This is a genomic window from Nonomuraea sp. NPDC050540, from assembly GCF_044457485.1.
Classification (GTDB): domain Bacteria; phylum Actinomycetota; class Actinomycetes; order Streptosporangiales; family Streptosporangiaceae; genus Nonomuraea.
Genome location: NZ_JBITHA010000004.1, coordinates 273,561 through 498,338 on the forward strand (window position 1 = coordinate 273,561; position 224,778 = coordinate 498,338).

The following is a 224,778-nucleotide window of genomic DNA, read 5'->3' on the forward strand; positions in this document are numbered from 1 at the left end:
GAGTTGGCGAACATCGCGGTGAAGACAGGCCCAAGGCAGTTGGCCAGCCACCACCTGCGCCGCCATCCTCGCCAGCCCAGTGACGCGTCACCGGCGTCTACGTTTACCTGAACGGACGCGCTGTTGCACATCATGATGCGGCCGTGTGGTCCGTACCGGTTGTAACTCTGCTCCAACTCGGCGTAGCGCGGCGTGTCGACCACGCGGGCCGCGGGCCGATCGTCCAGTCCCCGCCCCACAAGACTCAACCCGGAATGGGCGGCGGCGCTCCGGAGGAACTCAACGTCACGGGCTGTGGCATCGAGGCAGGCGGTAAGGGAGCCAGCAGGAGCCGTGCTGAGCTCCACCTGGCCACCAGCTTCGAAAGAGACATATCCCAACCCTGGCATGGGGCTGTCCATAATCGCGGCGACCTCCGCGGCTCCCACGCGTGCCTCGGAGGCGTCTGTGCGAACGACAAGCCACTCCAGTTCGGCGCCAATACGCCCAACACGATTCCGGGTGAACGCATGGTCCCAAATCCATTCTTTCGCGGTGAACTCCGTCATCTCTCTGTTCACGCGCACCTACTTCAAGTACGGGCTGCCGAGTGGAGTTATGCCGTGTAGCCTATTAAGCCAGGGGGCGTTCTCGCTGTCCATAGTGATCTAACTCGACCGTACTGTAGTCAAAAGACTGCAGGCTCCTTATTGACGGCTTGGAAGCGACGATGAGAATCGAACCAAAGGATCTATCGGCGCATCGCCTGTCCTACATTGAGACCTCTTCGTCCGCGGCATGCATGGTCGTCTTCCTGCATGGACTCGGCCTGGACGCTGACGACTACCGTGACTATCTTTCCATGCATGGCGAGTATCACGGCATCGCGATAACGCTGCTGGGATTCAATGCCAAGAGTTCTGTTCCGGTCGGACCGGTATCATTGTCGGACCATGTCCGGATGGTATCCGAGCTGATCTGCGAGCTCAGCGCGAAGAATCCCGGAAAAGGGATAGTCCTGATCGGCTTTTCTCTAGGGGCCGATATAGTGCTGCGCCTTGCCGAGCAGTGGCGGCTCAGCGCCCAGCCCGCGCCGCGCATTACCGCGGCGCTTCTGCTCGACCCGAACGTGAATCAATCGACGATGACCATCTCGAAGTTGTTCGCCGAAGCGGATCCCGCCAATCCCCTCGTCGTCTTCAAGAAGTTGATCAACCTCTCGACGGACCTCGAACTGCTCAGGACGCTTTGCGCGTACGTTCTCAAGGTCTCGCGCAAGGATTTCACCCAGTTGTGGCAGCTGTCGCGGGACATGCTCGAGTACTGGAACCCCGACGGCTACACACAGATCGGCGAACGCCTGGTCGCGGTCGCCGGCATTTCCGACGAGGTTCGGGTCGTGCTATCCGCGCCGTACGAGGAGCATCTTCCCTCGATCCGGGACGCCGTCCGGCACGAGCCGCGCATCTCGTTCGAGCTGACCGACCTCGGTCACTTCGACCTGATCAGGGAAGACTCTCTGTCGCGTCAGTTGACCACGGCCTCCATAGTCAACGGCCGTGTGCGAGGGTGAGGCGCTGAAATACTGGTGTAACGAGGCTGTCGTACGGCGGGCTGGCATGAGGATTGTGGATGAGCTGTCCCGGAGGGCGGATCGCCTACCTAATGCCTAGGTAGCATGTGAGACAGATGCGGACCCGTTTCCGCCCGAGAGTACGCATGCTCTCGATCTTGAAGAGCTTCGCCGGCTGCAGATCACCTTCTGGTCCAGGCTCTACGGTGAAACCGGGGTCGGCTTTGGGCGGTCAAGAGGTGAGCCGAGACCGGTTGCTGGAGTCCGCTCGTGCGGTGGCGGTGGCGATGCTGGTCCAAGCGATCAGGCGGGCCAGGCCGATGGCAAGGGTGCGGTGGTGGTTGATGGCAGGGGCACGAGTGAGTTCGTGGGTGTCCCGCCGGCGCCAGGCGCAGACCGGACTCACTCGCGACAACTCCGTCACCACAGGACCGAATGTATCGGCCGCATCTATGTGACGGTGTAGAAGAGCGAGTACTGGCTGCCGGAGCCGTTGAATTTCGCCTCTCGCTGGCCCTGGCCTTGCTCGGATGCTCTGACCGTGTGCGTTCCGAGGCTGTCGTCCGGATCGATGGGTTCGTTGTCCTCGTCGAACAGTTCAATGGTCATGGTGTCCTGATTAAGGGTGAAGCTCTTGGAGACCGTGACCGTGTGTCCTGGTGAAATCGGGACCACGCCGGAGTTCGGCCATGCGCGCGAGCCGTTTACCTTGATGTACACTTCGTCCTCCTCGCTGTCCTCTGTGCGAAGACATGAGAGATGCGTCAGGTTAACCGAGGTCATGACGGAATTCCTTTCCTTGCGTGCTGGCTATGGGCCCTTGTCCGACGGTGGAATACCCTGCACTCGCGAGAGCGACGCCCACGGAACACGACTATCGAATCGAGTCGAATAAGAAGTGGCCGCTGCTTGACTGTCGGTCTTCACCTGGGAGCGCTGCTTGACCTGGCAAAAGCTCTAGCCGAACCAAAGCAGATGGACCCCGGTATCGTCTTGGTCGGGAAGGACGGTGTATGAGGCAGAGGACGCCGCAGGAGAAGAAGCTTCTGAGCTACGCCAAGGACCGCCGCAACGCTTACGGAGAGAATGACAAGAGTTCTCGCAAGAACATCCGCCGCAACAAGCGCATCCCCCACCGGGCCAACAGGCACCGGGCCCACCAGATCCTGGAAGCCGCCATCGGCGCTGTGGACGAGGTCGCAGAGGAGCGGGTCGAGCTGCGTGTCGGGCGGCGGCGGCCCAAGGAGTGGCGGAAGGTGGCGGACGTTCCGCTGGGGGAGATCGTGCGGGCCAGGCTGCCGTGAGGAGTACGCACACGATCGAGATGGGACCTGGCGTGGTCGTCAAGCGCTACAGGTCCGTCGAGCATGGGCAGCCGGAGCGGGAGTGGCGGGCACCGGGGTTGCTCGATCGGTACGCGCCGGGGCTGGCGCCCGCGCCGGTGAGCGCCGATCTGGACGGCGCACCGCCGAGCGTGGTGATGTCCCGGGTCGCCGGCTCGGCGGTGGACGAAGCGGTCGAGGGCGCTCTGGCCGACGCGCTGGTCTGGCTGCTGCGCACCCGCGCGGAAACCCAGGCGGAGCGGATGCTCGCCTTGCTCTAGCGGGGGACGAGGGTCCAGCCGGCCGCCTGTTCGCGTTGCCGCCAGTAGCCGGCGAAGCGGCCGTCCAGGGCGAGGAGTTCGGGCAGGGCGCCTGACTCCACCACGCGGCCGTCCTCCAGGAACACGATCTGGTCGGCGCGGGCGATGGTGCTGAGGCGGTGGGCGATGATGAGCGTGGCCCGGTCCCGGCCGGTGGATTCCAGGGCGCCGATGATGGCGCGTTCGTTGTTGGTGTCGAGCGCGGCGGTTGCCTCGTCGAGCAGGAGCAGGGGCGCGTTCTTGAGCAGGGCGCGGGCGATGCTGACGCGCTGGCGTTCGCCGCCGGACAGGGAGGTGCCGCGTTCGCCCACGCGGGTTTCCCAGCCGTCCGGGAGGCGGGCGATGACCTCGTCGAGCTGGGCGGCGGTGGCGGCGGCGCGGATCTCGTCCTCGGTGGCGGCGGGGTTGCCGAGGCGGACGTTGTCGTACAGGCTCGCGTCGAACAGGTACACGTCCTGGAAGACGATGCCGAGCTGGCCCATCAGGACGGCGGGGTCGTAGTGGCGGACGTCGTGCCCGCGGACGTGGACGGAGCCGGCGCCCACGTCGTGGAAGCGGGCGATCAGCGCCAGCAGGGTGCTCTTGCCGGCGCCGGAGGGGCCGACCACCGCGGTGGTGGTGCCGCGTTCGACGGTGAAGGAGACGCCGGCGATCGTGTCGTGGCCCGGCTCGTAGCCGAAGTGGATGTCGCGCAGCTCCAGGGCGGCGGCGTCGTGGCGGGGCAGGATCTCGGCGTCGCCCTGGAGTGGGTCCAGGGCGGGGGCGTCGAGGATGGCGTGGACGCGGGTGAGGGTGCCGCGCATGTTCTGCAACGCGGGGGACAGATCGGCCAGCGTCGTGAACGGTTCGATGAACCGGACGATGACGATGATCACCGCGACCACCTCGGCCGCGTTCAGCTCGCCGGAGACGCCCAGGGTGACGGCGGTGGCGGCCAGCCCCAGGAGCGCCGCCTGCGTGGCGAATCCGAAGACCAGCTGGCCGGGGATGCCCAGCCCGATCAGCCGCAGTGCGGCCTTGCGCTGGCGGGTGAGTGCCCGTCCGATCGCGGTGCCTTCCACGCCGGTACGGCCGGCCGTACGCAATGCCGGTTGTGACTGCGCCAGCTCGATGATGCGCTGAGCGAGCTCACCGGAGGCGGCGTCATAGGAGGAGTCGGCGGCGCGCAGCCAGCGCCCGCTCAGCCACAGCGCTCCCAGCAGCAGCGGGACGGCGGCCAGCGCGACCAGGCCCAGCGGCCACGCGACGAACAGCAGCCCGGCCCCGATCAGCGCCGGCAGGGCGAGGGCGTTGACGGTCGGGGTGAGCAGGTGCGTGATGCCCTGGCAGAGTTCGCGGCCCGAGGAGGTGAGGGCGCGCTGCGCGCCGGAGCGGCGCTCGCTGGTGAACCAGCCCAGCGGGATGCGCTGGAGCCGGTCCACGATCTGCGTTTCCAGGTTGTTGAGCAGGCCGAAGCCGATGGCGAAACCGGCCCCGGTGACGGCGTAGTCGCTGGCCCATCCGGCGGCCACGAGCGCGGCCAGGACGGCGATCCACGGGAGCGCGCCGGCGGGGGCCGCGGAGAAGAGGGCCGACAGCAGAGGCACCAGGCTCAGCATGGCGCCCGCCCGCAGGAGGGTGCTCAGCGTGAGCAGGCAGGCGTAGCGCACGGCGGCGCCGCGGTCGCCGGCCAGGCGGAGGGTCTGGAGGATCATGCGGAGGCCTTCGGCTGCTCGATGATGGACGTGGCCTGCCACAGCTCGCGGTAGAGGCCGGGTTCTGCGACGAGGCGCGCGTGGGCGCCCTGCTGGACGATCCGCCCGCCGTCCAGCACGACGATGGTGTCGGCGCCGGCCACGGTGTGCAGCCGGTGCGCGATCACCAGCACGGTACGGCCGGCCACCAGGTGACTCAGCGCCTCCTGAACCTGGTGCTCCGACTCCGGGTCGGCGTAGGCGGTGGCCTCGTCGAGCACCAGCACGCCCGGGTCGGCCAGCAGCGCCCGCGCGATCGTGAGGCGCTGCGCCTCGCCGCCGGACAGCCGGGCCTCGTCGCCGAGCACGGTGTCGTACCCGCCGGGCAGCCGGGCGATCCGCTCGTGGATCTGGGCGGCGCGGGCCACCCGCTCCACCTCCTCGCGGGTGGCGTCGGGACGGGCGAGCGCGATGTTGTCGTGGACGCTGCCGCGGATCAGCGCGACGTCCTGGAAGACGAAGCCGACCGTCCGGTACAGGTCGGTCAGAGGGAGTTCGCGCAGGTCGACGCCGTCGATGGTGATACGGCCGGCCGTGACGTCGTGGAAGCGGGCCAGCAGCGCGGCGAGCGTGGACTTCCCGGCGCCGCTCGGGCCGACGAGGGCGGTGACGGTGCCCGGCCGCAGTTCGAGGTCGATGCCGGACAGGACCTCGTGCTCCGGGGTGTAGCCGAACGAGACGCCGGAGAAGCGCACCGGGCGTCCTTCGCCGGCAGGGAGGGGCCGGGGCACGTCGGGTTCCGGGAGTTCGGGCTCGTCGAGGAGCAGTCCGATCCGCTGGGCGGCGCCGAGGCCCTCGCGGGCCGAGCCGAGCCCGTACCCCGCGGCGAGGAGCTGTGCCCCGAACGTGACCCCCAGCAGCAGGAACGGCAGCAGATCCGCGGCGCTCAGCACCCCGCCGGCCACCATCAGGCCGCCGGTCACGATGATCAGCAGCAGCGAGGTCAGCGGCCGCGTGACCAGGTCGACCACGGTCTTGCGGCCGCCGAGCGGGCGCTGCCACGCGTCGAGGAAGCGGGCTCGCTCCTCCAGCGTGGCGCGGAAGCCGCCGGCGGGTCCGGCGTCGTAGGCGCGCACGACGGCCAGCCCGTCCACGTACGCGACCGCCTCCGAGGCGACCCGCGTCTCCCAGACCGAGAACCGGGGCAGCGCCGCGCTGGAGGCCGCCACCATGCGCCCGGTCAGGACGCCGTAGAAGACCAGCGGCACCAGCAGGATCGCGGCCAGCCCCGCCGAGACGGAGAACAGGTAGCCCAGCACGGCCAGTGGCGTGACCACCGCCGCCACGATGTCGAGCACCGCGTGCGTGACCAGGTAGTGCACGGTGGCCGCGTCGTCCTGCACGGCCTGCTTGATCTTGCCGGAGGTGCGGTCGGTGAACCAGCCGAGCGGCACCCGTGCGAGCTTGCGCACCACGCTCGCCCTGACGTGGTGGCCGAACCCGGCGTCGAGCGCGTGCATGGCCAGCACCAGCAGGCCGGCCAGCGTCGTGCCCACGCCGAGCAGTACCACCGCGAGCAGCCCGAGCTCCGTCACGCCCGCGGCCACGGCGCCGCCGGCCAGCAGGCGGCGGCAGAGCTCGGCCAGGATGAGGTACGGCGCGAGCTGCAGCAGCGAGACGACGGCCTGGAAGACACCGGCCAGCATGAGCCGCGACTTCAGCGGTGCCAGCAGCCGGGCGCCGGCCCGCGAACGCCACTGCCCGGTCTGCTTGGGGGTGGGCGGCGTCTGCGGCCGCTCCTCGCTCTCGGTGGGGCGGTCCACGCCCATGGCCTTGCCCTTGATCCAGTACGCCCGCGACTTCACCTCGGCCTTCGGGAAGCCGAGCTCCTTCAGCCGCTCGCGCACGCGCTTGGTGGCGGCCGACTCGGCGGTCACCCACGCGTACCAGTCGGACCAGTCGCGATCCTCCACGGCGCGGGCGAGCACGGAGTCGTCGCCGGTCGCCGGCACCCACGTGACCCGGGCGCGGGGGTGGGCGGTGAGCGGGATGTCCAGGTCGTCGTCGTGGAAGCGCTCCAGGATGACCTCGACCGGGGTCGTCTCGGGCACCGCCGCCAGGATCGCGTTGATCCCGGGCAGCGCGGCCGCGTCGCCGATCAGGAGGTAGCCGTCGGGCTCCGGCGTGGGCGCGGTGAACTGGCCGGAGGACCACCGGCTCACCTGCACGGTGTCGCCGACCTTCACCTCGCGTGCCCAGACGCAGGCGGGGCCGGCCGGCTCGTGCAGGACGAACTCCAGGCTGACCTCGCACGTGTCGGCGTCGGGGGCGACCAGGGTGTAGCCGCGCTGGTGCTCGCGGCCCCGGCGCTCCGGGTCGGGGGCCCACATGCGTACCCAGCTCGCCGGCTCGATAGGCGGGCCGTCGAACAGCGTCGGCGCGTGGAAGGTGATGCGCCGGAAGTGCGGGGTGATGTCGGTGTACGACACGACGGTGAGCGTGTGCTCGTCGGCGCCGAACGCCTTCATCACCACCCCGCCGTAGCCGCGGGCCATCTCAGTGTTCCTCTCGTAGTGCGGCGGCGAGGTCGGCCACGTCGCGCCCGGGTGGGAGCTTGGCCACCAGCCCTTCGGCGAGCGAGGTCAGGACCAGCTCGAAGTGGTCGTCGGCGGTGTGGGCGGGGATGCCCAGGGAGGCGGCCCGCACCAGCGGCGAACCGGCCATCGCGGTCAGGGCCTCGCGGGTGTTCTCCTCGGTGCCGGGAGGGTCGAGCCGGGCTTGGGCGTCCTGGGCCTGTTCGGCCGCGACGATCCCGATGGTGACCGTGGCTACGGCGGAGCTGAGGACGGTGGCGGCGGCGGGGGCGTACCCGCGCCCGGCCAGGGCTCTGATCTGCGTTTCGAGCAGCCGGACGCCGGACGGGCCGCGTGGGAACAGCCGCTGCAGGTACTGGGCGGTGCCCGGGTGGGCGAGCGTGAACCGCCGCAACTGGCGGCCGAACGCCACCAGATGCGCGGCGGTGGGGCGCTCCGGGTCGTCGTGGAGCGTGAGCTCGTTCAGGATGGCCTCGCCGACCAGGGTCTCCAGCGCCGCGCGGCTCGGCACGTGCCGGTAGACGGCGGTGGGGGTGACGCCGAGCGCCTCCGCGACCGCCTGGACCGTCAGCTCGTGCAGCCCGATGCGCACGCCCGCGGCGACCACGTCCTCGTGGCTGAACGTGGCTGTCCGCCCACCAGTCCGCACCGCTCACTCCTATAGGTAAGGCTAACCTTAGTTATGGCCCATAACTTAGGAGACGGGCAGGCGTAGCGCAAGAGGCGCGGACCGGGGATTACAGTGTGGCCATGCCTCGTTTCCGCGCCATTCTGGACACCATGCCCGCGTACAAGGCGGGCAAGGCCGTCGTCAGCGCCGACGGCCGGTCCCACAAGCTGTCCTCGAACGAATCCCCCTATGACCCGCTGCCTTCGGTCGTCGAGGCGATCGCGGAAGGCGCGCGGCAGATCAACCGCTACCCCGACCCCGCGTCGGTACGGCTGACCGAGGCGCTCGCCGGGCGCTTCGGCGTGCCGGCCGAGCACGTGGCGCTCGGGCCCGGCTCGGTGACCGTGGCGCAGCAGCTGTTCGAGACCGTGAGCGAACCCGGCGCCGAGGTGATCTACGCCTGGCGTTCGTTCGAGGCCTATCCGCTGCTGGCCGACCTCGCCGGAGCGGTCTCGGTACGGGTGCCGCTGGTGAACGAGGAACACGACCTGGACGCCATGGCCGACGCCATCACCGACCGGACTCGGATGATCTTCGTCTGCACCCCGAACAACCCGACCGGCGTGCCCATCGGACGGGCCCGGCTCACGGCGTTCCTGGACCGGGTGCCCTCGAACGTGCTCGTGGTTCTGGACGAGGCGTACCGCGAGTACGTGCGCGACGAGGACGTCCCCGACGGGCTCGACATCTACCGAGAGCGGCCCAACGTCTGCGTGCTGCGCACCTTCTCCAAGGCGTACGGCCTGGCCGGGCTGCGGGTCGGCTACCTGATCGGACATGAGCCGGTGGCCGCGGCCGTACGCAAGGTCACCATCCCCTTCGCCGTCAACAGCCTCGCCCAGATCGCCGCCCTCGCCTCGCTGGAGGCGGAGGACGAACTGCTGGCCAGGGTGGATGTGGTGGTCAAGGAACGTACGCGGGTGCGGGAGGCGCTCATCGCCCAGGGATGGGAAGTGCCGCCCACCGAGGCGAACTTCGTGTGGCTGCGGTTGGGGGAGCGGACGATGGAGTTCGCCTCCGCTTGTGGGATCGAGGGCGTGGCCGTCCGGCCGTTCGCGGGAGAGGGAGCCCGGGTATCCATCGGAGACCCAGAGGCCAACGACACCTTCCTCAAGGCGGCGGCCGCGTTCCGCTGACAAAGGCCTTTCAGGCTGTGCGGCCATCCACTCACTCTTCGAGTGAGATGGCCTGGCTAGGGCACAGGTGCACCGCTTGGCGGGCCTTCTCGGCCAGTTCGCCGTCCGGTGTCTCGTTCAGCACGATGATGGTGGCGTCGTCCTCGCTCTGGTCGAACAGCGCGGGCTCAGTGAGCACGCACTGTCCGGCACCGACGCACTTGCCGGTGTCCGCGATGATTTTCATGGCCTTCTCCTCCCGGGGTGGGGATGCGCTACCAGGTCACCGGGAGCTGGTACAGGCCATAGATGTTCGCGTCGTCCTTGAACGGCAGCTCGTCGACATCCACCGCCAGCTCCAGCGTGGGGACGCGGCGGAACAGCGTGTCGAACACGATCTGTAGCTCCATCCGAGCCAAGTTCTGGCCCAGGCACTGGTGCGGCCCGAACCCGAACGCGACGTGGTGGCGCGCGCCGCGTTCGATGTCGAGCTTGTCCGGGTTCTCGAACGCTCGCGGGTCCCGGTTGGCCGAATGGCCGAGTGCCAGCACTCCTTCTCCGGCGCGGATCAGCTGCCCGCCGACCTCGATGTCCTCGACGCACAGCCGGGCCGCCGCCACGTCGATGATCGTGAAGTACCGCAGCATCTCCTCGACCGCGTTGAGCGTCTTGCCCGGGTCGGACTTGATCATCGCGAGCTGCTCCGGGTTGCGCAGGAACGCCACGGTCGACAGCGAGATCATGTTCGCCGTCGTCTCGTGGCCGGCCACGAGCAGCAGCAAGCCCATGCGGGCCAGTGCCGTCCGCCGGTAGGCGCCGTCCGCGCGCAGCTTGACGATCTGGCGCCCGAGCAGGTCGTCCGTTGGGTTCTTTTCCTTCTCCGCGACGAGGTCGGCCATGTAGCCCTGGATGGCACTCATGGACGCCCACCGCTCCTCGGGCGGCGTCGACTGCTTGATCACCGCCACCGTGTGCTCCTGGAAGAACTCATGGTCGGCGTACGGCACGCCCAGCATCTCGCAGATCACCAGTGACGGAACCGGCAGCGACAGCGAGTCCACCAGGTCACCGGGCCGCGGCCCGGCCAGGAGCGCGTCGATCCGCCCGTCGACGATCTCCTGGATTCGCGGACGCAGCGCCTCCAGCCGGCGCACCGTGAACTCGCCCAGTACGGCCTTGCGCGCCGGCCCGTGCTCGGGCGCGTCCATCGAGATCAGGAAGCGCTCCTCGTCCGGCCGCCGGGACGCCGCCTCGCCCTCGACCAGCGCTGGGAAGTCCGGATGCTGCCGGTCGGCGCTGAACCTCCGGTCGTTCAACACGGTTCGCACGTCGTCGTGGCGGCTGATCACCCAGGCCCATCCGCCGTCGGGCAGACGGACCCGCGAGACCTGCTCTCCTTCACGGATCTCTTCGTACGCCGGTGGCGGCGCGAACGGGCACGTACGGGCCATGGGGAACGCGTGTTTCTCGGTTGTAGTCATGACATTTCCTTCCACGACGTCACGGACAGGCGATGGAGGCTGGACAGCGAAAACCGTGTGTGAACGGCAGTTGCTCGACCGGGTTTGGCTCTGGGACGCGGCGGACCAAGGAGCTGCGATGAATCACCGGGACCGACGGCATCGGTGGATTCAGACTCGACCTGTCCCCTCGCGGGCGAAGTGTGGTTCCGCCGCTTCCAGTCGTGGTGCCGAGATGCCCAGCCGTCGTGCTTCGGCCAGGGTGTCCCGGCAGACCTCGCGCGGTTCCTCGGCGTCGGGGTCGTTGTGCGCGGTGAGGCTGACGCGCGCGGGCGGGACGTGAGTGGTCAGCCACGCGAGTATGGGTGCCGTCAGCCAGGTGGGTGCCCGGAAAGGCAGCACCGCGCCGCGGTGTCGTCGCAGGTCGAGGCCGCGTGCCTGGAGGAGTGGCAGGAGTTCGCGGGCGGTCAGCAGCGCCTGGCGCAGGTCGCCGGTTGCCCCGGCCAGCTGGGACAGCGATCCCCGTCGCAGGCCCTGGGCGAACATGCCGGCATCCGACGCGAAGTGGACCCACAGCCAGCCGCGGAAGTCGGGCCGTTCCTTGATCCGGAGGCCGGCCTCGCGAAACGCCTGGCGCACGGCCTGTTCCCGGTGGGTCGGGGGCTGGCCGAGGGTGCCGAAGATGACCGACGGCAGCAGCGCCGCGTGGAGGACGCCGTCGGCGCCGAAGCCGCCGCCGGCCTGGGGAAAGCCCCAGGCGATCTGATCGGCGGGGAGTGCGCCGATGGCGGCGAGCGGCTCTGCCCAGAGGTTGCCGAAGATCAGTACCGTGGCCTGGCCGGCGCGCGGGGCCAGGAAGGCCGTCGCCTCCGCGAGGCGGTGGTGGGGCACGCTGAGCACGATCAGGTCGAAGCCGTGGTCCGGCGCCAGTTCCTCGCGGTAGCGCACCGGCCACGTCTCGGCGACGCGCTGCCCCCACACCCGGCGCCGCATATCGAACAGGTCGAGGTCCACCGCGTCCCCGTACGTCGCCGCGCGGCCTGGCCGGACGTAGAACTCGACGTCGTGTCCCGCGTGTTGCAGGGCCCAGCCGTAGATGGTGGCGATCACGCCTCGGCCGAACATGAGGATCTTCACGCTGCACCTCGTGGGGTACGATCGATGTGGAGGCAATCTCCACTTCTTTGAAGATATGGAGATCATCTCCATTTGTCAACGTGAAGGAAGCCCATGACCGCCGACAAGCCGCTGCGGGCCGACGCCCAGCGCAACCGCGATGTCCTGATCGCCAAGGCACGAGAGGTCTTCGACGCCGGGAACTTCTTCGACCTGCGCTTCGACGACTTCGCCCAGCTGGCCGGGGTGGGCACCGGCACGCTGTACCGCAACTTCCCCACCCGGGAGGCGCTGGCCGAGGCGGTCTACCACGGGGAGGTCGCAGCGCTGTGCGACCGCGCCCACCGGCTACAGGCCACCCTCCCCGCCTCGGAGGCCCTGGCCACCTTCCTGCGCGGCATGGTCGACCACATCGGCGCCCACGAGGGCCTGGCCCGGACCTTGGCCACGCTCATGGCCGATCGCTCGGGTGCCCTCGCCGACGGCGGCCGCGCGCTGGAGCAGGCTGTCGCCGACCTGGTGGCCGCCGCCGTACGGGATGGCGCCGTTCGCGACGACGTGGACGCCGGTGCCGTGATGATGGCCCTGCACGGCATCGGCGCGGCCCATGACCGCCCCGGCTGGCGAGCCGAGGCCGACGGTCTCATCACCCTCGTACTGGACGGGCTGCGCCGCCCGCACTCAGCCCAGGCGACCATCCGTACGCCATCGAGTTGAGGAATCCAGGAACAGTCGTTGGCCCCGCCCTGCACCGAGGGGCTCCACCCGACTCCCTACCCTCGGGCAAGCAGGCGGGACAACGTGATCAGGTGGGAGGAGTTGGCAGGGGTGAAGTTGGTGTACTTGGCGGCCACCAGCGCCTTCACCTGCGTGTCCCACTCTGTGAGTTCGATCCACGAGTGCAGGAAGTAGTCGGTTCCGTTGGCCGCTCCTGTGCCGTCCACCCGCAGGCTGAAGACGGGTGCGGTGGCGGAGCCGTTCCACATCTTGAGTTTGAGGGTGTTCTTGAGGGCGATCATGTCGGCGGTGGTCATCACCTGCCCGCGCCGGTACGACTCCAGGAACGCCGACAGGTCCACGTTCGCGTGTGAGAGGTCCTCTTTCATGGTGGTGTAGGTGCCGTAGTTCCAGATGTACGCGCCGCCGGAGTTGACCAGGTTCGACTTGGCCCACTGGACGGTGGAGTTGGCCTTCTGGAGGTAGGCGGGGTCGCCGTTGAGGCTGTGCAGGACCGTCAGCAGGTTGGCGAAGCCGAGGGCCATGTTGAAGGGCAGGTCGTTGCCGGTGCCGGTGTGGGAGAGGGTGTCGACGTTCGGGGGCTGGCGCCAGGTGGTGCCGTTCCACGTGTTGCCGAGGTAGGCGCTCTGTTCCCAGCGGGGCACGATCTCGGTCTCCAGAAAGCCGCGATACGCCGCCGCTTTCGCGCTGTATCCGGATAGGGCGGGGGTCTGGGCGACAAGCCTGGAGAACTCGGCCATGGGAATGCCGATCATGGCGTCGTGCACCATGTACGGGAAGCGGCCGCTCAGCTTCACGTCGTCGAAGGACGCCGATCCGGCCACCGTGTAGGAGGCGTGCTCCAGCCACACCCGAAGCTGCGGCCCGCCGGTGGGTAGCTTGCACTCGACCTGCTTGAACGTCCAGCTCGTCGAGGTGTAGTCGAGCGCGCAGATCGTCGTGGATCCGTTGCGCAGCACGATCCGCCCGGTCACGGACCCGGCCTTCTTGCCCCATCCGCGCAGAACGTAGGTGGATCCACCCTCGTAGGCGCTGTTGACGTTCTGGTAGAGCTTCTTCCACTTGGTCTGATCGGAGACCACCCGCACCGACTGGGTGCCCTCGACCGCGTCGGTCGTGCGATGGACATGGCTGCCGGTGTCCTGAAAGCGGGTCCATGACGTGGGAAGCGCACCGTCACCGCTCTCGAAGCCCGTGTTGGCGATCTCGACCGGCGAGTACCGCTCGGTGCTCCACCCCAGGAACCCGTCGCCGTCCACGTCGTCGGCGTTGGCGATCACCGTGTCGGCGTGGGTGACGAGCTTGTCCAGCCAGCCGGTGTCCTGGGTGACCTGGTAGACGTCGAGGTAGCTGCGCATGATGTAGCTCTCGCCCCAGGCCAGGGTCGCGCTGCTGCGGTCGTTGTAGACGGAGGCGCCGATCTGCGCCTCGAGCGCCTTGTACTTGGTGAGCCAGACGCTCTCCAGAGAGTGCGCGCCGCCAAGCGCCAGCGCCCCGGCGACGACCAGGTTGAGCAACACTACGACCCCCTTCGGGCGTGCCAGTTTAGGTAGGCCACACAGCCCAGATAAGAACCGAGCTGCGGCTGTACGGCGCGGCCGTCATAGATGGCCCGCGAGTGCGTGAACACGGCCTCGTCCCACTGCGCCACCGCCATCCACCGCGGCGCCTGCAAATACTGCCCGGCGGAGGTCGTGCTGCCGGTGCCGTCGACGCGCTGGTAGGCGGTGGCGATGCCGTCCGCGCCGGGCGGCGCCACGAGGTTCTTGCTGTAGGTACGCGCGAAGCGCGCCATGTCCGCGCCCTTGTAGAACAGCCGGTTGCGGAAGACCGCGGCGGCGAACTCCACGTCGATCGCCCCGTGGCTGAGGTCCTCGATCTGCCCCGCCGGGCCGCCGGAAGGCGTGAACTCCGAGACGCCGTCGGCCTTGGCGAACCCGTTGTAGGTCCGCCCGAACGCCGGCCAGTACGACCACACGTAGGCGTCGTCGGCGTCGGCCTTGACCTCGCGCAGGAAGGTCGCGGCCATCCGCCGCGCCCGGCCTGCGTAGAAGGGGTCGCCGGTGGCGGCGGCGAGTTCGGCGTAGGTCTGGCCGAGCGCGAGACTCTGGTTCGTGGGCTGCTCGGTGCCGTCGTAGGCGAGCGGAGTGCCCTTGTTCCACACGAAATACCCTCGGCCGTCCTCGGTCTGCCGCCACTCGTCGTCGTGGATGGCCGCCGCGTCCCGCGCCGCCTTCAGGTACTCCACCGCCTTGTGCCGATATTTCGGTACGGCCCGCAGCCGCGGACTCCGCAGCACGAGCTTGGCGAACGACGCCATCGGATACGTGATCATGCCAGTGTGCACCGTGAAGATCACCGGCTGGGACACGAACGGCGTGGCCCCGAGCGCGGGCACCGCGTTCCCCGCGGGCGCGGCCCGCAGCTCCCGCGCCGTCACCAGCGTCGGCGTCGGATAGGCGTCGAGGATCCGCTGGACCGCGTAGTCGGGCGCCGCCGGATCCAGCGACAGGTCGGTGAAGGTCGCCACCAGGTTCGTCCGGTTGTTGCGCACTTCCAGCGTGAACCGGTCGGCGGAGCTGCCCGCCCGCACGGTCGCCACCGCGTTGTCGGCGTAGGTCAGGGCGGTGCGGATCTCGACCAGCGCCCGCCCGTCCGCGTCCTTCAGCGTCACCAGGCCGACCGTGTAGGGCGCCATGGCCCGCCAGCCGGGCAGCGAGCGGCCCCGGTGGTCGGTGACGCCGCGGACCGAGTCGCGCCCGGCCAGCACCAGGTCGATGTTGTGGATGAGCCGGTCGAGGTAGTGGGTGTCCTGGTAGGCCTCGTACATCCGGACGAAGCCCAGCAGCACGTACGACTGGCCCCAGGCCAGGCCGCCGTGCTCGTTGGTGTCGGACGGCTGGCCGGCGCTGCCGCTGCTGTGGAAGGTCCGGTCGAACAGGTCGAAGGTCTCGCGGGCGGTGTAGTCGTGGGCGGCGGCGGCGCGAGCCGTACCGGGGAGAACAGCAGTGCTGGAGAGAGCGAGGGCGCCGAGCGTGAACCGGCGGCGGGACAGACGCATCAGGACCTCCGGGCGAACCAGTTGAGATAGGCGACGCTCAGCAGCGTGGAACCCGCCTGGGACTCCACGGCGTGGTCGTCGTAGACCTTGCGGGCGTGCGTGAAGAGGCCGGGGTCCCACTGCGCGACGGGCATGAAGCGGGGCGCCTGTAGGTACTGCCCGGCCGGGGCGAGGCCGCCGCCGCCGTCGACGTAGAGGAAGGTGGTGGCCACGCCGTTGTCGAAGGTGGCCAGGTTGCGGGTGTAGGTGCGGGCGAGGCGGGCCATGTCGTGGCCGCGGAAGCCGAGGCCGGCGCGGTGGGCGGCGGCGGCGAACTCGACGTCGATCCCGGCGTGGCTGAGGTCCTCCATCTGCTGCGCGCCCACGGGCGGCCTGCCGTACGACGGCGTCCATTCCGAGACGTCGTCGGCCCGGGTGTATCCGCGGTACATCACCCCGGACGCCGGCCAGTAGGGCCAGACGTAGGCGTCCTTGTCGTTGGCCCGCAGGTCGCGGCCGAACGTGCGGGCCATGGCCCGGGTGCGCTCGCGGTAGCGGGGCTCGCCGGTGGCGGCGGCGAGCTCCGCGTAGGTCTGGCCGAGGCCGAGCGACTGGTTGTGGGGCTGCTCGGTGCCGTCGTAGGGGACCGGCATGTGCTTGGGCCAGATGAAGTAGCCGCCGTCGTGCCACTCGCGGTCGTGGATGGCCGCGGCCTCGCGGACGGCTTGGAGGTACTCCCGCGCCTTGTCCCGATATTTCGGGATGCGTTGGAGTCTGGGGCTCTGACGGACCAGCCGGACGAAGGCTGCCATCGGATACGTGATCATGCCGGTGTGCACGGAGAAGTGCACGGGCGCCGCCGCCATCGGGAACGTGCCGTGCGCGGGCGCGCCCGCGGCGAGCCGTTTGGCGGTGACCATGTTGGGGGTGGGGTAGGCGGCCAGGACGCGCTCGACGGCGTTGTCCACGGTGTCGTCCACTGTCAGGTCGGTGAAGGTGGAGACGCGCTTCTTCTTCGGGTTGTCCACCACGATCGTGAAGCGTTCGGCCGAGCTGCCCGCCTTCACCGTGACGACGGCGTCGCTGACGTTGGTGAGCGCGCTGCGCACCTCCAGGACCGGCGTGCCGGCGGCGTCGAGCAGGATGACCCCGCCCGCGGTGTAGCTGGTGTTACGCCAGCCCGGCAGCGACAGCCCCCGGTAGTCCGTCACGCCGCGGACCGAGTCGCGCCCGGCCAGCACCAGGTCGGCGTTGTGGATGAGCCGGTCGAGGTAGTGGGTGTCCTTGTAGGCCTCGTACATCCGGATGAACGCGCACAACACGTAGGACTGGCCCCAGCCGAGGGCGCCCAGTTCGTTGGTGTGCGTGGGCTGCCCGGTCAGCCCGCTGTCGTGGAAGACCTTGTCGAACAGGTCGAACGTCTCCCGGGTCGTGTAGTCGTGGCCTGCCGGGCTCGCGGTGAGGGGTAACCCCAGCGCCATCGCGCCCAAACCGAACTGCCTGCGGGTCAACATCGCGGTCAGCCTTTCACTGCGCCTCGCATGCCTTCGAGGACATGGCGTTGCATGAGCATGAAAACGACGACCACCGGGATGATCGAGATGATCGTCCCGGCGGCGAGGGTCCTGACGTCGGTGCCGGTGATCCCGGCCAGATAGGCGATCCCGAGCGCGATCGGGTACTTGGCCGAGTCCTTGAGCACGACCAGCGGCCAGATGAAGCTGTTCCAGACCGAGATGAAGCCGAAGATGGCGAGGATGGCCAGCGTGGGCCGGGCGGCGGGCAGCATCACGTGCCAGAAGATGCGCAGCTCGTGACAGCCGTCGGTGCGGGCGGCGTCCACGATCTCGCGCGGCACCCCGGCGAAGGTCTGCCGGAGCAGGAAGATCCCGAACGCCGACAGCAGGCCGGGCAGGATCACCCCGGCATACGTGTCGGCCATGCCGAGCTGCGAGACCACGAGGAAACGCGGGATGAGCATGACCTCGCCCGGCAGGAACATCGTGGACAGGATCGCCAGGAAGATCAGGTTCCGGCCGCGGAAGCGCAGCCGCGCCAGCGGGTACGCGCACAGCGCCGAGACCAGCACGTACGCCGGGACCATCGCGCCCACGTAGAGGACCGAGTTGAGCAGATAGCGGGGGAACGGGATCGCCGTCCACGCCTCCTTCACCCAGTCCAGGACCGGCGGCCGGGGGATGATGTCGGGCGGGAAGGCGAAGACCGCCTGGTCGGACGGCTTCAGCCCCGACGACAGCAGGATGAGGAACGGGCCGACGAAGACCAGGGCGATCGCCGTGAGCAGGACGTACATCCCGATGTTGCGTGTTCTCACGACTTCCCCCTGGTGAGGCGGTGGTTGAGTATCGCCAGCGCGATCATGACCACCCAGAGCACGAGCCCGATGGCGCTGGCGTAGCCCATCTCGTAGTGCTCGAAGCCGGCCGACCAGATGTAGTAGCCGAGGGTCAGTGTCGAGTCCTGCGGTCCGCCCCGGGTCATGACGTACACCGAGGTGAAGGCCTGCATCGCGTCGAGCATCTCCATCGTGAACGCGACGGCGATGTACGGGATCATGAGTGGCACGGTGATGCGCCGCAGCCGGTCCCAGGCGGTGGCGCCGTCGACGCGGGCCGCCTCGTAGAGCGAGGTGTCGATGGTCTGCAGCCCCGCGAGGTAGATCATCATGTAGAAGCCCATGCTCTTCCAGCCCTCGACCACGATGAGCGCGGGCAGCGCCCAGAACGGGTCGAGCAGGTACTGGATCGGCTGGTCGAGCAGGCCGGCGCCGGTGAGGATCCAATTGAGCACGCCCTGCTGGTTGAAGACGTACTCCCAGGCCACGGCCACCGCGACCATCGAGGTGACCACTGGCAGGTAGTAGAGCATCCGGAAGGTCCTGATCCCCGGCAGCTTCTGGTTCACGAGTACGGCCAGCAAAAGCGGCAGCACGACCAGCAGCGGGAACAGCCCGATCAGGAACAGCACCGAGTTGAGCGTCGCGGTCCAGAATTTCTCGTCGCCCAGGAGGCGTACGAAGTTGTCCATCCCGACGAAGGCCGGCGGCGAGACCACGTCGTACTTCATGAACGACAGCTGGATCGCGGTGACGGCCGGCCAGACGAAGAAGACCCCGAACAAGGCCAGGGCCGGGAGGGCGAAGAGGTAGGGGGTGTACCACCGCTGTCCGGGCATTGGTAGTCCTAAAGATGGATAACGGCGGGCCAGAATTTTCTGCAGCGTACATAGCCCGGGGATTGACGGCAAGAGCGCGTCCTGTCATTGTGCCGAAAGTAGCGATTAAGGACGGCCACATGTCAAGCAGAAGCTTCTTAGTAGCGGCTCTCGCGTTCTCCCTCTTCGCGACCGGCTGCGTCGCCGGCACCTCCGGAGCCGCGGAAGGCGGTAACGACCAGCCCTTCGAGGGCGAGGTCGAGTTCTGGACGATCAACCTGAAGAAGAACTACAGCGACTACATCAACGGTCTGATCGCCGACTACCAGAAGCAGCACCCCCAGGTCACGGTCAAGTGGGTCGACGTGCCCGGCCAGGAGAGCGCCACGAAGCTGCTGGCCGCCGTGGCCAGCGGCGAGGTGCCCGACGCGGTCAACGTCAGCTCGATCGAGCTGGGCCGGTTCACGCCGTCGCTCGAACCGCTCGACGCCTACTTCACCCAGGGAGACCTCGCCGACTTCCAGCCGAACCTGGTCGAGCCGCTGCGTACCGGCGGAAAGCTCTACGCCGTGCCCTGGTACAACGGCGGCTCGCCCGTCGCCATGTACCGCAGGTCGGTGATGGACAAGGTCGGCTTCGACCCCGCCAAGCCTCCGGTCAGCTACGACGAGGCGCTCGCCCTGGCCGACAAGGTCTTCGGCAAGACCAAGGTCAACGGGTTCAACGCGATCCCCGACCACAACACGCTGCGCTACTACGGCGTCGAACTGCTCAGCCCCGACAAGAAGGCCGTGTTCAACACGCCGCAGGCCGCCGAGGTGCTGGAGAAGTTCAAGAAGAGCTACGCGGCCAAGGGCATCGCGCCCGGCGCCGTGTCCAAGGACATCCGCAACCTCCCGCAGACGCTGGAGAACGGCCAGGTCGCCTTCAAGGCGCACGCGAACGCCGCCGAGCTGCTCAACGTGCAGAAGAACGCGCCCGACGTCTACAAGGACCTGCTCGTCACCGCGCCGGTCCAGATGAGCACCGGCGGCAACCTGCTGCTGGCGCAGCAGGCCTTCTCCATCCCCAAGGCGTCCAAGAACAAGAAGGCCGCCGCGGAGTTCATCAAGTACTTCACCAACGGCGCCAACCAGCTGGCCTTCTGCAAGATCGTGCCGATCTACCCCTCGACGGTCTCCTCGACCAAGGACACGTTCTTCACCGCCGTCTCCGGCGACGACCCGATGGCCGCGGCCAGGAGCGTGATAGTGAAGGGGCTGCCCCAGCTGAAGTACACCCCGATCGGCACCAACAAGGACGCGGAGCTGGGCGAGCTGCTCTCCGAAGAGGTGAGGGCCTTCCTCACGGGTACCAAGAGCGCGAAGGAAGCGCTCGACACTGCAGAGAAGCGATGGAATGACGCACTTGCCTAAGCTCAGAGTAGGGATCATCGGTGCCGGGATCATGGGCCGCGGGCACGCCGAGGTGCTCACCGCCCACCCCGACGTCGAGCTCACCGCGGTCTCCCGCAGCCCCCTGGGAGAGGCGGCCGTCTACTCCGACTACCGCGACCTGATCGCCTCCGGCACGGTCGACGCCGTCTCGATCACCACGCCCGACCACCTGCACGCCGACATGATGGTCGCCGCCGCGCGGGCCGGGCTGCACATCCTGGTCGAGAAGCCGTTCACGACGACGGTCGCCGACGCCGACCGCGCGGTCGCCGCCATCCGCGAGGCGGGCGTGATCGCGATGTGCCTGTTCAACCACCGCTGGGTGCCCGCGTACGCGCAGGCCAAGCAGCAGATGGAGCTGGTCGGTGAGCCGGTCGTGGGGTACGCCCGCAAGGACGACACCATCCACGTGCCCACCGAGATGATCCGCTGGGCCGACCAGACCAGCTGCGCCTGGTTCCTGTCCAGCCACGACATCGACCTGCTCAGCTGGCTCTACGACGACCGCGTGGTGGAGGTCTTCGCCACCGCCCGCCACGGCAAGCTGCGCGGCATGGGCATCGAGACCCCCGACGCGATGCAGATCCAGGCCCGCTTCAGCCGGGGCGCCGTCGCCACCTTCGAGTCGGCCTGGATCTACCCGAACACCTTCCCCACCATGGTCGACAGCTACGTCACCGTGGTCGGCGAGGACGGCGTCATCCAGCTCGACCGCCAGAAGGAGAACATCCAGGTGGCCACCGCCAAGGCCTACGCCTACCCGCGCAACATGCTCCAGCGCGTCGTGCACGGCGTGCCCGCAGGAGCTTACCGCGACGCCATCCACCACTTCGTCGACTGCGCGCGCACCGGGACCGAGCCGCTGATCAGCGTCGAGAGCTCGCGCGATGTGACCGCCGTGCTGGCAGCCGCGCACGAGTCCGCCCGCACCGGGCTCCCGGTGAGGCTCGCATGACCGCCTATGTCGAGAAACCGCCGCACGTGCACCCGACTCGGATGCGCCACATTCCCGACGAGGATCTGCCGGAGCTGGGCCGTACCTGGAGGTGGCGGGCGCCCGTACCCGCGGGCATGCCGGCGGAGGCCGCCGACGACCTGATCGGCATCGAGGTCGACTTCCTGGACAAGGGCCACGGCCGTTCCCGCCTGTACGGTTTCCACTACCTGCGCTGGATGACCCCGCTGATCGCCGCCTACTCCGAGACCGGCGACCAGCGCTACGCCGACACCTGGGAGCGCCTGTTCCTGCAGTGGTACGCCGACCGCGACCGGGTGGAGGGCGACTGGCCCGGCCTCGACGTGATCTGGTACTCGCTCGGCGTGTGCGCCCGCGGCATGTACGTCACCCACGCCCTGCACGCCTTCGGCACGGCCCTGGGCGAGCGGTGCCGGAGGGAGATGCTGAAGACCGTCGTCGGCGGCGCGCGCTGGTCGGCCGAGGAGCACGACGAGTTCCGCCACGGCAACTGGCAGTTCGCCACCGTCTGCGAGCTCCTGCACCTGGCCCGCGTCTTCGCCGACCTGCCCGAGGCCGAGTCGTGGGCGGAGGTGGCGCTGGCCCGCATCCACGAACATCTGGAGCGTGACGTACGCGCCGACGGCGGCCACCACGAGCGCTCGCCCGGCTACCACGGCATGTGCCTGGACGCGCTCAAGCGGGCCGCCGCCGTCGAGCCGTCGCTGGCCGCCCATCCCCGCTACCCGCTCATGCACGACTGGCTGGCCGCGCTGACCACGTCGGGCGGCTGGGTGCCGCACCTGCAGGACAGCGGTGTGGTCTGGCCGGTGGGCATCGAGCCGCCGTCCGGTCCGGTCAACCTTGAGGCCAGCGGGTACGCGGTGCTGCGGGGCGGCGGCTTCCACACGGTGATCAACTATGGACCGTATGTCGGGCATGAGCTGGAGCCGCACAGCCACCACGCGGCGCTCGACTTCGTGATCGAAGGCTGGGGCGTGCCGCTGGCGTGGGAGGGCGGCGGGCCGCCGTCGTATGACGACCCGGGCTACTACGACTGGTACCAGGCGACCAGGGCGCACAACACGTTGCTGGTGCCGGGGCAGGAGTATGAGGAGGATCGAAGGGCTTCATGCGACTTGTTCCGGATTTTTCCCGATAAGCAGGTCTTCGAGGGACATCATCACGGCTACGAACAGCGCCACGACCGGCGGATCGTCTTCGTGCCCGACCCCGGCTACTGGGTGGTCTCCGACCGCATCGACGCCGAGGCGATCTGGCAGCTTCACGGCCTGTCACCCTGGCGCCGCCACGGGAACGGGCTCGGGTTCGTGACGGAGAAGGGGCCCGGACTGCTGGCCGTACCCCTGGAGGCGCCCGACGAGGTCCTGCACGGGAACGGTCCCGCGCGCATCCCCGACCCCGAGGCCAGGACCGCCGAGTACGGCGAGATCCACACCCTCGGACTGCGCCGCGCCGACGGCCGGTTCACCGTCGGGCTCTTCCCCTTCCGCGACCAGCCCCCCACGATCCCCGACGGATGGACGGTTCATGCTGATCGACGCTGACGCGATGCTCGGCCGGCACCCCCGCAGGGACGTCGGCCAGGGCACGGTCACGCAGGCGCTGGCCAGAATGGACCGCTTCGGCATCGCCGAGGCGCTCGTGAGCCACAGCTGGTCGTGGCTGCACGACCCGCACCAGGGCAACCTCAAGATCGCCAAGCTGACGGAGGGACAGCCCAGGCTGCGCCCCTGCTGGGTGATGCTGCCCGACACCTGCGACGAGACCGCGAACTTCGTCACCTCCGCCCTGGACAACGGCGTCGCCGCCGTCCGCGCCTACCCCGCCGACCACGGCTACGACCTCGCGGGCAGGGACACCGCGCGCGTGCTCGACGCCGTCGCCGAGGCCGGGCTGCCGCTGCTGCTCGACGCGCCGCAGGCCGGCTGGCCCACCGTCGAGGCCGTCGCCGCCGCCCGCCCCGGCCTCGCCGTCGTCGTCGGCGGCCTCGGGTACCGCCTGCTCAGGCAGGCGGCGGGCGTGCTCGCCCGCACCCCCAACGTCCATCTCGGGCTGGCCAACCTCTCCTCCCACTGCGGCCTCGAATGGCTCGTCGAGAGGTACGGCCCGCGCCGCCTCGTCTTCGGCACCGGCGCCCCCGCCAGAGACCCGGCCGAAGCGCTCACCCGGCTCCTCTGGTCGGAGCTGGACGACGAGAGCGTGGCCGCCATCGGCTCCGGCAACGTGCTGGGCCTGCTGCGTCAGGAAGCGAGGGCCGCGTGAGCATCGAGACCGCCGTGTGGAGCCGCCGTCCCCAGACCGGGGTACGGATCGTGGACGCCCACGCGCACGCCGGGCCGTACAGCCTGTTCTTCATTCCCGAAGCCGGACCCGAGGCGATGGTACGGGTCATGGACCGGTGCGGGGTGGCGCACGCGGTCCTGTCCAGCCATCTCGCCATCCAGCTCGACGCCACCGAGGGCAACGCGCAGACCGCCGAGATCGTCCGGGGCGCGCCCGACCGGTTCACCGGGTACCTGACCGTCAACCCCTGGCAGGATCCCGTGGGGGAACTGGGGCGTTGGGGGGACGATCCGTGCTTCGGGGGGATCAAGCTCCATCCCGACCTGCACGACTATCCGCTCACCGGGCGGCGGTACGCGCCGGTGTGGGAGTTCGCGCAGCGGACCGGATGCCCCGTGCTGACGCACAGCTATGACGGCTCGCCGTACAACGATCTCGGGCAGGTGGAGGAGGTGGCCGCCCGGCATCCCGGGGCGACCATCCTGGCCGGGCACGCCGGGGCCACGCCGCTCGGCTTCGACCTCGCGATCGAGGCGGCGCAGCGACAGCCCGGACTCGTCCTGGAGGTCTGCGGCTCCTTCAACAGCGGGCCCGACATCGTCAGAATGGTGTCGGAGGTCGGAGCGGGCCGGGTGGTCTACGGCTCCGACTTCCCGTTCATCGATCTTCGCATGTCGCTCGGCCGGGTAATCTTCAGTGGCCTCGCCGAGGAGGACCGTGCGGCGGTCCTCGGCGGGACGATGACGCGACTCCTGCAGTGGCGATCCGGACTGGAGAGATAACGATCATGGATCGGTTGCGATCCGAGACACGGTCGAGGGTGGCCATCGGGGTCGTCGGGCCGCCCGACCTGGTCGAGCAGATCATGATGATCGGCGCCGACCTGCCCGCCGCCGCCGACTGGCGGCTGGTGGGCGCGCCGCTGGCCGGTGAGCACGAGACCTACGAGAAGTTCTCCAAGATCGCCGACAGCATCGACGTGGCTCTGTTCACCGGGCCGCTCCAATACGACCTCGCCCGGCAGGGCGGCGAACTGCCCATGCCGGCCACGTTCGTGCCCATGAGCGGGGCCAGTCTCTATGCCGCGCTGCTGCGCGGGGTGCTCGCCGACGGGATCGAACCGGCCAGGGTCAGCATCGACTCGTTGCCCGCGGCCGATGTCGAAGAGGCCTATGGGGAGATCGGGGTCAGCACCGCGGGGGTGCACCTTTCCGAGTACGACCAGCCGGAGTCCGCCCGCGGCTTCATCGGCTTTCACGAGCAGCTCTACCGGCAAGGGGCGACCACCGCCGCGCTCACCACGATAAGGAGTGTGGCCAAGGCGCTCACCGCCGCCGGGGTGCCGGTGCTGCGGATGCTGCCCACCTCTCACACTCTGCGGCTGGCGCTGAACACCGCCGCTCTTCTTGGCACGGGGAGCCGGCTGGAAGAGGGACAGATCGCCATTGCCGTGGTCGAACTGGCCGCCTCCGCCCGGCCCAGCTATTCGGGGCCCGGTAATTATTGGCAGCAGGAGCTGAAGCTCTCCCTTCACCAGTCGCTACTGGCCGACGCCCGGGTGATGGGGGCCACCGTGGTGCCACGCGACGAGAACAGCTATGTCGTCACCGCCACGGTCGGTGCGCTCGCGCAGGCCACCGACGGGTTCCGGGTCGCGCCGTTCATGGACCGGGTGCGGTCGGAGGCGGGGGTGCCGGTCGAGGTGGGAATCGGGCTCGGCACCACCGCGCGGGACGCCGACGCCAACGCGCTGGTCGCCGTCGAGAAAGCCCGGAACGCCGGGGCGGCGGCGGCCTACATGGTCAGCGGGGACGGGACCGTCCTCTCCCTGCCGCTGCGGCAGCGTCGACGGGCCGAGAGCGAGCCGGTCACCGCCACCAAGGGGGCCAAGCTCCTGGAACGCCTGGTCGCCGGGCTGGGTGACGGGCCGGAGGCGCTGGTGGTGGACGCCGAGATCGTGGCCGATGTGCTGGCGGTGGCGCCCCGGTCGGCTCGCCGGGTTCTGCAGAGTCTGGCGGAGGAGGGGCTGGCTTGGCCGATGCCGCCGGTAAAGGGCTCCCAGGCCGGCCGCCCCCGCCAGCCGTACCGACTGGTCCGCCCTTAAAGGCAAAGTCCTCGCTGTCGCTCGGGCGCCTTGTCTGGCCCACCCGTTGCCCGGTTAAGTGGCCGACCGGTTGGATCCCGCCCCGGGACAACGGTCCTCGCTCCGCTCGGGCGCACTGATCGAGCGCGCCTTCGGCGCGCGGCTTGCGCGTGTCCTGAGACACGACAGGTTCGCTACAAAAGGCCCAGCTCACAGGCGACAAGCGGGCGCAGTTGGAGTGCACGGGTCATAGTTCCGTCTGGGGCGCCTCGGATGTCCGCCTCTGCAAAAAGAAGGTCCGCAGGGTCGACGAGTTGAACCACCGCAGGCGAATGAGTATTGACAATGATCTGCCGAAATGGATTACCTTTCCCAGGTGTTTCCTGAGCGTCGACTGCCAGATCCGTGACCAATTGGACCATGGCGTTCACGTTGGCGGGGTGAATGCCGTTCTCCGGCTCCTCCATGCACAGGAGGCCCTCGACGGTCGGGTCCTCGAGCAGAACGCACAGGGCAAGGAAGCGGAGCGTTCCTTCGGACAAGCTTCTTGCCGGCAGGGCAAGCCCGCCAGATTCGACGAGTTGCACCGTGAAGAGTTCACGGACGTCATCTTGTTCTACTCGAAGTTCTCTCACATCCACGCCTGACAGGTCGGCGAGGCGCCCGGCGATTCTTGCATAGACACGCTCGGGGTCGCCGTCCTCGTAGGCGATGCGAAAGAGGGTTGACGCGAGATGACGACCGGTAGGGTCCATCTGGCGTGGGTCGACATATCGATCCGCGGCCCGCAGCACAGAAGGCTCCAGGGCGAGCCGACGCCATGACTGCATTTCTCTTCGTGCTGCGAGAACGGTCGGGTCGTCACTGCTCGTAACGGTGCTCACAACTGTTGCGGGCGCCCGGGACGCGGCGGCAGGTTTGGGCTGGCCGCGACTTCCGCCGCCCTGGTGGATGCTGATGATCGGCTGCCCGTCCGCATCTTTGGTGGTGGAGATGAATGCGGCACCGGCTCGGCGGCCGTGTAGGACTGCATTGCGGAAATGAGCGGCACTGTGCTTGAACCGGAGCTTGCCAGGGGCGTCGCCCAGCTTGATGTGCCTGAGGTTCTCCGCGAGGAGGCTCAGGCGGCCGATCTTTTCAATTCCGCTCGGCGGTACGTACCCCAACTCCAGCTCGTAGCGTAGGAAGGTTATCGAAGGCGTCGTGGGACGGCCGAAATCGTCTTCCACTTGTCCAGGCACGATCATTTCTGCGGCGAATCGCATTTTGTGTGCCGGGTCAGAATGTCCGTTCCAAAAGAGATCGCGGGGGTCGCCGAAGCGTTCGCCGTGAACTCCGCGGACCTCCTGGGCGGCTTCGATCAGCGACCTGTCGGTCAAAAGGCTGAGAAATTGAATGGCATCAAAAACGTTTGATTTCCAGTGCCGTTGACGCCTGCGATGCACGTGAAAGGGCCAAGATCCACTTCAAAATCCAGAAGGTTCTTGAACCCGTCGACTTCGAGTTTAGTAAGCATCAGAGCCTTCCCACGCGTCCTATCGTAGCGGTGGCGGAAGGATTCTTCCCAGCTTTGGGTTCGGCAAGGCGGCACGAGGTCCCGATTACGTGAGTAGCTGGAGTGGCTGGCACAGGAGCCGCATCCGGCCCTGTCCGCATCTGTGTTCGCGACCGCGTTGGCTATTGCGGCCGTTCGGCTTCTGCGACCGATACGGGGCCCCTTCATTGCCGCGAAGGGCGCCACGTTGGTGGAGCCGCCGTGTCGAGGACCTGTACGACCGGCCGCACCGATGGCTCCAGCCCTTGCACCTGGCAAAGGCAGGCTGGCTACCGAAGTGCGTAGGTGCGGGCCGAGATCGGTACGTTCTCTCCGTCATCTGCTCCGGAGCCAGGGCGTGAAGCGGTCGTATTGCTTGAGAGCGTCGGGGCTTCTTTCGCCCTGGGATCCTGCACGGATCCCAGGGGCGGGCAGCCCGAACCCGTCGTCATGAGCCAGGACGGGGTCAGGCGTCGCCGAGGCGGATGCGGGGGCCGTAGTTCTGGAGGAGTGCCGCGTTGTGGGCGTCGCCGCCCGGTGTGTTGGCTGAGCGGAAGATCGGGGGAGCCACTCCGGCGGTCAGGTGGTGGCCGACGACTTCGGCCACCAGCATCTGGGCCGCCAGTACGCCGGTCAGGTTGGAGATCGGGCAGATCGTGGTGCCGTCCGGCAGGGGGAGGGCGGCGTCGCCGTACGGGGCGCCGTTGTCGATGGTGACGTGGGCGAGGTCGGCGAGGCGCGGGCCGGCCGGCAGGTGGGACGTGTGCGCGCGGGAGGTGATCGCGATGACCTGGTGGCCGTGGTTCACCGCCAGCTGGGCCATTTCGACGATGGAGGCGTTGCCGCCGGAGTTGGAGATGATGACGAAGATGTCCTCGGGCCGGATGGGGGCGAGGGCCCAGATGCGGGCGGCGAGGCCGGGTTCGCGTTCGATCTTGGGGTCGAGGATGTCGGCGGGGGAGGCGTCGCCGTAGTAGGCCACGTCGCGGATGCCGAGCTGGTTGGCGGGGACCAGGCCGCCGGCCCGGCCGACGAGTTCGAGGGCGATGGAGCGGGAGTGGCCGGTGCCGAACGCCTGGAGTACGCCCCCTGCCCGCAACGACTCGTAGATCAGGGCGCCGGCGCGGGCGATCGTGTCCCGTTCCTTGGTCACCAGCCGGTCGACGGCCGACCTGGCGATCTCCGCGTACGCATCCTGATCGATCACGCTTCCTCCAATAGCTGTCGTGCGGTGCCGGCGAGCGTCTCGGCGCTGCCGGGGGCGACGGCGCTCACCAGCACCTCGTAGTCGGATCGCCCGTACGCCTCGGCGGTGGGCAGGTAGCCGGGATATCCGTTGACGTAGCCGAGCACGGCGATCGGGCCGCGCCCGTTCCTGATGCTCTCCGCCACTCCGAGGAACGGCTCGCCGGGCAGCCCGACCAGTCCCAGCGCCCCCACTCTGGCCACGTTCACGTCGACGGGGACGGTGTCGGTGATGGGCGGGGCGCCGAGGGCTCTGGCGCGTACGCCCTCCAGCCTGCTGCGCGCCAGCCGGGCGGCCACCGGGTCGCCCGCGGCCGTGGCGTGCTCGTACTCGGTGGCGAGCGAGCCGAGGTCGGCGTCGCGCTGGGCCCGGCGCAGGTCGCGTCGTGCCCGGACTGTCCCGATCCGGTCGGTACCCGTCCAGGCCCGCTCACCCGCCTGGGCCAGCAGTTCGACGCAGCGGTCGGCGACCAGTCCGCCGAGCCGGTCCAGTTCGGCGGCGTCCTGGCCGAGGCGGGTGAAGCGGGTGCTGACGTTCCCAGCCGCGCCGGTCGCCACCACCACCCAGACACCGTCCCCGAGCCGCGCCCGCAACGCCCTCCGCACCGCCCCCGCCAGGTCCGCGCTGACCAGGAGGTTTCCGGCGGGCAGCACGGTCGGATGCACCGGCAGCACCACGACCACCCCGGCCGGCCCGCCGTCCCCCCACACCGCGACCACGTCCAGCGGCACCGTCCTGTCCGCGTCGGGCCGGCTGCGGTCGGCGCCGACGCCGTGCAACTCACCGCGATGAGCCGTCCCGTCCGCCGCCCGCTCACTTTCCACAGCCCTGTGTACGGCGGCGCGCACCGCACCAGAAACCCGCTCCAACCACGGCCGGGGCGTGACCCCACCCCCGGGCACACACCCGGTCTCGGGACCCGCATGGGTATGACTGGCCGCCAGCCAAAGCTCACACACCGCGGCCGGTCGAGCGTGGTCGTCCAGGTTCACGGCCCGGCGGGCGTACTCGGCCAGGTCGGTGTTGACGCAGATCACGTCGGCCACGGCCAGGGCGAGGCGGCGGTCGCCGTCGGACCACGTGACCGCGCTGACCCGGAGCGGGTCGAGGGTGCCGGTGGAGGGGCCGGGGCGGTCGATGTACCCGCCCATGGGGGTGCCGTCGGGCACGGGTAGTTCGGCGAAGCCGTATCCGACTCTCATCGGGCCGTCTCGCGGTGGGCGACGGTGGCCAGGGGCGTGTAGGGGCCGAGGCCGGGGGCGGCGGCGAGGTGGGCGGCGCCGGTCAGGCTGTCACCCGCCGCCTGGCTGATGCGAGCCAGGGGCAGACGGGCCGTCAGCGCCGACTCGAACCCGGCTCGCAGCCGTTCGTCGCGGAGCAGGCGTCCGGTCCAGGCGACGGGTACCTCGCCGGTGAAGTGGCGTGCGGCGGCGGCCACGGTGCCCGCCAGCTCCGTGGCCGCCGAGTCCACGATCTCGCCGGCCGCCGCGTCGGTGGCGGCCAGCTCGAACACGTGCGGGGCGAAGCGGGCGATCCGCGCCACCGCGTCGGGTGTGAGGTAGAGGCGGTGGGGCAGCGTGGCGAGGTCACCGAAGACCTCCCGCGCCCGCACCGTCAACGGCCCCTCCGGCTCTCGCCGGTCAAAGCCCCGGTAAGCGGCATCCAGCCCCCGCCGTCCGATCCAGAACCCGCTCCCGGCATCCCCGAACAGAAACCCCCACCCATCCACCTGCACAGCCGAACCACCGCCACCCGGCCGTTGATGCCCGTCTGGCCGAGCACCTTCGGCCGGTGGGACGCCGAGGGCGATCGCGCCGGTTCCGGCGGCCAGGACCACGCCGGTCCCGGCCGGAAAGGCGCCCGCGTGCGACGTGACCACATCCGTAGTGATGATCACCCGCCGCGAACGTTCCAGCAACCGCCGCGCCAGGCGATCCGGCGAGTCCAGAAGCGTGGTCAACCCGAGGCAGACGGTGTCCACACCCTCGGGCACCTCCAGCCGGGCGAGCACGGCGTCCACTGGCGACCCTTCGGCGTACGACAGCCCGGCCAGTTCCCTGACCTCACGCACCCGCCCGCGAGAAGCCAGAGCGACACGCAGCCCGGTCTGTCCGCCGTCGATCGCCAAGTCCATGACACCCCACCCTAGTTACGGTCCGGGCCGAAATCTAGCCCTGCGATACTCCGTGGGCGAACACCCCACATGCCGCCGAAACGCGCTCCGCAATGCCTTCGTACTCGGATACCCGGTATGCGCGGCGATGACATCGACAGGCAGCCCCGAACTGGTCAGCAACCGCCGCGCATGCCGTAGCCGCAATCCGGTCAGATGCCGCAGAAACGTGGTCTGCCGCTCCTCCGCGAACAGATGCGAGATATAGAACGGGCTCGCGCAAACAGCGGCCGCGACATCGGCCAGCCGCAGCCCCGGATCGGTGTAATGATCGGCGAGGTAGGCCTCGGCCAGCCCGAGGATGTCGCGCCTCGGGGTGGCGGGCAGCAGCCTGCCGAGCCGTTCCTTCAACCAGATGTGCAGGTAGGAGCGCTCGTGGATGTCGCCGACCGTCACGATGTCCTCGATCGGCAGTCGCGCGCTGGCCTCCACCCAGTCGGTCGAGCCGTCGGCCAGCCGCGCCGGTCCCGCCACGTCCACCACGAACAGCAGCTGGCCGATGAGCCAGTTGCGCAGAATGCGCGGGTCCACACCGGGTTCGCGGGCGCACCGGTCGATCCATCCGGCCAGCAGCCCGGCGGCGCCGTCGCGGTCGCCGGCCCGCACCCGGCGGGTCAGTTCCTGCTCGATGCGCACCGGCGGCGAGGGATGGTCGCCGTCGACGGCGGGCAGTGTGATCACGCGGTCGCCGCCGAGCACGAGCTTGTAGTCGTTGGCCCGCCGGGCCTCACGCTCGGCCTCCAGCGGACCCGATCGGGGCGGCCCGATGCTCACCGTGGCGGTCCAGGCCGTTTCGCGGACGATCCGCGCGCGTACCTCCTCGGCGAGTGTCGCCGCCTCGGACATCAGCGCGTCGGGGTCCGCGCCGGTCAGCAGCACCAGCCACTCCTCCGGCGGTTCCGGGCGCCACGTGACGCCCGGACGGCAGGTCGCCGCCTCGGCCACGGCCCGCGAGGCCCGCCTGAGCTGGCCCTGCGCCCATGGCCGGCCCTGGGCCTGCTCGGAGGCGATGAAGTCGTCGATGTCCACCAGGGCTGCGACGGCGTAGGTCATGCCCCTACTTTAGGCGGACCGAAATTTGACCGTATTGACAAGCGTTCCGACGCCCTCGACCGTGGCCCGCATGGTGTCGCCGTCCTTGAGCGGGGCGATGCCGGCGATCGTCCCGGTGGCGATGAGGTCGCCGGGCATGAGCGTCATCCCGTCCGACAGGTCGGCGATGAGCCGCGGGATGCCGAAGACCATCTGCTTGGTGTTGGCCCGCTGCCTGACCTCGCCGTCCACCTCAAGCGTCAGTTCCAGCGCCTGCGGGTCCGGCACTTCGTCCACGGTCGCGAGGTACGGCCCCGCCGGCGCGAACGTGTCGAACCCCTTGGACTGGTCCCAGGGGACGTTCCTGGAGATGTTGGCCAGCTGGAGGTCGCGCGCGGTCATGTCGTTGATCACGGTGTATCCGGCGACCGCCTCCTTCCAGCGTTCGGCGGGCAGGTCGCGGGTCCGGCGGCCGATGACCACCGCCAGCTCCACCTCGTGTTCGAGGTGCCGGGTGCGGGCGGGCGCGATCACCGGCTGGTTGTGCCCGGTCAGCGCGGAGGGCGGCTTCAGGAACAGCACCGGCTCCGGCGGCACCTCCATGTTGCTCTCCTCGGCGTGCGCCGCGTAGTTGAGCGCCAGGCAGCAGATCTTGGTGCAGGTGGCCACGGGCGGCTCGAACAGCACGCCGGCCTCGTCCAGGACCGGCCGGCGCCGTGCCACCTCCTCGGTGAGGCGGTCGAGGCCGTAGGAGTCCAGGAGCGCGACGGGGTCGTCGGTGCCGAGGTCGGCCAGGCTGATCAGGGCGCCGTCGCGCTGGGCGACCAGCTCGACGGGGGCGGAGGTGGTCCGCCGGATGCGTCCAAGGAACATGGTTCTCACCCCATCAAGCCCGCCGGTCGCCCACAAGAACCGAAATTTGCGGTGACGACCCGCTTCTTGCCCTCTTGCTGGTGGTCTGGCGGAGCATCCCCTTTGATGGTCGGCATGAGCCGCACCCTGGACGCCAGCCGCGACCTCTACGCCACCGCCCGGCAGTACATCGCCGGAGGTGTCTCCAGCGACGCCCGCCGTACCTCGGGAGTGCCCCTTTACGTCGAGCGCGCGGCCGGCTCGCGGCTGTGGGACGTGGACGGCAACGAGTACGTCGACTACGTCCTCGGCCAGGGCCCCGCCCTGCTCGGCCACTGCCCGCCGGAGGTCGTCGAGGCCGTCGGCGCCCAGGTCGCCCGCGGCATCGTCTACTCCGCGCAGCACGCCGCCGAGGTCCGCGTGGCCGAGCGCCTGTGCGCGATGATCCCCTCGGCCGAGCGCGTCCGCTTCAACACCGTGGGCTCGGAGGCCGCGCACGCCGCCTGGCGCCTGGCGCGCGGCCACACCGGCCGCCGGAAGATCCTCAAGTTCGAGGGCCACTACCACGGCTGGCTGGACCCGGTCCTCTACAGCGTGCACCCCGCCGTGGATCTCGCCGGCCCCGCCGACGCGCCCGTCCCTGTCTCCGGTACGGCAGGCCAGCCCGAAGCCGCCGACCTGGTCATCGCCCCCTGGAACGACCTGGCGACCCTGACCAGGATCATGGACGCGCACGCCGGCCAGATCGCCGCCGTGGTCTGCGAGCCCGTGCTCTGCAACACCGGCGCCATCACGCCGGAGCCCGGCTACCTGGAGGCCGTACGCGAGCTGTGCGACCGGCACGGCAGCCTGCTCATCTTCGACGAGATCATCACCGGCTTCCGCCTGGCGCCCGGCGGCGCGCAGGAGTACCTGGGCGTCACCCCCGACCTGTCGGTCTTCGGCAAGGCGATGGCCGGCGGCATGCAGGTCTCCGCGCTGGCCGGGCGCGCCTTCGTCATGGACTCCATCTCCGGCGGCAAGGTCGCGCACGCCGGCACGTTCAACTCCCAGCCCGTCGGCATCGCCGCCGCCGAGGCGACCCTGCGCATCCTTGACGAACGGCGCGAGGAGGTCTACGGCACCCTGTACGCGAGGGGGCGGGCGTTGATGGAGGGCATCCGCGAGGTCGCGGAGAAGGCGGGCGTGCCGTTGCTGGTGGACGGCCCCGGCCCGGTCTTCCAGACGTACTTCACGGACGCGCCGGCCGTACGGGACTATCGGGATTTCGCCCGCACGGACCGCGCCAGAATGGCGCTCCTACACGCGGCGCTGCTCGAGCGGGGGGTCAACATGGTCCCCAGGGGGTTGTGGTTCCTGTCCACCGCGCACACCGAGGCCGACCTCGCCGTCACCATCGAGGCCTTCGACGGCGCGCTGCGGTCGCTTCCGCTCGGTTGAGATCACCAGCGCGACGCCGACCAGGATGACGAGGCCGCCGACCATGATCTGGGGCGTGATCACCTCGCCCAGGACGATCGCGCCGAGCGCGACGGCGACGGCCGGGTTGACGTAGGCGTAGGTGGCGACGAGCGAGATCGGCGCGTTGCCCAGCAACCACGAGAACGCCGTGAACCCGATCAGCGACCCCACGAGGATCAGGTAGAGCAGCGCCAGCCACGACCGGGAGCTGACCGCGGTCACGTCGAGCCGCTCGCCGAGCCCGGTGCCAAGGATCGCCAGCCCGATCCCGCCCACGAGCATCTCCACGGTGGAGGTGGCGAAGGCGTTGGCGGGCATGGCGATCCGGCTGGACAGGAACGACCCGATGGCCCACGACACGGAGGCCAGCAGCACGATCACGATGCCGCCCGTGGCGGCCGCCTCGCCGCCGGTCAGCGAGAGCGCCGCCACGCCACCGAGGCCCACCAGCACGCCCGCGAGCGTCAGGGCCTTGGGCCGGTCGCGCACCACGAACCTGAACACCACCAGCCACAACGGCACGGAGGCGACGAGCAGCGCCGCGAGTCCGGTCGAGATGTACTGCTCGGCCACGGCCAGCATGCCGTTGCCCAGCGTGAGCAGCAGCAGGCCCGCGACCGCGGCGCCGGTGAACTCGCGCCCGGTCATCCGGAACGCGCTCCTGCCCTTGCGCAGAAGCAGGAACCCGCCCAGCAGCACCGCCGCGGTGATGAACCGCATGGAGCCGCTCAGCATGGGCGGAAGGGACTCGACCGCGATGCCGATGCCCAGGTAGGTGGATCCCCACACCACGTAGACAATCGCGAGTGCGCCCCACACCAGGAGCGAGGCACGCCGGTCAGTGGCGTTTGCTTGCATAGCTCATGACAATAGCGCCGCCGACCGACATTTTCGGCCTTGGCGGGATATTAGCGGTAAGAGGCATCTGCGCCACTCGTGGGGCCGCCCACGGACCGGCAGGATTTCGGACATCGCCCCGAGAAAGGAACCCCGGAGATGTCCGCCGTCACCAGCGTCGCCCCCGCCCCGAACGCCGTCGCCCTCGCCCACTTCGCCGCCCGCCTGGCCTTCGAGACCGACGTCTCCGACGTGGCCGCGGACCTGGAGTCCGGCGCCCCGGGCGTGGTCGTGATCGACTCCCGCAGCGGGGAGAGCTGGGACCAGGGCCACGTCTCCGGCGCCCTCCACCTGCCGACCGCCGAGATCGCCACCCGCGCCCGCACCCTGGTCCCGGAGGACGTGACGGTCGTGACCTACTGCTGGGGACCGGGCTGCAACGGCGCCACCCGGGCCGCGCTGGAGTTCGCCAAGCTCGGCTACCGGGTCAAGGAGATGATCGGCGGCTTCGAGTACTGGTCCCGGGAGGGCTTTCCGGTGGAGACGTCCGGCGGGGTGGTCCGCAACCCCGTGGACGCGCTGACCGCACCGGTCTCGGGCATCGCCTGCGCCTGCTGAGACGGGCGGAGAAGGATTTGGTGCCCCCGTCCGAATCAGTCGATCGGGGGCGAAGAAAACATACCCCACCCGGCCGCAATCAACCCCGATCATCCCCTCGGCGAGTCGCCAAAACCCTCACCTCAAACCCCTGAAACCCCACCACCAGGCAAGACCCCCAAACCGGCCCACCCCGAAACCCCTCACCGGCCCCGTGGACGGGCTTCGCACCCCGCCAGACCCGTGGACCGGGGCTCGCTTCCCGCCCTCCCTCCTGCCAGGCCCGTGCGCCGGGCTCCGCCACGCCCGAGCATGGGCCTGGATCCCGAGCCTTGTCTCCTGGCAGCGGACATGGGGCTGCCTCTGGGTGAGGGAGTCGGAGTTCCCCTGGAAAGGCCGATCCCGCCTCCTGGCAGATGGGCCGGGAGGCGGGATCGGGTCAGGGCCGGTCCGCTGGTGACGGGGGGCCGTTGCGGTGGGGACCACGTCCGACGTGAGAAGCGATCCCCCCGATCGGCGCCCGCCGACGTCGGCGGGTGGCGTGGGCGGTGGCGGCGCCGTAACGGAAGGAGCGTGTTACGAGCAGATCACCCAAGCGACACACCTCAAGAGAAGGAAGAAAGACACCTCCAGGAGATCGTCGGGGTCCGCCGTCCGCGAAAGGGGAAGGGGGGACGGCGGACCGTTCAGCGGGGACCGAGCTTTTCCACGATCAGCCGGTAAAGCTGGCGGGGACGGCCAGGCTGTGGAGTGCGGTTGGGCGGGAGCGGCCACGCAAGCCCCTCGTCAACCAACGTGCGCAGCAACCGCCGGGCGGTACGCGGCGTGACGCCGAGCATGCGCCCGGCCCCCTCCGCGTCCACCACTGTGTCCCCGCCCTCCAGCTTGGCCGCCAGCCGCGCCAAGACCTCCACGCCCTTGGGTTTGAGCGTGGTGGATCCCTGCGGCGGCATCCTGGGCGCCGGGATCAGCGCGCGGCCCTCGCGGTCCACGGCGAATCCCTGTGCCTGTTTGCCCGCCTGCGTGCGCGCCAGGGCTGCCCTGGCGTGCGACTCGGCGTCATGCGTGGTACGCCCCATCCCGACGCCCACCTCTACCGCCAGCCCCAGTTCCTCGCGGATCCTGGAGGCGAACGGCAGCACCCTGAATCCGTCTGTCGCGGCCGTGATCGAGCCTCTGGTGGCGGTCACCAGGTAGGCGTGATCGTCGATCGGCCAGACGGTGGCGTTGATCCGGTTCGCTTCCTGGACCAGCAGCCGGTGCAGTGACAGGCGTAGCTCGTCGCGCCAGTAGCGGGGTGCCGCGCGCCGCACGGGTTCGCGCAGCGTGGGCACCTCCACCAGCACCACGGTCAGTTGCGACTCCTCGAGGCGGTGGTGCGCGCCGAGGAGTGCGGCGGTGTGCAACGCTGTGCGCACCGCGCCCGAGGTGGGCCTGATCCTGATGACCGGGACGCCTGCTGTCTGCAGGCGTTCGGCCACTGTGGGCAGGCAGGTCAGGGCGCCTGTGGTGGCGCCCTGCCGCAGCAGACGCTCGTGGTAGGCCGCGATCGTCCCGGTGGCTCCGGGTTCGTCGCGGCTGTGCACATCTGTGGCTGCGATGCCGAGGTCGGTGTAGGCCTCTTCGACCTCGGCCCGTGAGACCACGTCGATGCTGACCCGTTTGGGGTCGATCCGAGTGTCCAGCGCCGCCTTGGCCAACGCAGCCACCAACGCGCTGCCGCCAAGCTGCACGTAGGTCGCCGGCATGGTCAGCACGCCTGATCGCCGGGCCAGGTCGTATGGGACCGGGCTGGCGAACAGGCAGGCGTCCACACCGGGACCCAGCCGTGTCACCTTGTCGGGCGCCTCCTGCTCATCTCGATAGGCGGCGGCCACAAGGCGGCACGGCAAGGGCGCGGCTGCGTGACCCATCAGCATGACCCGCTCGACCAGATCGTGCGGGCCGACCACGCCAATGGTCAGATCCGGTGTCATGGCGCCCGGGCGTGACACTCGGGGAGTTTCTTCGGCCCTCTCGACCAATGTTCGTCCCATCCTGCCGTCCGTTGCAGTGCTCTCTTTTGGAACGATCGCTCGCGGGGGCCGTAATGTCACGCCCGACTTTTCCGGAAAGCCGTTCTGGTTGACCGCCCGGTGAGCTGTTTTAGCAGCTCACAGCGTATTTCACAGGCTTTTTCAGCGTCCTGAAATCTCTCGCGTAATGTCCGCTCCCAGAGCCCGCATTCGCTCGGCGAGATGAGCGTGGCCGCGGTCGATGAGGTATCCGGACTCGATGACCGTCTCGCCCTTCGCGGCCAGTCCGGCGAGAACCAGGGCGATACCGGAGCGCAAGTCATGGGCGGTCACCTGCGCGCCGGTCAGCGGGGTGGCGCCGCGCACGATGGCTCTGCTGCCCTCGACCTCGACGTCGGCGCCCATCTTGTTGAGCTCGCCGGCCAGGGCGAAGCGGCCGTCGAAGATGCGCTCGTGGATGTAGCTGACGCCCTCGGCCAGGCAGGCGACGGTCATCATCGGCGACTGCAGGTCGGTCGCGAAGCCCGGGTAGGTGTCGGTGATGATGTTGATCGGCCGCAGCGGCTGGCGGTCGCAGCGCACGTGCAGCACGGCGCCCTGCGTGGCGAACTCGACGCCCATCTGCTCCAGCTTGTGGCGCACGACACCCAGGTCGAGGCCGGTGCCGACGAGGCTGACGTCGCCGCCGGTGAGCGCGGCGGCCATGGCGAACACGCCCGCGTCGAGCCGGTCGGGCATGACGGTGTGCTCGACGGCGTGGAGCTCTTCGACGCCTTCGACGGTGATGAAGCCGGTGCCGCCGCCGCTGATCTTCGCGCCCATCTTGGTGAGCATGTCGATGACGTCGAGCACCTCGGGCTCCAGCGCCGCGTTCTCGATCACGGTGGTGCCCTTGGCCAGGGCGGCGGCCATGATGAGGTTCTCGGTGCCGGTGTGCGAGGGCGTGTCGAGGTAGAGGGTGGCGCCGGTCAGGCCGGAGGCCTTGACGTGGATGACGGTCTCGCCCTCGTCCACGATGGCGCCGAGGCGCTTGTAGCCGAGGTAGTGGAAGTCGAGGTTGCGGCTGCCCAGGTTGCAGCCGCCGACGCCCTCCACGATGGCCTCGCCCAGCCGGTGGAGCAGGGCCGGGGTGAACAGCACCGAGCCGCGGAAGCGCCGCGCGATCTCCGCGGGGAGCACCGGGCTGGCCAGGCTGGAGGCGTCGATGACAAGGGTCCGCTCGGACTCGTGCAGCTCGACGTAGGCGCCGATGGCCTCCGCGAGCTCCACGGCCCGGCGTACGTCCTCGATGATCGGCACGTTGCGCAGGACCGTACGGCCCTTGGGGGCGAGAAGAGCCGCACCGATCATCGGCAGCACGGCGTTCTTCGCGCCCTGGATGAAGGCGGTTCCACGCAAAGCGTTGCCACCGCGCACGCGGTATCGGACCATCCGTGCGGCTCCTCGGGAAGTTATGGGTCGGGCTTGAACGGGCCAACAGTAGCCGCTCGCCACGCCTGCCCCGGCCGAATCACCCGCTAAATGGCGTACCAGTGAGCCGCTCGTATGCCTCGAGATAACGCGCTCTGGTGCGATTGACTACTTCGTCCGGCAATGCGGGGGGAGGGTTTCCAGAGGATTTGTCCCAGCTTGAATCGGGTGACGTCAACCAATCACGGACATACTGCTTGTCAAAGGACGGTTGAGGACCACCGGGCTTCCATTCAGAGGCCGGCCAAAATCGCGAGGAATCGGGTGTCAGGACCTCGTCGGCGAGCGTGAGAACACCGTCGTGGTCGCGGCCGAGCTCGATCTTGGTGTCGGCCACGATGATGCCGCGCTCACGGGCGATCTCGGCGCCGCGGGTGTAGACGTCCAGCGTGATCCGGCGCAACGCGTGCGCGGTCTCCTCGCCGACCGTCTCCACGACCTGCTCGAAGGTCATCGGCTCGTCGTGCTCGCCGACCGCCGCCTTCGTGGTGGGGGTGAAGATGGGCTCGGGGAGCTTGGAGCCGTCCTCCAGGCCGGGCGGCAGCCGTACGCCGGAGACCTCGCCCGTGCGCCGATAGTCGATCAGGCCCGAGCCCGTCAGGTAGCCGCGCGCCACGCACTCGACCGGCACCATCTCCAGCGGCCTGCACACCACGCTGCGCGCGTCGGGGCCGTGGGTCACCAGGTGGTTGGGCACGACGTCCTTGAGCTGGTCGAACCACCACAGCGACAGCTGGGTCAGGATCGCGCCCTTGTCCGGGATCTCGGGTTCGAGCATGTGGTCGTAGGCGGAGATGCGGTCGGAGGCGACCATCATCAGCAGGCCTTCGTCGGTGACGTAGAGGTCGCGTACCTTGCCGGAGTGCACGTGCTTCATCGGGCGATGTCCGTCCTGTAGTGCGAGCCGCGCAGGTTCACCCGCGCGACCAGGTCGTAGGCGTTGGCTCTGGCGCTCGCCTGGTCGGGGCCGGTGCCGACCACGCTCAGCACCCGGCCGCCGGCGGAGACCACCTGGCCGTCGACGAGCTCGGTGCCGGCGTGGATCACGTAGGCGTCCGCCGTCGGCTCCAGCCCGGTGATCACGTCGCCCTTGACCGGATCGGCGGGGTAGTTCTCGGCGGCGACGACCACGGTCACCGCCGCGCCCTCGCGCCACGCGAGCGCGCCGGCCGCGCCGAGCGCGCCGGTGGCGCAGCTGAGCAGCAGCCCGCCCAGCGGCGTGGCCAGCCGGTCGAGGATCACCTGGGTCTCGGGGTCGCCGAAGCGCGCGTTGAACTCGATCACCTTCGGCCCCTTGGCCGTCAGGGCCAGGCCCACATAAAGCACTCCGTTGTACGGCAGGCCGCGCCGCCCCAGCTCCGCGATCGTCGGGTGCACCACCTCCCGCATGACCTGCTCGGTGAGGTCGTCGGGCGCCCAGGGCAGCGGCGTGTAGGCGCCCATGCCGCCGGTGTTGGGCCCGGCGTCGCCGTCGTAGGCGCGCTTGAAGTCCTGGGCCGGCCGCAACGCCACCGCGTCGCGGCCGTCGCACAGCGCGAACAGCGAGACCTCGGGCCCGTCGAGGAACTCCTCGATCACCACCCGCTCGCACGAGGCCGCGTGCTCCAGAGCCGCCTCCAGCGAGCCGGTCACCACGACGCCCTTGCCCGCGGCCAGCCCGTCGTCCTTGACCACGTACGGCGCGCCGTACTCGGCCAGGGCGGCGGCGGCCTCCTCCGGCGTGGCGCAGGTGCGCGAGCGGGCGGTGGGCACCCCCGCCGCGGCCATGATCTCCTTGGCGAACGCCTTCGACCCCTCGATCATCGCCGCCTCGCCGGAGGGCCCGAAGACGGGGATGCCGGCCGCCCTGACGGCGTCGCCGACGCCCGCGACGAGCGGCGCCTCCGGCCCGATCACGACGAGGTCGGCGCCGAGGCCGACCGCCAGCGCGGTGACCGCCGCCGGATCGGTCGCGGCGACGGGATGGGTGGTGGCGACCTGCCGGACGCCCGCGTTGCCGGGGGCACAGTGAAGGTCGCTGACCTGGGGATCGAGGCTGAGAGAACGGCACAGGGCGTGCTCACGCCCGCCGGAGCCGATGACTAGAACGCGCACGAACCCCATTGTCCCAGGCCCGCTCCGTCCTGACCGCCGAGGGCAGACTTAGGCGGCAGCATGGGGAAGTTTTGTGGAGTTCTGCCGGTTCCCCTGGGTCGTTGGCGAGTATGGTCGGCTGAGTTGACCACCCTGTGGTAAGTTAGGGCGGCTTTGCGGTGTCTCTTGTGATTGGAGGTGGTCCGGGATGAATCCTGGTGATCCCAGCAGTACGTGCTCGTCCACGTACGCCGTGCATACCCCCGACCACTCCAATCCGGCAGCCTGATCGTGCCACCACGCCATTTCCTTGATTGAGGTGACTCTTCACTACGCGTGGGCAGGCCCAGGTCGGGCGGAAAGGGACTGCCATGCGCTCGTCCACCCTTTTCCGTCGTATCAACCGCCACCCCGTCAAGAAGCCCCACGTAGCGCGCCAGCTCACCAAGCCCGTGCGTGAGGCCTGTGTGCCACCGGTCGACTCCATCGTCGAGTACGGCGCCTACATAGGCGGCGAGAAGGTCATCGCCCCGGGCATCGTCGAGTCCCTTGAGCTGGTGCGCGAGCACAACAAGACCGGGTCCAGGGCGTTCGTCTGGGTGGGCCTGCACGAGCCGGAGGCTCCCGAGGTGGAGTGGCTGGCCGAGGTCTTCGGCCTGCACCCCCTGGCCGTCGAGGACGCCGTCAAGGCGCACCAGCGGCCCAAGGTCGAGCGCTACGGCGACTCGCTGTTCCTGGTGCTCAAGACCATCGCCTACCTCGACCACGACGAGCTGACCGCGACCAGCGAGATCATCGCCACCGGCGAGATCATGGTCTTCCTCGGCACCGACTTCGTGGTCACCGTGCGGCACGGCGAGCACTGCCCGCTGACCGAGGTACGCGACAAGCTGGAGAGCCGCCCCGACCTCCTCGACCGCGGCCCGGCCGGTGTGGTGCACGCCATCTCCGACCACGTCGTGGACCGCTACCTGCAGGTGGCCGACCTGATGCAGCTGGAGCTCGAAGAGGTCGAGGCCACGGTCTTCGCCGACGTCAGCTCCCGCGACATCAACAGGATCTACCAGCTCAAGCGGGAGATGCTGGAGATGAAGCGGGCGGTCACCCCGCTGCAGTCGCCCATGGCGGCGCTGCCCCAGCGGCGGGTGATCCCCTCGGAGATGCGCGAGTACTTCCGCGACGTCAGCGACCACCTCGCCCGCGTGTGCGAGCAGGTGGAGTCCTCCAACGAGCTCGCCAACTCGATCCTCCAGGCCGCCCTGGCCCGCTCGAACACCCTCGCCAACGAGGACATGCGCAAGATCTCCTCGTGGGTGGCCATACTGACCGTGCCCACGATGATCGCCGGGATCTACGGCATGAACTTCGACTTCCTGCCGGGCTCGGACCAGATCTGGGGCTATCCGGCGATCGTGACCCTCATGATCACCGTCTGTACTCTGCTCTACCGCGGCTTCCGGCGTAACGGCTGGTTGTAGAGCTACCCTGTTGCCGGTGTCAGTGCAGCGAGTCCAGACCGAGCGCTGGTTCGTCCGCCACGGTTTCCCCACGATGATCGAGGGCTACGCCTTCCGGCGTGACGTGCTGCCCAGGATGGTGCCGCCGCTGGTGTTCGTCGCCCTGGTCTCGTTGCTGTGGCTGGTGCCGCTCAAGAGCATGGGGTCGGGCCTGTGGCTGCTGCTCGGCTGGGTGATCGTCGTGGCGGTGGCCGTACGCCTGGCCGGGGTGGTCTCGGCCAGGCGGCTGACGCGCTTCTCGCCCAGGATCACGGTCGTGGTCCTGGTCGTCTACGCGCTGATGCCCGTGGCCGTGCCGCTGCTTCAGGTGGCCGTGGACGGCGACGTCACACCGCCGGCCGGGCGGTGGCTCGGCGTGCTCGGGTTCGTGCTCTTCTTCGCCGCCGCCTTCGCCGCGACCGTGCTGGGCACGACGTACGGCTTCGGCGCGCTGCTGGGCAGGACGGTCCGGCGTACCCTCTCCGACCTGGGCAACAGCGTCCATCTGCTGGGACGGGCGCTGCCCGCGCTGTTGTTCGTCACGTTGTTCCTGTTCTTCACCGGTGAGCTGTGGCAGGCCGTCAACCGCCTGGAGTGGTGGCGCATCGCCCTGGTCGTCGTCCTGTTCGCCTCGGTCGCCGTGCTCGCCTCGGCCTCACGGCTGCGGGAGGAGATCGGCCGGGTCGAGCAGGACTTCAGCGCGTCCAGGCTGGAGTCGGCCTGCAGGAACACGCCGCTCGCCGGGGCGCCGTTCGAGGAGCTGACGCGCGACGGCCTGCTGCGCGCGGTGCCGCTCAGCGGCCGTCAGGTGCGCAACGTGCTGCTGATGCTCGCCGTCCGCCAGCTCGTGCAGGCGGCGGTGCTGGGCGCGGTGCTGTTCGGCTTCTTCCTCATCCTCGGCCTGCTCATGGTCACGCCGGAGACGGCCGAGCAGTGGATCGGCTCGCGGCCCGTCCCCTCGCCCCTGATTCCCGTGCTGCCGGTGGCGCTGCTGCGTATCGCGACGTTGTTCGCCGGGTTCGGCAGCATGTACTTCGTCGTCACCTCGATGAGCGACAGCGACCATCGCCGGCAGTTCTTCGCGCCGATCATCGACAAGATCGAGCGGGCGCTGGCGGTACGCGCGGTCTACCTGGCCATCGGCCGGTGAGCAGTGGGTCAGACGGCGACGGGCTTGAGCGGGGCGACCGGCTTCGGCAGGTCCAGGCCACGCTCGGCCCACAGCTTCCGCATCCTGTCGGGGTAGTCGGTCACCACGCCGGCCACCCCCAGGTCGAGCATGCGCGCGGCCAGGTCGGTGTCGTTGACGGTCCAGACGGCCACGTCGAGCCCGGCGCCGGCGCACTGGGCCATCAGCGCCTCGTCCACCATCACGTGCTCGGGCGAGAGCGTCGTCGCGCCGGCCGCGGCCGCCGCGGCGGGGAGGTCGTCGCCCAGGCAGCCGTGCCAGTGGAGCGTGTCTAGCTCGATCAGCGCGAAGCGCCTGGTGTCCCGCGCCTTCTTCGCGGCGTGGGCGATGATGCGCCAGTCGAAGCTCAGGATCGCCGCGTTGCCCAGGCGGCCGTGCCGGTCGAGCTCGTCCAGGACCAGGTCGGTGAACAACTCGGGGTCGGGGGTCAGCTCGGGGCGCGTCGGGTCGGACTTCAGCTCCACGTGCAGCCGGACGCCGTCGGCCTCGTAGGCGTTGACCAGGCCGAGGACCGCGCCGAGCGTGGGCATCCTGGTGTCGGGGACGGCCACCTGGGTCAGGGCGAAGGGGTCGTCGGGGTGGCGCGGCAGCCGTACGCCGACGTCGAGCATGCGCAGCTGGGCCAGGTTCAGGCCGTTGATGGGCTTGCCCACGTACGGGAAGTCGGGGTCGCCGGCCGTCAGCGGCCGGGTGTCGGCGCTGGTCACGGCGGAGACGGTGAGATCGTGGGTGAGCACCAGCCGCCGGTCGGAGGTGAGCGCCACGTCGAGCTCCAGGGCATGGACCCCGAGCTCCATCGTGCGGCTCAGCCCCGGCAGGGTGTTCTCGGGCCAGAGTCCCCTGGCTCCCCTGTGTCCATGAATCTCGACGCGCACACCGGGGACCATACCGTTCGCCCGTGCCGGGCAGGAGGTGCCACGCCGCGCTGGTGAGATTGCTCGCACCAGGAACTTCCGAGCCAGAAAAGCGGATATATCAACCTAAGCTGGTCTGTCATGAGCGTAGACATCGTACGGGCCTGGGCACGGGGCTGGGCCGTCTCACGCGCCACCAAGCAGCCGGTCGAGGAGCTCTGGGGACTCCGCGTCGACGTCGGCCTGCCGGGACACCTCGTACGCCACATCCTCCCGAAGGCCTCACCAGCGGTTCTGCGCCACCTGGCGGGCACACTCGACGCGCCCGGCACGTGGCTCAAGGTGTGCGCGCCCGCCGAACAGGTGGCGCCCTCGCTCACCCCTGCCTGGTCGGTCCAGGTGCCGGAGTTCATGATGACCGCGCGGCTGCGCCGTACCGAGGTGGCCGCGCCCGGTGGCTACACGCTCGCCGTCGTCCAGCGCGGCCAGGTCGTCACCGCCCGGCTGCTGACCGGCGACGGCGAGGTCGCCGCCCGCGGCCAGCTCGCGCTCACCGGCGCCACCGGCGTCGTCGACCAGGTGGAGACCGCCGCCGGCCACCGCCGCCGCGGGCTCGGCAGCGTCGTGATGAAGGCCCTGTCGTCCGCGGGGGCCGAGCGGGGCGCCGCGACGGGCGTCCTGCTGGCCACCGCCGACGGCAGGGCCCTCTACTCCACACTCGGCTGGCGTCTTCACACCGTGGTCACCGCCGCCGTGGTCACAGCCTGACCAGCATCTTGCCGACGTTCCCGCCGGCCAGCACGTCCAGGAACGCCTGCGGCGCCCGCTCGATGCCCTCGGCCACCGTCGACTCGGTACGCAGCGAGCCGTCGGCCAGCCAGCCCGCCGCCTTGCCGATCCACTCGGGGAAGCGGTCGAGGTAGTGGCTGACCAGCATGCCGCGCAGCGTCGCGCTCTTGTGCGCCAGGCTGAACAGGTTCGCCGGGCCTGGCACCGGCTCGGTCGCGTTGTAGGCGCTGATGGCGCCCACCATCGCGATGCGGCCGCCGACCTTGAGCGCGTCGATCGCGGCCACGAGGTGGTCGCCGCCGACGTTGTCGAGGTAGACGTCGATGCCGTCCGGCGCGGCCTGCGCCAGCTGTTCCGCCACCGAGCCGGCCCGGTAGTCGATGCCGACGTCGTAGCCGAAGTCGGTCACCAGCCGCTTGGCCTTGAACGGCCCGCCCGCCGAGCCGATCACCCTGGCCGCGCCCAGCTTGCGGGCGAGCTGGCCGGCGACGCTGCCCACGGCCCCGGCGGCCGAGGAGATGAAGACGGTGTCGCCCGGCCGTACCGGGGCGACCTCGGTGAGGGAGACGTAGGCGGTCAGGCCCGTGGTGCCCAGCACGCCCAGGTAGGCCTCCTCGGGTGCCAGGTACGGGTCCACGACCGTCGCCTGCGCGGCGTCGACCACGGCGTATTCACGCCAGCCCAGGAAGTGCACCACGGTGGCGCCCACCGGGATCTCCGGGGCGCGTGAGTCCACGACCTCGCCCACGGCCGAGCCGTCCAGCGGCCGCCCGATCTGGAACGGCGGGATGTAGGACTCCACGTCGTCCATGCGGCCCCGCATGTAGGGGTCGACGGACATCCACGTGTTGCGCACCAGGACCTGGCCCTCGCCGATCTGCGGGACGTCGGTCGTGGCCAGTTCGAAGTCACGCAGCTCCGGCTCTCCGGAGGGACGGACGGCCAGGCGGATCTCGCGGTTCATGACATTCTCCTCAAGGGTGTCGAGCAGTCGCTCGGCTTCGCTGTCTTCGGGGTTCTCGTGGTTGCGGAAGAGCACCGGCTCGCCGGCGCGGACGGCGCCGAGGCAGGCGAAGACCGGCTCCAGGTGCTCGACGGCCCGCCGTCCGCCCGACTCGCCGCCGTAGGCCACGAACGCCACGGGCTTGCCCCGCCACTCCTCGCGGTACCAGTCGATGGCGTTCTTGAGCGAGGCGGGATAGCTGTGGTTGTACTCGGGCGTGACGATCACGAACGCCTCCGCCCGGGCGAGCCAAGGCCGCAGATCCCGTACGGCCGGCGGCTCCGGCCCCCCGGGCTCGGGCAGCACCGTGGGCAGCCACGCCTCGGCCAGGTCGATCACGTCGACCTCCAGGCCGGACCGCCGGCCGGCGCGCTCCTGGATCCACTTCGCCGCCGTGGGCCCGAACCGGCCCTGCCGTACGCTCCCGATGATGATCGCGACCCGCATGTCCGCCTCCTCTCCCGTGTCGCTGTGGGTCCACTGTGCGCCGGGGCCCGCACGGACGGCTGGGGGTTCGCTGGGGGTAGCGTGACCTGGTGCGATTTGGTGTGCTTGGCCCGCTCTCGGTGTGGGCCGACGACGGTGAACCGGTCCGCGTGCCCGAGCTGAAGGTGCGCGCGCTCCTGGCCGACCTGCTGGTCCACGAGGGCCGCCCGGTCCCCGCCGACCGCCTGGCCGACGATCTGTGGGGCGAGGACCTGCCCGGCAACCCGGCCAACACCCTGCAGACCAAGATCTCCCAGCTGCGCCGCGTCGTGGGCCGCGACCTCGTCCAGTACGAGCCCGCCGGCTACGTCCTGCGCGCCCCGGACGTGGACGCCCTCGCCTTCGCCCGCCTGCTCACGCGCGCCCGCGCCGAGGACGACCCGCGCGCCCGCGCCGCCCTGCTGGCCGACGCCCTGTCCCTGTGGCGCGGTCCCGCCTACGCCGACTTCCGCGACGAGGAGTTCGCCCGCACCGCCGCCGCCCGCCTCGACGAGCAGCGCCTGACGGCCCTGGAAGAGCACGCCGAGGTACGGCTGGCGCTGGGCGAGCACACCCGGCTGGCCGACGAGCTGTCCGAGCCGGTCGCCGGCCACCCGCTGCGCGAGCGGCTGCGTGCCGTACACCTGCGTGCCCTGTACCGGGCCGGCCGCCAGACCGAGGCGCTGGCCGGTTACACGGCGCTGCGCGAGAGGCTGGCCGACGAGCTGGGCGTGGACCCCGGCCCGGAGCTGGTGGAGCTCTACCAGTCCATCCTCCGCCAGGACCCGGCCCTGGCTCCCGCGCCCACCCCGGCCACCTCTTCCGCCCGCCCCCGCACCAATCTCCCCACCCCCCTCACCGCCCTGATCGGCCGCGAGGCCGCCGTGACCGAGGTCCGCACTCTCCTCGGCGACGTGGACGCCGGGTCTTCCGGGGATGCGGGGTCCTTTGGAGATGCGGGGTCTTCCGGGGATGCCGGGCCTTCCGGGGGTGTGGAGTCTTCCGGGGGCGTGGGGTCTTCCGGGGGTGCGGGGTCCTCTGGGGGTGTCGGTGGGTCACGGCTGGTCACGCTGACGGGGCCCGGCGGGGTGGGTAAGACGCGGCTCGCGCTGGCCGCCGCCTCCCGCGAGAACGCCTGGCTGGTGGAGCTCGCCGGGCTGAGCGCCGATGACCCGGCGGCCGTCGCCGAGGTGGTGGCCGACGTCCTGGACGTGCGGGACGAGGCGGTGGCCCGATCCGGCAGGGCCGCGCTGCCCGAGCGCCTGGCCGACGCCCTGAGCGGCCGTGAGCTCCTGCTGGTCCTGGACAACTGCGAGCACCTCGTCGAGCCGGTGGCCGAGCTGGTGAACCTGCTGCTGCGTACCGCTCCTGGTCTCCGGGTGCTGGCCACCAGCCAGGAGCCGCTGGCCATCCCCGGCGAGGCCGTGTACCCGGTGTCCCCGCTGGCCGCGCCCGACGCCCTGAGCCTGTTCGCCGCCCGCGCGGGCGTGGTGCTCAACGCGGACACGACGCCGTGGGCCGAGGCGATCTGCCGCCGTCTGGACGGCCTGCCGCTGGCGCTCGAACTGGCCGCGGCCCGCGTGCGCGCGCTCGGCGTGCGGGGGGTGGCCGAACATCTCGACGACCGCTTCCGGCTGCTGTCGGGGACCACCCGCGGCCTGCCGGCCCGTCAGCGGACCCTGCGCGCGGTGATCGACTGGAGCTGGGAGCAGCTCACCGCGCCGCAGCGGGAGGCGCTGAGCGCCCTGGCCGTCCACCCGGGCGGCTGCACGCTGGAGGCCGCCGGGATCGACGCCGACCTCGTCGACCAGCTCGTCAACCGGTCGATGGTCGTCGCCGAGCCACCGCGCTATCGGCTGCTGGAGAGCATCGCCGCCTACTGCCTGGAGCGCCTGGCGCCTGACGACCCGCTGTTCGCGCGGCGCGACGCGTACTACACCGACCTCGCCGACCGCGCCCGCCCCCACCTGTACGGCCACGCCCAGCGGGAATGGCTGGCCAGGCTCGACGAGGAGATGACCAACCTGCGCGCCGTGGACACGGGCGAGCGGCTGGCGTGGTACCTGTACCTGCGCGGGCGGCACACCGAGGCCTACCGCCTGACCAGGGGGACCGCCTGGGAGCCGGGGTTCGCCATGTTGCTCGGCCTGCCGTACCGGGAAGGGGGCGGTGCGGCGAGCGCCCGGTCGCGGTGGTTCACCGCGCACGCCCACCTGCACCTGGGCGACGTCGCCAAGGCCGGGCCGCTGATCGACGGGGCGCTGGCCGACTTCCGCGCCTCGGGCGAGCGGTGGGGTGAGGCGGCGGCGCTGATGGGACGGGCCAAGCAGGCGATCTTCCAGGGGGAGTTCGCGCGGGCCGCGCGCAGCGGCGTGGAGAGCCTGGAGATCTTCACCGAGCTGGGCGACCAGTGGGGCCGGCTTCAGGCCAACGACCAGCTCGGCTACCTGGCCGAGATCGGCGGCGACTACGAGCGCGCCGCGGCCCTGCACCGGGAGGGTCTGCGGATCGCCGAGGACCTGCGGTTGTGGACGGACGTGTCGTATCGGCTGTCCAGCCTGGGGCGGATCGCGCTGCTGACGGGGGAGCTGGAGCGGTCGAGGGAGTTCCACGAGCGGGGGATGCGGCTGGCGGCCGAGCAGTCGAACCGGTTCGCGGAGGAGTTCGCGCGGGTGGGGCTGGGGCTGGTGGCCCGGCGCTCCGGCGACCTGGACGAGGCGGAGCGCCTGTTCCAGGCCTCGCTGGAATGGAACCGCCGCCTGGAGGCCGACTACGACGTGCCCTTCTACGGGGTGACGCTGATCCTGGCCGAGCTGGGGTTCGCCGCCGAGTCGCGTGGCGCGGCCGTACCGGCGAGGAAACTGCACGAGGAGGGGCTGCGGGCCGCACGCGCGCTCGGAGACCCGCGCTCGGTGGCGCTCGCGCTGGAAGGGCTGGCCGGAGTGACCGTCCTGGAGGGAGAGCCTTCGCGGGCCCTTGACCTGCTGGACGAGGCGGCGGAGCTGCGCGCCTCGGTCGGCGCTCCGCTCCCACCGGCCGAGCGCGGCGACGTGGACCGCATCAGGAAGGCCGCGCGGGCTCGGCGGTGAAGGGGGCGCGGGTGGCGCCCCCTTCCGACGTCACACCAGCGAGCGCAGCGAGATCGTCTGGTCGCGGCCGGGACCGACGCCGATCGCGGAGATGGGCGCGCCGCTCATCTCCTCCAGCGTGCGCACGTACGCCTGCGCGTTGGGCGGCAGGTCGTCGAACGTCTTGGCCCCCGTGATGTCCTCCTGCCAGCCGGGGAACTCCTCGTAGATCGGCTTGGCGTGGTGGAAGCCGGTCTGCGTCATCGGGATCTCGTCGTGGCGCTCGCCGTCCACGTCGTAGGCGACGCAGACCGGGATGCGCTCCAGGCCCGACAGCACGTCGAGCTTGGTGAGGAAGAAGTCGGTGACGCCGTTGATGCGGGTGGCGTAGCGGGCGATGACCGCGTCGAACCAGCCGGTGCGGCGGTTGCGGCCGGTGGTGACGCCGTACTCGCCGCCGGTGGTGCGCAGCCAGTCGCCCATCGCGTCCTCGAGCTCGGTCGGGAAGGGCCCGGAGCCGACGCGCGTGGTGTACGCCTTGAGGATGGCGATGACCTTGGTCAGGCGCTGCGGCGGGATGCCGGAGCCCGCGCACGCGCCGCCGCTCGTCGGCGAGGAGGAGGTCACGAACGGGTAGGTGCCGTGGTCGATGTCCAGGAGCGTGCCCTGACCGCCCTCCAGCAGCACGAACTTGCCCTCGTCGAGCGCCTTCGACAACACCAGCGAGGTGTCGGCGATGTGCGGCTTGAGGCGCTCGGCGTAACCGAGGTACTCCTCCAGCACCTGGGCGTGGTCGAGACCGCGCCGGTTGTAGATCTTGGTGAGGATCTGGTTCTTCTCGTTGAGCGCGACCTCGATCTTCGCCGACAGGATGCCCGGGTCGAGCAGGTCCTGGACCCTGATGCCCACCCGGTAGATCTTGTCCCCGTACGCGGGCCCGATGCCGCGGCCGGTCGTGCCGATCTTGGCCTTGCCCAGGTAGCGCTCGCTCACCTTGTCCAGGGCCTTGTGGTGGGGCATGATCAGGTGCGCGTTCGCCGAGATCAGCAGGCGTTCCGCGGACACGCCCCGCGCCGCGAGCGCGTCGATCTCCTGGAGCAGGACGCCCGGGTCGATCACCACGCCGTTGCCGATGACCGGCACCACGTTCGGCGACAGGATGCCCGTGGGCACCAGGTGGAGCGCGTACTTCTGGTCGCCGATGACGATCGTGTGGCCCGCGTTGTTGCCGCCCTGGTAGCGGACGACATACTCAACGGCGTCGCCGAGCAGGTCAGTGGCCTTTCCCTTGCCCTCATCGCCCCACTGGGCGCCCAAGACAACGACAGCCGGCATGGTTCTATCTCCCCAGCACACGGCGATGGATCCGCGGCGCAGCGACTGCGAGCGGGCACGCCAATAGACACGGAAACCCCTGGCGCAAGCGCGACAGGGGCTCTTGCGTAGAGAGACTACCCGATTGGGCTATTCGTCCCCAAGGCTCACTTGGCCAGCGCGTCGTAAGCTGCGGGGTCGCTGTCCTTGAGGAACTGCATGCACCGCTCGGCCTCGTCCTTCTCGCCGATCGACTGGGCCGCGCGTGCGAGCGAGTACAGGCAGCGCAGGAAGCCCTGGTTGGGCGCGTGCTCCCACGGAATCGGGCCGTGGCCCTTCCAGCCGTTGCGGCGCAACTGGTCGAGACCGCGATGGTAGCCGGTCCTGGCGAAGGCGTATGAGGTGACCGCGTGACCCTTGGCGAAGTACTCCTCCGCGAGCGCCGCCCATGCCGCCGGGTAGGCGGGGAAACGGGCGGCCACGTCGGCGGCCTTGGCACCGGCCTCGAGCGCCTGCCTGGCCTCGGTCAGATCCGGCAGGAGGGTCGGGGGCGGCCCGGCGAGAAGGTTATCCATACAAACAGTCATACCCGCCGGGCCACTCGTGTGACTAGGTGATCTTCGTGCCGGCGGACTTCAGGTCCTGGCACGCCTGGGCCACCCGGGCCGCCATGGCCGCCTCGGCCGACTTGCCGTAGGAGCGCGGGTCGTAGACCTTCTTGTTGCCGACGTCGCCGTCGACCTTGAGCACGCCGTCGTAGTTGGTGAACATGTGCGCGGCGATCGGGCGGGTGAAGGCGTACTGCGTGTCGGTGTCGATGTTCATCTTCACCACGCCGTAGGTGATCGCCTCGTGGATCTCCTCCAGCGCCGAGCCGGAGCCGCCGTGGAAGACCAGGTCGAACGGCTTGTCCTTGCCGTACTTCGCGCCGACCGCGTCCTGGATGTCCTTCAGCACCGGCGGGCGCAGCTTCACGTGGCCGGGCTTGTAGACGCCGTGGACGTTGCCGAAGGTCGCGGCCAGCATGTACCGGCCCTGCTCGCCGATGCCGACCGCCTCGGCCGTGGCCAGCGCGTCGTCGGTCGTGGTGTAGAGCTTCTCGTTGATCTCGCCGACGACGCCGTCCTCCTCGCCGCCGACCACGCCGATCTCCATCTCCATGATGATGTTGGCGCGGTGGCACTTGTCGAGGAGCTCCTTGGCGATCTCCAGATTCTCCTCCAGCGGTACGGCGGAGCCGTCCCACATGTGCGACTGGAACAGCGGGTCCAGGCCCTTGGACACGCGCTCCAGCGAGATGTCGACCAGCGGCCGCATGAAGCCGTCGAGCTTGTCCTTCGGGCAGTGGTCGGTGTGCAACGCCACGGTCACCGGGTACTTGGCGGCGACCACGCGGGCGTACTCGGCCAGGGCGCTCGCGCCGATGACCATGTCCTTCACGGTCGCGCCGGACAGGAACTCGGCGCCGCCGGTGGACACCTGAACGATGCCGTCGCTCTCGGCCTCGGCGAAGCCGCGCAACGCGGCGTTCAACGTCTGGGAAGAGGTCACATTGATCGCCGGGTAGGCGAATCCGCCTGCTTTGGCCCGGTCGAGCATCTGCGCGTAGACCTCTGGGGTGGCGATGGGCATGATTCATCTCCTAGAACGTTCGGCTTCGCGGTGCCCAGTATCGCGGCTCGCCAACCCCCGTGGTAGTGACACCGCCCGGTAAGCTCCACTGCGTGGACTGGCTTCTCAATCTCCTCGACCCGACATGGTGGCTGACCATTCTCGGGGCGTTCGCCACGGTCGGCGTGCTCGCGATCATTTTCGCCGAGACCGGCCTGCTGCTCGGCTTCTTCCTGCCGGGCGACTCTCTGCTGGTGGCCGCCGGGATCTTCAGCTCCGCCTCGGTGGCCGTGGGGATGGGCATCGAGCCGATCTCACTGCCGGTCCTGCTGATCGGGACGCCGCTGTGCGCGATCGCGGGCGCGCAGCTCGGCCACTTCCTGGGGATGAAGTTCGGCAGGAAGATGTTCGACAAACCCAACTCGCGGCTCTTCAAGAAGGAGCACGTCCTCAGGGCCGAGGAGTTCTTCGAGAAGTTCGGCCCGGCGAAGGCCGTGGTGCTGGCGCGGTTCGTGCCGATCGTGCGTACGTTCATGAACCCGGTCGCCGGCGTGCTGGAGATGAGCCCCAAGCGGTTCTTCATGTGGAACGTCATCGGCGGCATCGTCTGGACCGAGGGCCTGATCCTGCTCGGCTACTTCCTGGGCAGCAAGGTCAACCCCAAGCAGATCGACAAGTACATCCTGCCCGGCGTCTTCCTCATCGTGTTCATCTCCCTCATCCCGATCATCGTCGAGTTCGTGAAGGGCCGGCGGGCGGCGAAGGCCCTGCCCACGCCCAACGGCAAACACCACAGGGTCAACACCAAGCACTGAGAGGTTCTCCAGGGCACGGCGAGGTTACCAACGGGTACGCTCCGGTGTGTGGGACGCCACAGGACAGACCCGATGGGCCTCGCGAGGCTCGCGCTCGCCGTGCTCGCGGTCGCGCTCGTGGTGGCGCTGGTCGTGATCGGCGCGCGGGCCCTGCTCGGCGCGCTCGACACCCCGGAGCCCGTCTCGGCCGGCCGCGCCACGGCCACGCCCACCGCGAGCGCGCAGGTGCCGACGGTGCGCATCGAGTGCGTGGCCGAGACCTGCCCGCTCGTCACGGTCCGGGTGCCCGGCGGCGACGTGCTCCAGTACCGCGACATGAGCAGGGGCGAAGAGGTCAGCTACTTCGAGCCTGAGCTGTCGGTCGTGCTCTCCGACGCGGGCACCGTCCGCGTGGCGGAGAACGGCAAGGCGCGCGCCCCCGGAAAGGCGGGCGAGCGCGAGGCGTTCACGGTCCGGGGCGGTCCGTGACTCAGATGCCGCACTCCGCGGCCGTGTAGGCGTAGCGGTACTCCAGGCCCTCCTCGGCCAGCCGGGGGGCCGCGCCGCGCTCGACGATCGTGACCACGGCCACGACCTCGGCGCCCTCCTCGCGCAGCGCCTCGACCGCGGTCATGACCGAACCGCCGGTGGTCGAAGTGTCCTCCAGGGCAAGCACCCGCCGGCCCTTGACGTCCGGCCCCTCGACGCGGCGCTGCAGCCCGTGCACCTTCTGCGACTTGCGCACCACGAAGGCGTCCAGCGTGCGTCCCCGCGCCGCGGCGGCGTGCAGCATCGCGGCGGCCACCGGGTCGGCGCCCAGCGTCAGCCCGCCCACGGCGTCGTAGCCGAGGTCCGCGGTCAGCTCCAGCAGCACCTGGCCGACCAGCGGCGCAGCGACGCCGTCGAGCGTGATCCGGCGCAGGTCGAGATAGCTGTCGGCCTCCTGTCCCGACGACAGGATGACCTTGCCGTGCACCACGGCCTTGTTCTTGATCTCGGCAAGCAGCTTCTCGCGATCCGTCATGGGTCCAAGCTTAAGGTTCGCAGCAGGGTGAGAGCCTGCTCGTAACCGTCGGGCAGCCGGTTGACCGAGACCCGGAACACCTCCAGCGGGGTCAGCCGCGGGACCAGCGCCGGTCCCGCCCTGGCCAGCGCGCCCACCCGGGCGGGCGCGAGCTGCGCCAGCGTCTCGTCGCCCGCGAAGGCCTCCCGCGCCGCCCCTGCCAGCGCGAGCATCGCCGCCAGCCGTCCCGCCAGGTCCCCCGGCCGCTCGTACGGCTCGGCCACCACCAGCCGGTGCTGCGCGGCGAGCGAGCCCCGGTAGACCTCGGCCAGCCGCGTACGCAGGTAGGTCACCGTGGCCAGCCCGGTGAACGGGTCCTCGCAGCAGAGCCCGTTCACCGGCGCGAAGCTCGCCTCGGTCCAGCCCACGGCGAAGGATCGCGCGGCGGTGAACGGCGGCTCGCCGAGCCCGAGCGCGGTGAAGAGCGCGGCGAGGTCGTTCATGCCCTCGCCGATGCCCACCCCCGCCCGTGCCCGCGCGCCCCCGAGGGCGGCGCACGCGCGGATCAGGTCGTGGCCCCTGTTCACGGCCTTGATCGCGTGTTCGACCGCCGGCGTCCACCAGTCCTCGGGCAGGGACCAGCCGGCCTCCAGGCTCCTCTTGCGCCAGCGCGAGCGCAGTGATCCTGGAATGTCCTCGTCCATCTGTCCTCCGAAAGGGTTTCAAAGGCAAAGACGCGCTTTCGGGTTAGTCATGACGCGGAATGCGGAATGATTCGCCGGGGCAACCCCGCGTAATCGTGAGGTCACTATGAGTGTCGAATCGCCGCAAAGCGATGCAGATCTACTCGAAGCGGTACGAGGCGGCAACGCCGCCGCCTATGGCGTGCTCTACGAACGCCACGTCGTCGCCGCCCGAGCCCTCGCCCGCCAGCTGGTGCGGGGGGAGACCGACGTCGAGGACGTGGTCGCCGAGTCCTTCACCAAGATCCTCGACTTGGTGGGGCGCGGCGGCGGTCCCGACGCCGGGTTCCGGCCGTACCTGCTGACGGTCGTGCGCCGGACGGTCTACGACCGCGGCCGGGTCGAGAGCCGTCAGGTGAGCACCGGCGAGATCGAGCTGTTCGACCCCGGGGTGCCCTTCGTCGACCCCGCCCTCACCGGGCTGGAGAAGTCGCTGATCTCCCGCGCGTTCCTGTCGCTGCCCGACCGCTGGCGTACGGTCCTGTGGCACACCGAGGTGGAGGACTCCAAGGCCGCCGAGGTCGGCCCGCTGCTCGGGCTGTCGGCCAACGGCGTCGCCGCCCTGGCCTACCGGGCCCGCGAGGGGCTGCGGCAGGCGTACCTGCAGATGCATCTGGCCGCCTCGCCCCAGCAGGCCTGCCGACCGGTGCTCGGCAAGATGGGCGCCTACGTCAGGGGCGGCCTGGCCAGGCGCGACTCCAAGTCGGTCGACGACCACGTCAGCGGCTGCGCCGAGTGCAACTCGGTGCTGCTGGAGCTCACCGACGTCAACCGCGGACTGCGCGTCATCGTCGGACCGCTCTTCGTCGGCCCGGTCTTCGCCGGGTACCTGGCCGCGCTGGCCAAGGCGAGCGCGGCGGCCGGCGGCGCCGGCGCGGGCGTCATCCACGCGCTCGGCTGGATCCGGCGCGCGCCCAAGAGCCAGCAGGCGGCCGTCGCGGGAACCGTGGCGGCCGGGGTGGCGGTCGCCGCCTTCCTCCTGGTCTCGGGGGAGGAACCGATCAAGAAGCCCCCGGTGGCCGCCGCGCCGAGCCCCTCCAGCCAGGCGTCCCCGGCCGTCGAGCCGCCCAGCGAGAAACCGGCCAGGAAACCCGAGCCCGAACCCACCCCCACGCCCACGCCGACCACGTCCAAGCCCGGCAGGGCCAAGCTGTCGGCCACCATCGGGGCGCTCGGCTCCCTGGTACGCGCCCAGCCCGGCATCATCGGCATCCGCCTGCGCAACGCCGGCAAGGGACCCAGCGACGAACTCGCCGCCACCGTCGCCCTGCCGGAAGGCGTCACGCTCATCACCGGCGGGAGCAGGGGCAGCTCCGTCACCGCGGTCAAACCGGTCGGCACGGTCGACGGCTGGTCGTGCAAGGTCGCCCGGCGCGGCGCTCAATGCGTACGGCGGCCGCTCAGGGGCGGGTCGGCGACGGCGGTGTTCCTGCGCGTACGGGTGGCCGCCTCGGCTCCCGAAGGCGCCGGGCCCGCGGTCCGGATCAAGGCGGGCGGCGTGCAGGTGAAGGCGGTCTCGCCGATCGGGGTCCGCGAGGACGGCGCGCCCGCGCGCTTCGCCACCGACGGCAAGGTCGTGGTCAGGGCGGTCGGCAACGCGCTGCTCACCTGCCCGCCCAGCCGCCAGGGCTGCCCGGAGGCGTTGCGCAGGCAGGGGCAGCGGCGCGACAACGACCTGTGGACCATGCAGCCGCTCGACCGCGACCAGGTGGCGAGCACCAAGGCGTCCAGCGCGGCCAGGCTCGACCTGCCGGCGGGCGGGCAGATCGTGTGGGCCGGGCTCTACTGGTCGGCCAGCACCAAGACGGCGGGGCCGATCAAGTTCCGGCCGGCCGGGCGGGACGGGTACGTGAAGATCCGGCCGAACCAGGTCATGGCGCGCGAGCTGCCGGTGGGGCCCGCCTACCAGGCGTTCGCGGACGTGACCGGGCTGGTCAGCAGCAGCAAGAAGAAGGGGATGTGGTGGGCGGCGGACGCACCCATGAAGCCGGGGATCTCGCAGCATGCCGGGTGGAGCCTGGTGGTGATCGCCACCGATCCCGCGCAGCCGTACAGTCAGGCGGTCGTGCTCGACACGGCCACGCAGATTGGCGGGGAGAAGGACGCGGCGGGACGGCTCGACGTGCCGCTGGGCGGGCTGATCCCGGCGGCGGCGCCCGCGCGGCTGGAACTGGTCACGTGGGAGGGCGACGCGGACCTGTCGGGCGACAAGGTCTCGCTCGGCGGCGCGGCCATGGTGCCGGAGGCGGGCGGGCGGGACGCGGGCAACACGTTCGACGGGTCGTCGAACGGGGCGAACGGGCTCACGTTCGGTGTCGATGTGGATACCTTCAGTGCTGAGCTGGGGGAGCGGCCGCGGCTGAGCATCGTCTCCAGAAGGGATGCGGTGTTGTTCGGTGTCGCGGCGGTGAGTGTCCGTGCACGGTCGTGACCGTGAACGGGACAGACTGGTACGGTTCGCGTAAATCCTCTGGCGTAACGTCGGGCGAGGGCGGAATCGTCGGGATTAACCCTCGCACGATCATTGGCTTCATTACCCTGGTAAAGGGCCGCCGAGTCCGGCTCTGACGGTGCAGAGCCAGAAGGTCGGGCCACCTAGAAAGGGGCGGTGTCGCGTGGATCGCTGCGCGCTGTTCGTGGACGCTGGCTATCTGCTGGCAGACGGCGCGATGGCCGTTCATGGGACTCGCCATCGCGAAGCGGTTTCCTGGGATTACCCCGGCCTGCTGCAGCTCATGACGAACCTGTCACGCGAGCGCACGGGTCTGCCGTTGCTGCGTTGCTACTGGTACGAGGCGACCGTCGAAGGCCGCCGCACGCCCGAGCACGACGCGCTCGCCGACATCCCCGGCCTGAAGCTGCGCCTGTCGCGCATCAGGCCGGGCCGCCGCGAGGGCGTCGACGCCCAGGTGCACCGCGACCTGATGACGCTGGCCCGCAACAGCGCGATCTGCGACGCCGTCGTGGTCAGCGGCGACGAGGACCTCGCGCAGGTCGTCTGCGACGCCCAGGACCTGGGCATCCGGGTGACCGTCGTGCACATCACCGCCGACGGCGGCTGGGCGGTCTCCCGGACACTGCGCCAGGAGAGCGACGACCTCATCGAGATCGGCGGCGGCCACCTGCGCCCGTACGTCAACCTGGTCACCGGCTCCGCCGAGGCCGCCAACGGTCACCAGCCGGTCAGCAACGGCCAGGCCGCGCACGCCTCCCTGCCGCCCTCGCCGCCGCCGTCACTCCCCCCGGCGCAGATCCCCGCGCAGCCGTCGTCCCCGCCCCAGCCCAGTCCGCCCGCGCCCGCCTCGCCCGGCAACCGCCCGCCGTCGCCGCCCACCTACACCTACCAGCCCGAACCCCCGTCACCGCCCCAGCAGCCAACCCCGCCCCAGCCGTCCGCGGCCCCGTCCGCGGCCCCCGTCACCGGCCCCATCCAGGCGCAGCCCCCGTCCGCCGGCCAGTACGGGGCGCCGTCGTCGTACCAGCAGCCGTCCCAGCTCGGTCCCTACACGGGCCCGCAGCCCGCCCCGGTCTCACCGGCCCCGGCCGCGACCGGGGGCGCCACCACGCTGGCCGACGCGGTGAAGGCCGCGCACCGCGAGGGACACGACTTCGGCGAGTCGGTGGCCAGGGACGCGCCCGCGTTGTGGCTGGAGGCCGTGCTGGCCCGCAAGCCCCGCATGCCGTCCGACCTGGAGGCCCGGCTGCTGCAGGGCTCCTCCCTCCCGATCGACTTCCTCCTCCACGACGAAGTCCGCCACGCACTCCGCCGCGGCTTCTGGGACGCCCTGGAACGCGCCCGCCACTGACCTTTTCTCCTCAATTTCGTTCAGTGCCACGCCCGCCTCTTCGTGCGGGCCTTTCGCTTCTCCGCGGCCCTTCTCGTGCGGGCCTTTCGCTTTTTCCGTTACGGCCGGCCCCCGCCCCCGCCACCCGCCGACGTGGGCGGGCGCAGGTCGGGGGGATCGCTTCTCACGTCGGACAAACGCCCCACCGCAACGGCCTTTCGCGAGCCCCCGCCCACGGAGGGCCCGCCGGTTGCCCCCGGCATGCTTGTTTGGTCTGGTTGGGTGTCACCAGCGGAGGAGGGCGGCTACTCCGTTGTAGTCGGCCAAGGCTTCAGCGCCGGTTGTTGTGAGGATGGTCAGGGTCACGCCCGTGTTCAGGGCGGCCTCGATCATGCGTTCACCCAGGTCGGGCTCTGGGTCGGAGGGGACGCCCGCCGGTGCGTGGTCGTACAGGTAGCCGTCAAGGCCCTTGAAGCCCGACCACTTCGCCGATTCCTCCAGCAGCAGGTGGTCGACCCGGCCCTCGTTGAGCAGGGCGAGGGTTTGGTTGAGGCCCAGGGAGCCACGGCCGCCGGACTTGGCCGCGTCCACGGCCCTGGCCGCCAGGGCGGCGTCGCGGCGTTCGCGGGTGGCGGCCAGTTCCGGTGCCACGTGCTTGGCCGCCTCGGCGGGCGGGAGCGTGTCGACGATGGTGTCCACTTGGACGACGTCCAGCGGGTGTACCGCCCCGGCCAGCACCTCGGTCAGCTCCACGTCGCCGATCAGCAGGACGTCCGTCCAGCCGCGGGACCTGGCCTGGCGGGCGATCTCCGGGGCGCTGCCGTGGAGGTTGCGGCGCAGGTGGTCTTCGACGCGGCGTTGGAACCGGTCGGTCTGGGTGGAGCTGGACTGCGCGGTTCCGCCCGGACCTGGGCCGCGCATGGGGCGCCAGTCCTCGGTGTCGATCTCGTAGGTCTCGTGCTCGATCTCCTCGGCGACGCCGTATCGGAGGTCGATGAGGCGTACGCCGTCCCGTGAGACGAGCACCAGACCGGCGGGCGCGCTGGTGGCCATGGCGGTGAGCAGCGGGCGGACGTAGGCGGTGGATTCGAGCACGGCGCAGTCCTCGATCGGGACCTGCAGCTTGATCGTGCGGACGTCGTTGTCGCTGACCGAGGCGAACAGCGCCCGTCCGATCCCGGATTCGGCGGCGTCGAGAAGTTCGAGGATGTCCGGCTCCAGCGCTTCGAGCCGGCGGAACACGGCCTCCCGGCGTTCGCGATCCGGCCAGGTGTTGACGTGATCCCGAATCGCGGACAGCTCATTCCTGAGCCGGATCCCGCGGGCGGGCCGGGTGGAGGCCTCCTCGCGAGGATCGGCGGTGGTGTACAGCGACACCACACCCGCCTCGTCCTTCATGGCGGCGAGCTCGCGGAGGAAGGTCTGATCGAACACGGCAGTTCTCCGTTCTCCGGCATCGAATCACTACCGACTCTAAAAACCCCAACCCACCACAAACCCCGCCTCTACCGGATATTTCCCCGCGTTTTACCCCCACCCCGGTTCCCCTCACCCCGCCCTCGCACCTCGGCACTCCACGTCGCACGCGCTGCTCCCCACATCCCAGGCCCGTCTCCTGCGCCGCGCCCGACCCCCACCCGCTCCCTCGGGCAGTCGGTCCCGTGAACGCCTCCACAGCCACTACCGTCAGGCGGCGCCTCCAAGCCCTCGCCCGGCAGCGCGTAGGGACCCCCGGGGATGCTGCCGTGGTTGGCGTGGGCGGGGGCCGGCCGTAACGTTACGAGAGGGCGTCGAAGCCCGCGCGCAGGTTGGCGAGGCGTTCGGTGAGGTCGGTGAGGGGGGCGGTGAGCAGCGGGTCCTGGGACTTGCGGGCCAGTTCGCGCACCCTCGCCAGTTCGTCCTCCACCGCGGCCAGCCGGCGGGAGAGTTCGGGGAGGACCGAGCCCTGGACGGAGGCGCCGGGCGGAAGTTCGGCGGCCATGCGGTCGCGCAGCAGCGACGCCTGCTCGGCCAGGCGCTTGTTCATGTTGTAGAGCTCGGCGAACACCGACACCTTAGCCCGCAGCACCCACGGGTCGAACGGCTTGGTGAGGTAGTCGACCGCGCCGGCCGCGTAACCGCGGAAGGCGTAGTCGGGGGCGCTGTCGACCACGGTCAGGAAGATGATCGGGATGTTCCGGGTACGCTCGCGCCGCTTGATGTGGGCGGCCGTTTCGAAGCCGTCCATGCCCGGCATCCGCACGTCCAGCAGGATGAGCGCGAACTCGGTGTTGAGCAGCGCCTTGAGGGCCTCTTCGCCCGACTTGGCCCGTACGGGCACCAGGTCGAGGGAGCTGAGGATGGCCTCCAGGGCGATGAGGTTCTCCTCCCGGTCGTCGACCAGGAGGATCTTCGCTCGTTCCGGCACTCGATCACGATCCTTCTGCTGAGTCGGTCGTGCTCACCCGCCCACGGCTGAGCCAACCGCGCAGCCGTTCGAGCAGGCGGTCCACGTCGACTGGCTTGGGCACGTAGTCAGAGGCACCTGAGGCGATGCTCTTCTCACGATCGCCCCGCATGACCTTAGCGGTCAACGCGATGATCGGCAGGTCGGCGAACTGTGGCATGCGGCGGATGGCCGAGGTCGTGGCCCAACCGTCCATCTCGGGCATCATGATGTCCATCAGGACGAGAGCCACATCCTCGTTGCGCTCCAGCTGCTCGATGCCCTCGCGGCCGTTCTCGGCGTAGACGACGGCGGAGCCGTGGCGTTCGAGGACGCTGGTCAGGGCGAAGACGTTGCGGATGTCGTCGTCCACGATGAGGATCTTGGCGCCGGACAGCGGGTCGTCGCCCTTCCACTTGCTGGTCTCGACCTGCTCCGACAGCTCGGGCAGCTGGAGGTCCATGGGCAGCGGAGGTTCGGGCATCGTCACCGTGGGCTCCTCCACCGGCATCGCCAGCACCTGGCGCCGGGCCGTGCCGCCGTCGCCGGCCGGGAGCGGGCCGTTGTAGGAGGCGGGCAGGTAGAGGGTGAACGTGCTGCCCTTGCCGAGTTCGCTGTCGACGTGGATCTCGCCGCCGAGCAGGCGGGCGATCTCGCGGCAGATCGACAGGCCGAGGCCGGTGCCGCCGTACTTGCGGCTGGTGGTGCCGTCGGCCTGGCGGAACGCCTCGAAGATGACCTCGCGCTTGTCCGGCGCGATGCCGATGCCGGTGTCGACCACCTCGAAGGCGAGCAGGTCGTCGGCCTCGCGCAGGATCGCGTCGTCGTACTCGATGCCGGACGGCGCGCGTACCACGCGCATCTTGACCTCGCCCTTCGGCGTGAACTTCACCGCGTTGGACAGCAGGTTGCGCAGCACCTGCTGCAGCCGCTGCTCGTCGGTGTGCAGCTCCTGCGGTACGCCCTCGTCGACCTCGACGCTGAAGGCCAGGCCCTTGTCCTGAGCCAGCGGCGCGAACGCCGCGTCGACGTAGTCGACCAGCTTCGGCGTCGAGAGCGTGGCCGGGTGGATGTCCATCCGGCCCGCCTCCACCTTGGACAGGTCGAGCATGTCGTTGATCAGCTGCAGCAGGGCCGATCCGGCGCCGTGGATCGTGCGGGCGAACTCCACCTGCTGCGAGGTCAGGTTGCCCTCGGCGTTCTCGGTGAGCAGCTTGGCCAGCACGAGCAGGCTGTTGAGCGGGGTACGCAGCTCGTGCGACATGTTGGCCAGGAACTCCGACCGGTAGCGGTTGGAGACCGCGAGCTGCTCGGCCCGCTCCTCCAGCGTCCGCCTGGCCTGCTCGATCTGGAAGTTCTGGATCTCGATGGCGCGGTTCTGCTTGGCCAGCAGCCCGGCCTTGTCCTCCAGCTCGGAGTTGGAACGGCGCAGCTCCTCCTGCTGGCGCTGCAGCTCGTCCGAGCGTTCCTGCAGCTCACGGGTGAGGCGCTGGGAGTCGGTGAGCAGGTCCTCGGTGCGGGAGTTGGCGATGATGGTGTTCATCGTGACGCCGATGGTCTCGACGAGCTGGGTGAGGAAGTCGAGGTGGACCTCGCCGAACGGCGTGAAGGAGGCCAGCTCCAGCACGCCCAGCACCCGGCTCTCGAACAGGATCGGCAGCACCACGATCTGCGCCGGCGTGGAGGAGCTCAGGCCGCTGTCGATGGTGATGAAGGCGGCCGGCACGTTGTCGAGGATGATGTGCCTGCCCTCGGCCGCCGCCTGGCCGACCATGCCCTCGCCGATGGCGAACATCTGCCGCGGGCCGCGGTCGGGGCGGACGCCGTAGCCGCCGATGAGGACGAGGTCGTGCTCGCCCTCGGGGGCGCGGCCGTAGAAGGCGCCGTAGCGGGCGGAGACGAGCGGCGTCAGCTCGCTCATGATCAGCTTGGCCACCTCGAACAGGTCGCGGTGGCCCTGCATGAGCCGGGAGATGCGGGCCAGGTTGGACTTGAGCCAGTCCTGCTCCTGGTTGGCCTGGGTGGTCTCGCGGAGGTTGGCCACCATGTAGTTGACGTTGTCCTTGAGCTCCGCCAGCTCGCCCTGCGCCTCGACGGCGATGGAGCGGGTCAGGTCGCCCTGGGCCACGGCGCTGGTCACGGTGGCGATGGCGCGTACCTGTGTGGTGAGGTTGCCGGCCAGCTCGTTCACGGACTCGGTCAGCCGCTTCCAGGTGCCTTCGACGCCTTCGACGCGAGCCTGGCCGCCGAGGCGGCCTTCCGAGCCGACCTCGCGGGCGACTCGGGTGACCTCGGAGGCGAAGGACGACAGCTGGTCGACCATCCGGTTGATGGTGGTCTTGAGTGCGAGGATCTCGCCCTGGGCGTCCACGTCGATCTTGCGGGTGAGGTCGCCGTTGGCGACGGCCGTGGTGACCTCGGCGATGTTGCGCACCTGGTAGGTCAGGTTGTTGGCCATGAAGTTGACGTTGTCGGTGAGGTCCTTCCACACACCGGACACGCCCTGCACCCGTGCCTGGCCGCCCAGCTGGCCCTGCGTGCCGACCTCGCGGGCGACTCGCGTCACCTCGTCGGCGAAGGACGACAGCTGGTCGACCATCGTGTTGAGGGTGTCCTTGAGCTGGAGGATCTCGCCCTGCGCGTCGACGGTGATCTTCTTGGACAGGTTGCCCTGGGCCACCGCTGAGGAGACGGCCGCGATCTGCCGCACCTGGGAGGTGAGGTTGTTGGCCATGAAGTTCACGTTCTCGGTGAGGTCCTTCCAGACCCCGGACACGCCGCGTACCTGGGCCTGGCCGCCCAGCTGGCCCTCGGTGCCCACCTCGCGGGCGACTCGGGTGACCTCGGAGGCGAAGGACGAGAGCTGGTCGACCATCGTGTTCATGGTCGACTTCAGCTCCAGGATCTCGCCCTGGGCGTCCACGTCGATCTTGCGGGTGAGGTCGCCGTTGGCGACGGCCGTGGTGACCTGGGCGATGTTGCGTACCTGGTAGGTCAGGTTGTTGGCCATCGAGTTGACGTTGTCGGTGAGGTCCTTCCAGACGCCGGAGACGCCCTTCACCTCGGCACGGCCGCCCAGCTTGCCCTCGGTGCCGACCTCGCGGGCGACTCGGGTCACCTCGTCGGCGAAGGACGAGAGCTGGTCGACCATGGTGTTCATGGTCTCCTTGAGCTCCAGGATCTCGCCCTCGGCGTCGACGGTGATCTTCTTGGACAGGTTGCCCTGCGCCACCGCCGTCGCCACGGTCGCGATGCTGCGGACCTGGGAGGTCAGGTTGTTGGCCATGAAGTTCACGTTGTCCGTGAGGTCCTTCCAGACCCCGGACACGCCGCTCACCTGCGCCTGGCCGCCCAGCTGACCCTCGGTGCCCACCTCGCGGGCGACTCGGGTCACCTCTTCCGCGAACGCCGAGAGCTGGTCGACCATCGTGTTCACGGTGTTCTTGAGCTCGAACATCTCGCCGACCGCGTCGACCGTCACCTTGCGGCTCAGGTCGCCCTTGGCCACCGCGGTGGTCACGACCGCGATGTCGCGCACCTGCGCGGCCACGCGCGAGGACATCGTGTTCACGGCCTCGGTGAGGTCGCGCCAGCTTCCCGACATGCCGCGCAGGTTCGCGCTGCCGCCCAGCCGCCCCTCGGTGCCCGCCTCGCGGGCCACCCTGGTCACCTCGGAGTTGAACAGCGCCAGCTGGTCGACCATGCCGTTGATGGCCTTGCCCAGCCTGCGTACCTCGCCTCTGGCCGAGCGGTCGAGGTCGATGCGCCGTGACAGGTCACCCTTGGCGACGGCGTCGATCACGTCGGCGGCGCCGCTGACCGGGCTCACCAGCGCGTCGATCAGCATGTTCACGGACTCGACGCTCTCGGCCCAGGCCCCGACGCCGGGGCCCGGCGTCAGCCGTTCCCCGAACCGGCCCTCCTTGACCACTTCCTTGCGGACGCGCACCAGCTCGTTCGCCAGATGCTCGCGCCGGTCGGCCACCTCGTTGAGCAGCAGCCGCACCTCGCTGAGTATGCCCGCGGGAGCATGCGGGACACGACGTCGGAAGTCGCCGTCGCGCCAGGAGAAGAGGGTCTCCAAGATCGGTACTAGGTCCGCCTCGGTGTAGGTCCTCTCCTCCGGATTCGGCGCGATCTTGGCCGTGGTCATGGGGCCTCCTTCACTCCCGGGGTGCCGCCGCGAGTGATTCAAGTCTGTCACGATGAGTAGCTCGTAGTCCTGTCCTTGGATTTACCCCATGTCAGCGGTAATTGTGGTAGGCACGGTGGGATGACTGCATCTCCCCACGCGCTGCTCGCCGCGACGTTCGCGCCGGGTGAGTCAGCCGTGCCCGCGGCCAGGAGGTTCACTCTCGAGGTGATGACCGCCTGGGCGGTCGCCGCCGTGCTGCCGGACGCGGAGCAGATCGCCGGTGAGCTGGCAGCTCAGGTCGCTGACGAGCCGTTCGAGGTGATCTGGAAACATTTCGGCGACGCGGTGCAGGTCGAGCTGCGGCAGCGTACGGCTCCCCAGGCCGACCCGAAGGGTCCTTCGGTCGAGGTGGAGGAGTGGGGGATCACCTTCGCGGGCGATTCCCGTGTCCATTGGGCAAGGCTCACGCTACCGGGTTCGTCGGAGAGAGTCGCGGCCGAATGGTCGGAGGACACCTCCAGGGGACCCCACTGGCTGGGCTTCCTGGCCGATGCCAGCGACCTTCTCGCCGGCACGCTCGACCCCGACATGGTGCCCGCGATCATCGCCCAGATCGTCGTGCCCAGGCTGTCGAGCTGGTGCGGCGTCTACACCACCGACGGCGCGGTCGGGCCGCTGCGGCTGGCGTACCTGTGGCACGCCGACGAGGCCCGCATCGACGGGCTGCGCGAGGAGCTCGCCGGGATCGGCATCGACGAGGCCGACACGCGCGCCACCTCCATCGTCCATCTCGACGGCTCGCAGGTCCTCGCCGTTCCGCTCACCGCGCGTGGCCGTCAGCTCGGCATGATGTGCCTCGGCCGTACCGACCGTTTCCCCGACGAGGTCGTGCAGTTCGCCGACGACATCGCCCGCCGCGCCGCGCTCGCGATGGACAACGCCCGCCTGTACGCCCAGCAGGCCGCCGCCAACCGGGCTTTGCAGCGCAGCCTCCTGCCGCCCAACGAGCCCGAGGTCCCGGGCCTCGACTACGGCGTCGTCTACGAGCCCGCGGGCGAGGCCAACGAGGTCGGTGGCGACTTCTACGACCTGTTCGCGGCCGAGGACTCCTGGCGCTTCGCCATCGGCGACGTCTGCGGCACCGGCCCCGAGGCCGCCGCCGTGACCGGCCTGGCCCGTCACACGCTGCGCCTGCTGGCCCGCGAGGGCTACGGCGTGGCCGCCGTCCTGGGCCGCCTCAACCAGGCCATCCTGGAGGAGGGGGAGCGGGCCCGCTTCCTCACGTTGCTCCACGGCGACATCACGCCGATGCCGAGCGGCCTGGAGGTACGCCTGGTGTCGGCCGGTCACCCCGAGGCGCTGCGCCTCAAGCCGAGCGGGGTCGTGGAGGCGGTCACCACGCCGCAGTCGCTGCTCGGCGTCTTCTCCGAGGTGCAGTTCGAGGCCGACACCATCCATCTCGACCACGGCGACGTGCTGCTGGCGGTCACGGACGGGGTGACGGAGCGTCGCAGTGGCGGACGGCTGCTGGACGACGGCGGCGGGCTGGCCAAGCTGCTGGCCGAGTGCGTGGGACTGTCGGCGCGCGCCGTGGCCGAGCGCATCCGCCGCGCGGCCGAGGACTACGCTCCCGAGCCCAGCGCCGACGACCTGGCCATCCTCGTTCTGCGTGCGCGCTGACTCTCTTTATGCCAGACCTAATGGCGAGTATGTTTCCGGGCGAAATCCAACTGGAGTGCCATTTGCGCAATGCGCTCCGACACCACGAGTGAGCCCCGCACCGCGTCATAGGTGTAGATCTCATGCTCGCGCCCATGCTCGGCGAGTTTCGCCACGTACTTCTCGATCTGCCGCAAAGGACAGCGTGTGTCGTTCTCGCCCGCGAGAATCAGCACGGGTCCCTTCACCCGGTCGACGTAGGTGATGGGCGAACTGGCCGTGTAGCGTTCCGGCTGCTCGTCCGGGGAGCCGCCGAACAGCGAGCGCTGGTAGGCGCGCAGGCTCTCCGTCTCGTCCTCGTAGCAGGTCTGGTGGCAGGCGATCGGGACCGCGGCGATGCCGGCCCGCCAGTGGTCGGGCTGGACGCCCATGCCGAGCAGCGCCAGGAAGCCGCCCCACGCGGTGCCGGAGAGCACCAGCCGCTCCGGGTCGGCGACGCCGCGCGCCACCACCCACTCGCGCACGGCCGCGACGTCGGCCAGTTCGATGTGCCCGACGTCGGCGTGCAGGGCGTCGCGCCAGGCGGTGCCGTAGCCGGTGGAGCCGCGGAAGTTGACCCGCACCACCGCGTAGCCCGAGTCCACCCACGCGGCGACCTCGGGCGAGTAGGAGTCGCGGTCCTGCGCGGTCGGGCCGCCGTGCAGCAGGAACACGGTCGGGTACGGCGCGGCGCCGTTCTCCGGGCGGGAGATGAGCGCGTGGATGCGGCCGCCGGGGCCCTCGACGTCGATGTCCTCGACCGGGACGCTGGGCGGGGCGGGAGGACCGGCCGGGTTCATCACGACCTGCCCGTTGCTGGAACGCACCACGGGCGGACGCGAGCCGCTCGACCAGGAGTACTCCACGTGGCCGCCGGGGCGCGGCGACGCCTCGTCGATCACGCCGTGCGGGGTCTCGATCGGGGTGAGGCCGCCGCCGCCCAGGTCGTAGCGGTGGAGGTAGCTGCGGGCGCGGTCCTCGCGGGTGATGAGCAGGGCGCGGCCGTCGGCGTACCACTCGGCGTTGAGGTCGCCCGGGTCCTTGAGCCAGATCTCGCGCTGTTCGCCGGAGGCCGGGTCCCAGACCAGCGGTTCGTGGCGGCTGCGGCGCTCGTGGAGCGTGAGCAGGCGGCGATCGCCCATGATGGGGGCGAATCTGAGGCCGACCACGCCCTTGTCGGGGCCGTCGTAGAGCTCGGCGACGGTGTCGCCGCCGGGGCGCACGACGCGCAGCGCGGGGCGGCGGAAGTCGCCGTACTCGCCGTGGTTGATGGCGATGAGGGAGCCGTCGAGGGAGATGTCGGCGACCCAGCCGGCCTCGGTGTGCTCGTAGAGGAGCGTGGTGGGTTCGCCGGGCTGGACCAGATGGATGCGGAAGGAGCCCTCGCCGGCGAGGCTGATGGCGGCGGCGCCGGTGGCCGAGAGCATGATGCCGCCGGGGTGGCCCGCGCGGATGGACGGGTCGACGGGCTCGTCCGGCCCGCCGTTGAACGGCTGCCGCATCCACCCGCCGAGCTCGTCGCCCTCGGGGTCGGCGAACCAGTAGATCCACTGGCCGGTGGGGTCGATGGCGGCGTGGGCGGTGCCTTTGGGCTGCTCGGTGACCTGGCGGGTGACTCCGGCGGTGCGGTCCCAGGCGTAGAGCTCCCAGGTTCCGGTGGCGTTGCTCCTGTAGATCGAGCGGTTCGGGGCCTGGCGCGCCCACGTGGGCAACGTCATTCTCGGCGCCCGGAACCTGGCCTGCCAGCGTTCCTCCGCCTTCATCCGGCGCGTCCCCTCCCTCTGGCACCGCGCGCTTCCCGGGCGCGGTTGGCGTCCAGTATTGCGCCTGTGTCGCGGAAATACTTGAGGAATGTGGGGGAATTTCGGACTAAATACCCCATCAGTAACACGGGTCGCATATGTCCGTCAAGGAACGGGCCTTGATCGTGGTCCTGTCACGAAGATAGACAGTTCAAATGCCACTTGGGTTGACACTTTCCCCAGGTTTTTCTCAGCGAAGAGCCGGGAAATCCTGGCCCGGAGAACATCATCCTCCAGATGCCAGGCGCTCGGGCCCATGCGGACGACTTCCGCGACCTCGTCCGGGCCCAGCTCAAGATCGTAAGCGAGCAGGCTCTGTCCGGCCAGGGTGAAGTCCGGCAGACCGCGCGCCACCCGCTCACGCTTGTCCTCGTCGACCGTGAGCAGCCCGAGCTCCTCGACCAGCGGCCGCAGGTGCCCGCTCGCGGGCGTCACCACGACCAGCCGGCCGCCCGCACGCAGGATGCGGGCGAACTCCGGCCCGTTGCGCGGTGCGAAGACGTCGAGCACCACGTCGGCGACGCCGTCGGCGATCGGCAGCGGCTGCCACACGTCACCGACGAACGCCCCGGCCCGCTCGTGCGCGCGAGCGGCCCGCTTCACCGCGTGCTTGGAGATGTCGAAGGCGATCCCGACGGCGGAGGGGTCCAGCGCTCGTGCGAGGTAGTAGCCGGTCCCGGCCCCCGCGTCCACGACGACCGAGGCGCCGGAGCAGATCGAGGCCAGTTCGCCGGCGAGCGGCGCGTAGTGGCCGGAGCCCAGGAACGCCTCCCGGGAGGCGACCATCTGGGGCGTGTCGGCGGTGCCCGGCGGCTTCGAGCCGGTCAGCAGGCTCACGTACCCCTGGCGTGCGATGTCGAAGGCGTGACCGGAGGCGCACCGCACCGTGCCCGGCAGCAGTTCGAGCGCGCCCCTGCAGACGGGGCAGACGAGGTACGGGACGGCGTCGGCGAGCATCCGTCCATTGTGGACCTCAGGAGGCGGCGGCCTGCAGGAGGAAGGCCGCGTTGGAGGGAGTCTCGCGGAGCTTGTCGATGAGCAGTTCCGTGCCCTTGCCCCGGTCGAGCGAGGTGAGCATGCGGCGCAGCTTCCACACGATCCGCCGTTCCTGGCCGTCGAGCAGGATCTCCTCGCGGCGCGTGCCGGAGGCGTCGAGGTCGACGGCGGGGAACAGGCGCTTCTCGGCCAGGTCCCTGGTCAGGTGGATCTCGCTGTTGCCGGTGCCCTTGAACTCCTCGTACAGGCTGTCGTCCAGCCTGGAACCGGTGCCGACCAGGGCGGTGGCGAGGATGGTGAGCGAGCCGCCGTCGAGCACGTTGCGCGCGGCGCCGAAGAAGCGCTTGGGCGGGTAGAGGGCGGCGGCGGCCAGCCCGCCGGTCAGCACGCGCCCGGTGCCGGGCGAGAGGTTGTTGTACGCCCGCCCGAGCCGCGTCAGCGAGTCGAGCAGCACGACCACGTCCTCGCCCTGCTCCACCAGGCGCTTGGCGCGCTCGATGGCGAGTTCGGCGACCGCGGTGTGTTCCTGGTCGGGATGGTCGAAGGTGGAGGAGTAGACCTCGCCCGCGATCGTGGTACGCATCTCGGTCACCTCTTCGGGACGCTCGCCGACGAGCAGCACGATGAGGTGGATCTCGGGGTGGTTGGCGGTGACGGCCGCGGCCAGCGCCTGCAGGACCATGGTCTTGCCGGCCTTGGGCGGCGCCACGATGAGCCCGCGCTGGCCCTTGCCGATGGGCGCGAACAGGTCGATGACGCGGGTGGTCAGGGAGTCGGTCTCGATGGCGAGCCGTTCCGTGGGAAAGATGGGGGTGAGGTCGGCGAAGTGCGGACGCTCGCGCCAGCCGGCGCGGCCGTTGACGCTCTCGACCGATGTCAGCTTGGCGCCGGACGCGACGGCCACGACCTGGTCGCCGTGTCGCAGCCCGAGCTGCTGAGCCCGGTCGGCGGCGATGCGCAGATCGCCGAGGTGGGCGGTCTTCCCGCGGATGTCCAGCAGGCCGGTGACCTGCCGGGCGGGGGCTTGTGACCGCTGCCGGGGAATGGTTTGGACAGACATGATGACCCTCCTTGAGGGCATGCCGACGCAGGTCGGCTAAGGTGTTGATAGACGGTGGGCCGGACCCTCAACACGGGCGGGGCCACCGAAAGGGGAGTGCAGCGGAGCCATGAGCTCGACGCTGCTCGAAACGTATCACACGTTCCGATCCCCAGAACGTCTAGCCCTTCGGTGCTATTCCCGGGGGGTCTTCGCTTGTTCGCCCCCCAGGTGTGAAGCACAACGGCGTACAACGTGTCAAGCGGGCTGCAGGGCCGCTGCAATCCGCTGAGGCTTTCATAGATGTGAGAGAACGTCCTAGGGGGACCGCCATCATGACCAGCACCCAGTGCCCGAGGTGTCAGACCGAGCTCGACGAGGGCCCGATCATGTACCGCTGCTCCACGTGCCGCCGCGCCGTCTACGCCGCGGACCTGGAGAACGACTACGTCGCCAGGCACTCGGTGGCCGCTTAGCCCTAATCTGGGCGGATGCCCCACCCATCGACGACCGTGGCAGGCGTCGAGATCACACCACTGTGCGACGCCGTCGGCCCCATGGGCCCGGCTCTCCGCCTGCCGTTCCTGGAGACCTTCCCCGGCGCGCACGCCGACGAGGGCCCGTGGATCCTGCACTTCCACTGCTACCTGCTGCGCGGGCGGGACGGCCGGCTCACGCTCGTGGACACGGGCGTCGGCGCGGCCGACTCGCCCGCCGCGGCCTGGGCGCCGGTGCCCGGCCGCCTGCTCGCCGAACTGGCCGCAGCCGGCGCCGCGCCCGAGGACGTGGACGCGGTCGTCATCACACACCTGCACAGCGACCACTGCGGCGGCTCGGTGACCGGGGGCACGCCCGTCTTCGCCAACGCCCGCCACGTGGTCCAGCGCGCCGAGGTCGAGGCCGTCTCCGACACGATCAGGACCGCCGTCCTCGACCCTCTCGGCGACGGATTGCACGTCGTCGACGGCGATACGCAGATCTCCCCCGGCCTGTGGGTACGGCTCACGCCCGGCCACACCGCCGGCCACCAGATCGTCGAGACCGAAGGCGTCACCGTGTTCGGGGACATCCTCCACCACCCGGCGCAGCTGGCCGACCCGTCGATCCGCTACGTCTACGACGACGATTCCGACCTGGCGGCCAAGACCCGTCTGGAGCAGGTCGCCCGGGTGCGCGCGCGACACACGCTGCTCGCCACGTCACATTTCCCCGAACCCTTCGTCCAGCTGTGACATCAAGGAGGGGACAGTTCCATTGAGCGGGGGAATTCCATGAAGGTCTTGGCGGGTGCCGTGCTGAGCGCCGCGCTGGTCGTGCCGGTGACGGCCCAGGCGGCCACGGCGGCACAGGAGAAGCTGGTCTACTTCTCCTACGACAAGAACGGCAAGGTCCGGGCGTACGAGAAGGGCGAGGGCTGGCGCACGCTGGCCGGCACGGGCGTGATGCCGCAGATGGCGGCGGCGCCCGACGGCCGCAAGGCGGCCTGGATCACCGGCAACGGCAAGCTGGTCGTGAGGGCGGGCCGCACGCTCACCACGGTCGCGACGAAGCTCCAGGGCGGCACGCCCTGCCTGACGCCGACCTGGTCGGCCGACTCCAAGCAGGTCGCCTACGTCAAGGGCGAGACGGTCATGGCGGTCGGGGCCGACGGCACCGGCGCGCGCAAGCTCGGCTCGACCAAGGGCGTCTGCCACCTGGCGTGGTCGGCCGACGGCCGCTACCTGGCCGGGTACACCGGCGAGGCCGACGCCCTCTACCTGCTCGACACGGAGACCGGCAAGGACGACAGGGTCAAGGGCGTCAAGTCGATCACCCACGTGCAGAGCCTGTCGCCCGACGGGAGCAGGGCGGTCGTGCAGGTCCCGTCCGACCCGGAGACGCCGGGCGACGGCACCTGGCCCTCGGCGTTCACGCCGGTGCTCCTGGACACGGCCTCGGGCAAGAAGCGGGCCATCCCGGTGAAGGGCAAGCTGACCGGCGCGTTCTACCGGCCCGACGGCAGCATGGTGGTCAGGACGGCCGGCAAGATCGTCATCCTCGACCGGAACGGCAAGGAGGTACGCCGCCTGGCCGAGCCCGCGGGCACCAAGGACGCGGCCCTGCTCCAGGTCACGGGCTGACGCTTCAGGTCAGCGGCCTCACCGGCTGACCAGCGGCGCGTGCTCGTGCAGCAGTCCGGAGGGCAGCGCGACGAGGGCGGTCAGGCCACCGTACGGTGAGGGTCCGAGCCGGACCCTGATGTCATGCCTGGCCGCCAGCCGCGCCACCACGAACAGCCCGAGCCGGTCGCTCTGCGCCAGGTCGAACTCGGGCGTCTCCTCCAGCCGCGCGTTGAGCTCGTCGATCTCGGCGCGTTGCAGGCCGAGGCCGCGGTCCTCGATCTCGATGGTCAGCCCGTGCGGCGTGGTCGTGCTGCGCAGGTCCACGCGGGTCTGCGGCGGCGAGAACAGCGTGGCGTTCTCCACCAGTTCGGCGACGAGGTGGGCGACGTCGGTGACCGCGGCGCCGGACAGCGCGAGCGGGGGCGGCTGGAGGATCTCCACCCGCTGGTACTCCTCCACTTCGGCGACGGCGGCGCGCAGCACGTCGAGGATCGGGACCGGGTTGCGCCAGCCGCGTCCCGGCGCCTGTCCCGACAGGATGATGAGGCTTTCCGCGTGCCTGCGCATGCGCGTGGTCAGGTGGTCGAGCTTGAACAGGTCGGCCAGCGCCTCGGGGTCCTCCGCGCCCCGCTCCATGCTGTCGAGCTGAAGGAGCTGGCGGTGCAGCAGCGACTGGTTGCGCCGGGCGAGGTTGACGAAGACCTGGTTGACGCCGTGGCGGAGCCTGGCCTGGCCGACGGCGGCCTCCACCGCGGTGGACTGCACGCTGTTGAACGCCTGCATGATGTCGCGCACCTCGGAGGTGTTGGCAGCGACCTCCAGCGGGATGACCTGGACCGGCTCGGGCGCCTGGGTCGTGGTGGCCTTCAACCGCTGGACGAGGCCGCGCAGCCGTACCTCTGCCAGCTCGGCGGCGGCGGCGCGGAGGGCGGCGAGCTCGCGGACGAGACGGCGGCGGAAACGCAGGGACAGCGCGACGGAGGCGATGACGGCGAGCAGCCCGACGCCGCCCGCGATGCCGATCTTGATCAGGATGGCGTTGGCCGCCGGGTTGACCCGGGCCACGATGCCCTGGACGGCGAAGGTCTGGTTGCGCTCGACGGCGGCCCACAGGTTGTCGGCGTCGGTGGGCCAGGTGGCCGCGCCCGCGGGCAGGCCGTTGACGGTGGCCGGGCCGCGCAGGAGGTCCTCGAGTTCGAGGAACTCGCGGTAGGCGGGCCCCTGGGTCAGGCTCTCGTACGGCAGCCGCAACCCGGGATCGAGCTGGGCCAGCGCCTGGGTGTAGAGCAGCCGCCGGGTGGCCACCATCCCGGTGAACGCCTCGCGCTCGGCCTTGCCGACCTTGCCCGCGGCCAGCACGACCACGACGACGGCTCGTTCGCGGGCGAGCAGTTCCTTGGCCTCGCCGAGCATGGTGACGGCGTGCGCCTGCCGGTAGAGCGAGGTGTCGGGGACCAGGACCATGGCGTCGTGCAGACGGTAGACGGCGTCGACGATCCGGTTGTAGCCGATGATCACGTCGAGGGCGCGCGGGGCGCCGCCGGAGGTGATGCGCCGGATGTCGGGCAGTTGCTCGAGGGCGGTGTTGAGGCCGCGCAGCTGGGTGTCCATCTCGGGGGAGATGTCCCGCTGCTCGGCGGCGAGCCGGTGGAAGCGGGTCAGCGCCCGGTCGGTCAGCCCCCGCTGCTTGGCCACCTGCGCGCTCTGCCGCTTTCCCGAGACGTGCTCGACGGAGAGGTGCCGCTCCTGCTGGAGCTGGACGACGACCTGCTCGGCCGGGTCGGACAGGTTGGTGACCAGTTTGTTGATCTCCAGGAGGCGCAGTCCGTCGCCACCGGTCAGCCCTGCGGCGAACGCCCACAGGCCCACCAGCGAGATGAGCGGGACGAAGAGCAGGACGAGGAGCTTGAGCGCAATGGGGCGGCCACGCTGGGGGGGCATCCGACCTCCGGGTGCACGATGAGAGCGCCTCGCACGATACACCGAACACCCGGATAAATGGGGTTATGCCGGGCGATCCTCCGGCCGTCGCTGGGCCGGTGCTCCGGCGACCAACTGGTCCTCGGAGTGGCGCTCGCGCTCCAGTTTGCGTTCGAGCTCGCGCTTCTCCTCCTCCAGCCGGACGGCCTCGGAGCGGTTGTGCCGCAGCGCCCTGCGGCGCTTGGCCGCGCGGCGGGAGCCGGAGTTGACCATCGCGATGCCCAGCAGCAGCACCGCCGCGACGACGGCGCCCGCGACGAACATCTCCAGATGGTTCGGCGCGAAGCCGTAGCCGAACACGGTGAAGGAGGCGTCGGTGGCGGTGGCGCTCGGTTCCATCGACGCGACCACGATCGCGCCCGTGGCGATCAGGACTAGGACAAGACCCAAAACGATCATCTGAACTCACCTCGACCGTCGCACTGCCCCGACAGGGCCGCGATATGCGGGACCTCTGCCGTGTCGCTCGGCTTTCGGCCGGTCAGACCATCAGGATGGTTACATGAGACCCGGACCAGGACAGGTGCTGCACTTCTCGGAAGACCCGACAATCAAGCAGTTCGTGCCGCATGTCGCGAAGACCTCGGTACAGCGCGAGTCGTACGTCTGGGCCGTCGGCCCGGAACGCTGCCCCGACTACTGGTTCCCGCGCGCCTGCCCGAGGGCGATGGCGTGGAAGGGCGCGCGCACGACCGAGCGCGACGCCGAGCGGATCATCGGCGCGGGCTCCGGCGAGCGCGTGCACGCGATCGAGTACGGCTGGCTCAAGGCGATCATGGAAGTCCGGCTGTTCGCCTACCGCCTGCCCGCCGGCCCCTTCGAGCCCATCGGCGACCCGCCGCACGCGGTCGTGGCCCAGGTCCCCGTGCTGCCGCTCGGCCCGCCCGAGCCGGTCACCGACCTCATCGACCTGCACGAGGAGGCGGGGATCCAGCTTCGCGTGCTGGACAACCTCTGGCCGTTCTGGAACGAGGTCACCGCCAGCACGCTGGAGTTCAGCGGGATACGGCTGCGGAACGCTCGTCGATGAGCGCCCGAAGCTTGGCCACGGGCATCGAGCCGGGCGGCAGCTTCTCGCGGGCCGCCCGGTTGGCCTCGCGCTGCAGCACCTCGTTCACCGGCGCCGGCCGGCCGAGCTCGCGCGCCAGCAGCACGATCTCGCCGTTGAGGTAGTCGGCCTCGATGCTGCCCGCGCCTCTGGCCAGGCTCTGCCAGGACGAGCCGCCGCCTCTGGCGACGCCGTCGATCGGGGCGAGGTCCACGAGGTGGCCGCGCACGCGCCGTTCGTCGTCCTGGGTGGTGAAGGCGATCCCGGCCGCGTCGAGCAGGCCCATCGCCTCGGTTCTGGCCTGCTGGTGGATGTCGCCGAAGCCGCCGGGCTCGCACAGGGCCTCGGCCGCGTTGCCGAGGTTGCCGAGCAGTTTGCCGTGCTTCCACCGCATCACATCCGGTACGGCCCGCGCCACGAACCCGCTCCGGGTGAGATCGTCGGTCACCTCGGCCGCCAACTCGTCCACACCCTGTGGATAACATCCGACGTGCAGCATGCCGGGGTGCGGCGCGCCGTACGAGATGACCACGCCCGGCTCCAGGTGCAGGGCGGGCAGCCAGACGCACATGCCATAGACGCGCTCGAACCTTCGCAGGGCGACGGGTTCGTTGCAGACGCCGTTCTGGGCCAGCACGACCGGCAGGTCGCGCGACCACGGGTCCAGGGCGGCGACGGTGTCCTGCGACTTGGTCGCCAGGACGATCACGTCGTCGTCGCCGGTGGGGACGGGGCCGTCGGCCACCGGGATGTCCAGCGTCTCCACGCCGGACGGGGAGATCAGTTTCATGCCGCTCGCGCGGAGGGACTCGTAGTGGGCGCCGCGGGCGATCAGCAGCACATCATGGCCGCCCTGAAAGAGCTTGGCCCCGATGGTGCCGCCAACGGCGCCGGCGCCGATCACGATATAGCGCATGATCCGAGGCTACTAGGCGCCGGAGCGGCGACCAGTCCCCGGTTGCGCTCGCGCAGGATCGTCTTCAGCACGCGCCAGCCGTCGCGTACGGCGTGCAGGTTGCTCTCGCCGTGGATGCGGCAGTGCTCGTGGCTCGGCACTTCCTGGATGAGCAGCCCGGCCTGGGCGGCCCGCACGTTCATCAGCGTCTCGATCTCGAAGCCGTCGCAGTCGAGCGCCATCGCGTCGAGGTGCCTGGCCCAGAACGCGTTGTAGCCGTAGCAGAGGTCGGTGTAGCGCGTTCCATAGAGCATGTTGGTCAGGCCGGTCAGGACACGGTTGCCGAACGAGCGCAGCACGCTGATGTCGCTGGAGCCGCCGCCGGGCGCGTAGCGCGAGCCCTTGGCGAAGTCGGCGCCCTCGATCAGGGCCTCGACGAACAGGCCGATCTCGCGGCCGTCGGTGGAGCCGTCCGCGTCGATCATGACGATGATGTCGCCCTTGGCGGCGGCGAAACCGGCGATGAGGGCGTTGCCCTTGCCTCTGCCGGTCTGCGTGACGACGTGAAGGTCCGGACGGAGCCTGCGGGCGACCGCGACGGTGTCGTCGGTCGAGTTGCCGTCCACCAGGATGACCTCGTCGATCCAGGAGGGCAGCGTTGCGAAGACGTGGGGCAGGTTCTCGGCTTCGTTCATTGCCGGGACCACGACGGTGACGCTGGCGGAGAGCTTCATGTGAGCAAGGTCTCCCCAGGTGCCTGCAGGCGGCTTGACATTGCCTTGCACGTGCAAAGGATCTATAACCTTAGATCATGATTTCTGCCCAGAAAACGATAGAAGCGCACCTCGCCGCCATCGCCGGCCGTGATCTGGAGGCCTACGCGGAGACCCTGCACGACGACGTGATCGTGGTCCTCCCGAACGGCAAGACGCTCGAAGGCCGCGAGGCCGTCCTGGAGTTCCACCGCGAGTGGTTCTCCGAGCTTGACTGGACACAGAAAATGTGCCGGATTTGGGAAAAGGAGACCGAGGGCACCCTGGTCTCGGTCTACGAGGCCGACTACCACGAGGGCGACTACCACGCGCGCAACCTCGTCAGCCTCGTCTTCACCCGTGTCGGCGACACGTGGCTCCTCCTGCACGACCAGAACACGCGGTTGTAATCTCCGCCTATGACGATGACCGTCGAGCGAAACGGCATCAACGCGGTGCCGCCGGAAGAGCGTCACGGCAAACCCTTCGACCTGGTCTGGCCCTGGGCGGCCGCGAACCTGTCCCTGTTCGGCATCGCCTTCGGCGTCTACATCGTCGGGCTCGGGCTCGGCGTGGTGCCCGCGATCGCCGCCGGGGCGCTCGGCTACCTTCTCTCGTTCGGGCTGGTCGGCCTCGTGGCCATCGGCGGAGCCCGGTCCGGCGTGCCGACGATGACGCTCGGCCGCGCCGCGTTCGGCGTGCAGGGCAACAAACTGCCCGCGCTGCTGTCCTACGTCTCGAACGTCGGCTGGGAGACCGTCCTGGTCACGCTCTCCGCGCAGGGCGGCGCCGCCATCCTGACCCGGCTCGCGCCGGGCCTCGGCCAGACGAGCGCGCTGGCGATCTGTTTCGCGGTCGCCGCCCTGGTCACGATCGCCGTCGGCGTGTACGGCCACGCCATGATCATGACCGTCCAGCGGTACCTGACCTATGCCTTCATCGTCCTGACGGTCGTCTACATGGCGCTCATGCTGCCCAAGCTGGGCCTCTCCCTGCCCTCGACCGGCGGCCCCGGAGCCTGGGCGGGCGGCGTGATCTTCGCGATGACCCTGCTGGGCCTCGGCTGGGTCAACTGCGGCGCCGACTACTCCCGGTACCTGCCCGCCCGCTCCAAAGGCTCGGCGATCACGCTCTGGACCACGCTGGGAGGCGCGCTGCCGCCGATGGTCCTGCTGGTGTTCGGCGTGCTGCTGGCGGGCGGCGACCCCAAGCTGGCCGAGTCGGCCGCCGCCGACCCCGTCGGAGCGCTGGCCGCCGCGCTGCCGACGTGGTTCCTGCTGCCGTACCTGCTGGCCGCGATCGGCGGGTTCCTGGCCGGGGCGATCATGGACATCTACTCGTCAGGGCTGTCCATGCTGGCGCTGGGCGTACCGGTGAAGCGGCACCTGGCCGTGTTGTTCGACGGGGTGCTGATGATCCTCGGCGGCTACTACCTGCTGTTCGTCTCGGGCAACTTCCTGGCCACCTTCCAGGCGTTCCTGTCGATCATCGGGGTGGTCATGGCCGCCTGGGTCGCGGTCTTCCTGGTCGACATGTGGCGTCGCGGCAGCCGGTACGACGAGGGGCTGCTGCGCGCCGGCGGACCGGCCTTCAACTGGCCGGGCCTGATCGCGCTCGTGGCCGCCTCGCTCACCGGGCTCGGCCTGATCACCTCCGCCGACCCGAACATCGCCAACGTCGTCGGCTTCCTCATGAGCGAGTCGATGCGGGCCGGCACGTTCGGCGCGGCCAACGTGGGCGTCGTCGTGGCGCTCGTGCTCGGCGGCCTGCTGTACTTCCTGATCACGCTCGTGTGGCGGCCCCCGGCTGCCAGAATGGGCCGATGATCGCAGACTGGGTCGCCAAGTTCGCAGACGATGTCATCGCCGAGGCGGATCGTCGCGCACCGGGCAAACCGATCGTCTGCGCCTCGGGCCTGAGCCCGTCCGGTCCGATCCACCTGGGCAACCTGCGCGAGGTCATGACCCCGCACCTGGTCGCCGACGAGATCCGGCGCCGCGGGCGGGACTGCGTGCACCTGCTGTCCTGGGACGACTACGACCGTTTCCGCCGCGTACCGGCCGGTGTCGACCCGTCCTGGGCCGAGCACGTCGGCAAGCCGCTGACCTCCGTGCCCGCGCCGCCCGGCAGCGAGCACGCCAACTGGGCCGAGCACTTCAAGGCGCCGCTGACCGCCGCGCTGGCCGAGCTCGGCATCGAGGTCGAGGCCATCAGCCAGACCGAGCGCTACACCGCCGGCGCCTACCGCAAGCAGATCCTGCGCGCGATGGAACACCGGGTCAAGATCGACGCGATCCTGGAGCAGTACCGCACCAAGGCCGTCGAGCGCTACTCGCCGTACAAGCCCTACTGCGCGCTCTGTGAGCGCGACCTCACCACCGTCACGGCCTACGACGACGAGAGCACCGAGCTGGCCTACACGTGTGCGTGCGGATTCGGCGAGAGTGTACGGCTGGCCGAGCACGACCGGGGCAAGCTGGTGTGGAAGGTCGACTGGCCGATGCGCTGGGCGTACGAGGGAGTGGTCTTCGAGCCTTCGGGCGTCGACCACCACTCGCCCGGATCGGCGTGGATCGTGGGCGAGCAGATCGTCGGCGAGGTCTTCGGCGGCGCGCAGCCCATCGGCCCCATGTACGCCTTCGTCGGCATCACCGGCATGGCCAAGATGAGCAGCTCCAAGGGCGGCGTGCCCACCCCCGCCGACGCCCTGGAGATCATGGAAGCCCCGGTCCTGCGCTGGCTGTACGCCCGCCGTAAGCCCGAGCAGTCCTTCAAGATCGCCTTTGACCAGGAGATCCAGCGCCTCTACGACGAGTGGGACGCGCTCGGCCGCAAGATCACGGGTGGCGGCGGCCTGCCCGCCGAGAAGGCCGCCCACACCCGCGCCACCTCCACCGCCGTCGCGCCGCTGCCCGCCACGCCCCACCCGGTCGCCTACCGCACGCTGGCCTCGATCGCCGACATCACCACCGGCGACGAGCGCCAGACCCTGCGCATCCTGGCCGACGTCGACGGCGTCGCCGCCCTTGAGGAGGTACGCCCGCGGCTGGACCGCGCCCAGCGCTGGGTGGACACGCAGGTGCCTGCCGAGCAGCGCACCCGCGTACGCGACAGCGCCGACGCCGAACGCCTCGGCGCGCTCGACGGCGACAGCGCCGCGTCGGTGCGCCTGCTGCTCGACGGCCTCGACGAGCACTGGTCGGTCGAGGGGCTCACCACGCTGGTGTACGGCGTGCCGAAGCTCGTGGCCGGCCTCCCGGTGGACGCCAAGCCGACTCCCGAGCTGAAGCAGGCGCAGCGGGCCTTCTTCGCGCTGCTGTACCACCTGCTGATCGGGCGGGACACGGGTCCGCGGCTGCCGACCCTCCTGCTGGCCGTGGGGGCCGACCGGGTGCGTACCCTCTTGTCCCCATGAGAGCGGTCATCCTGATCACCGGTATCTCCGCTTCGGGCAAGTCCACGGTCGCCCAGGCGCTGGCCGAGCGGCTGCCGAAGTCGGCGCACGTACGCGGCGACGCCTTCCGCACGATGGTGGTCAACGGCCGCGCCGAGATGTCGGCGGAGCCGTCCGAGGAGGCGCGGCGCCAGCTCCGCCTGCGCTACGCGATCGCCGCCGAGGTGGCCGACCGCTACTTCGAGGCGGGGTTCACACCGGTTCTGCAGGACGTCGTGCTGGGTCCGGAGCTGGAGACCGTCACCAAGCTGATCCGCAGCCGCCCGCTGCACGTCGTGGTGCTCGCGCCCTCGGCGGAGTCCGTCGAGCGGCGCGAGCGCGAGCGGTCCAAGACCGGCTACGGCGACTGGACGGTCGCCCAGCTCGACCAGGTGCTGAGGACGCGGACGCCGCGCATCGGGCACTGGATCGACTCCAGCGGCCTGAGCGTGGACGAGACCGTGCGGGAGATCCTGGCGGCGCTGGACAGCGGTGAAGCCCGGAGCTGACGGCTCCGGGCTTCACGGCGGTTCAGACAGCCAGTGCCTCCTCGCGCTCGGCGGGCGCGGGCTCGGCGTCGGCGGCCGGGGTGTTCGTCGCCGGAACCTTCCTGAGCATCGTCAGCGACAGGACGATCGCCACGGCCACCAAAGCGGCCGCGATGCCGCCCGCCACGTTGAGCCCGTCGGTGTAGGCGGCCCGCGCCGCGGCCACCAGGGCCTCGCCGGTCTGGCCCGGCAGGCTCTCGGCCGCCGTCAGCGCCCCTGAGAGGGTGTCAGGCGCCCCGGCGGGCATCGCCGCACGGTAGACGGCCGTGCCCACGCTGCCGAGCACCGCGACGCCCAGGGAGGTGCCCAGGTCGCTGGCGGTGGTGTTCACCGCGGAGGCGGCGCCGGCCTTCTCCGGCGGAGCCGAGCCGATCACCAGAGCGGTGTTCAGCGCCATCGCCGGAGCGATGCCCGGGTAGAGCACGAAGAAGCCGGTGAGCAGCATCGGCAGGCCGGCGACGCTGCCGACCTGGGTCATCAGCAGGTAGCCGATCACCGACAGGAACGCGCCGCCGCTGATCACGTACGCCGGCCGTACCCGGCGGGCGATGACCGGCGACAACGTCGAGACGGCCACCAGCGCGAGCGCCGCGGGCAGGATCCACAGGCCCGCCTCCAGCGGCGAGAGCCCCGCCACGAGCTGCAGGTACTGCGTGAACAGCAGATACACGCCGCCCAGCGCGACCGCGCTCAGCATGAACACGCCCAGGGCGCCGCTGAAGACCTTGTCGGCGAACAGCCGCACGTCCAGAAGCGGGTTCTCCAGCCGCAGCTGCCTGCGCACGAAGATCACGCCGAACAGCAGGCCGGCCGCGAGCGTGCCCAGCGAGACCACGCCGGGACCGGCCTTGGCCAGTTCCTTCACCCCGTACACGATCGGCAGCAGCGTCGCCATCGACAGCACCACGCTCAGCGGGTCCAGCCCGCCGGTCTTCGGCGCACGGTACTCGGGGATCAGGAACGGCGCGCCCACCAGCACGAGCACCATCACCGGCACGCCCGCGAGCAGGGCCGCGCCCCACCAGAACGCCTCCAGCAGCAGCCCGCCCACCAGCGGGCCGATCGCCACGCCGACGGAGATCGAGGCCGCCCACAGCCCGATGGCGGTGCCGCGCTGCCTGTCGTCCTTGAACATGTTGCTGATCAGCGACAACGTCGAGGGCATCACCGCCGCCGCGCCCACGCCCATCACCGCGCGGGCCGCGATCAGCAGCTCCGCGTTCGGCGCCAGCGCCGCCAGCAACGAGGCCACGCCGAAGGCCGCGGCGCCGAACAACAGCACCTTCCTGCGTCCTATGCGGTCGCCCACGGTGCCCATCGCCACGAGCAGGCCCGCCATCATGAAGCCATAGATGTCGTTGATCCACAACAGCTGCGCGCCGCTCGGGTCCAGGTCCGCCGCGATCTGCGGCGTGGCCAGGAAGAGCACCGTCATCGCCAGGAACAGCAGCACGGTGGGCAGCAGAAGTATCGAGAGCCCGAACCACTGCCGGGGTCCAGCCTTGTTCATGAGAATTCCTGTCTGAGAAGTCTGAGGAGCATGCGATCGACGGCCGACGGGATCAGCAGCGCCGGATCGCTCACGAGCGCGACCGGCTTGCCCCGCCACGCCTCGGCGCACCAGAACACCGCCTTGCGCAACGACCGGGTCCGGACCGCGACCACCACGAATCCCTCCGCCGCGGCGAGCCAAGGCATCAGATCGTGTACGGCCGGCGGCACCAACGCCCGGCCGGGCGCCGGATCCGGCAGGCACGCGGCCTCGAGATCGATCACGTCGACCTCCAGGCCGTGGTGCGCACAGGCTCGCTCGGCGATCAACATGGCCGCCGAGTGGTCAGAGCCCGTGACCACCGCCAGCCGCGGGTGTCCGTCGTTCATGTCCTGGACAGTGCCTGCCGGCGCTCCAGGTTTTCTCCAGCTCCACTACCGTGAGGCTCATGCGTTTCGGGGTACTTGGTCCGCTTGCGGTGTGGGGGCCGGAAGGTGCGCAGGTCAGAGTGCCTGAGGTGAAGGTCCGTGCCCTGCTGGCCCACCTGCTCGTCGACCCGGGGAAGGTGGTGCCCGCCGACCGCCTCATCGACTCGCTCTGGAGCGGCGCGCTGCCCGCCAACCCCGCCGGCGCCCTGCAGACCCGCGTCTCCCAGCTACGCAGGATCGTCGGCAAGGAGAGCGTGGTGTCCGGCGCCTCCGGTTACCGGCTCCAGGTGGAGCCCGGCGACGTCGACACCGGACGTTTCCAGGCGCTGCTGTCCGAGGCCCGCACCGGCGCGCCCGAGGCCAGGGCGGCCCTGCTGGCCGACGCGCTGGCGCTGTGGCGCGGGCCCGCGCTGATCGACTTCGCCGACGAGGAGTTCGCCAGGCCCGAGATCGCCCGGCTGGAGGAACTGCGGCTGACCGCGCTGGAAGACCACGCCGAGACGCGGCTGGAGCTGGGCGAGCACGCCCTGCTCGCCGACGAGCTCGGTGATCTGGTCGGCCGGCATCCTCTCCGGGAACGGCTGCGCGCGGCCCACATGCGGGCCCTCTACCGGGCCGGGCGGCAGAAGGAGGCGCTGGACAGCTACGGGACGTTGCGGGAACTGCTGGACGAGGAGCTCGGGCTGGAGCCCGGGCCCGAGCTGGCCGGGCTGCACCAGGCCATTCTGCGGCAGGATCCTTCGCTGGACGCGCCGGTGCGTGAGGCCCGCCGTACGAACCTGCCCGCCGCCCTGACCGACCTCATCGGCCGTGACGACGCGGTGGCCGCCGTCGTCGAGCTGCTGCGGGTGGCCAGGCTGGTGACGCTGACCGGGCCGGGTGGCGTCGGCAAGACGCGGCTGGCGATGGAGACGGCGGGCCGGTTGACCGCCTCCGCGCCTGACGGGGTCTGGCTCGTCGAACTGTCCGGTACCCCGGCCGGCGCCCCCGAGGTGATCGAGGTCGTCGCGGCCACGCTCGGCGTACGTGACGAGGGGCCGGACCTGGCCGGGCGGCTGGCCGAGGCGTTGCGCGGCAAGAGCATGCTGCTCGTTCTGGACAACTGCGAGCACGTGACCGAGCCGGTCGCCCGGCTCGTGGCGCTCCTGCTCCGGGCCGCGCCCGAACTGCGCGTCCTCGCCACCAGCCAGGAGCCGCTCGGGGTCGCCGGGGAACGGCTGTTCAGCGTCCCCACGTTGCCGCAGAAGGACGCTGAGCGGTTGTTCGTCTCCCGGGCCGCCGCGGCGGCGCCCGGCGCGGAGCTGGACGCTGAGGCCGTCGCGGCCATATGCCGGCGGCTGGACGGGATTCCGCTGGCGTTGGAGCTGGCCGCCACCCGGGTGCGGGCCCTCGGCGTGCGGGAGCTGGCGGCGCGGCTGGACGATCGGTTTCGGGTGCTGGGGGGCTCACGGAACGACGTGCCCGCCAGGCAGCGGACGCTCCGGGCCATGATCGACTGGAGCTGGGAGCTGCTCGGTCCTGATGAGCGGGTGGTGTTGCGGCGGCTGGCCGTACACGCTGACGGGTGCACGTTGGAGGCGGCCGAGGCTGTCTGCGGCGACGACGCTCTGTCCGTGCTGCCCAGGCTCGTGGACCGGTCGCTGGTCGTGGTGGGCGACGGGCCCCGGTACCGGCTGCTGGAGTCCGTGGCCGCCTACTGCCAGGAGCGGCTGGCGGAGGCCGGGGAGGGCGAGGAGACGCGGTCGCGGCACCGCGACCACTATCTCGCGCTGGCCGAGCGGGCCGAGCCGTATCTGCGCGGGCCCGAGCAGCGGCAGTGGCTGCTGCGGCTGGACGCCGAGGCGGCCAACTTCCGCGCCGCTCTGACGTCGGACGACAGCGGGACGTCCGAACGGCTGGCCAACGCGCTGGCCTGGTACTGGGTGCTGCGCGGACGGCTCGGCGAGGGCCGCAGATGGCTGGCCCAGATCACCGATCCCGGCGACATCACGCGGATGTGGCTGGCCGCCTTCACACTGCGTACCGGCGAGGCGATCACCTCGGTCCCCGTCGTGGCCCCCACCACCGACGTCGCCGCGCTCACCGGCCTCGCGCGAGCTCAGGCCTTCCTGGCCTCAGCCCAGCTGGGCATCGGCGACTCTGAGCCCGCCGAAGAACTCGCCGACCGCGCCCTGACCTCCTTCGCCGCCATAGGCGACGAATGGGGTACGGCTTTCGCCCGCTCAGTCCAGGCCCGCCAGGCGTTGCTACGCAGCGACCTGGACCGTGCCCGAGCCTACGGCCGGGAAAGCCTGGACCTGTTCGCCCAGCTGGGTGACCGCTGGGGCCAGTCCCACGCCGGGTTCGCGGTCGCCTGGCACGCCGAAATCGCGGGCGACTACGCCGAGTCGGCCCGCGTACACCGCGATGGCCTCCGCATGTCCGAAGAACTCGGCCTATGGACCGAGGTAGCCGACAAAATGTCCCAGCTGGGACGCCTGGCCCTCCTGGCCGGCGCCTTCGACCAGGCCGACTCGCTCCACACGCGAGCCATGGCACTGTCCGCCGAACAGGGCTACACGGTGGGGGAGGAGTTCGCCGCCCTGGGCCTGGCCCTGAGCGCCCGCCGCCAGGGCCGCCTGGATGAGGCGGAGGCGCACCTGCTGGCCTGGATCGACTGGGACCACGCCCTCGACTCCGACGCCGCATTGGCCCTGATCTTCGCCGAACTGGGCTTCATAGAGGAGATGCGCGGCTCGTACCCGGCCGCCGAAGCCCACCATCAGGAGAGCCTGACCCGAGCCCGAGCAGTAGGCGACCCCAGAGCCATAGCCCTCGCCCTTGAGGGCCTGGCCGGAGCTCTGTCCCTGGAGGGCCTGGCCGGAGCCGCCACCTCGGAGGCGAACGGTGCCTACCTCCTCGGCCAGGCGGCCGCCCTGCGGCTGTCCGTCGACGCTCCGTTGCCGGAGGGCGAACGTTTCGACGTCGACCGGATCACCGCACGCCTGCACGCATCGCTGGGCCCCAAGTTCACCGCCGCCTACAACGAAGGCCTCAACAACCCACCGCGGTAACGCTCTGCGGTACCCCCGCAGTCGTGTCGTTCGGCGGCGGCCCCCACGCAGCCGTTCGGCGGCGGCCCCCACGCAGTCGTTCGGCGGCGGCCCCCACGCAGTCGTTCGGCGCGTCAACCCGCCGCGACGACCTCGATCTCCACCAGCCATTCGTCGACCAGCGTCTGCGCGACGATCGCCGTCGTCGGCACAGCCCGCCCGCTGAGCGCCGTCACCCGAGCCGCCGCATTGGCCGCCGCGTAGGCCGGATCGCGCAGATAACTGGTGAGCCGAACAATGTTGTCCACCGTCATGCCGGCGCTGGCGAGAATGGCCCGAATATTCGCCCATATAAGCCCCAGCTGTTCCTCCAACGTGGCCCCAGGCCGCCCATCGGCATCCAACCCCATCGTCCCCGCCACAAACAGCAACCGATCAGCCCCACGAACCTCGATCGCATGCACATAGTCCCCAGTGGCCGAGTACACCCCACGGTCCGGATTAAGCGTCCTGATCTCCATAACCCGCACGCTACCTGCACAACCCCCACATTGACCCCCGCCGATTGGCCGCTTAATTGGCCATGGCCAGGTGGAGATTTCCATAACCGGTTGCGACGAAATTTATACGGAGAGTAGTCTCTGTCATGCGAGGCAGCGCCCAAGTCGGGGGACAGGCGCTACCATCCGCGGTTGCCGCAACCAGAAGTAGCCTCGCCAGGCGCTCTACCGAGCACCTGGCGAGGCACCCCAGAGCCAACCCCGAACCGTGAGAAGGGGCCTGGCCCCTGGAGCTTGCCCGGATAGCCGCAAGCGTCCCGAATTTGGCCCACAGTGACCGGGCAGGCGCCGCCGTTCAGGACAAGGCCTGGATTTCATGACGTGAGCCGCATTTGCTCATAGCCACACTCGCGCCGCGCGACAAACCATGCGATAGCCGCCCTCGCCACCCGCGGATTAGAAGTCCGATGCTCTGAGGGAGAACTGTTACCCGCGGAAACTTGGCGTACCACCCCATGACCTGGCATGTTCCCCTCCCACAACACCCTCCGACAGCGGAGAATGATGGGTGTGACCCAGAGCGTGATCCCCCAGCCGGGCATGTGGTTCGAGCATGCCTTGAACTCCCAGAACGACCGCCCGGCACTGTACGTGATCACTCAGATCGCTGACCCAGGCCCCACGGCTCTCCCTCAGATCCACTACCGACGTCTCGGCGCCACACCAGACGACAGAGCCGAAAGCATCGACGCCGACCTGTTCGACGACATCGTCCTGCGGTGGCTGACACCTGAGGAAGCAGTACGGGCGGAGATCCATGCCCGCTACCATCCCGGCACCTATTGAGGTGGACTCCAGCGCCGAGTGGTGGGGGAGAATCTCTCCTGTCCTCCGTCACGCGGGCGTTGCAAATGATCGTCTTCCGTAGCTACCTCGTCGCTAACACCAACGACCGCGCCGGGTTCGGCCAGGCTTGAGAGCCCGCCGACCCGGCCTAGCAACGCCGCCGGACCGGTGTCTCTGGTGGTGTCATCGAGAAGCAGGTGAACAGGGGTGATGCTCGGGTCCGTGACGACGCCACTGCCCACGGCTTCCTGGCCTTCTCTGTCGAGAAGGTGCAGCCGGCTGAGGACGTTGAGCACTGGAGGACAGGCTGAGGCGTTGGAGCGAGCCAATCCTTGGACCGTCAGTAGCGACAGGGCCGCCCCCGGGTATAAAACTTCGGTGTGATCACGCCCCTGAATGATGACTTGGACAGTCGGATACGAGCGGCTGCCATGGCTTGGCTCCGTCAGCGCTGCACACCGGAGAACCCGGTGGTGTCGCGCGCGGAACTCCTGGGCTTCATGTTCGAGGGGCGCTCGTTTCCGCTGGTCGATAATCAGTTGGGCATCCGCAAGCCGAAGGAACTAACCGCCGCGCTGTCCATACTCACTACCTATACCTCTGATGGCACGCGCGCGCCGTACGAAGACGAGGTGGGCGGGGATGGCCTGCTCCGCTACAAGTTCCAGGGCGATAACCCCAATCTCTACACCAATGTCGGACTCCGTCGCGCTTACGAGCGCGACGTGCCCCTCATCTGGTTCTTTGGCGTGAAGCAGGGCCTGTATCTGCCGTTCTTCCCGGTGTGGATCCGGGCTATGGAAGTCGACCAATTGCAAGTGGCGGTCGCTCTGGAAGAGGCGCAGCGACACATCGCCATTCATGGGCCGGTGAGCGAGATCGAGCGGCGCTACTCCGTAAGCATGACCAAGCGGCGGCTGCACCAGCCGGTCTTCCGGCAGCGGGTGATCCACGCCTACGAGACCAGTTGCGCGATGTGTCGTCTTAGGCACCTGTCGTTGCTGGACGCCGCTCACATCATCCCTGACCGTGAGGAACGCGGTGTCCCAGCGATCTCTAACGGGATGGCGCTGTGCAAGATTCACCATGCCGCCTATGACCAGCACATCCTGGGCGTCCGCCCCGATCTGGTGATCGAAGTACGGTCGGACATCTTGCAAGAGATCGATGGGCCGATGCTGAAGCACGGGTTGCAGGAGATGCACGGATTGGGCCTGGTGCTGCCTCGACGTAGAGCGGATCGGCCGAAGTCGGAGCTGATCGAGGAACGATATGAACGGTTCCGCGCTGCTGGATGATTGTGATGTACAGGCGGAGCGTTGCCGCGTATTGCTTGGACGTTGATCTCGGTTCAGGATTCGCAGCCCGAATCTAACCAAGAGCTTCAAGAGGCTCGGAGACGACCTGCGCTGCGAATGCTTCCATGTTCAGAACCTGTATCGGCAAGATCAGGGGTGCGACACGCTTGAACCGGACGCCGATCTCTTTGAATTGAAGTCGAACAGTTGGCAGAGGAGGCTGGGCGCAGAGGCGGACGCGTGATGGCATGTTGTCCCTGTGGCGCAGCCTCTCAGGAGACGAGAAAGGCCGCTTCCGATCTTCGGAAACGGCCTTCTACCTGGTACTGCTGGGTCGGGGTGGCGGGATTTGAACCCACGGCCTCTTCGTCCCGAACGAAGCGCGCTGCCAAGCTGCGCTACACCCCGGTCGCACGCCCGGTCTTGCGCGTGCTTGGGAAAGTCTAGCGGACTTCGCGGGTGCTTGTGACCGGATAATCCGTCAGCGGCGCGGTACCAAGGTGAGCAGGGTCGCCTCGGGGAAGCAGGCGAAGCGGACCGGGGCGTACGGGGAGGTGCCCAGGCCGGCGGAGACGTGGAGCCAGGCGGAGTCGTGGGTGCTCAGGCCCTTGACGCGGGCCCGATCGATGCCGCAGTTGGTGACCAGGGCGCCGTAGAAGGGGATGCAGAGCTGGCCGCCGTGGGTGTGGCCGGCGAGCAGGAGCTGGTAGCCGTCGGCGGCGAAGCGGGTCATGTTGCGGGGCTCGGGGGAGTGCATGACGCCCAGGCGCAGGTCGGCGTCCCCGGGGGCGGGGCCGGCTACCAGGTCGTAGCGGTCGCGGTCGATGTGGGAGTCGTGGATGCCGGCCACGGCCACGTCCAGGTCGGCGACCTTCAGGCGGGCTGTCGTGTTGTTCATGTCCAGCCAGCCTTCGGCGGCCATGCCTTCGCCCAGCTCTCGCCACGGGAGCGACGGGACATGCTGGCGACGCTCGTTGCGGGAGGTGCGCCACAGGTAGCGGGCGGGGTTCTTGAACACGGGCGCGTACAGGTCGTTGGAGCCGTACACGAACAGGCCGGGGCGGGACATGAGCGGCTCCAGGGCGTGGAGCAGCGACGGGACGGCGTCCGGGTGGGCGATCGAGTCGCCGGTGTTGACCACCAGGTCGGGTTCGAGTGAGCCGAGCGAGCGTACCCAGTTGATGAGCTTCTTGCGGCCGGGCGTCAGGTGCAGGTCGGACAGGTGGAGGATGCGCACCGGGCGCTGCCCCCGGGCCAGGACCGGAACGTCGAATCGGCGCAGCCGGAACCAGTTGCGCTCGACGACCGAGGCGTACCCGAGCCCGGCGATGCCGAGACCCAGCAGGGACAGTGGTATGGCGGCGGCTTTCCTCACGTACTCATGATGCCCGACATCCGGCACGAGAGGTGCCGCTCAAGCGGCAAGATGGACCGCATGAGCGCATTGAAGGACAAGCTGAAGGCCGATCTGACGGCCTCCATGAAGGCCAAGGACGAGGTCCGCCTCCGCACGATCAGGATGGTCCTGTCGGCCGTCAACGTCGAGGAGGTTTCGGGCAAGCAGGCCAGGGAGCTCAGCGACGACGAGATCGTCAAGGTGCTGACCAAGGAGGCCAAGAAGCGCCGCGAGGCGGCCGAGGCGTTCGGCAACGCCGGGCGCGCCGCGCAGGCCCAGGCGGAGCTGGACGAGCAGGCGGTGCTGGAGGAGTACCTGCCGGCGCAGCTCTCGGACGAGGAGCTGAACGCGCTGGTCGACACCGCGATCGCGGAGAGCGGCGCGACCGACCCCAAGGCGATGGGCGCGGTCATGAAGGTGCTCAACCCGATGGTCGCCGGCCGCGCCGAGGGCGGGCGAGTCGCCGCCGCCGTGCGCGCGCGACTGTCCGGGTGATCAACGTCTTGTGATCGGGGCCATCCGTTACGGCGAAGCCGCCGCCACCCACCACCCGCCGCCGCCCCGCGGGGCCGCGCTTCCACGCCCGGCAGTCTGACGGGCGGGCCGCCGTGACGTCGCATCCATGACCAGCCACCCCGGAAACCGGAAAACGCGCGGCAAGGCCGTACCGGAAAGGCAAGGCCGTATGGAAAGGCAAGGCCGTACCGGAAAAGGCCTCTGAAACGCGTTGAGAGGCCTCCCAGAGGCCTCTCAACGGTTCGGAGGACTAGTTGCCCGGGGTGATGGGCCCGAGGTCGCCGTCGTCCATGTCGAACATGTCGAACGGATCGCCGCCCCGGTCGTCGGGTTCGCCGTCCCCGCCCCGGTCCTTGTCCTTCTTGACCGGCTTGGGCGCGCAGATGTCGCCGCAGCCGCCGAAGCGCTCCATGTTCACCGGCGTGAACTCCGCCGGCTCGATCCCCTTCAGCGCCTGCAGCATCGACTGCTTCCAGATGGGGCCGGAGATGGAGGCGCCGTAGACGTAGCTGTAGCCGCGGCCGCCGATGGTGACGCCCATGAGGCGGTTGTCGAAGGCGCCGCGCGGGTCGCCGATGCTGACGGCGGAGGAGAGGTTCGGGGTGTAACCGGCGAACCAGGCGGCCGTGTAGCCGTCGGTGGTGCCCGTCTTGCCCGCCGCGTCCCTGCCGATGCCGCCTACGCCGCTCATGGTGCCCTTGGTGAAGACGCCGGACAGGATGCCGCTGACGGCGTCGGCGACCTCCTCGTCCATGACCCGCGTGCACTTGGGCTTGAACCGCTTGGCCTTGCCGTAGCGGTCGACGATCTCGGTGATGGCCAGCGGCTTGCAGGACTGGCCGCGCGAGGCGAAGACGGCGTAGGTGCTGGCGACGGTGACCGGGTCGGTCTCGTTGATGCCGAGCGTGAAGGTCTCGAACTCGCGCAGCGGCTGCCCGTCGGCGCGCTTGAGCCCGAGCTTCTTGGCCATCTTGACGGTCTTGCACAGGCCGACGCGCTCTTCGAGCTTCATGAAGAACGTGTTGACCGAGCCCCACGTGCCGGACTGCAGCGTCTTGAAGCCGCCGCCGCCCTCGCTGGAGTTGCGCACCTGGTGGGACGGCTCGCCGACGCGGTTGCCCTTGCAGTCGCGGAAGGCGCCGTAGCTGGGCGCGTTGTAGCCGGCCGGGGAGGGGAAGCCGTCGCCGTACTTGTAGCCCTCTTCGAGGGCCGCCGCCAGTGTGTACGGCTTCGCCGTCGATCCCTGCTGGAACCCGCCGCCGCCGCCGTGCTTGGCGTCGGCCACGACGTTGTAGCTGATCTCGTTCTTCTTCTTGTTGTTGCCGAACTTGCGGCTGGCGGCCATCGCCTTGATCTCACCCGTGCCCGGGACGATCATGGCCTGCGAGGCGACCGGCTTGTCCTTGGTGCTGACCCAGTTCTTGATCGCCTTCTCGGCGGCCTTCTGCATCTGCGGGTCGATCGTGGTCTTGATCTCCAGCCCGCCGCGCTGCAGGAGCTTCTTGCGTTCCTCGGGGGTCTTGCCGAAGTCCTCGTTGTTGAGGATCTCGTACTGCACGTAGAGGCAGAAGTACGGGTACGGGCTGGTCTCACAGCCACCCGGGAACTTCGTGTCCTTGTAGCCGAGCTTGGTGGCCTTGGCCGCGTCGCGCTCGGCGGGAGTGATCTTGCCGAGCTGCGCCATCCGGTCCAGGACGATGTTGCGCCGCTCCAGGAGCGCGGCGCGCGACTCCTTGCTGACGTTGGGGTCGGTCCTGTTCGGGTTCTGTACGGCTCCCGCCAGCGTGGCCGCCTCGGAGAGGTTGAGCTCGCCGGCCGACTTGCCGAAAAAGCGCTTGGAGGCGGCCTGGACGCCGTAGGCTCCTGCACCGAAGTAGGCGATGTTGAAGTACTTCTCCAGGACCTCGTCCTTCGTGTACTTCTTCTCGATCGCCAGCGCGTAGCGCAGCTCGTTGAGCTTGCGCGAGACCGTGGGGGCGATGGCGGCGGCCCGCTCGGCGTCGGTCTCGGCGGCGTTGAACAGCACCTGCTTGACGTACTGCTGCGTGATCGAGGAGCCGCCCTGGGTCACGCCGCCGGAGGTCATGTTCTTGAGCAGGGCGCGGATGGTGCCCTCGATGTCGATCGGCCCGTGCTCGTAGAAGCGGAAGTCCTCGATGGAGATCAGCGCCGTCTTCATGATCGGAGAGACCTTGTCGAGCGTCACCGACTGCCGGTTCTCGAAGAAGAACTGGGCGATCTGCTTGCCCTTGGCGTCCCTGAGAACGGTGCGCTCGGGCAGCGGAGGTTCGTCCAGTTCCTCCGGCTTGAGGTTGAGATCCTCCATGGCTGACTTGGCCGTCACCCCGGCTCCGCCTACGGCGGGCAGCGCGATGGCGGCCGTCAGCACACCCGCGGCCGCCCCCGCGGCGATGAGCCGGATGACGTTCGTGACTGGTGATGAACGATCTTTGCCCTGAGCTTGCACAGGACCAAGAGTACGTCGAAAGAGTGTCGTTATCGGTAACCGAACCCCATTTCGCCTTGACTGGAAGGGGTGACTAGTCATTCCCGGTCAACACTCGGGCGAGAAATTGGTCCTCTGGGGTCTGTCGGCCCGAACGTCTCGTTGCATACGTTCTCCTCTGCGGCAACTGAATACGGAGGCTCGGCGCCCGCGCCCGTCGGCCCCAAGTGACGACTGACCACCTAAGGGGAGTGGGGTCGAAATGTGGATCACGGATTGGACCTCCCGTGCCGCCTGTCGAGGTGCGGATCCGGACGCGTTGTTCGTCCAGGGAGCCGCGCAGAACAGGGCTAAGCTGATCTGCCGAGGATGCCCGGTCCGTACCGAGTGCCTCGCCGATGCGCTCGACAACCGCATCGAGTTCGGGGTGTGGGGCGGTATGACGGAGCGGGAACGGCGGGCGCTGCTGAGGCGACGGCCAGACGTGGACTCGTGGCGGGAGCTGCTCGAGTCTGCGAAAGAAGAGTACGAACGGACAAACGAGCTGATAGCGGGCTAACCCCGCGTGGAAAGCACGGCCGGCGAGCGTCGGCCGTGCTTTCATGCTCCCGAAGCCAGGAGTTCCCCGATCTGGTGCAGACCCGCCAGGTCGTGGACGTCCTCCGACATGGCGCGGACCTGGACGACAGGCACCGTGGGGTGCGCGGAGACGAAGTGCTCCTGCTCCCGGTGCTCACGGGCCGCGAGCTGCATCCGCCCGGTGTGGAGCCGCAACACGGCGGCGGTCAGCTCGTGCTCGCCCTTGGACTCCAGGTCCTCCGCCGCGGCCGCGCTGCGGGCCGCCGAGATGCCCGCCGCGGGCGAGAAGTGCACCCGGTTGACCACGAGCCCGGCCAGCGGCATGCGTTCCTCCGCGAGCCGTTCGACGAAGTACGAGGCCTCCCGCATCGCGTCGCGCTCGGGCGCGGCCACCACCACGAAGGCGGTGCCGGGCGCCTGCAGGAGCCGGTAGGTCATCTCCGCCCGCTGCCTGAACCCGCCGAAGACGGCGTCAAGCGCGGAGACGAACGTCTGCAGGTCCTTGAGCACCTGCGCGCCCAGCAGCTTGGTCATCGCTCCGGCCACGAGCCCGAACCCGGCGTTGAGCAGCCGGAAGGCGCTGCGGCCCCCGGCCTTGGCGGGCGCGGTGAGCAGCTTGATGAAGCGCCCGTCAAGGAAGCGGCCGAGCCGTTCGGGGGCGTCGAGGAAGTCCAGCGCGGAGCGCGAGGGCGGGGTGTCGACGATGATCAGGTCCCACTCGTCCGAGCGGCGCAGCTGCCCGAGCTTCTCCATCGCCATGTACTCCTGCGTGCCGGAGAAGCTGGACGACAGCGACTGGTAGAAGGGGTTCGACAGGATCTGCCTGGCCCGCTCGGGGTCGGCGTGGGCCTCGATGATCTCGTCGAAGGTCCGCTTCATGTCGAGCATCATCGCGAACAGCTGGCCACCGCCCTCCTCGGCGGTGTGCACCAGTCTGGGGGTGTTGTCCAGCTCCGAGAGGCCCATCGACTGCGCCAGCCGCCTGGCCGGGTCCACGGTCAGCACGACCGCGCCCCGGCCGCGCTCCGCGGCCCGCAGGCCCAGCGCGGCGGCGGTCGTGGTCTTGCCCACACCGCCGGCGCCGCAGCAGACGATGATGCGGGTCCCGCGGTCGTCGAGGATGGCGTCGACGTCGAGGGGGGCGGGCTTCTTCACGCGGCTCCCTGGTTTCGGATGCTTGCTGCCAGCTCATAAAGGCCGGCCAGATCTACACCGTCGGCCAGCAGGGGAAGCTCGTATCGGGGCAGCTCGGCCTGGTCGAGAGAGGCCCGCTCGGCGCGCTCGATCGCGGTACGGCGGGCGTGCTCGACCACCTCACCCACGAGGGATTCGGCCACCGCCACCGCGTCGGTCCCGTCGGCGAGACCGGCCGCCTTGAGCCCCAGTGTGAGTTCCCCCACGTCGAATCGGCCCTTGACAGCCGAGTCAAGTACGGCCCGCGGAAGCAGTGATTCACGGACCATATTGATGAAAATTCCGCCAGGCGGAAGACCGGCAGAACGCAATTCGGCGAGGCCGTCCAGCGTCTCCTGAACCGGCATCTCCTCCAGAAGCGTGACAAAGTGCACAGCCGTCTCGGGGGACTTCACCACCCCGCTCACCAGGTCGGAGTGGTTCTTGATCGGCCCGACCTTGGCCAGTCCCGCCACCTCCTGCGTGACGTTGAGGAAGCGGGTGATCCGGCCGGTCGGCGGCGCGTCGAGGACCACGGCGTCGTAGACGCGCCTGCCGTTCTTGGCCCGCCTGCGCACGGCCTCGGTGGTCTTGCCCGTGACCAGGACGTCGCGGAAGCCCGGCGCCACCGTGGTGGCGAAGTCGACGATGCCCATCCGGGTCAGCGCACGGCCGGCGCGGCGCATGCCGTAGAACATCTCCATGTAGTCGAGCATGGCCTCTTCCGGGTCGATGGCCAGCGCGTACACGTCGCCGCCGTCGGGGGCCACCGCGATCTTGCGCTCCTCGTAGGGGAGCGGTGGCAGGTCGAAGATCTGCGCGATGCCCTGCCTGCCCTCCACCTCCACGAGCAGCACCTTGCGCCCGCCCGCGGCCAGCGCGAGTGCCAGCGCCGCGGCCACCGTCGTCTTGCCGGTGCCGCCCTTGCCGGTGACGACGTGCAGTCGCACGCCGTCCCAATCGGTGTCCCGAGAGTCCACGATTCGAGGCTACCTGGCGGTCACTTACCGAAGCCTCCTGCGGGGGCATTGAGCTCCGTCACACTACGCTGAGCCGCATGAAGAAATGGGAGTACCTCACAGCCCCGCTGCTGATCCACAACACCAAGATGATCCTGGACAACTTCGGCTCCGACGGCTGGGAACTGGTCCAGATCGTGCCGGGCCCCAACGCCGAGAACCTGGTCGCCTACTTCAAGCGGGAGAAGGCATGACCCCCGAGGAGAAGATCGCCGATCTCGGCCTGACGCTGCCCGAGGTCGTACCTCCGCTGGCCGCCTACATCCCCGCCGTACGCACCGGCGACCTCGTCTACACCTCGGGCCAGGTGCCCATGGTGGAGGGCAAGCTGGTCGGCTCCGGCAGGGTCGGCGCCGACCTCACGGCCGAGGAGGCCGCCGGCCACGCCCGCATCTGCGCGCTGAACGCGATCGCCGCCCTGAAGTCGCAGGTGGGCGATCTGGCGAAGGTCGTGCGGATCGTCAAGGTCGTGGTCTTCGTGGCCAGCGCCCCCGACTTCACCGGCCAGCCGAGCGTCGGCAACGGCGCCAGCGATCTGCTGCGCGACGTCTTCGGCGACGCCGGGGTGCACGCCCGCAGCGCCGTGGGTGTGGCCGCGCTCCCGCTGGGGGCATCGGTCGAGGTGGAGCTGATCGCCGAGGTTTCCTGACGGACCGGATATGTCACCATGACCGAGTGATGTTCTAGTTGGAGGTCATCGTGACTGGTATCCCCCTGCCGAAGGATCTGGCCGGCCGCGCTCGCGACATCAACGCGGGACGCATCGAACCGGTCCCCGCCCGGGACGCCGCCACCGTGGTGATCCTCAGGGAGGGGCCGCTCAGAGGGCCGGAGGTGTATCTGCTGCGGCGCAAGACCACCATGGCCTTCGCCGCGGGCGCCTACGTCTTCCCCGGCGGCTCCGTGGACCCGCGTGACACCGACCACGCGGTCGCCTGGGCGGGGCCGTCCCCCCGGGAGTGGGGTGAGGTCTTCAACGCCGACGAGCGCACCGCCCGCGGACTGGTCTGCGCGGCGGTCCGCGAGACGTTCGAGGAGTCAGGGGTACTGCTGGCCGGGCCCGGCACCGATTCCGTGGTCGCCGACACCACCGGCGCCGACTGGGAAGCCGACCGCCTGGCGCTGATCGACAGGAGCCTGGCCTTCGCCGACTTCCTGGCCAAGCGCGGGCTGGTGCTCCGCTCCGACCTGCTGAAGCCGTGGGCGCACTGGATCACCCCCGAGATGGAGGAGCGCAGGTTCGACACCCGCTTCTTCGCCGCCGTGCTGCCCCCGGGCCAGCGCACCCGCGACGTGGGCGGCGAGGCCGACCAGGTCGCATGGAAACGCCCGTCCGAGGCGCTCGAACTGGCGGCCGGCGGCGAGATCTTCCTCATGCCGCCGACCTACCACACGCTCAACGAGCTGGCCGCCTTCGCGTCGGTGGGCGATGCGCTGGCCGTACAGCGAAAAATCATCACGATTCTCCCGCGAGCGGTAGAAATCGAGGGAGAGATGCGGTTGATGGTGTCATGAGCGGTCTCTACATCCCGATCGGCACCCCCGACGGATCCCGTACGGCTCACGCCGAGAACCTCCTCGCCCCCAACCCGGGCATGATGACGCTCGACGGCACCAACACGTGGGTCATCGGCACCAACGAGGTGATCGTCGTCGACCCCGGCCCCTCGGACGAGGCCCACCTCCTCCGCGTGGTCGCACACCTGGGCGAACGGCGGGTCCGCCACATCCTGCTCACCCACGGCCACCACGACCACAGCGGGGGCGCCAAGCGCTTCGCCGAACTCGTCGGCGCCCCCGTCCACGCCCTGGACCCGCTGCACCGCCTGGGCTCGGAGGGCCTGAGCGACGGCGACGTGGTTCGGGCCGGAGGCGTGGAGCTCCACGTGTACGCCACGCCCGGGCACTCCTTCGACTCCCTGTGCTTCTGGCTGCCGGAGGACCGCGCGATGCTGACCGGCGACACCGTTCTGGGCCGCGGCACCACCGTCATCGCCCAGGACGGCGGCCTGACCGACTACCTCCACAGCCTGGACCGCCTCAGGAAGACCGCTGAAGACCTGGAGGCCGACGCCCTCCTGCCCGGCCACGGCCCCGTCCTGGCGAACCCGCCGGCGGCGCTCGACGGCTACATCGCGCACCGCCGCGAACGCCTCGACCAGATCCGCCAGGCCAGGAAGAACGGCGCCAGGACCCCGCGCGAGGTCGTCGAAGTGGTGTACGCGGACGTGGACCGCTCGCTGTGGCCGGTGGCCGAGATCTCCGTCCGGGCCCAGCTGGACTACCTGGCCGGCGAGTGAGCGCTCAGGGCTGGACGAGGCCCACGGCGAACGCGTAGTCGTCCAGGGTGAACTGGGTGATGCCGTTCATGCGCAGGGCCTGCACCCGGACGGTGTAGGCCCCCGGGCCCAGGGGAGCGGAGAAGCGCTCCAGGGCGTGCGCCTCCTCGGCGTCACCGGGGCTGTCGAACTTGTAGTCCGTGCTCGCGACCGGGTGCAGTTCGGTGGTCGTGCCGGCGGAGTTGACCACGACGACGCGCACGGAGCACCACGCGCTGGCCGCGCCGACGCAGATGGACTCGGCGGTGAAGCGGGCGTCGACGAATCGTGTCGTCCCCGCGGGCACGGTGACGTTGACCGACGCGGTCGGGATGTTCCCCCAGGCTCCGATCGTCTGGGCGGTCCAGGGGCTGTTCTCGCCGGTGAAGGACTGCGCGCTGGTCTGCGTGCCGTTCTGGGAGCTGGGTACGGCGCCGGCGGACGTGGCCGCCAGTGCGAGCGCGCCGGACAGCGCCACCGTGGTGAACGCGGACTTGATGAGTCTGGACAACGGGATTCCTCTCTGCCGTCGCGGAGCCGTGCGCTCCGCGACCGGTCGTTTCTGGAATCACGCTGACAAGAACGTTGTGGCTGGTGAAGCCGTCCCTGAATTATCCGGACAAGTCCGTACGGGTCTCCGGAGCGGGGCGGGTACGCGGCGTGAAGAGCGCCACCGCCACCACGGCGACGACGGTCAGCGGCACGCAGACCAGGAGGTTCCATCGGAAGGAGAGGTACTGGGAGATGACGCCGCCGATCACGGGCCCGGCGTTCAGCCCCACCAGGGCCACCACCGCCGGGATCGCGACCGCCGGCCACCAGGTGGCGCCACGCAGGTGCGTCCTGGCGAGCTCGAACCCGGCCCGCAGCACGATCGCGGACGCCAGCCCCTGCCCGAACCGGCAGGCGACGAGCATGCCGCCGTTCACCGCGAACGCGCCCGCGGCCGACATCAGGCCGAAGCCGGCCAGACCCCACAGGAGCACGCTCAGACGGCCCTTCACGGGGATCAGCACCCCCAGGAGCGCCACGGGGAAGGCGTAGGCCAGCATGACCTCGGTCGCCGGGGTGAGGCCGAGCTCGGAGGTGATGATCGATCCGGCGGCGTTCAACACGGTCCAGTTCACCGAGAAGATCGCCACACATAAGGTCAGGGCCGCGACCATCTGCCATCGTCCAGTCATCGCCGGACCATACCCAGAAGAGGTTGACAACCACTTGCAACAACCGGCCCCTGCTGCCTGTAGGGCCCCACGGAGAACTGCCCGCACGGGCCCTTGGGCGGTCAGCGGGAGCGGTTGTGGAGGCGGTCCATGTCGAGGATCACGACCGCCTTGGCCTCGATGCGCAGCCAGCCTCGCTGGGCGAAGTCGGCCAGTGCCTTGTTCACCGTCTCCCTGGAGGCGCCCACCAGCTGGGCGAGCTCTTCCTGGGTCAGGTCGTGGTGGACGCGCAGCCCGTCGTCGGTCTTCGCGCCGAAACGTTCCGCCAGGTCCAGCAACTGCTTGGCCACGCGTCCCGGTACGTCGGTGAAGACCAGGTCGGCCAGCACGTCGTTGGTGCGCCGCAACCGCTGGGCCAGGGCGCGCAACAGGTGCAGGGCCACCTCGGGGCGGCCGGTTAGCCAGGGGCGCAGGTCGTCGTGGCCCAGCCCGGCCAGCCGTACATCCGTCAGAGCCGTGGCGGTCGCGGTGCGCGGCCGGGGATCGAACAGCGACAGTTCGCCGAACATCTCGCTCGGGCCGAGCACGCTCAGCAGGTTCTCGCGGCCGTCCGGGGACTGGCGGGAAAGTTTGATCTTGCCTTCGAGCACGACGTAGAGACGGTCGCCCGTCTCGTTCTCATGGAAGAGCGTCTGTCCCTTGGACAGCTGGACTTCGGTGATGCTCGTGCGCAGCGCCGCTGCGCTCTCACGGTCGAGCGCGGCGAACAGGGGGGCCTTGCCCAGCACGTCTTCGGTGTTCACTCTGCCTCCTCTGCTGCCATTGTGACGCACCCCACTTCCCGCCACGCACTTAGGCTAGGGAGATGCCCTCTGAGTCGAGACTCGCCCTGGTGCGCAGGGCGCGCCGGATGAATCGCATACTGGCGGAAACCTACCCCGACGCCCACTGCGAGCTCGACTTCGGTAACCCGCTAGAGCTGCTGGTCGCGACGATCCTCTCGGCGCAGTGTACGGACAAAAGGGTCAACATGGTTACTCCAACCCTTTTCGCGAAATATCCGACAGTCCAGGATTACGCCGCCGCCGACCGCGCCGAGATGGAAACGATCATCAAGTCGACCGGCTTCTTCCGTGCCAAGACCAACTCGATCATCGGCATGGCCCAGGCCGTCTGCGACCGCTACCACGGCGAGGTCCCCGGCAAGCTCAAAGATCTCGTCACCCTGCCCGGCGTGGGCCGCAAGACCGCCAACGTGGTCCTCGGAAACGCGTTCGGCGTGCCGGGCCTGACCGTCGACACCCACTTCCAGCGCCTGGTACGCCGCTTCGGCTGGACCGAGGAGACCGACCCGGTCAAGATCGAGCACGTGGTCGGGGAGCTCATACCCAAGCGGGAATGGACCATCTTCTCCCACCGGGTCATCTGGCACGGCCGCCGCATCTGCCACGCCCGCAGGCCCGCCTGCGGCGTGTGCCCGCTGGCCGCCCTCTGTCCCGCGTACGGCACCGGCCCCACGGAGGAGAAGGCCGCCCAGAAACTCGTCAGACCCGGCCCGTTCTCCTGATCTCGAACAACCTTGGTGGGAAGCTGCGAGGGCTCGATCGCGTTGGAGGTGTTCGTGACGCAGGTGCCCGACTGGCTGGACCAACTGGCGGCGAAAGCCGTACGCACGCAACCTCCCCGAGACATGCACCCGCCCGCCGACGGCGCGGGCAGGCGGGCGGCGGTGCTGATGCTGTTCGGCGAGGGCCCCCTGGGGCCCGACGTGCTGCTGATCCAGCGCAGCTCGCGCGGACGCAGGCACGCCGGTCAGCCCGCCTTTCCCGGCGGCGGCGTGGACCCGGAGGACGGCGGCCCGGTGCGGGCGGCGCTCAGGGAGGCCGAGGAGGAGACGGGACTGATGCCCCAAGGGGTGACGGTCGTGTGCACGATGCCCGAGGTGTACATCTGGCGCAGCGACAACCGCGTCACCCCCGTGCTGGGCTGGTGGCACGCGCCGTCGGCGGTGCGCGCGGCGGCCCCCGACGAGGTGGAGTCGGTGGAGCGGGTGCCGGTCGCCGAGCTGGTGGATCCGGGCAACCGGATGACGTTGCGCCACCCCGGCGGTTACGCGGGCCCGGCGTTCAGGGTGCGGGGGATGCTGGTGTGGGGCTTCACCGCGAGCCTGCTGGACGGGGTGCTGGGGATGAGCGGGTTCGAGCGGCCGTGGGATCCGTCAGTGACCGAGGATCTGCCGCCCGAGGCCGTCAAGCTGGCCCGCCGAGGCTAGGGCGGCGTGCCGTACGCCCGCATCGTCGTCGCCGACGGCCAGGTAGCGCAGGATCGGCAGCGACCGGAGCCTGAACGCGCTCAGGTCGGCCATGATGTGCACCCCCAGCAGCCGCTCAGCCGCGCTCTCCGCCGCGCACAGGCGTCTGGCCAGGGTGAAGGACTCTGAGTCCCCACGCGCTCGCAGCGCGCTGATCGCGCCCTTTCTGACGGGTCCGGCAGGGTCGGGGTCGGTCAGGGCCGTCTCGACGATCTCGCGCACGCTCACGCCGTCACGCTAGCCCGGAGGGTAAGCCCGTCCTGGCCGAAGGCGTGCACACTTGACCCGGTTGCTGGTTACCTTTGAAGCGTGCGCGGTGATCTGCTTGACCTCATCTTGATCGGCCTCGTGATCGCCTTCGGGATCTCGGGTTACCGGCAGGGCTTCATCATCGGCGTCATGAGCTTCGTGGGGTTCGTGGGCGGGGCGGTGCTCGGGGTGTTCATCGCGCCGCCGATCTCCAAGGCCGTGGTCAGCGGCCCGACCGAGCAGGCGCTGCTCGCCATCGTGATCGTCTTCCTGACGGCGACGATCGGCCAGTTCGCCTCCTCGACGATCGGCGCCGTCGTCCGCTCGCACGTCACCTGGGAGCCGGCGAAGCTGGCCGACGCGGTGGGCGGCACGTTCGCCAGCGCGCTGTCGGTGCTGGTCATCGCGTGGCTGATCGGCTCGCTGATCGTCTCGACCTCGTTCACGCCTTTGGTCACCCAGGTGAAGGACTCGCTGCTGCTGACCACGGTCGACGACGCGATCCCGCAGGCCGCGCGCAACTGGCAGCAGCCGTTCAAGCAGTTCATCGACAACTCCGAGTTCCCGCCGGTGTTCGACGCGATCGGCGGCGACCAGCTGGTCAACGTCGCGCCGCCCGACGTCAGCGTGCTGCAGGGCGGGAAGCTCAAGAAGGCCCGCGCGTCGATCGTCAAGGTCCAGGGCAACGCCGAGAGCTGCAACAAGCACATCGAGGGCACCGGCTTCGTCTACGAACCCGACCGGATCATGACCAACGCGCACGTGGTCGCCGGCGTCACCCGCGACCTGGAGGTCATCGACCAGGGCGGCAACAAGCACGCGGCGACCGTGGTCCGCTACAACCCGCAGCGCGACATCGCGATCCTGCACGTTCCCGGCCTCAACCTGCCCGACCTGGAGTTCGACGGCCAGGCCAGGAGCGGCGACAGCGCGATCATCGCCGGCTACCCCAAGGGCAAGGGCTTCACCGCCGAGCCGGCCCGCATCCGCAGCAAGATCCCCGCCAAGGGCCCCGACATCTACCGCAGCATGAACGTCACCCGGCAGGTCTACCAGATCCGCGGCAAGGTGCTGCCCGGCAACTCCGGCGGACCGCTGCTCACCGTCGACGGCAAGGTCTTCGGCGTGATCTTCGCCGCGGCCATCAGCCAGGAGGAGACCGGGTACGTCCTGACCGCCGACGAGGTCCGCCCCGACGCGTCGGCCGGACGCGCCGACGTCAGCCCGGCCAGCACCCAGCGCTGCGACTAGCCACACCCGCGCACGCCATCAGCGCACGTCGAAGCCCAGCGCGGCGGCCACGACCGTCGCCTGGAAGGAGTCGATGATCGCCTTCTTGACCGTGGTGACCTGCGGGTCGAGCGCGGCCAGGTCGCTGCCGCGCAGGTCGCAGGCGGTCAGGTCGGCGCTGTGCAGCCAGGCGCCCGACAGGTCGCTGCGCAGGATCTCGGCCTTCTCCAGCCGCGCCCCCGTCAGGTCGGCCTCGCGCAGCCGCACCCCGTGGAAGGCGCTGCCGCGCAGGTCGGCGCCGGGCAGGCCGACGAACGACCAGTCGCCGCCCTCGACCTTGAGCAGCCCGTAGCTGCAGCCGTCGAACATGCTGCCGGTGAACTTGCACGCCCGGAACGTGGCGTCGAAGAACGAGCACCGCCTGAACGTGCAGTTGACGAAGCTGGAGTCGTCGTGCTCGGAGACGTTGAAGCGCACCTGCGAGAACGTGCACTCCTCGAACGCCGAGCCGCGGTTGATCATCTCGGTCATGTCGACGTCGACGAACAGCACGCGGCGGAACGTCTCATGGTCGAGGTCGCGGCCGTCCCACTCGCCTGACCTGATCGCGGACTCGGTGGGCGGAGCGGGCGCCCCGTGCTTGCGTTCGGCCATGCCGTCAGGCTAGCCGCGGGCTACGACAGTTCGAGCTCGCGCAGGATCAGGGCGATGGCCGCGCTCGCGTCGCTGTCCTCGCCGAAGCCCGTCGCCGCCCTGCCCACCTGGTCGTACGGCGGGCCGTACCCCTGGATGCGGGCGGCGCCGCGGCTGAAGAGGGTCAGGGCCCCGCGCCCGTTGCCCCGTTGCAGGTGGGTGAGGCCGACGCAGATCTGCGCCAGGCCTTGCCACAGCTCGCGCTCCTCGTCGGGGGCGCATTTCCAGCGGCCCTCGAACACCTCGTGCGCGTGGAAGGGCTTGTGCTCGGACAGGAACCGGCGGCCGTCGTCGAGCGCCTGCTCGGTGGTGGGGGCGTAGTCGTCGGGGACGCGTGGGACCCCGGCCGTGCCGTACGGCAGGGGACGGCCGAACTCGTCGCGGGGGCGCGCGTTGCGCGGCCTGCCCTCGCTGTCGCGGTCTCTCATCGATCAGGCTCCGGGTCGGCTAGCCACCCGAGCAGCTCTGCGTCGAACTTCTCGGGGGTCTCCTCGTGGGGGAAATGCCCCGCTCCCTCGATCAGCCTCCAGCGGTACGGCGCGGCGACGTATCGGCCGGAGCCCTGCGCGGTGCGCGGCAGGACGCAGGTGTCGAGCAGGCCGTGCAGTTGCAGGGTCGGCGACTCGACCGCGGTGCGCATGGCCCTGGCGTAGCGCAGGCCGTCGGGCCGCAGCTGGGAGCGGCCGAACCAGCGGTGGTACTCCAGGGCGAGGTGGGCCACCGCGGGGATGCGGAAGGCCTCGCGGTAGGTGCGGCCGGTCTCGGCGTCGGGCCAGCCGGGCCGCGACCAGGCCTCCAGCAGGCTGCCCACGAGCGCGCCCTCGTGGGCGACGAGCCGCCGCTCGGGCAGGGTCGGCAGCTGGAAGCGCAGGGCGTGGCGGTTGGCCCTGAACTGGCCGGGGCTGAGCAGCGTGCGGCGCAGGCGGCGCGGGTGCGGCGCGCCCACGGTGACCAGCCTGCTGACGCTCTTGGGGTCCATGACGGCCATGGTCCAGGCCATCAGGCCGCCCCAGTCGTGGCCGACGACGATCGCGCGGGTCTCGCCGAGGGCCCTGATCAGGCCGGTGGCGTCGCCGGCCAGGGTGGGCAGGTCGTAGCCGCGCGGCGGCTTGTCGCTGCCGCCGTAGCCGCGCAGGTCGACCGCGACCGCCCGGTAGCCCGCCTCGGCCAGGGAGACGAGCTGGCGCCGCCAGGTCCACCAGAACTGCGGGAAGCCGTGCAGCAGCAGGACGAGCGGCCCCTCGCCGGCCTCCACGACGTGGAAGCGGGTGCCGCCGGCGTGTACGCCGCGGTGTGTCCAGGGCCCCTCGATCTGGACGAACGCCTCGTCAGGTGCCATCTGGCTTCACCGGCTCGCGATGTGTGCCCGCCAGGCCCGCGGTCGGCACCAGGCCGTCGTCGGGGTCGGCGATCTCCTTGAGTCCCTTGATCGAGCGCGCGGTGCGCTTCATGCCGGCGAGCCCCTTGAGCCTGCGCATGCCGATGAACACCAGCAGTCCCGCGGCCAGCAGGTAGAAGACGGTCACGATGAGGAAGGCGGCCCACGTCGGCAGCCATTGGTCCAGCACGTACGCGATCGTGAAAGAGATCAGGATCAGGCACAGGTGGGCCATGAACGCCGCGGCGGCGAACAGGCCCGCGGCCGTGCCGACGCGTTTGGCGTCGAACCTCAGCTCGGCCTTGGCCAGCTCGATCTCCGAGCGGACCAGCGTGGAGATCTGCTGGCTCGCCTGGGCGACGAGAGAGCCCAGGGATTCCTCTTCCGTGGTCTGCTGCATGAACGTCTCCTATCGGGGCCTGGTGGCCATGTCAAACATCATCCAGCGCCCTGCGGCGATTGCGTACCCGGAGGTTGAGGAGCACCGCGGCCAGAACCGAGGCGATCAGGCTGGCCGCGAGGATCCCCGTGGTGACGGCGTCGGCGCGCTGCGGATCGTGTCCGTAGGCGAGGCCGCCGATGAGCAGCGACACCGTGAACCCGATCCCGGCCAGCAGTGACACCGCCGCCATGTCCCGCCAGTGCAGCTCTTCCGACAGTCTCGCCAGGCCGAGCCTCACCGACAGCCAGGCGCCGCCGAAGACTCCGAGGAACTTGCCGAGCACGAGACCCGCCACCACCCCCAGAACTACCCGATCGGAGAAGATACCGCTCATGCTTGACGCGTTGAGTTGCACCCCCGCCGACAGAAAGGCAAAGACCGGAACGGCGAAGCCCGCAGAAAGCGGGCGGATGTGGTGGTCGGCGGCCTCCGACGGAGAGCGTTCCTCGGTGTCGTCCGCCCACACGCGCGTGAGCAGTCCGAGCGCCACACCGGCGACGGTCGCGTGCACGCCGCTGACCTCGACGAAGTACCACGCCAGTACGGCGAGCGGCAGATAGATCCATACCCCCTTGACCCGCTTGTACTGCAGGAACCCGTACAGGCAGATCAGCGCGGCCCCGGCCGCCAGCATGATCAGGTCGAGGTTCTCCGTGTAGAAGATCGCGATGATGGAGATCGCGCCGAGGTCGTCGACGACGGCGCTGGTCAGCAGGAACGCCCGCAGGGCCGCGGGCATCGCGCTGGCGGTGACGGCGAGGACGGCCAGGGCGAAGGCGATGTCGGTCGCCGTGGGGATCGCCCACCCGCGTCCGGCCTCGGGCGCACCCCAGCTGACCAGCAGGAAGATGGCCGCCGGGACGATCATGCCGGCGATGGCCGCGATGATCGGCAGGGCCGCCTTGCGCAGGTTGCTGAGCTCGCCGTGGACGAACTCCTCCTTGACCTCCAGCCCCGCCACGAAGAAGAAGATGGTCAGCAGGCCGTTCTGGGCCCAGGTGACGAGTTCGAGATCGAGGTGGAGCGCCGCCGGTCCGATCTTGGTGTCGCGGAGGGCGGCGTAGCTCTCGTAGGACACGTTGGCCCAGATCAGCGCGGCCACGGTGGCCGCCAGCATGATGATGCCGCCGATCGTCTCGGCGCGCAGCGCTTCGGCGAGCGTGCGGGCGTAGCGGACGGTGGGCCGGAACGGCCAGACCTCGGCGGCGCGGCGCAAGGTGGTTCCCCCTCGGGAGTGGCGGTTTTGGGGTCGGTACCCCCTGTCGCCGACCAGACTTCCCGGCACACCCGTGATTAATGTACCCGTAAGCATGAGGAAGGCCCCCATAGGGGCTATGAGGGCCTTCTTCTACCTCGGTGCTCAGTCCTCGCTCTTGGCGGAGGGCAGCTTCTCCGAGATGAGGTTCATCACCGTGCTGTCGGCCAGCGTGGTGACGTCGCCGACGCTGCGGTTCTCCGCCACGTCGCGCAGCAGGCGGCGCATGATCTTGCCGGAGCGGGTCTTGGGCAGCTCGGGCACGACCAGGATCTGGCGCGGCTTGGCGATCGGGCCGAGGGTCTTGGCCACGTGGTTGCGCAGCTCGGTGGCGATGTCCGCGCCCTCCTCCGCGGTGCCGCGCAGGATGACGAACGAGACGATCGCCTGGCCGGTGACCGGGTCGGTGGCGCCCACGACCGCCGCCTCGGCGACCTTCGGGTGGCTGACCAGGGCCGACTCCACCTCCGTGGTGGAGATGTTGTGGCCGGACACGAGCATGACGTCGTCGACCCGGCCGAGCAGCCAGATGTCGCCGTCCTCGTCGCGCTTGGCGCCGTCGCCGGCGAAGTACATGCCGGGGAAGCGCGACCAGTAGGTGTCGATGTAGCGCTCGTCGTCGCCCCAGATGGTGCGCAGCATCGACGGCCACGGCTCGCGGACGGCCAGGTAGCCGCCGCCTCCGTTGGGCACGCTCTGGCCCTGGTCGTCGACCACGTCGGCGACGATTCCCGGCAGCGGGCGCATCGCCGCGCCCGGCTTCGCGCTGGTCACGCCGGGGAGCGGGCTGATCATGATCGCGCCGGTCTCCGTCTGCCACCACGTGTCCACGACGGGGGTACGGCCGGCGCCGATGTGCTCGCGGTACCAGACGTAGGCCTCGGGGTTGATGGGCTCGCCCACGGAGCCGAGGACGCGCAAGGACGACATGTCGAACTTCGCGGGGATGTCGTCGCCCCACTTCATGAACGTCCGGATCGCGGTGGGCGCGGTGTAGAGGATCGTGATCTTGTACTTCTGCACGATCTCCCAGAACCTGCCGCGGTGCGGGGTGTCTGGGGTGCCCTCGTAGATGACGCTGGTGGCGCCGTTGGCCAGCGGGCCGTACACGATGTAGGAGTGCCCGGTCACCCAGCCGATGTCCGCGGTGCACCAGTAGATGTCGGTCTCGGGCTTGAGGTCGAAGACCGCGTTGTGGGTCCAGGACGTCTGGGTGAGGTAGCCGCCGGTGGTGTGCAGGATGCCCTTCGGCTTCCCGGTGGTGCCGCTGGTGTAGAGGATGAACAGCGGGTCCTCGGCGTCGTGCGGCTCGGGGGTGTGCTGGTCGCTCTGGCGCTCGACGATGTCGGCCCAGAAGACATCCCGGTCGTACGTGGAAATTTCCTGATTTGTCCGGCGGACGACGAGCACGTGCTCGATCTGCGGACACTGGGCCACGGCCTCGTCCACGGTCGGCTTGAGCGCGGACGGCGCGCCCCTGCGGTAGCCGCCGTCGGCGGTGATCACGAGCTTGGCGTCGGCGTCGTCGATGCGGCTCTTGAGCGCGCTGGCCGAGAAGCCGCCGAAGACCACCGAGTGGATCGCGCCGATGCGGGCGCAGGCCAGCATCGCGATCGGCAGCTCGGGGATCATCGGCATGTAGATCGCCACGCGGTCGCCCTTGGCGACACCCAGCTCCTGGAGCGCGTTGGCGGTCTTGTTGACCTCCCGCTGCAGGTCCGCATAGGTGAGGGTACGGCTGTCGCCCTCAGGCTCGCCCTCCCAGTGGTAGGCGACCTTGTCACCCCGCCCGGCCTCCACGTGGCGGTCGACGCAGTTGTAGGCGATGTTCAGCCTGCCGCCGGTGAACCACTTCGCGAACGGCGGGTTCCACTCCAACGTGGTGTCCCAGCGCTTGGCCCAGGTCAGGCGGTCTGCGGCGCGCTCCCAAAACCCGAGACGGTCGGCCGCCGCCTCGTCGTATGCGTCGGCGGTCACGTTCGCGGCCGCGGCCAGGTCGGCGGGTGGTGCGAACCTGCGGTTCTCCTGCAGCAGGTTCGACAGCGCCTGGGGCTCGGTGCCAGGGGTTTCCGGGGCCACCTGAGTGCTCCTTCTATGGCCAGATTGGTTAGGTCGTGTCCCACTTCACCAGGTGGCGGGCGGCTCAAGCAAGAGGTCTAGACAGGTCCGTACCGGCCGTGGCGCTTATCCCTCGTCATTACCTTCGCTATTGACCCGATGTCATCGCGAAAGCAGAGAATGATGGAACGAGCCAATTTGTCGGGGTTTATGGGCCCCCTCAGCGGCCCCACGAGTTACCCACAGGTAAGGTCGGACGCGTGAGTGACCCTCTGGCCGCAGTCGCGAAGCTTCCCGGCGTTCCCGAGGCCGTCGACGAGGCCCGTGAAGCCGTCGACCGGCTTTACCGGCATCGAGTGCTGCGCCGGGCCCGTCCCGCGGTGTCCACCGAGTCGTCCCTGCGTGGCGCGCGGGCTTCGGCGGCGCTGGAGGGCGCGGACGTCACGCTGGACGCGCTGCGCCGCGACGAGGTGTCCGATCCGGTCGTGCAGGGCGCGCTGCGGGCCTCGGCGGAGGTCGGCAGGCTGGGCCCGACCTGGCGCAAGGCTCCCCGGCAGGTCATGGCCCGCCTCCACTCGGTGGCGGCGGCCGGTCTCGTCGGCCAGGACGCGCTCGGGCGGCCGTCGGCGGGAGGACCGCGGCTGGACGCCCTCTTCGGCCTGCTGGAGACGCCCACCAAGGCTCCGGCCCTGGTCCTGGCCGCGATCGTGCACGCGGAACTGGCGGTCCTGCGTCCCTTCGGCAGCGCGGACGGGGTCGTGGCGCGCGCCGCGGAACGGCTCACGCTGGTGGAGTTCGGCCTGGACCCGAAGTCGATCGTCGCGGTCGAGGTGGGGCACCTTGAGCAGGACTACGAGGCCGGCCTGAAGGCGTACGTGGACGGCGGGGTGGCCGAATGGGTACGCCAGTGTGCCGCCGCGGTAAGCCTTGGTGTCCGGGAGACGACGGCCATCTGCGAGGCCATGCAACGCGGCTGAACATAGCTGACGGCGCCTCGCTTGTGAGACGCCGTCTGCCGTGCATCACACCGGGTTACCAAGCGTGCACCTCAATTCGTCGGATCGGGTCAAGCCCGTCTCGACGCGCCTCCCGCGGCTGGTCGCGCGTGGGTACCCGGCTGACGCACCCGGACAAGTGGTCCGTGTCCCCTTTCTACGTCGGATTCGCCCTGATGGGAACCCCTGGGACCAAGACCTTTACTGCGGCGTGGGGCACCGGTCCGATCTTTGCCGGCCGTACGAGCGGGGTCGCGGGGTGACCTTCCCGTGATGATCACGCTGAGTGATCTCCTTTATGTGATCGTTAGCTTCCGAGGAAAAAACTTAGCGAAAATGCGAGATTGCTCCTCGACGAAACTCGAGTCGATCGGGCAGCATACGGTGGTATCTCCCGAAACTGGAGCGACTGTGCATGGGTTTGCATTGCAAGTCCCTTGCCATGCTCTGGTTAAGTGTTGAAAGCTTTCTTCTGAAACGGGACCGGCTCTACCCCCCCGGAGCCGGACCGATCAGGCGACCCCCGCTCTCCCCCCCGGCGGGGGTCGCCCCTTTTCCACAGTCGGCGGCTCCATCCACAGAACCCCGTTCGGCTCCTCGCGCCGCCCGCGCCTCCCCGCATGGTTGTCCTCCCAACCCGCCCCGGGAGGCATCCGATGCACCGTCCCCTGGTCATCACCGAGGACCAAGACCTCCTCGACGACCTCGTCCGCGTGGCCGCCGCGGCCGGAACACAGCTCGACGTCGCCCACAACCCCGCCGTCGCCCGGCCGTACTGGGGCATCGCCCCGGTGGTCGTGGTCGGCGACGACCTGGCGGGGAAGGTGGCGGAAACCGCCCCGCCCGCGCGCGAGCGCGTCTTCCTGGCCGCCCGCGAACCCGCCGACCCCGGAGCCTGGCGGCGCTGCGTGGAAGTGGGCGCCCAAGCCGTCATGGACCTTCCGGGCGACGAACGCCGCCTGGTGGAGGAGTTCGCCGAGGCCCTGGAGCCCGCCTCCCGCGCGGGCGTGGTGGCCTGCGTGGTCGGCGGCCGCGGTGGCGCGGGCGCCAGCGTCCTGGCCGCCTGCCTGGCCCTGAAGGCCTCCGCCGACCGCCTCGCCACCCTCCTCGTCGACGCCGACCGGCTCGGCGGCGGCATCGACGCGCTTCTGGGCCGCGAGGAGGCCCCGGGCGCCCGCTGGAGCGACCTGCTGGCCAGAGAGGGCCGCATCAACGCGGGCGCCCTGTCCGCCGCCCTGCCCGCCTTCGGCGACCTGGCCCTGCTGAGCTTCGGCAGAGGACGGGCCGCCCCGGTCCCGCCGGCCGCCATGCGCGCGGTGCTCGAAGCGGGGCGGCGCGGCTTCGACCTCGTCGTGGTCGACCTGCCACGCCACCTCGACCCCGCCGCCGCGGAAGCCCTGGCCAGGGCCGACACCACGTTCGCCGTCGCCACGGCCGACGTGCGCGGCGTCCTGGCCACCGCCCAGGTCGTGCACGACGTGGCCGAGCACACCGCCGACATCAGGGCCGTGGTCCGGCCGGGCGCCCTCGACGAGCGGGCCGTGGCCCACAGCCTCGACCTCCCGCTCGCCGGCACCCTCCCCGACCATCCGAGGCTCTCGGCCACACTCAACCGCGGCGAACTCCCGCGCCTGGGCCCGCGCACCGCCCTGGGCGGTCTGTGCGCCACGCTCGTCCAAACGCTCGCCCAGGACCGCTGATGGAGTCCCCGCCCGCCGACCTCGTCGAGGCCGTGCGCGCCAGGCTGGCGCGCACGGGTGTCGAGCCGAGCGCCGCCCAGGTCGCGCTCGCGCTGCGCGCCGAGAAGTCCGTGTACGGCGACGCCGAGATCCTGGCCGTCGCCCGCGCCCTGTGCGCCGACCTGATCGGCGCGGGGCCGCTGGAGCCCCTGCTGGCCGCGCCCGACGTCACCGACGTCCTGGTCAACGGGCCCCGCGAGGTCTGGGTCGACGACGGCCGGGGGCTGCGCCGTACCCGGGTGGCCTTCGCCGACGACGCCGCCGTGCGCAGGCTGGCCCAGCGCCTGGCCGCCGCCGCGGGCCGCCGGCTGGACGACGCCTGCCCTTACGTGGACGCCCGGCTGGCGGGCGGCGTACGCCTGCATGCCGTGCTGCCGCCCATCGCCTCCGGCGGCACGTGTGTCTCACTGCGCCTGCCGCCGCGGCAGACGTACACGATGGACGCCCTGGTCCGCGCGGGCACGCTGGCCCCGGAGGCGGCCGCGATCCTGCGCCGCACGGTCGCGTCCCGGCTGGCCTTCCTGGTCACCGGCGGCACCGGCACCGGCAAGACCACGCTCCTGTCCGCGCTGCTGTCCCTCGCCGATCCCGGCGAACGCCTGCTGCTGGTCGAAGACTCCGCCGAACTACGTCCGGAACACCCGCACGTGGTGCGGCTGGAGTCGCGCCCGGCCAACCTGGAGGGCGCGGGCGGCATAGGCCTGCGCGATCTCGTACGGCAGGCGCTGCGCATGCGGCCGGATCGCGTGGTGGTGGGCGAGGTCAGGGGCGCCGAGGTCGTCGATCTGCTGGCGGCGCTCAACACGGGGCACGAGGGCGGCTGCGGCACGCTCCACGCGAACGCGGCGGCCGACGTGCCCGCGCGGCTGGAGGCGCTGGGGTGCGCGGCCGGACTCAGCAGGGAGGCCGTCCACAGCCAGCTCGCGGCCGCGCTCGACGTGGTCGTGCACCTGGCCAGGAGCCGCGCCGACGGGCGGCGGCGGGTCGCGGAGATCTGCCTGCTGGACCGGACGCCGTCAGGGCTGGTGGAGGCACGGACGGCCATGACGTTCCACGAGGCCGGGGCCGTGCGGCTCGGGCCCGCTTACGGGCGTCTTGAGGAGGCGTTGTGAACGCCCTTGTCGTGGCCGCCATGGCGGTCGGCGGGTTCGTCTGGCTGTGGAGCGGGTTCCGGCACGCCGCCGAGGTCCGGCTGGCGCGGGTCCTGGGGCGGGGGCCCGCGGCCGGGCTCCGGTGGGCGTGGATCACCCGGCTGGTCCGGCGGCGGCGGCCGGTGGCCGACGAGTGGCATCGGGCCTCCATCGAGCTTTGCCACGCCTTGTCGGCCGAGTTGGTGGCGGGCCGTACGGCGGGGGAGGCGCTGGCGCGGGCCATCGCCTCGGTGGACGTCCCCGGCGACCTGCGCGAGGTGACGGCAGCGGCACGGGACGGCGGTGACGTCGCCGCGGCCCTGGTCGCCGCCGCCCCCGAACAGGGTGGTGAGGGGCTGCGGCGGCTGGCGGCCTGCTGGAGCGTCGGGGTCGGCGTGGGCGCCGGGATGGCGGCGCTGGTGGAGCGGGTGGCTCACGCGCTACGCGCCGCTCAGGCGCATCGGCAGGATGTGGCCGCCCAGCTGGCCGGGCCGCGTACCACCGCCCGGTTGCTGGCCGGGCTGCCCTTGCTGGGGGTGGGGATGGCGGCCGCGATGGGGATGCGTCCGCTCGACTTCCTGTTCGGCGGGGTGCCTGGGCTCGCCTGCCTGGGGGCGGGCGTCCTGCTCGACATCGGCGGCCTGTGGTGGACCGGCCGCATGGCCAAGGCCGCGCTCGACTCGTGAGGAGCTGATCCATGTACCTTCTGGCTGCTCTGTGCGCTGCCGTGGCCGTCTGGGTCTGGCTGCCTCCGGACACGGCCGCTCGCCGGTTGTCGCGCCTGCGCCCTCCCGGCGACGGCGCGGCGCGCGACCCCGCTGAGGAGGTGCCTCGCTGGCTCGGATCCACGCCCACGTGGCCTCCCGACCGGCGCACGCTCGTGTCCGCCGCCTGCGCCGGGCTTGTGACCGGGCTGGCGGTCGGGGGTGTGGCGGGTGTCGTCGCCGGGGTTCTCGCGGCTTCGGGGGCCGGCTGGGCGCTGCATCGGCAGGAGCCTCCGGCTGTCCGCCTGGAACGCCGGCGGATCGCGGCCGACCTTCCCTTCGCCGTGGATCTGATGGCCGCCTGCCTGCTGGCGGGCCGGCCGGTCAGCACCGCCAAGGAGACCGCGGCCGGGGCCGTGCCCGGGCCGTTGGCGGATCGCCTGCTGTGGGTGAGCACTCAGCTGCGCCTGGGGGCGGACGCGGAGCCCACCTGGGCCCACCTGGCCCGCGATCCTGCCACCGCTCACCTGGCCCGTGCCATGACCCGGGCCGCTCTCAGCGGGGCGCCGGTGGCCGACGTACTCACCCGTCTGGTTGACGATGCCCGGGAGGCGGCTCGTGCAACGTCGCTGGCCGCCGCGCGCAGGGTGGCGGTGAAGGCGGTGGCGCCGCTGGGGCTGTGCTTCCTGCCCGCGTTCGTGCTGCTGGGCGTCATCCCGATCATCGCGGGCCTGGCGTCCACGATCGTCCTGCCCTGATCGTGCCGCAGGCGCTATCCACAGCTGTGCACATCCCGCGGGCGTCAATCCACAGAACCTCGTTCAGCCGATCGCCACCCACCCCCTCTCGGCGACTCTTGGACTCCCGCGCCGGTCAAGCCCCAGCGCCCAACACCAGGAGGCCCGATGAGCACCACGACCATCCAGCGAGACATCGCAGCCAAGCCCCCCGCCCCACCCCACCCCGAACCCCCGGATCCAGATCGCAGCGCTCCCGACACTCCAGAACCCGATGCCGACCCCACCACGCGGGCGATCCCCGAGCAGTCACCCCCCGCAGAGCTCACGTCCCACCGCACGGCCGTCAGGTCCGACGCCGGCATGTCCACCGCCGAGTACGCGGTGGGCACCCTCGCCGCCGTGGCCTTCGCACTGCTGCTCATCAAGGTCATCAACAGCCCCGAGATCCTCGACGCCCTCACCGCCCTGGTCGACCGGGCGCTCAACTCAGCCGGATGACGATGCGTACCTGGTGGCGTCCAACGCAAGCGCGGGCCGCCACCCCCGCCGCGTCGAGAGGCTCGGTCACCGCCGAGACCGCCGCCATGCTCCCCGCCCTGATCGTGGTCCTGGCGGCTGCCCTGTGGGCCGTCCAGGCGGTAGGCGCCCAGCTGGAATGCGTGGACGCCGCCAGAGCCGCCGCCAGAGCCGCGGCCCGGGGTGAACCCCTGGACAAGGTCCAGGAGGCCGCCCGATCGGCCACCCGGCCCGGGGCTCAGGTCCGCATCACCCGCTCCCCGCAACTGACGAAGGTCGAGATCACCATGGACGTCCGCCCCAACTGGGCCACCCGCCTGCCCGCCGTCACGGTGACGGCCTCCGCGACAGCAGGCACCGAACAATGACCGGCGAGCCCGAGCCCGAGCCCGAGCCCGAGCCCGAGCCCGAGCCCGAGCCCGAGCCCGAGCCCGAGCCCAGCGCCAGCAACCCGGCAACCAGGAGCAGGCGGCCCCGCGACCAAGGCTCGGCCACGATCTGGGGCGTTGGCCTCATGGCGTTGCTCATGTCGGCGGCCATGACTCTGGCCGCGGTCGGCTCCGTCCGCGTCGCCAGGCACCGGGTGTACGCGGCCGCCGACCTGAGCGCCCTGGAAGCCGCCCGTCTAGCCCTGGCCGCCCCGGATCAGGCCTGCGCGCGGGCCGAGAAGGTCGCGCTGGCCAACGCCGTACGCCTGACCCGCTGCACCATCACCGAAGAGACCGCCGACGTGTGGACATCCCTGGACATCACCCTCCCAGGCGTGGGCAAACGCGTCGTCACAGGCCGAGCCCGCGCAGGCCCGTCCTGGATCACCTCAGAAGGCACCACCGACCCCTGACGCCCACCCCGCACCCGCTCCACCCCCCGTCCCACTCCAGTGCGGCCCCGGGCGGCCCTTCACACGGGCTTTGCCCCCGCTCCCGTCTCACCCCGTGTCCCTGTCCAGCTCCCGTCTCGCCCCTTGTTCCTGCCCCGCACTCGCCTCGTCCCGTGTTCCTGCCCCGCTCCTGGACCCCTCTGGCTGTCCCACTCTTCCCGCCTGATCGTCCCGGCCCTGCTCGGCTGCTTGGCTGTCTCGGGGTCGGGGGTCGGGGGTCGGGGGTCGGGGGTCGGGGGTCGGGGGTGAGGGCGGTTGCGGGGGGAGTATTGGGGCGGCGGGGTGGTTAGGGGTGGGGTTGTGGGGGTTGGTGGGAGGTAGGTCGCAATCGAATCACGACTTCTTGGACGCCGTGTCCAAGAGTGAGATATCTGGCGTAAGGTCACGCTTACCCTCGGTTCATGCCTTCTGGGATTAGGCCTGGGAACGGCGCATCTCAGTCGCTATGGTCGCCGGGGAACTGGCACTTCCGGCCGCCCTGACAGGCGGCACGAGGCTCTCCTGAAGGGATGCGTCGTGACGGTGGTTGGCAGACTGGTGACCGCCACGCTGGTCGTGGCCGGGTCCATCGCGCTCGGCGGCGGTACGGCGTCGGCCCAGGGGCAGACGTTCGTACCGGGTCAAGGGATGCTCGGTGCCGTCCGTGGGCAGGATGGGCAGATCACGTCGCCTTCCGATGGCCAGGTCGTCAGTGGTGGGTCGGTGCCTGTTTCCGCGCGTACCCGGCTGGCGCAGCTGAGCATGGCGCTCTACGTCGAAGGGCCGTCCACGCCTCGGCAGAAGGTGGCCAGTGGGGGCGCGAACCAGACGTTGTCGGGGACGTTCGACGCCGGGGACGTGCCCAACGGGACCTTCACCGTGACGCTCCGGGGCGAGATCAGCGGCAGCACCTATGAGACGAGCACGTTCAAGCTCCGGCGGGCGGCGGCGGCGCCCAGCGGGGTGGACGCCACGCTGCGGGGCGCGGACAAGGTGGTCGTGACCTGGAGCAAGGGCCGTGAGCCCGATCTCCAGTCGTACGAGGTGGCCACCACCCAGTCCGGGATCGTCGGGCGGATGTCGGCCGACGAGGCGTGCGGGGGAGGCACCTGCAAGGCGACGCTGTCCGTGCCGCCCAAGGCCGCGGGGCAGCGGGTGGGGTTCACGGTGAAGGCGTACCGGGGGGACGGTGACGGCGGCTCGATCGGGTCGGGCAACTCGGGCGCGGCGTATGTGAACGTGCCCGCGCCGCCCGCCGCCAAGCCGACCACGAAGAAGGCGACCACCGCCCCCACCACCAAGCCGCAGACCAACAAGAACGGCGTCGACGAACTCCCCACGATCCCGAACAACAAGAAGAAGACCGAGCCCAAGACCACCGGCAGGGTCACCTCTCCCAAGAACGACACCAAGCTCCCGGCGATGCCGGAGACCGACAAGAACGGCAACCTGCCGCTGCCCACCGCCGACGAACAGGCCAAGGACGACGGGCTCGCCCCGGCCGCCGAAGAGAGCCAGGCGCCTGCCGACAGCAAGGTGACGGCGCAGTCGTCGGAGTCCCCGTTGGGCAGCGTGGGGCAGTACGGGCTCTATGTCGCAGGTGGCCTTGTTCTTCTGCTGGTCGCGGTTCACTTCGGCGCTTGGGCGCGGCGGCGGTCGCTGGCGAACGCGGGCGGTCCGAGCGGCGGGCCTGGCGTGGGGGTTGGTGGAGGCGGGTATGACGGGCCACCGTCCGGCGACGGCGTTCCGCCCGCCACGACTGCGCCTCGCCGTCCGGCTGTGGTTCTGGCGGTGGCCAAGACCCGCCCGAAGCGTGACCAGCCGGACGTTCCCCTGCCTGGGAGCGCCCCATCGCGGGTGCCGCCGCAGGTCTCCGGCCTGACGAGGGCGTCCAGTGCGCCGTCGGGTCCGGCCTCGGCTTCCGGTCAGCTGCCGGACGGCCAGGTGCCTGGTGCCGCGGGCGGGGTGGAGCCGTCTGCTGCCTTACCGCTGTACCTGAGCGCCGACGACATCCGCACCGCGCAGAACCAGGCCGACGCCGCCCGTCACGAGCCGGTCCGTATCGCTCTGCCCAGTTCGGCGGTGACCGAGATGCCGGAGTCGTCGGTGCCCGCGCCTGCCGTACGGCTTGAGGATCGTTGGGATGACTACCTCCCGCCGACTCCTCGGGCGATGGAGGACAGCGGGTTCTGGGAGCGTCCCCAGCCGGGCGACTTCTGGACTCCCGACGAGCGAGTGGAAAGCTGACCGCGTCCCTCCTTTACGGCCGCTGCTTTGAAGGCCGCTTTTCTCTTACGGCCGGCCAACTTGCCCCACCCGCCGCACGGGGCTGGTGGCGTTCCAGGGTGACGGTCGTCGGCCGCGCGTGGTCGGCCGCCGCGACGACCGCACCGTGGGCCGGTCGCCGTGGCCCGGATACCCAGATCGGCCCGGCCTTTGATCGCCAACTGGTCCGTACCAGAGCACCCTCTCGGCCGGCTCCCGAATTCCCCCGGCTCGCCAAGCAGGTCTCGACCCGGCTCAGCGGCCGGCGGCCTCGGCGGTTTGGCGGGGCGGCCCAGCGGCTTGGCAGGTAGGCAGGTTGGCTGCCCGGCGGCCTTGCGTGGGGTCAGGGGTCTAGGAGGGTGTCCAGGAGGCGGAGGGCGCCGGGTTTGCTGAGGGGTTCGTTGCCGTTTCCGCATTTGGGGGACTGGATGCAGGATGGGCAGCCGCGTTCGCACTCGCAGGAGCGGATGGCTTCGCGGGTGGCGGTGAGCCAGTCCGTCGCTCGGGAGTAGCCGCGTTCGGCGAAGCCGGCGCCGCCCTCGTGGCCGTCGTAGACGAAGACGGTCAGGAGGCCGGTGTCGAAGTGGAGTTCGGTGGACACGCCGCCGATGTCCCAGCGGTCGCAGGTGGCGAACAGCGGGAGCAGTCCGATGGAGGCGTGCTCGGCGGCGTGGGCGGCGCCGGCCAGGTCGAAGCCCTCCTCCGAGAGGGTGGCGATCGTGTCGGCCGGGAGGGTCCACCAGACGGCGCGGGTGCGGAGGGTGCGTGGGGGGAGTTCCAGGGGTTCGTCGCCCAGCATCTCGCCGGAGTGGAGGCGGCGCTTCAGGTAGGAGACGACCTGCCGGGTGACCTCCACCTCCCCGAACGTCAGGGTGCCCGGCCCGATGGGGGCGGTGCGGAGGGACTTGAGTACGCGGATCTCGGTGATGTCGCGGGCGAACGTCGAGTAGTCGGGCTCGGCGGCGCCCACCAGAGCGACACCGGCTTCCAGGTCCAGCTCTTCCACCAGGAAGGTTTCGCCCTGGTGGAGGTAGACGGCGCCGGTGTGGACGGTGGTGTGGGCCGAGGGCTCGTCCACCGTGCCCAGCAGGCGGCCGGTCGCGGACTCCACCACCTGGACGGGGGCTCCGCCGGCGCCTCGGATGTCGGCCAGGTCGGTGGCGCGTTCGCGTCTGGTCCAGAACCAGCCCGCGGACCTTCGGCGGAGCAGGCCCTGCTCTACGAGGTCGTCCAGGACCGTCGCGGTGGTGTCGCCGAATGTCGCCAGATCCTCCTCCGCCAGCGGGATCTCGGCGGCGGCGGCGCAGAGGTGGGGGCCGAGGACGTACGGGTTGTCCGGGTCCAGGACTATGGCCTCCACCGGGCGGCCGAACAGGGCTTCAGGGTGGTGGACCAGGTAGGTGTCCAGGGGGTCGTCGCGGGCGATCAGTACGGCCAGCGCGTCCTGGCCGTCACGCCCCGCCCGGCCCGCCTGCTGCCACAGGGACGCGCGGGTGCCCGGCCAACCGGCGATCAGGACGGCGTCCAGGCCGGAGACGTCCACGCCGAGTTCGAGGGCGTTGGTGGTGGCCAGGCCGATCAGGGTGCCGGCGCGCAGGGCCTTCTCCAGGAGACGGCGATCCTCCGAGAGGTAGCCCGCGCGGTAGGCGGCCACCTTGTCGGGCAGACCGGCCAGATCCGCCCACAGGTCGACGGGGACGGCTTGGGCGTCTTCGGCCGGGAGATCGCGGGGGGTGCGGTCAGCCGGGGGTGTGGGCGCGGGGACGCCAAGAAGGGCGTCCGGTGCGGGAGCGGGGAGGGCGTCGGCTGGGGGCGCGGGCACGGGGATGCCAGGGAGTGCGTCCGGTGCGGGAGCGGGGAGGGCGTCGGCTGGGGGTGTGGGCGCGGGGAGGGTGTCCGCCGGGGGTGTGGGAAGGGTGTCGGCTGGGGGGGTTGGGAGGGGGATGTCCTGGAGGTTGGGGAGGGGGGCGCCGGGGAGGGGGCCGAGGTGGGCGCCGTGGGGGAGGGTGGCGGCCACGTCGGCCAGCTTCGCGCGGGCCGACAGGGCGACCGTCTCCGCCCCCCGGCGGCTGCGGACGAAGGCGAGGGTGCGGACGTCGGCCAGAACCAGGTCGGCGAGCAGGTCGGCGGTCTCCGCGGTGGCGGTGCGGCGGACCGGGGCGCCGCCTTCGCCCCGTAGATCCGTCAGAGGCGGTTCCCAGAGCGCGAACGTGGTCGACCCCTTGGGCGAGGCGTCCAAGGTCACCTCGTCCATCTCAAGCCCCGTCAGCCGCCTCCCGAACACCGCCGGCTCACTCGCCGTCGCGGAGGCGAGCATGAAGACGGGCGCGGAGCCGTACCGGCCGCACACGCGGCGCAACCGCCGCAGGATCTGGGCCACGTGGGAGCCGAAGACACCGCGGTAGCCGTGGCACTCGTCGACGACGATCATGCGCAGGCGGCGGAAGAAGGCGGACCACTGGGCGTGGCGGGGCAGGATGCCGCGGTGGAGCATGTCGGGATTTGTCAGGACGTAGTTGGCGTGCTGGCGGACCCACGTACGTTCCTCGAAGGGGGTGTCGCCGTCGAAGGTGGCCGGCCGTACCGCGGAGACGCGTAGCTCGCGCACCGAGCGGAGCTGGTCGGCGGCGAGCGCCTTCGTGGGCGTGAGGTAGAGGACGGTGCCGCCGTCGAGGCAGGCGGCGATCGCGGGCGTGAGGTACGCGAGCGACTTCCCGGACGCCGTTCCTGTGGAAATGATCACGTTTCGGCCACGGCGCACCAGGTCAGCGGCCTCGTACTGGTGGGGCCACAAACCCGCTACGCCCTGGTTCGCCAAGCGCGTAACCAGGAGTTCCGGTGCCCATTTGGGCCATCCCACTTGACCCGCCTGACGTGCTGGAACATGCTCCACATGGGTGACGCGCTCATGACGTGCGGGAACGCCGAGCAGGTGCTGGAGGAGTGGACCTGGCCGGTGTGGGGAGGAAGCGGAGGAAGTCACTGTTTCCAGTCTGGCATCCGTGGGCAAAGTCGCCGGGAATCGTGATTTCGTATAGACACAAGGCAGACGCGTGGTTGAATGCCGCGCGTCAGGGTCCGACAGTCGGGAGTCCCGCTCCAGACTGCCAGGCCCGCAAGGGTACTTTCGCAGGCGAGGCGCTGGAGGATCTGTGGATCTGAAGCTGGATCACCACAACGAGGACCGACTCACCATCGTGGAGGTCGAGGGTGAGATCGATGTCTACACCGCGCCCAGATTGCGTGAGCTTCTGATCGACCTGGTCAACAAGGGCAACTTCCACCTTCTCGTGAACATGGAGAAGGTCGACTTCCTGGACTCGACCGGCCTTGGCGTCCTGGTCGGCGGGCTCAAGCGAGTTCGCGCGCACGATGGCTCTCTCGAGCTGGTCTGCACGCAGGAGCGCATCCTGAAGATCTTCCGGATCACCGGTCTGACCAAGGTCTTCGGGATCTACGCTTCGGTCGACGAGGCCAAGGAAGCTCACGGCAAAGACAAGTAGCCATGGCTACCGTCGAGCTGACGTTCAGCGCCCTCCCCGCCCACGTGCGGACCGCCAGGCTGGTCGCCACGGCCATCGCCCGGCGTACCGGCGTGGAGGAGTCGCTGCTTGACGAGGTCAGGCTGGCCGTCGGTGAGGCTTGCTCCCGGGCCGTGGAGGCGCATCGCGCCCACTGCCCGGGAGAGCCGATCCGCATCGAGCTTCGCGATGATTCCGGCCGCTTCGAGGTCACGGTCAGCGACCAGGCCCCGAGCGACGAGATCCAGCAGGAGCAGCCGGTCGATCTGGGCATGCTCTCCGATTCGTTCATGTCGGGTTTCGGCATCGCGGTGATCGCGGGGCTGGCCGACGATGTCGAGGTGTTCCCCAGCCCCAAGGGGATGCGCATCAGGATGAGCTGGCCGGCCTCTCTCAACGGCCGCGCCTCCTGACTTCGGCGCCGCCCTCGTAAGGGGCGCGCCCGCGGAAGCGTGGTGCTTGTCCTAAAAGGACACGCCTGTGACAGGGGATGCGCGCCCACGCCCGTGGTCGCGTGTCCCCGGGGTCGTAGCGGGCGTCCGTCTTACAAAACGCGCCCTCATGGTGTCGTGGTGCCGCGTCGGGCGCGGAAGAGCCCCTTCCGGCATTACGGCGAAGCCGGCCACCCCCACCCGCCGACCATGGCCGGCGGCCTCCAGGGTGACGCTTCTGAACCCGCACGCGCCCGGCCGCCGCGACGGCGCCCGGTGGCCCGCCTCCACTTACCCCCATTTCGGACAGCACTTTTCAAGAAGTTGTCATGACCGTAAACCGCCGGACATAACCCGAGCCAGTTCCCAAATCGGGTCCCAGTCTGGGGCTTACTGGACGTGGGCATAATTGCCCGCCTCAAGAGCCTTCATATCCGCGGAACCCCTGCGTAGACTCCCCCGCACCGGCCAAGGTGATCCGGCGACACTGCGGACTCAACCGGAAGCGGCACCCATTACCCGGATGGTGCCGCACCAACCGAGAACCTTGCAGCACCGCCCGGGCAGGACGTACCGGTCTTGCCGAGGAGAACGGATGTTTAGGCACTACCTGGCTGCCGAGCCAGCGTCGAATCTGACCCTGAGCGGAAGCAATCTGACCATCGTGGTCGTGGTGGCCGCCGTGGCACTCATCGCATTGGCCGTCGCCGGCGGCCTCGTACGCGAGGTGCTGGCGGCCGACCAAGGCACAGAGCGCATGCAGAACATCGCGCGTGCCGTACAGGAAGGAGCGGCCGCCTATCTGAAGCGGCAGTTCAAGACTCTCGCCATTTTCGTCGTCATCATCCCCATCGTGCTGTGGTTCCTGCCCGGCGCGACGGATGTGAAGATCGGCCGCTCGATCTTCTTCATCGTCGGTGCGGGCTTTTCCGCATTGACGGGATTCATGGGCATGTGGCTGGCCGTACGCGGAAATGTGCGTGTGGCGGCCGCGGCCCGAGCGAGCGGCGAGAAGCGCGCGATGCGCATCGCCTTCAGGACCGGCGGCGTGGCCGGCATGTTCACGGTGGGCTTGGGCCTGCTGGGCGCCGCCGTCGTCGTGTTCCTCTACCAGGGTGACGCCCCCGGAGTGCTCGAAGGCTTCGGCTTCGGCGCGGCGCTGCTCGCCATGTTCATGCGTGTCGGCGGCGGCATCTTCACCAAGGCCGCGGACGTCGGAGCCGACCTGGTCGGCAAGGTCGAACAGGGCATCCCGGAGGACGACCCGCGCAACCCCGCCACCATCGCCGACAACGTCGGCGACAACGTGGGCGACTGCGCGGGTATGGCGGCCGACCTGTTCGAGTCGTACGCGGTCATGCTGGTCGCCAGCCTGATCCTGGGCAAGGTGGCCTTCGGTGAGCAGGGACTGATCTTCCCGCTCATCGTGCCGATGATCGGTGTCGTCACCGCCATCATCGGCATCTTCGTCACCGGCCTGCGCGACAAGGACCGCAACGGCATGGCGGCCATCAACCGCAGCTTCTTCATCTCCGCCGCGATCTCCGCGGTGCTCGTGGCCGCGGCCGCCTTCTGGTACCTGCCGAGCAGCTTCAGCGGCCTGGCCGGTTCCTCGGTCCAGTCCGACGCCGACCCGCGGATCATCGCGATCGGCGCCGTGCTCGTCGGCCTCGTGCTGGCCAGCGCGATCCAGCTGCTCACCGGCTACTTCACGGAGACCAACCGGCGTCCCGTCCAGGAGATCGCCGAGAGCTCCCGGACCGGCGCGGCGACCGTCATCCTGTCCGGCATCAGTGTCGGCCTGGAGTCCGCGGTCTACTCCGCGCTGATCATCGGCGGCGCCGTCTACGGCGCGTTCCTGCTGGGCTTCGGCAACGTGACCGTGGCGCTGTTCGCGGTCGCGCTGGCCGGAACCGGTCTGCTGACCACCGTGGGCGTCATCGTCTCGATGGACACCTTCGGCCCGGTCTCCGACAACGCGCAGGGCATCGCCGAGATGTCGGGCGACGTCGAGGGTGAGGGCGCCCGCGTCCTGACCAGCCTCGACGCGGTCGGCAACACCACCAAGGCGATCACCAAGGGCATCGCGATCGCCACGGCGGTGCTCGCGGCGACCGCCCTGTTCGGCGCCTTCAAGACCGCCGTCCAGGGCGAACTACCGAACCCGGCCACCTTCGGCCTCGACATCGACCAGCCGAACGTGCTCGTCGGCCTGATCATCGGCGCCGCGGTCGTCTTCCTGTTCTCCGGCCTGGCCATCATGGCCGTCGGACGGGCGGCGATGCGGGTGGTCTACGAGGTCCGCGACCAGTTCCGCAGCAACCCCGGCATCATGGACGGCACCGTCAAGCCGGAGTACGGCCGCGTCGTCGACATCTGCACCCGCGACTCGCTGCGCGAGCTGGCCACGCCAGGTCTGCTCGCCGTCATGACCCCGATCGCGGTCGGCTTCGCACTGGGCTACGCGCCGCTGGGCGCGTTCCTGGCCGGCGCCATCGCCTGCGGCACGCTGATGGCGGTCTTCCTGGCCAACTCGGGCGGCGCCTGGGACAACGCCAAGAAGCTCGTCGAGGACGGCCACCACGGCGGCAAGGGTTCCGAGGCGCACGAGGCAACGATCATCGGCGACACGGTCGGCGACCCGTTCAAGGACACCGCGGGCCCGGCCATCAACCCGCTCATCAAGGTCATGAACCTGGTGGCACTGCTGGTGGCCCCCGCCGTCGTCCTCTACGCGGACAACCCGGCCGTGCGGATCGGCGTGACGACGTTCGCGGTCGTGGTGGTCATCGTGGCCATCGTGATCAGCAAGCGCCGCTCGGTGCCGGTCGACTCCACCTCCGACAACGACCGCGACCCCGCCCCCGTGGCGTCGTAGCGGCCATGTAGTCAAGCGGTACCACGCGGAAAGGCGCCCGTCGTTCGCGGCGGGCGCCTTTTCGCGTCCGTAAAACCCGCCCTTCCGTTACGGCAAGGCCACCGCCCCCACCTCCCGCCGCAGCGGGCGCGCGCCGATCGTCGGGCGCCGCGCACGTCGCACGTGGTCCCCACCGCCACGACGCCCCGTTGACCGGCCACCGCGGCAAGGACCTGCACGGGCCGGCCCAACGCCAACGGCATGAGGCGAAACTGGAACCGGGCGGATGCCGGGGCGGGGTGGTCGGGTGGGAAACTGGGCGGGTGGAAGAGAAGCGGCCCAACGGTGGCAGGACGCTGGCCCTGATTCTGCTGGCCATGGTGGTGATCCTGGGCGTTCTCGTCGGGCTCGCCGTCTGGGCGTCGAGAGGGTGAGCGGCGTGCGTACGCTCATCGTGCTGAGGCACGCCAAGGCCGCCCAGGTCCCGGGGCTGGCGGATCGGGATCGGCCGCTCACCGAGCGGGGCGAGCGGGACGCCGGGCGGGCCGGTGACGAGATCCGAGCTCTGGGGTACGAGCCTGACCTGGTGCTCTGTTCTCCGTCCCTGCGCACGCGGCGTACCGCGGAGCTGGCTTTCCCCGAGCGAAGCGTCAGCTTCGAGCGGGACATCTACGAGGCTTACGCCGACGAACTGCTGGCGCTGGTGCGGCTGCAGGATCCGGAGGCGCGGACGCTGGTCCTGTGCGGGCACAACCCGGGGGTTCACGAGCTGGCGCTCGGGCTGGCGGGTGGGGATTACGGGTTTCGGCCTGGGTCGTTCGCGGTGATCCAGATGGCTTCGGCCTGGGTAGATCTCTGGCCAGGGGAGGGACGCCTGGTCACGCGCTGGGATCCCAAGCAGGCCTAGGAGCTACACCGGGGGCGGATCCATGCGGGGGGCCGTTCGTTCGCTGAGGCGTGGTTTCGAGCTGCCCGCCCGTCCGCCGTGGGGCTACGGGCTGCTGTGCGGGGTGGCGATCGCGCTTCCGCTGGTGATCGGGTCCGTGGCCGGGGCGCCGCAGGCGGGTGGGCTGGCGGCTCTGGGGGCCTATTTCACGGCTTTCGGGGATGCCTACGGGAAGCCGTACGGGCAGCGCGCCCGGAATCTCGCCATCAAGGTGGGGCTGATCGCGGCGGGGTTCTGGCTCGGGACGTTGATCGCGCCGCACCCGTGGTGGGCGGTCGGGGTGATCGGGCTGGTGGCGGCGGCCGGCGGGCAGTGGCGGACCGTGGGGATGCCTCCGGTGCTGGCCGTGGTCACGGGGTTCTATCTGATCCCCCGGGTGGGGTTCGACGGCGCCTTGATGGTCGGGCTCGGGGGGATCGAGTTCTGCGTGCTCGCGCTCGCGCTGTGGCCCGTGCGACGGCTCGACCCGCTGAAGGACGCCTTCGACGAGGCGGTCGAGGCTCTGGCCGGCATGCTGGAGGGGCTCGGGCGGTCCGAGGAGGACTGGGCCGAGCTGCGCGAGCGCGGGTCCCAGGCGCTGGATGACGCCGCCACCTCCTCCGCCGCGTATCGCGGTGGGGAGGATCTCGACCGGTCGCCGGACGCCTACGTGCAGACGCTGGTGCGGATCTTTCACGAGACGGTGGCGCTGCGGGCGTTCCGGGCGGAGGCGGGCGCGGAACGGCAGGAGATCGACAAGGTCGTCGCGGCGCTGACGGCCGCGTTGCGGCAGGTGGCCGCGGGCAGCGTCGTGGGTGTGCCGGTCGCGATGGCGGCCACGGCCGACTTCGCCGAGCACATCTCGCGGCTGCGGGCGCGGCGGCTGTCCGACCCGGAGTCGCTGCGGACCGTCGCGCTCCTCGGTCAGGTACGGCGCTGCCTCGACCGGATCGCCGTGGCGGTGCGGACGCTCGGGGTGTTCACCAGCGAGGGCATCCAGGCCCCGGCCCGGTTGCCGCGGTTCACCTGGCAGCTCAGGTTCGGCGACGAACCCGAGCACGCCGGGCGGCTCGGCATCGCGGTGGCCGCGTCGATGGCGCTGATGGTGGGCCTGCACGAGCACTACGGCAAGTGGTTCGTGTTCACTGTGATGATGGGCCTGCGCTCCACCTATGGCGACACCGTGGACCGGGTGGTGCTCCGAGTCGCCGGGACCGTGGTCGGCGCCGGCGCGGCGGCGCTGGTGCTGGCGGCGGTGCCGAGCGCGTACACGATCGTGGCGACGGTGCTGGTCTTCGGGACGCTCGGGTTCGCGCTGCGTGAGGTCAGCTACGGGTACTGGACGGTGTTCGCGACGCCGCTGGCGCTGCTGCTGACGGACTTCTCGACCCGGCTGGACTGGGAGGCCGCGGGAATCCGCCTCGTGCTGACCGCGGGCGGCGGCGTGCTCGCGCTGGTCGCCGCCCGGCTGTTGTGGCCGCGCGGAGAGGCGAGCGGGATCAAGGACCTGACCGTGGACCTCCTGACCGAGCACGCCGCGGTCATCCGCGCCCTGGCCGAACGCGACCTCGACGCCATGTCCGAGCGCACCGAGGCCGCCGGTCAGGCCGCCGACCGGCTCGGCGAGTCGCTTGACCGGCTGGAGAAGGAACCCCGCGGACAGGCGCCCGAGGAACTACGCGCCGCCCTCACCCTGTCCAGGAAGCTGCGCGACGACGCGCTGCTGCTGGCCGCGGTGCTGCGGGGCTCGGAGGTGGGATCCGACGCCACCACCGCCGTGCTCGACGCGGTGGCCGACCGGCTGGTGGCGAGCGCGCGGGCCGTACGGGACAACACGCGGCCTCCGGAGGAGGACGCCTACGGCGACGGGCTGGACGAGGTGGCCAGCCACGTCGACGAGCTGCTGGAGGAGGCCGCCGAGGGCGAGCCCTCCTCGGTACGGCGGGCGTTGCGCCACGCGGTCACCGCCCACCCGGCGCTGCGCACCCTGAACACCGACGCCCTCGACCTGGCCCGATCGGTCACCCGGCGCTGAGCCGTCGCGCTCAGTTCGGCGCCAGGACGTCGTCCTCGGCGTCGGCGGCCTCGACCTCGTCGCGGGAGATGCCGAGGAGGTAGAGGATCACGTCCAGGTACGGGGAGTTGACGGCGGTGTCGGCGGCCTGGCGGACGACGGGCTTGGCGTTGAAGGCGATGCCCAGCCCGGCGGTGGCGATCATGTCGAGGTCGTTGGCGCCGTCGCCGATCGCGACCGTCTGGCTGATCGCGATGCCGGCCTCGCGGGCGAAGCGCTCCAGCGCGCGCGCCTTGCCGGGACGGTCGACGATCTCGCCGACGACCCGGCCGGTGAGGTGGCCGTCGACGACTTCGAGGACGTTCGCCGCCGAGTAGTCGATGCCGAGGTCCGACACCAGCGAGTCGGTGATCTGGGTGAAGCCGCCGCTGACGATGGCGAAGCGGTAGTCGAGGCGCTTGAGCGTGCGCACCAGCGTCCGGGCGCCCGCGGTGAGGACGACCTCCTGGCGCACCTGCTCGAACACCGACGCCGGCAGCCCCTCCAGCAACGCCACCCGGCGGCGCAGCGACTCGGCGAAGTCCAGCTCGCCGCGCATCGCCTCTTCGGTGACCCGCGCCACCTCGTCCAGGCAGCCCGCGTGGGCGGCCAGCAGCTCGATGACCTCGCCCTGGATGAGGGTCGAGTCGACGTCCATGACGATGAGCCGCTTGGCCCGCCGGGACAGGCCCGTGCGCTGGACGGCCACGTCCACCTTCTGGGCGGCGGCCTCGGCGGCCAGTTCGACGCGCAGCGCGTCGGGGTCGGCACCGGACACCGACAGTTCGATGCAGGTGACCGGCCACTGGGCCAGGCGTTCGATGCGGTCGATGTTGGCGCCGGCGGCGGCGATCCTGCCCGCGATGCCGGCGATGGCGGCCGGGGGGAGCGAGGGGCCGAGCACGCTGACCGACAGGCGGCCGCGGCGGCGCTGCTCCTTGGTGAGGGAGCCGGTGGAGAGCTCGACCTCCAGACCGAGGTCTTCCGCGGTGCGCTCGACGGCGGTCCACATGGCGCCGAGCGTGCTGCCGGTGCCGGTGGACGGGCCGCCGACGTAGGCGACGAGCACGCCGAGGGTCAGCCGGCCGCGGATGACGACCTGTTCGATGTCGGAGACGGTGACCGGGAACCCGGCCAGGACGGAGAACAGGCGACTGGTGACACCGGGCCGGTCGGGGCCGGTGAGCGTGATCAGGAGGGTGCGCTGGTCCACTTGAGCCACGGTACTGCGCCGCATCCGCCCGCTGCTCATCGGCCCAACATTCGGACGCCCGCTTCCCGTTACGGCAAGCCACCGCCCCGCCTCCCGCCGAAGGGGGTGAGCGCCGATCGTCGGGCGCCGCGCACGTCGCACGTGGCCCCCACCGCCACGACGCCCTGTTGACCGTCCACCACGGACCAAGGGCGAACCCCGGGTGTCCCGGGGTTCGCGTGGAGCGACCTAGCGGACGATCTTGGTCTTGACCTTCTTGCCGTAGAACCAGGACTTGAAGCCGCCGATCCGGTCGATCTCCTCCTTGTCCATGTTCTCCATGCCGATCGGGATGTCGTACACCAGCGCCCCGAGCTGGGCGGTGGCCGTGCCGCGGGTGCCCTTCTTCAGGGTGACCTGGATGTCGAGCCAGTCCTTGTCACCCTTCTCCAGCTCCCAGGGGCCCCAGCACCAGAACCCGGTCGGGTCCCAGTCGCACTGGGTGCCCTTGGGGCCGTTGTAGCGCAGGCCGTTGACGATGCCCTTGGGCAGCTTGCCGCCGACCCAGTAGTAGTCGGCCTGGTGGGGGCCGGTGTTCAGCACGTCGATCCGGTACTGGATCTTGCCGCCGCGCTTCACCGTCTTGGGCGCCCTGACGCCCACCTTCATGATCGAGTAAGGCTGGTCCGCGGCCTTGGCGGCGACGGTGGTGGTCGTGGTGGCGGTGCCGGCAGCCGCCGGGACGGCCGGAAGGATCATGGCCCCCGCGACGAGCGTGAAGGTGGCTACCTTCGTGATGGAGTTGCGCATGCAGCTGTCTCCGTGAGGAAAGTGGGACGAGGAAAACCCCCCGTGAACGTCGGCTTTTCCTATCACGCAGGCAAAATCCATGTAAAGCAATTACTTCTGAATCAAGTGCACATCACCAAACTCATGCCACAAATACCCCTCGCGAAGCGCTTCCGTGTACGCCTCCGCCAGCCTCTCCCGGCCCGCGAACGCCGTCAGCATCAGCAGGTGGCTCGACCTCGGCTCGTGCAGCCCGGTGATCAGCCCGGTGACCGCACGCGGCGGCGTGTCGGGCGTGACCAGGTGCCTGGTCCATCCGTTCGACGCCCTGACCAGCCCGTCGGCGCCGGTCGCCGTCTCCAGCGCCCGTACGACGGTCGTGCCGACGGCGACCACGCGCCCGCCATCGCGGCGCGTGAGGTTGACCAGGCGCGCCGTGTGCTCGGGCACGTCGTAGCGCTCGGCGTAGGGCGGCTCGTCCTTCTCCGGGGAGGCGACGCCGGTGTGCAGGGTGATCGGCGTGACCCCCACGCCCCGTGACACGAGCGCCGTCACCAGCTCCGCCGTGAACGGCCGTCCCGCGCTCGGCATCTCCGCGCTGCCCGGCACGGTGCCGAACACCGTCTGGTAGTCGGCCAGCGGCCAGTCCCGGTCCACGTAGGAGTAGCGGATCGGCACGCCCTTCCTGGCCAGGTACTTCTCCACGTCCTGGTCGAGCCGCGCCCGCCACAGCCGCGGGGTCTCGCGTTCGATCAGCCTGAGCGTCGCGTTGCCCGGCAGCGGCAGCCACTCGCCCGGCTCGCCCCCGCCGTAGGGCTCGGACGCCTTCGCCGTACGGCGCCGCAGTTCCACCAGCCACGTCCCGTCCTCGCGGGCGGTGGAGAAGTGCACCGAGAGCCGGTCGAGCCGCACCGCCGCGGGAAGCGTGGCCGAGTTGTTGACCACCACGAGGTCGCCGGGATCCAGTTGACCGGGCAGGTCGCCGAACGGGTGATGGGTGTGCGTGCCGCCCCGGCTCACCAGCAGGCGTACCCCGTCGCGGGACAGACCACGGGCCTCGGGCGGCGCGTGGGCCTCCAGCGCGGCGGGAAGCCGGAAGTCGAGACCCGAGGGCCCGCCGTCCAGGATGGCGGTCATTGCAGGGTCACCCGCCCGCTGGCCGGGCGGCGCTTGATGAGGTCGTGCAGGGCGATCGCGACCCGCGCCGGGTCGGCGGCGCCCGCGGCCTCGTCGGCTCCCACGGCGTCGGCCAGCATCCGGGTGTTCATCTCGCCCGGATCGGCCCACCAGACGGCGACGTCGGGCTCTTCGGCGGCCAGGACGTTCGAGAGCTGCTCCAGGGCCGCCTTGGTGGCTCCGTAGCCGCCCCAGCCCTCGTAGGCGCCGGTGGCGGCGTCGGAGGTGATGTTCACGATCGCGCCCCCGGCGGCCCTGAGCGCCGGAATCGTCGCCTGGATGAGGGAGAGCGGGGCGATCACGTTGGTCTCCAGCAGGACGCGGAACGCCTCCAGCGGATAGCCCGCGATCTTCGGCAGCGGTGTGGCGCCGAGTCCGCTGGCGTTGTTGACCAGCAGGTCCAGCGAGGGGGCCGCCTTGGCCAGCCGTTCGCGGTGCTCGGCCTCGGCCACGTCGCCGGGGATCGCGGTGGCGCCGATCTCGGCGGCGACCTTCTCCAGATCGTCGGCGCCGCGCGCGGTGAGGACGAGGTTCCATCCCGCACCTGCCAGGGACCTCGCGAGGGCGAGGCCGAGACCGCGGGAGGCGCCGGTGATGAGTGCGGTGTTCGTCATGGTTAGACGCTAGAAAGGCGTGGCCCGCCGTACATCGGGCTGAAGTCCCGCCCGGGACTGGGCACATCGACCTAGGACCATAGAGTGGTCGGGTGACCCCCGATCGCGACGAGATATTGCAGGCCGTGAGCTCGGCCGTGCTGGCGGTCACCCGTCACCTGTCGGTGCGCGAGGTGCTGCAGGTCATCGTGCGCTCGGCGCAACGCCTGCTCGACGCCCGCTACGCCGCGCTCGGCGTGCCCGACGAGGACGGCTCGTTCGCCGAGTTCGTCGCCGAGGGCCTGACCGACAAGCAGTGGGACGCGATCGGCCCGCTGCCCCGCCAGCATGGCATGCTCGGCGCGATGCTCCAGGAGGGGACCCCCGCGAGGCTGCCCGACCTGCGCGAGGACCCCAGGTTCGAGTACTGGCCGAAGGCGCACCCGGTCATGAAGGACTTCCTCGGCGTCCCGATCCGCGACGGCGACGAGGTGCTCGGCATCATCTTCCTCGCCAACAAGCGCACCCCCGGCGGCTTCACCCAGGACGACCAGGACCTGCTCACGTTGTTCGCCGCGCACGCCGCGATCGCGCTCACCAACGCCAGGCTGTACGAGCAGGGCCGCGAGCTGGCCCTCGTCGAAGAGCGCAACCGCATGGCCCGCGAACTCCACGACGCGGTCACCCAGAAGCTGTTCTCGCTGCGGCTGACCGCCCAGGCCGCGGCCACGATGCTGCGCACCGACCCCGACCGGGCCGCCGCCGAGCTCGAACGCGTCCAGAAGCTGGCCGGTGAGGCCATGGCCGAGCTCCGGGCGGTCATCGTGGAGATGCGCCCGGCCGAGCTCGACCGCCACGGCCTGAGCGAGACGCTGCGCAAGCACGTACGCATGCTCGACCGGTTGCAGCCCGCGGCCATCACGTTCGACAGCGACGAACTCCCGCCGCTGGACCCGGCGGTCGAGGTGGTGGTGCTGCGCGTGGCCCAGGAGTCGCTGCACAACGCGCTGCGCCACTCTGGCGCCACCCAGGTGTGGGTGCGGCTGGCGTACGAGGATGGCAAGCTGGCCCTCTCGGTGGCCGACAACGGCACGGGTTTCGACCAGGCCGGCTCCAGAGGGCTCGGGCTGGCGTCCATGAAGGACCGGGCGGAGTCGGTCGGCGGCACGCTGACCGTCGGCTCGTCCCGGGACGAGGGGACCACGGTTCTGGTGGAGGTGGGGATTTGATCAAGGTGCTGATCGCCGACGACCATCCGGTGGTACGGCAGGGCCTGCGCACCTTCCTCGACCTCCAGGACGACATCACGGTCGTGGGCGAGGCCGGAGACGGGCAGGCGGCGGTCGAACTCGTCGGCGAGCTCAAGCCGGACGTGCTGCTGCTCGACCTCAAGATGCCGGTGCTCGGCGGGCTCGGCGCGCTCGAACGCCTGACCGGTTCCGCGACGCGGATCGTGGTGCTCACCTCGGTCAGCGACCGCTCCGACGTGGGCCCGGCCATGCGGGCGGGCGCGGCGGGCTTCCTGTACAAGGACGTGGACCCGTCGGCGCTGGTGCAGGCGGTCCGGGCGGTGCACGGCGGTCAGGTGCTGCTGGCCCCCGAGGCGGCCGAGGCCATGCTCGGCGCGGGCCCGTCCGCTCCCGAGGCGCACGTCCCGGGCCCGGTCCAGCTGACCGAACGCGAACGCGAGGTCCTCACCCTGATCGCCGCCGGACGTTCCAACCGGGAGATCGCGCGGGCGCTGACGGTGGCGGAGAAGACGGTCAAGACACACGTGTCGAACGTGCTCATGAAACTCGGCGTCCAGGACCGCACCCAGGCCGCACTCTACGCCGTCCGCCACGGCCTGGCCTGACCCGCCCGACCACCCGCCTGGCCGGACCTCCCCGGTGGGTCCGCGGGTTGTGCGCATCTCGTGGGAAGCAGGAGTTGGTCGCGCGCTGGGAAGGGAGCGCCGTGCCCGGTGACCGGGCGCCGTTGCGGCGCCCGGCCCTGTGCGGGGCTGATGGCGTCTTCCTGGAGGCCGTCGGCCATGGTCGGCGGGTGGCGGCTCGGTTGGCTTGCCGTAAAGGAAAGTGACGCCCTTAAGGTCTTTATGTGTCTTTCTTCTTGTTGGACTCTTCGTGCACCACCGGCGGGTTGTAGTCCTTGACCACCGGCGGAGGCGTCCAGCCGCGCGTGGGGCGCTTGGGCGGCCAGACGATCCTGGTCTTGGTGGTCTTGAGCCACTTCCAGCCCTTGATGCCGATGCGCTCAAGCTCTTCCTCGTCGATGTTCTCCGCGCCCAGCGGCACATCGAAGGCGATCACGCCGAGCTTGGCCACGGCGGTGCCCTTGGTGTTCTTCTTGAGCGTCACCTGGAAGTTGAGCCATTCGGAGTCGCCGACTTCGAGGGCGTAGCGGCCCCAGCACCAGAAGTACCGGCCTTCCCAGTTGCACTTGGTGCCCTTGGCGGCGCTCCACCGCAGCGTCGGGACGACGCCCTTGGGGACCTGGCCGCCGACCCAGAAGTAGTCGGCGTAGTGGGGGCCGAGGTTCTTGGCCTTGATCTTGTAGAGGATCTTTCCGCCGCGCTTGGTACGGGTGCTGTATTTGACGCTGACCTTGAAGTTCGAGTACGGCGCGCGGGCGGTTTGGGAAACAATGGTGGCTTTTGTGGTTGCCTGGGCGGGTATGGCGGTCAATCCGGTGACGGCCAGGCTCGCGCCTAAGAGCATGCTGAGAGACTTGCGCATATGCGGCTCCCCCTACGGTGCTGGAAATCCCAGATTCTTCAGCTGATTATTGCCGAGGGCAAATATCCCACAAAGAGTGATGATCTTTCGTGATCTGGCGGTGCTTGCGCGGGTTTGGGGTTGCTGGCCAGGCTTGTCTTGGGGGTTTCTGCGTAAGGGGGAGGGATACGTGCCGGATTTGCACCCCTTACAGCAGGGTGATCCTGTATCGCTGGGGAACTATCGGCTCTTGGGCCGGGTGGGTAAAGGCGCGCAAGGCGTCGTCTTCCAGGGCCAGGGCCCCGACGGGCAGATGGTCGCCATCAAACTGCTCAACACCCGGCTCGACCGTCCGGGCATCGACGGCGAGCGGTTCATGCGCGAGGTGGCCGCCGCCCGCCGCGTCGCGCAGTTCTGCACCGCGCAGGTCATCGGGGCGAACATGGACGGCGAATGGCCGTACATCGTCTCCGAGCTGGTCGACGGCGTCTCGCTGCAGCGGGTCGTCCAGACCGAGGGACCGCGCCAGGGCGGCGCGCTCTACCGGCTGGCCGTCGGCACCGTCACCGCGCTGGCCGCCATCCACCGGGCCGGCATCGTCCACCGCGACTTCAAGCCCAGCAACGTGCTCATCGGCAGCGACGGCCCCCGGGTGATCGACTTCGGCATCGCCAGGGCGCTGGACTCGGCGATCACGATCAGCAGCGGGGTCGTGGGCACACCCGCGTACATGTCGCCCGAGCAGATCTCCGGCGAGCGGGTGGGACCGGCCGGCGACATGTTCAGCTGGGCCCTGACGATGACCTTCGCGGCCACCGGGCGGCCCGCGTTCGGCCAGGACAGCCTGCCCGCCGTCATCTACCGGGTGATGAACGAGGAAGCCGACCTCTCCGCCCTTCCCGACAACCTCCGCACGATCGTGCGCGCCTGCCTCAGCAAGCGCGCCGACGAACGCCCGACGGCCGCCGACACCCTCTTCGCCCTCCTGGAGAACCAGGGCCCCATCCCGGAGCGCGACGCCGACGTGGCGATGACCACGGGCTCCCAGGTCGCCGCCGACCCGCCGTCCATCCCGCCCGCCCACCCGGCGCAGGGCCCGGCCCAGGGTCCCGCGGGGTTCCCGCCGCCCGTGGCGCCGACCGGATGGGCCAACCCCTCCGGCGTGTACGGCCGGCCGTACGCACAGCCGGCCACGCAGCCGGCCCCGCACCCCCAGGCCGCGCAGCCGGCTCCGCACTCCCAGGCCGCGCAGCCGGCTCCGCACCCCCAGGCCGCGCAGCACCAGAGCCCGGACCCCCAGGCCGCGCAGCACCCGAACCCGCACGCTCACCTGAGCCCGCCGCCGCCTCCGGGCGACAACGACGCTTTCTTCAAGGGCGTCCCCCAGAACCCGGGCCCGAACCAGCGCAGACGCGCCGGCCTGGTCACCGCCGCCCTGGTGGTCGCACTGGCCTTGAGCGCGACGTTGCTGGTCGTGGTGCCGAGGCTGTTCACCTCTGGCGAGGGCGAGCCGGACAAGCAGAGCGTCGCGGGCGTCACCACCTCGATCACCCCGACGCCCACCCCAACGCCGACCCCGACCCCGACCCCGACGCCCACGCCGCCGCCCCAGGTGGTCATCCAGCCCCCCGCCCTGGGCAAACAGGACGGCAAGCCGCTCAAGGGCCACTCCAAAGCCGTCCAGACCGTCTCCGCGATCACCATCTCCGGCAAGCTGATGCTCGTCTCCGGCGGCCAGGACGGCCAGGTGCGGATCTGGAACGCCAAGGACCACAAGTACGTGGCCAGGCTGAAGGGCCACAGCCAGGAGGTGTACGCCGTCGCCTGCCTGACCATGGGCAAGACGCCGATGGCCGTCTCCGGCGGGTACGACGGCACGGTCCGCCTCTGGAACCTCAAGACCCGCAAGGGCAAGGTCCTCGGCTACCACGGCGACTCCGTCTACGCGGTCGCGGTCGGCAAGGCGGGCGGCAAGTGGGTCGCGGTGAGCGGCGACGCGAACGGCATGCTGAAGTTCTGGGACCTGGGCAAGAGGAAGCAGGCGGGCAAGACCGTCCGCGCCCACTCCCGATCGGTCAACTGGCTGGGGGTGGGCCGCGTCGGCGCACGCGTGGTCGCCGTCTCGGCCGGCGAGGACAGGACGCTGCGGCTGTGGGATCTGGCCAAGCGCAAGAAGTACGGCAAGCCGTACAAGGGGCACACCAAGGGCGTCTACTCGATCGCGATGGGCGCGCTGGACGGCCGCCCGGTGGTGGCCTCCGGCGGCAAGGACAACAAGATCCGCCTCTGGGACCCGAAGACCGGCAAGTCCATCGGCAAGCCGATGACCGGGCACAAGAAGATCGTCTACTCGTTGTCGTTCGGCGTGGTCGGCGAGCGGGTGGTGCTGGTCTCGGGTAGTACCGACGGCACGATGCGGCTGTGGGATCCCAAGACCAGGAAACCGCTCGGCAAGCCGGTGAAAGCCCACAAGAAGGGCGTCCTGCTGGTCGCCGTGGTGACGATGTCGGGCAGGCCGGCCATCGTCACCGCCGGCAAGGACAAGCGGATCCGGTTCTGGAAGCTCACGGGTTCCTGATCGGCTCGAAGATCGCGTGGTGGGCGGCCACGGTGGCCCGCCGTACCGCGTGATCAAGCTGGCGCAGGGCCGCGGACCTGGTCGCCATCTGCGCGGAGGTCAGCCCGAGGCCCTCGTCGGCCAGCCGGAGCATCACCGCCAGTCGCGCGGCCAGCGCGGACACGCGGTGGGCGCGGCCCGGGTAGCCGGGCGCGAGCTCGCCGCCCGCGCGCTCCAACTGGCCGGGATGGGCCTGGCCCGGCCCTTCGACCGAGGTGAGCGCCTCGGTGGCGGCCTGGATGGCCTCGGCCAGATCGCGCTCGGCCTCGGCCACGGAGGGCAGGTCGGCGCGGACCGGTCCGGCCGGGTGCACCGTGAACGCGGTGCCCTGGTAGGAGGAGCCGCGCAGGTCGGGTTCCGGCACCAGGCCGATGTTCCGCTCGGCGAGTACGGCTATCGCCGCCTGCCCGGCGTCCACCGCGGCGGCGTTGAAGTCGGGCGGCCCCGACAGCCCCAGCGGGTCGCCGGGGGCCGGGAGGGCCAGCCGTACCTCATGGAGACCTTGCGAGCGCAGGTCGGCGAGGTGCACACGGAGGGGGACGGTGGCGATCAACGTGGGTCCTGCGACGGACTCCACCTGGTCGGCGGCCTCGTCGAGGCCCACGTGACCGGCCAGCCAGGCGTTGCCCCAGGCCACGAGTGCGGGGGAGACAGGTGATTCAGCGCGCACTGATCCACGATATGTGCTCGCCCTGCAATAGGTTTGTCCCGTGCGTTCCGGCAACCGGGACAATCGGGCGCGAGGAGGTATCGGGGATGGGCGGTCAGGTGCTGCGGCTACAGGATGTCGCCGTCAGACGCGACGGCGCGGCTCTCCTGCGTGGCATCGACTGGACGGTCAACGAGGACGAGCGCTGGGTGGTCATCGGGCCGAACGGCGCGGGCAAGACCACGCTGCTGCAGGTGGCGGCGACGCTGCTGTATCCGAGTGAAGGTCTGGTCGAGATTCTGGGCGAGCGGCTGGGGCAGGCCGACGTCTTCGACCTGCGTCCGCGGATCGGGCTGGCCAGCGCGGCGCTGGCCGAGCGCATCCCGGCCGAGGAGAAGGTCATCGACCTGGTGCTGACGGCGTCGTACGCGATCCTGGGCCGCTGGACGGAGGAGTACGACTCCAACGACGTCACCCGCGCGGTCGAGCTGATCGACATGATGGGCGCCGCCCATCTGATCAGGCGCAGGTTCGGCACGCTGTCGGAAGGCGAGCGCAAGCGGGTGCAGATCGCCCGCGCGCTGATGCCGGACCCCGAGATGCTGCTGCTGGACGAGCCGGCCGCCGGGCTCGACCTGGGCGGGCGCGAGGACCTGGTGCGCCGGTTGTCGCTGCTGGCCGGGGACCAGCGCTCGCCGACTCTGGTGCTGGTCACGCACCACGTCGAGGAGGTGCCGAGCGGGTTCACGCACGGGCTGCTGCTGAAGCACGGCTCGGTGGTGGCGCAGGGGCCGCTCGACGTGGTCATGACGGCCGACAACCTCTCCCGCACCTTCGGCGTTCCGCTGTCGCTGGACCGCAGCGCCGAGGGCCGCTGGTACGCGAGAGCGCACTAGATCGTATTTGTGCGGTTACCGACCGCCTCTGTACAAAACCAAATAGGATCTCCGTGGTCGGGACCCCCACGACTTTCCGGAGCGTGCCATGGCCACGGAGCTCATCGTCATCCTCGTCGTGGTCGTGCTGGTGGGCTTGGCCCTGTACCGGACGGTCCGGATCATCGGGCAGGCGACCGCGGCGATCGTCGAACGGCTCGGCCGCTACCACCGCACGCTCGGCCCGGGACTCAACCTCGTGATGCCGTTCATCGACCGGATCAGGGACGAGATCGACCTGCGTGAGCAGGTGGTCTCCTTCCCGCCCCAGCCGGTGATCACCTCCGACAACCTGGTCGTCTCCATCGACACCGTCATCTACTTCCAGGTCACCAACCCCAAGGCGGCCACCTACGAGATCGCCAACTTCATCGTCGCCGTCGAGCAGCTGACCGTCACCACGCTCAGGAACGTGGTCGGCGGCATGGATCTCGAAAGCACGCTGACCTCCCGCGAGGAGATCAACACCGAGCTGCGCGGCGTGCTCGACGAGGCGACCGGCAAGTGGGGCATCCGGGTCAACCGGGTCGAGCTCAAGGCGATCGACCCTCCCTCCTCCATCCAGGATTCGATGGAGAAGCAGATGCGCGCCGACCGCGACAAGCGCGCCGCCGTACTGACCGCCGAGGGCCAGCGGCAGGCGGCGATCCTGACCGCCGAGGGCGAGAAGCAGGCGGCGGTGCTGCGGGCGCGCGGCGAGGCGGAGGCGGCCGTGCTGCGCGCGCAGGCCGACGCCGAGGCGCAGGCGATGCGGGCCAAGGGCCAGGCCGACGCGATCGGCATGGTGTTCAAGGCCATCCACGAGGGCAATCCCGACCAGCGGCTGCTGGCCTACCAGTATCTGCAGATGCTGCCCGAGATCGCCAAGGGCGACGCCAACAAGTTGTGGATCGTGCCGTCGGAGATGGGCAAGGTGCTTGAGGGTCTCGGCGGCCTGTTCGGCCCGCCGAAGGACCCGGCGTAAAGAGATATCTCCCAGGTCTCTAAGCTCGGGAAACGAGTTCTGAGCGAGGAGGGGCAGTGACGCCGTGGGAGGTGGCCGCGGTGTGCGCGGCCGGGGTCGGGGCCGGAGCCATCAACGCGGTGGTGGGGTCGGGGTCGCTGATCACCTTCCCCGCGCTGGTGGCGGTAGGCGTGGACCCGGTCGTGGCCAACGTCTCCAACAGCATCGGCCTGGTGCCGGGCTCGTTCACCGGTGCCTACGGCTACCGCGCCGAGCTGTCCGGGCAGCGTGAGCGGCTGGTCAAGCTGGGTGTGGCCTCGCTGATCGGCTCGCTCGCCGGCGGCCTGCTGCTGCTCTGGCTGGACCCGGACGTCTTCCAGATCGTGGTGCCGATCCTGATCGGGCTGGCCTGCGTGCTCGTCGTCATCCAGCCCAAGCTGAACGGCTGGCTGTCGGCCCGGCGTGAGCACGCGCACCCCGACGGCGGTGTCGTCCTCTGGCTGGGCGTGCTGGGCGCGGGCGTCTACGGCGGCTACTTCGGCGCCGCCCAGGGTGTGCTGCTCATCGGCCTGCTCGGCAGCTTCCTCACCGACGGCCTGCAGCGGGTCAACGCCGCCAAGAACGTCCTGTCCCTGATCGTGAACGGCGCGGCCGCCGTGCTGTTCATCCTGGTGGCGGAGGTCGACTGGTGGGCCGTGGCCGGGATCGCCGTGGGCGCCACGATCGGCGGCTACGTCGGCGCCAAGGTCGGCAGGAAGATCCCCGCACCGGTGCTGCGCGGGGTCATCGTCTGCGTCGGAATCGCGGCGATTATCAAACTAGTGTACGGATAAAAATAGGTCTTTCTGGGTATAAATCTAGACATGAAGGGTGACTGGGTAGAGATCGTCATCGACGCCGGGGGAACCCCGCGAACCTACGAAGTCAAGGCCACCCGCGCCGGCCGCAGGGTCGAGGTGGCCACCCGCCGAGGTCTGGTCGAAGTCAGCGAGGTGACCAGGAGCGGCAGTGCCGTACGCACCGCCCGGTTCATGTCCAGCCGCATCCTCGCCCTGGTCGAGCACCCCGCCGATCAGCGGAAGGCGTCCGCGTGATCGCGCGCCCACTCCCGGAACGTCCGCGGCTCCCGGCCGGTCAGCACCCGCACGGTGTTGGTGACCGGCTCCGGTGAGTCCGCGAACTCGCCCCAGGCCTTGAGCTCCGCGTCCACGTACGCCTCGTCCCCCCAGGTCCTCAGCAGTTCCGGCCGCGCCACCTCGGGCGCCAGATCCTCCCACCGCACCTCCCGGCCCACCGCCTCGCCGAGGATGCGCACCTGCTCGACCTGGGTGAGCGCCTCGGGCCCGCTGAGCGCGTAACGCACGCCGCCGTGCCCGGCCGAGGCCAGCACGTGCGTGGCGACCGCCGCCACGTCCTTCTCGTGGATCAAGGACCTCCTGGCCATCCCGTACGGCCGGCGTACCACCCCGTTCCGCACCTGGTCGGCCATGGCCAGGGTGCCGGACGCCAGGCCGCCGAGCCGCAGGAACGTCCAGGAGGGCCCGGCATGCTCGATCAGCCGCTCGATGTCGGTGTAGAAGCCGTGCGTGTAGGCCGACACAAGGACCACGCGCCGCGCGTACCCGGCGATCAGCTCGATCACCGGCGCCGCGCCCTTCGCGTTCAGGGCCGGCCACACGAGGAACACCGTCTCCACCCCGTCGAGGCGGGGTTCGAGGCGTACCGGATCGAGCAGGTCGGCGTCTTCCCCTGACAGCCTCCGCACGGGCACTCCCGCCGCGCTCAGCGAGGCGAAGACGTGCCGGCCGATGTCGCCGGAGGCCCCGGTCACCAGAATCTCGCACATGGATCGACCGTAGAACCTCAAGTAAGGTTAACGTCAACCTCCCGGGCGTACCTGGATGGTCCCGTCACGCCTGATCCGGGTCTCGAACGTGGGCGCGGGGGCCGTCGCCGGGCCGTGCTTGACGGTGCCGTCGTCGAGGCGGAACGTGCTGCCGTGCCAGGGGCAGACCACGCAGGCCTCGCCGTCCTCCACGATCAGGCGGCCCTGGTGCAGCGGTCCGGCCAGGTGCGGGCAGCGGTCGGCCAGCACGGTCACCGACTCGCCGGTGCGCAGCACGAACAACTGGATGTAGCCGAGGCGGCGCGCGACCGGCCGCCCGCTCGGCAGGTCCTTGAGCAGGCAGAGGTCGTGCCAGCCGAGCGGCACCAGGTGGGAGACCTGCGGCGCGTGGTTGGCGCCCGCCGCCTGCCGGTAGGCCAGATGGCCGCCGAGGTAGCCGCCCACGCCCGCCGCGCCCAGCCCGAGGAACGACAGGACCCGCCCGCCGCGATCGTGGCCGCGCATCCGGGCCAGCAGCGAGGCGGAGAACAACCCGAGCGCGCCGACGTTGGCCAGCAGGTGCACGAACCCGACCCGCTGCTGCTCCCGGTGCAGCGAGGACCAGTCGGTGAGCCCCGCGGCGGCGGTCGGCACCGCGCCCGCGATCCCGGCCGCCAGCAGCAGCCGGACCGCCCGCCGGTCGGCGCCGGCCACGTCCAGGACGCTCGCCGACAGCCAGCAGCCGAGTGTCACGGTGGCCAGCGGAGGGTGCAACGGCTTGCCCGTGGGCACGCCGTGAAGCAAATCGCGCAGCCGCCCCGGGCGGACCTTCTCGCGTACGGTCTTGGCCAGCACCCGGATCGGCTCGTCCAGGGCTCTGGTTTTCTCCAGCCGGTCGGCCAGGTCGACCGGCCCCACGAAACGCCGCAAGTGCCGACGTCTCGCGCGTACTGTCTCTTTCACGACAAGTGCCCTACCCCGGGCATGGGCCGGTCACTCAGACAGGTGCCCTCTGGCGACCGAGAGCTCCACCAACTCCAGCGCGTACACGCCCAGCGAGGCCGAGCCCTCCTCGATGATGCGCACCTTCTCCCGCACCTGCGACGCTTTCACCTTGAACAGCGGCCACGTGCCGCCCTCGGTGTGGTGATTGGCCAGGATCGGCGCGAACCGGTCGAGCGCCTTGGCGAAGCGCGACTCCACCGTCTGCCTGGCCTCGAACTCCTCCCACAGCGCCCGCATCTCCGCGCCCTGTTCACCCGGCAGCATGGAGAAGATCCGGTCGGCGGCGGCCCGCTCGGCGCCGGCCTGCGCCGCCACCGCCTCGGCGTCGTAGATGAAGGTGTCACCCGCGTCGATCTCGACCAGGTCATGGACGAGCAGCATCGCGACCACGCGCTGGATGTCGGTGCCCGCCGGGGCGTGCTCTCCCAAGATCATGGCCAGGAGTCCGACATACCAGGAGTGCTCTGCGTCGTTCTCCCTCCGCGAACCATCCATGAGATGGTTGCGGCGGATCACCCGCTTCAACTTGTCGATCTCGACGGCGAAGGCGATCTGGGCGTTCAGGCGGTCCTCTTCTGGCGCGATAGTCACGCGCGACACCCTAATGTGCGGTGATCACACCGGTTGGCAAAATCGTGACCGGAACCCCGTTGAACACTGCGTTTCCGGACGGCAAATCCACGGTGGACTCGTCGGTGAGCGTGTTCGCGCTCACTCCCGGGTGCTCGGCCGCCACGCTCTGTGCACTGCCCGCGTGCCCCCAGCCGTGCGGCAGGCTCACGACACCCGGCATGATCGTGTCGGTCGGCTCCAGCGGCACGGTCAGCTCACCGGTCGACGATCTGACCGTGGCGTGGCCGTCCAGGCCCAGCCGGGCCACGTCCGCCGGGTTGATCTGGAGCGTGCACTGGTTGCTCCCGCCGACCAGCGGCGCGACGTTGTGCATCCAGCTGTTGTTCGAGCGCAGGTGCCGGCGCCCGATCAGCAGGAAGCCCGGCGCCTCGTCACCCAGGCCGTCGCGCAGCCGTTCCACGTCGTCGATGAGCTGTGGCGGCGCCAGCTCGACCCGCCCCGACGCGGTCGTCAGCAACTCGGGCAGGCGGGGCTCCAGCGGGCCGAGGTCCAGGCCGTGCGGGTTGTCGAGCAGCTTGCGCAGCGACAGCTCACCGCGCCCCGACCACTCGCCGTAGGGGCCGAGCCGCAGCATCATGTCCAGCCGCCGCTCGGCGCCGGACTCGCCGTCGAGCAGCGCCGCCAGCTCGCCGGCGTCCCTGCCCTCCACACCGGACCCCGGCGTGGAGACCGCCTTCTCCAACGTCTGCCCGATGATGAACGCGTCCAGATCCCCGTCCAGCCCCGAGGCGATCACCGCCAGCCTGGCCAGGATCATGCCCTCGGATGGCCGGTCGGCCAGCGGCAGCAGCGGCCGCGAGTAACGCGTGTAGTTGCGCACCGCGAAGCCGAGCAGCGCGAAGTCGTAGTGTCCCGCCTGCAGCACCCTCGGCGGCGGCAGGATGACGTGCGCGTGCCTGGTCGTCTCGTTCAGATACGGGTCGACGCTCACCATGAACGCGAGATCGCCCAGCGCCCCGTCCAGCCGCCCGCCGTTCGGCGCGGACAGCACCGGGTTGCCGGCCACCGTCACCATGCAGCGGATCTGGCCCTGCCCCGGCGTCTCGATCTCGTCCGCGAGCGTCGCGACGGGCAACTCGCCGTTCGCCTCCGGCAGGTCTCTGACGCGACTGCGCCACCTTCCCGTCTGGTACGGCTTGCGCCGCCGTCCGCCCTCCGTGGCCGGCATCGGGAACATGACGCCGCCCGGCCGGTCGAGGTTGCCGGTCAGCACGTTGACCACGTCCACCAGCCATTGGGCCAGCGTGCCGAACTCGGCCGTGCAGGTGCCGATGCGCGCGTAGACGGCGGCTGTGGGGGCTCCGGCCAGCTCGCGGGCCAGCCGTACGATCACCTCCGCGGGAACGCCCGTGCGGCGGGCCACGACGTCGGGGGCGAAGTGCTTGGCCGCCCGCGTGAGCTCGTCCAGCCCGTTGATCTCCTGCCGCACGTCGGTCAGGCCCTCGGCCAGCAGCGTGTGGACGATGCCGAACAGCAGGTAGGCGTCGGTGCCGGGGCGGATGAACACGTGCTCGTCGGCCAGCGCCGCCGTCCTGGTGCGGCGCGGGTCGACGACGACCAGGCGGCCGCCGCGCCCGCGCAGCGCCTTGAGGCGGCCGGGGAAGTCCGGGGCGGTGCAGAGGGAGCCGTTGGAGTCCAGGGGGTTGGCGCCGAGCATGAGCAGGTAGTCGGTGCGGTCGAGGTCGGGCACCGGGATGCTGAGCGGGTGGCCGAACATCAGCCCGCTGGCCACGTGCTTGGGCATCTGGTCGGCGGTGCTGGCGGAGAAGACGTTGCGGGTGCCGAGCGCCCGGATCATCGGCGCGGCGTAGAGGGCTCCCGCCATCGTGTGGGCGTTGGGGTTGCCCAGGTAGACGCCGAACGCCTCGCGCCCGTGTGTCTCGGTGACCCTGGAGAAACCCTCCTGGACCACCGCGAACGCCTCGTCCCAGCCGACCTCCCGCCACAGCTCGCCCTCCCGGACCAGCGGACGGGTCAGCCGGTCCGGGTCCTCGTCCAGCTTGCCCAGGCTCGCCCCCTTGGGGCAGATGAAGCCCTTGCTGAACGGGTCCTCCTTGTCACCGCGCACGCTCGTCACGTGCCCGCCGTCGTCGAGGGTCAGGGTCAGGCCGCAGACGGCTTCGCAGAGCGGGCAGGTACGATGCACGGTCGTCATGAGAACTCCTGAGTTCGCTATCCAGACTCATCTTGACCTTTTGCCGTCCCGTCGTGAAGACCCCAACTCGTGACAGCGAAAGCCCCACAAAACCCTGGGTGGGCTTTGTGGGGCGGAAGCCCCGGAGCCCCCGCGGTCTCCGGGGCTTGCTTGGTGTTTCAGCCCACGAGGGGCAGGAGGAGCGTCTTGGGAAGATCAGGCGGCTCCTCGACGTCGGGCCTGAGACTGACCCAGGCCCTTCGGCCGTAGAAACGGTCCAGTCCAGGGGAGGCGGCGCCCTCGACCCCGTCCCTGCGTACGGTCTCCACGATGAGCAGGCTGGCCCACTTGCGGTGCCGGAAGACCCGCGAACTGCGTGCCCAGCAGGCCGCCGCGATCTCCTCGGCGTAGGCCTCGAACTCCTCGGCGGAGATACCGGCCCTGGTCATGATGAGCGCCTTCTCGCCGGTGACGGTCGGCGTGATCCACAGGACCAGGGGGATGCGGCCCGACCTGGTGTGCATGGTGGTCTCCAGGCAGGTCCGCTGCAGGCGATGCCGGGTGACCAGGCACCAGAAGTGGCCGACGAACCAGCCGCGCCCGTAACGGGTGGCGGCCGGGACGGAGACCGCGCTGCTCAGCATGATGAAGGGGAGCCAGGTGCCGTCCTGGGCGGCGGCGACCACCGCCAGGACGAACAGGGCGAGCGCGGCGATCAGCAGCAGCTCGGTGCGGATGCGCCACAGGGCGGTGAGGATGCCGGGGCGACCGGCCGGGGGAAGGTCCTCGTATCCCGGGTAGATCTGGTTCCTGGGGTTCCTGGGGGACATCTAGGACACCTCCTCGGGAACTTTGGCCGTGACCTTCAGCTGGTCGAAGCGTGGGTCGCGGTAGCAACGTGCTCCGAATCCGGTCCTTGCCACGGTCCAGCCTCGCCGGTGGGCGAATTCGTCTGGCTCCATACAGATTTCCCGGTCGGCCCACGCGATGAGTTCCTGGATCCGGGACTTGATTCGGCTCAGGCCCTTGGTACCTTGTGAGTACATAGAAGACCCCTTTCGCGGCATTACTCGAGGTGGCTTCTTTCGCCGGGCCGAGTGCTGCAGCCGGGTCGTCGCAGGGTGGCAGCCCTTGAGCGGCGGGTTGGCGGTCAGCTTCGGTCCGGCATTTCTGTGCTCGAACGAGCTACGACGCGGCGCTACTTGCGTTCGGTGTCCTTCCGGCAAACGGCCTCCCTGGTGTTGTTGCACGTATCCGGGACGGCGACGTTGCCGGTGGCGCGGCCATGGCCGCAGGCGTTCAGCGGGAGATGCGGGGCGCGCGGCCGGATGTCCATGTCGGCCTCCCTTTTCCCTCGTCATCTCCTCCTGGCCTGATCGTCCTCCCGGGCCGTGCTTGCTGCAATACTCTAAGCAAGAGAAGATTTACATTTCTTCGCATCTTGCTACCCGGCTTGCGGTGCAACTTGCATCAGAACTGTCGTGGGCTTGCCAGGTGCGCTTCGGGTAGCACCAGCGAAGGTTCTTGCCTCCACCGTCCTCCCGTGGAACTCTTTGAGCAAGCCCAAGTGGCACTACACGTGCAAGTTGCAGTGTAAGATTGGGTGAACGGCCCAGAAACCCGGGCTCCAAACGGTCCTTTACCGCTACACCTTCATTCCCGATGAGGAGAGTGGACGGTGCCATCAGAGCAGGGCAGCCCGACTGTCCGCAGGCTCAGGCTAGGCCAGGAGCTGCGCCTACTTCGTGAGCGCCGAAAGCTGACCGGGGCCAAGACCGCCGAGCGCCTCGGCTGGTCGCCCAGCAAGGTATCGAGGATCGAGTCCTCCAAGACCATGCCGAGCACCGAGGACATCGAGGCGATGGCCCGGTTGTTCAAGGTCGACGATGAGAAACTCGACGAACTGCTGGGGCTCCTAAGGGATGCCGACCAGCGCGGCTGGTGGGAGGATTACGAGGACGCCCTGCCCTCGGAATACACGACATTCCTGGGGCTGGAAGCAGAGGCCACCGCTCATCGCGGCTGGGAACCCCAGCTGGTGCCGGGCCTGCTGCAGACCGAGGACTACGCCAGGGAGGTCATCCTGGCGACCCGGGGCATCGCGCGGATCACGCACAGCGGTGTCCGCAGCCGCGTCGAGGCCCGCCTCGACCGGCAGCAGCGTGTCCTGCACAGATCCGATCCGGCCGAGGTCTCCGTCGTGCTGGACGAATCCGTGCTCACGCGGCGTTTCGGTGAGCCCTCGGTGATGCGTGAGCAGCTCGGACACCTCTTGGAGATGTCCCTGCTTCCTCACGTGAATGTTCAGGTTCTGCCCTTGGACGGCGAGCACCCGGTCAACACCGGCGCCTTCGTCCATCTGAAGTTCGTGGACCTCGACGATGCTGTTTACTTGGAGCTGCTCTACGGGGCTCGCTTCGTGGAAGCGCTGGAGCTCGTGGCTGACTACGAGCAGGCATTTGAGCATCTTCGAGCCACGGCCCTGTCCGAGGACGAATCTCGGGTACTGGTCCAACGCAAGATCATGCAGTGGCGGTAGGGCCACTAGGAAGCGCAATCAACACCAAAGGGGCTGTTGAAGCGCTATTCAGGATAAGGAACAACCAATGGACGTCACGCCCGCCTGGCGGAAGAGCCGTTTCTGCAACGGCAATTCCGCGTGTGTTGAATTCGCTCGCCTGGCCGACGGAAACGTCGCGCTGAGGGACAGCAAGGAGCAGGACGGACCGGTCCTGGTCTTCACTCCTGAGGAGTGGGACGCCTTCACCCTCGGTGTCCGTGCCGGCGAATTCGACCTCGACACGCTCGCCGTAGGCGCATAGATCAGAGCGGCCCGTGCACGTTGCTGACCACAACTTACAGGACCGCTCCGATAAGGGCTCTGACCAGCCCATTCGTTGTCTCCGACCAGCCCTGCACGAAGACGAAGATAATCATGGCACAACCAAGGTCATCTCTGGCAATGGGTGCTGGTGATCTGTTGCCAAGCTTCCACCCGGATGGCCACGCGAACCCCTGACCGCCGCCACCATGCCCGCGCCCTGGTGGCCGGCGAGGAAACACCTACGCGGCCCGAGCCCCACATCGTGGCGCTCCAACCCCTTACCTCTTGCTTCTTGCCTGTTGCCTTTCGCTCTGCCTTTGCCTTTTGCCTCACTCGCGAGCCTGCGCGCTGTCGCACGTCCTCGCGTACCCCTCGCGACGAACGCGGGCTCACCCATGACATCTGCGCGCTCATCCGTACTGCGCCGCCACCCACCCCCGAGACCACCTCAGTCCCCCCGCCATCCCACGACTCCACCGACCCCCCACAGGCCCTGACCCCAGCCACCCGCCTTGGGCGCACAGCCGGCGTTTGCCTGTCTCGCGGGAATCGCGTTGCCATGGCTGCGGCCCTGCGTTGCCAGAGCGGCCGCCTTCGGCGAGACGACGCCTCGGTGTGACCGCCTGATGCCCGCCGCGCCGCACGGAGCCCGCGTGCCGGTGCGCCGCCTCGCTCGCCGGAGGGCCGTGCCGCAGGAGGCCCGTGGTTTGGGGCAGGCCGGAGCGCCCGGAGACGAGGATGGGCACGGCCGGAGGTCTGGTCGGTGCCGGGGGCGCGACCGGGGGAGGAGGCCGATGCTCGGGGTTAGGACACCAGGGCGTCCAGGTCGTCTTCCGGGAGGCCCAGGTCCACCCTGATGCGGTAGCGCGTGCGGAGGAGGGCGACGTGTTCCGGGTCGTCCTTGTCGCACGACAGCACCGCCTGCGTCGCCCACTCCAGGCCGCCCCTCAGGTCGCCATAGGCCACCAGGGTTTCGGCGATGTTGTGGGCGGTGGCCGGCTGGATCGCCGGCTCGGCTCGCAGGGCTTCGATGATCTCGCGGGCCTCGTCGGGACGCTCCAGTTCGAAGAGCGTGTCGGCGATCCCGGCGCGCGGATCGATACTGGCCTCGCCACCGTCTTCCAGCGCGCGCTGAAAACAGTCCATCGCGCGCGCCGGCTGACCGGCCGCGCGCCACTCCTCAGCCGCAAGGACCAGGATGGACGCTCGGGAGACGTCGCCCTCGGAGTACTCATGGGCGAGATCGTCGAGCTGCCTGGCCAGCGAGCTGTGGTCGTCTGCCAGGAGGGCCCGCTCCAGCAGGCGATCAAGGTGCTCACGGGTCACATACGCCACACCGCCGAGACTACCGAGCGACCAGGTGTCTTTGCTGGGCAATACGCAGGGCGAGACACGCACAGATTGAGTAACGCCTGGTACAACTCTGGTCACAGCCCGCGTGTTGTCCCAGGCGGCAGGGCATATAGCCGTCGCGCGAACCGCGACGGAGGGGGCTGTGATGGGCTTGTCCAAGCAGGTGACCTTCTCGCTGGCGTGTGCGGTGGTGCTGTCCGCGCTCATCCCCGGAGCCGCCGGCTACCTGTCCGCCCGCGTCGAGTCGATCGAGGCGGCCGAGCGTAATCTGCACGCCCAGGAGGCGCGGCTGAACGCCCGGCTCGCCCGCGAGACCAGACCGGTCTCCTACCCGGCGCCGTGCGAGGTCCCACCTGCCAGGCCGATCCGCGAGCAGCCCGCCCCGGCGGCGTTCGTCCCGGCCCCGGAGTACAAGCCCGACTTCAAGCCCAGAAAGCGCGAACGCCCGCCCGTGGTCCCGCCGCCCGCGTGGCTCCCCGAGTGAACCACCCCGGTCGGCCGCGAGGAGGAAGCCTCCTGGGCGGGAGTGCGCGGGCCTGAGGGGTGAGCCACTCCGAGGGGTGAGCGCCTCTGTGGGGCGACATCACCTGGCCGGCGCATCGTGCAGCGGGTGGGCGTCGCAGGGGTTGCGATCCGCTCCGAAGAGCCCCGGCGGGGGTGAGCGGCTCTGAGGGGGTGCGACCGCTGCGAAGAGGTCCGGGCGAGGGGCTGTGTGGGTGGGCGCTTGTCTGGAGATCCTGTGGGAGCGGCCCGGGTGCCCGGTCTTCGGGTGGTGAGTTAACTGTCGCTCTGTGGTGACAGGTGGCGGAGCTGGCGGGAGAGGTATCCGCGGACCATCTGCTTGGCCGCGTCGATCAGCTCCGGTGATCCCTTGGGGTCGCGGCGGAAGGCCAGCTTGAGCACCGCGTCTCCGGCCTCCACCGCCACCAGTACCCCGATGTCGAGCTCGTCGCTGTCGGCCAGGCCGTACTCCTTGAGCAGGAGGCCGCGCAGCCGTCCGGCGATGACCGCGTTGTTGTCGATGTCGACGTCGAGCAGGTTGAGGTCGACGGCGTCACCGAAGTGCAGGCTCTTGAAGCCTGGAACGGTCCTGTGCATGTCGACGTATTCGTCGATGATCGCGTCGACCGCCTCCCACCAGCCGCGGTAGTCCTCCTCCATGAATCTGCGGCCCACTCTGGAGACGAACTGCTCCACGTTGCGCCTGGTCAGCTCCTGGGTGATGGCCCGCTTGTCGGGGAAGAACTGGTAGACCGAGCCGATCGCGACGCCTGCGCGTTCGGCGATGCGGGTGGTGGAGAGCGCTTCGTAGCCGATCTCGTCGAGCAGCGCCGCGCACGCGTCGAGCATCCGCTCCACCCGGCGTGTGCTCCGTCGCTGGGTGGGCTTGCGGCGCAGCGGCTGGGGCTGCGAACAGTCGTCGTCGTCAATTTCGGGGGTGGACACGAAATCCATCTTCCCCCGAAGCGGGCGATCGTTACCGTCCAACGACGGGATTTCTCACGACACCGGATAACCGGGCGAAAGCCCGCATCGCCGAGGGCGAGATCCGCGACATCGCATATCCGATTTTCCCCTCCGCATTGACCGGGACAACCGCCTCATTTCGGTGTACGGCCCGCAGGATGTGCGCCGCCACCCGCTCCGGCGGATACCCACGCCGCTGGAGTCCCAGCTCGGCCAGCTCCCGCAGGTCGGACCCGACATAGGTGGCGTTGCGGGCGATGGCCGTGGACACGAAGCCGGGGCAGACCGTGGTCACGCCGATGCCGTGGCCGGCCAGCTCGGCCCGCAGGCAGTCGCCGAGCATCTTCACCGCGGCCTTGGACGTCGAGTACGCCGGCAGTTCCCGCGTCGCCACGAAGGCGGCCAGCGAGGCGATGTTGACGATGTGCCCGCCCTCGCCGCGATCGACCATCTGGCGGGCGAAGAGCCGGCAGCCGTGAATGACGCCCCAGAGATTCACATCGAGCGTGCGACGCCAATCGTCGAGGGAATGGTCAAGGAACGGCCCGGCCACCGCGATTCCCGCATTGTTCACCACCACATCCGGCACGCCATACTGTGCCGCGATATTTCCGGCGAACTCCTCCATGGCCGTGGTTGAGGCGACATCGAGTTGGACGGCGTGAGCCGTACGCCGGAAATCTTTGCCGATGTCCTCCGCGACCCGCACGGCCGCCTCGCGGTCGAGGTCGGCGCAGACCACCTCGGCCCCGTGCGCGGCGAAGGCGCGCGCGGTCGCCCGTCCGATGCCGCTGCCGGCGCCCGTGATCACGACCAGGCGGTCCTGGTAGGCGCGGCGGCCCTCGCGCACGCGGTCGCGGCGCAGCGAGCGGGTCGAGGCGCCGCCGTCGACGTGCGCGGCGAACTCGGCGATCATCCTGGCCACGGCCTCGGGGTGGCTGCGCTGCGCCCAGTGCCCGGCCGCCAGCCTGCGGTGCCAGAACTCGGGCGCCCACTGGCGCATCGACGCCAGCAGGTTGGGCGAGACGAAGATGTCGCGGCTGGTCTCGATGAGCTGGACCGGCACCTCGACGCCGGGGTCGGCGGGGGCGCGCAGGCGGGTGAAGAAGTTCTGGCGGTAGAGGGCCAGGCCGTTGCGGCCGTCGCGTGTCAGGGTGTCGGCCGGGTGTCCCTGTCTCGGTTCGATGCCCTCGGCCAGGCGCATAGAACGGGCCAGCGCGCGGGGCAGCGGGCCGCGCCAGGCCAGTTCGGGCAGGACGGGGAGCTGGAAGGCACCGATGTACCAGGACCTGGCGAGCTGGCCGGCGACCTCGCGGCGGCCGCCGTAGCGCAGGAAGTGGGCGGCCTGGTCGAGGCCGGGGCCGCCGAAGGTGGTGAAGGAGGCGGCGCGCTCGCGGATGCCGGGGCGGCCGATCGCCTCCCAGCACTGCAGCGAGCCCCAGTCGTGCCCGACCAGGTGGACACGCGGCTTGCCGATCTCGTCGAGCACCGCGCCGAGGTCGGCGGCCAGGTGGTCGAAGGAGTAGTGACGCCGGTCGTGCGGCGCGCCGGACTGCCCGGCTCCGCGCACGTCGTAGCGGACCACGTGGTAGCGCTCGCTGAGCAGACCGGCGACCTCGTCCCAGACGCGGTGGGTGTCCGGGTAGCCGTGGACGAGCAGGATCGTGGGGTTCTCCCGCTCGCCTTCCTCGAAGAGCGCGAGCCGTACATCGCCAGACGGTATTAGACGCACGGTCCAATGATTAACGGGCGGACAGTCCTGTGCAAGAGCGGAGCGCCTTCCAGCTCGTGACGGCCTGGGTGCGGGCGGTGCCGGTCAGGGGGATGGGGGTGCCGCCCTGGATGTTGGCGGGGGTCCACTGGTCCTTGATGACCTTGCGGCCGTTGATCGTCAGGGTGAGGACGCCGCTGGGGCTGTTGCCGTACCAGAGGAAGTTGCCCAGGCCGTAGTTGACGTAGGACCTGCCGAGGTAACCGCTGCCGAGCAGGACGTGGGCGTGGCCGCCGACGATGACGTCCGCGCCGGCCTTGGCCAGTTTGGGGGCCAGGGAGCGCTGCGCCGGGTTCGGGCAGGTCATGCGCTCGGTGCCCCAATGGAGATAGACGATCACCGTGTCGGAGGTACGGCGGGCCTTCCTGACCTCCTGGATCAGCCGTTCCTCGTTCTTGGCCGAGGCCAGGCCGCCCTGGCTGTCGGTGGCGGTCCAGGCCTGGATGAACTCGGCGTCCAGCACCTGGGTGGCGCCGATGATCGAGACGCGGTTGCCGTTCACGGTCCTGCGCCACGGCTTGTAGGCGGCGTCCTCGTTCCTGCCGATGCCCACGACCGGGTACTTCGAGCGCTTGATCGCGGCCAGCGAGTCGGCCAGGCCGGTCTGCATGTAGTCCATGCCGTGGTTGTTGGCCATGCTGACCACGTCGATCCCGGCCGCCTTCAGCGCGGAGAACGCGGTGATCGGCGCCCGGAAGGTGAACTGCTTGCCCGGAGCCTTCGTCCCGCCCGTCGTGATCGCCGTCTCCAGGTTGACCATGGCCAGGTCGGCCCGGCTCAGCACCCTGGCGATCGGGCCGAACGCGGTGCGCGGGTCGCCGTCCAGCCGGGCGCGTAAGACGCCCTCGAAGTGCACGTCCCCACCGAAGGAGATCGTGTACGGCTCCCGCTCGGCGGCGGTCTTGGTCGGCACCTCGGGGGAGGTCGGCATCGACTTGCGCGCGGGGGACCTATCCGGGTCCGACTGGGCCGCGGAGCATGCGGCCACGGTGACGGCCACGGCTAATGCCAGGAGGGCAGGGCGGTGTCTCATCTATGGCTACTTCTCCTCGATCCCACACTTCAGGGATTGAGCATGCCATGTCAGACGGATTCGCGGGTGTGTGCGGTCAACCACACCACTCCGGAGCGGGTTGCCTCGTTCGCGGGGGTATAGATGATCATGCGGGTTTCGGTGGCCGCGTCGCAGCTGAAGTTGGTGGTGGTGAAGTGGAGCTCGCCGACGGCGTCGTTGACGAAGACCTTGTCGCGGCGTCCGGGGTCGGCCACGTCCTGCCGCGCCCACATCCGGGCGAAGTCCGGGCTGGCCGCGATCAGCTTCTCGGCGAACTCCTTCCAGCAGGGGTCGTGCGCGTGCCTGCTGTAGGCGCCGCGGAAGACGGCGACCGCCCGCGCCAGCTCGTCCTCCCGGTTGACCAGCCGCGTGAACAGGTCGCCGCGGGTGAAGGTGAGCCAGAGGGTGTTCGGCTCGCCCTCGACGATCTCGGGGAAGATCGCGGCGTACGCGGCGTTCCAGGCGAGGATGTCGTGCCGGCTGGTGGCGATGCAGGCGGCCATCGGGCTCAGCTGGTCGAGGATCTGGCGCATCTCCGAAGTGACCCGGCCGGAGTCGGCGACGGGTACCGGATCCTGGTGCCCGGCCAGCCGGAACAGGTGCAGGCGCTCGGCGGGGTCGAGCTGGAGGGTGCGGGAGATGGCCTCCAGTACCTGGATGCTGGCGTTGATCGGCCGCCCCTGTTCCAGCCACGTGTACCAGGTCACGCCCACCCCGGCCAGCTGCGCGACCTCCTCGCGGCGCAGGCCGGGCGTACGCCGGCGGGTGCCGGGCGGCAGGCCGGCCATGTCGGGGGTGATGCGCTCGCGGCGGCTGCGGAGGTAGGCGGCGAGGTCGGTCCGCTTCATAGCCAGGTACCTCCAATACCAGGATAAATGGGCTCTCGTTACTGGTATCCAGTCTGTCGCAATCTGGTAGTCATGACTACTGCCACCCTTGCCCCCCAACAGGAAAGGACGAAGACCAGCGGAATCCTCCTGGCGATCATCCTCGTCGGGCAGTTCCTGGCCATCCTGAACGTCAACATCGTCAACGTCGCCATCCCGACCATCGAGCGGGACCTGCACTCCTCCGGCGCGGGCCTGCAGATGATCGTGGCGGGCTACACCATCGTCTACGCCGTCCTGCTGATCACGGGCGCGCGGGTCGGCGACCTTTTCGGTTACCGCAACACCTTCCTGGCCGGGCTGGCCTTCTTCACCCTGACCACGCTGGGCTCCGGGCTGGCGCCCACCACCGGGTGGCTCGTGGTGTTCCGCTTCGCGCAGGGCGCCGGCGCCGCGCTGATGATGCCCCAGGTGCTCACGCTCATCCAGCGCAACTACCACGGCGCGGCCAGAGGCCGGGCGATGGGCCTGTGGTCAGCCGTCGTCAGCGGCGGCATCGTGGTCGGCCAGGCACTCGGCGGCATCATGCTCGGGCTCGGGCTGGGCTGGCGGGTGCTGTTCCTGGTGATGGTCCCGATCGGGGCCATTTTGCTGATCGCCGGGCTCCGGGTGCTGCCGCCCGACGGGGGCGGCGGGCGCACCGGTCTTGACCCGCTCGGGCTCGTCACACTGTCGGTGGCCGTCCTGTTGTTCGTGGTGCCGCTGGTGCTCGGCCGCGACCTGGGCTGGCCGGTGTGGGGCTGGGTCTCGATCGGGCTCAGCGCCGTGGTCTTCTATGTCTTCGTCCGTGTGGAGCGCTGGGTGTCGGGCCGCGGGGGGCGGCCCTTGGTGGACGCCTCCGTCCTGCGGGCGCCGGGCATGCGGCCGGGGCTCGGGGTGCTGTTGTTCGGGCCCGCCACGTGGGGCGCGTTCCTGTTCACCTCGGCGCTGCATCTGCAGGGTGAGCTCCGCCTGACGCCCTTGCAGTCGGGGCTGATGCTGGTGCCGTGCGCCGTGGCGTTCGCGGGGGTCGGGCTGCTGTGGCCCCGGCTGCCTGCCGGATTGCAGCGGACGCTGCTGCCGTTCGGGTACGTGGTGGCGGCGCCCGCGTACTTCGGGCTCGGGCTGGTCAGCGGGGGCGGCTGGCCGTACGCCGTGCTGAGCGCACTCATCGGCGCCGGGCTGGGTGTGCAGATCGCGGTCACCAACCTGGCCACACAGTCGGTGTCGGACGAGTACGCCGCCGACGCCAGCGGCGCGCTGCTCACGGTGATGCAGCTCGGCCAGGTGATCGGGGTGGCGACCGTGGGGACGTTGTTCATGGCGCAGGGCGAGGGGGCCACCGCGGTGGCGCTGGCGGGGCTGGCCGTACTGGCGGGCTTGTCCTCTCTTTTCCTCGTCAGACCAAAACTTGGATGACTCCTTTACTTGAATCATTCGTGTTAAGGGCATAGGTTGCGAGGAGAGGGGGACCCGTCAGGGTCCCCGTCCACGTCCGGAATTCGGGAGGACCTCGCGATGACCACCAGGCCAATCAGCACCGACGACGCCGGTATCCCCGCGCCGAGCGACGAGCACTCGCTCTCCGTCGGACCGAACGGCCCCCTGCTGCTTCAGGATCACTACCTGATCCAGAAGATGGCGCACTTCAACCGCGAACGTGTCCCGGAACGAGTGGTGCACGCCAAGGGCGGAGGCGCTCACGGCGTGCTGCGGATCACCGAGGACGTCAGCCAGTTCACCAAGGCCAAGCTGTTCCAGAAGGGCAAGGAGACGCCGCTCTTCCTGCGCTTCTCGACCGTGGCCGGTGAGCTGGGCTCCGCCGACACCGCCCGCGACCCCCGCGGCTTCGCGATCAAGTTCTACACCGAGGACGGCAACTACGACCTCGTCGGCAACAACACGCCGATCTTCTTCATCCGCGACCCGCAGAAGTTCTCGGACTTCATCCACAGCCAGAAGCGGCGCGCCGACAACCACCTGCGCGACAACAACATGCAGTGGGACTTCTGGACGCTCTCGCCGGAGTCGGCGCACCAGGTCACGTTCCTCATGAGCGACCGCGGCACCCCGGCGAGCTGGCGGAACATGCACGGCTTCGGCTCGCACACGTTCCTGTGGTACAACGCCGCGGGCGAGAAGTTCTGGGTCAAGTACCACTTCAAGACCGACCAGGGCATCAAGAACCTCACCGCGGCCGAGGCGGACGCGCTGGCCTCCGCCGACCCCGACCACCACATCCGCGACCTGCACACGGCGATCAAGGCCGGCGAGCACCCGTCGTGGACGGTGAACGTGCAGGTCATGCCGTTCGAGGCGGCGGCCGACTACCGGTTCAACCCGTTCGACCTGACCAAGGTGTGGCCGCACAGCGACTACCCCGAGATCACGATCGGCACGATGACCCTGAACCGGAACCCGGACAACTACTTCGCCGAGGTCGAGCAGGCCGCGTTCGAGCCGTCCAACCTGGTGCCGGGCATCGACACCTCGCCGGACAAGATGCTCCAGGGCCGCCTGTTCTCCTACCCCGACACCCATCGGTACCGGATCGGGCCGAACTACCAGCAACTGCCGATCAACGCGCCGGCCGTACCGGTGAACAGCTACAACTTCGACGGGCCGATGACCTTCCGCAACCAGCAGGACCCCGTCTACGCGCCCAACAGCGTGAACGGCCCCGCCGCCGACCCGGCCCCGTACGCCGGATCGGACTACAAGGTCGCCGGCGAGATCATCCGCTCGGCCTACACGCTGCACGCCGAGGACGACGACTACGGCCAGCCGCGCGCCCTGTGGGAGAACGTGCTGTCGGAGACCGACCGCGAGCACCTGGTCGGCAACATCGTCGGCCACGCCTCCGCGCCCGAGGTCACGGCGGAGATGAAGAAGCGCGTCGTGGAGTACTGGAGCAACGTCCACAAGGACCTCGGCCAGGGCGTCTCCCAGGGCCTCGGCCTGTCCTGACCCCGGCACGAGCGAAGGGCCGCAACCTGGCGGGTCGCGGCCCTTTCTCATGGCTCGCGGACGGCGGGCGCGCGCCGCCCGCGCGGTCAGCTCAGCTTGAGACCGTTGAGCAGGTCGGCGATCCCCCCGGTCACCGGCTTGCTCTCGGGCACCGGTACCGCCTCCAGCGCCTTGCCTGGCGTCTCGGGCAGCCTGCCGGTGATCTGGTCCGTCACGGTCTCAGCCGGCTGCGGCAGAGCGATCGGGGCTTCCACGCCGGCCACCAGGCCGGACGCGTCGGGCAGCGTGGGCACCTCACCCTCGACCGGCACCGCCGGCAGCGCCGCCAGCGTGCCGGGGATCGCCGGGGTGTTGGGCAGACCCGGCAGATCGGGCGCGGTGGGCACGTTCGCCACGCTCCTCAGGCCCGCCACCCCCGGCGTGCCGGTGGGCATCGACGGCGCGCCGGCGGCCGCGGCAACGCCGCCCAGGTCCGCCAGGCTCAGTACCGCCGACGCCTTCGACAGGCCGGGCAGGCCCGCCTTCCTGGCCAGCGTCTCGGCGGACATCGCCAGGTCGCTGTCCTTGGGCGCGGTCATCCTCTCGCCGTAGTTGCCGCTCATCCGCAGGTCGAGCAGCTCCTCGCAGACCGAGGCCACCGTGGTGGGCGCCCGCAGGGCGGCGACCCTGTCGGCGCAGTAGTCCGCCCCCAGCGCGGGGCCCGCGACCAGCCAGCTCACTCCCGTGGTCAGAGTGGCCACCGCAAGGATGCTTCGGATGCTCCGAGATGACACTTCACGTCCCCCTGATCGTTCTTGGTGATCCGACGAACGCTGAAGCTAGTCACGCGGCCGGGACAGGGAGGGGTGCTTGCCCGAAGGGTGGGCCAGACCTTACCCGGCCGCCCCGGCCGGAGATCGCCTTTGACCTCAGGCGGCGCGCTCCACGGTGAGCTCGTCGTCGCCCAGGTCCACCCGGACCGTGTCGCCGTCGACGACCGCCCCGGCCAGCACCTCCTTGGCCAGCTTGTCGCCGATCGCCGACTGCACCAGCCGCCGCAACGGCCGGGCGCCGTACATGGGGTCGTAGCCGGTGAGCGTGAGCCACTCGCGGGCCGCCGCGGTGACGTCGAGCGTGATGCGCCGGTCGGCCAGGCGGTGGGCCAGCCGGTCGATCTGCAGGTCGACGATCCGCCCCAGCTCTTCCGAGCCGAGCGCGTCGAACAGGATCACGTCGTCGAGCCGGTTGAGGAACTCCGGCTTGAACGCGTTGCGCACCGCGCCCATCACGGCATCGCGCTTGGCGCCGTTCTCCAGCTTGGGATCGACGAGGAACTGCGAGCCCATGTTGGAGGTCAGGATGAGGATCGCGTTGCGGAAGTCGACCGTGCGCCCCTGCCCGTCGGTCAGCCGGCCGTCGTCGAGCACCTGCAGGAGGATGTCGAAGACCTCGGGGTGCGCCTTCTCGACCTCGTCGAGCAGCACCACGGTGTACGGCCGCCGCCGTACCGCCTCGGTGAGCTGCCCGCCCTCCTCGTAGCCGACGTATCCAGGAGGCGCGCCGACCAGCCGGGCCACGCTGTGCTTCTCGGAGTACTCGCTCATGTCGATCCGGGTCATGGCCCGTTCGTCGTCGAACAGGAACTCCGCCAGCGCCTTGGCCAGTTCGGTCTTGCCGACGCCCGTCGGGCCCAGGAACATGAACGATCCCGTGGGCCGGTCGGGGTCGGAGATGCCGGCGCGGCTGCGCCGTACGGCGTCGGAGACGGCCTGGACGGCCTGGGACTGTCCGATGAGGCGGCGGCCGAGCTCCTCCTCCATGCGCAGCAGCTTGGCGGTCTCGGCCTCCAGCAGGCGTCCGGCGGGGATGCCGGTCCAGGAGGAGATGACCTCGGCGATGTCGTCGGCGCCGACGTCCTCCTTGACCATCGGCTGGGACTCGGCCTCCTGGGCGGCGGCGCCGGCGATCTCCAGCTCCTTCTCCAGGCGCGGGACCTCGTCGTAGAGCAGCTTGGAGGCCTCGGCGTAGTTGCCGTCGCGCTGGAAGCGCTCGGCGGTGCTGCGGGCCTCGTCGAGCTGCTTCTTCAGGTCGCCCAGCTTGTTGAGCCCGGCCTTCTCCCGCTCCCAGCGGCCGACCAGGGCGTTGAGCTCCTCCTGGCGGTCGGCCAGCTCCTTGCGCAGGCGCTCCAGGCGCTGCTGGCTGGCCTCGTCGGTTTCCTTGGAGAGGGCGAGCTCCTCCATCTTCATGCGGTCGACGTTGCGCTGGAGCTGGTCGATCTCGACGGGCCGCGAGTCGATCTCCATGCGGAGCCGGGAGGCGGCCTCGTCGACCAGGTCGATGGCCTTGTCGGGCAGGAAGCGGTTGGTGATGTAGCGGTCGGACAGCGCGGCGGCGGCCACCAGCGCGCTGTCGGCGATCACGACCTGGTGGTGCGCCTCGTAGCGGCCCTTCAGGCCGCGCAGGATCGCGATGGTGTCCTCGACGGTCGGCTCGCCGACGTAGACCTGCTGGAAACGCCGCTCCAGCGCCGGGTCCTTCTCGATGCGCTCGCGGTACTCGTCGAGCGTGGTCGCGCCGATCATCCGCAGCTCGCCGCGGGCCAGCATCGGCTTGAGCATGTTGCCCGCGTCCATGGCGCCCTCGGCGGCCCCGGCGCCGACGACCGTGTGGAGTTCGTCGATGAAGGTGATGACCTGCCCGTCGCTCTCCTTGATCTCGGAGAGCACGGCCTTGAGCCGCTCCTCGAACTCGCCCCGGTACTTGGCCCCGGCGACCATCGCGCCCAGGTCGAGCGAGATCAGCCTCTTGTTGCGCAGCGACTCGGGCACGTCACCGGCCACGATGCGCTGGGCCAGCCCCTCGACGACGGCGGTTTTGCCCACGCCGGGCTCGCCGATCAGGACCGGGTTGTTCTTGGTACGCCGCGAGAGCACCTGGACGACGCGCCGGATCTCCGAGTCGCGGCCGATGACCGGGTCGAGCTTGCCGCTGCGGGCCCGCTCGGTCAGGTCGACGCCGTACTTCTCCAGCGCCTTGTAGGTGTCTTCCGGAGTCTCGCTGGTGACGCGGGCGTTGCCGCGTACCTTCTCGAAGGCGTCGAGCAGCGCCTCGGGCGTGGCGCCCTGAGCCTTGAGCAGGCCGGCGGCCTGGCCGCCGTCGGCGGCGAGCGCGACGAGCAGGTGCTCGGTGGAGACGTACTCGTCCTCCAGCCGCTTGGCGCGCTGCGCGGCCGTGTTGATCACGGTGAGCAGCTGGCGCGAGCTCGACGGCGCCGACACCGTGGCGCCCTGCGCCTTCGGCAGCGCCGCGAGCAGTTCCTCCGACTTCGCGCGGATCGCCTTCCAGTCGGCTCCGACGGCCTCCAGCAGAGGTACGGCGGTGCCGCCCGTCTGGGCCAGCAGCGTGGTCAGCAGGTGGGCCGGGGCGATCTCCGGATTGCCCTCGGCGGCGGCACGCCGCATGGCCCCCGACAGCGCCTCCTGGCTCTTCTGGGTGAGCTTGTAGTCCATGTGTTCTTACGCCCCCGGTGGCAGCTCGTAGCGGATCAACGCCCTCACCATCTGCATCTCGGCCCTGAGCCGGTGAACCTCCTCACGCAGCCGCAGGGCCTCGTTCTCCAGCTCGAGAATGCGCTTGATCCCGGCGAGGTTGATGCCCTCTTCCTGGGACAGGCGCTGGACCTCGCGGAGCATGATGATGTCGCGCGTGGAGTAGAGGCGGCCGCGTCCGGCCGTGCGGCCGGGGCTGACCAGTCCGAGCCGGTCGTACTGCCTCAGCGTCTGCGGGTGCAGTCCCGAGAGCTGCGCGGCCACCGAGATGACGTAGACGGGGGTGTCGTCGGACAGGTCGAAATAGTTGGCGTCCATCGGCTTACTCGCTTCTGGCTCGCTGGATGAGTTCGGCGCGCGGGTCGTCGCCCGCGGTGGCCGTGCTGAACTCCGTCAGCAGGTCGCGCGACTTCTCATCGAGCGTCTCCGGCACGAGCACGTCGACGCTGGCGAGCAGGTCGCCCTTGGTGCCGTCCTTGCGGGTGACGCCGCGGCCCCGGACGCGGAAGGTGCGCCCGTTGGGAGTACCCGCGGGGATACGCAGCGTGACCGGCAGGCCCTTGAGGATCGGGACCTTGATCTCGGCGCCCAGGGCGGCCTCGGTGAAGGTCACGGGCACCGTGATGGTCAGGTTGTCGCCGGTCCGGCCGAAGACGGCGTGCGGCTTCACGTGGGTGACGATGTAGAGGTCGCCCGCGGGCCCGCCGTTCTCGCCCGGCGCGCCCTTGGCCTTGAGCTTGACCCGCTGGCCGTCGCCCACTCCTGCGGGGATGCGCGCCTGGATCGTGCGGGTGCTCTTGGCCCGCCCGCTGCCGTCGCAGTCGGGGCAGGGGTCGTCGACGATCAGACCACGGCCCTTGCAGTCGCGGCAGGGCTCGGAGAAGGCGAAGTTGCCCAGGTTGCGGCTGGCCGCGCCGGTGCCCTCACAGGTCGGGCAGACGCGCGGCGTGGTGCCGGCCTTGGCGCCGGTGCCGGTGCACGACTTGCACGCGGCCGAACTGGTCAGCCGGAGCGAGACCGTGCTGCCCTCCACCGCCTCGGTGAAGGTCAGTGTGACCTCGGACTCGATGTCCTGCCCGCGCCGCGGCCTGGTCGTGCCGCCGGTACGGCCGGTGCCGGCGCCACCCCGGTTGAACAGCCCGCCGAACAGGTCGCCGAGCCGCTCGCCCGCGCCGCCACCGCTGCCGCCGCTCTGCTGGCCGGCGGTGCCGCCGAACAGGTCGCCGAGGTCGAACGGGAAACCGCCACCGCCGGGACGCTGGCCGCCGACGCCGGACCCGAACAGCGTCCGGGCCTCGTCGTACTCCTTGCGGCGCTTGGTGTCCGACAGGATGTCGTTGGCTTCGGAGATCTCCTTGAACTTGGCCTCTTTGACGGAGTCACCCTGGTTGGTGTCGGGGTGATACTGCCGGGCCAGCTTCCGGTAAGCCTTCTTGATCTCGTCTGCGGTGGCGGTCTTGGGCACACCAAGGACGGCGTAGTAGTCCTTCTCCAGGTAGTCCTTGGTGCTCATCGATGGCCCTTCGTCTTAGTTTTCGTCGTTGTCGTCGTCAGCCGGCGAGTCGTCCGGCTCCGCCACGGCCACTCGCGCCGGGCGCAGCACCCGCTCTCCGAGGCGGTACCCGGACTGCAGCACCTCGATGGCGGTGGGTTCGGACACTTCCGACGAGTAGCTGTGCATCAGCGCCTCGTGGATGGTCGGGTCGAAGGGGTCGCCCTTCTGCCCGAACGAGCTGAGCCCCAGCTTGGTGACGGCCGCTTCGAGCGACTCGGCCACCTTCGCGAAGCCGCCGGTGAGCTCGCCGTGGTCGCGGGCCCTGCCGATGTCGTCGAGGACCGGCAGGAATTCGGCGAGAATCCCGGCCATGGCCTGCTCGCGGACCGCGACGCGGTCGCGCTCGACCCGGCGGCGGTAGTTGGTGTACTCCGCCTGGAGCCGCTGGAGATCGGCGGTGCGCTCCGCCAGCAGGATGGTGTCGGAGCCGGGTGCGCCGCTGGTGTTCGACTCGCCGCCGCCGTTGGCGGAGCCCGCGCCGGGCGCGGGGGTCGTGCCCGCGCCGGCGGCGTCCTGGGAGTCGGACCCGGCGCTCTGGCGCGCCTGGCCCGTCTCGGGGTCGATCTTGCGGTTGTCGCGGATCACCGGCTCGTCTGCCCCCGGCATCACTTGTCCTTCTTCGGCTGGTCGTCGTCGACGATCTCGGCCTCGACCACGTCGTCGTCGTCGCTCTTGTCCTGCTCGGGGCCGGGAGTGGCGTCCTGCGGAGCGCCCTCGCCGCCCTGCTGCTGGTTCTGGGCGTAGATCGCCGAGCCCATCTTCTGGCTGACGGTCGCCAGCTTCTCGGCGTTCGTGCGGATGGCGTCGGTGTCGGTGCCCTCAAGAGCCTTCTTCAGCTCGGTGAGCGCCTCGTTGACCTCGGTCTTGATCTCGCCGGGAACCTTGTCGTCGTTCTCGCGCAGGAACTTCTCCGTCTGGTAGGCCAGACCGTCCGCGTTGTTGCGGACCTCGGCCTCCTCGCGGCGCTGCTTGTCCTCTTCGGCGTAGGACTCGGCCTCGCGCATCATGCGCTCGATGTCGTCCTTCGGCAGCGCGGAGCCGCCGGTGATCGTCATCGTCTGCTCCTTGCCGGTGCCGAGGTCCTTGGCGGAGACGTTGACGATGCCGTTGGCGTCGATGTCGAAGGTGACCTCGATCTGCGGGATGCCGCGCGGCGCCGGGGCGATGCCGGTCAGGTCGAAGGTGGCCAGCTTCTTGTTGTAGGAAGCGATCTCACGCTCGCCCTGGTACACCTGGATCTGCACCGACGGCTGGTTGTCCTCGGCCGTGGTGAAGACCTCGGAGCGCTTGGTCGGGATCGTGGTGTTGCGCTCGATGATCTTGGTGAAGATGCCGCCCTTGGTCTCGATGCCCAGCGACAGCGGGGTCACGTCGAGCAGCAGGACGTCCTTGACCTCACCCTTGAGCACACCGGCCTGCAGGGCGGCGCCGATGGCGACGACCTCGTCCGGGTTCACGCCCTTGTTGGGCTCCTTGCCGCCGGTCAGCTCCTTGACGAGCTCGGAGACGGCGGGCATGCGGGTCGAACCACCGACGAGCACCACGTGGGCGATGTCGGCGACCTTGATGCCGGCGTCCTTGATGACCTGGTGGAACGGGCCCTTGGTCCGCTCGAGCAGGTCGGCGGTGAGCCGCTGGAACTCGCTGCGGGTGAGCTTCTCGTCGAGGTGCAGGGGCCCCTCGGAGGAAGCGGTGATGTAGGGCAGGTTGATGTTCGTCTCGGACTGGCTGGACAGCTCGATCTTCGCCTTCTCCGCGGCCTCGCGGAGACGCTGGAGAGCCATCTTGTCCTTGGCCAGGTCGACGCCGTGGGCGTTCTGGAAGCGCTTGACGAGCTCGTCGACGACGCGCTGGTCCCAGTCGTCGCCACCGAGGTGGTTGTCACCGGAGGTGGCCTTCACCTCGACGAAGCCGTGGCCGTCCTCCTGGCCGACGTCGAGCAGGGACACGTCGAACGTGCCGCCGCCGAGGTCGAAGACGAGGATGGTCTGGTCCTGGTCCTTGTCGAGCCCGTAGGCCAGAGCGGCCGCGGTCGGCTCGTTGATGATGCGCAGGACGTTGAGGCCCGCGACGGTGCCGGCCTCCTTGGTCGCCTGACGCTGGGCGTCGTTGAAGTACGCCGGGACGGTGACCACCGCGTCGGTGATCTTCTCGCCCAGGTACGCCTCGGCGTCCTGCTTGAGCTTCTGCAGCACGAACGCGCTGATCTGCTGGGGGGAGAACTTCTTGCCGTCGATCTCCTGGGACCAGTCGGTGCCCATCTCCCGCTTGACGGAGCGGATGGTCCGGTCCACGTTGGTGACGGCCTGTCGCTTGGCGACCTCGCCGACCAGGACTTCGCCGTTCTTCGCAAAGGCGACCACGGACGGCGTGGTCCGCGAGCCCTGCGCGTTGGCGATGACGGTGGGCTCACCGCCCTCGAGGATCGAGACGACAGAGTTGGTCGTCCCCAGGTCGATACCTACCGCACGTGCCATGAGTACGTCCTTGTAGTCAAAGTTGAGTCCGATGGGCTCAACTTACGAAGCCGAGTGGCCTTTGTCAAACGAGTTGAGCCTACCCGACTCAACCCCGATGAGCGTGAAAGCATTCCGCGGCATCGGGCAAGAACGGGTGTGATCGTGCACAACACGCGTAACGGGGCAGATCCGCTGGGGGTTCCACCCGATCTCTTCGACCGATATTTCGGTGAGATCCACCGCTACATCGCCCGCCGCCTGACCGAGGACGTCGCCGACGATCTGGCCGCGGACGTCTTCGTGGCCGCGCTGCGCGGCGGCTACGACCCGGCGGCGGGTCAGGTCAGGCCCTGGCTGTACGGCATCGCCACCAACCTGGTCGCTCGGCACCGCCGTACCGAGAGCAGGAGGTGGAAGGCGCTGGCCCGCGCGGCCGAGCGCGACTGGGACGACCGGGAGGACGCCGTCCTCGACCGGATCGACGCCGCGCGCTTCACCGGGCCGCTCGCGGGGGCGCTGGCCGGGCTGAAGCGGCGCGACCGCGACGTGGTGCTGCTGGTCGCGCTGGCCGGGCTGAGCCACGCCGAGGTGGCCGCGGCTCTGGACATCCCCTACGGAACCGTCGCGTCCCGGCTCAACCGGGCGCGCAAGCAACTGCGCGAGGCGCTCAAGGAGGAGTTCGGTGGAGTCGATGGATGAGCTGGAACTGCTCGCACGTGCCCTGCCCGACGCCCGGCCGCCGTCGGAGGAGGTCGTGGCGAGAGGACGCGCCAAGGTCGAGGCCGCGCGGACCCGGCCGCCGGCGGGCCGGCCCGCCTCGCGGGGGAGCCTGACGAGGGGGAACTGGACGCGGGGAAGCTGGGTGCGGAGGAGCTGGGCTTGGGCGGCGCTGGGGACGGCGGCGGTCGTGGCGGTGGTCGTCGCGCTGGCCGCGAACCTCGCGCCGGCGCCCGCCCCGGTGCTGACCCCGGCGCCCTCCCAGCAGCCGTTGCCGACCCCGCGGAAATCCCCGAAACCGGGGCCGAACCAGGCCATGCTCGACCTCGCCGCGCGCATCGACAAGCTGCACGAGCCTCCACGACGGTACTGGCGCACGTCCAAGATAACCGCCAGTAAGGCGCGGACCGAGAACTGGCTGCCGCGCTCGGCCGGTGATCGGGTCATGCTGTGGCAGACGGGCGGCGGCACGTGCACGTGGGGCTTCAGCGGATACCGGGGCGGCAAGTACGGCGACACGACCGTCGCGGACTTCACCATGGCCGACCTCGCGGCGCTGCCGGCGGAGCCCGAGGCTCTGGAACGGAAGTTCCGGGAGTACAACCGGATCTGGAACGACCGGGGGTTCCGCATGTCCTTCGCGGAGTTCGCCCCCGTGCTCGGCAACATGTTGTACATGCCGATCAGTCCCCAGGTGCGGGCGGGGGTGCTGCGCGTGCTGGCCGGGCAGCCCGGCACCCGTGTCCACGGCACCGCGATCGATCCGCTCGGCCGCGAGGGCCTGGTCGTGGACCTGGGCGGGGAGGGCGGGACCTTCGACGACGTGCCCGTCCGCCATCGCCTCTTCATCAACCTCCAGAACGGCGCCTGGCAGGCCGACGTCGCCTACGCCGTCAAGGGCGGCCGGATCGTCTCGTACCACGCGACCCTCGTGAGCGGCTGGACGGACCTCCCTCCGCGGATGCCGAAGGGCTGTCCGCGCGAGGGCTGAGCCGTCAGCGCTCGAAGTCGGCGGCGTGGGCGCGGGCCCAGGACTCGAAGGTACGGGCGGGGCGGCCGGTCAGGTCCTCGACGGCCGTGGTCAGGGACGCGGGCACGCCGTCGCACGACTGCCACCAGTCGAGCAGCGCGTCGGCATAGGCGCCCCGCACGTACTGGGCCACCTCGGCCTTCCACTCCTCGCGGGTGACGGGCTTGACGCCGATCTCGCGGCCGAGCGCGCGTCCGAGGATCTCGAGCTGCTCGGCGAAGGTGATCGACCGCGGCCCGGTCAGCGTGTACGCCCGGCCGCCCAGCCCGGGATCGGCCAGCACCGCGGCGGCGCAGGCGGCCACGTCGTCCTCATGGATCGCGTCGCTGTGCGCGCCGGGGTACGGCAGGCTGACCGGCTCGCCGGACTTGACGGCCCACGACCATGCCGTCGCGTTGCCGGCGAACGCTCCCGGGCGCAGCAGCGTGGCCGGGATCGGGGAGCGGAGCAGCGCGTTCTCGGCGTCGAGGTGGGAGACGGCCAGGGGGTTGCCGGCCGGGTCGTCGGTGAGCACCGAGGAGGAGGAGAGCAGCACGATGTGCCGCACCCCGGCCTTGGCGGCCTCGGCGGCGAAGGCGTCGGCGTGGGACGGCTCGGCGTAGAGGAAGACGGAGCTCACGCCGTCCAGCGCGGCGGGGAAGGTGCCCGGATCGGTGAGGTCGCAGCGGATGGTCCGGGCGTCGTCCGGCGCGCTGGAGGCCGCGCGGACCGGTAGGCCGCGTTCGCGCAGCATCGGGATGAGGGCGCGGGCGACGGCGCCGCGGCTTCCGGTGACGAGGGTGGTCATGCTGGGGTTGTCCCTTCAGGACGATAAAATGAAGGCGTCACGCAAATATTGCGTGACGCACATAAGTTAGCCGAGTGGAGGCGCACGATGTCAAACCGCGCGGAGTTGTTCGACGTCCTCGTCGCCGAGAGCCAGCGGCACTACGCGGCGTATGTGCTGTTCAACCAGGCGCTGGCCGACAGCCTCGGCATTCACCCCACGGACCTGCAGTGCCTCGGGCTGCTCGACCTGGAGCCCGGTCCGGTGACCACGGGCAGGGTCGCGGCGCTCACGGGACTGACGCATGGGTCGGCCACCCGGCTGGTCGACCGCCTGGAGAAGGCCGGGCTGGTCGTACGGCAGGCCGACGAGCAGGACCGCAGGCGCACGCTCGTCGCGCCGGCCCCCGCGGCGAGGGAACGGATCGGGGCGGCCTGGACCGAGCCCGGCACGGACTTCGGCCAGGCGCTCACCGGCTACTCCGGGAGCGAGCTGGAAGTGATCATCGACTACCTGCGCCGCACCGCTGAGGTGGGGCGCAGGCAGGCCGAGCGGCTGACGGCCGGCAAGCGGGCCGTCAGGTGATGGGGGTGTTCATGTCGGTGGTGAGCTGGGCCGGGGTCAGGGCCCTGTTGTAGATGCGCACCTCGTCGATGAGGCCGTTGAAGTGCTCGCCCCAGACGGCGTTGCCGCCGATGCGCAGCACGCCGTTGTCGGTCCTGATGTTCCCCGACGCGGTGACGGAACTCACCTCCGCTCCGTTGACGTAGAGCTTGAGGTTGGCGCCGTCGTAGGTGGCGGCGACGTGCGTCCAGGTGTTGAGGGGCAGGGAGGTGGTGCCGTACAGGCCGCGTTCCGAGGTGGTGTGGATGGTGCTGTGGGCGCGGTCGTTGAGGTCGAGGGTGTACGCGAGGTCGTTGCCGAACTGCTTCATCACGATCGTGCGCCAGCCGGTGCCGACCGCCGGCCTGACCCACGCCTCCACGGTCATGCCGCCGGTCAGGCGCAGGCTGGGGGAGTCCGCGACCGTGACCCAGCTGGAGGTGCCGTTGAACGACAGGGCGTTGCCGTACCTGCCGGTGGTCGTCCAGGACGTGGCGGTGGAGGCGCCGTTGTTGCCGCTGCCCGAGGAGTCGGCGACGGTGACGCCGGTGCCCTCGTTCATGGCGTAGGCCGCCACCAGGCCCTGGCCGGTCGGCGGCGCGGTCACGGCCGCGCTCACCTCGCCGGACGAGGCGCTGGTGTTGGGTACGGCGTCGAAGGCGCGCACGCGGTAGTAGTACGTGCCCGCCGCCAGGCCGGAGTCGGTGAACGACGTGGACGGCGTGGAGCCGACCTGGTTCGCCCCGGACGGGGTGAAGTCGGGCGTCGCCGAGCGGTGGATCGTGTAGCCCTCGACGCCCACGTTGTCGGTGGAGGCGGTCCACGACAGGGAGGCGAAGCCGGCGCCGCCGGTGGCCGCCGGGGAGCCGGGGGCGCTCGGCGCTTGGGTGTCGGGCGGTTGGGGGGTGCCGATCGGGGTGTTCATGTCGGCGGTGAGCTGGGCGGGCGTCAGCGCTCTGTTGTAGATGCGCACCTCGTCGATGAGGCCGTTGAAGTACTCGCCCCAGACGGCGTTGCCGCCGATGCGGAGGGCGCCGCCATCGGTCCTGATATTTCCTGATGCGGCCACTGAGCTGGTTTCCGTGCCGTTGACGTAGAGCTTGAGGTTGGCGCCGTCGTAGGTGGCGGCGACGTGCGTCCAGGTGTTGAGGGGCAGGGAGGTGGTGCCGTACAGGCCGCGTTCCGAGGTGGTGTGGATGGTGCTGTGGGCGCGGTCGTTGAGGTCGAGGGAGTAGGCGAGGTCGTTGCCGAACTGCTTCATGGCGATGGTGCGCCAGCCGGTCGTGGTGGCCGGGCGGATCCAGGCTTCCAACGTCAGGCCGCCGGTCAGGCGCAGGCTGGGCGAGTCGGCGACGGTGACCCAGCTGGAGGTGCCGTTGAACGACAGGGCCTTGCCGTACTTGCCGGTCTGGGCCCAGATGGTCGCGGTCGTGGTCCCGTTGTTGCCCGAGGGTGAGGCGTCGCCGACGGCGGTGCCGGTGCCCTCGTTCATCGAGTACGCCGCCACGAGACCCGGCTGGCTCGCCACGGTCTCATAGGTCGCGGTGTAGGTGGCCGCGCTCGCCGGGGCGGTGATGTTGTGGGCCGCGGCGCCGCCGTCCGACCAGGAGACGAAGCCCTGGTCGCCCTGGGGAGAAGGCGCGGACAGGCCGACGCTCGAACCGACGATCACCGTCCGGGTGAACGGCGCGACCGTCTGTTCGGCGTTGAAGCCGAGCAGGAGGCCGGGCGGGTTCGTCTGGAAGGTCAGGTTCACCGTCTTGGGCTGCAGCAGCACGCTCTTGGTGTCGGTCAGGCCGTGCGCGTCGGTGACGGTGAGCTTGAGCTCCAGGTGCGACGGGTACTCGTGGTCGGGTGCCTGGAAGGAGCCGGACGCGCCGGTGAACGTGGTGATCTCGTGCTCGTGGCAGCCCCCCGGGCAGTGGTGCATGATCAGCGCCCAGTGCATGCGCGAGCCGGGGATCGTGCCGTCCTGCGCGTCGGTGCCGGTGCCGGAGAACCCGATCGACTCGCCCACCGCCCAGGTCGTCGCGGCGGTCGGGGTGGTGATCGCCGCTGTGGGCGCCGTGTTGCTGACGTTGATCGTCACGGTGGCGTCGCCCTGGCCGCCCCTGCCGTCGCTGACGCGCAGCCGTACCGTGTGGGAGCCCGGCTGGGTGTAGGTGCGCGAGGGGGTGGCGGAGGTGGAGTCGTCGAGCTCGCCGTCGCCGTCGAGGTCCCAGGCGTAGGTGAGCGGGTCGCCGTCGGGGTCGGCCGAGCCGGTGCCGGAGAAGTTGACCGCGAGCGGAGCCTCTCCCGAGGTCGCGCTGGCCGTGATCGCGGCCGTCGGCGGGTTGTTGTTGTACAGGTAGCGCACGACCGTGCCGGCGTTGTAGTCCACCGCGAACAGGTCGCCGTTCGGCCCGGTCTCCAGCTCGACCGAGCCGACACCGGAGTCGAACGTCGTGATCGTCGCGGGGTCGGGCAGCCCGTTGGCGCCCTTGGTCATCACCCAGACGCACGAGCGGCTGTAGTCGGAGAAGAACAGCGCGCCGTCATAGGCCGGCGGGTACGGCCCGCCCGGGTAGAACGCCACCCCGCTGGCCGAGGAGTTGCCGCTGGGGCAGGGGTCGTTGGGCGCCGGGCGGGTGCTGTGGTTCCAGCCGAAGTACGGCGCGGCGTGCGCGGACGGGCCGGCCGCGTAGTAGTTCTCGCACAGGGTCAGGTTGAGCGCGTCGTAGCCGCCCTGCCGGTTGGCGCCCTCGTAGCAGGGCCAGCCGAAGTTCGTCACGCCCGCGGTAGGGGAGGCGACGCGGTTGATCTCCTCCCACGTGGTCCAGCCGACCTCGCCCAGCCACATCTCCGCGGTGCCCGGCCGGTTGGTCAGGCGGAACGGGTTGCGCAGGCCGTTGGCGACGATCCTGGCGGTGTTCTGGTCGGCGCTGCCGGCGTTCGGGTTGCCCGCGGCGGCGGCGCCGGTGTCGGGGTTGACGCGGATCATCGTGCCGTCGAGGCCGCTCGGGTCGCCGCTGGTGCGCACGTCCTGGGAGCGCAGCGCGCCGCCCTCGGCCGACGGGGGCGACAGGGCGGTGCCGACCGCGTTGGGCGGGTCTCCGCAGGGGTTGTCCGGGGTGATGTCGGAGCTGGGCAGGTTGTCCTGGCCGTAGTCGGCGAAGTTGAAGCTGGCGCCGTCGCCGCCGGTCGCGTACAGCATGCCGTCGGGGCCGAACTGCAGGTCGCCGGTCGAGTGGCTGGGGTGCTGCTGGCACCAGTCGGTGATCAGCGGCGTCTCCGCGCCGGCCGGCGAGATGACGGAGAGGCGGCCGGTGATCAGGCAGCCGTCGCCGGTGGGGCCGGGCGGGCTGGGGCAGGGGTCGTCGGTGGCGCCGGCCGTACCCCAGCGTGGAGCGTTCCCGCCGGGGACCGCGTCGCGGGCGTACAGGACGTACAGCCGGGGGTCGGCGGGGAAGTTCGGGTGGAGCGCCATCCCGAGCAGGCCGCGGTCCCAGAAGTTGTGCACCTGGGTGCGCAGGTCCGCGTAGACGGTGGGGGTGGTGTCGGTGAGGGAGTCGAAGACCTTGATGATCCCGCTCTTCTCGGCCACGAAGACGCGGCCGTCGGCGGCGAACTCGATGTTCGACGGGCGCGTCAGGCCGCTGAAGACGACCTGTTTCTGGAACTGCGCCGGCAGGGCCTGCGCGGGCGGCGCGACCAAGGCGACCATGCCGGCGGCGAGTAAGAGCACAGAGGTGAGCGCGCGTAAGAGCCGTGTCAAGAGAACCCCCCAGTGACCGTTTGTCTTGATCTACGCAAGAAATCGCAGGGAAGTCACTGGGGATGTCCTCATCTGGACATATCCCGAACTATCGGAGTTTGGCGCCGTCGACGATCTTCCTCTTGCCCAGGGGCGCCTTGAGCTTGACGGTCGTCGTCTTCTGGATGGCGATCATGATGCAGGCGACGTCCTTGGCCTTCCTCGGCGTGCCCTCGTAGAGCGTGATGGTGACCTTGCCCCGGGTCTCCTTCACCTTCACCCGGGCGAGCACCGTGCACGGAGCCACGCCCGACTCCCAGGTGAGCCTGACCTTGCGGCCCCTGTCGAAGGACTTGGCCTTGGCGAAGGGAACCTTCCTCGTGTTGATCGTGTCGGCGACCGGCTTGACCGGCTCCGGGCCCTTGGCCGGGGCCCGCTCCACGGGCGCCGAACTCACCGGGGCGGCTTTTGTACCGCTGGGGGCCGCCGTCTGGGGCGGCGCAGCCGTTCCGCAACTCGTTACCAGAACCAGGCATCCAGCCAGGAGGATTGTCCGCATAACCTTTCGACGGATCCCGCGTCGTGCGGGTTCATCCGCGGCCCGGAAGTTAGGGTGAGGGACGTGCTTCGTCAGGCCCTCATCGCCGTCTCCAAGAGCGAACGCGCCGAGCGCGTCGTCTCCTCCTCGCCGCTGACCAGGGATCTGGTCAGGCGCTACGTCGCCGACGACATCGGCGCCGTCGTCACCGAGCTGACCGACCGGCGGCTGCTGGTCACCGTCGACCACCTCGGGGAGGAGGTGCGCGACCGGGCGCAGGCCGACGGCGCCGTACGCGCCTACCTCGCCGTGCTCGACCGGCTGCCGCCCGGCGCCGACGTCTCCGTCAAGCTCACCGCGCTCGGCCTGCGCCTGTCCGAGCAACTCGCGCTCGACAACGCCGCGACGATCTGCGACGCCGTGGCGGGCAGGGGGATCACGCTCACGCTCGACGCCGAGGAGCACGACACCATCGCCGGGCTGGAGTCGGTCCACGCCACGCTGCGCAAGGAACATCCCGGCGTCGGCATCGTCGTGCAGGCGTACCTGCTCGACGCCGCCGAGCGCTGCGCCCGCCTCGACGGCGCGCGCGTACGCCTGTGCAAGGGCGCCTACACCGCGCCGGGCGCCTACACCTCCGCGCGCGAGATCGACCGCTCGTTCGTGCGCTGCCTCAAGATCCTCATGGCCGGGAGCGGCTATCCGATGGTCGCCACGCACGACCCGCGCCTCATCGAGATCGCCTCCGCGCTCGCCGTGCTCAACGGCCGCGACGCGACCGCCTTCGAGTTCCAGATGCTGTACGGCGTGCGTCCCGCCGAGCAGGAGCGGCTGGCCGGAGTCGGCGCCCAGGTCCGCGTGTACGTGCCCTACGGCGCCGACTGGTACCCCTACCTGATGCGCCGCCTGGCGGAACGGCCCGCGAACCTCGCCTTCTTCGCCCGTTCCCTGCTCTCCAGAAAGTAGCCGCGGCCCGCCCGGTAGGCTGCGGGCCAGCGTCTACACCTGCGAGGAACCTGACATGATCGCGATTCTGGGCACGGGCAAGATGGGCGAGGCCCTGTTGTCGGGGCTGCTGCGTGCCGGGTTCAAGCCGGGCGACATCGTGGCCACCGCGCGCCGGTCGGAGCGTTCCCAGGCGTTGCGCGAGACCTACGGCGTACAGACGGTCGCCAACCCCGAGGCCGCCAAGATGGCCGGCACCATCATCCTGGCCGTCAAGCCGCAGGACATGGCGGCCCTCCTCGCCGAGATCGCCCCCTACGTGGCCGCCGACCGCCTGGTCATCTCGGCCGCCGCCGGCATCACGACCTCCTTCGTCGAGGAGCGGCTGGGCGTGGACGTGCCGGTGGTGCGGGTCATGTCCAACACGCCGATCCGCTTCGATGAGGCGATGAGCGTCATCTCGGCCGGCGCCCACGCGGGCGAGGAGCATCTGCGCCGCACCGAGGACCTGCTCAAGCCCGTCGGCAAGGTCCTGCGCATCCCCGAGTCGCAGCAGGACGCCGCCACCGCCCTTTCCGGCAGCGGGCCCGCGTACTTCTTCTACCTGGTCGAAGCCATGGTGGACGCCGGCATCCTGCTCGGCATGCCCAGGGCCGCCGCCCTCGACATGGTCACCCAGTCGATCGTCGGCGCCGCCATCATGCTGCGCGACTCCGGTGAGCACCCGGTCATCCTGCGCGAGGCGGTCACCAGCCCCGGCGGCACCACCATCGCGGCGATCGCCGAACTGGAGCGCCACAGCGTGCGCGCCGCCTTCCTGGCCGCCATCGAGGCCGCCCGCGACCGGGGGCGCGAACTCGCCTCCGGCTGAGGGCGCACCCCCACCAACAGGAAACTTTCCTGTGTGGGGCAGGATGGGCGCCCATGTGGACCCGGGACTTCCGTCTCTTCTTCGTGGCCAGGACGGTCTCCATGGCCGGATTCGCCATGATGCCCGTGGCCACCGCCCTGGGCATGCGGCAGGCCGGCCACGGGGCCACCGGCGTGGGGCTGGCGCTGGCCGCCACGTCGGCGCCGATGGTCGCGCTGATCCTGTTCGGCGGCGTCCTGATGGACCGTTTCACACCTCGCCGGATGATGATCGGCGCCGACGTCGCCAGGATCGCCACCCAGGCGACCACCGCGGTCCTGTTCATGACCGGCAAACCCGCGCTGTGGCAGATCCTCGTCCTGTCCGCCGTCAACGGCGTCGCCACCGCCATGTACAGCCCCGGCGTCGCCGGAACCATCCCCAGGATCACCGCCGACATCCAGAAGGCCAACGCCTCACTCCGCGTCTCCGAGTCGATCATGATGCTGGCCGGGCCCGGCCTGGCCGGCGCGCTGGTCGGGCTGGCCGGCGTCGGCACCGTGTTCGCGCTGGACGCCGCCGGGTTCGCCGCCAGCGCCGTCTGCCTGCTTCTGATGCGCGTCCGGGTGACCCGCGCCGAAGCCGCCCGGCCGATGCTCCACCAGCTCAGGGAGGGCTGGCAGGAGTTCCGCTCGCGCACCTGGATGTGGAGCGTCATCCTGATGTGGATGATCTTCGGCATCACCCTGTTCGGCCCGCTCATCCCGCTCGGCTCCGAACTCATCACCGGCGCGTACGGCGAGGCCGCCTACGGCCTGGTCCTGTCCGCCGGCGGCGCGGGCACCATCGTCGGCGGCCTGGTCGCCATGCGGGTGCGCCCCGCCCGCCCGCTGGCCGCGGGCGCGACCGGCATGCTCCTGTTCGCCCTCGAACCGCTCACCATCGCCCTCGGCGCCCCGCTTCCCGTGATGATGGCCGGGCACCTGCTCGGCGGCGCCGCATGGGGCCTGTGGTCGGTCATGTGGGCGACCAGCATTCAGACCAACATCCCCGGCGAGGCGCTCAACCGGGTCAGCGCCTACGAGATCGGCGGCTCGGTCATGGCCATGCCCATCGGCAACGCCATCGCCGGGCCGGTCGCGGGCTTCGTGGGGGCGGAGAGCGTGCTCGGGTTCTCGGCCGTGATCGCGGTGTCGGGGTGTCTGGCGCTGCTGGCCGTACCGGCTGTCCGGGGGGTACGGCTGGCGGCCCCCCGGCCGGTCGAGGCCGACGCCGTGTGAGGGGCGCGTGACCCTCTCTTTACGATGGGCCGGGTGACGATCCGTCGCGGAATTCCCCCGCTGCTCGTCCTTCTCGCCCTGACCGGCTGTTCGGCTGACGCGCCGCCCGCCGTACAGCTCGCGGAAGTCAAGCGCGCGCCCGTCACCGAGGTCGTCGAGGCCCCGGCCACGATCGGCGCGCGCGCCACCGCCACCCTGCGCTCACCCGCGCAGGGCACCGTCGCCAAGCTGTACGTCAGCGACGGCGACCACGTGAAGAAGGGCCAGATCCTGGCCAAGATCCGCTCCCCGCAGGCCGAGGACCAGCTCAAGCAGGCCAGGAAGGCCGCCAAACCGGCCCGTACGCCGTCGATCGGGACGCCGCGGATCCAGCTCGCCGCGTTCGACACCTCCGCCCTCGACCGCAAGGTCGGCGCGCACTTCACCAAGGCCGCCCGCGAGGCCAGGAAGATCGACGACCCGCGGGCGCGCAAGCAGGTGCTGGCGGCGGTGAGCCTGGCGCGCACCCAGTACCAGGCCCAGTCGAAGGCGCTGGCCGGCATCACCGCGCAACTCGGACGGACCATCTCCCAAGTGCTCGCGCAGACCGCCGGCGGGCTCAGCGCTTCGATGTCCTCGCTGCAGGCGGCCTCGCTGACCCAGGCCAAGGTCGCGGTGAAGGCCGCCGAGGGGACCGTCAAGGCGCTCACGATCAAGGCCCCGTTCGCGGGCGTCGTCACGCTCGGCCGCGCCTCGGGCCAGAGCGGCGCCGGAACCCCGGGCCTGAGCGGCCTGCTCAGCCAGCTGCCCGGCGGCGGGCAACCACTCCCGAACCTGCCCTCCAACGGCGCCGGTACCGCCGTCGCCACCGGGGTACCCGTCTCGGCCGGCGACTCGATCATCACCGTCACGGACATCTCCAAGCTCACGATCTCCGCCGACATCGACGAGACCGACATCCTCCTCGTGAAGGAGGACGCCAAGGCCGAGGTCGAACTCGACGCCGTCCCCGGCGCCACCTACACCGCCGGAGTCGCCGGGATCGGCGTCACCCCCATGCAGTCCAGCACCGGCGGCGTCAGCTACCCCGTACGCCTCAGCCTGGGCGCCGGAACCTTCGACGACGGCACCAAGGCGCCCGCCCCCAAACCGGGCATGAGCGCCGTGGCCCGCCTGATCGTCCGCGAGTCGCCCGAGGCCGTCTCGGTGCCCGCCGCGGCGATCGTCAGCAGCGGGCGGGAGAGCGTCGTGTGGGCCGCCGCCGGCGGCGTGGCGCAGCGGCGCGTGGTCAAGCTCGGCGCGCAGGGGGAGGCGGTGGTCGAGGTACTGAGCGGGCTGTCGGTGGGGGAGCGCGTGGTGGTGAAGGGCGCTGATTCCGTACGGCAGGGCCAGCAACTGCCATGACCCCCACCGACCCGGCGCTGGAGGCCGTCGACCTCACGCGGCGCTACCAGCTCGAAGGCGTGTCCGTCGAGGCGCTGCGGGGCGTCACGCTCCGGATCGACCAGGGGGAGTTCGCCGCCATCATCGGCCCGTCGGGCTCCGGCAAGTCGACGCTCATGCACCTGCTCGGCTGCCTCGACCGTCCGTCGTCCGGGCAACTGCGCGTGAACGGCGTGGAGATGTCCGGCCTGTCCGACACCGAACTGGCCGAGCTGCGCAACCGGACCATCGGCTTCGTCTTCCAGTCGTTCCACCTGCTGGCCAGGACGTCGGCGTTGGAGAACGTGGCGCTGCCGCTGGTGTACCGGGGCCTGGGCAAGGCGGAGCGGCGCGACCGCGCGCGGGCCGCGCTGGAGGCCGTCGGCCTGGCTCACCGCCTCGACCACCGCCCGTCCCAGATGTCCGGCGGCGAACAGCAGCGGGTCGCGATCGCCAGAGCCCTGGTCGGCGAGCCCAAGGTACTGCTGGCCGACGAGCCCACCGGCAACCTCGACATCCGCAACGGGGCCGAGGTCATGGCCATGCTCGACCGCCTGAACGCCGACAGCGGAGTCGCCATCGTCCTGGTCACCCACGAACCCGAGATCGCCGCCCACGCCCGCCGCCAGATCCACGTCCGGGACGGCCTCATAGAACTCGACACCGACCACCTCCCCGAGACCACCCACCCCGGGGTTGACCACCCCTCCGAGCACGCTCACCCCTCCGGGGGCGGCCACCTCTCCGGGCCGGACCACCCCTCCGAGCGCGACCACCCCACCGGGGGCGGCCACCCCTTCAGGGGCGGCGATCCTGAGAGCGGTCACCCCGAGGGTGAGCAGTCCGAGGGCGACCGCTCCGGGGGTGGCGCGTCGTCCGGGACGCGGGCCCACGGGTTCGGTTCCGGGGACCGTTCGCGGGAGGAGGGCCGGTGAGGGGGCGTGAGGCGTTCGGGATGGCGCTGGAGGCGCTGCGGGTCAACCGGATGCGCAGCCTGCTGACCATGCTCGGCGTGATCATCGGTGTGCTGTCGGTCGTGATCCTCGTCTCGGTGGGCACCGGCGCGAAGGACACCGTCGAGCGGGAGATCTCCGGCCTGGGCAGCAACATCATCCTGATCGTCCCCGGCCGCCTGAACGTCGGCGCCGCCCCCACCCAGAGCCGGTTGGACCTGACCGACGTGGCGTACGTGCGCCGCGTGGTGGGGGATCCGGGCAAGGTGACCGTGTCCCTGCAGTCCGGCGAGACGGTACGCGTGGGCAGGGCCGAGGTGTTCTCCACCATCGTCGGCACCGACGAGAACCTGCCCAAGATCTTCGCCCGCCCCCTGGACAAAGGCCGCTACCTCAGCGAAACCGACGTCGACACCCGCCGCCGCGTCACGGTCCTGGGCTCAGAGGTGGCGAACAAGCTCTTCGGCGACATCGACCCGATCGGCCGCCAGGTCTCGATCTCCGGCGCCCGCTTCCGGGTGGTGGGCGTGTACGCCCAGCTGGGTTCCGCCTTCGGAGTGGCCAGAGACCAGGAAATCCACATGCCGGTCACCACGGCGCAGCGCCTGCTCGGCATCCCCCGCATCAACGGCATGGCGGTCGGCGCCGGCGGCCCGGACGAAATCGAGCCGCTCCAGCAGAAGGTCGTGGACGCGCTGGTGGACCGCTACCCCGGAGAACACTTCTCGGCGGTGACGCAGACCCAGCTCCTGGGCACCATCGGCACCGTGATCAGCATGCTCACCGGCGTACTGGCGGCCATCGCCGGCATCTCACTCCTGGTCGGCGGGGTGGGCGTGTCCAACATCATGCTGGTCAGCGTCAGGGAACGCACCCGGGAGATCGGCCTCCGCAAAGCGCTGGGCGCCCGCCAGGGTGACATCCTGCGCCAGTTCCTGATCGAAGCCGTCCTCCTGACCACGATCGGCGGCCTGATCGGCATCGCCCTGGGTGTGGGCGGCGCCCTGGCCATCGCCACCTTCACCCCTGTCCCGGCCTCCATAACCTGGTGGTCGGTGGCATTGGCCTTCGGCGTCTCGGCCGCGGTGGGCGTCTTCTTCGGAGTGGCCCCGGCCCGGCGAGCCGGCAAACTCGACCCCGTCGTAGCCCTCCGCGCCGAGTAACCACCCACCCCCGGGGAGCCCGCCCCACCACCCCCGAGGGCCTGCCCCCACACCATCCCCCGGGGCCCGACCCACACCCCCCGGGGCCTGCCCCACACCACCTCCCGGGGGCCCGCCCCACGCTGAGACCCGCCCTCGCACCCGCAGGTGCCCTCACACCGCAGGCCCCTTCGCTCGCCCAACCCGCGCTGGCCTCGCCGCGCGGGTAGGGCCGCCCGCTCGTGGGTGTTGCCGCACTGCTCTCCCGCCGTGGGCCGCCCGCTCGCTCCGCGTGCGCGGGCTCCGCGCGGGTAGCCCCGCTTGCTCGTCCGGGTCGCCCTGCCCCCGCAGAAGTTCGCGCCCGGTCACCCCCTTGGGTGTCCCACCGGCTTGCCCATGCGGGTCTATCGCCGGTTCGGGCCGCGGCGAAAGGGTTAGGCGTCGCGGCGGTGGAGGAGGGCGGTGCCGGCGATCAGGATGACGGCGATCCAGATCAGGTACACCGCGAAGCCGGTCCACGGGGCCAGGCCGGCGGCCCGGGGTTCGACCATGGTGAGCTGGAGGCCGGCGTTGGAGGTGAAGTGCTTGGTGACGATCTCCCCGAACTTCCCCGGCAGCACGGTCGTCAGCTGGGGCAGGACCAGGGTCAGGGTGATGACCGCGACGATGGCGCCGGGGGTGTGGCGGATCAGGGAGCCCAGGGCCAGGCCGAACAGGCCGCTGGCCGCCAGGTAGAGCCCGGCGCCGGTGACCGCGCGCAGCACCTCCGGGGCGGTGATCGAGGTGTCGAGGTCCTTGATGGACAGGATGCCCTGGCCGACGAAGAAGGCGGCGTAGGCGGTCACCAACCCCACGATCAGCGCGGCGATGGTGAAGACGACGGCCTTGCCGTACAGGAAGGTCAGGCGTTGAGGTACGGCCTGCAGCGACGTCCTGATCATCCCGGTGCGGTATTCACCCGAGATGACCAGTACGCCCAGCGTCGCCATGGCGATCGCGCCGAACGGCAGGGCGGCCAGCGCGCCCATCACCGCCTGCGCCGGGGTGCCGGTGGCGTCGGCGGGGGCGTTGGAGACGGTGGCCCAGGAGATGAGGCCGCCGAGGCCGACCGTCATCACGAAGCCCGCGATGAGCGTCCACACCGTGGAGCGCAGCGAGCGCAGCTTGGTCCATTCGGAGCGCATCACGTCGATCATGAGGTGTACTCCAGGCTGTCCTTGGTCAGCTCCATGTAGGCCGCCTCCAGCGTGGGCTGGACGAAGGTGAGCTCCTCCAGCGGCAGCCCGGCGCGTGCGGTGAGCGTGCCGATCTCCAGGGGCTGCATCCCGGTCACCCGCAGGTGGTCGTGGTGGAGTTCGCCCGTGTTGAGCAGCTGGGCGACCTCGGCCAGGCGCGGCGAGCGTACCTTGACGAAGCCCTGGGAGCTGCGGCCGATGAAGTCGGTCACGCTGGTGTCGGCGATCAGCTCGCCCTTGCCGATCACGATGAGGTGGTCGGCCGTCTGGGCCATCTCGCTCATCAGGTGGCTGGAGACGAAGACCGTGCGGCCTTCCGCGGCCAGCTTGCGCATGAAGGTACGGATCCACAGGATGCCGTCCGGGTCGAGCCCGTTGACCGGTTCGTCGAACAGCAGGATCTCCGGGTCGCCGAGCAGCGCGGCGGCGATGCCGAGCCGCTGGGACATGCCCAGCGAGAACCCGCCGATCCGCCGCTTGGCCACCTGGCTGAGACCGACGCTCTCCAGGACCTGCTCGACCCGCGAGGCGGGCAGGCCGTTGCTCTGGGCGATGGCCAGCAGGTGGTTGCGCGCGCTGCGCCCGCCGTGCACGGCCTTGGCGTCGAGGAGCGCGCCGATCTTGCGGAGCGGGTGCTTGAGCTTCTGGTACGGCAGGCCGTCCACCACCACGGAGCCCCCACTGGGACGGTCGAGCCCGAGGATCATGCGCATCGTCGTCGACTTGCCCGCCCCGTTGGGGCCGAGGAAGCCGGTCACCTGGCCGGGCTCCACGGTGAACGACAGGCCGGAGACCGCGGTGGTCTGCCCATAGCGTTTGGTCAGGCCCGTGGCCTTGATGGAGGTCATGGTTTCAAGGGTGCCGGGGAGATCGGCTGGGGGCTTCCTGCCGGAGGACCGTTCGTCTCGGCGGGAGGTAGGAGCCTGCTCCTACTCCCCGGGGCTGACCAGGCCCGCCTCATAGGCGAGGATGACGGCCTGTGCCCGGTCGCGTACCCCCGTCTTGCCGAACAGGCTCGTCACGTGGTTCTTGATCGTGGACGGCGAGACGCCGAGCCGGTCGGCGATCTCGGAGTTGGAGCTGCCCTTGGCGATGAGCACGAGCACCTCGCGTTCGCGGTCGGTCAGCTCGGGCAGCGCGGCGGGCGTCCGGCGGGGGCGGGCGGCGCGGACGAACGTGCCGATCAGCCGGGTGAGCAGCCGGGGCGCGACGGCGGACTCGCCGCGGTGGACGACGCGTACCCCCTCGACGAGCTCCTCGGGCGAGATGTCCTTGGGCAGGAAGCCGCCGGCGCCGGCGCGGAGGGCGGCCACGACGTTCTCGTCGAGGTCGAAGGTGCTGAGCGCGAGGACCCTCGTCTCCGGGAGCTCGGCGGAGATCAGCCCGGTGGCGGTCACGCCGTCCATGACGGGCATGTGCAGGTCCATAAGCACGACGTCGGGCTTGAGCTCGCGGGTACGCGTGAGCGCCTCCTGGCCGTCGCCCGCCTCGGCGACGACCTCGATGTCGGGCTGGGCGTTCAGCATGAGCTTGAAGCCCGTGCGCACGAGCGCCTGGTCGTCGACCAGCAACACCCTGATCATGCGTTCTCCAGCGGCAGCAGCGCGTACACCCGGAACCCGCCTCGCGCGCGGGGCCCCGTCTCCAGACGACCGCCACACAGTGCCACACGTTCGGCCATGCCGCCCAATCCGTACCCGGACCCGCCGCCCGCGGTCCTGACCGGCGAGCCGTCGTCGAGCACCTCCACCTCGACGCCCTGGCTGAGGTAGGCGAGCCGCACGCCGGCCCGCGAGCCGGGGGCGTGCTTGCGGGAGTTGGTGAGCGCCTCCTGGACGACCCGGTAGACCGCGTGGTCGACGGCGGTGGGCAGCGGCACCGGCTCGCCGTCCACGCGCAGCGAGGCGTTGCCCGACTGTTCGACCAGCTCCGGCAGGCGGGAGGCGCCCACGCCGGTGGCGGCGTCCGGGCCGTCGGTGGTGTCGGCCCGCAGGACCTGCAGCAGCTGGCGCATCTCCGACAGCGCCTGGCGGGCGCTGTGCTCGGCGGCCTCCAGCGCCTCGCGGGCCGGGGTCGGCTCGGGCGGCAGCACCGTGCGGGCGCCGCCGACGAGCGCGTTGATCACGCTCAGGTGGTGGGCGACGACGTCGTGGAGCTCGCGGGCGATACGGCGCCGTTCGCCGTGGATCGCCTCGTCGCGCATCTCTCGCTGCCTGCGCTCCTTCAGCTCGCGGCGCAGCCGTACGAACTGGCCCAGGCCCAGCCCCAGGAACGGGCCGGCGAAGCCGCTGATGACCGGCGCGACGGCGGAGCCGACAAAGGCGGGGTCGTACTCGGTGATCATGGCGGTGATCGTGTAGGCCGCGCTCGCGGCCAGCCCGGTGAGCAGGACGGTCCGGCCGGCGCGATGGCGCCCCACGGTGTAGAGCGCGATCAGCGACGTGATCCCGAGGAAGGCGCCGGATTCGATGAGGACCGGGACGGCCGCGTCCAGCCCGAGCACGATCGCGGCCACGGTGAGGGGGTAGCGCCGCCGCCAGATCAGCGGCAGGGAGCTGACCAGCAGCAGCATCGGCGCGACCCGGTCGACCTGCGGGATCGAGTGCGACACCGCCACCGCGAACAGGCTGCCGATCACGAGCGGGGCGGCCAGTGCGGCGTCCTGGACCCACGGGTTGCGCACGAAGCGGTGCAGCCGGGGGAAGCGCATGCCGCGGAGGATACCTCGCGATTTCCGGATCATGACGATGGGCGGTGGCGTGCGCCTGCGGTAACGTCGGCGCAAGGCTAGGAGGGAGACTCATGTCTGGTGCGGCGAGGGTGATCTGGGACGATGCCCTGACCTCCTACGACTTCGGCCCTGATCATCCGCTGGCTCCCGTCAGGGTCGAGCTGACGATGGCGCTCGCCCGCGACCTGGGCGTGCTGGAGCGGGTCGAGCTCGCGGGCTGCGCCCCGGCCACCGACGACGAACTGGCGCTGGTGCACAAGCGCGGCTACATCGAGGCGGTCAAGCGCGTCTCGGTCGCGGGTATGCCCGACGTGTCCGCCGGGCTGGGCACCTCGGACAACCCGGCCTTCGCGGGGGTGCACGAGGCCTCCGCGCTGATCGCCGGCGCCACCCTGGCCGCCGCCCGCGCGGTCTTCGACGGTACGGCGGAGCACGCGCTCAACGTCGCCGGCGGCCTGCACCACGCCATGGCGGCCACGGCCAGCGGCTTCTGCGTCTACAACGACCCGGCGGTAGCCATCGCCTGGCTGCTGTCCAAGGGCGTCACGAAGATCGCCTACGTCGACGTGGACGTGCATCACGGCGACGGCGTGCAGGCGATGTTCTACGACGACCCGCGGGTCCTGACGATCAGCCTGCACGAGAGCCCCCGCACGTTGTTTCCCGGCACCGGCTGGCCGGAGGAGACCGGCGCGGAGGGCAGCGCGGTGAACGTGGCGCTGCCGGCCGGCTGCGGCGACGCGGGCTGGCTGCGCGCCTTCGAGGCGGTGGTGCCGCCGCTGCTGCGCGAGTTCCGGCCGGAGGTCCTGGTGACCCAGCACGGCTGCGACAGCCACGCCCTGGACCCGCTGGCCAACCTGATGCTCAGCCTGGACGGCCAGCGCGCGGCGTACGAGGCCCTGCACCGGCTGGCGCACGAGACGGCGGGCGGCAAGTGGATCGCGACCGGCGGCGGCGGCTACGAACTGGTCCAGGTGGTGCCCCGCGCCTGGACGCACCTCATGGCCGAGGCGTCGGGCAGCCCGGTGGACCCGGCCACCAGAACACCCGAGTCCTGGCAGCGTTTCGTCCGCGAGCGCACCGGTGAGACACCTCCGCTGACCATGACGGACGGCCGGAGCCCGGAATTTCGTGACCTTTCCGGTGGTTATGATCCTGCGGATCCCATCGACCGTGCGATCATGGCGACGCGTAACGCGGTGTTCCCTCTGCACGGCATCGACCCGCTGCCCTAGGAGAGCTGTGCAGACCCGCGACGAACTCCGCGAGCACCTGGTTCGCACGCGCATCGCCGGCGACGTCGCGACCCCTCGCGAGAACAACCTCGACCACTACAGCTCCCTCACCAACCGCGACCCGCACTACACGCTGGGCCTGACCGTCTCGCAGCCGTGGTCCTACCGCGACATCCTGGAGCTCATGGCCAAGTCCGCGGGCGTGGTGGCCGACGTCAAGCACCGTTCCGGGCAGGACACCATCGATCCCGAGCGGACGATCGACGCCCTGGACGCCATGGCCGACCGGATCGCCGCCGCGCTGTCGCGGCCCTCGCCCCGGCTGCTGTTCGCCACGGGGCATCCGACGGGGCTGCTGGCCGTACACCTGCCGCTGGCGCGGTTCGCGGCCGAGCGCGGCGCGCGGCTGCTGACGCCCGCCGAGGGCTGGACCTACTGGGGCCAGGGTTTCGGCCGCAAGCGCAAGATCCGCTATCTGCAGGACGTCGCGATGCTCGACGACCGCGGCGGTTTCGTGCACAGCCACGACCCCGCGCCGATGGTCGCGATGATCGAGGAGATGGGCGAGGAGCGCCCTGACCTGGTCGTCGCCGACCACGGATGGGCCGGCGCCGCGGGCGAGGCGGGCATCCCGACCGTGGGCTTCGCCGACAGCAACGACCCCGCGCTGTTCGTGGGCGAGGCCGAGGGCAAGATCGATGTGGTCGTCCCGCTCGATGACAACGTGCTTCCGCGCTATTACACACCGTTGACGGACCATCTGGTCACACGGGTCTCACGAGCCCTTTGAGTCGAATTCGGTCATCCCCATACCGTCTTTTCGCGCCTGCATTCCAAGAGGCTCGTCGTCCCTTTGCCAACTTTTGATGGGCCTGGGGCGACTCTTATGTGTACGAAGTTGGACAGTTCCAACGTCCTGGCGAGGTGCTCTGCCCGGCTGCTGGCCAGCGACTTTGCTGGTTTGGCTGACAGGTGGCTCCGCGAGCTGAGAAAATAGGGGGTTTGCGCACTCGGAGTCCCGACTTACGCTGACGGCAGTACACGTGCGTGAGCAATGGCACCAGTGGGGATAACCCGGAAACACGTGCGGAAGAGGCGTCCGATGGGTGCAGGCGAAAGACCTCTCAGCGAGGTGAAGTTCCTGACGGTGGCAGAAGTGGCCACGGTCATGCGAGTGTCCAAGATGACGGTGTACCGGCTGGTGCACTCGGGCGAACTGCCGGCCATTCGCGTCGGCCGCTCGTTCAGGGTGCCTGAGCAGGCGGTACACGACTATCTGCGAGAGGCCTACATCGAGGCCGGATGAGAGTTGGAGTAGCGGCGCGTTCGTACTCTCGCCGTGAATACACGCCGTGGGACATGGCCCGGTCGCACGAACGCGGCCGGGCGCCCACCCCCGAGGGGCGATCTACCACCGATCGCCGGTAGTCTGTGAGCCGGCGTGCGCTCGCACGTCGATTCAGACTTGCTATCAGTTAACTGGGGGTCCCGTGGGCTCTGTGATCAAGAAGCGCCGCAAGCGGATGGCCAAGAAGAAGCACCGCAAGCTGCTCAAGAAGACGCGCATCCAGCGGCGTAACAAGAAGTAGTAGACGCTGTTGTGAGGCGCTGATGACCCGCACCGTGCTCGTCACCGGGGTCTCGCGCCACATCGGCGCCCGGGTGGCGAGCGTCCTGGCGGCCGACCCGGACATCAGCCGCGTCATCGGAGTCGACACCGTACCGCCCTTGTCGCCGACGCTTCCCTCGCTGACGCGAGACGGCGGCGGTTCCCTCGGCCGGACGGAGTTCGTCCGGGTGGATCTGCGCAGCCCCGACGTCGCCCAGGTGATCGCGGCCGCGGACATCGACACCGTTGTGCACATGAGCCTGGTCAGCGCTCCCTCGCGGAGCACGGGCCGGGCACTGATGAAAGAGCACAACGTCATCGGCACCATGCAACTGCTCGGTGCCTGCCAGCGGTCGGCGACCGTGCGCCGCGTGGTGGTCCGTTCCACCACCGCGGTCTACGGCTCGTCGCCGAAGGATCCGGCGGTCTTCGACGAGGACGTGGAGCCGCACGACGGCCCCGGCCACGGCTATGCCAAGGACGCGGCCGAGGTCGAGGGCTACGTGCGCGGGTTCGCCCGCCGGCGTCCCGACGTGACCGTCTCCATGCTGCGCTTCGCCAACTTCATGGGTCCCGGCGTCGACTCGCCGGTCACCCGCTATTTCGCCCAGCCGGTCCTGCCGACGGTGTTCGGCTTCGACCCTCGCCTGCAGTTCGTCCATGAGGACGACGCGGTCGAGGTGCTGCGGCGGATGGCCACGGAAGACCACCCCGGCACGTACAACGTGGCCGGGGCGGGCGTGCTGCTGCTCTCGCAGTGCGTACGCCGTGCCGGCCGGCTCTCGTTGCCGCTGTTCTCACCCGCCTTCCGCGTCATGGGCGAGATGGCCAGGCGCGCCGGGCTGGTCGAGTTCTCACCCGAGCAACTCCGGCTGATGAGCCACGGCAGGGCCGTCGACCCCGCCAAGCTCGCCGCCGAGCTCGGCTGGAGGCCCAAGTTCACCACCGCGGCGGCCTTCGACGACTTTCTCCGCTCGCGCGGGCTTGGAGCCATGCTGACATGAGCGAGCCCGATCGGCTGGCCGAGATCCTGGCCTTCGTGCGCAGGCGGCTCAACGGCGAGTACGAGGTCGACGAGTTCGGCTACGACCCCGAGCTGACCGACAAGGTCCTGCTCGAACTCCTGCGGCCGATCTACCACCGCTGGTTCCGGGTGGAGACCGTCGGCGTCAAGAACGTTCCCGAGGACGGCGGCGCCCTCGTCGTGGCCAACCACTCCGGCACGCTGCCCGTCGACGCGCTCATGACCCAGGTCGCGCTGCACGACGAGGCCGGGCGGGCGCTGCGGCTGCTCGGCGCCGACCTCGTCTACCAGCTCCCGGTGCTCGGCCACCTGTCGCGCAAGTCCGGCCACACGCTGGCCTGCCGCGAGGACGCCGACCGCATGCTGCGCAAGGGCGAGCTGGTCGGGGTCTTCCCCGAGGGCTACAAGGGCCTCGGCAAGCCGTACGCCGACCGGTACAAGCTTCAGCGCTTCGGCAGGGGCGGCTTCGTCGCCTCCGCGATCCGGGCCGGGGTGCCGATCGTGCCCACCGCGATCGTGGGCGCCGAGGAGATCTATCCCAAGCTCGGTGACATGAAGACGCTGGCCAGGGCGCTTGGCCTGCCGTACCTGCCGGTCACCCCGCTCTTCCCGTGGCTGGGGCCGCTGGGGCTGCTGCCGCTGCCGTCCAAGTGGATGATCGAGTTCGGCGAGCCCATCCGCACCGACGAGTACGAGCCGGGCGCGGCCGACGACCCGATGCTCGTGTTCAACCTCACCGACCACGTGCGCGAGGTCATCCAGCAGATGCTCAACGAGCTGCGGCTGAGAAGAGGCCACGCCTTCGTCTGAGAAGGCTGCAACCGATCCGGCCCGGCGGGTGTTCACGAGGCGTCATCCAAGAAAGGAACCCTCGTGGACCTGCAGCTTTCCGGCCGTGTGGCCGTTGTCACCGGTGCTTCCAAGGGCATCGGCCTGGCCGTCGCCCGCACGCTTGCCGAGGAGGGCGCCCACGTCGTGGCGGCCTCGCGCACCCGTACCTCCGAGCTTCCGCCCGAGATCGTGCACGTGCCCGTGGACCTCATGGACCCGCAGGCGCCCGCGCACGTGATCGCCACCGCCGCCGAGCGGTTCGGCGGGCTCGACATCCTGGTCAACAACGCCGGAGGGCCGCCGCCCGGCGTGACCCTGCCGCGCTTCGGCTTCCTCACGCCCGGGGACGACGACTGGCGGGCGATGTTCGAGTTCAACCTGTACTCGGCGGTGCGGGCGATGCGCGCGGCCGTACCTCTGATGCTGGAGCGCGGCGGCGGCTCGATCGTCAACGTCTCCTCGGGTGGCGCGCGGCAGCCCGCGCCGATGAACGTCGACTACAACGCCGCCAAGGCGGCGCTGAACTCGGTGGGCAAGGCCCTGTCCGAGGAGTACGGCCCGCAGGGCATCCGGGTCAACACGGTCTCGCCCGGCCCGACCCTGACCGCCTGGTGGACCAAGGAGGGCGGCGCGGCCGAGGTCCTGGCCTCGATGACCGGCGGCGACACCGCGACCGTGATCGAGCGGGCCGCGCCTGAGATGATGCGGCTGGCCACCGGACGCCTGGTGGAGCCGCAGGAGATCGCCGACGCCGTCGCGCTGCTGGTCTCGCCGCGCTCCGCGAGCACGACCGGCGCCGACTTCGTGATCGACGGAGGCTTCCTCAAGGAGCTGTGAACCGGATGGGCGGGTTGCGGCAAGACATCCCTGACTGGTTCCTCACAGAAGGGCGGAGATGATCACGCAACCCGCCACCAGGGCCGCTGACGCAGAGCTCGTCAGCGCGTCCTGGACCGACCCGGAGGCGTTCGCCGAACTGTTCGACCGCTATTCCGGCATGCTCTACCGGTACGTCGTGAAGCGGCTGGGCCCCGAGCCCGCCGAGGACCTGGTGGGCGAGACGTTTCTGGTGGCCTTCTCCCGCAGGAGGACCTACGACACGGGCTACTCCGACGCCCGGCCCTGGTTGTTCGGAATCCTGACCAAGCTCATCTCGCGCCACCACCGCGGTGAGGCGGCCCGCTACCGCGCCATGCGCCGGGCGCCGCTCGACGGTGACGTGGAGTCCCCGGCCGACCGCGTGGCGGCCGGGGTCACCGCGCGGGCCGCCAGGCCGGAACTGGCCGCGGCCCTGGCCAAACTGCCCGCCAAGGACCGCGACGTCCTTCTGCTCATCGCGTGGGGCGATCTGACCTACGACGAGGTCGCACGGGCGCTCGACATCCCGATCGGCACCGTGCGCTCCCGCCTCAACAGGGGCAGGCGGAAGGTACGCGCGGCCCTCGGCGACACCAACCCGATGATCGAGGAGGAGTGACGATGGACGATCTGAAGTTGCTCCGTGACTTCGGCAGGAAGCTGGAGCAGGAGCCGCCGGTCACGCTGGTCCGCCAGCGCCGCCGGTACATGGAGACGGCGCCCAGGCGGCGCGTCCGTACCGGCTGGATGATGATGGGCGCGGTGGTCGTGGCGACGGCGGTGGCCGTGGCGGTGCCCACGCTGCTGCTGGGCAACCGGGACCGGGCGTTGCCGGTGGGGTCGGGGAACCGGCCGGTGAACGTTTCCGGCGTCCAGAACATCCTGCTCATCGGCTCCGACACCCGCCAGGGCGAGGGCAACGAGGAGTACGGGCCGCGGGAGGCGCGAACGGGGTCCAGGGCGCGGGCCGACACGATCGCGCTCGTGCACCTGCCCGCCGACCGGGGCGAGCCGATGGTGGTGAGCATTCCGCGCGACTCGATGGTGCAGCTCCCCGCGTGCGGCGGCTCTCCCGCGCGCCAGGGCATGATCAACGGTGCCTACACCACGGGCGGCGTCGGCTGCCTGGTCAAGACACTGGAGAAGCTGACCAAGGTCCGCGTGGACCGCTACGTGGAAGTGGACTTCTCGGGCTTCAAGAAGGTCGTTGACGCCCTCGGCGGCGTCGAGGTGACGCTCAGGCAGCCCGTCAACGACCCGCAGTCGAAGCTGACGCTGCCCAGCGGGAAGAGCATGCTCGACGGCGAACAGGCGCTCGGCTACTTCCGGCTGCGCAACCACGACGACGGCTCCGACAACATGCGCATCATGCGCCAGCAGAGCCTGCTCTACGCGATGCTGGCGAAGGCGAAGACCGAGCTGGTCGCCAACCCGCCCAGGTTCCGCGAGTTCCTGGCCGCGGCGACGGCGGCCGTCAAGTCGGACCTCGACGTCGAGGAGATGTACCAGCTCGCCGTCGATCTGCGCCAGAGCAAGCCGATGTTCCTGACCGTCCCCTGGGCGCCCGACCCCGACGACCCCAACCGCCTGGCCTGGAAGCAGCCCGAGGCCAAGAAGCTCTTCGAGAAGCTCCGATAGTCTTATTAGACGAAAAGTCCTATAGTCGCGGGCATGCGGTACAAGGTGCTCGTGACCGGGCTGCTCCTCGGCTTCGCCGTGGGACTCGTCGCCCGGAAGAGGTCCAGCGAGACGCTCGGCGGCCGGCGCGGCCGCCGGCTGCCCGTCGAGACGGACGACGGCGCCGTCATCGACGTCGACGTCAGGGAGTCCGGCACGCCCGCCTACGCCGTGGTCTTCTCCCACGGCTGGGTGCTCAACCGGCACAGCTGGCACTACCAGCGGGAGGCGCTGAGCGGAGGAGCTCGGGGGGAGAGAGCGACGAAGGAGCCAACGAGCCCCGAAGCGGCCGCGACCGTGAACACGCCCGATGAGGCCATGCTGGTCGGATACGACCAGCGCGGGCACGGGGCCTCCACGGCCGGCCCGGCGGGACCCTGCTCGATAGAACGGCTCGCCGCCGACCTGGAGGCCGTGATCGACGCGGTGGTCCCGCCGGGCCTGCCGATCGTCCTGGCCGGCCACTCCATGGGCGGCATGACCATCATGGGTCTGGCCGCCCGCCGGCCCGAACTGTTCGGCGACCGGGTCGTCGCCGTGGCGCTCATCAGCACCTCGTCGGGAAGGCTGGCGGAGGGGCTCGCCGGCAGAACCGCCCCCGTCCTGCTGAACCGGCTGAAGGCCAGGGCGGCGCTCATCGACGCCAGCCCGGCGCTCCTGCGTGCCGGGACCAACTGGCCGGTCACCCGGCTGGCCGCCTTCGGGCCCAAGGCGCGCGCCCACCACGTGCGCTTCGTCAACAGGATGGTCGCCGCGACCCCCACCGAGGTCATGGTCGGCTACTTCCACGCCATCCTGGCGCACGACAAGCTCGCCGCCCTCCAGGCGCTGAGCCGGGTCGAGACGCTGGTCATGGTGGGCGAGCGCGACCGGCTCACCACGCCCGCGCACGCCCGCAGGATCGCGAGCGCGCTGCCGGACGCCACGCTGGTGGTCGCGCCCGGCGCCGGTCACATGCTGGGACTGGAACGTCCGGAACTGGTCAACGCCGCGCTGAAGGCGCTGATCCGGCGCTCACTTGGACCGGTAGTGGCGGCGTAGCGCGATCCCGGCCGCGATGCCGCCCGCGACGGCGCCCAGGCCCGCCGCTATCGGCAGCGCGGCCATCGTGGCCTTCCTGCCCGTGCGGAAGTCCTTGATCGGCCAGCCGTGCTTCCTGGCGTGATCGCGCAGCTCGGAGTCGGGGTTGATGGCCACCGCATGCCCGACCAGCGACAGCAGCGGCAGGTCGTTGGCCGAGTCGCTGTAGGCGGTGCAGCGGGTCAGGTCGAGCCCTTCCCTGCGGGCCAGCGCGCGCACCGCCTCCGCCTTGGCGGGGCCGTGCAGCAGGTCGCCCACCAGGTGGCCGGTGTAGACGCCGTCGCGGGTCTCGGAGACCGTGCCGAGCGCGCCGGTGAGGCCGAGGCGCTGGGCGATCACGTGGGCCAGCTCGACCGGGGTGGCGGTCACCAGCCAGACCCGCTGGCCGGTGTCCAGGTGCGACTGTGCCAGCGCCCTGGTGCCCGCCCAGATGCGGTCGGCCATGACCTCGTCGTAGATCTCCTCGCCGAGCCGTACGACGTCGTCGACCTTGCTGCCGGCGACGAAGGCCAGCGCGGTCTCGCGGGCGACCGCGATGTGCTCGGGGTTCTCGTTGCCGCGCAGCCGGAACGCGGCCTGCCCGACCGCGAACTTCAGCAGGTCGGAGGTGGTGAACAGGCCACGCGTGGCCAGGCCTCTGGCGAAGTGGTAGATCGAGGCGCCGCGCATCATCGTGTTGTCCACGTCGAAGAACGCGGCGGCCTCTGGGTCGGGGTCGGCAGGTTGGGTCACGACCGCCGCCGCGGCGGCGACCTCGCCGGCGACCTGGGCTTCCGTCTCGTGTCGTCGTCGAAGTAGCCGCCTCATGGACAGCAGCTTACCTAGGCACCGCAAGGCCTTCGATGTAGTGCAAATACGTATTCGCCTGGTCCTGCTCGGGGCCGTTGAGCTGCTCCAGCATGGGTTCGACCATGTCGCGCTGGTCCTGGGCGAAACTGTTGAGCTTGGGGGAGCGCGGTTCGACCCGCTCCATCCGCTTGATGGCGGATTTCGTGGATTCGGCCATGTCACTCAGAGTAGCCGAGACGAGGGGCCCGTCACCGGAGCCGCCGAGCAGCACGGCCACCTCGGCGGCGCGTTCCTTGGCCGAGACCATCTCGCGCTCGGCCCGCTCCCTGTCGTCGGTGCTGAGCCGTACGAGCGTGTGCTCAGCGGCCCGCTTGAGCGGGTAGAGCGTGTCGCCGGGCACCGACTGGTAGGTGAAGAAGGCCGACACCATCATGCCCGCGGCCAGGCCGAGCGTGGCGAGCTGCGACGGCCACGACAACCGCACCCTCCTGGTACGCCTGGCGTGCCGGGCCCTGCCAGGCGGCGCCTGGGGCTCGGGCACGGCCGGGGCGGCGGCATCGGCGTCGGCCGAGATCAGCCGCGTTCTCAGCCGCTCGCGGAAGTCGCCGTCCGGCCCGCCGCCCTGAGGCACCGTGCGCAGCTCGTCCAGATGGCCGAGAAGCCGTTCGTGCGACCCTCGCGTGGCTCCGAACGGCCATCGGCTAGGTCGCGCCCTACCCATGACTGCTCCCTGTGGCCCCCGTCCGGTGTGACACCTGCCTAACGAGGCGCCGCGGGCGGAGGTTACGCGAGGTCGTGCTTGAGAGCCCTGGCCAGCGCCCGGATCGCACGGAACTGCAGGGCTTTGATCGCTCCACTCTTCTTCCCCATGATCAACGCGGTCTCCGCGAGAGACAGGCCGTGCAGGAAGCGCAGGACCACGCACTCCTGCTGCTCGGGATTGAGGTCTCGGACGGCGCGCAGGACGCGGTCGTTGATGATGGCCGTGACCACCGCGTTCTCCGGGATGTAAGCCCCGTCGAGCGGTACGTCGAGCACCTCGCCGGTAGTGATCTCCAGGCGGTAGCGCCCGGATTTGAAGTGGTCGGTGACGAGGTTGCGGGCGATCGTCACCAGCCAGGCGCCGAAGTCGCGGCCCTGCCAGGTGAAGTCGGCCACGCGACGGAGGGCACGTAAGAATGTCTCTGAGGTGAGGTCCTCGGCCAGGGGGTGAGAGCCCACGCGGAAGTAGATGTAGCGGTAGACAAGATCGACGTAGCGGTCGTAGAGCGTGCCAAAGGCTTCCGTGTCGCCGGTCTTCGCCCGCAACACCAGCGTACGCACGTCATCTGGGATCTCTTCGCGCACGGCAAGCTCGCTCGACCGGGTGTTGCCAGCGACCGCTGGCGACAGAAGCCCGGCGAACGGCCACGAGTCAGGCATCCGGTGTCCCTAGGGGTAAGGGCTGCGGCGTGCTCGAACACTCTAGAAATCAACCGGAAATTCCACAATCCGCTTCAGGGTGGCGTCACTAGCCGTAATCGGCGGATACGGTGTGGACCGACCCGTTCCCTCTTCGGCTACCGGCTGGGAGGCATCGTCCGGCAGCATTGGAGTCACCATGGAGATCCTTGTTGCTGTCATCGCGTTCGCGGGCGCGCTCCTCGCCGCGATCGCAACCGGTGCCCTGATCCGTAGTCTTCGCGAGGAGCGCGAAGGGTGGCTCATCGCCTGGACGGTCGCCACGGCGATGCTCTGCGTCGCGCTGGGTGCGATCGGCACGGGTTACCTTATCGGCTTCGGCGAGGGAACGTTCAGGATCTACCAACTGGCCGGATCCTTGATCGCCCCGCTGTGGATGGCGATCGGCCTCATCCAGTTGCTGGCGGAGAAGACGCCGCCGAAGTTCCTCGCCTGGCTGTTCGGGATCGCGTTCACGATCGTCAGCTCGGTGGTGATCGTCTTCGACCCCGTGCTCAAGGCCACGGAGATGGCCAAGGCGCTGCCACCCGGCTCGTCCCACTGGAGCCTGATCGCCAGCTCCGTCCTGGTCGGCGCGCACGTGATCGCCGCGCTCATCCTGCTCGGCTGTGTGGTGATCGCCGCCCTGCGCTGGCGCAACGGCGACGACTACGACACCGACAACCTGCACGCCGCCGCCGTCATCGCGCCCTCGGCCCTGGCCCTGATCGGCGCGGTGCGCTTCGCCGTGCCCGGTGTCTTCACCACCGCGCTGCTCGTGGTGGCCGCCGCGGCGATCTGGTACGCCGTGCTGCGCCCGCTCGCGCCGTACGAGGACGAGGAGGACGACATCAAGAGCGAGAGCTGGGAACCCGCCTCGACGGGCCGCAGAGCCGTGCCTGAGCGCACGCCCGCCCGCATGGAGGCGCAGGCGCCGCTGGAGCCCCAGCGGCCCAGGCCCTCGGGCCTGAGCGACCTCGTCGCCGAGTACCGCGCGGGCGACCAGGACGTGGGCTTCGGCGCCCGCATGGAACCGGGCCCGGCGACCGGCCACATCAACCCGATGAACCCGATGAACCCGGCGCCCGCGATGGACCCGGGCCCCTCGACCGGCTACATCATGAACGGCGGCCAGGAGCAGGCGCTCGGCCGTCACAGCGGCGGCCCGCCCCCGCCTCAGCAGCCGGACACCTACAACATGCCGAACACCGGCGTCGTCTACCCGGGCGCCGAGGTCTTCCAGCCCAGCGCGCCCCAGCCGGCCGTCGGCGGACGCCCCTCGCCCAGCATCTACGGCCTGCTGACCGTGTTCACGCTGATGGACGGATCCGGCGACATGTTCGACCGCCTAGCCGACCAGACCGTCGAGGCCGTGCGCCGCGGCGAGCCGGACACACTCGTCTACGCCTGCCACGCGGTGAAGTCCGCGCCCCTGCAGCGCATCGTCTACGAGCTCTACCGCGACGAGGTGGCCTTCCAGGACCACCAGCGCCAGCCCCACGTCGAGCGCTTCGTCAACGAACGCCAGGCGATGGTCCTGGCCACCAACATCATCGAGCTCAACGTCAACGCCGCCAAGGTCGTCCCGCTGCCGACGGCGCTCTTCTAACCTCCCAGGGCCGCCCGCAGGCGCTCCTCCGACACGCGCCAGAAGTCGTGCTGCACTCCGTCCACGAGCGTGACCGGAATCATGTCGTTGTACTTTTCCCGGAGCTCAGCGGAGCCGTCGATGTCCACTTCGGTCCACCTGATCCCCAGCTCAGCCGCGACTTTCGCGATGACGGCGCGGGCGTCGTCGCACAGGTGGCAGCCCTGCCGGCCGTACAGAGTGATCTCGTGCATGGGGTCCACGGTAGTGGCGACTTTGTGCGTCGGTTCACAAAGGGATTAACCTGAAAGGCGGTTCGATTCCCATGACGCGGCCGAGAGGCCGCCCGTTCCCCTGGAGCTCCGGCACGTGAAGAGCCCGTCCCAGCCCCGTGACCGAGGCATACCCGAGGCGACGGTCGCACGGCTCCCGCTGTATCTGCGGGCGCTGAACGGGATGGCCGAGCGCGGGATCGCCACGGTCTCGTCTGAGGACCTGGCGGCCGCCGCCGGCGTCAATTCGGCCAAGCTCCGCAAGGATCTGTCGCATCTGGGGTCGTACGGCACGCGCGGGGTGGGTTACGACGTTGAGTATCTCGTGTACCAGATCTCGCGGGAGCTGGGCCTGACCCAGGACTGGGCCGTCGCCATCGTCGGCGTCGGCAACCTCGGCCGTGCCCTCGCGAACTACGGCGGTTTCGTGTCCCGGGGGTTCCGGATCGCCGCCCTGCTCGACGCCGACCCCGAAATCGTGGGCGACGACATCGCGGGGTTGAATGTTGAACACATCGACGAACTGGAAGCCGTGATCGGGCGGCGCGGGGTCTCCATCGTGGTCCTCGCGACACCCGCGGCGGCAGCTCAGGAAGTGTGCGACCGAGTGGTGACCGCGGGCGTGACCAGCATCCTGAACTTTGCTCCTGTCGTACTTTCTGTGCCGGACAGCGTCGATGTCCGTAAGGTTGACCTATCAATCGAACTGCAGATCCTTGCGTTCCATGAGCAACGCAAAGCTGGGGGGCCACTCATGGCCGTGGACAGTCAATGAGTGTTCTGACGATCGGGCTCAGCCACCGGACGGCTCCGGTGGCCATGCTCGAACGTGTCTCGGTGTCGGGGGACACTCTCTCCAAACTCATCTACGACGTGCAGCAGGACGTCTGCGTCGCCGAAGCGATGGTGGTCTCGACCTGCAACCGGGTCGAGGTCTACGCCGCCGTGGACCGTTTCCACGCGGCCGTCACGGCGATCAGCAGGCTGCTGAGCGTCCATTCCGGCGTGCCCGTCGACGAGCTCACGCCACACCTGTACGTCCACTATGAGGACCGCGCGGTCGAGCACCTGTTCTCGGTGGTGTCCGGCCTCGACTCGATGGTGGTCGGCGAGGGGCAGATCCTCGGCCAGATGCGCGGGGCGCTCAAGCTCGCCCAGAAGCACGGCACCGTCGGCGCCACGCTGAACGAGCTCGTCCAGCAGGCGCTGCGCGTGGGCAAGCGGGCCCACGCCGACACCGACATCGACCAGGCGGGCGCGTCCCTGGTCTCGGCGGGCCTCGCCTTCGTCGGGCCGCTGGAGGGCAAGCGGGTGCTGATCGTCGGCGCCGGCTCGATGAGCGCGCTGGCCGCCGCCACGCTCTCCCGCGCGGGCGCCGGCGAGATCGTGGTGGCCAACCGCACCTTCGAGCGAGGCGTACGGCTCGCCGAGCGCGTGGGCGGCCGGGCGGTGCCGCTGCGCGAGGTTCCCCGGGAACTCGCCGCGGCCGACCTTGTGATCACGTGCACCGGCGGAGGGTCGCACGTGGTCACCCCGGCCATGCTCGCCGGCCGGCCCGCCGGAGAGGTGTTCCTGCTCGACCTGGCGCTGCCCCACGACGTGGACCCGGCGGTGCGCGAGCTGCCCGGCGTCACGCTGGTGGACCTGGAGACCATCCAGGAGTCGGGCATCGGCTCGCGGGAGGGCGACGCCGTACAGACGGTGCGCGCGCTCGTCGCCGACGAGCTGACGGCCTTCCTGAACGCCGAGCGCGCGGCCAGGGTCACCCCGACCGTGGTGGCGCTGCGCAGCAAGGCCGCCGACGTCGTCGAGGCCGAGCTCGGCCGCCTGCTCATGCGTCTGCCCGAACTCGACGACAAGGCGCGCGGCGAAGTGACGCAGACCGTGCAGCGCGTGGTGGACAAACTCCTTCATGAGCCCACTGTGCGTGTCAAACAGCTCGCCACCTCCCCAGGGGGGGATCATTATGCGGAAGCTCTGCGCGAGCTGTTCGACCTGGATCCGAAGATGCCCGAGGCCGTGAGGGAGGTGGAGCTGTGACCCTGAAGCTGGGGACGCGCAGGAGCCTGCTGGCGACCACGCAGTCGCAGATGGTCGCCGACGGCTACACCCGCGCGACCGGCCGGACGATCGAGATGGTCGGCATCACGACCTTCGGCGACGTGACCAAGGCGCACCTGGCGCAGCTCGGCGGCACCGGCGTGTTCGTCAGCGCGCTGCGCGACAAGCTGGTTGACGGCGAGATCGACTTCGCCGTCCACTCGCTCAAGGACCTGCCGACCAAGCGGGACGAGCGCTTCACGCTGGCCGCCCTGCCCGCCCGCCACGACCACCGCGACGCGCTGGTCGGCGCGCACAAGCTGGCCGACCTGCCGCCCGGCGCCAGGGTCGGCACCGGCTCGCCGCGCCGGGTCGCGATGCTGCGGGCGCTCCGGCCCGACCTGGAGTACGTCCCGATCCGCGGCAACGCCGACACCCGGATCGGCAAGGTAACCTCGGGCGAGCTCGACGCCGTCGTACTCGCCTCGGCGGGTCTGACCAGGATCGGGCGCGACACGGAGATCGCCCAGATCTTCGAGGTCGAGGAGATGCTGCCCGCGCCCGGCCAGGGCGCGCTGGCGGTGGAGTGCCTCGCCGGCCGCGCCGACCTGATCGCCTTCCTTGGTGTGCTCGACGACCCGCGGACCCGCTCCGCGGTCGCGGCCGAGCGCGCCGTTCTGTCCGCTCTCGAGGCAGGGTGCTCCGCTCCGGTGGGTGCCTTCGCCGCCGATGACGGGCAGACTCTGAACCTGACCGCCGCCGTCGTCTCGCTCGACGGCCAGGCTGCGGTCCGCAAGTCCGCCGCCGGCCCGTCCTCGGACGCCGATCGCCTGGGCCGCCTTCTGGCGGCCGAGATGCTCGCCGAGGGGGCCGACAGATTGATGGGGGAGCATTCCCATTGAGCGCCGATAGTCCCACCTCCGGTTTCGTGGCGTTCGTGGGTGCGGGTCCAGGTGACCCGAACCTGCTGACGTTGCGTGGTGCCGAGCTGCTAGGCAAGGCCGACGCGGTGGTCCTCGACGAGGACCTCTTCGGCCCGCTGCTCAAGCACTGCCGCGAGGGCGTCGAAGTGGTCGAGGGCGACTACCTCAAGCGTGCCGGTGACGGCGGGCTGGTGGTACGCCTGTGCGAGGGCGACCCGATGCTGTTCTCCTCGATCACCGAGGAGGTCGCCGCCTGCACCGCCGCCGGGGTGGACTTCGAGATCGTGCCTGGTGTGCCGCCCGCGACCGCGGTGCTCACCTACGCGGGCATCCCGCCGGCGGACGATGTGCCCGAGTTCCGTGTGGTCGACGCCGCACAGGATCAGGACTGGGCCTCGCACGCCGCCTGCCCCGGCACGCTGGTGATCTACAACGGCATCGGCGACGCCGTGGCCATCGGCAAGGCGCTCATCTCGGGCGGCAAGCCCGACAGCACGCCGGTCGCGGTCAGCAGCAGCGGCACCACGACCGAGCAGTTCACCGTGGCGACCACGCTGGGCAGGTTGCAGCCCGACCTCAAGCACGCCGGGTTCACCGAGCCCGCGCTGATCGTCGTGGGCGAGGCCGTCGGGCTGCGCGACAAGCTGTCGTGGTTCGAGACCAAGCCGCTGTTCGGCTGGCGGGTCCTGGTGCCGCGTACCAAGGAGCAGTCCAAGGCGCTGTCGGAGCAGTTGCTCTCCTACGGCGCGGTGCCCGACGAGGTGCCGACCATCTCGGTCGAGCCGCCCCGTACGCCGCAGCAGATGGACCGGGCCATCAAGGGCCTGGTCACCGGCCGCTACGAGTGGGTCGCCTTCACCAGCTCCAACGCCGTCAAGGCGGTGCGCGAGAAGTTCGAGGAGTACGGGCTCGACGCGCGGGCCTTCGCCGGGCTCAAGGTGGCCGCGGTGGGCGAGGCGACCGCGAGGGCGCTGGTCGAGTTCGGCGTCAAGCCGGACCTGCTGCCCTCGGGCGAGCAGTCGTCGGAGGGCCTGGTCGCCGAGTGGCCGCCCTACGACTCGATGCTCGACCCGATCAACCGGGTGCTGCTGCCCAGGGCCGACATCTCCACCGACACGCTCGTGGCCGGGCTGACCGAGCTGGGCTGGGAGTGCGACGACGTCACGGCGTACCGGACCGTGCGGGCGGCGCCGCCGCCCGCGCCGATCCGCGAGGCGATCAAGGGCGGCGGGTTCGACGCGGTGCTGTTCACCTCGTCCTCGACCGTGCGCAACCTGGTCGGCATCGCCGGCAAGCCGCACAACGTCACCGTCATCGCGGTCATCGGCCCGCAGACGGCCAAAACGGCCGAGGAGTTCGGCCTGCGTGTGGATGTCATGGCGGACAGGCCATCGGCCTCCGCGCTGGCCGCCGCCCTCGCCGAGTACGGTGCTAAGCAGAGGCAGGCGGCGATCGCCGCGGGTGACACCCCGCGTAAGCCCTCGCAGAACCGCCGTGGGGCACGCCGCCGCAAATAGGAGTTTCGTCACATGAGTGCTGAGTTCCCCGCCGCACGTCCGCGGCGGCTTCGCCGTACCCCTGTCATGAGACGGATGGTCGCGGGCACGCGTCTGCACCCGTCGCAGCTGATCCTGCCGGCCTTCCTCAAGGAGGGCCTCGCCGAGCCGAGTCCCGTGGCCTCGATGCCCGGCGTCTACCAACACACCCGCGAGTCGCTGCGCAAGGCCGCCCACGAGGCGGCGGAGGCGGGCGTGGGCGGGCTGATCCTGTTCGGCATCCCGGCGGTGAAGGACGCCCGCGGCTCGGCGGCCGACGACCCCGACGGGATTCTCCAGCAGGCACTGCGCGAGGTGAACGCCGAGGTCGGTGATGCGATCGTGGTGATGGCCGACACCTGCCTGGACGAGTTCACCGACCACGGGCACTGCGGATTGCTGACTCCCGACGGCGAGGTGGACAACGACGCCACGCTGGAGCGCTACGCCTCGATGGCGGTGGCGCAGGCCGAGGCCGGCTCCCAGATGATCGCCCCGAGCGGGATGATGGACGGCCAGGTCGGCGTGATCCGCGCCGCCCTGGACGGGGCGGGCTTCTCCCACCTGCCGATCATGGCCTACACGGCCAAGTACGCCTCGGCGTTCTTCGGCCCCTTCCGCGACGCCGCCGAGTGCGCGCCACAGTTCGGCGACCGCGCCTCCCACCAGCAGGACCCCGCGGGGCCGCTGGAGGAGGCGATGCGTGAGGTACGTCTGGACCTCGCGGAAGGCGCCGACGTGGTCATGGTCAAGCCGGCGATGTCCTACCTCGACGTCATCCGCCAGTTCCGCGACAACGTGGACGTGCCGGTGGCGGCCTACCAGGTCAGCGGCGAGTACGCGATGATCGAGGCGGCCGCGGCCAACGGCTGGATCGACCGCGAGCGGATGATCATGGAGTCGCTGATCGGGATCCGGCGCGCCGGAGCCGACCTGATCCTCACCTACTGGGCCACCGAGGTGGCTCGGCGTCTCTAGGTGGGGGTTTCCCGCTCACCCCTGCGACCTGTGCGTTAGAGTGCGATAACAAGTGCTGGTGTGTCCCAGGTGGCGCGTTGGAGCCCCGGGGTCAGGGACCTCCTCAGGCGCGCGGGATTTTCGAACGGGAGTCACCATGGTCGGGGTACCACTCGCTCGGCGTACGCGGAAGCGGGCCGCGAAACTCACGCGCCCGACCAGAATCGACGCGGTGCTGGGCTATGCCGCTCTCGGGTGGCCCAGCGCGCCGGGGGCGCATCCGCTGCGGCACGGGCCGCGCGCCTGCTCCTGTGACCGCCTAGGCTGTCCCGACCCCGGCGCGCATCCGCTCTCCCCGGCCTGGCACCTCCAGGCCACGACCGACGCCACCCAGCTCACCCGGTGGTGGCAGCACGAGCCGGACGCCAACGTGATTCTCCCCACGGGACGCGTCTTCGATGTCTTCGACGTACCCCTGGCGGCCGGCCTCGCCGCGCTCACGCGCCTCGACGAAGCCGGCTCCCACTCAGGCCCGGTCGCCGCCAACGGCGACCGGGTTCTGTTTTACGTGGCCACGCGCGGCAACCCGGACGACGAGGACGAGTGGTGGTCCTGCCAGCTTGACTGCGACCCCGCGACCATCGACGACAACCCGGGGCTGCGCTGGCACTGCCGCGACAGCTACGTCCTCGCGCCGCCGTCCACGCTGCCCACCGGCCAGCCCGTCTCCTGGCTGCGCCCGCCGGACGGCCGCCCGCTGCCCGACCCGCTGCGCGTTCTGGAGCAGCTCACCGACTGACCGGGCTCGGGGGTCGGCCTCTACCCTGTAGGGGTGAGCCGCACTGACAAGTCTGAGAGCCTGTTCGACCGCGCCAGGACCATCGTGCCGGGAGGCGTGAACTCGCCCGTGCGCGCCTTCGGCGCCGTCGGCGGCACGCCGCGCTTCATGGCCGACGGCCAGGGCCCCTACATCACCGACGTCGACGGCAACCGCTACGTCGACCTGGTCTGCTCCTGGGGGCCGATGATCCTGGGCCACCGTCATCCCGCCGTCGTCGAGGCCGTCTCCGCGGCGCTTTCCCACGGCATGTCGTACGGCACCGCCACCCCGGGCGAGGTCGAACTCGCCGAGGAACTGGTCTCCCGGGTGGCGCCCGTGGAGAAGATCAGGCTGGTCAGCTCCGGCACCGAGGCCACCATGAGCGCGGTGCGCCTGGCCCGCGGCTTCACCGGCCGTTCCAAGGTGGTGAAGTTCGCCGGCTGCTACCACGGCCACGTGGACGCCCTGCTGGCCTCGGCCGGCTCCGGCGTGGTGACGTTCGGGCTGCCCGACACCCCCGGCGTGACCGGCGCGTCCGCGGCCGACACGATCGTGCTGCCGTACAACTCGCGCGAGGCGGTCGAGGAGGCCTTCGCCGCCGCCGAGATCGCGTGTGTGATCACCGAGGCGTGCCCGGCGAACATGGGCGTGGTGCCGCCATCGCCCGGCTTCAACGCGTTCCTGAAGGAGATCTGCGCCCGCAACGGCGCGCTGCTGATCGTCGACGAGGTGCTCACGGGCTTCCGCGTCTCCCGCTCCGGCTGGTACGGCCTGGACCCGGTCGACGCCGACCTGATGACCTTCGGCAAGGTGATGGGCGGCGGCCTGCCGGCGGCGGCCTTCGGCGGGCGGGCCGACGTGATGGCCAACCTGGCGCCCGAGGGCCCCGTCTACCAGGCGGGCACGCTGTCGGGCAATCCGCTGGCCTGCGCCGCGGGCCTGGCCACGCTGCGCAACCTCGACGAGGACGCCTACGCCCGCGTGGACGCCGCGGCCGCCACGGTCGCCCAGGCGGCCTCCGAGGCGCTGTCGGCCGAGGGCGTGCCGCACCGGCTGCAGGCGGCGGGCAGCCTGTTCTCGATCTTCTTCACCGACCGCGAGGTGAGCGACTTCGACGGGGCCAGGAGCCAGAACACCGCCGCGTTCACCGCCTTCTTCCACGCCATGCTCGATCGGGGCGTCTATCTGCCGCCGTCGGCGTACGAGGCGTGGTTCCTGTCGGCGTCGCACGACGACGAGGCCCTGAACCGCATCGGCGACGCCCTGCCCGCCGCCGCCAAGGCCGCCGCCGCGGTGGCCTGACCCGGCCGGATATTCGCAGGCGGCGAGCCGGCGTGTCGGGTACCGTCGACGTCATGGTGATCACCTGGCGCCGGCTCGCCGAGGACGACTTCCCGCTGGTGAAGCAGTGGCTGGAGCGGCCGCACGTGGCCCGGTGGTGGAACCACGAGACCTCGGCGGAGGCCGTCGCGCGCGACTTCGGCCCGGCGGCCCGGGGCGAGGAGCCGTCGGAGGACCTGCTGGTCTTCCTCGACGGCCGTCCGCTGGGTCTGGTGCAGCGTTCCCGATACGCCGACTACCCCGAGTACGCCGAGGAGCTGGCCCCGATCCTCGACGTGCCCGGCGGCGCGGTCAGCATCGACTACCTGATCGGCGACGAGGAACAGGTGGGCAAGGGCCTGGGTCCGTCGATGATCCGCGCGATCGTTGAGTCGACCTGGGCGGACCCGGAGGCGACCTGCGTGATCGTCCCGGTGTCCAAGGCCAACAGGGCCTCGTGGCGGGCGCTGGAGAAGGCGGGCCTGCGCCGGGTGGCGGAGGGCGAACTGGAGCCGGACAACCCGGTCGACGACCGGGACCACGTCATCTACCGGCTCGACCGCCCGGCGGGCGCGAGCGCCGGCGAGGGTGACGGCGAAGGGGCCGAGCGGGGGCGCGTACCGGCGTAAAGGACGCCGCAGACGATGAGAACGGCCGCGCCCGCCTTCGCCCAGCCGACGGGCTCACCGACGAACAGCGCGGCCGACGACATCCCGAACACCGGGATGAGCAGTGTGTAGGGGGCGACGACCGAGGCGTCGTAGCGGTGCAGCAGCCAGCCCCAGACGCCGAAGCCGCCGAGCGTGGAGATGAACGCCACGTAGCCCAGCGACAGCCAGCCCTCAAGCGGGGCGCTCAGCACGGGCACGCCTTCGACCGCGAACGACAGCAGGAACAGCGGCGGCGCCGACAGGGCGCTCACCCACACCATGAAGCGCAGCGAGTCGGGCGGCGCGGCCCGGCGCTGCATGATCGTCCCGACGCTCCACGAGGCGGCGGCGGCCACGCACAGCGCGAAGGCGCCGAACGGGCCCGAGGCGCCGAAGTCGACGGCGACGAGGACGAGGCCGCCGAGCGCGAGGGTCAGCCCGGTGATCCGGCGGCCGGTCAGCCGTTCGCCCAGCAGGGTTACCGCGAAGACGACGGTGAAGAGCGACTGGGCCTGCAGGACCAGTGAGGCGAGGCCGGGCGGCATCCCCGCCCGCATGCCGATGAGCAGAAAGCCGAACTGACCCACTCCAACCGCCGCCGCGACACCCGCGACCCAGCGCCACGGTACGCCTGGCCGTCCCACGAGCAAGAGCGCGGGGAAGGCGGCCAGGGCGAACCGGAGCGCCGCGTACAGCAGAGGCGGGAAGTGGCGCAGGCCCACTTCCATGACGACGAAGTTGAAGCCCCACACGGCCGCGAGGCCGACGGCGAGGGCCAGATGGCGCGGCCTCACTACTTGGAGGCGGGCTTCTGGGCGCGGATGCGCTGCTCGCGGGCCTGCTCGGCAAGCTTCTTGAGGTAGGAGGTCTCGGTCTTCTGTGCGGTGTTGTTTCTCATGCATATATTTTCTCTCGCTACACAATCAACCACAAGCGAGACTTTCTACGCTAAACCCTTTAGGATGGCTTACGAGAGGAGGCTCACACCTGATGCTGGATCTGAATCGGCTCAAAGCGCTGCACGCGGTGCACGTCTACGGCTCCGTGGGCGCCGCCGCCGACGCCCTCATGGTCACGCCCTCCGCGGTGTCGCAGCAGATCGCCAAGCTGGAGCGGGAGACCGGCTCACGGCTTATGGAGCGCAACGGGCGCGGTGTGCGGCTCACCGACGCCGCAGGGCTGCTCGCCGAGCACGCCGAGCGCATTCTGGCCCTGGTCGAGACCGCGGAGGCCGACTTCGAGGCGCTGCGCGGCGAGGTGGTCGGCAAGCTCCACGTCGGCTCCTTCCCGACGGCCGCCCGCGGCCTGATGCCGCCCGCGCTCGGCACGCTGCGCGAGCGCCACCCCGACCTGCAGATCCTGCTCAACGAGCGGGAGCCGGAGCGCGTGGTGCGCGAGGTCGCCAGGGGAGAGCTCGACCTGGGCGTCGTCCAGGACTGGCTCAACCGGCCCATGGCCATCCCCGACGGGCTGTCCAAGGCGATCCTGCTCGACGACATCGCCGACGTGATCCTGCCCGCCGACCACCCCCTGGCCGACCGCAGGGAGATCGAGCTGGCGGAGCTGAGCGGCGAGCGGTGGATCAGCTCCTCGCCCGGCACCATCTGCCACGACTGGCTGGTCTACACGCTGCGCAGCGCCGACCTCGAACCCGAGATCGTCTCGATGGCCGACGAGTACCCGACGCAGATGGCGCTGGTCGCCGGCGGTCTCGGCTGCGCGATCGTGCCCAGGCTGGGCCGTGACTGCATGCCGTCGCGGGTGCGCGCGATCCCCACCCTGCCCCGGCAGACCCGCCGCATCTACGCCATCTGGCGCACCGACGCCGCCCGCCGTCCCGCCATCAGAGCCATGGTCGAAGCCCTGAAAGAAGCCGGAGCCCCCACCTGAGCCCCTCAGGCGGGCTCAGCTGAGGGCGATCGTCACCACGCCGCCGAGGATCACCCCGGCGGCCAGGAGCCTGCGGCGCAGGTCACCCTCGGCCAGCAACCTGCCGCCGAGCAGGACCGCGATGAGCACGCTGATCTCCCGCGTCGGCGCCACCACGCTGACCGGCGCCATCGTGAACGCGAACAGCACCAGCAGGTAGGACAGCGGAATGAGCACGGCCGCACCCAGCACGCGCCAGCGGTGCTCGCGCCAGATCGCCCCGATCCGCAGCCGCCGCCCGCCCTTCAGCATCGCCGGGGTCAGCGCCAGCGCGCGCCCCGCCTCGCCCAGGTAGTTCAGCACCAGCGGCGCCACCGCGAACGCGCCGACCACCTGCGCGTCCCACACCGTGTACGCCGCGATGAACACCCCGGTCCCCAGCCCGAACCCCAGCCCACGGGCGTCGGCCCTGCCACCGCCGCTCATCATGAACACCCCGGCCCCGACCAGCGCGATGCCCGCGATCCCCGCGATGCCGGGCCGCTCGCCCAGGAACAGCACCGCCACCAGGCTGGCCAGCATCGGCCCGGTACCCCGCGCCACCGGATACACCGTCGACAGGTCGCCGTACCGGTAGCCGCGCTGCAGCAGGACGAAGTAGCCGAGGTGCAGCGCCGTGCTGACGCAGACCACCGCCACGTCGCTCCACCGCACCGACGTGTCCGTGACGAGCAGGAACCCGGCGAAAACCGGACCCCACATGACGGTCGAGGCGACCGCGACCAGCCAGAGGAAGACCAGGCCGTCGGCCTGGGAGGCCTTCTTGCTGAGGAGATTCCAGGTGGCGTGCGCCACGGCGGCGACGAGGACGAGAGCGAGGGCCCAGGCGTTCAAGCGATGAGCTCCTTCCGGGTACGCGGATAGGAGCCTCCAGGCTTTTGTCCCGTCAGCTGTACGGCCCAGGGCCGCGGCGCCGCTCGGACCTGTCTCCCCGGCCCTGGTTGTGGTTCATCAGGGCGGACCGGAACGCGGAACCCTAGGCGCAGTCAAGGCGACTTTACCTTCGGTGCCCTTTTCGGACGAGACCGGGTCGCCTGTCGGCGCCATCGAAACGGATAGGCTGTGCCACACCATGGCTGAGACCACCGTCGTTCACCTGCTGCGCCACGGTGAGGTGCACAATCCCCACGGCATCCTTTACGGCAGACTGCCCGGCTACCACCTGTCCGAGACGGGTCAGCAGATGGCCGAGATGGTCGCCAAGGCCGTCGCCGGCCGCGACATCGTGGCCCTGTACTCCTCCCCGCTGGAACGTGCCCGCGAGACCGCCGCACCGCTGGCCACCGCGCTCGGCCTGCCCGTGGAGCCCGACGACCGGCTGGTGGAGGCGGGCAACCTCCTGGAGGGCCGCACTGCCGGCCCGGGCCTCGGGATCCTGCGCGACCCGCGTAACTACCGCTACTTCTACAACCCGTGGAAGCCCTCGTGGGGCGAGCCGTACCTGGAGATCGTCCAGCGGATGCGCACGGTGATCGAGGACGCCCGCGCCGCCGCGCGCGGGCACGAGGCGGTGCTGGTCAGCCACCAGCTCCCGATCTGGGCGATCAGGCTGGCGGCCGAGGGACGCCGGTTGTCGCCCGACCCGCGGCGACGTCAGTGCGCCCTGGCCAGCCTCACCAGCCTCACCTTCGACCAGGACCGGCTGATCAGCGTCGGCTACAGCGAGCCCGCCGGGTCTCTGCGGAAAGGTCATGGTCCGCCGGGAGCCTGAGCCCTGGTGTTCGGGGCGTGCGACCTCGCCGGTAGAGTTGCAAGCTCTACCGGTTGTAGTACAAGGAGATCATCCTCCCGTGCGCGCGACGTCCCTCTCCCTCGCCCTGCTGACTGTCCTGGTCGCGGGGTGCGCGGGCAACCAGAGCGGCCAGCCGCAGGCCGGTGACACCCGCTTCATCGCCGGCGACGGGAAGATGCAGATCTTCCCCGCCGCCGAGCGCAAGCCCGCGCCCGCCGTCGAAGGGCCGACGCTCGACGGCGGCACCGCCTCGCTGGCCGGGCACAAGGGCAAGGTCGTGGTGATCAACTTCTGGGCTTCCTGGTGCGGGCCCTGCCGGGCCGAGGCACCGGTGCTCAAGGACGTCGCGGCCAAGACCAAGGCCACTGGCGTGGAGTTCCTCGGCATCGACTTCAAGGACCGTAAGGCCGACGCGATCGCGTTCGAGCGCACCGAGCAGTCCGGCTACCCGAGCATCTTCGACCAGCCCGGCGAGGTGGCGCTGTCCTTCCAGGGCACCGTGCCGCCGGCGGCCATCCCGTCCACGCTGATCATCGACAAGCAGGGCAGGATCGCGGCCAGGGCGCTGGGCGCGGTGAAGTTCACCGACCTGATGAACACCGTCACCAAGGTCCGCGATGAATGAGGTCGTGGCCTCGGGGTCGCTGCTGCTGGCCGTGCCGATCGCGGTGCTCGCCGGGATCGTGTCGTTCCTGTCGCCGTGCGTGCTGCCGCTGGTGCCGGGCTACCTGTCGTACGTGACCGGGATGAGCGCCGACCCCAAGCGCGGGCGGCTGGTGCTGGGCACCGTGCTGTTCGTGGCCGGGTTCGCGGTGGTGTTCGTGCTCAGCGGGGCGCTGTTCGGCGGGCTCGGCTCGCTGGTGCTGGGCAACGCCCAGGTGATCACGCGGGTGCTCGGGGTGCTGACGATCGTGCTCGGGCTGGCCTTCCTCGGCCTCGTACCGGGTTTCATGCGGGACGTGCGCATCCACCGCAAGCCCGCCGCCGGGCTGGCGGGGGCGCCGCTGCTCGGCATCGTGTTCGGGCTCGGCTGGACGCCGTGCATCGGCCCGACGCTGGCCGTCGTGCTCGCGCTCGGGCTGAACGAGGGCAGCGCGGCGCGCGGCGCGACCCTGGCCGTCTTCTACGCGCTGGGGCTCGGGCTGCCGTTCGTCGTGGCGGCGCTGGCGTACAGCAGGGCGCTGCGGACGTTCGCGGCGATCCGTAGGCACTCCCAGCTCATCACCCGCATCGGCGGGGGCATGATGGTCGCCGTCGGAGTCCTTCTCGTCACCGGGTTGTGGGGACAGATGATCGCGAGCCTGCAGGGGCTCATCGGCGGATTCCAGCCGGTGATCTGATGGCCGTTCAGGAGATGGAGAAGCAGGCGCCCAAGCCGCCCGGGTTCGGCCCGGTGGCCTGGCTGCGCTGGACGTGGCGCACGCTCACCTCGATGAAGACGGCGCTGCTCCTGCTGTTCTTGTTCGCGTTGGGCTCGATCCCCGGCTCGCTGATCCCGCAGCGCGGCGTCGAGCCGGACAAGGTCGCGCAGATCTACATCAACGACCCGGTCCGCGCCGAGTGGTACGAGCGCTTCCAGCTCTTCGACGTCTTCAACTCGGTCTGGTTCGCCGCGATCTACCTGCTGCTGTTCGCCTCGCTGGTCGGCTGCATCGTGCCGCGGACCACGACGTACTTCAAGGAACTGCGGCGCAAGCCGCCGGCCGCGCCCCGCCACCTGTCGCGCCTGCCCCACCACACGGTCCTCGACGGGGAGCTCACCGTGGAGGTGGCCGCCCGACGGCTGCGCAAGCTGCGCTTCCGCGTCGAGACCGGCGACGGCTGGGTCTCGGCCGAGAAGGGCTTCCTGCGCGAGACCGGCAACCTGCTCTTCCACATCTCCCTGCTCGGCCTGCTGGTCGCCGTGGGCATCGGCGCGGTGTTCGGCTACCGGGGCAACGTGCTGGTCGTGGAGGACGAGGGCTTCGCCAACACCGTCGCCGCCTACGACCGGTTCATACCGGGCAACCGGGTCTCGGCCGAGTCGCTGGAGCCGTTCTCCTTCACGCTCGACGAGTTCAAGGCCTCCTACCAGGTCGGCGGCGACCCGACGAAGGTCGGCCAGCCGCTCGACTTCTCGGCCCACCTCAAGGTCAGCGACGCGCCCGGCGCGCCCAAGCGCGACTACGAGCTGAAGGTCAACGAGCCGCTGGAGATCAACGGCACCCAGACCTACCTGATCGGCAACGGCTACGCGCCGTTCTTCCGCATCACCGACGGCAAGGGCCAGGTCGCCTTCGAGGGCGCGGTCCCGTGCCTGATCGAGTTCCCGGCCACCCGGGTCTCCGGCTGCGTGCTCAAGGCGCCCGACGCCCAGCCGGGTCAGCTCGGCTTCCTCATGCGCTTCCTGCCGACCATCGCGCCGGCCCAGGGCGGCGGCTTCACCTCCAGCTTCCCCGGCGACCTCATGCCGAGGGTTCAGGTCCTCGGCGCCTTCACGGGCGACTTCGGAGTGCGCTCGGGACGACCCCAGTCGGTGTACGAGCTGGCGCCGCCCGACGTCATGAAGAAGCTCAAGCCGCTGGTCATGGGCTCCACGGCACCCGAGCCGCTGGCCCCCGGCCAGTCGTTCGACCTGCCCGACGGACTCGGCAAGCTGGAGTTCGTCGAGGTCAAGGAGTGGATGACGCTCCAGATCGCCTACGATCCCGGCCGCGTGCCCGCCCTGCTCGCCGCCGGTCTCGCCACCGTGTCCATCGTGTTCTCGCTGGTGATCCGCCGCCGCCGCGTGTTCGTCCGGGTCAAGGACGGCGCGGCAGAGGTGGGCGGCCTCACCCGTACCGAGGGTTCCGCCGCGGGCTTCACCGAGGAGTTCGCCGACATCGTCAAGGTCCTATCAGCTGGAGACAAGGATGTCCGCTGAAGTACTGGCCGAGGCGAGCGACCAGCTCGTCGTCGGCGCCGTGCTCCTCTACCTCGCCGCCATGATCGGCTTCGCTCTGGAGCTGGCCTACGGCAAGGCCCGTACCGACGCGCCCGCCAAGGGCCGCGTCAAGCAGCCCGCGACCGTCGGCGCCCCGCAGGACGAGGCTCCCGACCAGATCGCGGTTCCCGCCGAGCCCGAGCCGCCCGCCTGGGCGGGCACCGCGGGCAAGGTGGGGATGGCCCTGGCCTGGGTCGGCTGGGGGGCCAACGCCGCCGCCATCGTCACCCGCGGGCTGGCGGTGGAGCGCTGGCCCTGGGGCAACATGTACGAGTTCGTGGTCGCCATCTGCCTGGCCGCCGTGACCGCGTTCCTGGCCACGCAGCTGCGCGCCAACGTGCGCTTCCTCGGCCCGTTCGTCATGGTCGTGGCGGTGCTCGGGCTCGGCGCCGCGGTGAAGTTCCTCTACACCGCCGCCGGTCCCGTGGTGCCCGCGCTCAACTCCTACTGGATCGCCATCCACGTCTCCGCCGCGATCCTGGCCAGCGGCCTGTTCATCGTGGCCGGCGCGGCCGGCGTGCTCTACCTCATCCGCGGCGACGGCCTCTCACGCCTGCCCACCCGCTCCGACCTGGAGCGGGTCGCGCACCGTGCGATCGTCGTGGCCTTCCCCGTCTGGACCTTCGCGGTGATCGCCGGCGCGCTGTGGGCCGACAAGGCGTGGGGGCGCTACTGGGGCTGGGACCCCAAGGAGGTCTGGTCGTTCATCACGTGGGTGGCCTACGCCGCCTACCTGCACGCAAGGGTCACGGCCGGCTGGCGCGGCAAAGCCGCCACGATCGTGCAGCTCGTCGCCTTCGGCTGCCTGATGTTCAACCTGGTCGGCGTCAACATCTTCCTCGGCGGCATGCACAGCTACGCCGACGTCGGCAACTAGCCGCGGACGCTCACTCCTCCCCGCGCATCCGCTTGTCGAGGTCGCGCAGGAACTCCGGGTCGTCCTCCGGTCCCTTGGGCGGATCCTGGCGCGGCGGCGCCGGGCGCCGCGGCATGCGCGGGGGACCGTCCTCGGCGGCGCCACGGGTGGGCCTGCCGAGCAGGAACCACAGAAGCCCGCCCACCACGGGGACGAGGATGATGACGAGCACCCAGAGGGTCTTTGGCACGTTCCGCACCTCGTCTTCCGGCGTCGTGATGACGTCGAACAGGGAGTAGAGCCAGAAAGCCAGCACCGCCAGGGTGACCAGGACACCTGCCATGCCCGAACTGTAAGCCATCCGAGGCGTGATCGTGCTTGCTCGGTGTCCCATTTCGGATGACTCGGGAAGATCGGCCGCGTACCGTGGAACCGGATCAGGTGGGGCGGAGGGGTTTCACCTGATGGGCAGGGTGTCTAGGGGTGAGATGGCCTTCTCCAGCGACAAGGGCCGGCATCGACGTGGACGTTGGTGGCGGCGCGGGTCCTACCTCTTCTCGCGCCGCGGTGACGCGCCGCCGGAGGCGGACCGCTCGTTCTGGTCCCGTGACACGCCCGCGGAGGGCTTCCGCGAGGCCGAGCGGAAGCGCGCGGACCGGCCGGCCGGGGGAGACGGGCCGTCCTTCCGCGCACAGCCGCAGGCCGAGCGGAGCGTGTGGCCGTTTCGAAGACGCGAGCGCGTCGAGCGCGCGGAAGAGGCGGAGCAGGCGCGGCGACCCGAGCGGGCCGACGAGCCCGGCTGGCGGCGCGAGCGGCTGCCCGCCGCGGTCGTGGAGCGGCCGCAGTACACCTGGCACGACTTCGAGCTCACCGACCTGCCGCCGCGCGCGCAGCCCAACCGGCCCGACGCGCCCGTCCAGGCGGACGGCTTACGGCACTGCGGCGACCTGGAAGCCGTCCTGCACCGCCAGTGGGACGCCAGGCTCGGTCCGCCCTCGCCGGAGGCCGTGCGCGCCGTGGAAAGCCTCGCCCGGCTGCCGGAACGGCTGAAGCGCAAGCTCGCCATCGGGCTCGAAGGCATCTACGTGGGCGCCGGCGGCGTCCCCGACCTCGACGACATGGGCTACCTGCGCGGCGCCCCCCTGCCCTCCGGCAAGGCCTCCTGGGACATCTGCGCCGGCGCGTACGGCGACCGCAAGATCGTCGTCGGCGATAGGCCTTCTCCCACCCCCGACGTGATGATGCACGAGGTCGGCCACGCCCTCGACGACATCGACTCCCCGCATGGCGATTGGGTCTCCGACTTGCCCGAGTTCGTGGCACTCTACGAGAAGGCCGCTCCCATGCTGGCCTCCGCCTTCCACCGGCAGGGCGGGGGGCTCGGCCGCAAGGAGTTCTTCGCGGACGCCTTCGCCGCGATCTCCTCGCGCCAGCGTCCCGCGCTGGTCGACATGCTGGGCGGTGACACGCGGATGGCCCTCGACGTCATGTTGTTCTTCAACCGGCGCTACGGAATCTAGGTGATGAGCGATGTACGTCATCCGGCTCGCTGACGGGACCCTGCGCGTGCCGCAGAGCCTGACCAGTGAAGACGGGCGTCTCATCGGCAACGCGTATGTGGAACTGGAGCCCGGGGATCCCGACTACGAGCGATGGCTGCCGGAGTCGTGCACCGAGGAAGAGGCGGCCGAGCGGCGTGCGCGCTGGGCGGCGGAGAACGACGAGCTGGAACAGGAGTTCCTGGCCTTCAAGGCGGAGCAGGAGGACGCCTGACATCGGGGGACAACCCTGACCGACGGGGGGTGGTGGTCACCGCGACGGCCTGAGGGGTGGAGGCCGGGTCGTGGTTCGGGTCGTCCGGGCAATGTACGTAGAGGGCGTGGGCACGCGTGCCGGGATTCAGCGCGGGGTGGGGCGCTCGTTTCGGTCCTCGGCCACGGGGGCCGGGCCGTACCGGCGAGAAGAGCGTGCCTGTGGGATCCGTGGCGGTGATCCTGCGGCGCAGGATCACCGACCTGACGGAACGTCAAACGCGCGGGGACTCACCTGCCGGCCGTTCGGCCGTAAGAACATCCTCGCCTCTAAGAAGGGCGTGCACTTCCGACTCGCGGAAGCGACGGTGCCCTCCGGGGGTGCGGATACTGCTGATGCGGCCTGCCGCAGCCCAGCGTGTAACCGTCTTTGGGTCTACCCGGAAGAGGGCGGCAACCTCTCCTGGGGTCAGCAGACGCTCGCTGCTACTCTCCACCAATCTCTCCCCCTCGCATCCCGCTTCCTGCCAGCGGGCGGACAGGTAACCAGTGTGTCGAGCGAAGCCTGATTTATCCGTGGTTTTCGACAAAGATCACGGGTTGTTATCGGCTGACTGCCCGATTGTTATATGATAGAGCCTCTTTGGGGCTCTCGTGGGTGTTTCTTTACGAAACACCCTGACTGGGAACAGTAGCAGTGCTCGCGCCCGATGCGAAGAGCGGCAGCCGGTACGGCTCGCAGGGGCACGACCAGGAGCGAGTAGCCTCTGACCTGTGCATCCCGTTCTCGTTTACACCGCGTCGCGCATCGGCTTGTTCACCGTGACTCTCGGTGTCCTGTACTTGCTCGGACTGCAAAATCCGCTGGTGCTGATCCTGGTGGCTTTCCTGATCAGCGGTGTGGCCAGCTACGTCCTGCTGTCCAAGCAGCGTGACGCCATGAGCGCCCGCATCAGCGACAAGATCAACCGGCCTAAGCCGCAGGACGACTAGGGCAGAGGGAACATGCCAATCCGGGCATGGTACTCCCGTCCGAGTCGAGTTGTGTCACTACCAACGAGTAGTCCACGGCTGTACGCCAGAAAAGCCTTGACGCCGATACCGCGTTCACGTCCCGGATTCCACGCCAGCGCCTTTCCGGTGCGCGGATCGAGGGCGGCGATGCCCTCTCTGGGCACGGCGCCGGGCCCCGCCGAGTCACGGCCGCGCGGGTTGTTCATCCAGCGCTGATGCCCGCCCACGTAGACGGCCGCGCCGGTCGCCGCGACCGAGTAGAGCGAGTCGCCGCCGGTGTGGTTCACCCAGGTCGGCCTGACGCGCTGGCTCCTGGTGTGGGTCTCGAACCTGGCCGCGCTGTCGCACAGGCGGCGCGGGTCGCCGTTGCCGCCGGTCGTGACGACCACGAAATAGTCGCCTCCGGGTGACAGGTCGAGGCCGCGTACATAGCTGGGGAAGACGTCCTGGCACCGCGGCTCGTACGCGGCCGTGCGCCAGTTGGCCACCCGGGGCGTCGCCGTGGAGATGTCGATCACGCCCAGCTGGGGCCGCGGCTCGCCGTCGAGCGTGGTGAAGCTGCCGTCGACCACCAGCCGGTCGGCGCTCGCGGCCAGCGCGTGGACCTTGACCTTGGGGGTGCGGGGCAGGCCGGGCTCGACGGTGAAGCGCGGGTCGGCGGCGCCGGTCGTGGCGTCGAGCCTGGCCAGGGCGGTTCTCGGCGAGGTGAAGTCGCCGCCGGTGTAGAGGTGGGCGCCGCGCCTGGCCAGCGTGGTCACGGCGCCGCCGGACACGCGCGGGGCGAAGTCGCGTACCGTCGAGCCGTCGGACAGGCTCAGGCGGGTCAGCGCGCGCGCCCGCGTGCGGTTGACCGACGGGAAGTCGCCGCCGACGTAGACGGTGCCGTCGGCGCCGGCGGCCAGGGCGTGGACCGGGCCGGCGACGTCGGGGGCGAAATCGGCCAGGACGGCGCCGGTGGCCAGGTCGAAGGCGAAGAGGTTGCTCCGGGGGAAGGTGGTCGTGCGTCTCGCGTCGGCTACCTCGCTGAACGAGCCGCCGACCACCACCGTGCCGCCCACCAGGGCGATGGTGTTGACGATGCCGTCGAGGACGTGGGGGGTGGTGTCGGCCGGGTTGGCGGACACCACGCGGGTGTGCGTGACAGGGGCCATCGTGATGACCGCTGCAAGGGTGACACGCGCGAACATTCGCCAAGTTCTAGCAGACGGTGCGTTATGGAGTGGCTACTTTCCGTTGGTTGTCGGGATAGGGCACACGCGATGAGGGCCTTACGGGCGGGGGCAATAGGCTTGCCGCATGACCCGCGCTCAGTTGGACAAGCAGCCGCACGAGGTCGCCGCGATGTTCGATCGCACGGCCCGGCGCTATGACCTCGTCAACGATGTGATCTCGTTCGGTCAGGTGCGCTACTGGCGCAAGGCGGTCGCCGCGGCCGTGGACGCGGGGCCCGGCGAGGTGGTCCTCGACCTGGGCGCGGGGACGGGCACCTCCACCGACAGCTTCACCACGCTGGGCGCGCGGGCGATCGCCTCCGACTTCTCGCTGGGCATGCTCCAGACCGGTGTGCGCCGCCATGGAGGCAACGCCCTCAGCGGCCCGGGGATCCCGTTCGTCGCGGGTGACGCGATGCGGCTGCCGTTCGCCGACGACAGCTTCGACGCGGTGACGATCTCGGTGGCGCTGCGCAACGTGCACGACACCCCGGTGGCGCTGCGCGAGATGCTGCGCGTCACCAAGCCGGGCGGCCGGTTGGTGATCATGGAGTTCTCGCACGTGACCGTCAAGTCGTTCGACCTCTTCTACCGCGAGTACCTGATGAAGATGCTGCCCAAGGTGGCCAAGGTCCTCGGCTCCAACGACGACTCCTACGAGTATCTGGCCGAGTCCATCAGAGACTGGCCGGACCAGCCGTCGCTGGCGCGGATCATCCAGGAGGCCGGCTGGGAACGTGTCGCCTGGCGCAACTTGAGCCTCGGCATCGTCGCCATGCACCGCGGCTTCAAGCCCGCCTCATGAACGAACCCCCCGACTGCCACTTTGCCCCGTAAAAGCGTTAGACTGCGGGCCGACAAGTTTGTGAAGGGGTTCACAAAGGAACGAAGGCGCCATACCCCACGGCCTTCGAGCGTGTAGGACAGGACAGGACAGTCCAGTGACCGTGCCAGCAGCCATACGCCAAGCGCAGGAGCTCGCCACGAGAGAGCGAGGCACGATGCCAACGAGTGGTGAGCGGGCGCGACCATGAACACAGTTGACGCCGACGTCATCGTCGTCGGCGCCGGTCCCTCAGGCTCCGCGACCGCGTTCTACCTGGCCCGAGCAGGGCTGGACGTGCTCCTCCTGGAGAAGACGCGTTTCCCCAGGGAGAAGGTCTGCGGAGACGGCTTGACCCCACGCGCGGTCAAGCAACTGCAGAACATGGGCGTCGACATCGACGGGCCCGGCTGGATCAGGAACAAGGGTCTGCGGGTCGTCGGCGGCGGGCTCCGCTTCGAGCTCGACTGGCCGCAGCTCGACAGCTTCCCCGACTTCAGCCTGGTCCGCACCCGCCAAGACTTCGACCAGATCATGGCCGCCCACGCGGTCAAGGCCGGGGTACGCCTCATGGAGGGCGTCAACGTCACCGGGCCGATCCTGGACGACCGCAGCGGGCACGTGACCGGTGTCACCACCAAGGACGGCGCGACCTACCGCAGCCGCCTCGTGGTCGCCGCCGACGGGAACAGCACGCGCATGGCGCTCGGGATGGGGCTGCACAAGCGCGAGGACCGTCCGATGGGCGTGGCCGTACGCACCTATTTCCAGAGCCCGCGCCACGACGACGACTACCTCGAGACGTGGCTCGAACTGTGGGACCAGGACACGCTGCTGCCGGGCTACGGGTGGATCTTCCCCGTCGGCGACGGCACCAGCAACGTCGGGCTCGGCCTTCTCAACACCAGTGACGCCTTCGGCAAGATCGACTACCGTGAACTCCTCAAGCGGTGGTGCAGGAACATGCCCGCCGAATGGGCCTTCACCGAGGAGAACATGACGGGGCCGATCCGCGGTGCGGCCCTGCCGATGGCCTTCAACAGGCAGCCGCACTACACCCGCGGCCTGGTGCTCGTCGGCGACTCCGGCGGCGCCATCAATCCGTTCAACGGCGAGGGCATCGCCTACGCCATGGAGACGGGCGAGATCGCGGCCGAGGTGATCGCGAAGGCGCTTCGCGGCACCACTCCCGCGCAGCAGGAACGTATCCTGCGCACGTACCCGCAGGTCCTCAAGGACGCGTATGGCGGATATTTCACCTTGGGCAGATTGTTCGTCGAAGCGATCGGGAAGCCAGGTGTGATGAGCTTCGGTACGAGGCACGGGCTGCCTCACCCGAGGCTGATGCGCTTCGCGCTCAAACTCCTTGGTAATCTCACCGACCGGCGAGGCGATGCGTCAGACAGGATCATCAACGCACTCTCGAAGGTCGCCCCACCAGCATGAACCGCAGACCCACCCGGCAAACTTATAGGTCAGACTGCGCGCCCGCGCGCGTTGCGACAGAAGAGGAGGCGTAGCGATGGACCTTTATGTGCCCATCCTGGTGCTCGCCATTCTCGCGGGAGGCTTCGCGATCTTCTCGGTCGCGGTCGCTCCGTTCACCGGTCCCAAGCGCTGGAACCGCGCCAAGCTTGACGCCTACGAATGCGGCATCGAGCCGACGCCCCAGCCTGTCGGTGGCGGACGCTTCCCGCTGAAATACATGATCACCGCGATGCTGTTCATCGTGTTCGACATCGAGATCATCTTCCTTTATCCGTGGGCGGTCTCCTTCGCCCCGCTGAAGGGCGCCGACGGCCAGGTGATCGCCTCGGGCCTCGGGGTGTTCGCGCTGGTCGAGATGGTGCTGTTCATCGTCACCGTGCTTGTCGCCTATGCGTACGTGTGGCGCCGCAAGGGTCTGGACTGGGACTGATTATGGGACTTGAAGAGAAACTCCCCAGCGGGTTCATCCTCACCACGGTCGAGCAGGCCGCCGGTTGGGCGCGCAAGAACTCCGTATGGCCGGCCACGTTCGGCCTCGCATGTTGCGCCATCGAGCTGATGGCCACCGGTGGCCCCCACTTCGACCTGGCGCGCTTCGGCATGGAGCGCGCTTCGGCGTCTCCCCGCCAGGCCGACCTGATGATCGTCGCCGGCCGCGTGTCGCAGAAGATGGCGCCGGTCGTGCGCCAGATCTACGACCAGATGGCCGAGCCCAAGTGGGTCATCTCCATGGGCGTGTGCGCCTCCAGCGGCGGCATGTTCAACAACTACGCCATCGTGCAGGGCGTGGACCACATCATCCCGGTCGACGTCTACCTGCCCGGCTGCCCGCCGCGGCCGGAGATGCTGATCGACTCGATCGTGAAGCTGCACGACAAGATCCAGAACATGAAGTTCGGCGCGCACCGCAAGAAGCAGATCGACGAGCTCGAACTGCAGGCCCTGCGTACGCTTCCGCTGATCGACCAGGGGGCGGGCAAGTGAGCGACAACCTCCCCGAGGTACCGGGGACCGAGCCGCCGCAGACGCCGATCGCCCGGCAGGGCATGTTCGGCGCCCACGACACCGGCGACACCTCGGGCTACGGCGGCCTCGTCGTACGGCGGGCCCCCGAACTGTCCACCCCGCGCCCCTTCGGCGGCTACTTCGACGCCCTGGTCGACACCCTCGACATGGACGACGCCATCGAGCGCGTCGTCATCGACAGGGGCGAGCTGACCCTCCACGTCAAGCGCGAGCGCCTGGTGGAGGTCCTGCAGAAGCTGCGCGACGACGCCGGCCTGCGCTTCGAGCTGTCGCTCGGCGTGACCGGCGTGCACTACCCGCACCTGCAGGGCGAGGAGCTTCACTCGGTCGTCCACCTGGTCTCGATCACGCACAACACCCGGGTGCGCGTCGAGACCTGCGCGCCGGACGACGACCCGCACATCCCGTCGTCGGTCGGCGTCTACCCGACGCACGACTGGCACGAGCGCGAGGCGTACGACTTCTTCGGCATCGTCTACGACGGACACCCCGCGCTGACGCGGATCATGATGCCGGACGACTGGGACGGTCACCCGCAGCGCAAGGACTACCCGCTGGGCGGCATCCCGGTCGAATACCGCGGCGCCACGATCCCCGCGCCGGACGAGAGGAGGTCCTACGCATGAGCGAGCCGCGTCGAGCTTCATGCGTTGACGACCGAAGGGAGGATCACTCGTGAGCACCGGCTACGACGAGGCGACCGAGGGCAAGGTCTACTCGGTCAGCGGCGGCGACTGGGACGAGGTCGTCACCAGCGCGCGCGACTCCGAGGAAGAGCGCCTGGTCATCAACATGGGCCCGCAGCACCCGTCCACGCACGGCGTGCTCCGCCTGGTCCTGACCCTCGACGGTGAGACGGTCACCGAGGCGCGCGGCGTCATCGGCTACCTGCACACCGGCATCGAGAAGAACATGGAATACCGGACGTGGACCCAGGGGACCACGTTCGTGACCCGCATGGACTACCTCGCGCCGATCTTCAACGAGACCGCGTACTGCATGGGCGTGGAGAAGCTGCTCGGCATCACCGACCAGGTCCCCGAGCGGGCCCAGGCGATCCGCGTGATGATGATGGAGCTCAACCGCATCGCCTCGCACCTGGTCGCGATGGGCACGTTCGGCATGGAGCTGGGCGCGACGACGCCGTTCCTGTTCGGCTACCGCGACCGCGAGCTGATCATGGACCTGTTCGAGTACATCACCGGCCTGCGCATGAACCACGCCTACGTACGGCCGGGCGGCGTCAGCGTCGACCTGCCCGCGGGCGCCGTGGACAAGGTGGGCGAGTTCCTCAAGGAGATGCCCAAGCGGATCAAGGACGTCCGCAAGCTTCTCGACGAGAACCCCGTCTACGTCCGCCGGACCAGGGACGTCGGCTACCTCGACCTGACCGGCTGCATGGCGATGGGCGTCACGGGCCCGATCCTGCGCGCCGCCGGCCTGCCCTGGGACCTGCGCAAGTCGCAGCCCTACAGCGGCTACGAGACCTACGACTTCGAGGTCGCCACCGAGCGCGGCTGCGACGTCTACTCCCGCTACCTGGTGCGCATGAAGGAGATGGAGGAGTCCCTCAAGATCATCGAGCAGGCTCTCGACCGGATCGCCGGTCCGCTCAAGGGCAAGCCCGTGATGATCGAGGACAAGAAGATCGGCTGGCCGGCGCAGCTCGCGCTCGGCCCCGACGGCTTCGGCAACTCGCCCGACCACATCGCGCACATCATGAGCAGCTCCATGGAAGCCCTGATCCACCACTTCAAGCTGGTGACCGAGGGCTTCCGGGTGCCGGCCGGCCAGGCGTACGCCTCGATCGAGTCGCCCAAGGGCGAGCTCGGCGCGTACGTGGTCAGCGACGGCGGCACCCGGCCTTACCGCGTGCACTTCCGCGAGCCCTCCTTCACGAACCTGCAGGCCTTCCCCGCCATGACGGAAGGCGGACAGGTCGCCGACGTGATCGCCGCGGTGGCTTCTATCGACCCGGTTATGGGAGGTGTTGACCGGTGAGTTATTCACCGGAGGTCCGCGAGCGTCTTGAGCGGGACGCGAAGGAGATCATCGGGCGCTACCCGAAGACTCGTTCCGCGCTGCTGCCCCTGCTGCACCTGGTGCAGTCGGAGGAGGGCTACGTCTCCGACGACGGCCACGAGTTCTGCGCGGAGATCCTGGGCCTGAGCAAGGCCGAGGTGGTGGGCGTCTCGACGTTCTACACCATGTACAAGCGCCGCCCGGCCGGAGACTTCCACGTCGGCGTCTGCATCAACTCCCTGTGCGCCGTCATGGGCGGCGACCAGATCTGGGAAGAGCTGTCGGAGCACGTCGGCGTCGGTCACGAAGAGGCGACCGCCGACGGCAAGGTCTCGCTTGAGCGCATCGAGTGCAACGCGGCCTGCGACTTCGCCCCGGTCATGATGGTCAACTGGGAGTTCTTCGACAACCAGACGCCCGACTCGGCCAAGCAGCTCGTCGACGACCTGCGTGACGGCAAGAGCGTCTCGCCGACCCGCGGCCCGAAGAAGCTCTGCTCCTTCAAGGAGGCCTCGCGCGTGCTCGCCGGGCTGCCCGACGAGCTGGCGGGCGACGGCCCCTCGGCCGCCGGCGCCTCGCTGGAGGGCCTCAAGGTCGCCAAGGCCAACGGATGGAAGGCCCCTGAGGCATGACGACTACGCTGACGCCGGTCCTGACCGCCAACTGGGACCAGCCCAACTCCTTCACGCTCGAGGGTTACGGCCCCTACGAGGCGGCGAAGAAGGCCCTCGGCATGGATCCCGACGCGGTCATCCAGGCCGTCAAGGACTCCGGCCTGCGCGGTCGCGGCGGCGCGGGCTTCCCCACCGGCATGAAGTGGGGCTTCATCCCGCAGGGTGACGGCAAGCCCCACTACCTCGTCGTCAACGCCGACGAGTCGGAGCCGGGCACCTGCAAGGACATCCCGCTGATGATGGCCAACCCGCACTCGCTGGTCGAGGGCATCATCATCACGTCCTACGCCATCCGCGCCAACCACGCCTTCATCTACGTACGCGGCGAGGTGCTCCACGTCATCCGCCGGCTGCACGCGGCCGTGCGCGAGGCGTACGAGAAGGGCTACCTCGGCAAGGACGTCTTCGGCTCCGGGTATGACCTCGACCTGGTCGTGCACGCGGGCGCGGGGGCGTACATCTGCGGCGAGGAGACGGCGCTGCTCGACTCGCTCGAAGGGCGTCGCGGTCAACCTCGGCTCAAGCCCCCGTTCCCGGCCGTGGCGGGCCTGTACGCCTCGCCTACTGTCGTGAACAACGTGGAGTCGATCGCCAGTGTTCCCTCGATCCTCACCAACGGCGCCGACTGGTTCGCCGGGATGGGGACGGAGAAGTCGAAGGGCTTCGGCATCTTCTCGCTGAGCGGGCACGTCACGCGGCCCGGCCAGTTCGAGGCGCCGCTGGGCATCACGCTGCGCGAACTGCTCGACATGGCCGGGGGGATCCGCGCGGGCCACGAGCTCAAGTTCTGGACCCCGGGCGGCTCCTCCACGCCGATCTTCACCGCCGAGCACCTGGACGTGCCGCTCGACTTCGAGCAGGTCGGCCTCAAGGGCTCGATGCTCGGCACCCGCGCGCTGCAGATCTTCGACGAGACCACCTGCGTGGTCAGGACCGTGCTGCGCTGGACGGAGTTCTACGCCCACGAGTCCTGCGGCAAGTGCACGCCCTGCCGCGAGGGCACCTACTGGCTCAAGCAGGTGCTCAAGCGCCTGGAAGCCGGTCAGGGCACCGAGGAGGACCTGTCCACGATCACCGACATCGCGGACAACATCCTCGGCCGGTCCTTCTGCGCCCTGGGCGACGGCGCGGCCAGCCCGATCCACTCGTCGGTGAAGTACTTCCGCGACGAGTACCTCAAGCACTTCGAGGTCGGCGGCTGCCCGTTCGACGCGAAGAAGTCCACTGTCTGGGGTGACCAGTGACGACCACCGCTGTAGAAACCTCCCTGGTGACCCTGAGCATCGACGGCTTCCAGGTCAGCGTCCCCAAGGGCACCCTGATCATCCGGGCCGCCGAGCTCCTGGGCATCCAGATCCCGAGGTTCTGCGACCACCCGCTGCTCGACCCGGCGGCCAACTGCCGCCAGTGCCTGGTCGACATCCCCGACGCCGGCAACGGCCGCGGCTTCCCCAAGCCGCAGCCCTCCTGCGCGATCGAGGTCGCCCAGGGCATGGTCGTGCAGACCCAGCTCACCTCGCCGGTGGCCGAGAAGGCGCAGCGGGCGGCCATGGAGTTCCTGCTCCTCAACCACCCGCTCGACTGCCCGGTCTGCGACAAGGGCGGCGAGTGCCCCCTGCAGAACCAGGCGATGTCCAACGGCCAGGGCGAGTCCCGCTTCCACGAGCACAAGCGGACCTTCCCCAAGCCGCTGCCGCTCTCGACGCAGGTGCTGCTCGACCGCGAGCGCTGCGTGCAGTGCGCGCGCTGCATCCGCTTCTCCGACCAGATCGCCGGCGACCCGTTCATCGACTTCTTCGAGCGCGGGGCCAAGGAGCAGGTACGGGTGGCCGACGGCCAGCCGTTCGAGTCCTACTTCTCGGGCAACACCGTCCAGATCTGCCCGGTGGGCGCGCTGACCGGTGCCGCCTACCGCTTCCGCGCCCGGCCGTTCGACCTGGTCTCCTCGCCGAGCGTCTGCGAGCACTGCGCCTCTGGGTGCGCCCAGCGCACCGACCACCGCCGCGGCCGGGTCACCCGCCGGCTGGCCGGTGACGAGCCGCAGGTCAACGAGGAGTGGAACTGCGACAAGGGCCGCTGGGCGTTCACCTACGCCACGCAGCCCGACCGGCTGAAGACGCCGCTGGTCCGCAACGAGGAGGGCGTGCTCGTCCCGGCCTCCTGGCCCGAGGCGCTGGCCGTCGCGGCCGAGGGCCTGGCCGCGGCCCGCGGCAGGACCGGTGTCCTGCTCGGCGGCCGGCTGACCGTCGAGGACGCCTACGCCTACTCCAAGTTCGCCAGGCTCGCGCTCGGCACCAACGACATCGACTTCCGCGCCCGGCCGCACTCGGCCGAGGAGACCCAGTTCCTCGCCCACGCCGTCGCCGGCAAGGGCATCGAGGTCTCCTACACCGACCTGGAGCAGGCCCCGGCCGTCGTCCTGGTCGGCTTCGAGCCCGAGGAGGAGTCGCCGATCGTCTTCCTGCGCCTGCGCAAGGCCTGGAAGAAGCACGGACTGAAGGTCACCGCGATCGCGCCGTTCGCCGCCAAGGGGCTGGCCAAGATGGGCGGCACGCTCATCCGCACCGCCCCCGGCGCCGAGGCCGAAGCCATCGGCGACCTCATCGGCACGCTGGCCGAGGGCACGATCGTGCTCGCCGGCGAGCGGCTCGCCACCGCCCCGGGCGCCCTGTCGGCTCTGGTACGGCTAAGCGCCGCCTCCGGCGCCAAGGTCGCCTGGATCCCGCGCAGGGCCGGCGAGCGTGGCGCCATCGAGGCCGGCGCGCTGCCGAACCTCCTGCCGATCGGCCGTCCGGTCGAGGACGAGAGCGCCAGGGCGGAGATCGCCAGGGCGTGGAACGTCGCCTCGCTGCCGGCCACCCCGGGCCGCGACACCGACGGCATCCTGGCCGCCGCGCGGGCCGAGGAGATCGACGCGCTGGTGATCGCCGGCGTCGACCCCTACGACCTGGCCGACCCGGCCGCCGCACTGGCCGCGCTGGAGAACACACCGTTCATCGTCAGCCTGGAGATCCGCGCGAGCGCGGTCACCGACCGCGCCGACGTGGTGCTGCCCGTCGCGGCCGTGCAGGAGAAGTCCGGCACGTTCGTCAACTGGGAGGGCCGCGGCCGCTCGTTCGAGGCGCCCATCCGGGTGCCCGGCCTGCAGAGCGACCTCCACGTGATCGGCAACCTGGCCGACCGTCTGGACGTGCACCTGGGTCTGCCCGACGCCAAGGCCGCCCGCCGCGAGCTCGGCTCGGTCGGCGCCTGGCGCGGCAGCCACGTGGCCGCGCCCAACGTCGGCGGCGGCGCCGCCGGG

General features: G+C 70.1%; 211 protein-coding genes, 1 tRNA gene and 2 pseudogenes (2 of these 214 running past the window's edge). 114 read left to right on the top strand and 100 right to left on the bottom strand.

The features are described from left to right. On the bottom strand, window positions 1–560 hold the 5' portion of the coding sequence (locus ACIBI5_RS15860) for a glutamate-cysteine ligase family protein (protein WP_397247296.1). It extends 658 nt beyond the left edge of the window; the window shows 560 of its 1,218 coding nt (coding positions 1–560); it begins with the start codon at window positions 558–560; the stop codon falls past the left edge of the window. 149 nt (window positions 561–709) lie between these two features. On the opposite strand from ACIBI5_RS15860, the gene ACIBI5_RS15865 reads away from it, so the two are divergent. Then, window positions 710–1,552: an alpha/beta fold hydrolase gene (locus ACIBI5_RS15865; RefSeq protein ID WP_397247298.1), complete on the top strand. Its 843-nt coding sequence runs from the start codon at window positions 710–712 to the stop codon at window positions 1,550–1,552. 450 nt (window positions 1,553–2,002) lie between these two features. Here ACIBI5_RS15865 and ACIBI5_RS15870 read toward each other — a convergent pair whose 3' ends face one another. Further along, a complete protein-coding gene (locus ACIBI5_RS15870; RefSeq protein WP_397247300.1) occupies window positions 2,003–2,272 on the bottom strand; it encodes a hypothetical protein in 270 nt (89 codons plus the stop codon). A 293-nt stretch (window positions 2,273–2,565) separates the two neighbouring features. Between ACIBI5_RS15870 and ACIBI5_RS15875 the strand changes: the two genes are divergently transcribed. Then, window positions 2,566–2,856: a hypothetical protein gene (locus ACIBI5_RS15875; RefSeq protein ID WP_397247302.1), complete on the top strand. Its 291-nt coding sequence runs from the start codon at window positions 2,566–2,568 to the stop codon at window positions 2,854–2,856. Next, window positions 2,853–3,155 (top strand): hypothetical protein, encoded by a 303-nt coding sequence (locus ACIBI5_RS15880; protein ID WP_397247304.1) that lies wholly within the window; start codon window positions 2,853–2,855, stop codon window positions 3,153–3,155. The genes ACIBI5_RS15875 and ACIBI5_RS15880 overlap by 4 nt, the downstream gene beginning before the upstream one ends. On the opposite strand, the gene ACIBI5_RS15885 is transcribed toward ACIBI5_RS15880, so the two are convergent. The 3 genes from ACIBI5_RS15885 to ACIBI5_RS15895 are packed head-to-tail and all read right to left on the bottom strand — an operon-like array spanning window position 3,152 to window position 8,110. After that, complete coding sequence (locus ACIBI5_RS15885) at window positions 3,152–4,888, bottom strand: ABC transporter ATP-binding protein (protein ID WP_397247306.1); 1,737 nt, start codon at window positions 4,886–4,888, stop codon at window positions 3,152–3,154. The genes ACIBI5_RS15880 and ACIBI5_RS15885 overlap by 4 nt on opposite strands. Then, window positions 4,885–7,422: an ABC transporter ATP-binding protein/permease gene (locus ACIBI5_RS15890; RefSeq protein ID WP_397247308.1), complete on the bottom strand. Its 2,538-nt coding sequence runs from the start codon at window positions 7,420–7,422 to the stop codon at window positions 4,885–4,887. The genes ACIBI5_RS15885 and ACIBI5_RS15890 overlap by 4 nt, the downstream gene beginning before the upstream one ends. 1 nt (window position 7,423) lies before the next feature. Then, entirely contained in the window at window positions 7,424–8,110 is a 687-nt protein-coding gene (locus ACIBI5_RS15895; RefSeq protein ID WP_397247310.1) for a TetR/AcrR family transcriptional regulator, read from the bottom strand. Window positions 8,111–8,211: 101 nt separating this feature from the next. Here ACIBI5_RS15895 and hisC point away from each other — a divergent pair, with 101 nt between their 5' ends. Then, window positions 8,212–9,267, top strand: a complete 1,056-nt coding sequence (gene hisC, locus ACIBI5_RS15900) for a histidinol-phosphate transaminase (protein WP_397247312.1) — start codon at window positions 8,212–8,214, stop codon at window positions 9,265–9,267. Window positions 9,268–9,298: 31 nt separating this feature from the next. Here hisC and ACIBI5_RS15905 read toward each other — a convergent pair whose 3' ends face one another. The 3 genes from ACIBI5_RS15905 to ACIBI5_RS15915 form a co-directional block, all read right to left on the bottom strand. After that, window positions 9,299–9,493: a ferredoxin gene (locus ACIBI5_RS15905; RefSeq protein ID WP_397247314.1), complete on the bottom strand. Its 195-nt coding sequence runs from the start codon at window positions 9,491–9,493 to the stop codon at window positions 9,299–9,301. A 28-nt stretch (window positions 9,494–9,521) separates the two neighbouring features. Beyond that, window positions 9,522–10,727, bottom strand: a complete 1,206-nt coding sequence (locus ACIBI5_RS15910; RefSeq protein ID WP_397247316.1) for a cytochrome P450 — start codon at window positions 10,725–10,727, stop codon at window positions 9,522–9,524. A gap of 150 nt (window positions 10,728–10,877) precedes the next feature. After that, window positions 10,878–11,843: a ketopantoate reductase family protein gene (locus ACIBI5_RS15915; RefSeq protein WP_397247318.1), complete on the bottom strand. Its 966-nt coding sequence runs from the start codon at window positions 11,841–11,843 to the stop codon at window positions 10,878–10,880. Between the two features lie 93 nt (window positions 11,844–11,936). Between ACIBI5_RS15915 and ACIBI5_RS15920 the strand changes: the two genes are divergently transcribed. Next, window positions 11,937–12,539, top strand: coding sequence for a TetR/AcrR family transcriptional regulator (locus tag ACIBI5_RS15920; protein WP_397247320.1), 603 nt, complete (start codon window positions 11,937–11,939; stop codon window positions 12,537–12,539). A 56-nt stretch (window positions 12,540–12,595) separates the two neighbouring features. On the opposite strand, the gene ACIBI5_RS15925 is transcribed toward ACIBI5_RS15920, so the two are convergent. Genes ACIBI5_RS15925 through ACIBI5_RS15945 form a run of 5 tightly spaced genes read right to left on the bottom strand, consistent with a single transcriptional unit; the run spans window position 12,596 to window position 18,795 of the window. Further along, complete coding sequence (locus ACIBI5_RS15925) at window positions 12,596–14,080, bottom strand: hypothetical protein (protein WP_397247322.1); 1,485 nt, start codon at window positions 14,078–14,080, stop codon at window positions 12,596–12,598. Further along, on the bottom strand, window positions 14,080–15,621 hold the full coding sequence (locus ACIBI5_RS15930) for a hypothetical protein (RefSeq protein ID WP_397247324.1): 1,542 nt from the start codon (window positions 15,619–15,621) through the stop codon (window positions 14,080–14,082). Before ACIBI5_RS15930 ends, ACIBI5_RS15925 begins: the two co-directional genes overlap by 1 nt. Further along, window positions 15,621–17,114, bottom strand: a complete 1,494-nt coding sequence (locus tag ACIBI5_RS15935; protein ID WP_397247326.1) for a hypothetical protein — start codon at window positions 17,112–17,114, stop codon at window positions 15,621–15,623. The genes ACIBI5_RS15930 and ACIBI5_RS15935 overlap by 1 nt, the downstream gene beginning before the upstream one ends. 5 nt (window positions 17,115–17,119) lie before the next feature. Continuing rightward, window positions 17,120–17,935: a carbohydrate ABC transporter permease gene (locus ACIBI5_RS15940; protein ID WP_397247328.1), complete on the bottom strand. Its 816-nt coding sequence runs from the start codon at window positions 17,933–17,935 to the stop codon at window positions 17,120–17,122. Beyond that, the gene (locus ACIBI5_RS15945) at window positions 17,932–18,795 is read right to left on the bottom strand and encodes a carbohydrate ABC transporter permease (RefSeq protein WP_397247330.1); all 864 of its coding nucleotides are present in this window, start codon (window positions 18,793–18,795) and stop codon (window positions 17,932–17,934) included. The genes ACIBI5_RS15940 and ACIBI5_RS15945 overlap by 4 nt, the downstream gene beginning before the upstream one ends. A gap of 119 nt (window positions 18,796–18,914) precedes the next feature. On the opposite strand from ACIBI5_RS15945, the gene ACIBI5_RS15950 reads away from it, so the two are divergent. Genes ACIBI5_RS15950 through ACIBI5_RS15975 form a run of 6 tightly spaced genes read left to right on the top strand, consistent with a single transcriptional unit; the run spans window position 18,915 to window position 25,576 of the window. Next, window positions 18,915–20,189 carry an ABC transporter substrate-binding protein gene (locus ACIBI5_RS15950; RefSeq protein WP_397247332.1) on the top strand — a complete coding sequence of 425 codons (1,275 nt, stop codon included), beginning with the start codon at window positions 18,915–18,917 and terminating at the stop codon, window positions 20,187–20,189. Then, window positions 20,173–21,165, top strand: coding sequence for a Gfo/Idh/MocA family protein (locus tag ACIBI5_RS15955; protein ID WP_397247334.1), 993 nt, complete (start codon window positions 20,173–20,175; stop codon window positions 21,163–21,165). The genes ACIBI5_RS15950 and ACIBI5_RS15955 overlap by 17 nt, the downstream gene beginning before the upstream one ends. Continuing rightward, complete coding sequence (locus tag ACIBI5_RS15960) at window positions 21,162–22,733, top strand: heparinase II/III family protein (protein ID WP_397247336.1); 1,572 nt, start codon at window positions 21,162–21,164, stop codon at window positions 22,731–22,733. The genes ACIBI5_RS15955 and ACIBI5_RS15960 overlap by 4 nt, the downstream gene beginning before the upstream one ends. Continuing rightward, window positions 22,717–23,451, top strand: a complete 735-nt coding sequence (locus ACIBI5_RS15965) for an amidohydrolase family protein (RefSeq protein ID WP_397247338.1) — start codon at window positions 22,717–22,719, stop codon at window positions 23,449–23,451. The genes ACIBI5_RS15960 and ACIBI5_RS15965 overlap by 17 nt, the downstream gene beginning before the upstream one ends. Then, the gene (locus ACIBI5_RS15970; protein ID WP_397247340.1) at window positions 23,448–24,254 is read left to right on the top strand and encodes an amidohydrolase family protein; all 807 of its coding nucleotides are present in this window, start codon (window positions 23,448–23,450) and stop codon (window positions 24,252–24,254) included. The genes ACIBI5_RS15965 and ACIBI5_RS15970 overlap by 4 nt, the downstream gene beginning before the upstream one ends. Before the next feature lie 14 nt (window positions 24,255–24,268). Then, window positions 24,269–25,576 carry a GTP cyclohydrolase IIa gene (locus tag ACIBI5_RS15975; RefSeq protein ID WP_397247342.1) on the top strand — a complete coding sequence of 436 codons (1,308 nt, stop codon included), beginning with the start codon at window positions 24,269–24,271 and terminating at the stop codon, window positions 25,574–25,576. Between the two features lie 173 nt (window positions 25,577–25,749). Here the strand turns inward: ACIBI5_RS15975 and ACIBI5_RS15980 are convergent, their stop codons facing one another. From ACIBI5_RS15980 to ACIBI5_RS16005, 6 genes are all read right to left on the bottom strand, one after another. Further along, window positions 25,750–27,000, bottom strand: coding sequence for an AAA family ATPase (locus ACIBI5_RS15980; RefSeq protein WP_397247344.1), 1,251 nt, complete (start codon window positions 26,998–27,000; stop codon window positions 25,750–25,752). A 555-nt stretch (window positions 27,001–27,555) separates the two neighbouring features. Next, window positions 27,556–28,296 (bottom strand): sugar isomerase domain-containing protein, encoded by a 741-nt coding sequence (locus ACIBI5_RS15985; RefSeq protein WP_397247346.1) that lies wholly within the window; start codon window positions 28,294–28,296, stop codon window positions 27,556–27,558. Continuing rightward, the gene (locus ACIBI5_RS15990) at window positions 28,293–29,537 is read right to left on the bottom strand and encodes a hypothetical protein (RefSeq protein WP_397247348.1); all 1,245 of its coding nucleotides are present in this window, start codon (window positions 29,535–29,537) and stop codon (window positions 28,293–28,295) included. The genes ACIBI5_RS15985 and ACIBI5_RS15990 overlap by 4 nt, the downstream gene beginning before the upstream one ends. Then, the gene (locus ACIBI5_RS15995; protein ID WP_397247350.1) at window positions 29,534–30,469 is read right to left on the bottom strand and encodes an N-acetylglucosamine kinase; all 936 of its coding nucleotides are present in this window, start codon (window positions 30,467–30,469) and stop codon (window positions 29,534–29,536) included. The genes ACIBI5_RS15990 and ACIBI5_RS15995 overlap by 4 nt, the downstream gene beginning before the upstream one ends. A gap of 15 nt (window positions 30,470–30,484) precedes the next feature. Next, window positions 30,485–31,561, bottom strand: coding sequence for a helix-turn-helix transcriptional regulator (locus ACIBI5_RS16000; protein ID WP_397247352.1), 1,077 nt, complete (start codon window positions 31,559–31,561; stop codon window positions 30,485–30,487). 9 nt (window positions 31,562–31,570) lie between these two features. After that, window positions 31,571–32,413 carry a fumarylacetoacetate hydrolase family protein gene (locus ACIBI5_RS16005; RefSeq protein ID WP_397247354.1) on the bottom strand — a complete coding sequence of 281 codons (843 nt, stop codon included), beginning with the start codon at window positions 32,411–32,413 and terminating at the stop codon, window positions 31,571–31,573. 114 nt (window positions 32,414–32,527) lie between these two features. Between ACIBI5_RS16005 and ACIBI5_RS16010 the strand changes: the two are divergent. Then, window positions 32,528–33,679, top strand: a pseudogene (locus ACIBI5_RS16010) (aspartate aminotransferase family protein); the annotation flags it as partial. Window positions 33,680–33,691: 12 nt separating this feature from the next. Here ACIBI5_RS16010 and ACIBI5_RS16015 read toward each other — a convergent pair. Then, window positions 33,692–34,711: an EamA family transporter gene (locus ACIBI5_RS16015; RefSeq protein WP_397247356.1), complete on the bottom strand. Its 1,020-nt coding sequence runs from the start codon at window positions 34,709–34,711 to the stop codon at window positions 33,692–33,694. A gap of 138 nt (window positions 34,712–34,849) precedes the next feature. On the opposite strand from ACIBI5_RS16015, the gene ACIBI5_RS16020 reads away from it, so the two are divergent. After that, on the top strand, window positions 34,850–35,308 hold the full coding sequence (locus ACIBI5_RS16020) for a rhodanese-like domain-containing protein (RefSeq protein WP_397247358.1): 459 nt from the start codon (window positions 34,850–34,852) through the stop codon (window positions 35,306–35,308). A 665-nt stretch (window positions 35,309–35,973) separates the two neighbouring features. On the opposite strand, the gene ACIBI5_RS16025 is transcribed toward ACIBI5_RS16020, so the two are convergent. The 4 genes from ACIBI5_RS16025 to purD all read right to left on the bottom strand — a co-directional run bounded on the left by ACIBI5_RS16025 (window position 35,974) and on the right by purD (window position 40,866). Further along, window positions 35,974–37,263, bottom strand: a complete 1,290-nt coding sequence (locus ACIBI5_RS16025) for a transcriptional regulator (RefSeq protein WP_184958865.1) — start codon at window positions 37,261–37,263, stop codon at window positions 35,974–35,976. A gap of 201 nt (window positions 37,264–37,464) precedes the next feature. Next, window positions 37,465–38,733, bottom strand: a complete 1,269-nt coding sequence (gene murA, locus ACIBI5_RS16030) for a UDP-N-acetylglucosamine 1-carboxyvinyltransferase (protein WP_397247360.1) — start codon at window positions 38,731–38,733, stop codon at window positions 37,465–37,467. A 79-nt stretch (window positions 38,734–38,812) separates the two neighbouring features. Beyond that, a complete protein-coding gene (locus ACIBI5_RS16035; RefSeq protein WP_397247362.1) occupies window positions 38,813–39,649 on the bottom strand; it encodes a phosphoribosylaminoimidazolesuccinocarboxamide synthase in 837 nt (278 codons plus the stop codon). Next, window positions 39,646–40,866 carry a phosphoribosylamine--glycine ligase gene (purD, locus tag ACIBI5_RS16040; protein WP_397247364.1) on the bottom strand — a complete coding sequence of 407 codons (1,221 nt, stop codon included), beginning with the start codon at window positions 40,864–40,866 and terminating at the stop codon, window positions 39,646–39,648. Before purD ends, ACIBI5_RS16035 begins: the two co-directional genes overlap by 4 nt. A gap of 350 nt (window positions 40,867–41,216) precedes the next feature. On the opposite strand from purD, the gene corA reads away from it, so the two are divergent. Together corA and ACIBI5_RS16050 are read left to right on the top strand one after the other, a co-directional pair. Then, window positions 41,217–42,323: a magnesium/cobalt transporter CorA gene (gene corA / locus ACIBI5_RS16045; protein ID WP_397247366.1), complete on the top strand. Its 1,107-nt coding sequence runs from the start codon at window positions 41,217–41,219 to the stop codon at window positions 42,321–42,323. A 16-nt stretch (window positions 42,324–42,339) separates the two neighbouring features. Continuing rightward, complete coding sequence (locus ACIBI5_RS16050) at window positions 42,340–43,491, top strand: hypothetical protein (RefSeq protein WP_397247368.1); 1,152 nt, start codon at window positions 42,340–42,342, stop codon at window positions 43,489–43,491. 8 nt (window positions 43,492–43,499) lie between these two features. On the opposite strand, the gene ACIBI5_RS16055 is transcribed toward ACIBI5_RS16050, so the two are convergent. Continuing rightward, complete coding sequence (locus tag ACIBI5_RS16055; protein WP_397247370.1) at window positions 43,500–44,405, bottom strand: glycerophosphodiester phosphodiesterase family protein; 906 nt, start codon at window positions 44,403–44,405, stop codon at window positions 43,500–43,502. A 120-nt stretch (window positions 44,406–44,525) separates the two neighbouring features. Here ACIBI5_RS16055 and ACIBI5_RS16060 point away from each other — a divergent pair, with 120 nt between their 5' ends. Beyond that, window positions 44,526–45,152: a GNAT family N-acetyltransferase gene (locus tag ACIBI5_RS16060; RefSeq protein WP_397247372.1), complete on the top strand. Its 627-nt coding sequence runs from the start codon at window positions 44,526–44,528 to the stop codon at window positions 45,150–45,152. Here ACIBI5_RS16060 and ACIBI5_RS16065 read toward each other — a convergent pair. Further along, window positions 45,142–46,137, bottom strand: coding sequence for an NADP-dependent oxidoreductase (locus ACIBI5_RS16065; RefSeq protein ID WP_397248026.1), 996 nt, complete (start codon window positions 46,135–46,137; stop codon window positions 45,142–45,144). The two genes, ACIBI5_RS16060 and ACIBI5_RS16065, sit on opposite strands and share 11 nt — an antisense overlap. A gap of 81 nt (window positions 46,138–46,218) precedes the next feature. After that, window positions 46,219–46,623: pseudogene (locus ACIBI5_RS16070) on the bottom strand (NADPH-dependent FMN reductase); the annotation flags it as partial. An 89-nt stretch (window positions 46,624–46,712) separates the two neighbouring features. Here ACIBI5_RS16070 and ACIBI5_RS16075 point away from each other — a divergent pair. Continuing rightward, window positions 46,713–49,730, top strand: a complete 3,018-nt coding sequence (locus tag ACIBI5_RS16075) for an AfsR/SARP family transcriptional regulator (protein WP_397247374.1) — start codon at window positions 46,713–46,715, stop codon at window positions 49,728–49,730. A 30-nt stretch (window positions 49,731–49,760) separates the two neighbouring features. On the opposite strand, the gene ACIBI5_RS16080 is transcribed toward ACIBI5_RS16075, so the two are convergent. From ACIBI5_RS16080 to fbaA, 3 genes are all read right to left on the bottom strand, one after another. After that, window positions 49,761–51,044, bottom strand: a complete 1,284-nt coding sequence (locus ACIBI5_RS16080; protein WP_397103672.1) for an adenylosuccinate synthase — start codon at window positions 51,042–51,044, stop codon at window positions 49,761–49,763. A gap of 146 nt (window positions 51,045–51,190) precedes the next feature. After that, on the bottom strand, window positions 51,191–51,598 hold the full coding sequence (locus tag ACIBI5_RS16085) for a DUF3151 domain-containing protein (protein ID WP_397247376.1): 408 nt from the start codon (window positions 51,596–51,598) through the stop codon (window positions 51,191–51,193). 34 nt (window positions 51,599–51,632) lie between these two features. Then, on the bottom strand, window positions 51,633–52,655 hold the full coding sequence (gene fbaA, locus ACIBI5_RS16090; protein ID WP_397247378.1) for a class II fructose-bisphosphate aldolase: 1,023 nt from the start codon (window positions 52,653–52,655) through the stop codon (window positions 51,633–51,635). A gap of 92 nt (window positions 52,656–52,747) precedes the next feature. On the opposite strand from fbaA, the gene ACIBI5_RS16095 reads away from it, so the two are divergent. Both ACIBI5_RS16095 and ACIBI5_RS16100 read left to right on the top strand, forming a co-directional pair. Beyond that, window positions 52,748–53,449: a DedA family protein gene (locus ACIBI5_RS16095; RefSeq protein ID WP_397247380.1), complete on the top strand. Its 702-nt coding sequence runs from the start codon at window positions 52,748–52,750 to the stop codon at window positions 53,447–53,449. Window positions 53,450–53,521: 72 nt separating this feature from the next. Continuing rightward, on the top strand, window positions 53,522–53,917 hold the full coding sequence (locus ACIBI5_RS16100) for a hypothetical protein (RefSeq protein WP_397247382.1): 396 nt from the start codon (window positions 53,522–53,524) through the stop codon (window positions 53,915–53,917). A 1-nt stretch (window position 53,918) separates the two neighbouring features. Here ACIBI5_RS16100 and ACIBI5_RS16105 read toward each other — a convergent pair whose 3' ends face one another. Then, complete coding sequence (locus ACIBI5_RS16105) at window positions 53,919–54,452, bottom strand: orotate phosphoribosyltransferase (protein WP_397247384.1); 534 nt, start codon at window positions 54,450–54,452, stop codon at window positions 53,919–53,921. Beyond that, complete coding sequence (locus tag ACIBI5_RS16110) at window positions 54,449–55,135, bottom strand: hypothetical protein (RefSeq protein WP_397103682.1); 687 nt, start codon at window positions 55,133–55,135, stop codon at window positions 54,449–54,451. Before ACIBI5_RS16110 ends, ACIBI5_RS16105 begins: the two co-directional genes overlap by 4 nt. A 106-nt stretch (window positions 55,136–55,241) precedes the next feature. Between ACIBI5_RS16110 and ACIBI5_RS16115 the strand changes: the two genes are divergently transcribed. Both ACIBI5_RS16115 and ACIBI5_RS16120 read left to right on the top strand, forming a co-directional pair. Beyond that, entirely contained in the window at window positions 55,242–57,605 is a 2,364-nt protein-coding gene (locus tag ACIBI5_RS16115) for a sigma-70 family RNA polymerase sigma factor (protein WP_397247386.1), read from the top strand. Window positions 57,606–57,789: 184 nt separating this feature from the next. Further along, window positions 57,790–58,980: an NYN domain-containing protein gene (locus tag ACIBI5_RS16120; protein ID WP_397247388.1), complete on the top strand. Its 1,191-nt coding sequence runs from the start codon at window positions 57,790–57,792 to the stop codon at window positions 58,978–58,980. Window positions 58,981–59,244: 264 nt separating this feature from the next. Here the strand turns inward: ACIBI5_RS16120 and ACIBI5_RS16125 are convergent, their stop codons facing one another. From ACIBI5_RS16125 to ACIBI5_RS16135, 3 genes are all read right to left on the bottom strand, one after another. Further along, window positions 59,245–60,393 carry a VLRF1 family aeRF1-type release factor gene (locus ACIBI5_RS16125; protein ID WP_397247390.1) on the bottom strand — a complete coding sequence of 383 codons (1,149 nt, stop codon included), beginning with the start codon at window positions 60,391–60,393 and terminating at the stop codon, window positions 59,245–59,247. 343 nt (window positions 60,394–60,736) lie between these two features. Continuing rightward, entirely contained in the window at window positions 60,737–61,366 is a 630-nt protein-coding gene (locus tag ACIBI5_RS16130) for a two-component system response regulator (RefSeq protein ID WP_397247392.1), read from the bottom strand. 4 nt (window positions 61,367–61,370) lie between these two features. Next, window positions 61,371–65,537, bottom strand: a complete 4,167-nt coding sequence (locus tag ACIBI5_RS16135) for a HAMP domain-containing protein (RefSeq protein WP_397247394.1) — start codon at window positions 65,535–65,537, stop codon at window positions 61,371–61,373. Window positions 65,538–65,657: 120 nt separating this feature from the next. Between ACIBI5_RS16135 and ACIBI5_RS16140 the strand changes: the two genes are divergently transcribed. Next, window positions 65,658–67,199, top strand: coding sequence for a PP2C family protein-serine/threonine phosphatase (locus ACIBI5_RS16140; RefSeq protein ID WP_397247396.1), 1,542 nt, complete (start codon window positions 65,658–65,660; stop codon window positions 67,197–67,199). 17 nt (window positions 67,200–67,216) lie between these two features. Here the strand turns inward: ACIBI5_RS16140 and ACIBI5_RS16145 are convergent, their stop codons facing one another. From ACIBI5_RS16145 to rho, 3 genes are all read right to left on the bottom strand, one after another. Beyond that, window positions 67,217–68,980 carry a prolyl oligopeptidase family serine peptidase gene (locus ACIBI5_RS16145; RefSeq protein ID WP_397247398.1) on the bottom strand — a complete coding sequence of 588 codons (1,764 nt, stop codon included), beginning with the start codon at window positions 68,978–68,980 and terminating at the stop codon, window positions 67,217–67,219. A 144-nt stretch (window positions 68,981–69,124) separates the two neighbouring features. Beyond that, window positions 69,125–69,976 (bottom strand): putative RNA methyltransferase, encoded by an 852-nt coding sequence (locus ACIBI5_RS16150; RefSeq protein WP_397247400.1) that lies wholly within the window; start codon window positions 69,974–69,976, stop codon window positions 69,125–69,127. A gap of 16 nt (window positions 69,977–69,992) precedes the next feature. Beyond that, a complete protein-coding gene (gene rho, locus ACIBI5_RS16155) occupies window positions 69,993–71,075 on the bottom strand; it encodes a transcription termination factor Rho (protein WP_397247402.1) in 1,083 nt (360 codons plus the stop codon). 314 nt (window positions 71,076–71,389) lie between these two features. Between rho and ACIBI5_RS16160 the strand changes: the two genes are divergently transcribed. The 3 genes from ACIBI5_RS16160 to ACIBI5_RS16170 are packed head-to-tail and all read left to right on the top strand — an operon-like array spanning window position 71,390 to window position 73,174. Continuing rightward, window positions 71,390–71,530, top strand: coding sequence for a hypothetical protein (locus tag ACIBI5_RS16160; RefSeq protein ID WP_379611272.1), 141 nt, complete (start codon window positions 71,390–71,392; stop codon window positions 71,528–71,530). Window positions 71,531–71,545: 15 nt separating this feature from the next. Next, complete coding sequence (locus ACIBI5_RS16165) at window positions 71,546–72,286, top strand: MBL fold metallo-hydrolase (protein WP_397247404.1); 741 nt, start codon at window positions 71,546–71,548, stop codon at window positions 72,284–72,286. Between the two features lie 39 nt (window positions 72,287–72,325). Beyond that, window positions 72,326–73,174 carry a TolB family protein gene (locus tag ACIBI5_RS16170; RefSeq protein WP_397247406.1) on the top strand — a complete coding sequence of 283 codons (849 nt, stop codon included), beginning with the start codon at window positions 72,326–72,328 and terminating at the stop codon, window positions 73,172–73,174. Window positions 73,175–73,192: 18 nt separating this feature from the next. On the opposite strand, the gene ACIBI5_RS16175 is transcribed toward ACIBI5_RS16170, so the two are convergent. After that, window positions 73,193–75,097: a nitrate- and nitrite sensing domain-containing protein gene (locus tag ACIBI5_RS16175; protein WP_397247408.1), complete on the bottom strand. Its 1,905-nt coding sequence runs from the start codon at window positions 75,095–75,097 to the stop codon at window positions 73,193–73,195. A 63-nt stretch (window positions 75,098–75,160) separates the two neighbouring features. Then, complete coding sequence (locus ACIBI5_RS16180) at window positions 75,161–75,535, bottom strand: hypothetical protein (protein ID WP_397247410.1); 375 nt, start codon at window positions 75,533–75,535, stop codon at window positions 75,161–75,163. 103 nt (window positions 75,536–75,638) lie between these two features. On the opposite strand from ACIBI5_RS16180, the gene ACIBI5_RS16185 reads away from it, so the two are divergent. Continuing rightward, the gene (locus ACIBI5_RS16185) at window positions 75,639–76,166 is read left to right on the top strand and encodes a DUF6886 family protein (protein ID WP_397247412.1); all 528 of its coding nucleotides are present in this window, start codon (window positions 75,639–75,641) and stop codon (window positions 76,164–76,166) included. Here ACIBI5_RS16185 and ACIBI5_RS16190 read toward each other — a convergent pair. Beyond that, window positions 76,132–77,100, bottom strand: a complete 969-nt coding sequence (locus ACIBI5_RS16190) for a ketopantoate reductase family protein (protein ID WP_397247414.1) — start codon at window positions 77,098–77,100, stop codon at window positions 76,132–76,134. The two genes, ACIBI5_RS16185 and ACIBI5_RS16190, sit on opposite strands and share 35 nt — an antisense overlap. Continuing rightward, window positions 77,085–77,813 (bottom strand): glycosyltransferase family 2 protein, encoded by a 729-nt coding sequence (locus tag ACIBI5_RS16195; protein WP_397247416.1) that lies wholly within the window; start codon window positions 77,811–77,813, stop codon window positions 77,085–77,087. Before ACIBI5_RS16195 ends, ACIBI5_RS16190 begins: the two co-directional genes overlap by 16 nt. Window positions 77,814–77,890: 77 nt before the next feature. On the opposite strand from ACIBI5_RS16195, the gene ACIBI5_RS16200 reads away from it, so the two are divergent. From ACIBI5_RS16200 to ACIBI5_RS16215, 4 genes are read left to right on the top strand one after another with little or no spacing between them, the layout of a single operon-like run. Beyond that, on the top strand, window positions 77,891–78,241 hold the full coding sequence (locus ACIBI5_RS16200; RefSeq protein ID WP_397247418.1) for a YybH family protein: 351 nt from the start codon (window positions 77,891–77,893) through the stop codon (window positions 78,239–78,241). 9 nt (window positions 78,242–78,250) lie between these two features. After that, window positions 78,251–79,657, top strand: a complete 1,407-nt coding sequence (locus ACIBI5_RS16205) for a purine-cytosine permease family protein (protein WP_397247420.1) — start codon at window positions 78,251–78,253, stop codon at window positions 79,655–79,657. Then, entirely contained in the window at window positions 79,654–81,246 is a 1,593-nt protein-coding gene (gene lysS, locus ACIBI5_RS16210; RefSeq protein WP_397247422.1) for a lysine--tRNA ligase, read from the top strand. The genes ACIBI5_RS16205 and lysS overlap by 4 nt, the downstream gene beginning before the upstream one ends. Next, entirely contained in the window at window positions 81,243–81,773 is a 531-nt protein-coding gene (locus ACIBI5_RS16215) for an AAA family ATPase (protein WP_397247424.1), read from the top strand. The genes lysS and ACIBI5_RS16215 overlap by 4 nt, the downstream gene beginning before the upstream one ends. 22 nt (window positions 81,774–81,795) lie before the next feature. Here the strand turns inward: ACIBI5_RS16215 and ACIBI5_RS16220 are convergent, their stop codons facing one another. Both ACIBI5_RS16220 and ACIBI5_RS16225 read right to left on the bottom strand, forming a co-directional pair. Beyond that, the gene (locus ACIBI5_RS16220) at window positions 81,796–83,322 is read right to left on the bottom strand and encodes an MFS transporter (protein WP_397247426.1); all 1,527 of its coding nucleotides are present in this window, start codon (window positions 83,320–83,322) and stop codon (window positions 81,796–81,798) included. Continuing rightward, window positions 83,319–83,693, bottom strand: a complete 375-nt coding sequence (locus ACIBI5_RS16225; RefSeq protein ID WP_397247428.1) for an NADPH-dependent FMN reductase — start codon at window positions 83,691–83,693, stop codon at window positions 83,319–83,321. The genes ACIBI5_RS16220 and ACIBI5_RS16225 overlap by 4 nt, the downstream gene beginning before the upstream one ends. A gap of 128 nt (window positions 83,694–83,821) precedes the next feature. Here ACIBI5_RS16225 and ACIBI5_RS16230 point away from each other — a divergent pair, with 128 nt between their 5' ends. After that, window positions 83,822–86,785 (top strand): BTAD domain-containing putative transcriptional regulator, encoded by a 2,964-nt coding sequence (locus ACIBI5_RS16230; RefSeq protein WP_397247430.1) that lies wholly within the window; start codon window positions 83,822–83,824, stop codon window positions 86,783–86,785. 113 nt (window positions 86,786–86,898) lie between these two features. Here ACIBI5_RS16230 and ACIBI5_RS16235 read toward each other — a convergent pair whose 3' ends face one another. Beyond that, complete coding sequence (locus ACIBI5_RS16235) at window positions 86,899–87,285, bottom strand: RidA family protein (RefSeq protein ID WP_397247432.1); 387 nt, start codon at window positions 87,283–87,285, stop codon at window positions 86,899–86,901. Window positions 87,286–87,834: 549 nt separating this feature from the next. Here ACIBI5_RS16235 and ACIBI5_RS16240 point away from each other — a divergent pair. Then, window positions 87,835–88,110, top strand: coding sequence for a hypothetical protein (locus ACIBI5_RS16240; RefSeq protein WP_397247434.1), 276 nt, complete (start codon window positions 87,835–87,837; stop codon window positions 88,108–88,110). A 380-nt stretch (window positions 88,111–88,490) separates the two neighbouring features. Further along, window positions 88,491–89,408 carry an HNH endonuclease gene (locus ACIBI5_RS16245; RefSeq protein WP_397247436.1) on the top strand — a complete coding sequence of 306 codons (918 nt, stop codon included), beginning with the start codon at window positions 88,491–88,493 and terminating at the stop codon, window positions 89,406–89,408. A 334-nt stretch (window positions 89,409–89,742) separates the two neighbouring features. Here the strand turns inward: ACIBI5_RS16245 and ACIBI5_RS16250 are convergent. Next, a tRNA-Pro gene (locus tag ACIBI5_RS16250) sits at window positions 89,743–89,816 on the bottom strand. Window positions 89,817–89,889: 73 nt separating this feature from the next. After that, entirely contained in the window at window positions 89,890–90,783 is an 894-nt protein-coding gene (locus ACIBI5_RS16255; protein WP_397247438.1) for a metallophosphoesterase, read from the bottom strand. A gap of 60 nt (window positions 90,784–90,843) precedes the next feature. On the opposite strand from ACIBI5_RS16255, the gene ACIBI5_RS16260 reads away from it, so the two are divergent. Further along, the gene (locus ACIBI5_RS16260) at window positions 90,844–91,299 is read left to right on the top strand and encodes a GatB/YqeY domain-containing protein (protein WP_397247440.1); all 456 of its coding nucleotides are present in this window, start codon (window positions 90,844–90,846) and stop codon (window positions 91,297–91,299) included. 271 nt (window positions 91,300–91,570) lie between these two features. Here the strand turns inward: ACIBI5_RS16260 and ACIBI5_RS16265 are convergent, their stop codons facing one another. Further along, window positions 91,571–93,787, bottom strand: coding sequence for a transglycosylase domain-containing protein (locus tag ACIBI5_RS16265; protein WP_397247442.1), 2,217 nt, complete (start codon window positions 93,785–93,787; stop codon window positions 91,571–91,573). A 241-nt stretch (window positions 93,788–94,028) separates the two neighbouring features. Between ACIBI5_RS16265 and ACIBI5_RS16270 the strand changes: the two genes are divergently transcribed. Beyond that, window positions 94,029–94,325 carry a WhiB family transcriptional regulator gene (locus ACIBI5_RS16270; RefSeq protein ID WP_148036282.1) on the top strand — a complete coding sequence of 99 codons (297 nt, stop codon included), beginning with the start codon at window positions 94,029–94,031 and terminating at the stop codon, window positions 94,323–94,325. A 41-nt stretch (window positions 94,326–94,366) separates the two neighbouring features. On the opposite strand, the gene ACIBI5_RS16275 is transcribed toward ACIBI5_RS16270, so the two are convergent. Next, the gene (locus ACIBI5_RS16275; RefSeq protein ID WP_397103762.1) at window positions 94,367–95,500 is read right to left on the bottom strand and encodes an ArsA family ATPase; all 1,134 of its coding nucleotides are present in this window, start codon (window positions 95,498–95,500) and stop codon (window positions 94,367–94,369) included. Then, window positions 95,497–96,498, bottom strand: coding sequence for an ArsA-related P-loop ATPase (locus ACIBI5_RS16280; RefSeq protein WP_397247444.1), 1,002 nt, complete (start codon window positions 96,496–96,498; stop codon window positions 95,497–95,499). The genes ACIBI5_RS16275 and ACIBI5_RS16280 overlap by 4 nt, the downstream gene beginning before the upstream one ends. Window positions 96,499–96,575: 77 nt before the next feature. Between ACIBI5_RS16280 and ACIBI5_RS16285 the strand changes: the two genes are divergently transcribed. Genes ACIBI5_RS16285 through ACIBI5_RS16300 form a run of 4 tightly spaced genes read left to right on the top strand, consistent with a single transcriptional unit; the run spans window position 96,576 to window position 98,837 of the window. Continuing rightward, on the top strand, window positions 96,576–96,731 hold the full coding sequence (locus tag ACIBI5_RS16285; protein WP_181019660.1) for a DUF4177 domain-containing protein: 156 nt from the start codon (window positions 96,576–96,578) through the stop codon (window positions 96,729–96,731). Beyond that, a complete protein-coding gene (locus ACIBI5_RS16290) occupies window positions 96,728–97,186 on the top strand; it encodes a RidA family protein (protein WP_397247446.1) in 459 nt (152 codons plus the stop codon). Before ACIBI5_RS16285 ends, ACIBI5_RS16290 begins: the two co-directional genes overlap by 4 nt. 59 nt (window positions 97,187–97,245) lie before the next feature. Beyond that, window positions 97,246–98,052 carry an NUDIX hydrolase gene (locus ACIBI5_RS16295; protein ID WP_397248028.1) on the top strand — a complete coding sequence of 269 codons (807 nt, stop codon included), beginning with the start codon at window positions 97,246–97,248 and terminating at the stop codon, window positions 98,050–98,052. Next, window positions 98,049–98,837, top strand: a complete 789-nt coding sequence (locus tag ACIBI5_RS16300) for an MBL fold metallo-hydrolase (protein WP_397247448.1) — start codon at window positions 98,049–98,051, stop codon at window positions 98,835–98,837. Before ACIBI5_RS16295 ends, ACIBI5_RS16300 begins: the two co-directional genes overlap by 4 nt. Before the next feature lie 4 nt (window positions 98,838–98,841). On the opposite strand, the gene ACIBI5_RS16305 is transcribed toward ACIBI5_RS16300, so the two are convergent. The 3 genes from ACIBI5_RS16305 to ACIBI5_RS16315 all read right to left on the bottom strand — a co-directional run bounded on the left by ACIBI5_RS16305 (window position 98,842) and on the right by ACIBI5_RS16315 (window position 100,821). Beyond that, window positions 98,842–99,366 (bottom strand): hypothetical protein, encoded by a 525-nt coding sequence (locus ACIBI5_RS16305; RefSeq protein WP_397247450.1) that lies wholly within the window; start codon window positions 99,364–99,366, stop codon window positions 98,842–98,844. 100 nt (window positions 99,367–99,466) lie between these two features. Continuing rightward, window positions 99,467–100,039 (bottom strand): MFS transporter, encoded by a 573-nt coding sequence (locus ACIBI5_RS16310; RefSeq protein ID WP_397247452.1) that lies wholly within the window; start codon window positions 100,037–100,039, stop codon window positions 99,467–99,469. A gap of 101 nt (window positions 100,040–100,140) precedes the next feature. Continuing rightward, window positions 100,141–100,821, bottom strand: coding sequence for a Crp/Fnr family transcriptional regulator (locus ACIBI5_RS16315; protein ID WP_184958766.1), 681 nt, complete (start codon window positions 100,819–100,821; stop codon window positions 100,141–100,143). Window positions 100,822–100,928: 107 nt separating this feature from the next. On the opposite strand from ACIBI5_RS16315, the gene nth reads away from it, so the two are divergent. After that, window positions 100,929–101,585: an endonuclease III gene (gene nth / locus ACIBI5_RS16320; RefSeq protein ID WP_397247454.1), complete on the top strand. Its 657-nt coding sequence runs from the start codon at window positions 100,929–100,931 to the stop codon at window positions 101,583–101,585. A 54-nt stretch (window positions 101,586–101,639) separates the two neighbouring features. Next, on the top strand, window positions 101,640–102,290 hold the full coding sequence (locus ACIBI5_RS16325) for an NUDIX hydrolase (RefSeq protein WP_397247456.1): 651 nt from the start codon (window positions 101,640–101,642) through the stop codon (window positions 102,288–102,290). Here the strand turns inward: ACIBI5_RS16325 and ACIBI5_RS16330 are convergent. Continuing rightward, window positions 102,237–102,557: a hypothetical protein gene (locus ACIBI5_RS16330; protein WP_397247458.1), complete on the bottom strand. Its 321-nt coding sequence runs from the start codon at window positions 102,555–102,557 to the stop codon at window positions 102,237–102,239. The genes ACIBI5_RS16325 and ACIBI5_RS16330 overlap by 54 nt on opposite strands. Before the next feature lie 81 nt (window positions 102,558–102,638). Between ACIBI5_RS16330 and ACIBI5_RS16335 the strand changes: the two genes are divergently transcribed. After that, complete coding sequence (locus ACIBI5_RS16335; protein ID WP_397247460.1) at window positions 102,639–103,829, top strand: MarP family serine protease; 1,191 nt, start codon at window positions 102,639–102,641, stop codon at window positions 103,827–103,829. Between the two features lie 18 nt (window positions 103,830–103,847). On the opposite strand, the gene ACIBI5_RS16340 is transcribed toward ACIBI5_RS16335, so the two are convergent. From ACIBI5_RS16340 to acs, 6 genes are all read right to left on the bottom strand, one after another. Continuing rightward, on the bottom strand, window positions 103,848–104,462 hold the full coding sequence (locus ACIBI5_RS16340; protein WP_397247462.1) for a pentapeptide repeat-containing protein: 615 nt from the start codon (window positions 104,460–104,462) through the stop codon (window positions 103,848–103,850). 20 nt (window positions 104,463–104,482) lie between these two features. Beyond that, the gene (locus tag ACIBI5_RS16345) at window positions 104,483–104,929 is read right to left on the bottom strand and encodes a DUF309 domain-containing protein (RefSeq protein WP_397247464.1); all 447 of its coding nucleotides are present in this window, start codon (window positions 104,927–104,929) and stop codon (window positions 104,483–104,485) included. Continuing rightward, window positions 104,926–105,840, bottom strand: a complete 915-nt coding sequence (locus ACIBI5_RS16350; RefSeq protein WP_397247466.1) for an alpha/beta fold hydrolase — start codon at window positions 105,838–105,840, stop codon at window positions 104,926–104,928. Before ACIBI5_RS16350 ends, ACIBI5_RS16345 begins: the two co-directional genes overlap by 4 nt. Beyond that, window positions 105,830–106,279 (bottom strand): phage holin family protein, encoded by a 450-nt coding sequence (locus ACIBI5_RS16355; protein ID WP_397247468.1) that lies wholly within the window; start codon window positions 106,277–106,279, stop codon window positions 105,830–105,832. The genes ACIBI5_RS16350 and ACIBI5_RS16355 overlap by 11 nt, the downstream gene beginning before the upstream one ends. A 31-nt stretch (window positions 106,280–106,310) precedes the next feature. Continuing rightward, the gene (gene nhaA / locus ACIBI5_RS16360) at window positions 106,311–107,537 is read right to left on the bottom strand and encodes a Na+/H+ antiporter NhaA (RefSeq protein WP_397247470.1); all 1,227 of its coding nucleotides are present in this window, start codon (window positions 107,535–107,537) and stop codon (window positions 106,311–106,313) included. Window positions 107,538–107,681: 144 nt separating this feature from the next. Next, entirely contained in the window at window positions 107,682–109,655 is a 1,974-nt protein-coding gene (gene acs / locus ACIBI5_RS16365; protein ID WP_397247472.1) for an acetate--CoA ligase, read from the bottom strand. Window positions 109,656–109,894: 239 nt separating this feature from the next. On the opposite strand from acs, the gene ACIBI5_RS16370 reads away from it, so the two are divergent. From ACIBI5_RS16370 to ACIBI5_RS16410, 9 genes are all read left to right on the top strand, one after another. Beyond that, a complete protein-coding gene (locus ACIBI5_RS16370) occupies window positions 109,895–110,611 on the top strand; it encodes an oxidoreductase (protein ID WP_397247474.1) in 717 nt (238 codons plus the stop codon). 674 nt (window positions 110,612–111,285) lie between these two features. Continuing rightward, window positions 111,286–112,329, top strand: coding sequence for a septum site-determining protein Ssd (gene ssd, locus ACIBI5_RS16375; protein WP_397247476.1), 1,044 nt, complete (start codon window positions 111,286–111,288; stop codon window positions 112,327–112,329). Further along, a complete protein-coding gene (locus ACIBI5_RS16380; protein WP_397247478.1) occupies window positions 112,329–113,480 on the top strand; it encodes a TadA family conjugal transfer-associated ATPase in 1,152 nt (383 codons plus the stop codon). The genes ssd and ACIBI5_RS16380 overlap by 1 nt, the downstream gene beginning before the upstream one ends. Then, a complete protein-coding gene (locus ACIBI5_RS16385; protein WP_397247480.1) occupies window positions 113,477–114,184 on the top strand; it encodes a type II secretion system F family protein in 708 nt (235 codons plus the stop codon). The genes ACIBI5_RS16380 and ACIBI5_RS16385 overlap by 4 nt, the downstream gene beginning before the upstream one ends. An 11-nt stretch (window positions 114,185–114,195) precedes the next feature. Beyond that, entirely contained in the window at window positions 114,196–114,960 is a 765-nt protein-coding gene (locus tag ACIBI5_RS16390; RefSeq protein WP_397247482.1) for a type II secretion system F family protein, read from the top strand. A gap of 147 nt (window positions 114,961–115,107) precedes the next feature. Beyond that, a complete protein-coding gene (locus ACIBI5_RS16395) occupies window positions 115,108–115,440 on the top strand; it encodes a DUF4244 domain-containing protein (RefSeq protein WP_397247484.1) in 333 nt (110 codons plus the stop codon). Further along, window positions 115,437–115,826: a TadE family type IV pilus minor pilin gene (locus tag ACIBI5_RS16400; protein ID WP_397247486.1), complete on the top strand. Its 390-nt coding sequence runs from the start codon at window positions 115,437–115,439 to the stop codon at window positions 115,824–115,826. Before ACIBI5_RS16395 ends, ACIBI5_RS16400 begins: the two co-directional genes overlap by 4 nt. Further along, the gene (locus ACIBI5_RS16405; protein WP_397247488.1) at window positions 115,823–116,299 is read left to right on the top strand and encodes an Rv3654c family TadE-like protein; all 477 of its coding nucleotides are present in this window, start codon (window positions 115,823–115,825) and stop codon (window positions 116,297–116,299) included. Before ACIBI5_RS16400 ends, ACIBI5_RS16405 begins: the two co-directional genes overlap by 4 nt. Window positions 116,300–116,854: 555 nt before the next feature. Then, complete coding sequence (locus ACIBI5_RS16410; RefSeq protein ID WP_397247490.1) at window positions 116,855–118,564, top strand: hypothetical protein; 1,710 nt, start codon at window positions 116,855–116,857, stop codon at window positions 118,562–118,564. Between the two features lie 361 nt (window positions 118,565–118,925). Here the strand turns inward: ACIBI5_RS16410 and ACIBI5_RS16415 are convergent, their stop codons facing one another. Beyond that, window positions 118,926–121,325, bottom strand: a complete 2,400-nt coding sequence (locus ACIBI5_RS16415; RefSeq protein WP_397247492.1) for a DEAD/DEAH box helicase — start codon at window positions 121,323–121,325, stop codon at window positions 118,926–118,928. A gap of 409 nt (window positions 121,326–121,734) precedes the next feature. On the opposite strand from ACIBI5_RS16415, the gene ACIBI5_RS16420 reads away from it, so the two are divergent. The 5 genes from ACIBI5_RS16420 (at window position 121,735) to ACIBI5_RS16440 (ending at window position 128,351) form a co-directional block, all read left to right on the top strand. After that, entirely contained in the window at window positions 121,735–122,085 is a 351-nt protein-coding gene (locus ACIBI5_RS16420; protein WP_020542579.1) for an STAS domain-containing protein, read from the top strand. 2 nt (window positions 122,086–122,087) lie between these two features. Then, on the top strand, window positions 122,088–122,516 hold the full coding sequence (locus ACIBI5_RS16425) for an ATP-binding protein (protein WP_379611337.1): 429 nt from the start codon (window positions 122,088–122,090) through the stop codon (window positions 122,514–122,516). 613 nt (window positions 122,517–123,129) lie between these two features. Further along, entirely contained in the window at window positions 123,130–125,412 is a 2,283-nt protein-coding gene (locus ACIBI5_RS16430) for a sodium-translocating pyrophosphatase (RefSeq protein WP_397247494.1), read from the top strand. A gap of 418 nt (window positions 125,413–125,830) precedes the next feature. Next, the gene (locus ACIBI5_RS16435) at window positions 125,831–126,298 is read left to right on the top strand and encodes a SixA phosphatase family protein (protein ID WP_397247496.1); all 468 of its coding nucleotides are present in this window, start codon (window positions 125,831–125,833) and stop codon (window positions 126,296–126,298) included. Between the two features lie 22 nt (window positions 126,299–126,320). After that, entirely contained in the window at window positions 126,321–128,351 is a 2,031-nt protein-coding gene (locus ACIBI5_RS16440; protein ID WP_397247498.1) for an FUSC family protein, read from the top strand. 10 nt (window positions 128,352–128,361) lie between these two features. Here ACIBI5_RS16440 and serB read toward each other — a convergent pair whose 3' ends face one another. The 4 genes from serB to ACIBI5_RS16460 all read right to left on the bottom strand — a co-directional run bounded on the left by serB (window position 128,362) and on the right by ACIBI5_RS16460 (window position 132,140). Next, window positions 128,362–129,582, bottom strand: a complete 1,221-nt coding sequence (gene serB, locus ACIBI5_RS16445; RefSeq protein WP_397247500.1) for a phosphoserine phosphatase SerB — start codon at window positions 129,580–129,582, stop codon at window positions 128,362–128,364. Between the two features lie 228 nt (window positions 129,583–129,810). Next, window positions 129,811–130,371, bottom strand: a complete 561-nt coding sequence (locus ACIBI5_RS16450) for a hypothetical protein (RefSeq protein ID WP_397247502.1) — start codon at window positions 130,369–130,371, stop codon at window positions 129,811–129,813. Window positions 130,372–130,461: 90 nt separating this feature from the next. After that, window positions 130,462–131,487: an S-adenosylmethionine:tRNA ribosyltransferase-isomerase gene (locus ACIBI5_RS16455; RefSeq protein WP_397247504.1), complete on the bottom strand. Its 1,026-nt coding sequence runs from the start codon at window positions 131,485–131,487 to the stop codon at window positions 130,462–130,464. After that, the gene (locus ACIBI5_RS16460) at window positions 131,484–132,140 is read right to left on the bottom strand and encodes an SDR family NAD(P)-dependent oxidoreductase (RefSeq protein WP_397247506.1); all 657 of its coding nucleotides are present in this window, start codon (window positions 132,138–132,140) and stop codon (window positions 131,484–131,486) included. Before ACIBI5_RS16460 ends, ACIBI5_RS16455 begins: the two co-directional genes overlap by 4 nt. Before the next feature lie 92 nt (window positions 132,141–132,232). Between ACIBI5_RS16460 and ACIBI5_RS16465 the strand changes: the two genes are divergently transcribed. Together ACIBI5_RS16465 and ACIBI5_RS16470 are read left to right on the top strand one after the other, a co-directional pair. Then, window positions 132,233–133,348, top strand: coding sequence for a GAF domain-containing protein (locus ACIBI5_RS16465; protein WP_397247508.1), 1,116 nt, complete (start codon window positions 132,233–132,235; stop codon window positions 133,346–133,348). Next, the gene (locus ACIBI5_RS16470; RefSeq protein ID WP_397247510.1) at window positions 133,345–133,974 is read left to right on the top strand and encodes a response regulator; all 630 of its coding nucleotides are present in this window, start codon (window positions 133,345–133,347) and stop codon (window positions 133,972–133,974) included. The genes ACIBI5_RS16465 and ACIBI5_RS16470 overlap by 4 nt, the downstream gene beginning before the upstream one ends. A 238-nt stretch (window positions 133,975–134,212) precedes the next feature. On the opposite strand, the gene ACIBI5_RS16475 is transcribed toward ACIBI5_RS16470, so the two are convergent. Then, the gene (locus ACIBI5_RS16475; protein WP_397247512.1) at window positions 134,213–134,854 is read right to left on the bottom strand and encodes a hypothetical protein; all 642 of its coding nucleotides are present in this window, start codon (window positions 134,852–134,854) and stop codon (window positions 134,213–134,215) included. Window positions 134,855–135,083: 229 nt separating this feature from the next. Between ACIBI5_RS16475 and ACIBI5_RS16480 the strand changes: the two genes are divergently transcribed. Next, window positions 135,084–137,411 carry a protein kinase gene (locus tag ACIBI5_RS16480; RefSeq protein ID WP_397247514.1) on the top strand — a complete coding sequence of 776 codons (2,328 nt, stop codon included), beginning with the start codon at window positions 135,084–135,086 and terminating at the stop codon, window positions 137,409–137,411. Here ACIBI5_RS16480 and ACIBI5_RS16485 read toward each other — a convergent pair. Continuing rightward, the gene (locus tag ACIBI5_RS16485; protein WP_397247516.1) at window positions 137,398–138,120 is read right to left on the bottom strand and encodes a hypothetical protein; all 723 of its coding nucleotides are present in this window, start codon (window positions 138,118–138,120) and stop codon (window positions 137,398–137,400) included. The two genes, ACIBI5_RS16480 and ACIBI5_RS16485, sit on opposite strands and share 14 nt — an antisense overlap. Window positions 138,121–138,206: 86 nt before the next feature. On the opposite strand from ACIBI5_RS16485, the gene ACIBI5_RS16490 reads away from it, so the two are divergent. From ACIBI5_RS16490 to ACIBI5_RS16505, 4 genes are all read left to right on the top strand, one after another. Further along, on the top strand, window positions 138,207–138,995 hold the full coding sequence (locus ACIBI5_RS16490; RefSeq protein ID WP_397247518.1) for an ABC transporter ATP-binding protein: 789 nt from the start codon (window positions 138,207–138,209) through the stop codon (window positions 138,993–138,995). Window positions 138,996–139,083: 88 nt separating this feature from the next. Continuing rightward, on the top strand, window positions 139,084–139,998 hold the full coding sequence (locus ACIBI5_RS16495) for an SPFH domain-containing protein (RefSeq protein WP_397247520.1): 915 nt from the start codon (window positions 139,084–139,086) through the stop codon (window positions 139,996–139,998). Window positions 139,999–140,054: 56 nt separating this feature from the next. Further along, on the top strand, window positions 140,055–140,810 hold the full coding sequence (locus tag ACIBI5_RS16500; RefSeq protein WP_397247522.1) for a sulfite exporter TauE/SafE family protein: 756 nt from the start codon (window positions 140,055–140,057) through the stop codon (window positions 140,808–140,810). Window positions 140,811–140,840: 30 nt separating this feature from the next. Beyond that, window positions 140,841–141,071, top strand: a complete 231-nt coding sequence (locus ACIBI5_RS16505) for a hypothetical protein (RefSeq protein WP_184958722.1) — start codon at window positions 140,841–140,843, stop codon at window positions 141,069–141,071. Here the strand turns inward: ACIBI5_RS16505 and ACIBI5_RS16510 are convergent. From ACIBI5_RS16510 to ACIBI5_RS16535, 6 genes are all read right to left on the bottom strand, one after another. Continuing rightward, complete coding sequence (locus tag ACIBI5_RS16510) at window positions 141,050–141,823, bottom strand: nucleoside-diphosphate sugar epimerase (protein ID WP_397247524.1); 774 nt, start codon at window positions 141,821–141,823, stop codon at window positions 141,050–141,052. The two genes, ACIBI5_RS16505 and ACIBI5_RS16510, sit on opposite strands and share 22 nt — an antisense overlap. 33 nt (window positions 141,824–141,856) lie before the next feature. After that, a complete protein-coding gene (locus ACIBI5_RS16515; RefSeq protein WP_397247526.1) occupies window positions 141,857–142,732 on the bottom strand; it encodes a Rieske 2Fe-2S domain-containing protein in 876 nt (291 codons plus the stop codon). A gap of 63 nt (window positions 142,733–142,795) precedes the next feature. Continuing rightward, the gene (locus ACIBI5_RS16520; protein WP_379611356.1) at window positions 142,796–143,407 is read right to left on the bottom strand and encodes an HD family hydrolase; all 612 of its coding nucleotides are present in this window, start codon (window positions 143,405–143,407) and stop codon (window positions 142,796–142,798) included. Between the two features lies 1 nt (window position 143,408). Next, window positions 143,409–145,595 carry a molybdopterin-dependent oxidoreductase gene (locus ACIBI5_RS16525; protein ID WP_397247528.1) on the bottom strand — a complete coding sequence of 729 codons (2,187 nt, stop codon included), beginning with the start codon at window positions 145,593–145,595 and terminating at the stop codon, window positions 143,409–143,411. 158 nt (window positions 145,596–145,753) lie between these two features. Further along, complete coding sequence (locus ACIBI5_RS16530) at window positions 145,754–146,404, bottom strand: hypothetical protein (protein WP_397247530.1); 651 nt, start codon at window positions 146,402–146,404, stop codon at window positions 145,754–145,756. Window positions 146,405–146,772: 368 nt separating this feature from the next. Further along, on the bottom strand, window positions 146,773–146,910 hold the full coding sequence (locus ACIBI5_RS16535; RefSeq protein ID WP_397247532.1) for a hypothetical protein: 138 nt from the start codon (window positions 146,908–146,910) through the stop codon (window positions 146,773–146,775). Window positions 146,911–147,252: 342 nt separating this feature from the next. Here ACIBI5_RS16535 and ACIBI5_RS16540 point away from each other — a divergent pair, with 342 nt between their 5' ends. Together ACIBI5_RS16540 and ACIBI5_RS16545 are read left to right on the top strand one after the other, a co-directional pair. Beyond that, complete coding sequence (locus ACIBI5_RS16540; RefSeq protein ID WP_397247534.1) at window positions 147,253–148,113, top strand: helix-turn-helix domain-containing protein; 861 nt, start codon at window positions 147,253–147,255, stop codon at window positions 148,111–148,113. A 67-nt stretch (window positions 148,114–148,180) separates the two neighbouring features. After that, a complete protein-coding gene (locus ACIBI5_RS16545; RefSeq protein ID WP_397247536.1) occupies window positions 148,181–148,396 on the top strand; it encodes a DUF397 domain-containing protein in 216 nt (71 codons plus the stop codon). Between the two features lie 806 nt (window positions 148,397–149,202). Here ACIBI5_RS16545 and ACIBI5_RS16550 read toward each other — a convergent pair. Beyond that, window positions 149,203–149,733: a tetratricopeptide repeat protein gene (locus ACIBI5_RS16550; RefSeq protein ID WP_379611360.1), complete on the bottom strand. Its 531-nt coding sequence runs from the start codon at window positions 149,731–149,733 to the stop codon at window positions 149,203–149,205. A gap of 160 nt (window positions 149,734–149,893) precedes the next feature. Between ACIBI5_RS16550 and ACIBI5_RS16555 the strand changes: the two genes are divergently transcribed. Then, window positions 149,894–150,235 carry a hypothetical protein gene (locus ACIBI5_RS16555; protein WP_397247538.1) on the top strand — a complete coding sequence of 114 codons (342 nt, stop codon included), beginning with the start codon at window positions 149,894–149,896 and terminating at the stop codon, window positions 150,233–150,235. A gap of 293 nt (window positions 150,236–150,528) precedes the next feature. Here the strand turns inward: ACIBI5_RS16555 and ACIBI5_RS16560 are convergent, their stop codons facing one another. From ACIBI5_RS16560 to ACIBI5_RS16575, 4 genes are read right to left on the bottom strand one after another with little or no spacing between them, the layout of a single operon-like run. Next, entirely contained in the window at window positions 150,529–151,197 is a 669-nt protein-coding gene (locus ACIBI5_RS16560; RefSeq protein ID WP_397247540.1) for a TetR family transcriptional regulator, read from the bottom strand. A gap of 31 nt (window positions 151,198–151,228) precedes the next feature. After that, window positions 151,229–152,950, bottom strand: coding sequence for an SDR family oxidoreductase (locus ACIBI5_RS16565; RefSeq protein ID WP_397247542.1), 1,722 nt, complete (start codon window positions 152,948–152,950; stop codon window positions 151,229–151,231). Between the two features lie 10 nt (window positions 152,951–152,960). Next, the gene (locus ACIBI5_RS16570; RefSeq protein WP_397247544.1) at window positions 152,961–154,022 is read right to left on the bottom strand and encodes a CapA family protein; all 1,062 of its coding nucleotides are present in this window, start codon (window positions 154,020–154,022) and stop codon (window positions 152,961–152,963) included. 50 nt (window positions 154,023–154,072) lie between these two features. Continuing rightward, on the bottom strand, window positions 154,073–154,891 hold the full coding sequence (locus tag ACIBI5_RS16575) for a helix-turn-helix transcriptional regulator (protein ID WP_397247546.1): 819 nt from the start codon (window positions 154,889–154,891) through the stop codon (window positions 154,073–154,075). 72 nt (window positions 154,892–154,963) lie between these two features. On the opposite strand from ACIBI5_RS16575, the gene ACIBI5_RS16580 reads away from it, so the two are divergent. Continuing rightward, window positions 154,964–156,328: an MFS transporter gene (locus ACIBI5_RS16580; RefSeq protein WP_397247548.1), complete on the top strand. Its 1,365-nt coding sequence runs from the start codon at window positions 154,964–154,966 to the stop codon at window positions 156,326–156,328. Window positions 156,329–156,427: 99 nt separating this feature from the next. Continuing rightward, window positions 156,428–157,876: a catalase gene (locus tag ACIBI5_RS16585; protein ID WP_397247550.1), complete on the top strand. Its 1,449-nt coding sequence runs from the start codon at window positions 156,428–156,430 to the stop codon at window positions 157,874–157,876. Window positions 157,877–157,962: 86 nt separating this feature from the next. Here ACIBI5_RS16585 and ACIBI5_RS16590 read toward each other — a convergent pair whose 3' ends face one another. The 6 genes from ACIBI5_RS16590 to dnaK all read right to left on the bottom strand — a co-directional run bounded on the left by ACIBI5_RS16590 (window position 157,963) and on the right by dnaK (window position 165,435). Further along, the gene (locus tag ACIBI5_RS16590; RefSeq protein ID WP_397247552.1) at window positions 157,963–158,616 is read right to left on the bottom strand and encodes a hypothetical protein; all 654 of its coding nucleotides are present in this window, start codon (window positions 158,614–158,616) and stop codon (window positions 157,963–157,965) included. A 168-nt stretch (window positions 158,617–158,784) separates the two neighbouring features. Beyond that, window positions 158,785–161,364 (bottom strand): ATP-dependent chaperone ClpB, encoded by a 2,580-nt coding sequence (clpB, locus tag ACIBI5_RS16595; RefSeq protein WP_397247554.1) that lies wholly within the window; start codon window positions 161,362–161,364, stop codon window positions 158,785–158,787. Between the two features lie 6 nt (window positions 161,365–161,370). Continuing rightward, window positions 161,371–161,721 (bottom strand): heat shock protein transcriptional repressor HspR, encoded by a 351-nt coding sequence (locus tag ACIBI5_RS16600; RefSeq protein WP_184958700.1) that lies wholly within the window; start codon window positions 161,719–161,721, stop codon window positions 161,371–161,373. A gap of 4 nt (window positions 161,722–161,725) precedes the next feature. Next, window positions 161,726–162,916, bottom strand: a complete 1,191-nt coding sequence (gene dnaJ / locus ACIBI5_RS16605) for a molecular chaperone DnaJ (protein ID WP_397247556.1) — start codon at window positions 162,914–162,916, stop codon at window positions 161,726–161,728. A gap of 15 nt (window positions 162,917–162,931) precedes the next feature. Next, on the bottom strand, window positions 162,932–163,564 hold the full coding sequence (grpE, locus tag ACIBI5_RS16610) for a nucleotide exchange factor GrpE (protein WP_397247558.1): 633 nt from the start codon (window positions 163,562–163,564) through the stop codon (window positions 162,932–162,934). After that, window positions 163,564–165,435: a molecular chaperone DnaK gene (gene dnaK / locus ACIBI5_RS16615; RefSeq protein ID WP_397247560.1), complete on the bottom strand. Its 1,872-nt coding sequence runs from the start codon at window positions 165,433–165,435 to the stop codon at window positions 163,564–163,566. Before dnaK ends, grpE begins: the two co-directional genes overlap by 1 nt. Window positions 165,436–165,579: 144 nt before the next feature. Between dnaK and ACIBI5_RS16620 the strand changes: the two genes are divergently transcribed. Both ACIBI5_RS16620 and ACIBI5_RS16625 read left to right on the top strand, forming a co-directional pair. Then, complete coding sequence (locus tag ACIBI5_RS16620; RefSeq protein WP_397247562.1) at window positions 165,580–166,116, top strand: RNA polymerase sigma factor; 537 nt, start codon at window positions 165,580–165,582, stop codon at window positions 166,114–166,116. Continuing rightward, window positions 166,100–167,125, top strand: coding sequence for a hypothetical protein (locus ACIBI5_RS16625; RefSeq protein WP_397247564.1), 1,026 nt, complete (start codon window positions 166,100–166,102; stop codon window positions 167,123–167,125). Before ACIBI5_RS16620 ends, ACIBI5_RS16625 begins: the two co-directional genes overlap by 17 nt. 4 nt (window positions 167,126–167,129) lie before the next feature. Here the strand turns inward: ACIBI5_RS16625 and ACIBI5_RS16630 are convergent, their stop codons facing one another. Further along, window positions 167,130–167,951, bottom strand: a complete 822-nt coding sequence (locus ACIBI5_RS16630; protein WP_397247566.1) for an SDR family oxidoreductase — start codon at window positions 167,949–167,951, stop codon at window positions 167,130–167,132. 87 nt (window positions 167,952–168,038) lie between these two features. On the opposite strand from ACIBI5_RS16630, the gene ACIBI5_RS16635 reads away from it, so the two are divergent. Further along, entirely contained in the window at window positions 168,039–168,515 is a 477-nt protein-coding gene (locus ACIBI5_RS16635) for a MarR family winged helix-turn-helix transcriptional regulator (RefSeq protein WP_397247568.1), read from the top strand. On the opposite strand, the gene ACIBI5_RS16640 is transcribed toward ACIBI5_RS16635, so the two are convergent. Together ACIBI5_RS16640 and ACIBI5_RS16645 are read right to left on the bottom strand one after the other, a co-directional pair. Then, window positions 168,508–172,257, bottom strand: coding sequence for a LamG-like jellyroll fold domain-containing protein (locus ACIBI5_RS16640; protein ID WP_397247570.1), 3,750 nt, complete (start codon window positions 172,255–172,257; stop codon window positions 168,508–168,510). The genes ACIBI5_RS16635 and ACIBI5_RS16640 overlap by 8 nt on opposite strands. Window positions 172,258–172,375: 118 nt before the next feature. Continuing rightward, complete coding sequence (locus ACIBI5_RS16645; protein WP_397247572.1) at window positions 172,376–172,723, bottom strand: hypothetical protein; 348 nt, start codon at window positions 172,721–172,723, stop codon at window positions 172,376–172,378. A 165-nt stretch (window positions 172,724–172,888) separates the two neighbouring features. On the opposite strand from ACIBI5_RS16645, the gene ACIBI5_RS16650 reads away from it, so the two are divergent. From ACIBI5_RS16650 to ACIBI5_RS16675, 6 genes are read left to right on the top strand one after another with little or no spacing between them, the layout of a single operon-like run. Beyond that, window positions 172,889–173,770, top strand: coding sequence for a proline dehydrogenase family protein (locus ACIBI5_RS16650; protein WP_397247574.1), 882 nt, complete (start codon window positions 172,889–172,891; stop codon window positions 173,768–173,770). A gap of 55 nt (window positions 173,771–173,825) precedes the next feature. Then, a complete protein-coding gene (gene proC, locus ACIBI5_RS16655; protein ID WP_397247576.1) occupies window positions 173,826–174,620 on the top strand; it encodes a pyrroline-5-carboxylate reductase in 795 nt (264 codons plus the stop codon). A 53-nt stretch (window positions 174,621–174,673) separates the two neighbouring features. After that, window positions 174,674–175,879, top strand: coding sequence for an MFS transporter (locus tag ACIBI5_RS16660; protein WP_397247578.1), 1,206 nt, complete (start codon window positions 174,674–174,676; stop codon window positions 175,877–175,879). Window positions 175,880–175,912: 33 nt separating this feature from the next. Beyond that, the gene (locus ACIBI5_RS16665; RefSeq protein ID WP_397247580.1) at window positions 175,913–177,262 is read left to right on the top strand and encodes an efflux RND transporter periplasmic adaptor subunit; all 1,350 of its coding nucleotides are present in this window, start codon (window positions 175,913–175,915) and stop codon (window positions 177,260–177,262) included. Next, on the top strand, window positions 177,259–178,215 hold the full coding sequence (locus ACIBI5_RS16670; protein WP_397247582.1) for an ABC transporter ATP-binding protein: 957 nt from the start codon (window positions 177,259–177,261) through the stop codon (window positions 178,213–178,215). Before ACIBI5_RS16665 ends, ACIBI5_RS16670 begins: the two co-directional genes overlap by 4 nt. Further along, entirely contained in the window at window positions 178,212–179,396 is a 1,185-nt protein-coding gene (locus tag ACIBI5_RS16675; RefSeq protein WP_379611388.1) for an ABC transporter permease, read from the top strand. The genes ACIBI5_RS16670 and ACIBI5_RS16675 overlap by 4 nt, the downstream gene beginning before the upstream one ends. Window positions 179,397–179,809: 413 nt before the next feature. On the opposite strand, the gene ACIBI5_RS16680 is transcribed toward ACIBI5_RS16675, so the two are convergent. The 4 genes from ACIBI5_RS16680 to ACIBI5_RS16695 all read right to left on the bottom strand — a co-directional run bounded on the left by ACIBI5_RS16680 (window position 179,810) and on the right by ACIBI5_RS16695 (window position 183,320). Continuing rightward, window positions 179,810–180,571: an ABC transporter permease gene (locus ACIBI5_RS16680; RefSeq protein ID WP_397247584.1), complete on the bottom strand. Its 762-nt coding sequence runs from the start codon at window positions 180,569–180,571 to the stop codon at window positions 179,810–179,812. Continuing rightward, the gene (locus ACIBI5_RS16685; RefSeq protein WP_397247586.1) at window positions 180,568–181,458 is read right to left on the bottom strand and encodes an ABC transporter ATP-binding protein; all 891 of its coding nucleotides are present in this window, start codon (window positions 181,456–181,458) and stop codon (window positions 180,568–180,570) included. Before ACIBI5_RS16685 ends, ACIBI5_RS16680 begins: the two co-directional genes overlap by 4 nt. 81 nt (window positions 181,459–181,539) lie before the next feature. Continuing rightward, complete coding sequence (locus tag ACIBI5_RS16690) at window positions 181,540–182,193, bottom strand: response regulator (RefSeq protein ID WP_397247588.1); 654 nt, start codon at window positions 182,191–182,193, stop codon at window positions 181,540–181,542. Next, a complete protein-coding gene (locus ACIBI5_RS16695; protein ID WP_397247590.1) occupies window positions 182,190–183,320 on the bottom strand; it encodes a sensor histidine kinase in 1,131 nt (376 codons plus the stop codon). The genes ACIBI5_RS16690 and ACIBI5_RS16695 overlap by 4 nt, the downstream gene beginning before the upstream one ends. A 92-nt stretch (window positions 183,321–183,412) precedes the next feature. On the opposite strand from ACIBI5_RS16695, the gene ACIBI5_RS16700 reads away from it, so the two are divergent. The 10 genes from ACIBI5_RS16700 (at window position 183,413) to ACIBI5_RS16745 (ending at window position 191,616) form a co-directional block, all read left to right on the top strand. After that, window positions 183,413–184,576 carry an acetoin utilization protein AcuC gene (locus tag ACIBI5_RS16700; RefSeq protein WP_397247592.1) on the top strand — a complete coding sequence of 388 codons (1,164 nt, stop codon included), beginning with the start codon at window positions 183,413–183,415 and terminating at the stop codon, window positions 184,574–184,576. Window positions 184,577–184,583: 7 nt separating this feature from the next. Continuing rightward, a complete protein-coding gene (locus tag ACIBI5_RS16705) occupies window positions 184,584–185,366 on the top strand; it encodes a phosphatase (protein WP_397247594.1) in 783 nt (260 codons plus the stop codon). 312 nt (window positions 185,367–185,678) lie between these two features. Continuing rightward, window positions 185,679–185,882 (top strand): helix-turn-helix domain-containing protein, encoded by a 204-nt coding sequence (locus ACIBI5_RS16710; RefSeq protein ID WP_026214222.1) that lies wholly within the window; start codon window positions 185,679–185,681, stop codon window positions 185,880–185,882. 184 nt (window positions 185,883–186,066) lie between these two features. Then, window positions 186,067–186,165 (top strand): 30S ribosomal protein bS22, encoded by a 99-nt coding sequence (locus ACIBI5_RS16715; protein ID WP_018654693.1) that lies wholly within the window; start codon window positions 186,067–186,069, stop codon window positions 186,163–186,165. Window positions 186,166–186,187: 22 nt separating this feature from the next. Beyond that, entirely contained in the window at window positions 186,188–187,189 is a 1,002-nt protein-coding gene (locus tag ACIBI5_RS16720) for an NAD-dependent epimerase/dehydratase family protein (RefSeq protein WP_397247596.1), read from the top strand. Further along, window positions 187,186–188,019, top strand: coding sequence for a lysophospholipid acyltransferase family protein (locus ACIBI5_RS16725; protein WP_397247598.1), 834 nt, complete (start codon window positions 187,186–187,188; stop codon window positions 188,017–188,019). The genes ACIBI5_RS16720 and ACIBI5_RS16725 overlap by 4 nt, the downstream gene beginning before the upstream one ends. Window positions 188,020–188,082: 63 nt before the next feature. Next, window positions 188,083–188,877: an SDR family NAD(P)-dependent oxidoreductase gene (locus ACIBI5_RS16730; RefSeq protein ID WP_397247600.1), complete on the top strand. Its 795-nt coding sequence runs from the start codon at window positions 188,083–188,085 to the stop codon at window positions 188,875–188,877. A 58-nt stretch (window positions 188,878–188,935) separates the two neighbouring features. Beyond that, on the top strand, window positions 188,936–189,517 hold the full coding sequence (locus tag ACIBI5_RS16735) for an RNA polymerase sigma factor (RefSeq protein ID WP_397247602.1): 582 nt from the start codon (window positions 188,936–188,938) through the stop codon (window positions 189,515–189,517). Window positions 189,518–189,519: 2 nt separating this feature from the next. Further along, window positions 189,520–190,536, top strand: a complete 1,017-nt coding sequence (locus ACIBI5_RS16740) for an LCP family protein (protein ID WP_397247604.1) — start codon at window positions 189,520–189,522, stop codon at window positions 190,534–190,536. Between the two features lie 33 nt (window positions 190,537–190,569). Continuing rightward, a complete protein-coding gene (locus ACIBI5_RS16745) occupies window positions 190,570–191,616 on the top strand; it encodes an alpha/beta fold hydrolase (RefSeq protein ID WP_397247606.1) in 1,047 nt (348 codons plus the stop codon). Here the strand turns inward: ACIBI5_RS16745 and ACIBI5_RS16750 are convergent. The 3 genes from ACIBI5_RS16750 to ACIBI5_RS16760 all read right to left on the bottom strand — a co-directional run bounded on the left by ACIBI5_RS16750 (window position 191,590) and on the right by ACIBI5_RS16760 (window position 193,866). After that, window positions 191,590–192,462, bottom strand: a complete 873-nt coding sequence (locus tag ACIBI5_RS16750; RefSeq protein WP_397247608.1) for an HAD family hydrolase — start codon at window positions 192,460–192,462, stop codon at window positions 191,590–191,592. The genes ACIBI5_RS16745 and ACIBI5_RS16750 overlap by 27 nt on opposite strands. Before the next feature lie 10 nt (window positions 192,463–192,472). Then, complete coding sequence (locus tag ACIBI5_RS16755; RefSeq protein ID WP_397247610.1) at window positions 192,473–193,165, bottom strand: DUF5667 domain-containing protein; 693 nt, start codon at window positions 193,163–193,165, stop codon at window positions 192,473–192,475. A 62-nt stretch (window positions 193,166–193,227) separates the two neighbouring features. Next, window positions 193,228–193,866 (bottom strand): sigma-70 family RNA polymerase sigma factor, encoded by a 639-nt coding sequence (locus ACIBI5_RS16760; RefSeq protein WP_379611405.1) that lies wholly within the window; start codon window positions 193,864–193,866, stop codon window positions 193,228–193,230. A gap of 178 nt (window positions 193,867–194,044) precedes the next feature. Between ACIBI5_RS16760 and ACIBI5_RS16765 the strand changes: the two genes are divergently transcribed. Next, window positions 194,045–195,493: an antibiotic biosynthesis monooxygenase gene (locus ACIBI5_RS16765; RefSeq protein WP_397247612.1), complete on the top strand. Its 1,449-nt coding sequence runs from the start codon at window positions 194,045–194,047 to the stop codon at window positions 195,491–195,493. Here the strand turns inward: ACIBI5_RS16765 and ACIBI5_RS16770 are convergent. Continuing rightward, window positions 195,490–195,726 carry a glutaredoxin family protein gene (locus tag ACIBI5_RS16770; protein ID WP_397247614.1) on the bottom strand — a complete coding sequence of 79 codons (237 nt, stop codon included), beginning with the start codon at window positions 195,724–195,726 and terminating at the stop codon, window positions 195,490–195,492. The two genes, ACIBI5_RS16765 and ACIBI5_RS16770, sit on opposite strands and share 4 nt — an antisense overlap. A gap of 115 nt (window positions 195,727–195,841) precedes the next feature. Between ACIBI5_RS16770 and ACIBI5_RS16775 the strand changes: the two genes are divergently transcribed. From ACIBI5_RS16775 to ACIBI5_RS16810, 8 genes are all read left to right on the top strand, one after another. Further along, a complete protein-coding gene (locus tag ACIBI5_RS16775) occupies window positions 195,842–196,519 on the top strand; it encodes a redox-sensing transcriptional repressor Rex (RefSeq protein ID WP_379611408.1) in 678 nt (225 codons plus the stop codon). Further along, the gene (locus ACIBI5_RS16780) at window positions 196,516–197,784 is read left to right on the top strand and encodes a glutamyl-tRNA reductase (RefSeq protein ID WP_397247616.1); all 1,269 of its coding nucleotides are present in this window, start codon (window positions 196,516–196,518) and stop codon (window positions 197,782–197,784) included. The genes ACIBI5_RS16775 and ACIBI5_RS16780 overlap by 4 nt, the downstream gene beginning before the upstream one ends. After that, window positions 197,781–198,686, top strand: coding sequence for a hydroxymethylbilane synthase (hemC, locus tag ACIBI5_RS16785; RefSeq protein WP_397247618.1), 906 nt, complete (start codon window positions 197,781–197,783; stop codon window positions 198,684–198,686). Before ACIBI5_RS16780 ends, hemC begins: the two co-directional genes overlap by 4 nt. Then, a complete protein-coding gene (locus ACIBI5_RS16790; RefSeq protein WP_397247620.1) occupies window positions 198,683–200,224 on the top strand; it encodes a uroporphyrinogen-III synthase in 1,542 nt (513 codons plus the stop codon). The genes hemC and ACIBI5_RS16790 overlap by 4 nt, the downstream gene beginning before the upstream one ends. A gap of 12 nt (window positions 200,225–200,236) precedes the next feature. Continuing rightward, window positions 200,237–201,220: a porphobilinogen synthase gene (gene hemB / locus ACIBI5_RS16795; protein WP_397247622.1), complete on the top strand. Its 984-nt coding sequence runs from the start codon at window positions 200,237–200,239 to the stop codon at window positions 201,218–201,220. Window positions 201,221–201,356: 136 nt separating this feature from the next. Next, the gene (locus ACIBI5_RS16800; RefSeq protein ID WP_397247624.1) at window positions 201,357–201,998 is read left to right on the top strand and encodes a bifunctional DNA primase/polymerase; all 642 of its coding nucleotides are present in this window, start codon (window positions 201,357–201,359) and stop codon (window positions 201,996–201,998) included. A gap of 33 nt (window positions 201,999–202,031) precedes the next feature. Continuing rightward, window positions 202,032–203,321: a glutamate-1-semialdehyde 2,1-aminomutase gene (hemL, locus tag ACIBI5_RS16805; RefSeq protein ID WP_397247626.1), complete on the top strand. Its 1,290-nt coding sequence runs from the start codon at window positions 202,032–202,034 to the stop codon at window positions 203,319–203,321. 53 nt (window positions 203,322–203,374) lie between these two features. Next, on the top strand, window positions 203,375–203,968 hold the full coding sequence (locus ACIBI5_RS16810; protein ID WP_379638221.1) for a GNAT family N-acetyltransferase: 594 nt from the start codon (window positions 203,375–203,377) through the stop codon (window positions 203,966–203,968). Here the strand turns inward: ACIBI5_RS16810 and ACIBI5_RS16815 are convergent. After that, window positions 203,887–204,783, bottom strand: a complete 897-nt coding sequence (locus ACIBI5_RS16815) for an EamA family transporter (RefSeq protein ID WP_397247628.1) — start codon at window positions 204,781–204,783, stop codon at window positions 203,887–203,889. The genes ACIBI5_RS16810 and ACIBI5_RS16815 overlap by 82 nt on opposite strands. 196 nt (window positions 204,784–204,979) lie before the next feature. On the opposite strand from ACIBI5_RS16815, the gene ACIBI5_RS16820 reads away from it, so the two are divergent. Then, entirely contained in the window at window positions 204,980–205,879 is a 900-nt protein-coding gene (locus tag ACIBI5_RS16820) for a LysR family transcriptional regulator (RefSeq protein ID WP_397247630.1), read from the top strand. Between the two features lie 15 nt (window positions 205,880–205,894). Here ACIBI5_RS16820 and ACIBI5_RS16825 read toward each other — a convergent pair whose 3' ends face one another. Further along, a complete protein-coding gene (locus ACIBI5_RS16825; protein WP_397247632.1) occupies window positions 205,895–206,752 on the bottom strand; it encodes an EamA family transporter in 858 nt (285 codons plus the stop codon). A gap of 238 nt (window positions 206,753–206,990) precedes the next feature. Here ACIBI5_RS16825 and ACIBI5_RS16830 point away from each other — a divergent pair, with 238 nt between their 5' ends. The 5 genes from ACIBI5_RS16830 to ccsA all read left to right on the top strand — a co-directional run bounded on the left by ACIBI5_RS16830 (window position 206,991) and on the right by ccsA (window position 211,489). Further along, window positions 206,991–207,629, top strand: a complete 639-nt coding sequence (locus ACIBI5_RS16830; protein WP_397247634.1) for a histidine phosphatase family protein — start codon at window positions 206,991–206,993, stop codon at window positions 207,627–207,629. A 79-nt stretch (window positions 207,630–207,708) separates the two neighbouring features. Continuing rightward, on the top strand, window positions 207,709–208,275 hold the full coding sequence (locus ACIBI5_RS16835) for a TlpA family protein disulfide reductase (RefSeq protein WP_397247636.1): 567 nt from the start codon (window positions 207,709–207,711) through the stop codon (window positions 208,273–208,275). Then, a complete protein-coding gene (locus ACIBI5_RS16840; protein WP_397247638.1) occupies window positions 208,268–208,990 on the top strand; it encodes a cytochrome c biogenesis CcdA family protein in 723 nt (240 codons plus the stop codon). The genes ACIBI5_RS16835 and ACIBI5_RS16840 overlap by 8 nt, the downstream gene beginning before the upstream one ends. Next, window positions 208,990–210,552: a cytochrome c biogenesis protein ResB gene (locus ACIBI5_RS16845; protein ID WP_397247640.1), complete on the top strand. Its 1,563-nt coding sequence runs from the start codon at window positions 208,990–208,992 to the stop codon at window positions 210,550–210,552. The genes ACIBI5_RS16840 and ACIBI5_RS16845 overlap by 1 nt, the downstream gene beginning before the upstream one ends. Continuing rightward, window positions 210,542–211,489 (top strand): cytochrome c biogenesis protein CcsA, encoded by a 948-nt coding sequence (gene ccsA / locus ACIBI5_RS16850; protein WP_397247642.1) that lies wholly within the window; start codon window positions 210,542–210,544, stop codon window positions 211,487–211,489. Before ACIBI5_RS16845 ends, ccsA begins: the two co-directional genes overlap by 11 nt. Window positions 211,490–211,499: 10 nt before the next feature. Here ccsA and ACIBI5_RS16855 read toward each other — a convergent pair whose 3' ends face one another. After that, complete coding sequence (locus ACIBI5_RS16855) at window positions 211,500–211,811, bottom strand: PLDc N-terminal domain-containing protein (protein ID WP_397247644.1); 312 nt, start codon at window positions 211,809–211,811, stop codon at window positions 211,500–211,502. 130 nt (window positions 211,812–211,941) lie between these two features. On the opposite strand from ACIBI5_RS16855, the gene ACIBI5_RS16860 reads away from it, so the two are divergent. Then, complete coding sequence (locus tag ACIBI5_RS16860; RefSeq protein ID WP_397247646.1) at window positions 211,942–212,988, top strand: hypothetical protein; 1,047 nt, start codon at window positions 211,942–211,944, stop codon at window positions 212,986–212,988. A 10-nt stretch (window positions 212,989–212,998) separates the two neighbouring features. Then, on the top strand, window positions 212,999–213,241 hold the full coding sequence (locus ACIBI5_RS16865; RefSeq protein ID WP_379625274.1) for a hypothetical protein: 243 nt from the start codon (window positions 212,999–213,001) through the stop codon (window positions 213,239–213,241). 253 nt (window positions 213,242–213,494) lie between these two features. Here the strand turns inward: ACIBI5_RS16865 and ACIBI5_RS16870 are convergent, their stop codons facing one another. After that, window positions 213,495–213,716 carry a BldC family transcriptional regulator gene (locus tag ACIBI5_RS16870; RefSeq protein WP_157248821.1) on the bottom strand — a complete coding sequence of 74 codons (222 nt, stop codon included), beginning with the start codon at window positions 213,714–213,716 and terminating at the stop codon, window positions 213,495–213,497. A gap of 277 nt (window positions 213,717–213,993) precedes the next feature. Between ACIBI5_RS16870 and ACIBI5_RS16875 the strand changes: the two genes are divergently transcribed. Beyond that, window positions 213,994–214,212, top strand: a complete 219-nt coding sequence (locus ACIBI5_RS16875) for a DUF4229 domain-containing protein (RefSeq protein WP_397247648.1) — start codon at window positions 213,994–213,996, stop codon at window positions 214,210–214,212. On the opposite strand, the gene ACIBI5_RS16880 is transcribed toward ACIBI5_RS16875, so the two are convergent. Beyond that, entirely contained in the window at window positions 214,209–215,420 is a 1,212-nt protein-coding gene (locus ACIBI5_RS16880; RefSeq protein WP_397247650.1) for a hypothetical protein, read from the bottom strand. The genes ACIBI5_RS16875 and ACIBI5_RS16880 overlap by 4 nt on opposite strands. A 109-nt stretch (window positions 215,421–215,529) precedes the next feature. Between ACIBI5_RS16880 and ACIBI5_RS16885 the strand changes: the two genes are divergently transcribed. From ACIBI5_RS16885 to ACIBI5_RS16925, 9 genes are all read left to right on the top strand, one after another. After that, a complete protein-coding gene (locus tag ACIBI5_RS16885; protein WP_184958610.1) occupies window positions 215,530–216,249 on the top strand; it encodes a demethylmenaquinone methyltransferase in 720 nt (239 codons plus the stop codon). A gap of 225 nt (window positions 216,250–216,474) precedes the next feature. Further along, on the top strand, window positions 216,475–217,713 hold the full coding sequence (locus ACIBI5_RS16890; RefSeq protein WP_397247652.1) for a geranylgeranyl reductase family protein: 1,239 nt from the start codon (window positions 216,475–216,477) through the stop codon (window positions 217,711–217,713). 76 nt (window positions 217,714–217,789) lie between these two features. Continuing rightward, on the top strand, window positions 217,790–218,185 hold the full coding sequence (locus ACIBI5_RS16895; protein WP_184958606.1) for an NADH-quinone oxidoreductase subunit A: 396 nt from the start codon (window positions 217,790–217,792) through the stop codon (window positions 218,183–218,185). 2 nt (window positions 218,186–218,187) lie between these two features. After that, window positions 218,188–218,739 (top strand): NADH-quinone oxidoreductase subunit B family protein, encoded by a 552-nt coding sequence (locus ACIBI5_RS16900; protein WP_184958604.1) that lies wholly within the window; start codon window positions 218,188–218,190, stop codon window positions 218,737–218,739. Next, the gene (locus ACIBI5_RS16905; RefSeq protein WP_397247654.1) at window positions 218,736–219,407 is read left to right on the top strand and encodes an NADH-quinone oxidoreductase subunit C; all 672 of its coding nucleotides are present in this window, start codon (window positions 218,736–218,738) and stop codon (window positions 219,405–219,407) included. Before ACIBI5_RS16900 ends, ACIBI5_RS16905 begins: the two co-directional genes overlap by 4 nt. Before the next feature lie 49 nt (window positions 219,408–219,456). Then, complete coding sequence (locus ACIBI5_RS16910) at window positions 219,457–220,782, top strand: NADH-quinone oxidoreductase subunit D (RefSeq protein ID WP_397247656.1); 1,326 nt, start codon at window positions 219,457–219,459, stop codon at window positions 220,780–220,782. Beyond that, window positions 220,779–221,435, top strand: a complete 657-nt coding sequence (gene nuoE / locus ACIBI5_RS16915) for an NADH-quinone oxidoreductase subunit NuoE (RefSeq protein ID WP_397247658.1) — start codon at window positions 220,779–220,781, stop codon at window positions 221,433–221,435. The genes ACIBI5_RS16910 and nuoE overlap by 4 nt, the downstream gene beginning before the upstream one ends. Further along, the gene (gene nuoF, locus ACIBI5_RS16920; protein WP_397247660.1) at window positions 221,432–222,721 is read left to right on the top strand and encodes an NADH-quinone oxidoreductase subunit NuoF; all 1,290 of its coding nucleotides are present in this window, start codon (window positions 221,432–221,434) and stop codon (window positions 222,719–222,721) included. The genes nuoE and nuoF overlap by 4 nt, the downstream gene beginning before the upstream one ends. Beyond that, a protein-coding gene (locus tag ACIBI5_RS16925) for an NADH-quinone oxidoreductase subunit G (protein WP_397247662.1) crosses the window boundary here: on the top strand, window positions 222,718–224,778 show its 5' portion. Its footprint extends 315 nt past the window's final position; 2,061 of the gene's 2,376 nt are visible here — the first part of the coding sequence; the start codon lies at window positions 222,718–222,720; its stop codon lies off the right edge, out of view. The genes nuoF and ACIBI5_RS16925 overlap by 4 nt, the downstream gene beginning before the upstream one ends.

What these genes read in the sequence shown, in the direction of transcription:
- ACIBI5_RS15865 (WP_397247298.1), top strand. Translation starts at nt 710, where the DNA reads ATGAGAATCGAACCAAAGGATCTATCGGCGCATCGCCTGTCCTACATT.
- ACIBI5_RS15875 (WP_397247302.1), top strand. Translation starts at nt 2,566, where the DNA reads ATGAGGCAGAGGACGCCGCAGGAGAAGAAGCTTCTGAGCTACGCCAAG.
- ACIBI5_RS15885 (WP_397247306.1), bottom strand. Translation starts at nt 4,888, where the DNA reads ATGATCCTCCAGACCCTCCGCCTGGCCGGCGACCGCGGCGCCGCCGTG.
- ACIBI5_RS15890 (WP_397247308.1), bottom strand. Translation starts at nt 7,422, where the DNA reads ATGGCCCGCGGCTACGGCGGGGTGGTGATGAAGGCGTTCGGCGCCGAC.
- hisC (WP_397247312.1), top strand. Translation starts at nt 8,212, where the DNA reads ATGCCTCGTTTCCGCGCCATTCTGGACACCATGCCCGCGTACAAGGCG.
- ACIBI5_RS15905 (WP_397247314.1), bottom strand. Translation starts at nt 9,493, where the DNA reads ATGAAAATCATCGCGGACACCGGCAAGTGCGTCGGTGCCGGACAGTGC.
- ACIBI5_RS15910 (WP_397247316.1), bottom strand. Translation starts at nt 10,727, where the DNA reads ATGACTACAACCGAGAAACACGCGTTCCCCATGGCCCGTACGTGCCCG.
- ACIBI5_RS15920 (WP_397247320.1), top strand. Translation starts at nt 11,937, where the DNA reads ATGACCGCCGACAAGCCGCTGCGGGCCGACGCCCAGCGCAACCGCGAT.
- ACIBI5_RS15930 (WP_397247324.1), bottom strand. Translation starts at nt 15,621, where the DNA reads ATGCGTCTGTCCCGCCGCCGGTTCACGCTCGGCGCCCTCGCTCTCTCC.
- ACIBI5_RS15935 (WP_397247326.1), bottom strand. Translation starts at nt 17,114, where the DNA reads ATGTTGACCCGCAGGCAGTTCGGTTTGGGCGCGATGGCGCTGGGGTTA.
- ACIBI5_RS15945 (WP_397247330.1), bottom strand. Translation starts at nt 18,795, where the DNA reads ATGCCCGGACAGCGGTGGTACACCCCCTACCTCTTCGCCCTCCCGGCC.
- ACIBI5_RS15950 (WP_397247332.1), top strand. Translation starts at nt 18,915, where the DNA reads ATGTCAAGCAGAAGCTTCTTAGTAGCGGCTCTCGCGTTCTCCCTCTTC.
- ACIBI5_RS15955 (WP_397247334.1), top strand. Translation starts at nt 20,173, where the DNA reads ATGACGCACTTGCCTAAGCTCAGAGTAGGGATCATCGGTGCCGGGATC.
- ACIBI5_RS15960 (WP_397247336.1), top strand. Translation starts at nt 21,162, where the DNA reads ATGACCGCCTATGTCGAGAAACCGCCGCACGTGCACCCGACTCGGATG.
- ACIBI5_RS15965 (WP_397247338.1), top strand. Translation starts at nt 22,717, where the DNA reads ATGCTGATCGACGCTGACGCGATGCTCGGCCGGCACCCCCGCAGGGAC.
- ACIBI5_RS15990 (WP_397247348.1), bottom strand. Translation starts at nt 29,537, where the DNA reads ATGAGAGTCGGATACGGCTTCGCCGAACTACCCGTGCCCGACGGCACC.
- ACIBI5_RS15995 (WP_397247350.1), bottom strand. Translation starts at nt 30,469, where the DNA reads ATGGACTTGGCGATCGACGGCGGACAGACCGGGCTGCGTGTCGCTCTG.
- ACIBI5_RS16000 (WP_397247352.1), bottom strand. Translation starts at nt 31,561, where the DNA reads ATGACCTACGCCGTCGCAGCCCTGGTGGACATCGACGACTTCATCGCC.
- ACIBI5_RS16005 (WP_397247354.1), bottom strand. Translation starts at nt 32,413, where the DNA reads ATGTTCCTTGGACGCATCCGGCGGACCACCTCCGCCCCCGTCGAGCTG.
- ACIBI5_RS16015 (WP_397247356.1), bottom strand. Translation starts at nt 34,711, where the DNA reads ATGCAAGCAAACGCCACTGACCGGCGTGCCTCGCTCCTGGTGTGGGGC.
- ACIBI5_RS16020 (WP_397247358.1), top strand. Translation starts at nt 34,850, where the DNA reads ATGTCCGCCGTCACCAGCGTCGCCCCCGCCCCGAACGCCGTCGCCCTC.
- ACIBI5_RS16025 (WP_184958865.1), bottom strand. Translation starts at nt 37,263, where the DNA reads ATGACACCGGATCTGACCATTGGCGTGGTCGGCCCGCACGATCTGGTC.
- murA (WP_397247360.1), bottom strand. Translation starts at nt 38,733, where the DNA reads ATGGTCCGATACCGCGTGCGCGGTGGCAACGCTTTGCGTGGAACCGCC.
- ACIBI5_RS16035 (WP_397247362.1), bottom strand. Translation starts at nt 39,649, where the DNA reads ATGAAGCACGTGCACTCCGGCAAGGTACGCGACCTCTACGTCACCGAC.
- corA (WP_397247366.1), top strand. Translation starts at nt 41,217, where the DNA reads ATGCGCTCGTCCACCCTTTTCCGTCGTATCAACCGCCACCCCGTCAAG.
- ACIBI5_RS16060 (WP_397247372.1), top strand. Translation starts at nt 44,526, where the DNA reads ATGAGCGTAGACATCGTACGGGCCTGGGCACGGGGCTGGGCCGTCTCA.
- ACIBI5_RS16065 (WP_397248026.1), bottom strand. Translation starts at nt 46,137, where the DNA reads ATGAACCGCGAGATCCGCCTGGCCGTCCGTCCCTCCGGAGAGCCGGAG.
- ACIBI5_RS16080 (WP_397103672.1), bottom strand. Translation starts at nt 51,044, where the DNA reads ATGCCGGCTGTCGTTGTCTTGGGCGCCCAGTGGGGCGATGAGGGCAAG.
- ACIBI5_RS16085 (WP_397247376.1), bottom strand. Translation starts at nt 51,598, where the DNA reads ATGGATAACCTTCTCGCCGGGCCGCCCCCGACCCTCCTGCCGGATCTG.
- fbaA (WP_397247378.1), bottom strand. Translation starts at nt 52,655, where the DNA reads ATGCCCATCGCCACCCCAGAGGTCTACGCGCAGATGCTCGACCGGGCC.
- ACIBI5_RS16100 (WP_397247382.1), top strand. Translation starts at nt 53,522, where the DNA reads ATGGGCCTCGCGAGGCTCGCGCTCGCCGTGCTCGCGGTCGCGCTCGTG.
- ACIBI5_RS16105 (WP_397247384.1), bottom strand. Translation starts at nt 54,452, where the DNA reads ATGACGGATCGCGAGAAGCTGCTTGCCGAGATCAAGAACAAGGCCGTG.
- ACIBI5_RS16110 (WP_397103682.1), bottom strand. Translation starts at nt 55,135, where the DNA reads ATGGACGAGGACATTCCAGGATCACTGCGCTCGCGCTGGCGCAAGAGG.
- ACIBI5_RS16115 (WP_397247386.1), top strand. Translation starts at nt 55,242, where the DNA reads ATGAGTGTCGAATCGCCGCAAAGCGATGCAGATCTACTCGAAGCGGTA.
- ACIBI5_RS16135 (WP_397247394.1), bottom strand. Translation starts at nt 65,537, where the DNA reads ATGACCACGGCCAAGATCGCGCCGAATCCGGAGGAGAGGACCTACACC.
- ACIBI5_RS16140 (WP_397247396.1), top strand. Translation starts at nt 65,658, where the DNA reads ATGACTGCATCTCCCCACGCGCTGCTCGCCGCGACGTTCGCGCCGGGT.
- ACIBI5_RS16145 (WP_397247398.1), bottom strand. Translation starts at nt 68,980, where the DNA reads ATGAAGGCGGAGGAACGCTGGCAGGCCAGGTTCCGGGCGCCGAGAATG.
- ACIBI5_RS16150 (WP_397247400.1), bottom strand. Translation starts at nt 69,976, where the DNA reads ATGCTCGCCGACGCCGTCCCGTACCTCGTCTGCCCCGTCTGCAGGGGC.
- rho (WP_397247402.1), bottom strand. Translation starts at nt 71,075, where the DNA reads ATGTCTGTCCAAACCATTCCCCGGCAGCGGTCACAAGCCCCCGCCCGG.
- ACIBI5_RS16160 (WP_379611272.1), top strand. Translation starts at nt 71,390, where the DNA reads ATGACCAGCACCCAGTGCCCGAGGTGTCAGACCGAGCTCGACGAGGGC.
- ACIBI5_RS16165 (WP_397247404.1), top strand. Translation starts at nt 71,546, where the DNA reads ATGCCCCACCCATCGACGACCGTGGCAGGCGTCGAGATCACACCACTG.
- ACIBI5_RS16170 (WP_397247406.1), top strand. Translation starts at nt 72,326, where the DNA reads ATGAAGGTCTTGGCGGGTGCCGTGCTGAGCGCCGCGCTGGTCGTGCCG.
- ACIBI5_RS16175 (WP_397247408.1), bottom strand. Translation starts at nt 75,097, where the DNA reads ATGCCCCCCCAGCGTGGCCGCCCCATTGCGCTCAAGCTCCTCGTCCTG.
- ACIBI5_RS16180 (WP_397247410.1), bottom strand. Translation starts at nt 75,535, where the DNA reads ATGATCGTTTTGGGTCTTGTCCTAGTCCTGATCGCCACGGGCGCGATC.
- ACIBI5_RS16185 (WP_397247412.1), top strand. Translation starts at nt 75,639, where the DNA reads ATGAGACCCGGACCAGGACAGGTGCTGCACTTCTCGGAAGACCCGACA.
- ACIBI5_RS16190 (WP_397247414.1), bottom strand. Translation starts at nt 77,100, where the DNA reads ATGCGCTATATCGTGATCGGCGCCGGCGCCGTTGGCGGCACCATCGGG.
- ACIBI5_RS16195 (WP_397247416.1), bottom strand. Translation starts at nt 77,813, where the DNA reads ATGAAGCTCTCCGCCAGCGTCACCGTCGTGGTCCCGGCAATGAACGAA.
- ACIBI5_RS16200 (WP_397247418.1), top strand. Translation starts at nt 77,891, where the DNA reads ATGATTTCTGCCCAGAAAACGATAGAAGCGCACCTCGCCGCCATCGCC.
- ACIBI5_RS16205 (WP_397247420.1), top strand. Translation starts at nt 78,251, where the DNA reads ATGACGATGACCGTCGAGCGAAACGGCATCAACGCGGTGCCGCCGGAA.
- lysS (WP_397247422.1), top strand. Translation starts at nt 79,654, where the DNA reads ATGATCGCAGACTGGGTCGCCAAGTTCGCAGACGATGTCATCGCCGAG.
- ACIBI5_RS16215 (WP_397247424.1), top strand. Translation starts at nt 81,243, where the DNA reads ATGAGAGCGGTCATCCTGATCACCGGTATCTCCGCTTCGGGCAAGTCC.
- ACIBI5_RS16220 (WP_397247426.1), bottom strand. Translation starts at nt 83,322, where the DNA reads ATGAACAAGGCTGGACCCCGGCAGTGGTTCGGGCTCTCGATACTTCTG.
- ACIBI5_RS16225 (WP_397247428.1), bottom strand. Translation starts at nt 83,693, where the DNA reads ATGAACGACGGACACCCGCGGCTGGCGGTGGTCACGGGCTCTGACCAC.
- ACIBI5_RS16235 (WP_397247432.1), bottom strand. Translation starts at nt 87,285, where the DNA reads ATGGAGATCAGGACGCTTAATCCGGACCGTGGGGTGTACTCGGCCACT.
- ACIBI5_RS16260 (WP_397247440.1), top strand. Translation starts at nt 90,844, where the DNA reads ATGAGCGCATTGAAGGACAAGCTGAAGGCCGATCTGACGGCCTCCATG.
- ACIBI5_RS16270 (WP_148036282.1), top strand. Translation starts at nt 94,029, where the DNA reads ATGTGGATCACGGATTGGACCTCCCGTGCCGCCTGTCGAGGTGCGGAT.
- ACIBI5_RS16285 (WP_181019660.1), top strand. Translation starts at nt 96,576, where the DNA reads ATGAAGAAATGGGAGTACCTCACAGCCCCGCTGCTGATCCACAACACC.
- ACIBI5_RS16290 (WP_397247446.1), top strand. Translation starts at nt 96,728, where the DNA reads ATGACCCCCGAGGAGAAGATCGCCGATCTCGGCCTGACGCTGCCCGAG.
- ACIBI5_RS16300 (WP_397247448.1), top strand. Translation starts at nt 98,049, where the DNA reads ATGAGCGGTCTCTACATCCCGATCGGCACCCCCGACGGATCCCGTACG.
- ACIBI5_RS16310 (WP_397247452.1), bottom strand. Translation starts at nt 100,039, where the DNA reads ATGACTGGACGATGGCAGATGGTCGCGGCCCTGACCTTATGTGTGGCG.
- nth (WP_397247454.1), top strand. Translation starts at nt 100,929, where the DNA reads ATGAATCGCATACTGGCGGAAACCTACCCCGACGCCCACTGCGAGCTC.
- ACIBI5_RS16340 (WP_397247462.1), bottom strand. Translation starts at nt 104,462, where the DNA reads ATGGCCGAACGCAAGCACGGGGCGCCCGCTCCGCCCACCGAGTCCGCG.
- ACIBI5_RS16345 (WP_397247464.1), bottom strand. Translation starts at nt 104,929, where the DNA reads ATGAGAGACCGCGACAGCGAGGGCAGGCCGCGCAACGCGCGCCCCCGC.
- ACIBI5_RS16350 (WP_397247466.1), bottom strand. Translation starts at nt 105,840, where the DNA reads ATGGCACCTGACGAGGCGTTCGTCCAGATCGAGGGGCCCTGGACACAC.
- ACIBI5_RS16355 (WP_397247468.1), bottom strand. Translation starts at nt 106,279, where the DNA reads ATGCAGCAGACCACGGAAGAGGAATCCCTGGGCTCTCTCGTCGCCCAG.
- ssd (WP_397247476.1), top strand. Translation starts at nt 111,286, where the DNA reads ATGCACCGTCCCCTGGTCATCACCGAGGACCAAGACCTCCTCGACGAC.
- ACIBI5_RS16380 (WP_397247478.1), top strand. Translation starts at nt 112,329, where the DNA reads ATGGAGTCCCCGCCCGCCGACCTCGTCGAGGCCGTGCGCGCCAGGCTG.
- ACIBI5_RS16390 (WP_397247482.1), top strand. Translation starts at nt 114,196, where the DNA reads ATGTACCTTCTGGCTGCTCTGTGCGCTGCCGTGGCCGTCTGGGTCTGG.
- ACIBI5_RS16395 (WP_397247484.1), top strand. Translation starts at nt 115,108, where the DNA reads ATGAGCACCACGACCATCCAGCGAGACATCGCAGCCAAGCCCCCCGCC.
- ACIBI5_RS16400 (WP_397247486.1), top strand. Translation starts at nt 115,437, where the DNA reads ATGACGATGCGTACCTGGTGGCGTCCAACGCAAGCGCGGGCCGCCACC.
- ACIBI5_RS16405 (WP_397247488.1), top strand. Translation starts at nt 115,823, where the DNA reads ATGACCGGCGAGCCCGAGCCCGAGCCCGAGCCCGAGCCCGAGCCCGAG.
- ACIBI5_RS16425 (WP_379611337.1), top strand. Translation starts at nt 122,088, where the DNA reads ATGGCTACCGTCGAGCTGACGTTCAGCGCCCTCCCCGCCCACGTGCGG.
- ACIBI5_RS16430 (WP_397247494.1), top strand. Translation starts at nt 123,130, where the DNA reads ATGTTTAGGCACTACCTGGCTGCCGAGCCAGCGTCGAATCTGACCCTG.
- ACIBI5_RS16440 (WP_397247498.1), top strand. Translation starts at nt 126,321, where the DNA reads ATGCGGGGGGCCGTTCGTTCGCTGAGGCGTGGTTTCGAGCTGCCCGCC.
- ACIBI5_RS16450 (WP_397247502.1), bottom strand. Translation starts at nt 130,371, where the DNA reads ATGCGCAACTCCATCACGAAGGTAGCCACCTTCACGCTCGTCGCGGGG.
- ACIBI5_RS16455 (WP_397247504.1), bottom strand. Translation starts at nt 131,487, where the DNA reads ATGACCGCCATCCTGGACGGCGGGCCCTCGGGTCTCGACTTCCGGCTT.
- ACIBI5_RS16460 (WP_397247506.1), bottom strand. Translation starts at nt 132,140, where the DNA reads ATGACGAACACCGCACTCATCACCGGCGCCTCCCGCGGTCTCGGCCTC.
- ACIBI5_RS16475 (WP_397247512.1), bottom strand. Translation starts at nt 134,854, where the DNA reads ATGCGCAAGTCTCTCAGCATGCTCTTAGGCGCGAGCCTGGCCGTCACC.
- ACIBI5_RS16490 (WP_397247518.1), top strand. Translation starts at nt 138,207, where the DNA reads ATGGGCGGTCAGGTGCTGCGGCTACAGGATGTCGCCGTCAGACGCGAC.
- ACIBI5_RS16495 (WP_397247520.1), top strand. Translation starts at nt 139,084, where the DNA reads ATGGCCACGGAGCTCATCGTCATCCTCGTCGTGGTCGTGCTGGTGGGC.
- ACIBI5_RS16505 (WP_184958722.1), top strand. Translation starts at nt 140,841, where the DNA reads ATGAAGGGTGACTGGGTAGAGATCGTCATCGACGCCGGGGGAACCCCG.
- ACIBI5_RS16510 (WP_397247524.1), bottom strand. Translation starts at nt 141,823, where the DNA reads ATGTGCGAGATTCTGGTGACCGGGGCCTCCGGCGACATCGGCCGGCAC.
- ACIBI5_RS16525 (WP_397247528.1), bottom strand. Translation starts at nt 145,595, where the DNA reads ATGACGACCGTGCATCGTACCTGCCCGCTCTGCGAAGCCGTCTGCGGC.
- ACIBI5_RS16530 (WP_397247530.1), bottom strand. Translation starts at nt 146,404, where the DNA reads ATGTCCCCCAGGAACCCCAGGAACCAGATCTACCCGGGATACGAGGAC.
- ACIBI5_RS16535 (WP_397247532.1), bottom strand. Translation starts at nt 146,910, where the DNA reads ATGGACATCCGGCCGCGCGCCCCGCATCTCCCGCTGAACGCCTGCGGC.
- ACIBI5_RS16545 (WP_397247536.1), top strand. Translation starts at nt 148,181, where the DNA reads ATGGACGTCACGCCCGCCTGGCGGAAGAGCCGTTTCTGCAACGGCAAT.
- ACIBI5_RS16570 (WP_397247544.1), bottom strand. Translation starts at nt 154,022, where the DNA reads ATGAGACACCGCCCTGCCCTCCTGGCATTAGCCGTGGCCGTCACCGTG.
- ACIBI5_RS16575 (WP_397247546.1), bottom strand. Translation starts at nt 154,891, where the DNA reads ATGAAGCGGACCGACCTCGCCGCCTACCTCCGCAGCCGCCGCGAGCGC.
- ACIBI5_RS16580 (WP_397247548.1), top strand. Translation starts at nt 154,964, where the DNA reads ATGACTACTGCCACCCTTGCCCCCCAACAGGAAAGGACGAAGACCAGC.
- ACIBI5_RS16585 (WP_397247550.1), top strand. Translation starts at nt 156,428, where the DNA reads ATGACCACCAGGCCAATCAGCACCGACGACGCCGGTATCCCCGCGCCG.
- clpB (WP_397247554.1), bottom strand. Translation starts at nt 161,364, where the DNA reads ATGGACTACAAGCTCACCCAGAAGAGCCAGGAGGCGCTGTCGGGGGCC.
- ACIBI5_RS16600 (WP_184958700.1), bottom strand. Translation starts at nt 161,721, where the DNA reads ATGGACGCCAACTATTTCGACCTGTCCGACGACACCCCCGTCTACGTC.
- dnaJ (WP_397247556.1), bottom strand. Translation starts at nt 162,916, where the DNA reads ATGAGCACCAAGGACTACCTGGAGAAGGACTACTACGCCGTCCTTGGT.
- grpE (WP_397247558.1), bottom strand. Translation starts at nt 163,564, where the DNA reads ATGCCGGGGGCAGACGAGCCGGTGATCCGCGACAACCGCAAGATCGAC.
- dnaK (WP_397247560.1), bottom strand. Translation starts at nt 165,435, where the DNA reads ATGGCACGTGCGGTAGGTATCGACCTGGGGACGACCAACTCTGTCGTC.
- ACIBI5_RS16630 (WP_397247566.1), bottom strand. Translation starts at nt 167,951, where the DNA reads ATGACCACCCTCGTCACCGGAAGCCGCGGCGCCGTCGCCCGCGCCCTC.
- ACIBI5_RS16635 (WP_397247568.1), top strand. Translation starts at nt 168,039, where the DNA reads ATGTCAAACCGCGCGGAGTTGTTCGACGTCCTCGTCGCCGAGAGCCAG.
- proC (WP_397247576.1), top strand. Translation starts at nt 173,826, where the DNA reads ATGATCGCGATTCTGGGCACGGGCAAGATGGGCGAGGCCCTGTTGTCG.
- ACIBI5_RS16660 (WP_397247578.1), top strand. Translation starts at nt 174,674, where the DNA reads ATGTGGACCCGGGACTTCCGTCTCTTCTTCGTGGCCAGGACGGTCTCC.
- ACIBI5_RS16670 (WP_397247582.1), top strand. Translation starts at nt 177,259, where the DNA reads ATGACCCCCACCGACCCGGCGCTGGAGGCCGTCGACCTCACGCGGCGC.
- ACIBI5_RS16680 (WP_397247584.1), bottom strand. Translation starts at nt 180,571, where the DNA reads ATGATCGACGTGATGCGCTCCGAATGGACCAAGCTGCGCTCGCTGCGC.
- ACIBI5_RS16685 (WP_397247586.1), bottom strand. Translation starts at nt 181,458, where the DNA reads ATGACCTCCATCAAGGCCACGGGCCTGACCAAACGCTATGGGCAGACC.
- ACIBI5_RS16690 (WP_397247588.1), bottom strand. Translation starts at nt 182,193, where the DNA reads ATGATCAGGGTGTTGCTGGTCGACGACCAGGCGCTCGTGCGCACGGGC.
- ACIBI5_RS16695 (WP_397247590.1), bottom strand. Translation starts at nt 183,320, where the DNA reads ATGCGCTTCCCCCGGCTGCACCGCTTCGTGCGCAACCCGTGGGTCCAG.
- ACIBI5_RS16700 (WP_397247592.1), top strand. Translation starts at nt 183,413, where the DNA reads ATGTCTGGTGCGGCGAGGGTGATCTGGGACGATGCCCTGACCTCCTAC.
- ACIBI5_RS16710 (WP_026214222.1), top strand. Translation starts at nt 185,679, where the DNA reads ATGGGTGCAGGCGAAAGACCTCTCAGCGAGGTGAAGTTCCTGACGGTG.
- ACIBI5_RS16720 (WP_397247596.1), top strand. Translation starts at nt 186,188, where the DNA reads ATGACCCGCACCGTGCTCGTCACCGGGGTCTCGCGCCACATCGGCGCC.
- ACIBI5_RS16725 (WP_397247598.1), top strand. Translation starts at nt 187,186, where the DNA reads ATGAGCGAGCCCGATCGGCTGGCCGAGATCCTGGCCTTCGTGCGCAGG.
- ACIBI5_RS16735 (WP_397247602.1), top strand. Translation starts at nt 188,936, where the DNA reads ATGATCACGCAACCCGCCACCAGGGCCGCTGACGCAGAGCTCGTCAGC.
- ACIBI5_RS16740 (WP_397247604.1), top strand. Translation starts at nt 189,520, where the DNA reads ATGGACGATCTGAAGTTGCTCCGTGACTTCGGCAGGAAGCTGGAGCAG.
- ACIBI5_RS16745 (WP_397247606.1), top strand. Translation starts at nt 190,570, where the DNA reads ATGCGGTACAAGGTGCTCGTGACCGGGCTGCTCCTCGGCTTCGCCGTG.
- ACIBI5_RS16750 (WP_397247608.1), bottom strand. Translation starts at nt 192,462, where the DNA reads ATGAGGCGGCTACTTCGACGACGACACGAGACGGAAGCCCAGGTCGCC.
- ACIBI5_RS16755 (WP_397247610.1), bottom strand. Translation starts at nt 193,165, where the DNA reads ATGGGTAGGGCGCGACCTAGCCGATGGCCGTTCGGAGCCACGCGAGGG.
- ACIBI5_RS16760 (WP_379611405.1), bottom strand. Translation starts at nt 193,866, where the DNA reads ATGCCTGACTCGTGGCCGTTCGCCGGGCTTCTGTCGCCAGCGGTCGCT.
- ACIBI5_RS16765 (WP_397247612.1), top strand. Translation starts at nt 194,045, where the DNA reads ATGGAGATCCTTGTTGCTGTCATCGCGTTCGCGGGCGCGCTCCTCGCC.
- ACIBI5_RS16770 (WP_397247614.1), bottom strand. Translation starts at nt 195,726, where the DNA reads ATGCACGAGATCACTCTGTACGGCCGGCAGGGCTGCCACCTGTGCGAC.
- ACIBI5_RS16780 (WP_397247616.1), top strand. Translation starts at nt 196,516, where the DNA reads ATGAGTGTTCTGACGATCGGGCTCAGCCACCGGACGGCTCCGGTGGCC.
- hemB (WP_397247622.1), top strand. Translation starts at nt 200,237, where the DNA reads ATGAGTGCTGAGTTCCCCGCCGCACGTCCGCGGCGGCTTCGCCGTACC.
- ACIBI5_RS16800 (WP_397247624.1), top strand. Translation starts at nt 201,357, where the DNA reads ATGGTCGGGGTACCACTCGCTCGGCGTACGCGGAAGCGGGCCGCGAAA.
- ACIBI5_RS16810 (WP_379638221.1), top strand. Translation starts at nt 203,375, where the DNA reads ATGGTGATCACCTGGCGCCGGCTCGCCGAGGACGACTTCCCGCTGGTG.
- ACIBI5_RS16820 (WP_397247630.1), top strand. Translation starts at nt 204,980, where the DNA reads ATGCTGGATCTGAATCGGCTCAAAGCGCTGCACGCGGTGCACGTCTAC.
- ACIBI5_RS16830 (WP_397247634.1), top strand. Translation starts at nt 206,991, where the DNA reads ATGGCTGAGACCACCGTCGTTCACCTGCTGCGCCACGGTGAGGTGCAC.
- ACIBI5_RS16840 (WP_397247638.1), top strand. Translation starts at nt 208,268, where the DNA reads ATGAATGAGGTCGTGGCCTCGGGGTCGCTGCTGCTGGCCGTGCCGATC.
- ACIBI5_RS16845 (WP_397247640.1), top strand. Translation starts at nt 208,990, where the DNA reads ATGGCCGTTCAGGAGATGGAGAAGCAGGCGCCCAAGCCGCCCGGGTTC.
- ccsA (WP_397247642.1), top strand. Translation starts at nt 210,542, where the DNA reads ATGTCCGCTGAAGTACTGGCCGAGGCGAGCGACCAGCTCGTCGTCGGC.
- ACIBI5_RS16855 (WP_397247644.1), bottom strand. Translation starts at nt 211,811, where the DNA reads ATGGCAGGTGTCCTGGTCACCCTGGCGGTGCTGGCTTTCTGGCTCTAC.
- ACIBI5_RS16865 (WP_379625274.1), top strand. Translation starts at nt 212,999, where the DNA reads ATGTACGTCATCCGGCTCGCTGACGGGACCCTGCGCGTGCCGCAGAGC.
- ACIBI5_RS16880 (WP_397247650.1), bottom strand. Translation starts at nt 215,420, where the DNA reads ATGTTCGCGCGTGTCACCCTTGCAGCGGTCATCACGATGGCCCCTGTC.
- ACIBI5_RS16885 (WP_184958610.1), top strand. Translation starts at nt 215,530, where the DNA reads ATGACCCGCGCTCAGTTGGACAAGCAGCCGCACGAGGTCGCCGCGATG.
- ACIBI5_RS16890 (WP_397247652.1), top strand. Translation starts at nt 216,475, where the DNA reads ATGAACACAGTTGACGCCGACGTCATCGTCGTCGGCGCCGGTCCCTCA.
- ACIBI5_RS16895 (WP_184958606.1), top strand. Translation starts at nt 217,790, where the DNA reads ATGGACCTTTATGTGCCCATCCTGGTGCTCGCCATTCTCGCGGGAGGC.
- ACIBI5_RS16900 (WP_184958604.1), top strand. Translation starts at nt 218,188, where the DNA reads ATGGGACTTGAAGAGAAACTCCCCAGCGGGTTCATCCTCACCACGGTC.
- nuoF (WP_397247660.1), top strand. Translation starts at nt 221,432, where the DNA reads ATGACGACTACGCTGACGCCGGTCCTGACCGCCAACTGGGACCAGCCC.